Origin of the sequence: Paenibacillus sp. FJAT-27812, from assembly GCF_001273905.1 — a bacterium.
GTDB lineage: Bacteria > Bacillota > Bacilli > Paenibacillales > Paenibacillaceae > Pristimantibacillus.
The window spans coordinates 5,732,733-5,963,418 of sequence record NZ_LIGH01000001.1 but is presented as its reverse complement, the minus strand read 5'-3'; the positions used below and the strand labels follow the sequence as shown (position 1 = coordinate 5,963,418).

The following is a 230,686-nucleotide window of genomic DNA, read 5'->3' as shown; positions in this document are numbered from 1 at the left end:
ATTTAAATACATCGTCTGTAATATAACGGATTGGAGCGGATTCCAGTCCTGACAGCTGAGCGTTATCCTTCGCCCACTGAACCATCCCTTTGGCTGCGTCAACGTGGCAAACTTCCGCGCCTGCAGCGGCAGCAGCAACGGTAGCGCCCCCTGAGTATGCAAAAAGATTCAGCACGCGGATTGGACGGCCTGCCGATCTGATCTTGTCCATCATCCAGCTCCAGTTAACTGCTTGCTCCGGGAATAAGCCGGTATGCTTGAAGTTAGTCGGCTTAATGTGAAAGTTAAGCTCGCCATACGAAATCGTCCAGCGTTCAGGAAGCGTAGGATTCATCGACCATTGGCCTCCGCCGGAATTGCTCCGATGGTAATGGCCGTCTGCTTTTTTCCACAGGCCTGTTTCATTTGTGATCGGCCAAATGATTTGCGGATCTGGACGTCTGAGCGTATAGTTGCCCCAGCGTTCGAGCTTATCTCCGTCTCCCGTATCTATGACCTCGTAATCAACCCATTTATCTGCTATGTACATGTTTTTCGTAACCCTTCCTTGACGTTGTTTTTGTAATATAATAATGTCATCGCTAATTATATCGAAGCTAACACGATGAAGCAATGAAACCGCAGCAATTGGAGGCTGGTATTTATTCGAAAGTAGTGGAGAGGGCGGCTGTTTTCCTATTTTATCTCAGATCGATACGAAATATTTCACTTCCATTACATATAAAAGAGGAGCAACACTATCATGATGAATTTTGAATGCGAGTGCGGAAATAAAACGGCTATGTTTGCAACGGGAGATCGGGACGAGCAGGGAAGAGAGTATATCGAGATCGAGGACGATGAGCGGTTAACCTTTACGATTGGTGACAAAAGCGTTCTATTTCGCTGCTCCTTTTGCGGCTATACCTATCGTTTGGAACAAATCTAACAACCGTTTTTAATTTTATTGAGGAATGATATTGAAAACCTTTACCTTTCGGAGTATGATAAACGTACGTCAAGTTGTATGTACAAGTGCTCCGTCATACCAGTGATAACTAGCGCTAATGTCCGTACAAGTTAATGCGTGTGATTCATGCATTTATGAGTATACTTAAGGAGGAACCATTCAAATGCTACAAGTTAAGCCTTATCAATTTTGGTTTGTTACCGGTAGTCAACACTTGTACGGTCCAGAAACATTAGAGGAAGTTGCACAGCATTCACGCATCATTACGGCGGCGTTGAACGAAGATTCTGTTTTTGCCTCCGAGATCGTATTTAAACCTGTAGTTACAACTCCTGAAGAAATTTACAAGCTTTGTATAGAAGCGAAAGCGGACGAGAGCTGTGCTGGCCTCATCACATGGATGCATACATTCTCACCGGCTAAAATGTGGATTCATGGCTTATCGGAGCTTCGCAAGCCGCTGCTTCATCTTCATACACAGTTTAATCGCGATATTCCATGGGAAACGATTGATATGGATTTCATGAATACGAATCAATCGGCGCATGGCGACCGCGAGTATGGCCATATTTTCTCCCGTCTTGGCCTTGAACGCAAAGTCGTAACAGGGCACTGGGAAGAAGGCGTTACCCGCTCGCGCATTGCTAGCTGGATGGGTACGGCGATTGCCGTAAACGAAGGACGCCATTTGAAGGTTGCCCGATTTGGCGATAATATGCGCCAAGTGTCGGTAACGGAAGGCGACAAAGTGGAAGCGCAAATAAAATTCGGCTGGTCGATCAACGGTTACGGCATTGGCGATCTGGTTGCTCGGATGAACGAAGTTTCAGACGCTGAAGTGAAGCAGCTGCTAGAGGAGTACAATGATCAGTACGATATTTCCTCCGAAACGCGCGGCAATGCAGCTTCTTTGGCTTCCATTGGCGAACAAGCCCGTATTGAGCTTGGCCTCAAAGCGTTCCTGCAAGAGGGCGGCTTCTCGGCATTTACGACTTCCTTCGAAGATTTGCATGGTATGAAGCAGCTTCCAGGCTTAGCGGTTCAACGCCTGATGGAGCAAGGCTATGGGTTCGGCGGCGAGGGCGATTGGAAAACCTCCGCGCTTACCCGTCTGATGAAGCTGATTGCTAACAACAAAGGTACTTCCTTTATGGAGGATTACACGTATCATTTGGAGGAAGGCAACGAGCTTGTTCTTGGCTCCCATATGCTTGAGGTGTGTCCGACGATTGCGGATAGCCGTCCAAAAATCGAAGTTCATCCGCTTGGCATCGGCGGCAAGGCTGATCCAGCGCGTATCGTATTCGACGGACGCTCCGGTGCGGCGCTTAATGCTTCGCTCATTGATCTCGGCAACCGCTTCCGCTTGATCATTAACCAAGTGGATGCCGTGAAGCCGACTCACGATATGCCGAAGCTTCCGGTTGCCCGTGTATTATGGAAGCCTGAGCCATCGCTTCGTGAAGCAGCGGAAAGCTGGATTTATGCAGGCGGCGCTCACCATACCGTCTTCTCCTATGTTGTAACAACGGAGCAGCTTGTGGATTGGGCTGATCAGGTCGGCATCGAGACCGTCGTGATCGATAAGCACTCGTCCGTTCGCGGCATTCGCAACGAGCTTCGTTGGAATGATCTTAGCTACCGCATTCGTTAATCGGCATAATTCTAGATCAAGCGATAAAATAAGAGGCTGCAGCATTAGACCATTCAAAGGTTTAACGCAGCAGCCTCTTTATCGTTGACCGCTTATTTATAAATTCGTGAAGCTCATTCCTTGCTCAGAATAACGATTGCCTTCTATACGATCGGCAATGGAATCGATTCGGCGGCGTTCCTCAGTCGTAAGTTCAATGCTCAAGGCGTCGATATTGGTCTGCAAATTATGTCTGCGCGTCGTACCTGGAATCGGAACGATATCCGTACCTTGCGCAAGAACCCAAGCGAGCGCAAGGGAAGCGGGTTTTACGCCCTTCTCCATCGCGATGCTCTCTACCTCGGAAACGATGTCGAGGTTTTTTTGAAAGTTATCGCCTTGAAACCGTGGAACGCCGCGCCGAAAATCATTTTCAGCAAAATCTTCAAATTTCTTGATTTGCCCCGTAAGGAAACCGCGTCCTAGCGGGCTATAAGGAACGATGCCTACGCCTAGCTCTCTGCAAGCAGGGAATGTCGTCTCTTCGATATCACGGCTCCATAGCGAGTATTCCGATTGCACCGCTGCAATGGGGTGGATGTTATGGGCGCGCCGCAGCGTATCGCCGGATACCTCAGACAATCCAAGGTGGCGAACCTTTCCTTCCTTTACAAGCTCGGCCATTGCGCCGACCGTTTCTTCAATCGGCGTATTCGGATCAACTCTATGCAAATAGTAAAGATCGATATGATCAACGCCGAGTCGCTTTAAGCTGCCTTCGCAAGATTCTCTGACATGTTTAGCCGTGCCGTCAACGCCAAGCTTGCCGTCCTTCACGACAAAGCCAAACTTTGTTGCTAGAACGATATCGTTTCGGCGATCCTTTAGTATTCGCGACAGCAGCGTCTCATTGTGGCCTCGGCCATATACATCAGCCGTATCCCAAAAGTTTACGCCATGTTCTAGCGCATATTGCAGCGTGAGAAGCGATTCCGACTCAGCACGCGCGCCGTAATAATCCGGTGACATGCCCATGCAGCCTAACCCAAGCGCTGAAACTTGTAAATCGTCTAATTTTCTTGTTAACACGAGGAATCACTCCTTTTTGGTGGAAGCAACAACGTTTAAACTACCCAACTAGCATATACGATCAGTTAGACGAAGTAAACTCAAAATATGTGAATGAGTTTACTTTGTCTTGTTTTATTTATTAAAATCAAATATCTGTGTATACTGGAGCGTAGGAAGCGAGTGTGAGCGGAATTGAAGCCAAAAGAAGAAGCAGCCTCTCGTTACTCGGACGAGACGATAAAGCTTAAGTTTATATCCCGCATTTTGAATCCAATCAAAACGAATGGATTTGAACAGATGCGAATGGATGATATCGCTAAACATATGGATCTATCGAAGGCAACACTCTATAAGTATTTCTCGTCTAAGGACGAAGTCATCCAGCGTTTGGTCGAAAATTTTATTGCTTATATAATAGAAGCGGACAAGGAGCTGACGGATGGAAGCGGGTCGTTTATAGCAGGCTTTCAAAAGTCGTTCTCGCAAACGCTGCTGATCGCCAATTACGGCACCGATGTTTTTTACAATGATCTGAATGAGGTATATCCGGAGTTGTTCGGCCGAATCCAGGTTGCGGTTGGCGAGCGGAATGGCCGTCTTAAAGAGCTGTACGAAAAAGGGGCGGAAGCTGCCGTTTTTAATAAGCTTAATGCGTCTTTAATGATCATCCAGGATGAGCTGATGTTTAGAAACCTGCTGGATTCGCTTTATTTGATGAAACATCAGCTGACGCTTAGAGGAGCTATTTTCGACTATTATCAAATTAAAAAGCTGCAATTGCTTTCCCCACAAGCCTTTATAGGGGCAGATGACACGGCTATGAACGAGAAGTTGGAATATTTAGTACGTAAGGTGACTTATGGCGTCGGATAATCAAATGGAAGTGGCTGTTTCAAAAACAGTAAAGAAAAAAGCGGTACAGGGACAGCCCCTGTACCGCTATTTTTCATGCTTACTAACTTTTTTTGTTCAAAGCGGGCTATCTCTCCAGCGCAATCAATACTTTTGAGACATCCTTCGATTAAGATTCGGATGTCTCTTTTTGAATTTTTGCCGGATTGTTAATTTTGTAGGGAATGGGGTGCTTTGTGAGCTTTTTGGCTACAATTTTCCCTTCAAAATGGATCGTATCCCCGATTTCAAGCTCGAATTTTTTGAGAGTGGCGCTGTGGCTCGACCAAGCGACGCCGACGTCGGTTGCTGGATCTGCTATGGACACCGCTTCATAGATGACCACTTCATCCTCCGTATCGGAGAAATTGTTAGGCACAGTCGTAAATTCCTTTACCGTAGCTGACATTTTCACTTTTTCTTCGGGAAGCTGCAGCTTAGGCGTTTTTTCCTTCTTCGCTTTCCCTTTTGGCGGCGCTTGTGCTTCAGGCTCTTGCTGCTTCGATTCTTCCGCTGGAGCAACTGCTTCCGGCTGCGGCTCCAGCACGGATTCATTAGGCGAGCTAGCTTCTGCTTCAATGGATACAGCCTCAACTGGATCTGAGGAAGCAGCTTCATCCGCAATGGCAGAGCTTCTCTGACCATAGTTGGCAGCTTGCATTTCCTTCAGGTAGGAGGGGTGAATGCAGTGTTTTTGTTCGTTGTCAAATGAGATGACAGCAGTCATCCTATCGACGTAGCCCACAATGCTGCAAGCAAGATTCATGCCGTTGCCTTTGTAGAAAAATGCTTTTGACTTCGACGCCTTCTCCGACAGCAAGCTCCATTCCTTGCATTTCTCTATTTGCTCCGCTTCGTTTTCGAAGGCTATGTACGTGATTGGCTCAATAATAAAAGGATGTACCTGTACCATAAAATCTCCGCCTTTCTGTTTGTCCCCTTATATTTTAACATTTTTTTGCTTGTTAGTCGGCATCTTTATCTTGACGTAAAATTGAATATCCTATAGGATTACTTATGATAATAGTCATATTTATACATAAGGGGAGAAGTCAGAATGATTAACAAGCATTTTCGTATGGTTTTTGGCTTGCTGCTTGCGATTGCGTTAATTGCAACCGGCTGCGGACAAGGAAAAACAGAAAGCTCGAATGGCAATTCAAAAGGAGGCACTGTCAGTGAAGGTGCCCAAAATATCGAAAATCTTCCAGCGGCTATTGCTGCTAAGGATGAAATTAAATTGATGGTTATCCGCAAAATCGGCGGAGATGACCATACGGCGCAATTTTTGGTCGGTGCCAAACAAGAAGGCGAATCGCTCGGCTTTAAAGTCGATACGTTCTCTGCAAATGGCGACACTGCTAAATTCCACGATGCAATCGCACAAGCGACCGATGGCGGTTATGACGGCGTTGTAATCTCGCATGGCGATGACCCGGCAACAGTGGATGCGGTAAAGAAGCTGACGGACAAAGGAATCCCAGTAGTTGCGTTTGACTCCGTTGGAGAATTGTCCGCTATTCCAGGCGTGACCTTGACATCCCAGGATGATGAGGCGCTTGCGCAATTTTCACTGGATCAGCTCGTGAAAGAAAAAGGCGAGGAAGCAAAAATCGTTTATCTATGGGTAGACGGTTTCCCGCCGATGGTTCGCCGCAACAAGGTTTATCAAGATACGCTTGCGAAATATCCAGGCATCAAGGAAGTTGAACGTTTTGGCGTAGCGAACGCAAATACATCGGTTGATACGCAAAATGCGGTTGCTGCTATGCTTACCAAGCATCCAAAAGGCGAGATTGACGCGATTTTTGCAACATGGGACGCATTTGCAATCGGTGCGGCAAGAGCGCTGATTGAAGCGGGCCGCACAGAAATCAAAATTTACGGCATTGACGTTTCGAACGCTGACTTGCAAATCATGCAAGAAGATAACAGCCCATGGGCAGCTACAGCGGCTGTTGATCCAAAAATGATCGGTGCGGTGAACGTGAGGCTGCTAGCCAAAAAAATCGCTGGCGAAGAAACGCCTTCCACCTACAATTTGGAAGCTGCGCTTATTGATCAAGAGGGCCTGAAAAAATCGAGCGAGCCGGTTAACATGGTTACCTTGGCAGACATTATTCCAGGCTGGGGCACTTCGGATGCTTTTGAAGAAGAGTGGATGAAATCTTTAAAAAGCGCAAACGGCAAATAATTCATAAATAATGGTATAATAGATTTTTAAAATAGCGCCCTTGTCCAAGTGGATAAGGGCGCTCTATCCTGTTTGGAGAGGAAGGTGGGTCTGTTGATAGACTCGAAGGCAAGCCGGCTGGAAATGAAACGGATATCGATCGCCTTTCCAGGCGTTAAGGCATTGACAGATGTTGATTTTCATACTTCTGCCGGAAGGGCGCATGCTTTGATCGGAGCTAACGGCGCAGGGAAGTCCACGCTCATGAAGGTGCTTGCCGGGGCGCATGATCATTATACAGGGAGCATCCTGATCGATGGCAAGGAGGTCCGAATCCGCACGCCGAAGGATGCGAAGGATAACGGCATTCAGGTCGTTTATCAAGAGGTGGATACGGCGCTAATCCCGAATTTGTCCGTAGGCGAAAATATTATGCTGGAGCATACCGTGCATGATATGGGAAGCAAGCAGCTTATTCATTGGAAGCAGCTGCACCGATCGGCGCAGAGCATTTTAGACCGAATGAATGTGAAGGTCCCAACGAAAAAGCTCGTTCAAGATCTTACGCTTGCCGAGAAGCAAATGGTGCTGATTGCCCGCTCGATCTCGAAGCAATGCCGCTTCCTTGTGCTCGATGAGCCAACCGCACCGCTTAGCCATAGTGAGACTGAGCAGCTATTCAATCTTATTCGCCTATTAAAATCGGAAGGCGTAGGTATTATCTTTATTTCGCACCGTTTGCCGGAGCTTTACGAGATTTGTGACGATATTACGATCATGAGGGATGGGCAGCTCGTTATACGAGAGCATCTCTCGAACGTAGATCAGCATAAAGTCGTGGAATATATGCTTGGGGAGAAGCTGGACAGACAGTTCCCGAAACCAACAATTACCGTAGGCGAGAAGTGGTTTGAAGCTATAGGCATTCGCGATCAGGATAAAGTTAACGGTGTTGATTTACATATCTGCAAGGGGGAAATCGTCGGAATTGCCGGTTTGGTTGGCGCTGGCAAAACGGAGCTTTGCCGTGTTTTATTCGGTGCAGTGCCGGGCTCTTCTGCCGAGTTATCTATCAATAAGAGACGCTTAACCAATCGGACGCCTTATCAAGCCGTAAAAAACGGTATCGCACTCGTCCCGGAAGAGCGGAGACGTGAGGGTGTTTTTGTTGAGGAGTCGGTAAGCGACAATTTGACCGCTGCTGTGTTAGCCCGATTTACGGGATGGGGCGCATGGCTTAGCAAAGCGAAGGAAAAGAAAGCCGCTGGCGAGATCATTCAAAGTCTCGGCATCAAGACGCCAAACGGGCAAGCGAAAGTGAAAAACCTCTCCGGCGGAAACCAGCAGAAGGTAGCTATCGGAAAGTGGCTCCTTGCTGACGCGGATGTTTATATATTCGACGAACCGACCAAAGGTGTTGACGTTGGCGCTAAGCGGGATATTTATGAGTTGGTTGCAGAGCTTGCGAAGCGCGGGAAATGTGTTTTGTATGCGTCGAGCGAGATGTCCGAGATGATCGGCATAACGGACCGCATCTATGTCATGTATGACGGCGAAGTTATTAAAGAGCTGGAGACACGAAGCACGAACGAGGAAGAGATATTGCTATACAGTACTGGAGGCTTGTTAACATGAATGCTGCCGATTCCATTCGGGAGAAAAAATCGTTTCAATTCGTTGATTTTTTGTACAAGTATGGCACGCTGATTACCATTTTGCTGCTGGTCGTATTTTTTGGCACCGTTACAGACAACTTTCTTAGCACGGCTAATATTATCAACATTTTACGCTCAATCTCGATTGTGACGATCATTGCGATTGGCCTTACCGTCTCTTTAGCAGTTGGCGGCTTTGACCTGTCGGTAGGTTCTGTAGCATCGCTTGCCAATGCACTTGTCATTTCGATGTACGTATGGCACGGTCAAAGCTTTGGGCTCGGCATCGCGGTCACCATTGCGTTCTGTCTAGTCGTTGGTCTAATAAACGCTTTTCTCGTCATTAATTTTAAAATTCAAGATATGCTCATGACGCTTGCAACGATGTTCGTCTTCCAAGGGGTGGCGTTAACCTACACTAGAGGTGCAACCATTTCGCAAAATATGGTCATGCCAAGCGGAGACTTTGCCACTGGACAAATACCGAAGCTGTTCGGCAAGCTTGGACAAGTTCCTTGGATCATAATCATTATGCTGCTTATCGTCGTTATTGTTCATCTCTTTCTGACGTATACGAAGCACGGCCGTTATATGTATATGATTGGCGGCAATCAAGAAGCGGCGAAGCTGTCAGGCATCGCGGTTAGCAGATACCGGTTGTTTGCCTATTTAATTTCAGCACTGTTTGCTGCGATTGGCGGCATCATCCTAGGCGCGCGTGTCATGAATGCGGAAGTGAATGCCGGCGGGCCTTATTTGATGGATGCGGTAGCGGCTGCATTTATCGGTTATTCTGTACTAGGAGCAGGCAAGCCGAACGCCTTTGGCACATTTGCGGGCGCTGTATTGATCGGCATTTTGTCAAACGGACTTATTATGCTGTCCGTACCTTACTACGCGATGGATATCGTGAAGGGCTCCGTTCTTGCCCTTGCGCTTGCGATTACCTATTATAAGAGAAAGCATTAATTGCTATTGGCAAAACCGTTTGGGCTTACGCTCGAATGGTTTTTTTATTTCTTCTCCGCCTTAAGGCGGAGAAGAAATCGAGCTGAGGTGCGAGTGTTAGCATGAAAAATTCTGTCAAAATGAAGATACATATTTTCATTGGGGGCTATGGCGTTGAAGGAAATCATCTCTTACACGGGAATTATAGAGAAACCATACGAAGAGGTTGTGAGTTATCTATCGACAATGCCTATAGGCCGGATAACAGCGAGCCATTTGCCGCTGCTCTTGACGGGTGCAAGTGGAAGCGGCGGCACTTTGCAGGTGAAGGGAGGCCCGCAGCTGTTTACGATTTATACGGGCGATGAAGCGGCAGCCATTCGCGTAGCGTATATGGATATCGATGCAGCGAACGGGCATTTTACGGTATTCGGAGGCTGGTGGTACCGCAACGATTACGAGCTTAAACCGCATGCCAAAGGCTGTCAGATCCGTTATTCCATCGGAAATGCGGCTTCTCCGTTAAGCAGCTGGCTTGTTCCCTTGTTAAAGGATTACCGTGGTTATAAGAACGAGAAACGAACGGGACGGATGATGCGTGCTTTTGACGATTGGGTGGCAGTTCTCGGTGTAAGACTGCATTGCAAAGCTTATCGCTATTAGCATACAGGTGGCGAATCGAACAACAAAGAAAGCGACATAGCCATTATAGGCTCCTGTCGCTTTCTTTGTTGTTGGCTGATTTATTCGGGATGATGAACGTGACGGTTGTTCCTTGATCAGGCGTGCTCACAATTTGAAGACCTTTCCCGTACATCTGTTTTAGACGCCTATCCGTATTTAATAAACCAATAGCATGCCGCCTTTGAAGCGGCTTAAGATGCCATGCTTCACCGCCTGCCGTGCTTGGGAAATATAAAAAAACCGCCGGCGCCAGCCAACGGTTTTGCAAATAATGGCGGATTAATAACAATAGTAGCGCTCCCAAATTTTGTAGGAATCATCTTTGTTCTTGTCCCACCAACAGATGTCATCCCACCAGTCATCATCATCCCACCAATCAAACCAACCCTTGGAGTTCCAATCCTTATCGACCTTATGTTTATTGGATTGATTGTTGTTTTTATTATTATTGTTGTTTTGATAATTATTGTTACTATTCTGATTGCTGTTGCTTTTTGACCCCGAGAACACGGATAAAATGCTGGAGAAAAAGCTTTTCTTGTCATCAGAAAATGAATGGCTAGATGAAGCAAATGCGGAAGCCGGGAACATACATACGCCTATTAGCAAGGTAAGGCATAAAACTTTTTTGAATTTGGACATGACATCAACACCTCCCGACAATACATTAGTTACGAACATAATGTTCGTTATTAAGAATTTTATAATAAATTAGTCCTTTTGTAAACGAATACTTTGCAAGAAATGGATATTTAGGAGGGGGACTTAAGCCATAGCTTTTATGATTAAATCGTGATACTTTCATATTGACAGTATTGGAAATCGATGTTATCGTATTGATAATATCAATTTGATATATTTGAAATATAAACAATTATCCAAACCCAATCGAAAGTGAGGTCATTTTGATGTTCGGATTTCGATTCGTCAAATTTCAGCCAAGCGAGTATGTGTTAAAGGTGCAAAACGGGAAGGTCGTCCAAGAGGGGGTTGGCCTCTCCTTTTATTATTATGAGCCGACTACTTCGGTGGTTGTCGTGCCTGTGTCCTCAATTGACGTTCCGTTTATGTTCGAAGAGATTACACATGACTACCAGACCGTTACGGTGCAGGGTCAATTGACTTATCGCATTGTCGATTACAGGAAAACGACGCAAATTTTAAATTATACGTACCATCTAAAAAAGAAAACGTACCTCTCTGACGATCCAAACAAGCTGGCACAGCGCATCATTCATCTCGTGAAGGTATTGATCAAAAAACAACTGGAGCAAATGCCCTTAAAAGAGGCGATTCAATCAAGCGAAAGATTGGTTGCCCGCACGATAAGGGAAGTTAAAGAGAGCGAGGAAATCGAGAAGCTTGGCATCGAGCTGATGGGTCTTTCCGTGCTTGCGATCCTGCCTAACAAAGAGACGATGCGAGCGCTTGAAGCGAAGGCACGCGAGGAGATTCTTCGTGATGCGGATGAAGCGTTATACGAGCGCCGCAATGCTTCGATTGAGCAGGAACGACGTGTTAAGGAGAACGAACTGAGCACTGAAATCGCGATCGAAACAAAGAAAAAGCAAATTAGAGAAACACAGCTGGATGCCGAGAGGCTGGTAAAGCAGAAGCAAAACGAAATGAAAGAAGAGCAGCTTCATTTTGACACGGCGCTTGAGGAACAGAAGCGAGCGTTGATTGAGCTTGCCGTTGCGAACAAAAATGCCGAAGCAGATGCCAAAGCCTACGAGCTTGCAGCCATTATGAAGTCGATAAACGGTACGCAGCCTTATGTGCTGCAGGCGATGACGAACCTGGGCATGGAACCAAGCAAATTGATTGCTATTGCATTTCAGGATATTGCGGAGAAGGCTGAGAAGATTGGTCAGCTCAATATTACTCCTGATTTATTGCAAGGCCTTCTGTCGGGATCAGAGCATTTGGCAATGCCGGGAAATAAAGGGGGAGGAGGGAGCCGATGAAGGAAGCGATGCTCAGCCATAAAATAATTTTAATTAAGCGCAGGACGCGTCTGGAGGAGCTGGCCGTTCGCTACAATACGGTTCAGCAGGCGCAGTTCTACATCGAGCGGCTTGGAGCGGACTTTGGCGATTATATCGCTGAGGACGAACGGTACCGGAAGGCTGTCGCGCATGCGGCAGCGGAGCTGAGTGTAATGGGACGCGTGCAAATCGTAGAAAGGGAGCATGTGCCTAATTTTATTTTTGGCAAACAGGATGTTGTTGTCGTCATTGGGCAGGATGGTCTTGTCGCCAATACGCTGAAATATTTAAGAGAACAGCCGCTAATCGGCGTCAACCCCGATCCGATGCGCTGGGATGGGGTGCTCCTGCCGTTTGCGGTCAACGATTTAAAACTAATCGTGCCTGATGTGCTGAATCAAAGGCGCCAGATCAAAGAAGTGACCTTAGCCAAAGTCGAGCTCAATGACGGACAGCTTTTGTATGGGGTGAACGATCTGTTCGTAGGGCAAAAAACGCATGTATCCGCCCGTTATTCGCTAATGCAGGACAATCGGATCGAGCAGCAATCCTCGAGCGGAATTATCGTCTCCACGGGGCTTGGCTCTACAGGCTGGTTTAAAAGCGTTCTAGCCGGAGCAGCCGGCATCGTCAGCAGCGTAACCAATCAGCAAATAACGCTTGCGCCGAATATGCTCGACCGGAATGACTTCGCTTGTCACTCGCCTTACCTATATTTCTCAGTGAGAGAGCCGTTCGCTAGCAAAATAACAGGCGCAGAGCTTGTTTTTGGCCAGATCGATGAAGCAAGCCCGCTACGCATTACGTCACAAATGCCTGAGAATGGCGTCATCTTTAGCGATGGCATGGAAAGCGACTATTTGTCATTTAACTCCGGCGTGGAAGCAACGATTAGTCCAGCAGAGAGCAAAGGTCAGCTGATCATTTAGATGGCGGAAGCAATATGCTGCTACTGTGAGGCAAAACGTTCTTTGTTAAAAGCTATCCATTCTCTTGTCGCTAACGAGAGATAGCCCGTCCGCTTCCACACCATCGCAAGGCGCCAAGGAATAACAGGCTGAACGAGCGGAACCGTGCTTACTTTCGCGGAATCAAGCAGCGCGCATATTCGCTCTGGAAGCATCGCTATCCCTAGATTTTCTGCGACCATTTCTCCGATAAAGTCCCATTGCGAGCTTTCATAGACGATATGCGGATCAAAGCCTATCGCTTGGCACTCATTAATAATGCGGTCATGCAGGGCGAAATCGCTGTTGAACAAAATAAACCGCTCATTTGCCAGCTCGTTAAGCGTTATTTGCTTGCTGGCTGCAAGCGGATGCGAAGGATGGAGAAGGACTTTTAACCGATCCGAGACAAGCTGGAAGGATTCAAACAGCGTCTCGTCAACCGGCCATAACACAACTCCCACATCCAGTGCCCCTTCCGCAACTTGCTCCTCTACTTTTTTCGCTCCGTCTTCGGCCAGCTTTATCGCAATGCCGGGGTAACGATCCTGAAAGCTCTTTAGCACGCTTGGAAAAAAGCTCGAACCAGCCATCGGAGGCAGTCCGATCCGGATGCTGCCTTTCTTTAAATAGGCCAAATCATTAATTTCTGTCTGCAAATTATCGAACAGCTCTAGAATTGGCACGGCATAATCATAGATGGCTTTGCCGGCAGCGGTAAGCTTAATAGGCTTTCCGTCGCGGTCGAACACTTCAAAGTTAAGCTCGTTCTCCAGGTTTTTGATCATTTTGCTAATCGTAGGCTGGGTAATGTGCAGCGCTTCGGCCGCTTTGGTAAAGCTGTTGCAGCGGACAATTTCAGCAATGTACTGCAAATGGCGGATTTCCATCCGGTCACCTCTTCACATAGATAAATGGAATGCGAATCATAAGATATATTCATTTTACCTATGAGGACTCACTCTGTATACTTCTTGTAGTGGAAGAGGTGGAGTCATCATGGGGAAGATGCTAAAAACAGCGGTACAGGTCCTCCTATTTATTGTACTGGCGCAGCTATCGGATGCGATCGTCGCATGGCTGCATTTGCCGGTTTCGGGCAGCATCGTTGGCATTGTCATCTTATTTTCCTTGCTGCAGCTAAAAGTAATCCGCATGGAGTGGATCGAATTAGGCTCAAAATGGCTGCTGGCGGAGATGCTGTTATTTTTTATTCCTGCGGCGGTTGGCATTACGAATTACAAAAGCTTAGTCATCCATAGCGGTATATTTATTTTTCTCTCGATATTCATTAGCACGATTGCGGTTATGCTGTTTGCGGGGCTGATCGGCGAACGATTGGCCGGGAAACGAGGCGAGGAAGCGAGATGATCCAAGCTATAGGTTGGTTATGCGGCACGATTGCCGTCTATTGGGCCGCAAAGAAATTGTACCGCGCTTATCCGAAGGTTTATCTGACGCCGCTGCTCGTTGCGCCTATCGTTGTCATTCTTGCGACGCAGCTTAGCGGTGTTTCTTTTGATCAATATGATGAAGGAGCGGGGTGGCTGACGAAGCTGGTTGAGCCTGCTACGATTGCACTGGCAATGACGCTGTATCGGCATTTGGACATTTTGAAAAAAAATGGCTGGGCCATTGCAACCAGCGTTACCGCCGGCGCTGTCATCGCCATACTGAGTTCAGCAGGCTTAGCCTATTTATTTGGACTAGAGCCAGACATTATGGAGAGTCTAGCCCCACGCTCGGCAACAACGCCCATTGCGATCTCGATATCCAGCTCCATAGGCGGCGTGCCGACAATCACGGCAATTGCTACACTCCTAACAGGTCTAATAGGCTTAATTGCAGGACCGCTTATCGTGAAGTGGTTCGGGATCAAAAGCGCCATCGCGCGCGGAGTTTTATTTGGAACAAGCGCTCATTCCGCCGGTATTAGCAAAGCGCTTGAATATGATGCGGTTACCGGCTCGGTTGCAGGCATTGCGATGATGGTCACCGCATTCGTTACGCTGCTAGCTGCCCCTTGGCTGATCAGTTTATTTGGTTAAGAAGCAACCATGCCAAACATAAGTTTGGACGCAATAACGAGCCACCGGTCATGGAGGATGTCATTCGTAAATATACGGTGGAGGAGGATAGCGAAACGTCTGTATTTATTATCTTTATTAATAACGAGGGCGTTGTGAAGCCAATCAAGAAGGTCATCATCAACGCTGCGTTCAACCGATCTTCTGGCAGTTTGTCGGGATCGGCCATTCTGACTTCGAGGTGCTGAAGCAGCTTGATACGATGGAGGGGCGGATCGTGGATAATGCGAATTTCGTCCATATTGATGATATTGCAGCCATATCGGATGAAAGGCTGTACGATTGGCTGTTAAATGAATTTCCAAGCTGGCTGAAGGCTGCTAAAGAGAAACGGATTATTAGGCCAAGCTAAGGCATTTCATTAAACATAGAGCCGCTAACTGATGGAAATAGAGCTAGAAACTAGCTCTATTTCACACCAACTAGCTCAAATTCGAATAATAAGTATAGAAATATGACTTATTTCTACGCAAGCCCCGCCAAATGAGCTGATAAACCGCCGTATAACCCCAATTAATCGACTCCTTGTTCTTTAACAAAATCGAGCAAAATATCGAGTACCTCCGCATCAAAATGGACGTCTCTGCCCGCTATCATAATCGTCATCGCCTCTTCATCCGTCATAGCCTTGCGATAGGCTCTGTTGGAGGTCAGCGCATCCCATACGTCACATACCCCGATGATGCGCGTTTGAAGCGCATTCAGCTCGCCGGTTAACCCGTCCCGATAACCGTTGCCATCTATCACGTTTTCCGCATATTGAATGCCGGACAGCACGCGCTTGCCATGCTCCGTATGCTTCTTTATCGTTTCGTATTCAATCTCCGTTAATCGTCCTTCTTTGTTTAAAATATGCTCAGGTATGTTTATTTTCCCAATGTCATGAGCAAGGGCGGACCACTTCAAGCTCAGCAGCTCACGTTCGCTAAGTCCCATACGATCGCCAATAATATAGGCTAGCTCGGCTACTCGCTGGCTATGACCATTGGTAAAAGGGTCTCTGGTTTCAATCGCTTGCGCCAGCACTTTAATAATTTCGGTGCCGAATTGTTTGATTTGATCTTTCGTTTTTTCGATTTCATTCCTCTGCTGCTCCATGTCGTTTTTTTGATTAATGATTTCTTCGTTTTTTTGTTCCAGCTCGGCATTTTGGAGCAGAATGTGGTTTCGGCTATTTTTTAAAATAGCAAATAACATCCCGGTAAAAGCACCGAATCCGATAAAGAAGAAAATACGGATCGTCCAATTGAACGTCGTTTGATCAAGGTTCAAATGAATATTTTGCTGCATCCATGGCCCTAATGAAATCGCTCCTAACAGTCCAACAGCTGCTCCGCCTCTCCATCCCCAGAATCTAGCGGCTAAAATAATCGGAAAATAAAATAAATGCACACATACCCCGCTTGTCCCATTGTTGGCATACACTGCAAACCAACAAGCAGCAAGCAAACCAATCAATTCAACCCCGCGTTGCAAATTTTGTCTAGTACTCATAACCTGAACTCCCTTGTCTATGTAATAACATCTGTATGTAAAAAGGTTGTGTATCTCCTCCATGAGAATATCAATCTCAGACACAAGAACGATAATTATAGCCATTGCTGATGACGGCCTTCCACCGTAAGATTTACGTATAGTGACAGGGTATACATTCACCGGTCACATTCACTTATGGAAGAGGGGATGTTTGCAATGATTACCTTACCAAACGAGCTTTTAAAACCATTATCCAACGAACAGCTTGAGCAATACAAGAGAGACGGTTATATTTTAATAAAAAAAGGCTGCAGCGGCGACTTAATTGATGCTTTTAATAGACATATTTATGAGATGCGTTCGGCACCGCTGGAAGAGACGCCTGACTTTGCTCGAACCTCAGAGAAAGCACGTTTCTCGACACGGCTGTTCAACCCTCATCAGCATGACAGCTTCTCAAGGCAGGTCATGAAGCTGCCGCTCGTACGCGGAACGCTTGCACAGCTTATGGAGAAAGAGGCTGTGTGCGTGCAGAGCATGTATTTCTACAAGGAACCGGGCTCACCAGGCCAAGCTGCACATCAAGACTACTATTATATCAAAAATGATCCCATGACGATGGTTGCGGCATGGATAGCGATGGAAGAGAAGGTTGATGCCGAGAATGGCTGCCTATGGGTGATTCCAGGCACGCATAAGCTAGGGCTGCTGCCGCATGGCAAGGTGAAAAATCTCGAGGAGCATGAAGAGTGGACGGAAGAGACGGAAGGCATTGATCTAAATGAGCAAATCCCAGTCATAATGGAGAAAGGTGATATTTTATTTTTCCATGAGCTGCTGATCCATTCCTCCAATCGCAACCGCAGCAAAGACCGCTGGCGCCGCTCATACGTTTGCCATTACATTAGAGAGGATTCGGCTGTAACTTTGCGTGAGGATCTGCGAGAGAAATATGTTTTGAAATAATCTTTGAGTCCGCCATGGGCTTTTAAAGTCGAACCAACAGTGGCTGGCGGGCATTTTATAAGTTATTTGTTATTCTGGAGCTCGCTTTCCATGAACCGAATCCACTCTTTCGATGCGAAGGACAAGTACTTGTCCTTCTTCCAGATCATCGATAATTGCCAGGGGATCGACGGCTGGACTATGGATACGGAAGCGAAGCGTTTTGGGTCAAGCTGCATGCACACGCGCTCTGGCAAAAGCGTAATGCCGTATTTTGCAGCGACCATTTCCGTCATGAAGTCCCACTGGGAGCTTTCAAACACGACTTTTGGCTCGAAGCCAGCCGCCGTGCACTGCTCTTTGATCAGATGGTGGATCGTAAAGTCTTCACGAAACATAATGAAGGACTCATGTTCCAGCTGATCCATCCGAATGGATGGCTCTGAAGCAAGCTTATGGCCGGCGTGAACGACAAGGCGCAGGTTTTCGTTCATGCAGGGAAGAACATGATATTTCTCCACATCTTTGACAGGAAGGATGACCATGCTGAAATCGAGCTCGCCCTGCAAAATATCCTGCTCTAAGCTTTTGCCGCCTTGTTCAATGACTTGCAGTCGTATCTGCGGATAGTGGGTTAAAAATTTTTCAATAATGGACGGAAGAAAATAACCGCCTACCATTGGGGGAATGCCGAGTCGGAGCATTCCTTTTTTTAGTTTGGCGACCTCTTCAAGCTCGCTCGACATATGCTCGAACGACTGAATAATATGCTTGGCCGAGCGGAGGATGGTTAGACCGGCATCCGTCAGTTCAATCTGTTTGGCGGAGCGGTCGATGAGCTGCACGCCGAGGTCTTCCTCCAGCAAACGTACCATTTTCGATAAAGAAGGCTGCGTAACATGAAGCTTGCGTGCAGCTTGCGTGAAGCTGCCTGCTTCTGCGACGGCGACAAAATAATTCAAATGTTTAAGATCCATGAGGATCGTCTCCTTCTGCTTGGACAGCATCCGTATATGTTCAAAGGTAAGAGCAAGTATAATGAAAAGGAATGAAAACTATTCGATATATGTATTTTACCTATATGTGATTCAGGTGTAAACTTAGCGTTGTCGAAAAAATTTTATAAAGAAAAAAGGTGTTACCATGAACATGTTAGAGAAATTAGTATTGCCTATAAAAGCTAGACCCGCTTCAGCGTCATTAACGATAAAAGAAGCTATCGTCCTTCCGCCGGATACGAACCATCACGGTACGATCTTTGGAGGAAAGCTAATGGCTTATATAGATGATGTGGCTACGATTGCCGCAACTAAGCATGCCCGCAGGCCAGTTGTGACGGCATCTACGGACTCCGTCGATTTCCTGTATCCAGTCAAAAAAGGCGATGCGGTAAGTCTGAACGCATTTGTCACTTGGTCGCATAAAACGTCAATGGAAGTATTTGTCCGCGTAGTGACTGAGGATTTGCTAACAGGCGGACGCAGAGTATGCGCGACCTCTTTCCTGACCTTTGTTGCACTAGGCGATGATGACAAGCCAACGGAAGTTCCGGGCGTAATCGCAGAATCGGATGAGGAGCGGTTATTGTTTGACACCGCGCCTGACCGCAAGGAAGCTAGACGGATCCGCCGGCAGGAAAGCAAACATTTTGCAAGCTTTATGGGCACGGAACGTGTTAAGGAAACAAGTGCGCAGTCTAGGCCGCAAAATGCTGCAAACAAAGGTTATGAGTCGGCATGGGGCGTAGATTGGTAGGCGAAAGCAATACCCGTTTGCAAAAGATTTATATCATCAGGCTGCCGCGAATGTATGCGTTGCAGCCTGTTTTGATTGGATTCTCTCGCGTAGCTTGTTCGGCATAAACTGAAAATAGGGATAACCTGTTGCAGCATAGGATGAAAAGAGGCGATTTTTTATAAAAAAGGAGTAAGCCATGGACGAAATAGGGAGAATATTAGTGAAGCTGTTTGTCGCTCTTTTCTCGCTGCTGTTTGTTTTCCCAGCCGTCATTTTCTCCGTCCTTGTACTCGGATTAACGGATTCATGGAAATCAGGTACCGTTATGCTCGTGTCTTCTTTCATTCTTGTCATTATTGTGCGTTTAAATGGCTCCAATCAACCTTCGCCGCGTCGAATAAAGAAATATGAAGCAAGCAGCTGGGAGATGAGTCCTGTTACGCTTGCTTCCTTCCGCAATGAGAATCCGCCGCCGCTAAGCGACATCTATCGCGATCTTGATCTTCAGGACGGGGAAGTTGATGTACTCTATAAAATTATTGTTGAAGCAAAGGCGAATGACGATTCCGAACTTTACCCTTATTACTGCAACAAATGTGACCAATTGGAGAGCCAATGCCGGTGTAAAGAAAAAATTACCACCCCTTATTAAAGAATCTTAATCGCACATCACCCCTAATATCCGGTAAGATGTGCGAAAGATACATGTATAGGGGTGAATTACGATAATGGAAAAGAAACGATGCTTGTTCTGTTCTGAGATCGTGCCAATTGAAGCAAAAGGTGAGCATGATCATTATATGGGCTGCTATTGCGTGCCTGACGGTTCTTACCGATTACTAAGAGAGAGTTATAATGCCATTAATTCGATTTCTTATCAAATGAAAAGCAAACGATTTCCGGTCATTTCCGCATATATCCGCGAACAAACCGATTGCGGCGAGTTGGTTACGCTGACAAGTGAAACCATTGAGGTGATTGCTAATTCACCGAAAATTCCTGTTTCTGTCGAAGATAAAGCAGGCCGCCTGCTGCAATATTTGTACCGGCATTCGGATGCGCCTTTAGAGGCAGTAGTCATCCATCCGCTGTCGCAAAGCTTTAACTTGACCTATTCGCCGAATTTGCAAGAGCTTGTGTACATTATAGAGACGCTCAAAGAGGGGCAGCTGATCATTAGGGAAGGGATGACCTTTAAGCTGACGGAGAAAGGGTGGAGCGAAGCTGCTGCAGGTGCAGGGGGGCGAAGATTAAAACCATGCTTCATGCTTCTTCCAGAGGATCATGAGCTGCGCAGGGAATGGCAGGAGAGTATCTTTCCCAAAATGGAGCAGTGCGGGTATTTGCCCCGCTTGTTTGTTCAATCCGAACAGGAGGATCGAGAGAATCATTCGATTTCAATGATTTCCGATAGCAAGCTTATCATTGCTGATCTGACCGATCAATCAGCCGAGGTTTATTTTGCAGCGGGTTATGCGCTTGGCAAAAATATCCCTCTTATATGGACGGTGAGACGAAGCTCCATGAATGAGCAGCTCGTTCAAGCACATCCAATCCGTCCATTTGTTTGGGACACGCCAGAGGAACTCGCTGAAATGCTGCAGCAGAGGCTGAGCTACAAAGGGACGCCAGCTTCGTTAAAATAGAACAGCAAAAAACACACGTCAATGATGTGTGTTTTTTTTGTTTTTTTGCGCTCCAAAAGTTAGCTGCACATGGTCGTTGGTTTTAAAGCAGCGTTGAAAGCAGCTCGATTTTCCCAAAGGAAGGAATGGATCTGCTCTTGTTCATCGAAAAAATGCTCGGCCTCATCCAAATAGTCCTGCCCTAGTCCATGTATGCTGTAGCGCTCCTCCGGGTAGCTCATGAGCGTCCATTGTCCGCCGCGCTTGCGATCGGCAAAGACGAAATAAAATTTTTCGCCCGAAGCGTCCCATTGCGCCAATTCGTTAAAGTTCTCTAAAATAAAAGCAATATCGGTTTTCTTTTTAATTAGCATCATCCATCTCCTCTTTCTTTCTAAAAATAATTGGCATATTTCAGTGAAGCCTTGCATAGGAACAAGACAAGAATATAGGATTTCGGCAAAAAAGGCTGTCAAACGCTCGGGGCTTATTATAGGATGATTTGACGAATCATGCCGCAAGGCGGAGGCGGTCGACAGGACATTCGTTAACGCGCAGGTTATAATAGTAAAGAATGCCAAAAAAACGCCAATGGACGAGAAGGAGCAGCGTCATGACCATTTATTTTGCATTATTGCGAGGAATTAATGTGAGCGGACACAATATGATAAAAATGGCTGAGCTTAAAAAAATGTTCGAAGCGATGGGCTTCGAACGCGTACAAACTTACATAAATAGCGGAAATGTGATGTTCGAATCGGAGGAAGGGGAGGAACTGCTGGAAGAGAAAATCGAAAGCGAAATTAGCAAATGCTTTGGATTTAATATTGCTGTTATTTTACGGTCTGCTTCCGAGCTTGCAAGCATTATAGATAAATGCCCATTTGATTTTAAGTCTTTGGCAGAGGGACAGAGCATCCATCTTACTTTTTTAAAGAAACCGCCTACCGATGACACGATTGACAAGCTCCCAGAGGTTGAACTGAATGACGATGATTATCTGATTGCCGGAAGAGACATTTATTTCTTTTATAGCGGAAGCATGCTCGATTCCAACCTTCCGAAAAAATTCCAAAAGGTACTTCCTGCAACCGCACGCAACTGGAAAACGGTTTTAAAGCTTCAAGCAATGGCAGATGCATTGAATTCTCATTGAGAAACTTATGTATAGAGTGCCTTGCACAGGCACTCTATAAACAATTAAACGCCAACGTCGACGGCAGTGACAGCAGTAACCTTGATATAGCGTGGAACTCCGTTGTCAAGAATGATGACTGAGCCGTTGCTAAATCCTAAGAAAACGCCGGTGTGGAAAGTATTGTCAAAGTGAATGCGAATACCAGGAGTACCAACTCCAATTTGGGATAAAACGCGTTGCACGTTGCCGCCGCTTCTGTTGCCTCCACTTCTATTACCTCCGCTGCGATTTCCACCGCTTCTGTTACCACCGCTGCGGTTGCCGCCGCTTCTGTTACCACCGCTTTTGTTTCTTGGCATTTCTATCATCTCCCTTAATCAGAATTAATAGCATCTTATGATTATTGATAGAATTATGTTTGTACATTTGTACGGATTCTATTAAATAGGCTTTTTAACGTGCGTATCACCCTTCTTGACACAGCGAATAACTGCGCAGTATTATTTAGTGAAACTTAATTTTATACAATCTAATAACTAATACATTGCAGCGTACGAAACCTTACAGAAGGAAGAGGAGAACAACGATGACTATTCTAGAATCCAATCAAGCATTTGGTGAAGCGCTCGTAAAATCGTTAATTGGTGAACGCGGACATATCCCAATTGCTAGAGCATTGCCGGATATTACAGCAGAGCTTGCAGGCAAACGCACCGGTGAAGCGCCTTACAGCATTTATCAGCTATTAAAGCATATGAGCTACTGGCAAAGCTTTTTGTTGACCTACCTTGAGGGAGGAAAGCCACTCATGCCTTCGCATGTGATGGATAGCTGGCCGAGCGAGGAAGCTCCGGAGAACGAAGAGGAGTGGCAAGCGATTGTTCAGCATTTTCTAAGTGGGATCGATAAAGCGTGTCAGATTGCTCGATCTACGCAGCTGGATGAATCCATAGCAAATTTTCCTACCGAAACGAAAGCGGGCATTTTGCGCAACATTGCCTCACATAATTCCTATCATTTAGGGGAGATCGTACTGCTTCGCCGAATAAATGGAGCTTGGCCGCCGCCAGGCGGGGGTTATCCCGTTTAATGCTAAATATAATCGCTGTAGTTTGAAAAGCTGACATTATAGAAATGCTATGGCTATCGAATTTCGACAGGGGAGAGAGCGTTGCGGGATGATGTGATATCGGAAGTGACCAAAACGAAGGGGAGAAAGTCCCTTTATCATTTTACGAGGGCAAGGAACTTGCCTGCTATTGCGCATCTGGATCGATTAATGTCCAGTTTTAACATCGATCCTCATCTTACGGGCGAGCGCAGAGTTGGTATGATGGACGTGAGCTATGACGAATTAACGATTACGATAAATGCACATCTTCGGATTCCTGATAGTATGATCGATCCTTCAACGACGCAGGAGCAGTTTCGTTCGTGCTTGGACCGACATGTGTTCTTCTGGCCAACTGTTAGGGATTGCCTGAAAATGTTGGATATGTATACCCGCAGAGAACCAGACGAGCAATTTGCCATATTGGAAGCGGATGCTTATTGTTTGCTAAGTGAAAATGATTCAGCCGTGAAATTTTCTAAATACGACTCGGGGAGCGCGCCGCGCTTTCCGCATCGCTGTTCTTATAAAAAAAGCTTGGGTATGTTTTTACCGGCAAATGAGTTTAAGCGCATAATCAATCACACGGTACCTACAAAAGCATCGGAAATACGCGAGGTTTTGATTGAAGATCAGGTTAACGATTTAACGAAGTATTTGCGGGCTATATACTTAAGTGAAGCCGATGCTTTACCTATACGTTGGAGGGGACTGGCAAAGCCGCTTGCGGATTTACAAAATAAGAAAGCAAAATAGAGGATTGGGAGAAATCCCATTTGGCTGTTCAAAAAAAGGGTATAGAACTTTTCAATTGATGAAAAGCTCCGTACCCTATTTTTGAATCTGCGAGTAGTTCGAAATCTAGAAGTTCATTTCACCATCGTCGTAGTTAAATTGCCATTCAATGCCGAACTTATCTTTAAGGCTGCCGTAGCATTTGCTCCAAAACGTTTCTTGAAGCTCCATAACGACTGCTCCGCCTTCTTTCAGCTTGTGAAAAATCGATTGAAGTTCTTCTATGTTCTCATGAACGATTGCGAGGCTAATGTTGTTTCCTTCTACATAAGGCGTGCCAGGAAAAATATCAGAAAACATAACATTCGTTCCTAGAATGTTTAGCCGCGTGTGCATAATTAAACTTTTCGCTTCCTCTGGCAGAGGGTATTCGGGACTAGGCGGCGTATCGCCAAAAGTCATGAATTTTGGCTCATTCGCTCCAAAGACGCTAGCGTAAAATTCAACAGCTTCACGGCAATTACCGTTAAAGTTAAGATAAGGATCAACAGCCATTTGTTTCACTCCTCGAACGATTTGTTTTGATAGTCTCTTTGCTTTCCTATTGTATCATTTACAAGTAGCAATTCAAATATACGATTTCATATCTTTGTGTAAATAAGGCTGAAGAAAGTATTCTGCGGCAGCTGTCATAGACCCATCGTTATTGTGCACGGAATGTCGGATCGAGGCATGCAGCTTTTGTTATTCTAATGGTGTGGAAAGGAGGTTTGACATGAATTTACTTGAGAACATGAATCAGGCATTGAATTATATTGAAGCCAGCCTAACGGAAGAGATTGACTTTAAAGAAGCTGCAAGGCGAGCCTTTTGCTCGGAATATCATTTTAAGAGAATGTTCTCGTTCCTTGCGGGCGTATCGCTATCGGAGTATATACGCCGCAGGCGGCTAACTCTTGCCGCTTTGGAGCTGACAAACAGCAATGTTAGAATTATCGATCTTGCAATTAAGTACGGTTACAGCTCACCGGACTCGTTTACACGAGCATTTCAAGGCTTACACGGGATCACACCTACCGATGCAAAAAACAATGGTCAACCGCTAAGAGCCTTTCCGCGGATGAGCTTTCAATTAACGATTAAGGGAGGCATTGAGATGAATTACAGAATCGAAGATAAAGAGGCTTTTCGTGTGATCGGAATTAAAAAAAGAGTCCCGATTGTATTCCATGGCGTTAATCAGGAAATTGCCTCGATGTGGAAAAGCTTGAATGAAGAAACGATAACGACGCTAAAAGGTTTATCAAATGTGGCACCGATGGGGCTGCTAAGCGCCTCCACTAACTTTTCTGAAGGCAGAATGGAGGAAAGAGGGGAGCTTGATCATTATATCGGCGTCGCAACCTCTAACGAATGTCCAGCTAACCTGTCGCAGCTTGAGGTGCCTGCATTGACATGGGCGGTATTTGAAGCGGTCGGACCTTTTCCTGCTGCGCTGCAAGAGATTTGGGGACGCATCTATTCCGAATGGTTCCCATCCACCAATTACGAGCAAGCCGAGGGGCCGGAGATTTTGTGGAACGAGCATAAAGATGTAAGCTCACCCGTTTTCAGAAGCGAGATATGGATACCAATCTTAAAAAAAGTAAGCTGAGTAGATAACGGAATAGGGATGGATGAATGCCGCATAATCTAGAGATTAAGCGGCTATTATTTTAAAATTGGATCAAGCCGTCGGGCTGTTGGGCACATCGTGTTCGAGTACATAGGAAGTTATTTCTTTTATTTTTGCATTTTTGCCCGCGCCGCTGAAAAGATACACATTACAAAAAGCATAGCTTTTGTTATTTTCATATTTGATAAAGCCGTTGGCAGCCCCGGTATTCCCGTGTGTAATGATGTGCGTGATCGAAAGTTCGCTCACTTTGTTTTTCTTCATGACTTTCAGCGTCTCGACGACAGGAACCTTCCCTTTGATGAGCAGCTGCTCGCCGACTAAATTCCAGCACATCTCCTCCGAAATGTTCTCACTAATAAAGTCTATATCGTAATTAGCAAAAGCGATGTTAAAATCCTTGAGCAGCTTTTTTTTCGGCGAGTTTCCGCAATCTTCAGCGCATATCAGCTTTAGTTCTCCGGATTGAACATGAATCAAAATATCCCGCTCCTTTATGTTTATCAATTGTAAAAAATATGTGAAGTATGCAAAATATGTATCATGTTATTATATGCCATACAACGTTTTATGTAAATCTACTTTACATGAGTTAGGCTGTTCTCATTTTACAATTCCCGTTCAAATTATCTAGAGCCGCAGGTCTTACGATGGAAAGTTATTTATAAAAAAGATATCCCTCTTGAAGCTGCTGCCAATAGGAGCAGCGCTTTGAGAGGGATAGTTTCGCCCGTGTAAGTAAATTGCAAGACTTGTCTGATAGTCTAGCCAATCCGGCATGTGTTGCGGCCGAGCAGTTTATTTATACCGCATCTCTGCATCAGGCCAGTGAGTAGCAAAGGCAGGGCGATAAGGCCGAACAGCTTCCAGTACCCGCCCAAAAAATAGAAAAGCGACAAAAACGCAATTCCTAATAGAATGCGTATCATACGATCGGCTCCGCCTACATTTTTCATTGCTTGTTCCTCCGTTTCGGTTTGTTATTCTCTACAGTCCTGATCATATCAAGGCGCAGCCCAAGAAACCGTAACTAAGTCACATAGAAAAATTAGTCTGGTTTTAGCGAAGAGTAAAACAGATTGGTCGAGGTTGATGTTGGCGAGGACTATGATTCCAAATAATGTTCAAGCGCTTTATGATCGATAATCGATATTTTGCCCCGAGAGAGCAAAATCAGCTCATCCTTTTCAAGCATTTTCAGCGTGCGGCTAATGACCTCTCGGGCAGTTCCGAGCTCAATCGACAACCTATCATGAGTAATCATAACGTTTCCGCTGCCGTCCGCGGACTGAATCAAATACTCCGCAATGCGCCCGCGAATGGATTTGAAATGTATGCTATCCAGCAGATTCGACATGATGATTATTCGATTGTCAAAAGATTTAAACATAAACTGGCGAAAATTCCGATACTTATCCATCCAGTCCCGGAAAGTCGATACAGGTATCAATAGGGCGCGGCATGGTTTTTCGATACAAGCAGAAGCTTCATATTCGCTCTCGCCTAAAATGCTGGACGTCATCAGTGGACAGCATTCCCCGCCATTGATTCGATAAAGCGTTATTTCTCTGCCGGTGGAGCTAATTTTGTACATTCGGACGGTACCTTCCAGAAGCATAACCGCATGCTCCAAAAACTGCCCTTCGTGGAGCACGAAATTCGGCGATATTTCGAGCACTTCAATTCCTTTAATGCTCCAATCTTGTTCACTAATATCGGATAAGCATGGAAATAGAGAAATAATTTGCGGGATGCAGGCATGCACGGTTAAACTCACCGACTTCATCTCCTTGCAAAATGGGTCTTCATGGCAGCTGTATTTTACCATACATAACGGACTCGTTTCTGTGACATTGTTACCGTATTACATATTAAGCGTCAAAATTTGCGCATGCCGCTCCATGACATTCGCCTTATTTCGGATGCGGTACGACCAGTGGATTGCTTGACCATTCTTGCAAAATGATGTGAGGTCTTGAAGCCGCAGCGATGCGAAATTTCGGTTACGTTTAATCCGGTGCTGGTTAACAGCTCGATAGCTTTGCCGATCCGGTAGCTCCACAAATAGGCGATGGGCGTTGTCTGCTCGTCCTGCTTGAACAGCCTAACCAAATGTTCGGGAGACAACCCGGCTTGGCTTGCGAGCATGGCAAGCGTCAATTCTTCCATGTAACGCTCATGGATTAGGGATAACACCTGATAAATGGCAGGATGCTTCTCCTTCTGCAGCAGCGCTCTTCTCGACTCGGTAGGATAAAGATAAAGAGCGGCCAAGCCTAGACTGACGACGGCCGGGTCTTCCGCCTGCGCATAGCGCTGGACGTTCAGCATAAGATCGAGCAGCCGATTCATTTCCTCCGTAAGCGGCAGGCTTGCAGGAAGCTGATCAAGCGCCTGCCGTGCAGGTTCTGACAGATCGTTTAAATGTACGGCTATCCAGCGATGCCAGGTTTCTTCGGTTCGCGAGAAGGTGAAGTTTTCCTCGCAGCCCGGCTTAAGCAATGCGACATGGCCGGGGCCGATACTTAACATTTTTCCGTCGATTTCGACACTCATTTCGCCCGTATATAACATAACGAGCTGGACATCCTGCTGAATCCGGGGACCAAGGCGACCTCCTGGCGGATACACGATAGATCCGGCTGTAGCATGTCCGATATCGGAAATAGAGAGGCCAAGCGAAAGGAAAGACATGGATTCCACCTCTTTGGCAAGGTAATATTGTTCTAGCCGCATTATATCAATGGGAGATACAAAATCGCAACTAGCAGCCATTGCCGCGAGGATTTCTTGACGGTATGCTAGGAAAAAAGGCGGAGGAGGAGTTTGCTTGACGGGGTTTGATCGTTTGGAAAACTATGATGCTCCGGCTTATGGCACGATTTTTGCCGGACACTTTAATGAATCGGACCGATATATGACCAGCCGTCCTTCGGGCATGTCGGATTGGCTTATTACGTATACGCTTGAAGGTAAGGGATATTTCCAAACACCAGCAGGAGAAGAAATCTGCTCAGATGGTGAAGTTGCAATATTGCGAAGCGGTGTCCCCCACCGATACGGAACAGTTCCGGGAAGCAGATGGAATTTCATTTGGGCCCATTTTCCGACTATGCTTGAAACGAGTTACTTGCCTTCCGAGGAGCTTATAAAAATATCGCTCGGGAAAGCGGGGCTGAAGGAACGGGTCTATCAGGCGCTTAAAAATGTCATTCAAGATTCAAGGGAGCAGCGCACCCACTGGGAACCGTTATGCGAGAATGAAATTCGGGGAATTCTGCTGCTCCTTGCAGAACGGTGCGAGAGAAAAGGCGATCCGAGAGTGGAGGAGACGCTGCACTATTTATCCAGACATATGCGAGAAACGATTCGGATTGAAGATATCGCCCAATCGGTGGGATTATCCCCTTCAAGGTTAACTCATCTGTTTAAGGAAGAAACAGGGCTAACGATCGTGAAGACGATCAACGACATGAGAATTCGGCAAGCGGCAATGCTCATTAAGCACTCCGGCCGAAACGTTACAGAAGCGGCTTACGACGTTGGGTTTCATAATTACAGCCATTTCGCCTTGCTGTTCCGCGAGCGGATGGGGAAAAGTCCCCGTGCTTACGCCAAACAGTCGGAGCAAGCAGAAGAAAGGTCTCAATTTCCATTGTAACCCATCACATTGTCTTGTTAATATGAATGCATAAGGCTTGTCGTTTTTCGAAAGCGCTTACAGAAAAATGGGATATCTATAGGGATGGAGATGAAAAAAATGAGCAAAACGTGGTACTACCGCCTGCTTTTTTCTTATATGCCGGTTTTCTTTCTAATGATCTCATTTTTGTTTTTCATCTTTTTTCAGGTGCTGACGGAGCGTGCACAGAAGGATACCGAGCATATTTACGCAAGCGTTAACAATCAGATTGTTCAGACGGTTGAGCAGCCTCTGCAGTCGATCGACCATATGATGGTGACGATTCAGACGCGCAGCAAATCGGACGAATTTAATATGCTCGATTATTTTGACCAAGAGGGGCAGCCGTCTGTTTTCTTTACGTACCAAATGACTAAGGAATTCAATAATATGAAGCAGCTTTACCAAAGCATCCATTCCATATATTTAGTTAGGGAACGGGACGGCTTCGTGCTTAGCTCCAATACGGTGTCGCCGCTTGAGCAGTTCTCGGACAAAGCCTTCGTGGACCAGCTGAGGCAGGATAATTACTCCTACCACTGGACGAATGTACGGCCATTCAAAGAATTTCATGCATCAAGAGAGGAGCCGGTCGTTTCGCTTGCGCGTAAATATTTGACGAGCCGCGGCGAAAGCGGCCTAATCATCATTAACGTGCGGGCAAGCTCGCTTGAAGGGCTGGTATCGCAAAAGATGGACCAAACCGCCAGTTACGTTACGATAATGGGCAAAGACAACGAGCCGGTTTTCAACCCGGTGAAAGAGAATTCGGAGAGGCGAAAAGCGATTTCAACGATCGTATCGGATTACACGGGCTGGACCTATGAAAGCGGGCTGGAGAAAGGAAGCAGCTTTACGCTGCTGCAAACCTTCTCGAGCGTATGGATCATTCTCGCCCTCGTCGTCGCTGTTATCGGCATGCTCTCGATCGTATATATGACGAACCGTAATTACAAGCCTCTGCGCGCGCTTATTTCGAAGCTGGATAAAATCTCCCATGCCTCAGGCGAGCAGAGCGCTGCTGAGCGGAACGAGTTCCATTATATCGAATCAACCGTCGATTCCTTGGTCCAGCGCTTCAATTTGTTCAAGTCCCAATCCGATCTGAATAGCGGCTACCGCAAAAAGTCGATTTTCGTTGAGGTGATGAACGGGTCTAGATCGCTTGCCAATGCGGAATGGAATGCGGAGATGGAGCGCCATGGCTTTACGGGCGGCTTCCGCAAGTCATCCGTCATCGTCATTTCGATAGACAAATATTCAGACGTATTGTCGAGATACCGGGAGCAGGATATGATCCTGTTTCGGTTTATTATTCAAAATATGTACATGGAGCTTATCCAGAGGTACGGACTCTCCAGCTGGAGCGAATGGGTGAACGATAAAGAAATGTGCGGCTTCATCTATGTGCAAGAGGCCGACGAGAATCAGCTAATGGACAGCATTCTTAAGGTTTCAGACAATGCGCTTCAGTGGATCAGAGCCAATTTGCCGTTCACGGCCACATTCGGAATCGGGCAAACGACCGATTCGGTCGCCATGGTCAAGTCTTCATATAAGAATGCGATTGAAGCCGTTAATTTCAGGCTGGTGTTCGGAAATAACCGCACGATCGGGTATTGGGAGACTGAGACGGGAACCTCCTTCGAGCTGTATAACCAGCTTGAGCAAATTCGCAATCTCATTTACGCGTTCCGGCTGATGGAGCCGGAATGGCGGTTGAAATACGGCACGCTGTTTGAGCAGTTCAAGCAAAATAAGCTGAAGCGTGAGGATATGGTTAATTTGCTCAATTATTTCGTGTTTTATTTGTTTGAGCATGTGCACGGCACCATCCTTAACGACGAAATTATGGAGACGAACAAAGCGATCATGAAGGATGTTATCGATCAATTCGAAACGCTGGAGGATGTCCAGGAAGAGATTTTGGGCATTATGGAGAAGCTTGAATATGTCATTTCGGAGAAAGCAAGCAGAGGCGGGGCGGCAGAAATTGCCCTGAAGATGAAACTGTATATTGAAGAGCATGTATTCAATCCTGATCTTTCGCTTATCCATTTAAGCCAGCAGTTCGATATTCCTTCCAAAAACGTCAGCTCGCTGTTCAAGGAGCAATTCAATATCAAGTTTATCGATTTCCTCATTCATCGAAGGGTAGAGCTCGCGAAGCAGCTTCTGCTGGAGAAGGAGATGAGCGTTCAGGAAATCGGGCGGACGGTCGGTTATTTGAATCCGGTTTCATTTAACAGGGTCTTCAAGCGGGTAGTTGGCGTGCCGCCGGGCGATTACCGCAAGGAAAAGTCCGGTTAAGACTAGGAAAATGGTATAGAAAACAGTCGGATCGCGCCGCCCTGGCTCGGTCCGATTTTTGTATACCGCCGGAATCTTGTAAATTGCCGGGCTGCGGTTTCGTGGAGTATAGTTGCCCCAACAAACCAATCCATAGTCACAAGGAGGCGTTGCGAGGTGTCCAACATGACCTCAATTCCAGCCGCGGCACGCATGCCGACAGAACCCATCAAGCGGACGGTTCGAACCGAAATCGTCAGAAAGATGCAAAGGCATTGGCAGCTCTATCTCTTGATCCTGCTGCCGCTCGTTTATTTTGTTCTATTCAAATACGTTCCGATTTTAGGTGTCCAAATCGCGTTTAAGGATTTAAGCGCGAAGGCAGGCATCTGGGGCAGCCCTTGGGTAGGCTTCAAACATTTCGAAGCGTTTTTCAACCATCCGAATTTTTGGCTTCTCATTAAGAACACGTTGTTTCTAAGCTTGTACACGCTGGCAGTTGGATTTCCGGCTCCCATCATCTTGGCGCTTATGATCAATGAATTAAAAAACGGCTTCTTCAAGCGTACCGTTCAAATGGTCACCTATGCGCCGTACTTCATTTCTACCGTCGTGATGGTTTCGATGATTTTGCTTTTCTTGGCACCGCGCATCGGCGTAATTGATCATGTGCGTACCGCGCTTGGCTTTGATTCCGTCAATTTCATCGGCGAGCCGTCCATGTTCAAGACCATCTTCGTGTTATCTGACGTTTGGCAGTACATGGGGTACAGCGCCATTATTTATATCGCCGCCCTTGCCGGGGTCAACCCGCAGCTATACGAGGCTTCGAAGCTCGACGGCGCCAGCCGGCTGCAAAAAATTATCCATATCGATCTGCCGAGCATTATGCCGATCATGGTGCTGCTTTTGGTCCTGAACATGGGTCAGCTGCTGAATATCGGTTTTGAGAAGGTATATTTGCTGCAAAATCCGCTGAATACGAGCGCTTCCGAAATCATATCGACCTATGTTTACAAAGTCGGCTTGATTCAAGCGAATTACAGCTTCTCGGCGGCTGTCGGCTTGTTTAATTCATTGATTAATCTAGTTTTAATACTGCTAGCCAATTTTGGTGCAAGACGCGCTACAGGATCGGGGTTGTTCTAATATGGCGAAATCGAGTGCTATCAAAGAGCCGTTGTCAGACAAGGTGCTGCTCACCGTCATTTACATCGTATTGTTTGCCGTGCTTGCTGCCGTTCTCTACCCGCTTATTTATATTGTGAGCTCTTCGTTCAGCTCGCCGCAGGCGGTCGTTGCCGGAAGGGTATGGCTCTTCCCGGTCGAACCGTCGCTGAAAGGCTATTCTGCCGTACTGAGCAACCCGCGCATATGGTCGGGTTATTCCAACTCGCTCTTCTATATGGGCGTGGGCACCTTGATCAGCGTCTTCCTGACGTTCGCGCTTGCTTATCCGTTGTCAAAGCGGACCTTTTATGGGCGAACGTTAATTATGTATCTGATCATTGTCACGATGATCTTCAGCGGAGGACTGATACCGTATTATCTGACGGTAAAGAGCCTTGGCATGATCGATACGCGCTGGGCACTGCTGCTGCCGCAGGCCATTGCGGTGTGGCAGGKATTTATCGCCAAAACGTTTTTCCAGGAGTCGATTCCGGATGAGCTTAACGAAGCGGCAGAAATCGACGGCTGCAGCGATCTCCGGTTCCTATGGTCGATCGTTCTCCCGCTGTCGAAGCCGGTCGTTGCGGTTCTTGCGCTCATGTACGCCGTGACCGCTTGGAATGCTTACTTTGATGCGCTGATCTTTTTGAAAAACGTAAACCTGTATCCGCTTCAGCTGATTTTGCGCGAAATACTGATCCAGAATTCCGTCGATAATTCGATGATGGTAGACGTACGAACAATGGAAGCCAGACAAGGGATGAAAGATTTGCTGAAATTTTCGCTTATCGTCGTTTCGAGCCTGCCTGTCCTCATCATATATCCATTTGTTCAGAAGCATTTCGTAAAGGGGGTCATGATCGGTTCTCTTAAAGGTTAATCTAAACAGATCATAGGTAGTGATTATCCGGAAGCTGTATCCATAACGAGTCTAAAGGGGTGTCTAGAATGAGAAAATCATGGAAATTATTAGCCGGCGTTCTATTGACTGCTGCGCTGCTGCTCAGCGCTTGCTCGCAAACCGATAATTCCAAGGGTCAAGCATCGAATGGAGCCGCTGAAGGAGAAGCGGCACCGGTCAAATTGTCCGCATTCATCAATCAATCGCCCAACCTTGCAAGCCTTGATAATCCGTTTACCAAACTGGTGGAACAGAAAACGAACGTTAAGCTTTCGTTTACGGTCGGGCCGCCTAACGATAACAACGATAAACGCAACGTGCTTATGGCGAGCGGCGATTACCCGGAAGTGTTTCTTAGCGGCAACTTTACGCCTGCCGAGCAGATGAAGTTCGGCAAGCAGGGCGTGTTCCTGCCGCTTAATGATCTGATCGAGCAATACGCGCCGAATATTAAAAAAATATTTGAAGAGCGTCCGGATTTGAAAACAGCCGTTACGGCTTCGGACGGCAATATTTACGGCATGCCGCAGGTTAACGAATGTTATCACTGCTGGTATGCGCAGAAGCTGTGGATCAACCAGAAGTGGCTCGACAAGCTTGGGCTTGCGATGCCGACGACTACCGAGGAATATGCCGAGGTGCTGCTTGCCTTCAAAACGAAAGATCCGAACGGCAACGGCATTGCGGATGAAGTTCCGCTTAGCGGCGCTCTATACACCTGGCATGGCGATATTACGGGTTTTCTGATGAATCCGTTCATTTACAATAACGGCGATGGTCAATCCTTCTCTTATATCCGCGTCAAGGATGGAGAGGTGCAGCTCTCCGCCAATCAGCCGGAATGGAAGGACGGGCTAACCTATCTGGCATCCTTGTACAAAGAAGGCTTGATCGATCCGCAAGCCTTCACGCAAAACCAGGAGGGGCTGCAGCAGCTCGGCAACAACGTCGGCGAAACGATTTTGGGCTCATTTGCAATCGGCCATGTGCAGATGGGGGTAGCCGCAACGGATGAGCGCAATCAGGATTACGTCGCCGTTCCGCCGCTCAAAGGACCAAAAGGCGTTCAGCTATCGGGCTATTACAAATCGGTGGGCAATCAGGGACGATTCGTCATAACGGATAAAGCAAGCGAAGAGCAGCAAATCGCTGCCATCAAAATGCTGGACTATCTATGGACCGAAGAAGGAACAAGAGGTCAAGTGTTTTCGGTTGAGGGGCATTCCTGGAGCAAGGCAAGCGACGGCCAGCTTGACGTGAACGGCAAGCCTGCCGTCTATCAGGTGGACCCTTCCTACAGAAGCGAGACGATCCACACAGACGGCTGGGATCAAGCAGGCCCGGATTTCCGTCCGCGCGAACGCTTCGAGTCGGAAGCGGTATCCCAAGATATGCTGTCGCCGGAGGGCTATGAGCTGCGCCTGGTCACGGAGACGAAAAAGTATGAAGGGTTCGAGCCGAAAGAGGATGAAATGCTCCCGATCGATATTTTTATCAGCAACGAGGACGTCGAGAAAGCTGCGCAATATAAAGCGACGGTAGAGGATTACGTCCGTTCGAATATGCTGCAGTTCATCACGGGGCATAAGGATATCGAGAAGGATTGGAACGGCTATGTGCAAGGCTTCGGAGGCTTGAAGCTGAACGAATATTTGCAAATTTTGCAAAGAGCATATGACGCGAACCTGAACAAAATGAAAAAATGATGCGTTCAGTATGACACTAGCGGCCTGCGGCGTAGCGCTGCAGGCCGTTCATTTTACCGAGAAGGAAGTGAGACGATGAAGAGCCAAGAGCTGGCGCGTATACAAAATCCGATTTTGCGAGGCTTTAACCCGGACCCGTCCATCGTAAGAGTCGGCGATGACTACTATGTGGCGACTTCGACCTTTCAATGGTTTCCTGGTGTACAGATCCATCATTCCCGTGACCTGATCCACTGGCGGCTGCTTACCCGTCCGCTGGATCGGCCAAGCCAGCTGAACATGCTGGGCAATCCGGATTCCGGCGGCGTATGGGCGCCATGCCTTACTTTCCATGAGGGTAAGTTTTATTTGGTCTACACCGATGTGAAAAGCCATGCTGGCGCCTACAAGGACACGCATAATTATGTAGTAACGGCTCCCGATATTGAAGGCCCTTGGTCAGACCCGGTTTATTTGAACAGCAGCGGCTTCGACCCTTCGTTGTTCCATGACGACGACGGCAGGAAATGGATCGTCCAAATGCAGTGGGATTACCGCAAAAACCATGATCCGTTTAACGGTATTTATTTGCAGGAATATTCAGAGGAGAGGCAGCAGCTCGTCGGACCTTCCCATTTGATCTATACCGGTTCGGAGCTGGGGCTGACGGAAGGGCCTCATTTATATAAGAAAGACGGCTTCTATTATCTAATGGTTGCCGAGGGCGGAACCAGCTATGAGCATGCCGTTACGGTGGCTCGATCGAAAGAGCTTATCGGACCTTATGAAACGGATCCTTTGGGGCCGATGCTTACCGCCTACCATCAGCCGGATCTGAAGCTGCAAAAGGCTGGGCATGCCAGCCTAGTGCACACGCAAAGCGACGAATGGTACATCGTCCATCTATGCGGACGGCCGCTGGAGACAGAGGACAAACGCTGCAATTTGGGCCGGGAAACGGCTGTTCAGCGCTGTGCGTGGTCGGAGGATGGATGGCTCCGGCTTGATGGGGGCGGGAATTCACCGAATGTTACCGTCCAGGCGCCGGCACTGCCAAAGCATCCATTTCCGGAATCTCCAAGCGTAGACGATTTCGACGGCGGCAAGCTGGATATTCAGTGGCAATCGCTTCGCCAGCCCATAAGGGAAGACTGGCTGTCCGTTACGGAACGCCCGGGCTTTCTTCGCCTAAAGGGTATGGAGTCTCCCAATTCCCGCTTCCGGCACAGTCTAGCAGGCAGGCGCCAGCAAGCATTCCGGTGCGAGGCGGAGACGGTGGTAGAGTTTGAACCGAAGACTTACCAGCAGATGGCCGGACTCATCTATTATTATAATTCTCAAAACTACTATTATCTTCGTATTGGCTATGACGAGGCAGCAGGTACTCATCTTGCTATTCTTGCCAACGATCATGGCGTTTACCAAGAGCATACCGATGCGCCGGTTCCGGTTCCCGCGGGAGCGCGCGCTTACTTGCGGCTCGTGATTTCGCATACCGAGCTTCAATTCTATTATTCATGGGATGGAACGGATTGGCATACGATAGGCCCGGTGCTTGATGCCAGTAAAATCTCGGATGAATATGCGACCCATTTGGTAGACGGTTATTTTACCGATTGGGGATTTACCGGCGCCTTCATCGGTTTATGCGCCCATGATTTGTCGGGGGGGCGCAAGGCGGCCGACTTCGACTACTTCCGTTATGAGGAGAAGGAGTGAGATAACGTGATATTACCCAACGAGTCGTTGAAAGGCCGTCATATCGTATTTGTTTGCGGCGAGGATGAATATGATTCGGAAAAAACGATGCCTCTGATCGCAGAAGAAGCTGCAACGAAACATGGAGCCAAAGTAACCGTTCTTACGGCGACATTTGGCGCTGGCGATCCGACGGACATTGCTGGACTCGAAGCACTGCAAGATGCCGATCTGGCAGTATTTTATATTCGCTTCCGCCAGCTGCCGGAGGAGCAGTTCCGATATATCCGCGAATATTTGGAAGCGGGCAAGCCGGTCGTTGGACTCCGGACGAGCACGCATGCATTCCAATATCCAGTTGGCCACCCGCTTGAGAAGTGGAATGATGGCTTTGGCATCGATGTGCTAGGGGCGCCATGGATCCGCCATTTTGGACATTCTTCATCAACTAGCGTCTCGGTCGCATGGGGTGCAGCTGAGCATCCGGCTCTTAAGGGCATTCCGACGCATTTCGAAAGCCGTTCTTGGCTCTATCAGGTGCTTCCTAATCCGCCGGAAGGAACGGTTCCGCTTCTAAACGGGGCAACCGTCAATCCAGAGGATAACGGCTGGTCGTATACGAGCGAGACTCCGCGCGTGCACCCGGTAGCTTGGACTCGGATACATGCCGGCGGCGGACGGGTTTTTACTACGACGATGGGGCATCCCGAGGATTTTGAGCTCGAAGCGTTCAGGCGCCTGCTGCTAAATGCCGTGCATTGGGCTGTTGGAGCTGAGCATTTAATAGAAGGAGGAGAAGAGTTATGAAGCTGGCAGCGATTACTGGGGAGAAAAAAGCGGAATTGATCGATCGGGAAAAGCCGGCATTGAAGGAGGGCTGGGCGCTAGTCAAGGTCCATGCCGCGCCGATGTGTGCGGAATATAAAAGCTTCGTCCACGGCGATCATTCGGATTGCTTAGGCCATGAAGCGGCAGGCGAGGTCGTGGAGGTTGCTCCGGGGAGCAAAGTAAGGATCGGAGACCGCGTCGTGGTCATGCCGCAATATCCATGCGGTGAATGCGGGATGTGCGTGGCAGGCGACTTCATCTACTGCGAGCATAATCAGAACCATCATGAGCCGACGATGACGCAGTATCTATCAAAGCCTTCTTGGCTGCTCGCCAAAATACCGGACGGCGTTTCCTATGAGAAAGCATCGCTGGCCTGCTGCGGACTTGGGCCGTCGCACGGCGCTTTCGCCACGATGGGAGTGAACGTATTCTCAACCGTGCTGATTACGGGACTCGGACCAGTCGGCCTCGGCGCGATCGTTAACGCAAAGTTCCGGGGAGCCACGATCATCGCGGCGGAAATGAACCCATACCGGGTGGAGCTTGCAAAGCGGATGGGCGTAGAGCATATCATTGATCCGCGTGATCCGGACGCCGTTAGCCAAATCAAAGCTTTGACCGGCGGAATTGGGCCGGATTATGGACTAGACTGCTCAGGCGTCGTCTCGGCGCACCGGCTGCAGATCGATGCGGTTAAGCGTAAGGGCAAAGTAGCCTTCGTTGGGGAATGTTTCTCCGAGACGCCAATCAAAGTGAGCGATGACCTGCTTCGCAAAGGCATTCATCTGATAGGCTCTTGGCATTACAACCTGAATGAATTTCCGAATCTGATGAAGGTGATTGAGCAGTCTCCGCTCGCGGATCTGCTGATTACGCATACCTTTCCGATGAGCCGCATCCAGGAAGCGTTCGAGGTGTCCGCATCACAGCAAAGCGGCAAAATCATTTTAAAGCCATGGGAGTGATCAGGTCATGAAGGTTGGAATGAATCTGCTTCTCTGGACGGATAAGCCAGATCCCAGCAAGCATCTTCATTTGCTTCAAGAGATTCTAAATTGGGGCTTTGATGGCGTGGAGCTTGCGGTCGACAGCATGGACGCTGCGGACGCAAGAGCGTTTGGCTTGGTTTTGCAGGAGCTGGGGCTTGGAAGTACGGGAATCGCAGCGCTTAATGCGGCTTCGGCTGATCCTGCCAGCAGCGACGTTCGTTTAAGGGAAAATGCGCTGGAAATATTGAAGCACGCGATTTTGAATACAAAGCTTATCGGAGCGGATGTGTTATGCGGTCCTTTGTTCCAAGGCCTTGGCCGCTTCAGTGGGCAAGGCCCGCAGCCCGAGGAGTGGGGCTATGCGGTGGAGACGCTGCGCGCCGCGGGCGAATTTGCCGCGAAGCTGGGCATCAAGCTTGCCCTTGAGCCAATCAACCGATTCGAAATGTACCTTGCCAATACAATGGAAGACGGCGTCCGGTTTGTGGAAGAGGTTGGGCTTGCGAATGTAGGGCTACTGGCAGACACGCATCACGGCAATATCGAAGAGTTAAATGTGCCGGAAGCATGGCGGAAGGCAGCAAAACATATTGTCCACGTTCACATCTCGGAGAACAATCGCGGGGTTCCCGGCAGCGGGCATGCCGTGCCTAAAGAAATTTTCGACGTGCTGAAGGAAATCGGCTACGACGGCTGGCTTACGATCGAAGCCTTCGGCCAGCAGGTTCCGGGGTTAATCTCCCGGCTGCATCTGTGGCGCGATTATGCGGAGCATCCGGACGATGCAGCACGGCTAGGCGTTCAATATATCAGAAGCCATTTGGCTTGACGGGGAGGGAATCTGCAATGCCTTTGATTCATACCAATGGCATCGAGCTGTTTTATACGGAACGGGGGGAAGGAGAACCGCTTGTGCTGCTGATGGGACTAGGGGCCGATGGCAGCCTTTGGGAGGAGCATGTGCGTGCCTATGAGCAGCATTTCCGCTGCATTTTGATAGATAACCGCGGCGCGGGCAGTTCTTCCGAGCCCAAGGGGCCGTACACGACGAAAATAATGGCCGCCGATACGATAGGGCTGCTCGATGCGCTAGGCATTGAGCGGGCACACTTCTCAGGCATCTCCATGGGAAGCGCCATTGCGCAGGAAGCTGCGCTAACGGCTCCCGAGCGAATCATAAGCCTGACGCTGAATTGCTCGTGGGCGGTTTGCGATGCGTATACGAAGCGCGTTTTTGAAACGCTTGGCAACGCCTATTCGCTTATGGAGGCGGACGATTTCCAGAAGCTTCTTCAGCTTATCATTTATACACCTGCCTATCATGAGCAGCATTTGCAAGTGTTGGAAGCCGCGCAGCAGGCGGCGTTCGAACAGCCCTCACCGATGACTATTCATACGTTTCAGTCGCAATGTGAGGCTTGCATTTCGCATCATACGATGGGACGTCTCGGAGCGATCGCAGCGCCGACGCTCATTACGGTTGGAGATAAAGACATCTTCACACCGCTGCCGTTGTCGCTTTCAATTGCGGAGGAAATAAAGCACGCCGAAAAACATATTTTTGAAGGCAGCGGCCATACGCATCACTGGGACCGGCTGGAGGATTTTAACCGGATTACGCTGGACTTTTTGCTGCGCCATAGGGAAGCTAACGAATAAGGAGAGATGAAGATGAATCCAAAAATTTCAATCGGTTCCTGGGCGTTTGCTTTTGGTCCTTTTGCAGAGGCGCCTTGGCCACTCGCGCGAATATTGCAGTATGCCCAGCATGCGGGATATGACGGGGTTGAAATCAACGGATTTGCTCCCCATCCGACGCCGGAGCTTTATCCGACGGCCGAGAGCCGCCAAGCGCTGCTGGAGGAAATCCGCTCTTACGGCCTTGGCATCTCGGGCTACGCGCCGGACTTTACTTCAGCGCCGCCAGACCGCAGCGAGCAATCCGCCTATTTGGAGCTGCTGCAAGGCTACATCGATTTTTGCTTGGACCTTGGCATCGCCACGATTCGCGTGGATACCGTAAGCCCTCCGGAAGCGCTGACGGAGGCGGAGTACGAGGAGCGTTTTTCAAGGCTTGTATCGACATGGCGCGCTTCCGCCGAATTGGCATCAGAGAAGGGGCTGCGCATCGTTTGGGAATTTGAGCCGGGCTTCTGGCTGAATAAGCCGTCAGAGGTGAAGCGGCTCGTGGAAGCGGTGAACCACCCGGCCTTTCAGGTGCTGTTCGATACGAGTCATGCTTATATGAGTGGGGTTGTCGGCGCCCGCCAAACCGGGGAGAAAGAGCTGCTGTCTGGCGGGATTACGGAATACGCAAGGCTGCTTGAAGACCATATCGGGCATTTCCATCTCATCGATTCGGACGGGACCTTGCATGATGAAGAAACGAGCACGCATGCAGCTTTTGGAGCGGGAGAAATTGACTTTCAAGCCGTGCTGTCAGAACTGAAACCATTGGTATCAGCCATGGAATGGTGGTGCGTCGATTTCTGCTTTAACGCTGAGGTGGAGGAATGGGGACGCGAGGCGATTCCGTTCATACGCAAAGCCATTAAGGAGGTGGAGTAGCGGATGGCGATTTCATTTGGTTTTCAAACCTATACGTGGCAAATGTCCTATGAAAAATACCGCGACCAGCTGGATCATATTATGGACGTGGCGGCGGAGGCAGGAGGGATAGGAATCGAGCCGGAAGTCTGCATGCTTGGGCGGTACAGGGATGCGCCGCTTGCTCTCCTGGACGCACTGAACCAGAGGGGACTGCAGCTTGGCGCGCTTTGCTTAGCCTTGGATTGGCGGCATGGTGTAGAGACTGAGGAAGAAAGATCGGAAGCGGATCGCGTCATCCGCTATCTGGAGCACTTCCCGGGAACGGTATTGACCATGGTGCAGCTTCCGGGCAAGGATCGCAGCGAGCTTGCGAGCCGGCAGGCGAACGCTCTGGCGAATATTAATGCGGTGGCCCGCCGCGCCTCCGAGCAAGGCATCCCATGCGCGTATCATCCAAATTCGCCGAGCGGCTCGATTTTCAGAGTGGAAGATGATTACAAGGTGCTGCTAAACGGCTTGGATGCCCGGTACTGCGGTTATGCGCCGGATACGGGACATATTTCCAAGGGAGGCATGGACGTTGAGGCCATAATTCGAACGTACCGCTCGCTGATCAAGCATGTCCACTTTAAGGATATGAATGCTGCCAACGAATCGTGGTCCGCGCTGGGCGAAGGCTCTATTGACCATAAAGCAATAATGCGTTATTTGAACGAAACCGGCTATGACGGCTGGATCATGGTGGAGGAAGAATCCAAAGGCGCCGAATCGGACCCGGATCGGGTAACGCTGCAAAATGGAGTTTATATTCGCGAAGAACTGGCGGTTATGGGGGAGTAATCGAGCTTCACTCAGCTGTTTGTGCATTGAATGGATCGCAATTGAAAATTTATGCAGTGGAATGTTGAATAGGCTTTGGTGTGAGTCTGCTTTAATAGTAAGAAGAGGACGCGCCTCTCCATTGTATGAAGGGGATTGAGAGATTTGTAGCTTTGTTAATGCAAATAGAGGAGAGTAGATCATGAAACAGCGGATTTATATCGTTGGAGCTGGGGCTATTGCCGGATATCATGCCGAGGCGATTGCTCGTTTAACTGAAACAGAGAGCGAGCGGGCATTGCTTTACGTCACGGACGTGAATCCGTCAGCTTTGGCGGCGTTTGCCGAAAAATATCCGTGGGCCGTTCCAGTGGAGCATTTAGATACTATGCTGGATGAGCCAGCGGAGGAGAACGATATTGTCATCGTTGCGACACCGCCGCTCACGCATGCCGAAATTTCTTGCAGGGCGCTTCGCTCCGGACGTCATGTGTTATGCGAGAAACCGCTGGCCATGAATAAGGAAGAGGCGGCGCTGATGCTGATAACGGCCCGGGAAGCGGGAAAAATGCTGGGCTGCTGCAGCTCGCGGTTTGCAGGTTTGGAAATTACTGCAGGAGTAAAAGAGCTGCTGGAACAGGGCCGAATAGGCGAGTTGTATCAAGTACAGTGGATTCAGAGAAGGAAAAGGGCGCGGACGGGCATCGAGTATCAGCCGACGAGCCGCTGGTTTCTAAACCGCGCAATAAGCGGTGGCGGAACCTTGATGGATTGGGGCCCATACGATATTGCCAGTTTAACGGAAGTGCTGCAGCCGCAAAAGGTCGAGGTCCTTCATGCGTGGACGACAAATCCTGAAACGAACCATCCGCATGCGGTCGAGATCCAAAGCGATGTGGAGCAGCATGTCGGTGCGTTATTAAGGTTTCACTTGGCTGACGGCAGCATTGTGCCTGTGCATTACGAGCGCGCAGCATGCTGCCATGGCTCCGAGAGGAGCTTGACTGAAATTGAAGGTACTGCGGGAGCGCTGCAATGGGATTGGTTGTGCTTCGACGGAAGCGGCGAGCTGGTTCATCATTACGATATGAACGGTGATCCGGCTAAGAATCGAAGCACCATTTCAAATGAAGGGCTGGGCATGATGGATAAGCCGATCGTTTATTTTTTGCGAGCGATTTCCGGGCAACATTCGCCCGCTATTGTTAACGAACAAGCGGTATTCAACTTTTCAATTCTCGCTGCTATCTATGACTGTGCGCACAGCGGAGAGGGGCAAGTCGTTGCGATGGAGGGAATCTGATGGAAAGCGTATATGCGATGGACACTTTTTTCTACAACAGCTTGGGTCATTATCCGTTTGAGGTTCGCTGTGAAATGCTGCGCGAGCTTGGTTACGACGCGGCATACTTAACCTTATGGGATGAGCAGGCTTGGACGGATCTTGAAAAGCTGCCCCAAGTAAAGGATGACTATGGATTGGACATTGCCGCTGTGTATGCGGTGCTGGATGTAACGCTGCCGAAGGAGCACACGGAAGCGGCAAAAATCGTTGCCATGCTAGAGACTATTCAGGGGTGCAGCCGAGTAGAGTTAGCCTTAACGATGGGTGACTCTAGGTACGTGCCATCAGATCCGGATGGGGACCGTTTGGCGCTCGAATGGTTATCGTATCTGCTGCAGATTGCCGAACGTAGAGGGATTCAAATTTCACTTTACCACCATGTGTTTTTTTGGCTGGAGCGTTGGGAGGATGCGCATAGGTTAATTAGCAAGCTTTCGCACCCGCTGCTCGGAATGACCTTTAGTTCTTTCCATTGGTATGCCGTCGACGGTACAAAATTAAATGAAGCTGTATCCGCTTGCCTGCCATATTTGCATGCCGTAAATATTTGCGGCAGCCGCAAGCTGCCTCCTGGCGGATTGCCTGCTTCGATTGAATGCATCGATCAGGGGGAGCTTGATCTGTTCGGTTTTTTGGCAGCGCTGAAAAAGCACGGGTACTGTGGTCCGCTCGGTTTTCAGGGCTACGGCATGGGTGGGGACACCTATTCTCATTTAGAGAGAAATAAAAAAGCTTTGAAGCTGATCGAGGATCGATTGGCGAAGCATCCGAATTGGCTTTTGGCATAAGGCAGTGGAATGGCTTTTGATTGGTTCGATATCAAAAGGAAGGACAATGGAAGCCGGCTTTTAAGTTAAAGTCGGCTTTTTCGTCCGTGCACAATATGTCGAAGATACTCCCTAGAAAAGAGGAATTGATATGGGAACAAGAAATGCGATAAATGACGGTTCGTCAAACGCGCCTAGACTGGAATTTCAGCAATCGTGGTGGGCGATGAATCTGCTCGGCGAGGATGGTAAGGAATGGACGATGGAGCAAAAATTTGAGAAAATCGCGGACGCAGGTTACACGGCAATCAGTGCAGCAGTGCCCTCGCAAGCGGAAGAGGAGGAGTGGCAACGGCTTCTTGATCGGTATAAGCTCGGTTTTAATGCGATTGCCTTTCCGGATAAGGTTGAAGATATAAACGCGTACATTAAGGATGCTAAACGCTTTGGCCGCGTACAATATTTGAATTTGCAGGTGATGGACTCGTTTGTTATAAATGATGAAGCGATTAAGCTGCTGTCGGGCTTGCTATCGCAAGCAAGCGAAGCGGGCATTCCCACGTTCATCGAGACGCATAGAGGAACGGTTACGCAGGACCTGATTCGGACAGCTGAATATGTTCGCGAACTGCCGGAGCTTCGTTTAATGATTGATTTGTCCCATTACGTGGTAGCTGGCGAGTTGAACGGTTCACTGACAAAGACAGAGGGATATTTTGACACGCTGCTGGAGCGTACTTCAGGCATACACGCTCGCGTTTCAAACGGTGAACAGGTTCAGATTGACGTAGGTGCAGAAGGCGACCATCCGATGCTGCCACATTTTGAGCGCTGGTGGAGTAAGGGAATGAGCTATTGGCTCCGTCAAGCGCAGCCGGGGGATGTGCTGCCTTTTGTAACCGAGCTGGGTCCTCCAGGGTTTTATGCCGTTACGCGTAGAAATACCGCAGGAGTCGAAGTCGAAATTTCGGACCGCTGGCAGCAGGCGCTGCTCTTCAAAAAGATCGCCGAGGAGCAGTGGCAGCACGTATTGTCCGAGTGGAAGTAGTGGCTGATGGTATGAGAACCTTACGTACAGTCCATAAGGTACGAGCCGACGTCAATTAGCCTTGCGGAATACTAATAAGAAAAGAGCGTCTCCAATTCTGGTTTTAACGGGTTGGAGACTTTTTGATAACGTGACGGACTAAGCACATTCTGAATATAAGAGTAGACAAAGCAAAAAAGAGCCGCTAGAGATTAAGCTGCATCTAGGGCTCGTTGGCGTATTGGGATTGTTGACCTATTCAGAAAAGCATGCCTTTGCGTTTTAAAATATAAAGGTTATAGGCGGGTTTGTGCTGTATGAGCTGTAAGAGATTCTGCCATACGTTATGCGCATTAAGCTACATGTGATGCCAAGTCAGGCTGGAAGCAGCTAAGCATTTAAAAGTGCCTTTAGCTTTACATCGGGTCTAGCAAGCTGCGCAGGTTCCAGAATTGACCGGGCAGCAATGAGCTTCTCCGCCAGCCGAATCTCTTTTGCTATGCCTGGGCTTCCGATGCCGCTTGCCGCGATAAGGCGGTGCTCGTCTGTAAAGTGGAAAAACAGCTCCCCTGCACTGCCAAGGCTGCGTTGAACGGTTACCGTTCCTGCTGAAGGCAAGCCGGTTACCTGCAAGGCGAGCTCAAATTGATCCGACCAAAACCACGGTACGGCATCATAGCTCTCCTTGGCGCCCAGCATGCTTGCCGCTGCAAAGGTGCCTTGATCCTGCGCGGCGCGCCATGCCTCTAAGCGGATTCGAGCCCCGTCATAAAGAGGATGCGGGAAGGAGCAGCAATCGCCTGCGGCAAAAATATCGGGGTCGCTTGTAGCAAGCCTATTATCCGCCCGAATCCCGTTCTCTATAACTAATCCGCTCTCTGCGGCGAGCGTCGTTTCGGGGATAGCGCCGATGCCTGCGATGATCGTGTCGCAAACCAGCGCTTCACCGTTTGCCAAGGTGACGATTTTCTCATCGCCTATACTTGATACTTGAGAGATTCCCACACCGAGCTGAATCCGAGCGCCAGCCGAGCGATGTCGGGCTTCCACAATCGATGCAATTGCTTCGGGAACGCCTCTCATCAATAAACGCGGTCCAGCCTCAATGACGGTTACTTCACAGCCGCAAGCGCTGGCACTTGCCGCTACTTCAAGGCCAATGAAGCCGCCGCCGATCACGATGATACGTTTTCCCGGCTGCAGCCGCTTGCGAAGGGAGAGCGCATCACTGAACGAACGAAGATAATGAACGAGAGGTGTATCGATAATAGAACCGGGCCGTGGCTCGAATAGTTCAGTTGGAAGCGTTCTCGGTTTGGCGCCTGTAGCAAGCAGCAGGCGTTCATAGAAAATCGATTCACCATTTTCAAGCTTAATCATATGTTTGCCCTTATCAATGGAAGTGGCCTTGTTTTCCTTCTTCCATAAGATGCGGAGCTCTTCCAGCTTTTTATGATCAAGAATAAAAGCCGGCGAAGGCTCTGCTGCTTCTTGTAAAGCTTGCTTAGATAAAGGAGGACGTTCGTAAGGAGCATGGGCTTCCTCGCCAATAAGTGTAATATTGCCAGTCCAGCCCAAGCTGCGAAGCTCAGATGCTGCTCGTGCGCCCGTTTCTCCTGCTCCTATGATAACCATGCCGTAATCAGTCAAAATAAAGCCTCCTCAATTGATTCTGATCCAGACGAGTCCAGATTCCCGCTTAATCGGATAGGTTCTGAGAGCCTGACAGACGGGAGCACGCTTGGCTTCCCCTGTCGTATAATCAAACCTTCCGTTATGTTTCGGACATTCAATGTGGTTACCCATGACCAATCCGTCCGACAAATGAAATTTCTCGTGCGTACAGTAGCCGTCTGTAGCAAAATATTCGTTTTTTGCGGAGCGGTAAATCGCAAAGGTTCGCTCCTCGTAATCGAATCGAATAACGTCCTCTTCCTCGATATCGTCTTCTTCACATGCCGCAATCCAGCCTTCATATGTCATATGAGACACCTCTTTTTTTCATTTATTTTGAGACAGCTTCATTATGATCCCCGGTGTTTGGGCCATTGACGTACGGACGCGCCGAAGCGGGAAGTGGCCGAATAATCGTATACGACGGGTCGTGTCTCTGCCGCAAAAGTGCGGTGAACACTTCCTTCAGCGCAGCGTAAAGACTTGGCGAAGGTGCCGGGCAGTCATGCTTCATTTCTTCATGCAGCTTCGGCAGAGCGTGATAAGGAACCATCGGGAACATGTGATGCTCGGTATGATAGTTCATATTCCAATAGAGAAAACGAAGGACAGGGTTCATATAAGTCGTACGCGTGTTGAGTCGATGATCGAGCACATCCTCATATAGTCCAAGATGCTGGGACATGCCTGTCATAAGGACGAGAAAGCTTCCGAAGAAGGACGGCAGTACAATGAACATGGCGGGTAGGATGGTGCCAAAATACAGGCAAGCAGCGATGACTGCTATGAAAATAAGGACATAAATACGCGATTCGGTACAGGTTTTGCGTATTTCCGTTGCTGGGATATACTCTTTTTCCTCCGCGTCCAGCTTGCCAAAGCAATGAAGAAACATGCGCTTTAAATCGCGAGGACCGCCATAAAGCTTGAAAAACTCCATCGCAATAACGTGCCAAACTGGCGGTCGCGGGGATACGATTTCCGGGTCTCTGCCCACGATGATCGTATCGGTATGATGACGGGAATGGCTCCACCTCCAAGGAGTCGCCGGCCTTAAAATCATAAAGGAAGCGATTTGGTAGACGGCTTCGTTCATCCATGAGGTTTTGAATGCAGTCCCATGTCCGCATTCATGCCAGCGAGAGTCGGCAGGCGAAGCGTAAAGAACGCCATAAATCGCAAATGCAGGCAGTGCCCACCACGTGCCCCACGATAAATAGGCTAACCACCCAGCTGCCGCAAGCGCCCCAAACCAAATGATCGTATCCCGAATGGCAGGTCCGTCTTTTCTTTTCATAAGCTCCTTCAGCTTGGAGCGGGGGATAGGGCTCGTATACCAATCCGCTGCGACTAGCCCTTTTTGCTTTGCCAAATCATTCTCGGGACCTGTTAGGCTGTAGTCCCTTTTGTGTTTCGAATGGGTAGCCACTTTAAGCTTCCTCCTTCGTTAATGGTTTATATGGATCGTACACAATCCGGGGCGGCTAAACAATGCGCGTGATTGATGGTTATTTGTCTGTAATTGATATTCTGAAGATTATGCTGATAAAACGTTGATTGGAAGGGAATTGAAAGAAGGAAGAAAATGAAGGAGCTATATGAGATAGGTTAAGCGCTACATTTTAAAGGAAAAGGGAGATATTAGTTTCAGATGCGGAAGCAAGGGGGCTGCTGGAAATAAAGTGAGGTTGAAAATAGATGTGTCTATTGATGGCTTGTGATGAGTGGAGGTTTTTCTGGTCTACAGGCTTGTGTGTAATGTTTCTTGGAAGGGTGACACGATTGACAATAAAGATTGATCCCACATGAGATAGGGATTATTCCACTTAACTTGAAAGTTCTAATTCCCACTCCCCCCAAAAGTCCCAGACTTAATAATTTCTTAATATCCCCTTAACACAGCTAGCGAAGATGAAACTTACAATATCCTTAATTAGACAATTTTCAGCTTCATTCGACATCACTTGATCAAAGGGGGGCATGCAGTATGATGAAATCATTTCGATTGCTTATTCTTTTCCCGCTTATGATGACCATCTTATTAAATGGATGCGGGGCAAAGGAAGAGCATGCCTCGCCCAAGCGGCTGAAGGTTGGCATCATGCTCTCGAATGACGGACTGGGCGACCAGTCGTACAGCGACGGGGCTTTTGCAGGGCTGACGAAAGCACGCGATGAGCTTGGCATTGAACTGGACTATCGGGAACTGGCGGATTTAGAAAGTTTTGACCAAGGTTTAACGGAGCTTGTTGACGAAAAATGCGACTTGATCGTAGGTCTAGGGTTTGCTGTAAAAGAAAGCCTGGAAAACGTAGCGGAGCAATTTCCGGAGCAGCAATTTATATTAATTGACGATGCTTCTGAGCTGCCGAATGTAGCATCCCTGACATTTAAAGAGGATGAGGGAAGTTTCTTGGTTGGTGTTCTCCCAGCTGAACAAATGCGCAAGGGAAGTGTCATCGGGCAATCTTCGCATCCGGGTGCCGCAGCCCAAGGGACACGATGAGATCGCCCAGATGAGCGTGTCCTTTGCATTAATGGTGTCCAACCTGCACGCTTTGGCACAATCCATTGGTGATGCAGGCTCAAAGATTGATAGCAATGCGAAGGAGATTGATTCTGAAAATCAAATTTTAACGGAAATTGTCAGCCAAATCTCCATTGCTACGATGAGCTGGCTAAAGGCAATCAGGTGGTTTCCGGGGATTTGCTGACCGTCGTAGCCTTGATGGAAGATGTACAGATAGGCTTCACGACAAATGTGGAGGCATCGCTGTTATCAAGCCGATATAGTGAAGAGGCAGCGCATGCGGTTTTGGAAGGTCAGCAGGCAATGGAGCAGGTGAAGCGGGACGCGGCTTCGCGGTTGTTGCCAACGAGGTCAAAAAACTGGCAAACCAGTCCACTCACACGGCATCACATATTTTAAATCTAGTGAATCAAATTACTGAACGTATGGACAAGATGACAAACGTAATGGAAGATGGGCTAGATCTTGCGAAGCAGCAAGTTAGCGCAATGGATGCAACAACAGTATCATTCCAAGTCATTGATGAGAAGGTTAAGTACATCGTCAATCAGCTCCAACAGCTAACGCAAGATATGAATATCTCTCAGGAAAAAAGCGGCCGCGTGTTGCAATCGGTAGAAAACATCAGCGCGGTTACGCAGCAGTCAGCCGCCGGAAGCGAAGAAATTTCGGCGTCGACATTGGAACAGCAGCAAGCTTTCGATTCCTCCCGAATCAAAGTCAAGCATCTGATGCAAATTGCAAACGAGCTGCATAGCCAGCTTGAGCGCTTCAAGTTGCATGATGAGAGCACTCGGCTAAATTGAGGGCTGCATTAGGCAAGCTAAAATAAATAATTTACTCCTATAAAACTAATTCGTTGCGATCTCGCACGAGTTAGTTTTATTTTTTTCACCTTACAAAATGCCGATTTTAACACTGATGCTCGCGCATGATTTATGCTATATTAAAACTGTAATTGATAGTTCCAAAGAACTATACAAATAATGTAAAAGGAGAGGGAATGGATTAAAAGATATGGTAAACCAACTACTTATCCATCTCATTATCATATTGTTTCCGATCTTTATCCAACAGTTCTTTTTAAATCGTAAAAAGATCATGAACAGCATGCGCTACCAAGTAGTGAGTGGACTGATGTTCGGCACGTCAGCCATACTTTGCATGGCAGCTCCGGTTCACATGGTGGGAGAATTTCAAGGCGATTTAAGAACGATTCCTATCATTATCTCTATTCTTTACAGTGGCGGTAAATATGTTCCTGGCATCCTGGCCATAACGATAGCTGCCTTGTACCGCGTTTATTTAGGCGGCGATGCCGTTGTATTTGCAGGAATCATTGCACTGTTTACAATTTGTCCATGCTTTTTCTTAGTGAAGCCTTTCCTTCATTATAAAGCGTTCAAAAGAATCGTTATTTGCTTGCTGTTAGCGCTTAATTCAGTCATTTTCATTAAAATCTTCTTTTATGTTTACATAGACATGCATCAGGGGTCGCTAACGCATCAGACTCCAAATTTTTTTACGTTGTCATTGTTGGTTTTAGCCTCGCTAATTGGAATGGGCATTTCCGCTTTACTCAAGGAGCATATTATAGAGACCAACATGCTGAAGCTTGAGCTGGAGCGTAGCGAAAAGCTGAAGATCGTCAGCCAAATCGCGGCATCGGTTGCCCATGAAGTTCGCAATCCGTTAACTGTAGTAAAAGGTTTTCTGCAATTGCTCAAAGAGTCCGTCGATGACAAACAAAAGGGTTATATGAATATAGCCTTATCGGAATTGGATCGTGCAGTATATATCATTACCGATTATTTGAATCTGGCTAAGCCGCAGGCAGACCAGCTTGAGTTAATCGAGGTTTCTAGTTTTTTAACGCATACGATTGAGATCATGAACTCGTATAGCTTGATACAAAATGTCCAAATGCACTTGAATTGCAGCCAAACCGATCTCTTTGTGTGGGCGGATAAACCAAAACTCTCGCAAGTCATATTGAATTTGATCAAAAATGGAGTAGAGGCTATCCCGGATACGGGTGAGGTGATAATCAACGCTTATAATCGCAACGAGGAAATTTTCATTGAAATCATGGATACGGGAACAGGGATGAGCAAGGAAGATTTGGACAATATCGGCTCTGCCTTTTTCACGACAAAGGAGACGGGGACAGGGCTTGGGATATTGGTAACGATTCGAATTGTCGAAGCCTTGAACGGTAAGATTACATTCGAGAGCAAGCCAGGAGAGGGAACAAAGATTACGATACGTTTCCCGGCGGCAGTACCCGAGCAGAAAGTCATGTTATCTATGTAACGGTATATCTACTAAGCATAAAATAACAAATGCCCTCATTCTCTTAATCAGAGAATGGGGGCATTCGTATTTACTTCATGCGCAGCATCATTGTCCATAGATCCGAGCTCTCATATCCGAGCCGCCAAGCGGCAACGCCAGCGAGATCATATGCTTTGGCAAGATTGATGCGAGCTTTGACCGTAGCCTCGGTTTCCGCCCAAAATAAATAGGTGTAGCCATCTTTCATGTATTTATATTTCATTTGTCCGGATTCCTTATCCAATACGCCTTGCGCATTCGTATCGGCGATTAGCTTGGGCACTTCCTTCATGAAAATCGCACGATTCCCAACCAGCTTGTTATTGCTGTCGAGCTTCCACTCCCGAACATAAAAAGGAATGCCAAGCATGAGCTTGTTCCTTGGTATACCATAACCTAGAAATTGTTTTACGCCTTCTTCAACCCAAGCTAGACCTGCGACGGAGCCCGGCGTATCGCTGCCGCTCCAGTGCTCGTCATAAGCCATAATGACAATGGTATCCACCACAGCGGAGAGAGCGGCATGATCGTATGCGGCGTTATGATTCCAGCTTAAGCTGCCTCTAGGCAGATCGACGGACAGCTGCATGCCACTCGCGTGCACCGCTTTCGCCAGCGCGGTAACGAAGGCAGTGTAAGCCTTTCGATCGCTGCCCGCGACTTCTTCGAAGTCGAGATTCACGCCAGCAGCTCCAAGCTTAGAGAGCTTTGCGGTGAGATTGCCAATAAACTTTTGCTGGGCGGCATGGTTAGAAAGAAATGCTGTCGTAAGTTTTTTGTTGAACTGGTTATGAACGAGCGGCATCACCTTAATGCCTTGTTTCTTAAACGTATCTGCAACGGCTTGATCGGATGTATCCGTGAAAGTGCCGTCAGCAGCTGAGAGTTCAAACCAGGTTGGAGAATCAATCGATAATCCCTGCGTATTCGCCACATGACTTAATACTGTGGCGCTTGTCGCGCTGCCATTCCATCCCATATAAACGAGGCTTTTGGCGTTGCTCCACATTTTTCGGCCTTCGCTCGTTCTTACGCTGCTATTGGCATAAGCTTTCGCGAAAGCAACAGCACTGCTTCGTGTATTAAATGTTCGTAGTTTCTTCTCGCCTTGGTAGACGGCTAAGTAGGGAATACCTGACCAATAAACGTTGCCATTAAAATAAACCTCAGCATTTGGCGTTTTCTTAGCCATTTGCACGGCCGAGTCCAAGCTGTTAGCGGCGCTGACAGTTGCCCCATTTTGCATGACTAAATAGTTAGGCAGGTTCGAATGAACCACTTTGCTTGTTGCGGTATTAAGCACTTCACTTCCAGCTATGGCTGAGGAAGCATTGATCGCATCCAGAAGGAAAGAGTAGAGCGGCTGTCCTTCAACCGGAATGCCATTGACCGTAATTTGATAGGCTGAATTTGCTGCGCGCTGCGCTTTGACCTGAGCTTCAGTTAGGTTGCCCCATACCCATTTGTTCGTTGACAGCTCCATAACATGCGCGTTGCCCCATTTTTTAGCTTCTTGCTTTGCGGCTGCAAGCGTGAGAAAGGACCAGCTTTCCTTCGTATTGTCACCTTGGTAGAGCTTGTACTTTGCATACGATTGATAGGCCCAACCAATGTTTTCAAGATCGCGAATATGTACATTGGTTAGCTTTGTAGCTACGTGCAATGCCTGCTCATAAGTTTTAAACTCCCACTTGGGGTTCGTCTGACCATTTTGGTAAATCTTATAACGAGGGAAGTTATCCCAAACCCAGCCTCGGTCTGCAATTTTCTCTACATGGCTGTAACCGAATTTTTTGGCAAAAGCGATAGCCTGTGCCTCAGTAGCAAACTCACGCAGTGCTTGGTCATTTTGAAAGACCCGGAACTTTGTCATTTGTGTTGCTGCTGCGTCTACGATGCCGACAGTGCCGGTCATTATCGTTTGGCAAAGCAACAGCAGCAGTAAAGCTGTGCTCATCTTTCTTCTCATATGCTGTCTTCACACTCTCCTCTCGCAATCGTTTAGTTAGACGCGAGAAAGGAGGGGAGGTTGCTCGAAAGCTATCGATATTGCACTAGCAATAATTAGCAGATGAAAGAGATGATCTGAAATGAACAAAAAAACATCCGATAGCTGTCGTTTTTATCTTTGCGATAAAAGCAAGCTTCGGATGTTTCCTGTTTCTATTCGGTAATGTCCGCCCAAAATTCTTCGTCCGCGTCGAGCGAAATGTTGGAGCGGAAAACGCGCAGATTGTATTGTTTATAAATATATTGCTCAATAGCCTCGAGGATATTAGCCTCTATAATGAACTGGCTGCGGCCTTTCACCCAAACCTCAGCCGTGTATCCGTACTCCTCTTCCCATGAGAGCTGCACTTCCACGTCCGTTGGGCTTACGCCTCTTCGATCGGCCATGTTCAGGCAGATGGCGTTTATAATTTCATCCGTATAGATACGCACGATTAGTAAGGTCTCCGTTGATCTGGCGGGTTACGCTTGCTGCGAAGATATACGAACGCTACGCGAATGAGCATAATGATCGCGAAAATAGCGAGCAAGTTTATCATAAGCCCTAGAATATTGCCGAAAGCGCCCATGCCAGCGAACAAGCTGCCGAACATTAGACCAGCTAGGCCACCGATCATCAAGCCTTTCATTAGGCCGCCGCCGCTAAAAAATCCCGGCTTTGTCGTGCCTGCAGTTGCGCCTGCTTTTTTGCCCGGATTCGTTTGGCTAACGTTATCCGATTTCTTCGGGTTTTGTGTTACGCTTTGCTTTGGAGATTTAATGCCGCCGCGTGGTTTTGCATCGGCATACTGTCCGAACCCTAACGTAAAGAATAGAGCTAATGCCAGCATGACCATGAATCCCTTTTTCATCTGTCTTTTCTCCTCCTGATATGCTTAATACATCGATTGTTTACCAAACTTTAATACGGCTCATAGAGGCATAGGTTTCATTTATTTATATAGGATTGGTTTAAATGTATGAAAGTATAAGCGACATATGCTAATATTTTTATAATATAATGACAAAGCGTGCATAGAAATATGCTTGTCTTGGAGGATGAAATGAATAAATTTCCCAATGCGTATATTTCATATTTGGTTGAGCTGCACGCTACGCGAGATTTCTTCGAATGCCACGAGCTGCTTGAGGAATATTGGAAGGAGCATCCTGATGATCCGTTAGCGGACACATGGGTTGGACTAATCCAGCTGGCAGTTGGTCTTTATCATGAACGAAGAGGCAATCTGCGAGGGTCCTTGAAGATGCTGACGCAGGCGGGGCGGAAGCTATCGGCATCGCCGCTGGAGGAGCTGGGTATCGATAAGGATCGTTTGTTATTAGAGCTGAATCCGAGAATCGCTGCTCTTCAATCGGAGAAAGAAACGATTTATACGGATCTGAACCTGCAAATCGTTAACGAAGAGGTTATCTCTTTATGTCATGAAGCTTGCAAAAGCCGAGGTTTAATATGGGGGGCTTCAAGCCCGCTTGATGATGAATCGATTATTCACCGGCATACCAGGAGAGACCGTTCCGATGTTATCGCGGCAAGAATGGAAGCCTATACAGCAAAAAAACGGGAGCGCAACGGACTGTCTTAACAGCCGTCATGCTCCCGTTTCTATTACGCCTCTGGATAAGCGGCGTCTACCAGCTCTAATGCCCCTGTTTCCGAATCAATGATTAATCCATGAACAAGGATGTTTGCCGGCAGCAAGGGATGGTTGCGAATGATGCTAACGCTGTTTAGAACGCTGTCACGCACGTTATCAAAGCCGGTCAACCAGCGCATTAAATTGAGCCCGGAGTGTTTCAGCGTCGTAATGGTGTCCGTTGATACGCCGCGTTCCTCCATATGCTGAATAATCAGCTCGGGATTTATGCCCGTCATGCCGCAATTGGTATGGCCAATGACAAAAACCTCATCTGATTGCAGCTCATATAGCGCAACGAGGACGCTCCGCATAATGTTGCCGAAGGGCTGCGTGACAATCGCGCCGGCGTTTTTAATAATTTTGGCATCGCCGTTTTTGAGATTCATCGCTTTGGGCAGCATTTCAGTCAAACGCGTGTCCATGCAGGTGACAATGACCATTCGTTTGTTCGGGTACTTGCTTGTTGCATATTTTTCATATTCACGGTCTTCAACAAAAAACTTGTTGTAGGTTAAAATTTCGTCGATCTTGTTCATGCCGCACTTCCTTTGGTTATGAATCGAAGGTGAAGCGTATATATTTGGCTATCGCTCTTTAGGCTAAAACTGTCGTTGGATGGATTGTAATCGACGCGAAGCTGCGGCTCATAATAGATCTCATGTCGAGGCTCATAATAGAAGGGGAATGGTTCACCTTGTGCAAGCTTGTCGTCGACAGAAGGCTCGCTAATTAACTGAAGGGCAGGAACACCGCTGACGACGCAGCCGCAGCCTTCGGTATCGTGGAGGAGCTTCAGCAAGCTTTTGCCGTCTTGTAAATAGGGAGATAACCGTTCAATAGCTGCTTTCGAAAATTGGATATGCATATGGTTTCCTCTCTTTCTCTCTATTGCGCTGTATGTCTAGCAGGTTTAAGATGATTATAAGGATTGGAATAATGAAGATCAAGTGAAGTTCAAATGAATGGGACTAATCCGATAACAAAATGGAAAGGCGGAATAAATAATGTCGACAAAACATAACGAAGCTCTGCAAAGCTTTAAGGAAACGGTTCGCAAAATTTCAAGCTACGGAGAAGCGCTTGGGGTTCTCTATTGGGATCTGCGCACTGGCGCACCTCGCAAAGGGATGGATAACCGTTCCGAGGTTATCGGAGCCTTGTCCGCCGACCAATTCAAGCTTTCAACGTCGCCTGAGCTAGGAGAATGGCTGTCAACGCTTGAGGAAAGCTCAGTTTATTCGGAGCTTAACGAAATCGATCAGCGACTCGTCACGGAGACTCGCAAGGAATATGACCGCAGCGTCAAAATTCCTCCCAAGCTTTATCAAGAATATGTCGTGCTATCCTCGCAATCCGAGTCGAAGTGGGAGGAAGCGAAGGAAAATAATGATTACGCCGGCTTCCAGCCGTATTTGGAGAAGGTTATTTCGTACACGAACCAATTTATCGATCTTTGGGGTCCAAAAGCGACCCGTTATGATACGTTACTCGATCAATATGAGCCTGGGATGACGGTAGCCGAGCTTGACCGCGTATTCGGAGGCTTGCGTGCCCAGCTTGTTCCGCTCGCAGCAGCGATTGCGAATTCGCCGCATCAGCCGGATGCTTCATTCCTTAAGCAAAATTATGACAAAGCAGCACAAAAGGATTTCAGCTTGTACATACTGAAACAAATGGGCTATAACTTTGAAGCGGGACGTCTTGACGAAAGCGTGCATCCATTTGCTACCGGTCTAAATCCAGGCGATGTCCGCATTACGACACGTTATTTGGAAGACGATGTCACGAGCGCTTTGTTTGGCACGATACACGAGGGCGGCCATGCGCTGTACGAGCAAAACATTATGGAAGAGCTGATCGGTACAACGCTCTGCACAGGAACGTCCATGGGTATTCATGAATCGCAGTCTCGCTTCTGGGAAAATGTGATCGGCCGCAGCAGACCGTTCTGGAATCGTTATTTCGGCGAGATGCAGAAGCGTTTCCCTGGACAGCTCGACGTTAGCGTAGACCATTTCTACCGCGGGAACAACGTCGTACAGCCTTCCCTAATCCGGATTGAAGCCGATGAGCTGACTTACAACCTGCATATTATTATCCGCTACGAAATGGAGAAGCTGATCTTCAATGAAGGCGTGAAGGCTGCGGATCTGCCAGCCATCTGGAATGAAAAGTATAAAGAATATTTGGGCATAACGCCGCCAAACGATGCGGAAGGCGTGCTGCAGGACGTTCACTGGTCAGGCGGAGCGTTCGGTTACTTCCCTTCCTATTCGCTTGGCAATATGTACGCAGCTCAAATTGCAGATACGATGGAGCGTGAGCTTCAAGGCTTCTGGTCAAATGTCGAAAGCGGCGAGCTGCATCCTATTAAAGAGTGGCTGACCGAGCGGATATACAAATACGGCAAGCTTAGAACACCTTCCGAGCTCATTCAAAGCGTGACAGGCAAGCCGCTTGACCCTCAGCACTTGGTTACGTATTTGACGAACAAATATACGGATATTTATAAGCTGTAAGCTGTTAATGAACCAAAGCAAATTATTGCGTATCAATAGGAGGCTGTCCGATCGTCTAAATGGCGACACGGACAGCCTTCTTTTTTTGCGTACATTCACCGCCTATGCGGCTACCGCATAGGCTGGAGTACATCTACTTAACGCAAATGCGCAGGAGGGACCCAAAATGAAAAGACGTATGGTATTGTCGCTGCTGCTTTCGTTAGCACTCGTCATGACTGCTGTACTGGCAGGCTGCGGCAAAGGAGATTCGGATAAAGTGAAAGTCCGAATCGGCGAAGTCACTCGATCATTGTTTTACGCACCGGAGTATGTTGCGGTTGCGAAGGGCTTTTTTGAAGAGGAAGGCCTTGATGTGGAATTAACAACGACGCCGGGCGGCGACAAAACGATGACGGCATTGCTCTCAAACGCGATTGATGTTGCCCTGGTCGGTTCTGAAACGTCCATTTACGTCTATCAGCAAGGAACGGACGATCCAATCATCAACTTTGCGCAGCTGACGCAAACCGACGGAACATTCCTTGTAGCAAGAAAGGCGGATGCCAATTTTGATTGGAATTCGTTAAAAGGAAGTGTGTTCTTAGGTCAAAGAAAAGGCGGTATGCCGCAAATGGCTGGCGAATTTGCGCTGAAGAAGCTGGGGATCGATCCGAAAGCGGATTTGGAGCTGATTCAAAACGTTGATTTTGCGAACATTCCAGCAGCTTTTGCATCCGGAACCGGAGATTACGTACAGCTCTTTGAGCCAACGGCTTCGATTTTTGAGAAGGAAGGCAAAGGCCATGTTGTCGCCTCATTTGGCGCAGAAAGCGGACATCTGCCTTACACCGTCTTTATGGCGAAGCAGAGCTATATCAACAAAAACAAAAAAGTCGTTCAATCATTTACAAATGCGATCCATAAAGCGCAGCTATGGGTTCAAAACAACGACGCTGCTGCAATTACCGATGTTGTCCTTCCTTATTTTGAAAACGTAGATCGCGATATTTTGATCAGCTCGATCGATCGTTACAAGCAGCAAGGCTCATTCGCAACGGATCCGATCATTGACGAAGCGGAATGGAATAACCTGCTGGACGTCATTACGACAGCCGGAGAGCTAAAGAAGCGTACGGAGCACAGCGAGCTGGTGAATACTACCTTTGCTGAAAAAGCGATCGAAGCGGTGAAATAACCGCAGGGCAGGAAATGGAGGCTTAGGCATGACGCATGTACCAGTGCTTGAGCTGCAGCAATTATCACATGTTTATGTGAATGAAAAGGGGGCCTCGCTCGCAGTCGAGCACATCGAGCTGACGGTTGAGCGAGGGGAGTTCATTAGTCTGGTCGGGCCAAGCGGCTGCGGCAAGACGACGGTGCTCAGCCTGCTCGCAGGGTTGTTTCCTCCGACAAAAGGTCAAGTGCTGCTTAATGGCGAGCGGGTTGTCGGCCCCTCGCCTAAAGTAGGCTATATGCTGCAGCAAGATTATTTGTTTCCTTGGCGTTCGATTAGAGAAAACGCCGCCGTAGGACTAGAAATTAGCGGCCACAAGACAGAGAAGGCGCTGCAAGCCGTCGATAAGCTGCTGGATGAGCTTGGTTTGCCGGATTCGGGCCGCAGATATCCGCATGAATTGTCAGGGGGCATGCGTCAAAGAGTCGCGCTAGCCAGAACGCTTGCCACGGAGCCGGAGGTGCTTCTGCTCGATGAGCCGTTCTCGGCGCTAGACCTTCATATAAAGCTTCAGCTTGAAGACTTGGTTCATCAGACGCTGAAGCGGCTTGGCAAAACAGCTGTACTCGTGACGCATGATTTGGCGGAAGCGGCTGCGATGAGCGACCGGGTTATCGTGCTTGGCCGCAACCCTGGCCATATTCGCCGGGAGGTTGAAATACCCGAGGATATTCGCCTGGCTACGCCAATGGCGGCTCGCAAGCTGCCGGGCTTTCAAGAGCTGTTCGACCGTTTATGGGCAGAGCTTGATAAGGAAGACTTGGAAGTAGGTGGGCAGAGTGGATGATCACAAAGGGACGGGACGGATGAAGACGGATAAGCAGGATGAGGCTGCTATATCGGGTATTCAGGACGATCGTCGCGATTGGATGAGCGACCTTCATACCCGTTTTAAATCGCAGAAGCGGCGTGTAACGGCTGCTGTAATCGCTGCTCAGGCCGTTCTTCTCCTCTTGTTCGTTAGCCTATGGGAAGCAGCCGGACGCAATAATTGGATCGATCCGCTGCTGTTCAGCTATCCGTCCAAAATGTTTTTGCAGCTTTGGAAGACGATGGTGGACGGCTCGATTTGGCCGCATGTCGGGATGACCGTCACCGAAACGATCGTCGGGTTTGTGCTGGGCACGCTTCTAGGCACTGCGATAGCGGCGGCACTTTGGTGGTTCCCGTTTTTGTCTCGCGTGTTTGATCCTTATTTAGTCGTGCTTAACAGCATGCCGAAGGTTGCGCTTGGCCCGATCTTTATCGTAGGGCTAGGACCGGGCTTTATGTCGATCGTGGCAATTACGTTGTCGGTTACCGTTATTATCACGACATTAAATATATACAATCGTTTTCGGGAAATCGATTCGGGCTACATCAAGGTTGTCAGGCTGTTCGGAGCCTCCCGATTGCAGCTGTTCAAGCTTGTCATTTTGCCAGGATCGTTTCCCGTCATCATATCTACTTTAAAGGTAAATGTCGGTCTGGCATGGATCGGCGTCATCGTTGGCGAGTTTCTCGTTGCGAAGCTGGGTCTTGGCTATTTGATTATTTATGGGTTTCAGGTTTTCAACTTTACGCTGGTATTGTCCAGCTTGATCGTTATCGCGGTAGTTGCAACGGTTATGTACCAGCTGGTTGCCGCCCTTGAGCGGCGGTTGACGGAAGGCTGGCGCGAGCGGTAGGATGTAGAAATAAATCTTATCGTACGCGAGGTTATTTCATGGGCATTCGTATTATCAAAACGGCGTTAGCCGCCATCGCAGCCATCTATACTGCCGTATATTTTGGGCTGGAGCCGCCGCTCGGCGCCGGGATTCTTGCTATTCTCGGCGTTGAAGTGACGCGGATGAAAGGGCTGAAGAGCGCATTTGTGCGATTTATCGCCTCGGTGCTCGGACTTTTTTTTGCATCGCTTATTTTCACCTTGTTCGGCTTTCACATTTGGGCGGTTGCCGTCTTTATTCTCATCACCTTTCCAGTGTTGTCGCGTTTTCAATTGAAGGACGGCATCGTTACAAGCTCCGTTATCGTCTTCCATCTATTCAACCGCGGCGAGGTGACGACGGGGATTATCAGCAACGAGATTATGCTGCTATTCGCCGGCCTTGGCTGGGCAACGATCGTGAACATCATATACATGCCGAAGGATGAGCATCGCCTTAACGATTACCGTTCAGCGATCGAGCATAACTTCGGCGTTATTTTTCAAGAAATGGCGTTCACGCTGCGCAATCCGGCACATGTATGGAATGGCGGCGAAATATTGGAAGCCTACTCAGCTATTGAAGACGGCGCGCACCAATCCGTCCGCAATCGGGAAAATCGGCTATGGGGCCAAGAGGAATATTGGTCGACCTATTTCGAGATGCGCAGGCAGCAGCTTGAATCGGTGCAGCAAATGCTCGTTGAGCTCGCATTCGTCTATCAGAAATTCCCGCAGGCGGTCATGATTGCGGATTTGCTGGATCAGCTCTCGAGCGACGTGAAATCAGATGTGTACAAAGGCAATGTGGAGGACCGGCACGATAGGCTGGCGCAATCATTCCAAGCGATGGAGCTGCCGAAAACACGCGATGAGTTCGAGGTACGCGCTTCGCTTCTCATGCTGCTGCGCGAGCTGGAGCGGTATTTAGCCATTGCAAAGCGATTAAAAAAAAGAAAAGTCATGTCGTCCGAACTTCTGCCATAGAATGTAAAGGGAAAAATTCGTTGCGAAGGCAAGCGTATACGGCTGTGGCGGCAAGGGAGACGCAGCTATCGTATCACGTAGGAATACAAGCGTATTTATAGGAATAAACCTATAATATCTCGTATTCAGAACGTATACGGCTGACGTCTACTAAGACGGCGCAGCATACGTATAGCTGAGAAATATAAGCATCGGTATAAGGGTGAGGCTTATGTATTCTTATATTTTGAGCGTAACGGCTATATGAAGGCCTTGGGCGGTCTAGTATACGCTACGCAAAGATCTATATGGATCGCTATAAGTATGAAACTTATATAATCTTATATTTCGAGAAAATAAACAGTCACCCTAGACGAATGTCCTGCATACACTTTAAATGAATGATTGTATGGAGGAGGTTAAATCAATGACTATTGCAGATAAGCAGCTCCAGTACAGAGAAATAATTACGAAAGCTGTCTGCGGCAAAGGTCGTAAGTTTTCCACTGTAACCCATACCGTAACGCCGCCTCATCATCCGACCAGTATTCTGGGAGCATGGATAATCAACCATCAGTATGAAGCGGTTCGTTCGGGCGACGGCATTGAGGTAATTGGTACTTACGATATCAACATTTGGTATTCGTACAGCAAAAACTCGCAGACAGACGTAGCTAAGGAATCCGTGCATTACGTCGAGCATGTCAACCTCTCCTATGTAGATCCGAAACATCGGCCTTCTACAGTGGAAGTGTCAGCCGACGTCATTCAGGAGCCGAACTGTATCGAAGCGAATATTTCTTCGAACGGCTCTGGCGTCGTGATTCGGGTAGAGCGTGAGTTTTCGGTGGAGCTGGTTGCCGAGACTAAGGTTTGCGTGGCAGTACTTCCAGGCGGTTGCGGCGACCTGGACGGCAAGGATTTGGAGTTCAGCCTCGGCGATAACGATTATGAGGATTTGGATCCAGATTTGCTGGACGACGAGCTGTAAGCAAGCCGGGAAGCTTTGCTGTCTAAGGTATCATATGCTGCGGGAGCGGCAAATTCGAGGGCGAAAGCCCTCTTTTTTTTTGAAATCTTTAACGGCATGTATCACATTCGTGCAAAAAATGATTAAAGGCGGGAAGCAGGATGGCTTCGACGTGGATATGGCGAGGCAGCTACGATCGGCTGGAGAGCGTTGCACATAGCCCAAATGACCCGGATATTGCGGGAGAGCGCAGCGGAAAGCCGCTCCGTTCCCAGCCGTGGACAGAGGTGGCGGCTGGCGATGCGGTAATCGCATGGTCGGATGCCCGAACGATTGACTGCAGCCGGTTTCCGGGCGTTTGGGTGCTGAACGCAAGCGGCCACATCGCTGCTAAGCAGTCGGATGCAGAGAAGCTGCACATTTGGCGCCGTGCGGGGCTTTGCGGCGGACCGCCCATTGAGAGCGAGCGTTTGTTTCGCGTTGGCATCGTTCATTTGGAGCCGGTGGAAATGCAGCGCATCGATGCCATGGGGAAAATCATGCCGAGCAAGCCGCTGCTGGCAGGGGATACAGGCGGCTGGCCAGAGGACCCGGCGCTGCGGCGGGTTGTTCGTACAGCGATATCTGCGCTGTACACGCTCGGCCTCGATATCGGTGAGGCCGAGGTCGCGCTTGGCGGGGACGGGCGCACAGCCGTCCGCGCTGCTTGGCCGAAGCTGAGGGATACGAGGCTGGAGGCGGCATCGCTGCGGCGATTCGCCGCTTGGCATGCGGCGGCGGGAGCTGGGGCTGCTGATCGGGAGCTGCTTATTGGCGCCGATCCGGAGTTTGTACTCGTGACGCCGGCTGGCAAGGTTGCGGCGGCGTCGCGGTTTTTTGGCGCTGGCATCGGCGGGGCAGCCGGTGCCGACGCCGTGCTTGTCGGGCGACGGCTGCTGTATCCCGTCGCCGAGCTGCGGCCCGAGCCGGCGGATAGCCCGGCCGCGCTCGCCGCGAACGTGCGGCGCCTATTGCAGCGCGCCGCCGACCGGATCAGCGAGCCCTCGCTGCGCTGGGCCGCAGGAGCCATGCCCGTGCCGGGGCTTGCGCTCGGCGGGCATATCCACCTCAGCGGAGCGCCGCTGACGAGCCGCTTGCTCCGCCTGCTCGACAGCTACGCGGCATTCCCGCTCGCTCTCGTAGAGGACCCCGCAGGGCGGGCCCGCCGTCCCCGGTACGGAACGCTCGGGGACTTCCGCCAGCAGCCGCATGGCGGGTTCGAATACCGGACGCTGCCGAGCTGGCTCGTCTCGCCGGCAGCGGCCAAAGCCTCCTTCGCGTTAGCGCTGCTATGCGCCCGCGAAGCATTAAAACTTTCTTACATACCGGCTCTCGAGGAGCGGTATGTCGAAGCCTATTACGCCGGCGATCGCTCCGAGCTCGCCGGCTGCCTGGACGGCCTTGCCGCATCCATCTCCGCCACTTCCAGCTACCGCGAGCTTGCTCCCTATATCGAGCCGCTCTTAGAAGCGGCAAGGCGCGGCACGACTTGGGATGAAAGCTCGGACATCCGCGTGAAGTGGCGGCTGCCGCTATAGTTAACCCGGTTAATTTTTTCGTATTTGTTTGTTTAACCACGAACATCAGACCTTTTGTTCCGATTCAAACTGTTTTCCGTTATGGCGCACATCTGTTCCGCTTGTTATAATGAATATCTAATGTTTACTGCGTGGGATAGGGCAGCACAATCGGCTTGCGTATGTAATTAATGATATTAACTATAACAGAACGAACGAAGCGCCATGATAGATACGTTATTGAGGAGGATCGGAATGGCTGGATATACTCCAATGATTTTGCAATATCTTGCAATTAAAGAAGAAGCGAAGGATGCTTTCTTATTTTTTCGATTAGGCGATTTTTATGAAATGTTTTTTGAGGACGCAAAAGCAGCATCCCGCGAGCTGGAGATTACGTTAACGGGCCGAGAGGGCGGCGGAGAGCAAAAGATCCCGATGTGCGGCGTGCCTTACCACTCCGCCGAAAACTATATTAGCAGACTCGTTGAAAAAGGCTACAAAGTAGCGATCTGCGAGCAGGTAGAAGACCCGGCGGCAGCGAAAGGCGTTGTGCGCCGGGAGATTGTGCGCATAATTACGCCGGGTACGGTCATGGAATCGAAAGCGCTGGAAGGCAAAACAAACAATTTTATCGCTGCCATCGTCCGGGTTGGCGGCATATTAGGGCTGTCCGCTTGCGATCTATCGACGGGCGAGCTTTATGTAACCTCTTTCCCAGAGCATATGGAAGCGCTGATCGATGAAATCAACGTCTATCAGCCCTCCGAGCTCGTAGGAGACAGCGAGCTGCTGAGCCATGTCCAAGCGGCAGCGGTCTGGAATAAGCAGCTGCTGCTTACCCCTCGCGAGCCGATGGCTGCGGACAAGCTGACCGAGCAGTTCGGCGAGCAAGAGCTTGGCAAAGTAACAGGAGCCAGGCTGCAGGCTGTTAGCGTCCTGACGGGTTACCTGGAGGAAACCCAGAAGCGCTCGCTCGGCCATGTGCGTACAATAACGAGCTATGAGCCCAATCAGTTTATGATTTTGGATCATTACACTAGAAGAAACCTAGAGCTAACCGAAACCGTGCGCGACCGCAACAAAAAAGGCTCGCTGCTTTGGCTGCTTGATCGCACGCAGACGTCGATGGGCGCGCGCTTGCTGCGCCGCTGGATTGACAAGCCGCTGCTAAGCAGCGCTGCCGTGGAAGCCCGTTTGGATGCGGTTGAGACGCTATACCTTGATTTGATCTTGAGAGACGACATTCGCAGCGAGCTTCAGCCGATCTACGACCTGGAGAGGCTCGTAGGCAGGGTAGCCTTCGGCAGCGCGAACGGACGCGATTTGAATGCGCTGCGCAGCTCGCTGCGCCGTATTCCGCAGCTTACAGCGTTATGTGAGCAATCCGGATCAAAGGTGCTCCAAGCGCTTGTTGACGGGACGGATAACTGTTCTGATTTGGCTGATCTCATTGAGACGGTACTTGTCGATGAGCCGCCTGTTACGATTCGAGAGGGCGGATTGATCCGCGCGGGCTATGACGCTTATTTGGACCAATTGCGCGAAGCGAGCACGAACGGCAAGAAATGGCTGGCAGAGCTAGAGCGCCAAGAGCGCGAGGCAACCGGCATCAAAACGTTGAAAATCGGCTACAACCGCATATTCGGCTATTATTTAGAGGTTTCCAAAGCGAATCTATCGAGCCTGCCGGAAGGCAGATACGAGCGCAAGCAGACGCTTGCCAATGCAGAGCGCTTCGTCACGCCCGAGCTGAAAGAGAAAGAGCGTCTTATTCTTGAAGCGGAGGACAAAATGGTCGATTTGGAGCATGAGCGCTTCATTGAATTAAGAGACCATTTATCGCATCATCTGCATAGGCTCCAAAAAGCTGCCGCGATCATTGCCGAGCTTGATGTTTATCAATCATTGGCAACGGTGAGCGCGGAGCGCAGGTTTACTCGTCCGAAGGTGACGGAGAGCTATGATTTGCACATCGAGGACGGCAAGCATCCGGTCGTTGAAGCGATGATGGATGGAACGCCATTTATTTCAAACGGAACGGAGCTTCATAAGGACAAGCAGTGGATGCTGCTTATTACGGGTCCGAATATGGCCGGCAAAAGCACTTACATGCGCCAAGTGGCGCTCATTTGCATCATGGCCCAAATAGGCTGCTTCGTTCCTGCGAGGTCTGCTGTCATTCCGCTAATCGATCGCATTTTCACCCGAATCGGCGCTGCAGATGATCTTATTGGCGGTCAGAGTACGTTTATGGTGGAGATGAAGGACATTCAGCTGATGACCGAGAAGGCAACCTCGAACAGTCTTGTCATTATTGACGAGCTGGGCCGCGGCACCTCAACGGGCGAAGGCATGGCCATTGCTCAGGCAGTTATCGAGTACGTGCATCATCATATCGGCTGCAAAGCACTCGTATCCACGCATTTCCATGAGCTGGCTCATTTAGAAGAATCTTTGCCTTCGCTCACGAATGCACGTATGGCAGTCGAGGAAAGCGGCGATAATGTAACGTTTCTGCGTAAGCTTATTCCGGGTGCGGCCAGTACAAGCTACGGCATTTATTGTGCACAGCTGGCTGGCTTGCCGCAGTCGATTATCGGCAGAGCATATGAGCTGCTAGATGAAACGGTTGAATTGGATTTGCAAAAGGCGGCACCGATCGGAAGAGCAAATACACCGCTCGCTGAATCTGCGTATTCGTATGAGGAGATTCCTGCCAAACAACCGGATGGGAAGAAGCAAGCCGAGCTGGCGCTTGAGTCCCGCGGAATCGTTCAGCTCTCTATCTTTGACGAGCCGGCGGCTGCCAAGGAAGCAGAGCCTGCCAAGCGGAAAGCAAGCCCGAAGGCAGAGCTGCTGGCCGATCAGTTGCGCAAGCTTGACTTGTTTAATTTAACGCCTATGCAGGCGATGCAGTGGCTAAATGATATGAAGAGTAAATTGAACGACTAGCCATGCGAGAGGGGGAGAGGTAACGCCATGGGAAAAATCAAAGTGCTGGACGAGCAGCTTGCCAACCAAATCGCGGCGGGTGAAGTAGTCGAGAGACCGGCTTCGGTCGTCAAGGAGCTGGTCGAGAATGCGGTTGATGCTGGAAGCACGACAGTAGATATTATGATCGAAGAAGGCGGCCTATCGCTAATTAAGGTCATCGACAACGGCTACGGCATCGAGGCGTCCGATATCGTTACGGCTTTTCAGCGGCATGCGACGAGTAAAATTTCGACGAGCAGCGATCTCTTTCGCATTGCTAGCTTAGGCTTTAGAGGCGAGGCGCTGCCGAGTATTGCCGCCGTATCGCGGCTGCAATGCATCTCATCGGAGACGTCCACCGGTCTTGCGCGCCGCATCGCGATTGAAGGCGGCAAGGTGACGATTGATGAGCCTGCAAATGCGCCGCAAGGAACGGAAATGACCGTGCGCGATTTATTTTACAACACGCCTGCGCGGCTTAAATATATGAAAGCGATCCAAACGGAGCTTGGCCATATTTCCGATTATATTAACCGGATTGCGCTAGCTCATCCTGGCATCGCCTTTACGTTTAAACATAACGGAAACGTGCTTCTGCGAACGCTTGGAACAGGCGATAGGCTGCAAGTCATTGCCGCCGTTTATGGTTCAAATACGGCGAAGGTCATGCTTCCCATTGAAGCGGAGACTTCCGATTACGAGCTGCGCGGCTACATCTCGAAGCCTGAGCTGACACGCGCCAATCGCAATGGCATAACCGCGATCGTAAACGGACGTTATATACGAAGCCACACCATTAACCAATCGTTGCTGCAAGCCTATCATACGCTGCTGCCGATCAACCGTTTTCCGCTGGCTATATTGGAGCTGGGCATGCATCCCAGCTTGCTTGATGTCAACGTTCACCCATCCAAGATGGAGGTCAGATTCAGCAAGGAGCCGGAGCTACGCACGCTGATTGAGGATGCCATTAAAGCGGTGCTCGGTCGCCAGCGCCATATTCCGGGACCTGAATCGAGCAGCAAGCAGGAGCGTTCCAAACCTTTGTTCGTGCAAGATGCGATCTCGTTCCACCGTCCTGAGTCGGCTGCGGATTCCTTTAAGCCGTTTCAGCCTGCCCAATCATCGAGTAAGCCAAATGCAGCATCTTATAAGCCGCCGGTCATTGAACGTGAATACGTCCCTCGCAATGCGGCTGAGAAGCTGTATGCGCCGCCTCCACCGAACATGGAGGCATTAGCTGTTCGGGAGGCGTCAGCGCCATGGGCTGAAGCAGCGGCATCCACAGTCGCCGAGCAAACGATGGCAGAGCCTGCTCAGATTGATTTGCAACAAGAGCAGTTGGAAGCGGAACGTCTAGAAGGCGACGCATCGGCAAACGAAGTCAGCTTGCCTGACATGCCTCCGGCTGAAGCGCCGGTTGCGCAGCTGCCTTCCGATGACGATGCTCCGGGCGGCGAGCCGTCATTCCCCGAGCTGTACTGGATCGGGCAGCATCACGGCACCTATATCGTTGCCCAGTCGCAGGATGGGCTGTATTTGATTGACCAGCATGCGGCTCACGAACGAATTAATTATGAATATTATTTCCATAAATTTGGCCACCCCGAAGCGGCAAGCCAGCAGCTGCTCGTTCCGCTTACGTTTGAGTTTACGACAGGCGAGGCTGCACAGCTGAGGGACCTTATTCCTATGTTTGCGCAAGCGGGAGTAGAGCTTGAGCCCTTTGGCTCACAGACGTTTCTCGTACGCTCTTACCCGGAATGGATGCCGCAGGGCGAGGAGCAGTCCTTGCTTGAGGAGATGGCGGAGCTGCTTATTGCCGAGCGGAAGTCCATTGATATCGGCAAGCTGCGCGAGAAAGCCGCCATTATGTGCGCCTGCAAAGCATCCATCAAGGCAAATGACCGGATGAATCGCGAGGAAGGCGAGACATTGCTGGCAAGGCTTGCGAATTGCAAGCAGCCGTATACATGCCCGCATGGGCGTCCTATCATCGTGCATCTTTCGACCTATCAGCTGGAGAAAATGTTCAAGCGGGTGATGTCTTGATTGTCACTACAACGGCTAAGCCTTCTTCCCGTGCGCTCGAACAGGCAAGCAGGCTGTCGGCAGAGCTTGCTTCTCCGCTCAAAGCGCGCGGCAATCTGACGGTGAATAAGCTTTTGACGCTAAGCCATGACAGGCGTTTGATCGTTGTGACCGAGGAAGAGGTTCGCTACTATGACGGTCAATCGGAGACGCCGCTTTATTTTCATCCCAGCATGGCCTATGTTCGGGTAAAGCGGCTGCGGCGCGGCGAGACGGATCCTCTCATTCAGCTCTCTGGCTGCGAGGAGGGGGATCATGTCATCGATTGCACAGCAGGGCTTGCATCGGATTCGCTTGTCTTCTCATATGCCGCTGGACCTAGCGGTTCTGTCACCGCAATCGAAAGCGAGCCTGTGCTTTGCGCGCTCGTACGAGAGGGACTGGCTGGCTACGAGACCAGTCTTCCCGATGTGAATGAGGCAATGCGACGCATTGCGATGAAATGCGTGAATCATATAGAATATTTGTCAGGATTGCCTGACAACAGCGTGGACATCGTTTATTTTGATCCGATGTTTAGACAGCCGATTAACGAATCCAGCTCGATGGAGCCGCTTCGCGCCGTCGCCAATATGGATGCCTTATCAAGTGATGCAATTGAGCAGGCAAAGCGGGTTGCCCGCAAAAGCGTAGTGCTAAAGGAGCATCAAGCAAGTGAAGAGTTTGCAAGGCTCGGCTTCGAGCGTCGGCATGTCAATACTTCGAAAATCGCATATGGAGTGATACAGCTTTGAGTGAACAACTAAACATCGCGCAGCAGGCTGCGGAAGAAAGGCCGGTTCGCAAACAGCCGCTGCTTGTGCTCATCGGACCGACTGCAGTCGGCAAGACGCGGATGAGCCTTGACATTGCCAAAGCCTGGAATGCCGAAATTATTTCCGGTGATTCCATGCAGGTATACCGCGGAATGGATATTGGGACGGCCAAAATCGCGCTGGATGAGCGTGAAGGCATTCCGCATCACTTGATTGACATTTGCGAACCGGATCAAGCGTATTCCGCAGCCGATTTTCAGGCAGGCGCTACAGCTGCGATCGAACAAATTGCTGGTCGCGGCAAACTGCCTTTTATCGTCGGGGGCACTGGGCTTTACGTAGAATCGGTTTGTTATCAATTTCAGTTTGCTGATATTGGCTCCGATGAAGCTTTCCGGCTTGAGCAGGAGCGCTTCGCCGCTGAATTTGGTCATGAAGCGCTGCATGCGAAGCTGGCAGCCATTGATCCTCCGGCTGGAGAGCGGCTGCATCCCAACGACCTGAGACGGGTTATTCGCGCGCTTGAGGTCTACCATATGACAGGCCAGACTTTTTCGGAGCAGCAAGCAGGCCAAACGAAGGGGTCTCCTTATGAGCTTTGCATCATCGGTTTGACTATGGACCGTGCGGAGTTGTATCGTAGAATAGAGCAGCGGATAGATTTGATGATGGAACAAGGACTGGTAGATGAGGTGAGGCAGTTACTTGAACGAGATTTGCCGCCAGCCGCGGTCGCAATGCAGGGTCTTGGCTATAAGGAAATCGCAGATTATTTACGTGGAAATTGCTCGCTGGAAGCAGCTGTAGAGAGGCTCAAAAGAGATACGCGCAGATTTGCCAAACGCCAGCTTTCTTGGTTCCGCCATATGAATGACATTCATTGGATCGATATGGGGGAAAATTTTCACAACAATTTGCAAGTCGTTCATGGTATAATAGCAGGAAAGTTTCAAGTTAATCTTGAATATACTTCTAATCAATCTTTTTAAGACGGGGGTAACGTCCAATGAACAAATCGATCAATATTCAAGATACGTTCCTGAATCAGCTTCGCAAAGACAACATACCGGTTACGGTTTTTTTAATGAATGGCTTTCAAATTCGGGGCGTTATTAAAGCGTTCGATAATTTCACGATCATCATCGACAGCGAAGGTCGTCAACAAATGGTATATAAACACGCTATTTCGACGTTTACCCCGCAGCGGAACGTTTCTCTTATGCAGCAGGATCATAGCGGTTCCGAATCATAGGCAAGAGCAATAGTGAAACTTTCTAACAACGTGTATCGTTTAACTAGATAGCGGCATGCAAGAGCAACCCGCTCCAAGCTGGGTTGCTCTTGTCGTTTTGTGGCAAAAATAGATAGAAGAACTTTGGAACAACAGGAGGGGAGTCGGCAATGGCTGAACGACCACGCAGCAAGACTGCACCGAAACAGAAGAAGAAAAAAAGGATATCGGGAAAAAAATGGTTTTATGGTTTATTCTTTACTGCAGTAATCGCAATCATTTGCGGCATTATCGGTTACTTGCTTATTGTGTTAAACGGTGAGCGGGTGTTGACTGAAAATGCCAATAAGCTGGTGTTCGGCGAAGCATCCATTATCTACGATGCGAAAGGCGAAGAGATTGCCAGACTGTCTGATCCGAATGAAAACCGTGAGATAGCAGAGTTTTCTGAAATGCCTAAGCAGCTTCTTAATGCGATTGTCGCAACGGAAGACCAACGCTTCTATGAGCATTCGGGCATCGACTTTTTTGCTATCGGGCGAGCAGTGGTGAAGGACGTTATTGCACGCAGCGCAGTAGAGGGCGCGAGTACGATTACGCAGCAGCTAGCCAAAAACGTGTTTTTGACGGCGGACAAAACGTTTTTCCGTAAAGCGACTGAAGCCTCTATTGCAGTGGCGCTAGAGCATAAGATGTCCAAAGAAGAAATCTTAGGCATGTATTTAAACCGGATCTTCTTCGGCAAAAGGGTACACGGCGTGAAGGAAGCGGCAAGATATTATTTTGACACTGACCTCGACAAGCTCGAACTGTGGCAGATCGCAACGCTTGCGGCTATGCCGAAGGCGCCTAACCGTTACAATCCAATCATGCATCCGGAGGATTCCATGAACCGGAGAGCGGTCGTACTCAAGCTTATGTACGATCAAGGCTATATAACGGCGGCCGAGATGGAGGAAGCTAAAGCGGTTGTATACGAGGTTCCGAAAAACTTTGATGAGAGAAACACGGACAAGTATCCAGCCTTTATCGATTACGTTGTTGAGGAAGCGGTAGAGAAAACTAAAATGTCCGAGGAAGAGCTTCGGATCGGAGGCTACCGTATCTATACTACGCTTAACCAGCAAGCGCAAAACGCGATGGATACGCAGTTCGACAACGATGAAAACTTTGAAAAGAGCAAGGATGAGCAGCAGGTTGAAGGCGCGATGATTATTATTGATCACCGTGACGGCACGATCCAGGCGCTGACAGGCGGCAGGGATTACGTCAAGAAGGGGCTCAACCGCGTTGAAGTTCCGCGTCAGCCAGGTTCTGCTTTTAAACCGATCATTTCATATGGACCAGCGCTTGAAACAGGCGAGTACTACCCATGGACCGTGCTTGCCAATGATAAAAAATGTTACGGAAGCTATTGTCCGACGGATAGATGGGGAGCGACTCCGGTCACGATGCAGCAAGCGATTAAGGATTCGCGAAATCTGGCGTCTGTCTGGATGTTGAACCAAGTAGGCCTTAAAAGCGGTTTTGCATTTGCAAGCAAGCTTGGCTTTGCATTGGAGAAAGATGACCGCAATTTGACGGCCGCGCTTGGTGGATTGACGAAGGGTGCCACGCCAATGCAAATGGCTACCGCATACAGTGTTTTTGCAAATGGCGGGAAGTCGGTTGATACGCATGCGATCACGAAGATCGAAGGCAAAAAATTCAATCCTTACGTCTATAAAGCCCCAGTATCCAAGCAACTTATGTCTGCCGATACAGCCTATTATCTGACGGAGATGATGCAAACGGTCGTTCAGAAGGGCGGTACGGGTACACGTGCGGCAATCGACCGTCCGCTAGCGGGTAAAACAGGTACAACGCAGCACGGTATTCCAGGTTACACAGGCTCGGGTATTCGTGATGCTTGGTTTGTCGGATACACGCCGGAGTGGACAGCATCGGTATGGATGGGATACGATAAGACAAATAAGGAACACATCCTAAAGACTGGCAGCAGTCAAGCCGCATCCATGTTCTCTAAGGTTATGAAGTCCGCAATGAAGGATGTACCGAAGTCGAGCTTTGTTAAACCGCAAGGCATTAAAGAAAATAAGCCGCCGGCAGCTATTACGAATTTTAATGCGGCATATATTCCAGAACAGACAAGAGTTCAGTTGTCATGGGACGCTTATAAGGATGGAGAAGTCACTTATCAAGTGTTCCGCAAGGAAGCGTCGGAGAGTGAATTTATTCATTTTGTAGATACGCCTTCAACTAGCGTTGACGATATGAGTGCTTTCCCGGGCATGACCTATGAATATTATGTCGTTGCTTATGATGCCAAGAACGATCAGGAAAGCCCGCCATCCCAGAAAGTTAAAGTTGTCATTCCAGAGACGGAAATAATTCCTGACATTCCGATGGAACCGGATCCGAACAACCCCGATGGTGGTGAAATAACCCCTCCAATCGATGGGGGAGAAGGTGAAGTTACGCCTCCTCCTAGCGATGGAACGGAGCAGCCAGGGGAAACGGAAAATCCTGGAACGATTAATCCAAGTCCAACACCGACTCCTGGAAATGGCGATGGTAACGGCAACAGCACCAATGCTTTAGGAAACTCTGAAACCGGCGGCAATACGCAAGGAACGGGTGGTTAGTAATGGTGATTAGAAAGAAAACGCGATTCCTTTTTTTGATCGCAGTTGTCGCAGTTGTGCTGTTAATGTCAGGCTGCGGCAAAAGCGGTTCTGGGAAAAGCGCAGAAGCTTCGGCTAAGACGATGAGCTGGGACAAGATGCCGGAAATGCAGATTGATCTCGATAAATCGTACTTAGCGAAGTTTCAAACTTCAAAAGGCGACTTTACGGTGGAGCTGTTCGCGGATTTAGCGCCGGTAACGGTGAACAATTTTGTGTTTCTAGCCCGCGAAGGCTTTTATGAAGGGTTGTCCTTTCACCGTATAATCGAGTCCTTTATGATTCAAACCGGTGACCCGAAGGGCAATGGGACGGGTACGCCGGGTTATTCTATTCCGGATGAGCTTAATACGGAGAAGAAGTACGAAGAAGGCGTCGTCGCAATGGCAAATGCCAGCAAGCCTAATTCAGGAGGCAGCCAGTTTTTCATATGCACGGGGCCCGACGCTTCCAATTTGAACCGGGAGCCGAATTATACGATTTTTGGCAAAGTGAAGAGCGGCATGGACACCGTCCAAGCCATTTCGAAGACACCTTTGAAAAACAATGTCCCTGCCGAAAATATTACGGTTCAAGCGATTGAAATCGTTGAGCAATAAACAAAAATACCGCCCATTCGTGGCGGTATTTTTTTGTTTTGGGACGGAGAGCTTGGTTTATTTTGCCGGTCGGCTGGAGATGGACGTTAAGATATGGTAATCTTTTTTTATAGGTAAATTTCAACTGTCGTTAATCACGAGTTGTTCGTTGTTCAATCAAAGCAAGGAAAAGCTATGCATGAGTTGGCAAGCTTTTCCTAAATGAACGGAAAGGTACGTTCCGTATGAAGAGAAAATTTTCAGACCGGGCTAACTGGCGGCGTATCCTGCGCAAAAGCTATTCGTGCCTAGCGCTTGACGGCGATGAGTTCAAAGGGCTCGTAACGTTTTACCGGATTCATGAATTGCGTGAGCCGTTATGGAAGGAATATAACGGACGGAGACTTTGTTTGGCCGATCGCGGCTACTTATGGATGCAGCATTTTCCACGAGGCGAGCATTTTGTCGTAACGACGATGTTTGATGATAAAGGACGCGTCGTGCAGTGGTATATCGATGTATGCAAAACGCAAGGCTTAACGGATCAGCAGGTGCCTTGGTTCGATGATCTTTATTTGGACGTAGTCGTACTGCCAAGCGGAGAAGTGTTCCTCATGGACGAGGATGAGCTCGAAGACGCGCATAGGCAGGGTGATGTAAATGGCAAGGATGTGGCACTCGCTCGAAAAACGGCCGGTAAATTGCTCTCGAGCATTCGCAACGGCAGATTCCGTTATTTTACGCTTAGCCTTAAACACCGTAAGAGCTTGCTTGAGCGAACCGGGGAGTTAAGCGAATCATGAATACGGCAACAGGCAGGAGGAGCAGATCGCGGAAACGAACGAAAAAGCGTCATCCGTGGCTGCTCCTGTTTCGTGTTGTTGCATGGACCATCTGTGCAGGCGTCTTTTGGTGCGGATATTTATTATGGTTAATTAATGGTTTTCCCATGGATAAGCAGTTAGTCAAGGCGGATGCCGGCATTGTGCTGGGGGCCGCTTTATGGAATGACGTACCAAGTCCAGCGCTTAAGGAACGGCTGGACTTCGCATACCGATTATTCGATACGGGATTGGTGGACAAGCTTATTTTGTCCGGCGGCTTGGATAACAACGGTTCGGTGAAGACGGAAGCAGAGGGCATGCGCGACTATCTCATTGCAAAAGGTATTTCAGCTGACAAGCTGTTGCTAGAAAACAAAGCGACCAGCACGTACGAAAACCTATCGTTCAGCAAGAGCATTGCCGAGCAGCATAAGCTGACCGATTTGATCGTTATTACACATGATTACCATGCAGCCCGTTCTAAGGAGATTGCCAAAAAGCTTGATTTCAAGTCTTTTCAAGTCGCTGCAACCAAATCGAAGGTGCTAAATCCGGTATACAACGAGTCACGCGAGGTACTAGCTTTTACGAAATGGAGGCTCGACTCGCTGCTTCTCGCTTTCGGAATTCCCTATTCGGATTCATCGCTGTAAATCTGCTAATATGCTGCCGCAAGGTAGAATAAACTTGTAGTGCGGTTTAGCCGCTACAGCTTTTGATGCAAAGGATAGGTGATGCGACAGATGAGTGGACACGTCATATCAGGCCCCGGAAATGGCACCGCAAGGCCTTCCCGGCAAATTAATGTGGTCCTTAGAAGTCAAGAGACATTTCAATTAGGCGCATCTGCGCATGCGCTCGAGGCTGACCCGCTGCCGGCTGTCAAGCCGCTGCCAGGCGTAGATCATTATGCCGATATTCAGAAAGAGCTTGAGCCGATGATTGGCATGGAAAACGTGAAGTCACTTGTGTACGAAATATATGCTTTGCTTTATATTAGCCGAATGCGTTCCGAAGCGGGGCTGTTTGGCGGCTCGCATGTGTACCATATGATTTTTAAGGGCAATCCGGGGACGGGGAAGACGACGATTGCCCGTATCGTGGCGAAGCTTTTTCAGAAGATGGGTGTCCTAGCGAAGGGGCATCTAATCGAGGTGGAACGAGCGGATCTTGTTGGCGAATATATTGGCCATACGGCGCAGAAGACACGCGACCTCGTCCGCAAGGCGATCGGCGGCGTGCTGTTCGTGGATGAAGCCTACAGCCTCGCCCGCGGCGGGGAGAAGGACTTTGGCAAGGAAGCCATTGATACATTGGTCAAAGCGATGGAAGATCACAAAAATCAATTTGTGCTGATCCTCGCAGGTTATCCTGCCGAGATCGAGGACTTCTTGCTGACGAATCCAGGGCTGCCGTCACGCTTTCCGATCCAGATCGAATTTCCGGATTATTCGGTTGATCAGTTGATACAGATCAGCGAGCTGATGGCCAAGGATCGTGACTATATTTTGCTCCCGCAGACCATATTTAAATTAAGGCAGCATCTGATGCAGGAGAAGCTAAGCACCATGTTCTCCTTCAGCAATGCCAGATATGTTAGAAATGCTATTGAGAAGTCGATCAGGTATCAGGCCGTTCGCCTGCTTACGCAATACGCCAGTTCCGTTCCTGCGAAGCAGGAGCTTATGACGATCAGGCCTGAGGATTTGAAGTGGGACACAAAGACATAATGACGGCGTAGTTTAGAAGGAGTATGAGATGAGCGAGAAAACATTCGATACCAACCCCAATATGGTTGAAAAAGCGATACTGATAAGTTTAGTTACAAATAACGATAAGCGTAAGGGCGGCGACCCGGAGATGTCGCTTCAGGAGTTGGTGCAGCTAACCGAGACAGCAGGCGTTGAAGTGCTAACCACCATTACGCAAAATAAAGAAACAGCCGACTCCAAATGGTTTATCGGCAAAGGCAAGGTGCAGGAGGTTAAAGCGCTGGCTGATGAGCTTGGGGCGACAACGGCAATATTCGATCAGGAGCTCTCCGGCGCTCAGGTTCGCAATCTCGAAGAGTCGCTGGATTTAAAAATCGTCGACCGGACGCAGTTGATTTTGGATATTTTTGCTGGCCGTGCCAAAACGCGTGAAGGTATTATCCAAGTTGAGCTCGCACAGCTCAGCTATTTGCTGCCGCGCCTATCTGGGCAAAGCAAAAACCTATCGCGTCTAGGCGGCGGCATCGGTACTCGTGGGCCAGGGGAAACTAAGCTTGAGACTGACCGCCGTCATATTCGCGATCGGATTTTTGATCTCAAGACTGTTCTTGAAGAGGTTGTCCGCCACCGGAAGCTGCACCGCGAACGCCGCAAAAAATCAGGCGCCATCCAAGTTGCATTGGTTGGTTATACGAATGCCGGCAAATCGACATTGCTCCGTGAGCTGACGAATGCGGATGTTTACGTTGAGAATCAGTTGTTTGCTACGCTAGATCCCACCTCGCGGACGCTCGAGCTGCCTAACGGCAGAGAAATCGTACTGACGGATACGGTAGGCTTTATTCAAAATTTGCCGCATGACCTTGTTGCCGCTTTCCGTGCGACCTTGGAGGAAGTATGCGAGGCCGACCTTGTGCTCCATGTTATTGACAGCAGCTCGCCGATGCGCGATGAACAAATTAAGGTGGTTAACAAAATATTAGGCGACCTTGGCGCCGCAGATAAGCCCTATGTAATGGTCTATAATAAAAAGGATATGTGCATAAATGACGGTTCATTGGCGGATTTGCCCATCACCGGCGGCGATAACCTCGTGATCAGCGCTTATGATGCGGAGGATCTTGAGCTTTTAAGGCAGACCATTCAAGATAAGCTGAGCGGGGATACGCTAACGTTCATCGTACCAGCTGAGCGCGGCGATCTTATCGCACTCGCTTATCGCAGCGGTGAGGTTATTAATCAAGAGATCGATGAACAGTCGCTTCGGCTAACTGTACATGTTAGCAAACAAGAGTATGAACAGCATGGGCATCGATTGAAACAATTTATTGAGCAGTAAGTTTTGCTGAGCAAAACGTTGAAGGAGAAGAGATCAAATGAGTTTGCAACATGAGAATCAGAAGCTTTGGGAGCATCTCGAGCAGCTTGCAGAGCGATCCGAGGAGCTTGCTGCAGAAGCTTTTCGCAGCGTTGATCGGATAGCGGAGCGAAATCAGTGGAAAGTTATTGAAGCGTTTCAGCGTCATAAAGTAAGTGATTTTCATTTTACCGGCTCAACGGGTTATGGCTATAATGATCGCGGCCGTGAAATTCTCGATCTCGTCTATGCGGACGTGATGGGGGCGGAAGCTGCGATCGTTAGGCCTCATTTTGTGTCCGGCACGCATACGATCAGCTGTGCTTTGTTCGGTGTGCTTCGGCCGTCGGACGAGCTTCTATATGTCACGGGAAGACCCTACGATACCCTTCATAAGGTGATTGGCAAGCCGGGTGACGGAACCGGCTCCTTGCAGGATTGGGGAGTGAAATATTCAGAGGTTCCGTTGCAAGATGACGGAGGTCTTGACTGGGAACGTATCGAGCAATCGATTACAGATGAGACGAAGGTAATCGGGATTCAGCGCTCGCGCGGGTACGATTGGAGAGCTTCTTTTACCGTTGCTGAGATTGCGGAAATTGTCAAACGTGTCAAAGCGCTGAAACCCGATGTGCTTGTTTTCGTTGATAATTGCTACGGTGAGTTTACAGAGCTGTTAGAGCCTACCCAGATCGGCGTAGATTTAATGGCGGGTTCGCTTATCAAAAACCCCGGAGGCGGTTTGGCCGAAACGGGGGGGTATATTGCAGGAACAACTGCTGCGGTAGAGGCAGCGGCATATCGGTTGACTGCGCCTGGCATCGGCGGCGAGGTTGGCGCGATGTTAGGCACGCTTCGCCCTATGTTCCAAGGACTGTTTTTGGCGCCTCACTTGGTGGGACAAGCGATCAAGGGCAGCGTTCTAGCTGCAGCCTTGTTCGAGGAGCTCGGATTTGTAACGAAGCCAAGATGGAATGAGCCTCGAACCGATCTTATTCAAGCAGTCCGTTTCGGACAAGCAGAGCATTTGATCGCATTCGTGCAAGGCATCCAGCAGGCGGCGGCGGTAGATTCCCATGTCATGCCTGAACCTTGGGACATGCCCGGTTATGAGAATGCCGTTATAATGGCGGCAGGTACGTTCATTCAAGGCGGCAGTTTGGAGCTGTCAGCTGACGCGCCTATACGTGAACCTTACATTGCATATATGCAAGGCGGCCTTACTTACGCTCATGCAAAATACGGTGTTCTAACTGCGTTATATCGGCTCGTGGATAGCGGTTTAATTGTGATTAAACCTTACATAACTTGACACGTTTGCGTTGTAACATATAGAATGGACATATAAATGAGCGACTGGAAGGTTGATGCGACATGGCTGATGATATTCGCAGAAATATGGCCTTATTCCCTATCGGCATCGTGATGAAGCTGACGGATTTAACGGCAAGGCAAATCCGGTATTACGAGCAGCATGAATTGATCGTACCTGCAAGGACGGCAGGAAACCAACGGTTATTTTCGTTTAATGACGTAGAACGGCTTTTGGAAATAAAATCATTGATCGAGAAGGGCGTTAACATCGCTGGCATCAAGCAAGTGATGAATCCGGTATCGAAAGAGTCGGATGACGCAACGATCGTCAGCGAGCAATCGGAAGTGAAGCGCCGCGAGCTTTCCGATCAGCAGCTGCACCGTTTGCTGAAGCAGCAATTGCTTGAGAAAAGGCCGGGTCAAGCGTCGCTTATTCAAGGTCAGTTGACCCGTTTCTTAAATAAGCGCTAGTTTTACTTTTATAACCCATGATTCGCAAACTAAGGAGATGATTCTGTGAGTTACACTAAAGACGATATTAGACGTATAGCACAGGAACAAAATGTTCGGTTTATCCGTTTGCAGTTTACGGATCTACTTGGAACGATTAAAAACGTTGAAATTCCAGTCAGCCAGCTTGAGAAAGCTCTTGACAACAAAATGATGTTTGACGGTTCATCCATCGAAGGTTATGTACGTATTGAAGAATCAGACATGTACTTGTACCCCGACTTAGATACTTGGGTTGTATTCCCATGGGTAACACAAGATCGCGTTGCCCGTTTGATTTGTGACATTTATATGCCAGACGGAACGCCGTTTGCCGGAGATCCGCGCGGTATTTTGAAACGTGCCTTGAAGGAAGCGGAAGAGCTTGGCTACACAGCAATGAACGTTGGTCCAGAACCGGAATTTTTCTTGTTCAAAACCGATGAGCGCGGCGAGCCGACAACAGAGCTTAATGACCAAGGCGGTTACTTTGACCTCGCGCCGATGGATATGGGTGAAAACTGTCGCCGTGAAATCGTGCTGACGCTTGAGGAGATGGGCTTTGAAATTGAAGCTTCCCACCATGAGGTAGCACCGGGACAACATGAAATCGACTTTAAATATGCAGATGCGATTAAAGCGGCTGACCAAATTCAAACGTTTAAGCTAGTGGTAAAAACAGTTGCACGCGAGCATGGCTTGCATGCATCGTTCATGCCAAAACCGTTGTTCGGCGTAAATGGTTCCGGTATGCACTGCCACCAATCGTTGTTCCAAGGCGAAACAAACGTGTTCTACGATGAGAAGGACAAGCTGGGCCTTAGCACGGTTGCCCGTCAGTACATGGCTGGTATTTTGCTTCACGCTCGTGCGATGGCAGCTATTACGAACCCTACAATCAATTCATACAAACGTCTTGTTCCAGGCTACGAAGCGCCTTGTTATGTCGCTTGGTCTGCAAGCAACCGCTCGCCAATGATTCGGATTCCAGCTTCACGCGGTCTTAGCACGCGCGTAGAGGTTCGTAATCCAGATCCGGCGGCTAACCCATATTTGGCTCTTGCTGTGATGCTAAGAGCAGGTTTGGACGGCATTCAGAACAAGCTTCCGTTGCCGGCTCCAACAGACCGAAACATCTACATCATGACAGAGGAAGAACGTCAGGATGCTGGTATTCCAAGCTTGCCGCTTGATTTGAAGGAAGCTCTTGATGAAATGCTAAGAAGCGACATCGTTTGCGATGCACTAGGCGACCATGCGCTTGCACACTTCTACGAGCTGAAAGAAATCGAGTGGGACATGTACCGCACGCAAGTTCACCAATGGGAACGCGATCAGTATTTGACTCTTTACTAAATCTAAAATTTTTGATACCGAAATGTAGAGTACCCCTTAAAATAAGCAATGAAAGAACCGATTGGTTTTTCCATTGCTATTTAAGGGGTTTTTAATTGGAATAAATGAAAACCCGAAAGATACACCATTTTAAATGGTGTCTGTCTTTCGGGTTTTGTTTTCTAATCCGGCAGAGTCGGCATTGTTGTCACTTGAACTTTGATGATCATTTTGAAAAAAGGAAGTGAGCCATGCGGCAAGCTGTTTTTGAGCGTGGCTTATAAACCGGTCAGAGCGATATACGAGCACCAAATGGCGGAAAGGGGGGCGGTTTATGATCGGAATGGACACAAGGCCGGATTGGACTGTTACGCCTCTGAGAAGATGCTCAGGTTGGACGGTGGCCCCTATGCCTGCTCGGACGAGCTGCAGCAGCGACGTAGCAGAGCTTGTCTCCATGACGGTAGAGAGTGAGAAGCCTAGCTCCCTGCATGCTTCCTCCACCAGATCGCGGCCTAGATAACCAAGCGGGTACATGACGAGCGGAATATGCTGAAGCTCCTGAAGCTCGATTTGTTTTCTGTCAGCTAAAGGATTTGTAGAGCATACCAGCAAATGGTATGGTTCTGAACCAAGCGGCATTTGAATAAGCCTGGGGTCAGGAGCGCTTTTTAAGCCGATGCCGATGTCCACATTGTTGCTGAGAACCTCTTCTTGGACGCGGATTGTGGAAAAGGCTTGCAGTTGAATGGATGGATATTTCTCATGAAAATAGATGAACAACGGAACGAGCTGGAAATCGAGATCCGAAGGAAGAACGCCAAGGCGGATGTTTCCTCGTTCACCAGCCAGCAATTCGAGTATCGCATTTTTGGCGTCTTGCTCCGCTTGAATCATTTTTCCGCCATGCAAGCGCAGCAGCTCGCCGGCTTCGGTTAACACTATTTTTTTGCCGATACGATCGAAGAGCGGCATGCCAAGCTCACCTTCAAGCACTCTGATTTGCTGGCTGAGCGTAGGCTGACTGATGCCAAGACGATCGGCTGCTTTTGTAAAGTGCAGATGCTCGCATACAGCCATAAAATAGTGAATATGCCGAGTGTCCATGAGCTCGCCCCCCAATGATAGTTTATTGCTATTATAATAATAGAAATAATAGTATTGATCAATGTAATTAGGGTCACTATACTCAGAGTACACAAGGCGTTTAAACAGAGACAGGAGAGAGAGAATGATGCGAACGTTTTATTTACTTTTTGCCCTATTTTTAGCTTCCTTAAATTTGAGGCCTGCGATAACCTCCGTAGCTCCACTATTGGATACCATACAGTCAACGCTTGGCATGAGCGGTCTTGCAGTAAGCCTGTTAACGACGCTTCCGGTATTATGTATGGGAATATTTGCGCCGCTGGCGACCCGTATTCGTGATTGGTTAGGACTGGAGCGTGCGATTTTTTCGGCTCTTCTTCTTATTACGGCTGCAACTGCGCTGCGAGGACTTTATAGCTCAGTTACGATACTGATCTTGACCGCGTTTATTGCCGGCATCGGAATCGGACTTGCGGGCCCTATGCTGTCAGGTTATATTAAAAAGCATTTTCCGAGCAAGCCGGGTGTTGTGAGCGTTTATTCCGTATCCATGACAGTAGGCGCTGCGATCGCTTCTGGGCTTTCCATCCCTATCTACACGCGGAGCAATCATAGCTTGACAATTACGCTTGCATGCTGGGCTGTGCTCGGTGTACTGGCTTTGGTTTTTTGGGTAGCACTATTGCAGCGCAAGAACAACGAGGAGCAGCAGCAGCAGGAGGAGCATTCACGGCTGCCGCTCAAAAATAAAAGGGCACTGCTTTTAACGCTCTTCTTTGGCCTAATGGCTTGTATGTTCTATTCGATAACGGCGTGGATCGCACCGATTGCGCAAAGTCTCGGTTACAGTAAAACGAGCGCCGCGATGATTCTTACTGTCTTTACCATCATGCAGATACCGGTCTCGATGACATTGCCTGCAATCGTATCGCGTTTTGGTAATCGGAAATTATTTCTTGTCTTATGCAGCTTGTGCGAGCTTGTTGGCGTGCTGATGCTTTTATTTCATTTGCCGATTATGGTTGCAGTCGTATTTCTTGGCATTGGAGCCGGCGGCTTGTTCCCGCTAGCTTTAATGCTTCCGATCGTTGAGACAAAAACTGCCAAGGAAGCAGGCGCTTGGGCGGCGATGTCACAATGCGGCGGCTACCTCATAGGTGCAATGGGACCGCTCGTCATAGGATTGATCCATGACAGCAGCGGCAGCTTCACATTAGCTTTTGTCACGATGATTGCCGTTATTCTTATTATGATCAGTGTTCAGCTTCTAATAAGCAACGGCGAGGAGCCAAAAAGGCCGTAAGAACGGTTAGATAATATGTATGGCGTGCTGGAGATCCACTTTAATAAATTCATGTGACAGCTATATACACGCTTTAAAGCAGGCATCACCATTTCTCTGGGGAGAATTTGGCTAACTGCTTTGAAGGGTGTATTTTTTTTGTTTCACAACAGTACTAGATAGAGTTAGTACTATTCGGTTGGCCGATGTGTTGGTATATTCAATTCAGAAGTTATCGAGACCACATTCAAATGAATCGTATAGATAAACGAGCTTATTTATTGGAGAGTGAACAGCATGATACAAGCTAGCATGGAAATGTGCAAGACGGATAACATCTACGTGTTGCTGTCCGATACGGGTACTATTTTTACAAGGCTGATTAAAGGGTTTACGGGTGCGCCATACAATCATGCTTCACTCGTCCTGGATGAAAACCTGCATGAAGTATTTAGCTTCGGACGAAAAAAAGCAAACAATCCTTTACTTGCGGGTTTCGTTAGGGAAGATATGTATGAAGGGACCTTTCGCCATTTTCCCCATACACGATGTGCTTTGCTTCGAATAGCTGTCAGCGCGGAGCAGCGTGCTAATTTGATTCAAACCATTCGTGATTTTGAAAAGAACAAACATCTTTACAGCTACAATCTGATTGGATTGTTTGGCGTGCTGCTGGATATGGACCTACAGCCTGTCCACTCCTATTTTTGTTCACAGTTCGTGGCAGAAACGATGACTAAGAGCGGCATTCCCTTGTGGGAGCGTCCTTCGGCGCTGGTCACGCCAAATGATTTTTTAAACCATCCTCTGTTTCAAGTCCTTTATGAAGGGCCGTTGTACGACTATCCGCTGCTTAACCGTCAAAGGCTTGGTAATCACGCAAAAACAAAGTGGTCGTTAAACCAGCTGCTGAAGCGGGCGATGTAAGGTTTCTGCAACAAAATTGACTTAAAACGAATGATCATTTATCATACCTGCATGAGACATAAAGACGAGAATAAAAGCGAAGCAATCTTTCAAGCGACGATACAGCTTTTGAACGAAATCGGATTTGCCGACATCTCCATGTCAAAAATCGCTAAGCGAGCGAACGTATCATCATCAACGATTTATGTTTATTTTGAAAATAAGGAGGACATGCTCCTAAAGCTTTATTTGAATGTTAAAGAAAAGATGAGTCAGCAATTGGTGCAAAATATCGACGATTCAACTCCTGTCAAGGATGGTTTTGCAACCGTCATGAGAAATTTATTGGATTTCACGCTAAGCAATAAGGAATACTTTTTGTTTTTAGAACAATTTTCAACTTCGCCGCTGCTTGATAAGCTCTGTCTAGAGGACACAGCATGGATGTTTCAATCCTTGCGGTCTTTTGCCTTGAGAGGGCAGCGCGAGAAATTGTTGAAACAGGCAGACATCAATCTCTTGTTGACCTTCTGTTATTTCCCTGTCATTCAGCTGGCCAAGGCACATTTCAAAAAGGAAAATGAAGCGAATCAGCAAAATCTTGATGTCATTATCCAAATGAGCTGGGACGCAATAAAGGTATAATTTCGGAGGCTGGAACTTAGGGAGGAGGGGGCAGCTGCCCTCACCCTCCATGAATGAGATTTAAAATCTTCTGTATGATGGCCTATACCTGCCATGAAATCCGCCCCTGGCGCCATGAAAGCCCCCTCCAGGACCCCCATGAAATCCGGAGGATGGTACGCCATGAAAGCCCCCGCCGCCAGAAAAGCTGCCTCCGCCAAGCCATGGTCCTCCAAAGGTGCCTATTGGAAAGGGAATGGGAACTGGGAGCACTTCCGGATAGGGGTAGGGATACGGGTACTGATAAGGGTAGGGATATGGGTAAGGTGGCGGGTAGGGATAAAACGGGGGTTGCTGCGGTCCGAATGCCATCAAGTATACCTCCAATTATTCGTTTAATAAGAACAGCCTATGCTTGGAGCGATGCCTATGTAACTTGCCCATCTTCATTTCGGCATGTTATCTGAAGTGGAGCATTTTCATACATATAAATGTAAGCTTGCTTTGATGCTGGATATAGACTGCATACAAAAAGACCCATAACATGGGTCTTTTTTGGTTTCAATATTATGAAAGCTGAATGTTTGAATTAATAGCCGCCGAAGCCAAAGCCACAGCTGCACGCGATAATCACCAATAAGATGAACAAAACTAAAATGGTGCCTAGATTTGTAAAAGCCCCACCAACAAAACCGGACATTTTCAATGCACCTCCTTATTTGTTGAATACCATATAGGTTATGCGGGATAAACGCCGGGTGATTGGGTGTTTGTCATACAGATGCGTATGCATCGATTCAGCCTCTTCTTATGTACATTTGCTTCGTTTAATGGATATCACGGAAAAGCCCGATGACTTTGCCTAGAATCGTAACATTTTGGAGTAGAATCGGCTGCATCGTGGAGTTTTCTGGCTGCAAGCGAATGTGATTCTTCTCTTTGTAGAAAGTTTTTACCGTAGCTTCATCGTCTTCAGTCATCGCTACAACGATTTCTCCGTTATTAGCGGTTTGCTGCTGACGGACAATAACGTAATCACCATCGTGAATACCGGCTTCGATCATGCTCTCGCCCATGACGTTCAAAATGAATACGCTGCTGTCTCCAACAAAATGGGAAGGAAGCGGGAAGTATTCTTCGATGTTCTCGGTGGCAGTTATCGGCACGCCTGCAGTAACTTTACCTACGATAGGTACTTTAGCTACAGAAAGGGGAATAATGCCGTCTACGCCTTCTTGATCTAAAATTTCAATAGCACGCGGTTTAGTGGGATCTCGGCGAATTAGCCCTTTCTTCTCCAAACGGTCCAAATGACCGTGAACGGTTGAACTGGATAACAATCCAACAGCTTCGCCGATTTCTCGAACGGAGGGTGGATAGCCTTTCTCCCGGACTTCATTCTTTATAAATTCAAGAATTGAATGTTGTCGGTTAGAAATCTTCGACACTGTGATCACTCCATTAGTAGATTTGTAGCAAATTATAACATAGAACCGGAGTTCGTACAAACATAAGTTCTTAAGTACAGAAGTTCGTATTTTTTCGTTGACACCAAACGTCTGTTCGTGTAATCTAAAAACAGAACAAACGTTTGGGGTGCTGAAAAATGATAACTAGTCCAAGCTTTTATAGAACGATACACAAACAAGAAACAGGCAAAGCAGTGGTTCTCGGCCACTTGGTCAAACGGTTGATGAAGAAGCATACAGCTAAGATCATCGTTTGCACGGCCGTGTTCGCACTATTGTTTACTAGCTTTCTAATGATAGGAACATATGCATCCGGCAATCATCCGGCAGAAGCAGCAGTCAATGAGCATGTGGTAACCGTACATTCTGGGGATACACTGTGGGGTATTGCGCAGCAGTTTACGGATGGGAAGCAAGATATTCGATATATCATTTATTTAATTCAAGATCGTAATGATTTACAATCTTCTGAGATTATGCCGGGCCAGAGGTTAATTATTCCTAGCATTTAAGCTGAATTTCATTTACAATTAATAGAAAGTTTTAATTATAAATAGCTTTCTGAATCAAGTAGATCAGTGGACTCTACTTCATTTGGAAAGTTTTTTTGTTTGAACTGCAGGGTTCGTGCTTTGCTTGTTCGTCTATTGGTGGGGGACTGAAAGGAGAGGCTGAATTGTTACGTGTTGAAGAGTTATCCCATTCCTTCATAAATGGGAATGAAGCGACTGCAGTATTGCAGAATATTAGCTTCGATGTACATAAGGGTGAAATGATTGCGTTATTAGGTAGTTCCGGCTCTGGTAAATCTACACTGCTTAATTTAATGGCGGGCTTGATGAAGCCAACGGAAGGACAAATTTTCATTGCAGACCACAATATCGTTACGATGAACGAAAACAAATTGGCTGAGTTTAGGCGCAAGCATATCGGTTTTATTTTTCAAGCGTATGAGCTTATTGCAAATTTGACGGTACGTGAAAATGTTGAGCTGCCGCTAGTGTTCCAATCCATTCATCCATCCATTAGAAAAAAAAAGGCGCTTGCTTTGCTTGAGCAGGTGGGGATTCCGGATAAGGCGGAGTTGTTTCCGTCGCAGCTCTCAGGCGGTCAACAGCAGCGTGTCAGTATTGCCCGCTCTTTGATCACTGAGCCTTCGGTCATTTTTGCGGACGAGCCTACGGGTAATTTGGATACAAAAACCGAGGAAGAAATTATTATGATCTTGAAGCGATTGAACAAAACGATGGAAACGACGTTTATCATCGTCACGCATGAACGTGAGGTTGCCGCCCAAACGGAAAAAATTATTTCGCTTCGGGATGGGTATCTGGTGACGGAGCAAGAGTCCGCTCGAGAAAGTATGCTTGCGGGGGTGCCACAAAATTGAGAATAAGTGATATTACACGATTATCATGGGATCAAGTGAAGCGCAGAAAGGTCGTAACCGCACTTTGCGCAGCAGGTATATCCATAGGCTGTGCCGCCATTATTGTTGCGATGAGCATTGGAGAGTCCGCCCAGGTTTATGTCGAGCAGCAAATGAACAGCTATTTGAAAATGGATGAAATTACGGTAACGGCAAATACGGGCGCCCAAGCAGTGGGCAATAAACCTTCATCCGAGAGTGAAAGCGAATCGTTAAAGCAAGGTAAATTGACGCAGCAAAAGCTGGATATAATGAGGAAAATTCAGCATGTGACGGCTGCCGCACCATTTCAGCAGCTTGATTACATGGAGCTGACGACATTAGACGGGCTTATCTCGCAAAATCAAACCCAATTGATCGGCACGGATCTGGAGGTTCTAACGGATTTCGGGCATAAATTTTTGCAAGGGGGACCTTCAGACCTTGAGGATACGATCGTGCTAAGCTATGGCGCAACGATGGGTCTTTTTGACGAAGTAACCAAACAGAATATGCAAGATCAAATAAACGCGAATCCTTACGATGATGCGGTGTATGAGCAATATCAAAACTTAAACAAAATTCCCACCCCCTTATATCAGAAGCAAATTCAGTTTCGCTATTACTCTGCAGATGGACAGATTCTAACCAGGCCGCTGCGAGTCGTAGGCGTACTGAAAAAACCAACTGGCGTCAAAGATGACCAGATCATGTATGACAAGAAGGGCTACATTTCCATTGCAACAGCGGAGCTGCTTAAGAAAGAGCTCAAAATGCGAGGAGATGAACAGGAATCCTATAATTCCATTATTGTGAAGGTTGATAATCAATCCAATATCGAGCAGGTCGAGCAGCAGCTCAAAAAGCTTGTAGTCTCCACGCAAACCAATTTATTTCAAAAGGAACGGCTTGCAAATGAGTTTAAAATAATAAAAGCAGCTGCTCTTGGCATCGGTGTTTTTATTCTTATTATCGCTTCGATATCTATCGTCGTTGCGATGACGATGTCTACCTACCAGAGGCGAAGGCAAATTGGCATTATGAAGGTGCTTGGCGCTAACCTTGCCCAAATTCGAAATATGTTTATTGTAGAAGCGGCCTTGCTGGGGCTGCTTGGCGGATTGCTCGGCGTACTATTTTCATACTGGATCGTTTGGGGCATTAACGGTCTTATAACGAATTTATCCGGTGAGCAGGATTCGGTTATTATTTTTATTCCGCTATTAACGATACCCATTGGCATGGCGTTCGCGCTTGCTACCGGCATTTTCTCAGGTATTTACCCCGCGGTGAGCGCATCTCGTACAGATGCTTTGACAGCGATTAGACGTGATTAATTTAGAGTATAAGAAGGAGCTTAAAGATGAAGAAGAAAATAAAGTGGGGAATCATTGGACTTGTTATTATTGGAATTAGCTTTGTTTTATATAGAATGGGAAATCCGACCAAGCTTGTAGAGATAACGTCAGACTCGCAGCCTATTGCCTTTCAAGTAACGAAAGAAACGATTGCGAATAAGGTTGAGGTGAAAGGAAAGTCATTGTATGAGCAAGAAACGCTTGTATATGCCCCTTATGGCTCTAAAGTGACTGAATGGGCAATCGAAGACGGTCAGCAGGTGAAGAAAGGCGATGTGCTGTTTAAACTCGATCAAACTGCTGTGCAAAACGAGATTTTGCAAGCGGAGGCGGCTTTACATAAGGCTAGCCTTGAGGCTGACCTGAACGACTATTTGAGTCAGGTGGATGATGAAGCGAACCCGTTAGAATCGACAGAAGAAGCACGCAAAAAACTGCTTGTAACGAAGGAAATCGCTCGTTTGACGAAGGAATTGAATGAAGTGACTTCGAGCATTCAAGCCAAAGAGCTGCTAGTGAAGAAGAATAAGCTGAAAGAGTCGAGCCTCCGCTCGCCGGCTACGGGCATCTTTTTGTTCGACAATGCTAACAAACGGCCACAGGCTTTGGCGGATAATGAATATGTGGGCAAGGTTGTTGATTTAAATAAGCTGCAATTCATCGCATTAGTTGGAGAGCAGGACGTATTCCGCATTAAGCCAGGCATGCCCGTCCAAGTGAAGATGAACGCGATGAAGGATCTGAAGCTTACAGGGAAAGTGCTGAGAGTATCAAAATTTGCGAAAACAGGGACGGATCAGAACAACCTAAATCAAGCTGCTCAGTTCGAGGTGGTAATCGTTCTAGAGCCTAGCGAGTATTTGATAGCGGGTTTAAGCTTGAATGGTGCCATTGAGACCGAACGCAAAGAAAATACGACTGCTGTACCATCGATAGCGATCATTCGCGAAAAGGATAAACATTTTGTTATGCTGGATTCCGGAAATGGCCAGTATGAAAGAAAGGAAATAAAAATTGGTCTTGAAACGCCGGAACTCACTGAAGTTCTTGAAGGGCTGAAGGTTGGCGATCAGGTCTTTTTGCAATAATAGCTCTACAATAATTGAATCCTTTAAATATGAAGCCTCTATGATTCCTTGACAATTGAACGTTGAAAATGTCAAAGTATAGTGTAGAGGTTTTTTCATCATGAGAGGAGTAGAGCAAGTAATGGAATTTTCGAAAATAATTGAACGTATTAACGAGCTAGCTCGTAAAAATAAATCGGTAGGCTTAACCGATGAAGAAATGGCTGAAAGAGATGAACTGCGCAAGCAATATTTGACCAACTTCAAAAACAATTTTCGCCAGCAGCTGGAAACGATTGAAATTGTGGATGACAGCGACAAAAACATCAAGCACTAACCAACGACAGTCATACTCATTTAATAGCCATGGGAGGGTATTTAGATGAAATATAATCTGTTAGGAAAAAGTGGACTGGCTGTATCCGAGCTATGTTTGGGAACGATGACATTTGGCAATACGACAAGTGAAGAGGATTCAATCGACATGATTGATCGTTTTGTAGATCGCGGGGGCAATTTTCTCGATACGGCCGACGTTTATGTAAGCGGCCGTTCCGAGGAGATTGTCGGCAAAGCCATCAAAAACAAACGATCAGACATCGTCCTTGCTACAAAGGTGCGTATGACCACATCCGCCAATATAAACGGGGTAGGTTTGTCTCGCAAGCATATAATGGATGGCGTTGATGCAAGTCTGAAACGTCTTGAAACCGATTATATTGATTTGTACCAGGTCCATGTTTGGGATCATGCTACGCCAATTGAAGAAACGCTCCGTACGCTTGATGATCTCGTTACTTCCGGCAAAGTTCGATACATAGGATGCTCTAACTTTTTTGCGTGGCAGCTGATGAAGTCACTTGCGGTTAGCGATGTTAACCGTTATGTGCGATTTGTGTCCATTCAGCCCCAATACAGCTTAGTGAGCAGACAAATGGACCGCGAAATGCTCTCGTTATGCTTAGAGGAGAAAGTAGGCATCATTCCTTGGGCTCCAATAGGCGGCGGCTTCCTAACGGGACGCTACAACAGAGAAGAGCCGACAGAGGGGCGCTTGACCTCAAAGGTCGGAGAGAGCGCATGGGTTAACCGGGCTCTAGACAAAAATTTTCTCATTCTCGATGCTCTGCTTGAAGCGGCTAAGGAACAGGACAAATCGCCTGCTCAAGTTGCTCTCCGCTGGCTTATTCAGCGTGAAGGCATTACTTCACCGATATTCGGTGCGAGTAAGCTAGAACAATTTGAGGATAACATGGGGTCTATCGGCTGGGAGATGCCAAGCGAAGTGTGGAACCGTTTGGAGCAAATTAGCGCATTGCCGGATGATTATCCGAATCGCTTCATTGAGAAGTTCCGCAGACCATTCGAATAGCGTTAACAATTAGGAGGAGAATCAGCTTGTCACGTTCCTGGGAGCGCAAAGTGCGCAAAAATATGAATGTTGTGAACAAACAACGCAAGAAGCAAGGCAATGGTCAAATCGTATTTAATGCTGAGAAATCGGAGAAAATCGTTGGGCGCAATTATATTGCACCTATCTTATTGATTTTGTTTATCGGCATGTACGTCATTTTGATGCAAAGCTCAACACAGTTTAAAATGGACACGATGTTTTGGATCACGGTAGGCTGTTATATTTTGCTTGCGGCACTGTTTTTCTTCCGCAGGCCTTATATTACGATTGGCAAAGACTTTGTTCAGTCTCGCCGTCTGACAGGGGATAAACGCATTCCTGCGTCCAACATTAAAGGCATTAGCGTTCAAAAGGGTTATGTGATCGTGGAGCAGCACAAAGGCGGCAACTGGGTGTTCTCAAAATTGACTAACCGTTTCCCTACCGAAGAAATCGGCGATAAGCTGAAAGTCTTCGCACAAGCAAACGGCATTTCTTTCTCGCAAAAATAAATAGGCAGGAGAGTTCGAACAACGATGGCTAAACAAGCAGTATTATTTGATTTGGACGACACATTGCTGTGGGATGACCGCAGCGTAAAGGAAGCGTTTGAAGCTACATGCCAAGCGGCAGCGGATGCGACAGGCGTAGATCCTGCAGAGCTCGAGGAATCGGTTCGCCGTGAAGCGAGAGCCCTTTATGAATCGTATGAAACATTTCCTTTTACGAAGATGATCGGAATCAACCCGTTTGAAGGACTTTGGGCGCCTTTTCGCGAAGGCGAGCAAGAGGAATTCCGTAAGCTTGAGAGCCTCGCTCCCGGCTATCGTAAAGCGGCTTGGACACAAGGCCTGAAAGCACTTGGCGTAGATGATGAAGAGCTAGGCGCGAGGCTTGCCGAGCAATTTCCTGCTGAACGTCGCGCACGTCCTATCGTATATGAAGAAACGTTCCGTGTTCTAGACGCACTCAAAGGAAAGTACAAGCTGCTTTTGCTGACGAACGGATCTCCTGATTTGCAGCGGGAAAAGCTTGCTGGCGTACCGGAACTGATTCCTTATTTCGATCATATTATAATTTCGGGTGAATTCGGTCAGGGCAAACCAGCCGCTTCTATCTTTAAGCACGCGCTTGAGCGTCTCGGCGTCGAAGAGGATCACGGCATAATGGTGGGCGATAAACTCACGACGGATATTCTCGGTGCGAATACGATAGGCATGACCTCGGTTTGGATCAATCGCCACGGCGCTGTACGCACGGACGAAATCGTTCCTACCCATGAAATTAAGCATTTAGAAGAGCTGCTGCAGCTGCTAGGCTCTTAAATAATAGCAACAAAAAGCCCCTCGTATGCAGCTTTAGCTGCTAACGAGGGGCTTGCATTATGTTAAAATAAGTTTTACGCTTTGCTTCCTGCGAACTTCTCGTCAGCAAATGGATGAGCAATCCAGCCTTCTGTTTCGATGAATAGGCGAACAGCTACGATTTGACGGTTGTCCATTAGCGTGAAGAAATGCGGCTTGTATTCCGGTACGGAAATCACGTCGCCAGCTTCGAGTTCAACGTCAAAATAACCAACATCATCCGTACCTTTGATAATGAAGATGCCGCGTCCAGCAGTAATTGCACGAACTTCATCTTCCGTATGGGTATGAACGTTTTCGAATTTTTTTAGAAGCTCATCAAGGTTAGGCGTAGCATCGGACAATGCGATGATATCCCATGTTTTATAGCCGCGACGAGCAGCCAAGTCCTGGATTTCGTCGTCATAAGTCGCTAATATTTGCTGCTTCTCTTCATCGGAGAGAACAAATTTTTGTTGTAAGCCTTCTTCCAGCTTAGCTGGGTTCCAATGCTCGTAAAGCACCTCTTGGTTTTCTAGAAATGCACGGACAGCCTCTTCACCTTGAATCCGTTCCTCTGTATTGCGAATTCTAATTTCAGCCATGAACATTCCCTCTTTTCCTATAGAAATAAAATGATATAATTATTATAAATCAATTTAAATCGATTGTCGATGGATTTACCTTTTCACATAAAAGGTATTCTGATAAACTATGGGTTAATGATTTTGGGAAGGGTGTAGTAAATTGTCGAAACCGACCATACAACAAATGCTTCAGGAGCGCATACTCATTTTGGACGGCGCGATGGGTACAATGATTCAGCAAGCGAATTTAAATGAGGATGATTTTGGCGGAGCAGAGCTGGATGGCTGTAATGAAATGCTCGTTCTGACTCGTCCTGATGTTATACAATCGATTCACGAGCAATATTTAGAAGCAGGCGCGGATATTTTGGAAACGAATACGTTTGGCGCGACAAGCGTTGTTTTGGCGGATTACGATATTCCCGAAAAAGCGAGAGAAATCAATTTGGCTGCCGCCAAACTAGCACGTGATGCCTGTGACAAATACAGCACGCCTGACAAGCCTCGTTATGTAGCCGGCGCACTTGGGCCTACAACGAAAACGCTGTCGGTAACGGGCGGCGTAACGTTTGATGAGCTTGTTGAGAGCTATTATGAGCAAGCGCTTGCTTTGATTGAAGCAGACGTAGATGCGCTCTTGCTCGAAACCTCCCAGGATACGCTTAATGTAAAGGCAGGGAGCATCGGCATTCGCAATGCGTTCGACAAGCTCGGCAAAGAGCTTCCGATCATGATCTCCGGGACGATTGAGCCGATGGGAACGACGCTTGCCGGACAAACGATCGAATCGTTTTACATTTCGCTAGAGCATTTGAAGCCTATCTCGATTGGACTGAACTGCGCAACGGGCCCGGAGTTTATGCGTGATCACCTTCGGACGCTAAGTGAAATCGCAAACGCTGCGATCAGCTGTTATCCGAATGCCGGCTTGCCGGATGAGAACGGACATTATCATGAATCTCCGGAATCGCTTGCCAAAAAAATGTCGGCATTCGCTGAGCAGGGCTGGTTGAATATTGCCGGCGGCTGCTGCGGAACGACACCTGAGCATATAAGGGTTATGGCGGAGACGATGGCTGCTTATGAGCCGAGGACGAAGATGGGGTCTCATCCAAATGCCGTATCCGGCATAGAGACTGTATTTATCGAGCCGGAAAATCGCCCGATCATGATCGGGGAACGAACCAATATATCCGGTTCGCGCAAATTCAAACGTCTTCTCAAGGAAGAGAAGTTTGATGAAGCTTCTGAAATCGCAAGAGCGCAGGTAAAAGGCGGCGCGCATGTGATTGATATTAACTTGCAGGATACCGATATCGATGAGGCTTATGCAGTCCATCAATTTTTGCCTCAGGTCGTGAAGAAGATCAAAGCGCCGCTCATGCTCGATTCCACTTATGATCATATTATTGAGCTCGGGTTAAAATATTCCCAAGGCAAAGCGATCATAAACTCCATTAACCTTGAGGACGGAGAATCGAAGTTCGAGCAAATTTTGCCGTTGATCCACCGGTATGGCGCCGCAGTCGTTATGATCCTTATCGACGAGCGCGGCCAAGCCGTGACGCGCGAAGCGAAGATGGAGGTTGCGGAGCGATCCTATAACCTGCTGACACAGAAATATAAGATGAATCCAGAGGATATTATTTTTGACCCGAATATGTTCCCTGTCGGCTCTGGCGATCCGCAATACATCGGTTCTGCCGTTGAGACGCTTGAAGGGATTCGGATGATCAAGGAGAAGTTCCCGCTCGCCAAAACGATTCTAGGGCTCAGCAACATTTCCTTCGGTTTGCCGGATGCTGGACGTGAGGTTCTTAACTCCGTGTACTTGTATCATGCAACGAAAGCGGGTCTTGACTATGCGATCGTGAACACGGAGAAGCTGGAGCGTTATGCTTCGATTCCCGATGAGGAGCGCCGCTTGGCAGAGGATCTCATTTACAACACGACAGACGAGACGCTGGCTGCCTTTGTTGCTGCTTTCCGTGACAAGAAGGTTGAGAAGAAGGAAAAAATCTCAAATCTTACGCTGGAGGAGCGTCTTGGCTCATACGTTGTAGAAGGTACAAAGGAAGGGCTTATTCCTGACCTTGACGAAGCGCTCAAGAAGTACTCCGCGATGGACGTCATCAACGGACCGCTTATGCGCGGAATGGAAGAGGTTGGCCGTTTATTCAACGGCAATGAGCTAATCGTAGCAGAGGTGCTGCAAAGCGCTGAGGTGATGAAAGCATCCGTTAACTACCTTGAGAGCTTCATGGAGAAAAACGAATCGTCCGTCAAAGGTAAAATTATTTTGGCAACGGTAAAGGGCGATGTCCATGATATCGGCAAAAACTTAGTTGAAATTATTTTATCGAATAACGGTTACAAAATTATAAATCTAGGCATAAAAGTACCGCCTGAGCAGCTCATTGAGGCTTATCGCAACGAGAAAGTCGACGCGATCGGATTGTCGGGCTTGCTCGTCAAATCTGCTCAGCAAATGGTTATTACCGCACAGGATTTGCGTACAGCAGGCATTGATGCGCCTATCCTTGTCGGCGGCGCTGCGCTGACGCGGAAGTTTACGAAAACAAGAATCGGACCTGAATATGACGGCCTTGTCCTTTATGCGAAGGATGCAATGGACGGCCTCGATATTGCGAACAAGCTGATGGACCCTGAGCATCGCTCAAGGCTTGAAGATGAGATGGCCGCGTACAAAGCTTCCGGCGGTGCCGATGAGGAAGAAAAGAAACCGTTGCCGCAATTAACGCGGGCCGTCCGTTCCAAAATTTCTCCGGATGCGCCTGTATTCACGCCACCGGATCTGGACCGTCACGTGCTGCGTGATGTGCCGCTTCCGCATGTCATTCCATATGTGAATATGCAGATGCTGCTTGGCCATCACCTTGGGCTTAAGGGCAATGTCGATAATTTGCTCAAAGAAGGCAATGAAAAAGCGCTGCAGCTGAAAGCGACAGTCGATGATATTTTGCAAAAGGGAACTTCTGAAGGCATCGTGAAAACGCACGGGATGTATCGCTTCTTCCCGGCACAGTCATCGGGCAACGACGTTATTATTTACAACCCGGTAGATCCTTTGCAGGAGATCAAACGGTTCACCTTCCCGCGCCAGCAGGTTGAGCCTTACCTCTGCCTAGCCGATTTCTTGAAATCAGTGGACAGCGGCGTGATGGATTATGTCGGTTTCCTAGTCGTAACGGCTGGCCACGGCATTCGTGAGCTAGCGAACGAATGGAAGGATAACGGCGATTATTTGCGGTCGCATGCGCTGCAATCGGTAGCGCTAGAAGTAGCGGAAGGGATGGCGGAGCGCGCCCACCATATTATGCGTGACATTTGCGGCTATCCAGATCCGGCGGAAATGACGATGAAGCAGCGTCACGGCGCCCGGTACCAAGGTATTCGCGTATCCTTCGGTTACCCGGCTTGTCCGAATCTGGAGGATCAAGAGCCGTTGTTCGATTTGATGAGACCGCAGGATATTGGCGTTGAATTGACGGAAGGCTGCATGATGGAGCCGGAGGCTTCCGTATCTGCGATGGTATTTGCCCATCCGGAAGCGCAATATTTTAACGTAGAGAAACTATAGTTTATAATGATGAAAGAGCCCTTTAGCGTTCGGTCAAACGAGCTGGAGAGGGCTCTTCGTTTCCATTCAGCGCGCAAAAAAAAGCTGCTGCGAATCGTGAGGTGGTCGAGGATATGAATATGTGGTTTTTGGGAACGGGTGCAGGCAGGCCTTCCAAATATCGAAATGTAACGGCTGCTGCGCTTCAGCATCCTGAGCCGCGCTGCAGCTGGTGGTTGTTTGATGCCGGCGAAGCGACGCAGCACCAACTTATGCGAACCCCGCTTAAGCTAAATAAGATGGAGGCTGTATTTATCACCCATTTGCATGGCGATCATATTTACGGATTGCCAGGCTTGCTCAGCAGCCGCTCGTTCGATGGGGGAGTGTCGCCTGTCCAGCTTTACGGTCCTATTGGGATCAAAAGTTTTATTGATACGATATTTTCAATAAGCGCTACCCAGTTGGACTATGAACTGGTTATTCATGAGTTGTCAGGCGATGAAGGCTTTATTTATGAGGATGATCGTTTCCAGGTTGAGGTGGGATTGCTCGAGCATCGCGTCATTAGCTTTGGTTACCGTGTTACGGAGCGTGAGCAGCCGGGCAAGCTGCTTGTACATAAGCTGAAGGAGCTTGGACTGGAAGCAGGCCCGCTTTACGGGAAGTTAAAGCAAGGGCAGCCCGTTACATCGCCCAGCGGCGCAATCGTAAAGCCTGAGGACGTAACGGGACCTTCCCATATGGGCAGAGTGATAACCATACTTGGAGACACGAAGCCGTGCGATAACGCTTTGAAGCTGGCAATCGGCGCTGATTTGCTGGTACATGAAGCTACGTTTGCAGCAGGATTGGAAGAGAAAGCGCATGAATTCGGGCATTGTACAACGGCAGAGGCAGCGGCAACAGCTGCAAAAGCAGGAGCGAAGCAGCTCGTCATGACTCATTTTAGCGGGCGGTACAGCAACGAGGATCTTAGCCAATTAGAGGCGGAGGCAGCGGCGTATTTTCCAAATGCAATAGCGGCAACGGATTTGCTTCAAATCGAAATTGCTCGAGGCGTTCTAAGCGAATAGGAGCCGTTAGACTATTTTTGAAAATAATAAAACAAAAACAAGCCTTAGAATCTCTTCTAAGGCTTGTTTGGCGTATATGTGATAGCAGTTCAAAATTCACTTGTTATCCTTGCCAAAATGAAACGACAAGTAAACGGATGCGAGCACAATCGTGACGATAATTCCGAAGAAGAGGATCGTCTGAAGAAGGGGAGGAACGAACGCAGCAGCAATCATCAGCAAGCCGCCCAATACATAATATTTGGCTGCGGACTTATGCGTTTTTTTCCAATTGCTTTCGTTTGCAAGCGTGTAATTCGTTTTTATTCCGATAAAGCTGTTGGGCTGAAATTGCGGCATATGCCATCCCGTTAGCGTCAAGATAACACCAACCATAGGCAGTATAACCATTGCAATGTTGAAGTCTACGCCGTAGCCAAACGCTATCGTTACGCTGTGCAGCACTAACAGGCAGAGTAGCGTTACATTTTGCACGATCAAAATGCTCGATTTATGTTTAATATAGTTTTGTTTTCTGGGAAGGACGACGATTAAGATAACCATTAATGCAGGAAGCAGTAAGAGTGCAAATGCTTTGTGTGCAAATCCGTTGACTTCATTGCTGACATTCCAGTGGATGGCCATTTGCTCCGGCATGTCAGGATACGTAACGATGCTTCCGGTTAGGGCGATGGCAACGATGATCCAAGATAAGATGCTAGATTTCATTCCTCTTCATTCCCCCCGTATCTGATTGCTGAAAGGAGACGAACCATTTTAATAAATCTTGGAAAACGGTAGAGTTGAGGGAATAATAAATATGCTGGCCTTTACGCTCATCCGATACGAGCTCAGCCTGTTTGAGCAAGCTAAGATGATGGGAAATGCTAGGTTTTGACATTTGGAAATGATCCGCGATCTCCCCGGCAGTCAAATCCCGCTCGCGCAATAACTCCAATATGATACGCCTTGTCGGGTCAGACAGTGCTTTGAAAGCAAGATTGATGGACATTAACGTCTTCCTTCCCAGTTTAACCTATATATGGGTTAGAGATTTAGGTAACTATCTAAATATAATTTTACATAACTATAACGGTTCCAAACGACACTGTCAATTTGAGGGGATCACTAATGATGCCCACAAAATGGGTTTATCATAGCAAGTGTTTTCCAGCGATTCTCCCTATCTAGTCAATCGAACAAATATTCGCTAAAATGTAGGTATAAAGAGGTGAGTACGCCATGTTCAAAAAGAAGACGCTAGCAGAATTAATTCAGGATCTGCGGGGCAATGAAAATATCGTGAATTGGCATGAAATCGAACCGCAGGATGCCAAATATAAACCTATACCAAACACAGTAGATTCCAGAATAGCCGATGCGCTTGCAAGGCGCGGCATAGAGCAGCTCTATTCTCACCAGTATTCCGCTTACATGGCTGTTGAGAAGGGTGAAAACATTGTAGCGGTTACGCCAACGGCATCCGGAAAAACGATGTGCTACAACCTGCCGGTGCTGCAGGCGATTGCGGCAGACGATACGAGCAGAGCGTTATATCTTTTTCCAACTAAAGCATTGTCGCAGGACCAAAAAAGCGAATTAACCGAAATCGTAGATGAGATGGGCATTGATATCAAAAGCTTTACGTATGACGGGGACACGTCGCCTGCGATACGCCAGAAAGTAAGGAAAGCCGGTCATATTGTCATCACGAATCCGGACATGCTGCATTCGGGCATTTTACCGCACCATACGAAATGGGTAAGCCTATTTGAAAATTTAAAATATATCGTCATTGACGAGCTTCACACGTATCGGGGCGTATTTGGCAGCCATGTTGCCAACGTCCTGCGGAGATTGAAACGGATATGCCTTTTTTACGGGAGCAACCCTACATTTATATGTACGTCTGCAACGATTGCCAATCCGAAGGAGTTAGCTGAGCAGTTAACTGGTGAGCCTATGCGGCTTATTGATGATAATGGGGCGCCTAGAGGGAGAAAACATTTTGTTTTCTACAATCCGCCAATCGTGAACCAGCCTCTCAATATTAGAAAGAGCGCAACAGTCGAGGTAAACCATCTGGCTACCGAGTTTCTGAAAAATAAAATCCAAACGATCATTTTCGCAAGAAGCCGCGTGCGCGTAGAGCTTATTCTCAGCCACATTCAAGAGCTTGTTAAAAATCAGATCGGCGCCAAATCAATACGGGGCTACCGGGGCGGTTATTTACCGAATCAGCGGCGCGAGATTGAAAAGGGGCTGCGGGCCGGCGATATTCTTGGCGTAGTCAGTACGAATGCGCTTGAGCTTGGCGTAGATATAGGGCAGCTGCAGGTATGCGTCATGACCGGTTATCCTGGCAGCGTAGCCAGCACCTGGCAGCAAGCAGGCAGAGCGGGACGCAGACACGGCGAGGCGCTTATTTTGATGGTAGCCAGCTCGACACCCATTGACCAGCATATCGTGCAAAATCCCGACTACTTTTTTGACCGCAACCCGGAAGCAGCTCGTATCAATCCGGAGAACCTGCTTATTCTAGTGGACCATCTCCGCTGCGCGGCGTATGAGCTTCCATTCAAAGCTACGGAGCAGTTCGGACCTGTGGATGTCGTTGAAATCATGGAATATTTAGTGGAAGAACGAATCTTGCACCGGAACGGAGAAACGTTTTATTGGGCCAATCAGTCCTTCCCGGCGAGCAACATTAGCTTGCGTTCCGCATCACAAGAAAACGTGGTCATTATCGATCAATCAAATACAGCTGACGTTAAAATCATTGGCGAAATGGACCGATTCAGCGCGATGACTCTTTTGCACGACGAAGCGATCTACTTGCATGAAGGCGTTCAATTCCAAGTTGAAAAGCTGGACTGGGAGCATAAGAAGGCTTATGTGCGGGAAGTGGATGTTGAATATTACACGGATGCCAACCTAGCCGTAAACTTAAAGGTTTTGCAGATAGATAAGGTAACGGAAAGAAGCCATACATCGTTAAATTTTGGAGACGTCGCGATAAACGCTATCCCAACTATTTTCAAAAAAATCAAATTGACCAGCGGAGAAAATATCGGCTCTGGCCCTATCCATCTTCCCGAAGAAGAATTACATACCAGTGCTGCCTGGATGGAATTAAAACAAGTGGACCCTGAAATTGGGGAGAAAACGTTGGAACAGCTGCTGCTTGGCATCGCGAACGTCATGCGGCATATTGCGCCTGTAATGGTCATGTGCGATCGAAACGACATGCATGTCGTATCCCAAATTAAAGCGGCGCATACCGGACTGCCGACCGTCTTTCTCTATGACCATTATCCAGGAGGAATTGGACTCGCTGAGGATGTTTACAAACGATTCGACGAAATCAAAAACGCAGCAAAAAATCTAATACAAAAGTGTTCTTGCAAGGATGGATGCCCGGCATGCATAGGCTCGGAGATAGAAGGAATCAATGGGAAGCACAGAAGTATTCAGCTTTTGGATCAGTTTTAATTCGTGTGCGATTTAGAGCTTATAATTGAAGTATGTTTTGCATATGTGAAAATATCGAAAACGGCAATAGCAGCAGCGCTGGAGCTTAAGACAGAAGCGGGGGTTAAACGATGAGCAGCATGAGAGAGCGTATGAATCGGCTGCGCGGAGAAAGCACGGAGAAGGACAAGCAGAGTGAAGCAACGCCCGCTGTGAGCGAGGATTATAACGAGGTTTCTCTTGGGGAGGAAGAAGAGCAGCTGTCACCCGTGTGGGAGACATTCGACGTAAAGCTGTTGACGAACGAAACGGGCAGCTTTCTGCTTCGGAAAATCGTTTATCCAATCAACCATCGCCACGGTCATCATGCGATCGAAGAGCTGATTGAGGCGGCGCCGGGATTGTCTTCGTTCCATCCGCTGCGTGAAACGTCGGGTGAGCAAATTCTGTATCTTGATTTGGAAACGACAGGCCTTGGCGTAGGAGCGGGTAACATTCCGTTCATGGTCGGCATAGGTTATATGTCGAAAGGTCAATTTGTCATCGAGCAAACGTTGATCAGACATCCGGCAGAAGAGAGGGCGATGCTGATCTATTTGGCGGAAAAGCTGCAGCATTTCACTTTTCTTGCAACCTACAACGGCAAAACCTTCGACTGGCCGCTCGTCCAAAATCGTTTTATTATGCATGGACTTAGCCGCGGCATGTGGGAGCCGAGACATCTCGATTTTTTGCATCCTTCTAGGTCTTTATGGAAAAATACGCTTGTCTCCTGCAAATTAAGCCATGTCGAAGAGGAGAGGCTGGGCATCCACCGCGAGGACGATGTGCCAGGCTCGCTTGCGCCACAGCTGTATTTTCAGTTTTTGTCGGACGGCAATCCCGCTCCGCTTGAAGGTGTATTTCGCCATAATGAAATCGATATGCTCTCGCTTGCTGCCCTATCGATCCGGTTTGGCCATCTGCTGAACGGCAATATCGAACAATATATCCCTTTGCCCGATGAAACGGAGGAAATGGTCCGTACGGGACTTTGGCTGGAACGCATGGGCAAAACCGAGCTGCCTCACCTGTTGTTTGAACTAGCGATGAAAAAGGATCAGCCGAATCCATCTACGCTTATCATGCTCGCTGAGCGCGACAAGAAGGCTGGAAATTGGGTTCGTGCTGTGTTATTGTGGCAGAAGGCTATTATTCATTCCTCGACTCATTTTGGTGCGGCAGCCCATGAAGCCAGCATCGAGCTTGCTATGTATTACGAGCATAAGCTCAAAGATTATGAATCAGCACTCGGGCACGCGAACCTAGCGTTCGAGCACGCATTAAATCAATCGATGCTCATACGCCGAGATACCAAAAAAAGAGCGGAGCTTGAAGCGCTTCGCAATCGAATTACGCGGCTTCGCCGTAAGGCAGAAAAACAATTGAAATAAACGGGTAACCTTAATATAGGAAAGAGGCGTAATAAAGGCGGCTGCTGGTTAATGGTATGGCTTATCTTATTATGGAGAACGTAAGTTTAGCAACCAGATTCCAACAGCTGCCGTTCGCGCCCTGAGAGGACTTACGCAATGACAGTAAAACAACCGGCAATGCGCGGATTGCTAATTGACCTTGACGGCACGCTTTATCACGGCACCCACCGCATTGATGGTGCAGACACGTTGATCACTTATTTAAGGGAAACAAAGCTTCCGTTTCGGTTTGTAACCAATAATTCATCGGCAACGCCTGAAGACGTAGCCGAGAGACTATTGAAAATGGGAATTCCTGCTGCGGCAGATGAAGTATGTACCTCTGCACAAGCGGCTGCTGAGCATATTTCACGTTTGAAGCCGGGGGCATCCGTTTTTGTAGTCGGAGAAGCGGGTCTTAGAAAGGCTGTTCAAGAAGCAGGCTTATTGCTGACGGAGGAGCAGCCGGATTTTGTACTCCAAGGGATTGACCGTTCCTTTACTTATGAGCGGTTAACGAAGGCGGTACGTTATATACATGGCGGGGCCACTTTCATTTTGACGAATCCTGATTTGCTGCTGCCATCTAGCGATGGCCTCATTCCGGGTGCAGGCTCCATAGGCGCCATGCTTAGGGCAGCCGGTGGCAAGGAGCCCATTCTAATTGGCAAGCCCTCATCTATTCTTATGGGATATTCGTTACGAGAGATTGGATTAAAGGCTGATGAAACATGGGTAGTTGGCGACAACATGGCTACGGATATCGCATTTGGCGAGGCAGCAGGCTGTGGCACGATATTGGTATTAACGGGACTCACAACGGCTGAAAATTTGGATTATTATTCAGAGCAAGCCGGTTGTAAGCCATCGATTATTTGCAATGACTTAGAGAACCTTCGTTTGTATATTTCTGACCATAGAGAGATATAAGACAAAGCAAGCGAAGAACATAGGAAGGAAGCGAGCTTCATGCAGGAACTGCCGGAACTGGACATTTATAGAGCGTTATTAGCGGAGCAATTCGCGGGAGCTCAAATTACCGGTATCGAGATATCGAATGTAAGAGCTTTCCAAGCTAGCGAAGAGCAAATTGAGCGAGATGTCGCAGGCAAAGTGATTTGGTTTGTTGAAAGACGCGGAATGTTTTTGTTGTTTCATTTGGACAATGGCAAGCGCCTATTGCTTCAATTGGGGCAGGGGGCTTATTTGTATAAAGGCAGTGAGACGGATGGGCCGGCACGCGCTGCCCAGGTGAAGCTGCATTTTGGCACAGTCTCTTTATACTTCGTTGGACTGCGCGCGGATGCTCTGCAGCTATTGACGGTTAAGGAAGTTGAGGAGAAGCTGGGACGGTTCGGGCCTGATGCTTTGGACAAAAGACTGACGATCGACCGATTCATCTCTCGTTTTGCCAAAAAACGCGGTTCGATCAAAACGTCATTAATGGACCAAAATGTCATTTCAGGCATTGGCGCGGTTTATTCAGACGAAATATGCTATGCTGCGGCGCTGCGTCCCGATGCAAAAATACCGATGTTCGAACGCGAAACTTGGGAACGCCTATACGAAATGATGCATAATGTATTAAAGGAAGCGATTTCACAGGGCGGAGCGGGAGAGCAGCCTTTTGCCGAGGGAGACAGCTTGACTGGCGGTCATAGCAGCCATTTTTCAGTCTACGAACGCGAGGGTCAAAACTGTCCGCGCTGCGGCGGTGTGATCGAGAAAATTGAAGTATCTGGCCGAAAAGCATTCGTTTGTTCAGACTGCCAAAAGGATCAGTGAATAAAGAAGCTTTGAATCTGACGCTGAACGGGGGACTCATTCATGATTCATGTGTATTTAGATGATTACCGTACATGTCCAAAAGGCTTCGTGCTGGCAAGCAATGCGGAAGAATGCAAGCAGCTGCTAGACCTTGAGACGATCGGTATTCTATCACTAGATTACGATCTAGGATGGGCCCAGCCTACAGGCTACGAAGTAGTGCGCCATATCGTAGAGACAGGTCGCTACCCCGAGCAAATCTTCTTGCACACCTCAAGCGCGGCTGGACGCATGCAAATGTACCATATGTTATCAACAAACGCGCCAGCAGAGACCAAGCTGCACAATGGTCCCATGACGGACGCGCTATTAAATAAAATAGCTGGTCGGTAATTTTTCACCCAGACCCTCGAGGGTTTAACACCCAACTCCTTAAGGGCTTAAAACCCAACCCCTTAAGGGCTTAAAACCAAACCTTTAAAGGCTTTTCGAACCCACCCAAACCCTCCCTTCCAAGGGAGGGCCCCAAGGGTTGCACCCTCTGGACACCCGCAACTGGACTAACGTGTAAGCCAGTCAGGCGCTCGCGAGTTGGGGGAGAGCATCGAACGCTTTCGTCCCATTGGGACACGCTTGCAATGTGGTGCACTTGGGTTACCTCTTAAACCGTTAAACGTTGGTGATACAGTGCGGACAAGCCTATTTTGGAAGTTGGACCGCTTTCGTCCTTTCAGGACACGCTTTCTGGTATGTGATTTAAAACGAATAATCTCATTTCGTGGTGCTAACCGTAGTTCGTAAAACTATGTTTACAGTTTTAGTTTCACGAAATGTGACGAATTCGGTTATAATACAAGTAATGCTCTCATTCATTGCTTAATAAAAAAGTTAAGTAAGTACCAAAGGAATCCATGCGCACTAGCGCATCCAATGTAAGCGTGTCCCAAAGGGACGAAAGCGATCCTATCGCAACCTAACTTATAAGCGTCTCAGATCATCCAACGTTACTCAGGTGTTATGCCGTTTAGGCAACACGTGCGCACACCCTGCAAGCGTGTCCTGATAGGGACGAAAGCGATCCTTCCGTCGACGTATCTCGCGAGCACCTCTTTAGCTCCGACGTTAGTCCAATTGCAGGTGTCCAGAGGACGCAGTCCTTGGGGCCCTCCCTTGGAAGGGAGGGTTTGGGAGGGATCGAAAAGCTTTTAAGTTTGGTTGTAAGCCCTTTAGGGTTGGGTTTGGAATAACCTTTACAGGTTTGGTTTTTAAACTCCCTTTAGGGCTCGGGGTACTAACTCCCTTTAGTGCTCGGGGTATTAACTCCCTTTAGGGGCTTGGGGTTTAAAATCCCTTTAAGGGGCAGGGGGTAAAAAGGTTCCTCCAAGGGACCTTCCCCAGGGTAATTCACATATGAAAGAGGTTTATGCTACGTGAGTCAATGGATCGGAACAGCCAATCAAACTTATGCACCTTATGCGATGGAAGAGCTTCGCAGATTGATCGAGGGTGTAGCCTTTACGCAGCTTGCGGCAGGAGAAGTGTTCCTGATGACGAGTCCGCAGTCTCGGGAAGAGACGCTGCTGGCGATTTTGCAGCAGGAGCCGATCTTTTTGCGGCATGTGCAGCCGGTGGACCGGACGATCGAAATTACCGGTAATGCCAATGATTTAGAGCAATTGTCGGATATGGTGCGCAATGCCGTGCTGACCTTTGAAAATAAACGAGTTGCCGTACACATTAGACGCGCTTCAAAATCGGAGTTTGTTTATTCCGCTGCCGATACGAAAGCGGTGCTTGATGCGGTACTGGATGAGATCGGTGCCGAGACGGTTGTTCAGCAGCCAGAGGTCATTATTGCGATCTATGCCGCAGTCAATCAGCTTTATATCGGCTTTGGCGCGCCATCGGACATGCTGTCGGATTGGCCGGGCGGGGCGGTACGCTTCCAGAGAGAAGAAGGACAAGTATCCCGCGCCAAATTCAAGCTGCTTGAAGCAGAACGTGAATTTGGGCTCAACTACGCCGGCTACCAGAATGCGCTTGATGTAGGCGCTGCGCCGGGCGGCTGGACTTCACTTTTGCTGGAGCGCGGCTTGCGGGTCACCGCAGTTGATCCTGCTGAGCTTCATCCATCGCTTATGGCTTATCCGACTTTAACCTATTTGAAACGAAACGCTTCGGAGGTTAAATTTAATGCGAGCTCATTCGATTTGCTAGTTTGCGATATGAGCTGGAGCCCGATGCTGATGTGCAAGCTGGTGCTTGATCTGGAGCCTGCCCTTGCGAAGGGCGCTGCAGCGATCATCACGGTTAAGCTCATGCACCGTAAACCGCTTCAGACGATTAGAGATGTCATTTCCAGACTTTCTACGGAGTTTTCGCTGCAAAAAGCGAAGCAATTGTTTCATAATAGAGAAGAGATTACTTTATATTTGATCAAAAAATAACACAAACCGCCCTCGCCGCGAGGCAGGGCGTTCTTTTGTGCAAACAGAAGTTTAAGGGCTTGCCAACAATAGCTGAAACCATCTTATCGTGGGTAGGAGGCTTTTTTTAGTGCCTAATTTGAAAGCGCTTTATACGAATTTGCGGATCAAGCACAAGATGTTTGTGCTGATCTCAGTCATCATGCTTGTCGTTGCCGTGCTTGCTATTGTGATTCAGCAATATGCTTTTGATTTTTATGATCAGGAGATCTATAAACAGTCTTCTAAGGCGCTCAGCCTATCATCCATCAGCATCGAGAACGAATTAAAGAAAATGGAGAAGCTGACGTTCATGCTCGCGACGGATTCGACCATTCAAAACTATTTGAGATCGATCAAGAGCGGCTTGTCTGATTACGATAATTATGTCGTCCAACTGACGGTGAAGGAACGAATGGTTAACATCGGCGCGCTTGATAAATATGTGCTCTCCGCCCAGCTGTATGACGTGAACGACAATGAGTATGCGGTTGGCGCCAATTCGGTAACCGTATATCAGGACCGTCTGGACGTTTATAAGAAATTAACGGCGGTGAACAAGGGCGGTAACACGTGGATTGCGCCTTACAGCAACGATAAGTCCTTAATTGCAGCGCGTGAGGTGAGATCCTTTCAGCAGCTGAAACTAGATTATATTGGCACTTTAGCGCTGCGCATCGATATGAACAAGCTGTTTCGCGACCTTGCCAAGGGGATGAACAGCAATGACGCACAGCTCATCATCATGAAAAATAACGAAGCGGTATACCCGGAAGCCTCCGCTTTTCCGATCGATAAGTTATCTGAGTTAACCGGCAAGGAAGGTTATAAGGTCATCCGTTCTGAGGGCAAGCAATACTTCGTAACGTATATTGCATCAACGTATACCGATTGGACCTACTATACGCTCATTCCTTTTGATGATATTTTTGAACGCGTTGCGAAGGTGAAGAATACGATTATACTCATTTTTGCGATATTGTTCATCGTCATTCTCTTTATAGCCGTCAGTTTCGCGAAAGGAATTACGGAGCCGATTGAACGGTTGAATGCAAAAATGAAAAAGGTGCAGCTCGGCAATTTCGAATATACGGAAGAGCCGAACGAGCGGCCGCTTGCGATGGATGAAGCCGGACAATTGCATCGGAATTTTCGCATCATGGTGGAGCGCATCAATGAGCTTATCCATGAGAACTACGTGAAGCAGCTGACGATTCGCGATACGGAGTTCAAGGCGCTTCAGGCGCAGATCAACCCTCATTTTTTGTACAATACGCTGGAGTCGATCAACTGGTCGGCCAAGCTGAACAACCAGACGCATATTTCGCAAATGGTCGAAGCATTGGGCTCGCTGCTCAGAACCTCCATCAATCTCAAGGAGCCGCTCATTCCGCTGAGCAAGGAGCTTGATATTATCAATCATTATGTGACGATCCAAAAATATCGATTCGAGGAACGGCTGGATTTCCATGTGGACGTGCCTGAGAAGCTGCTCTATTGCAGCATTCCGAAGCTTTCGCTGCAGCCGCTTGTCGAGAATGCGATCAATTATGGGCTCGAGCAAATGATTGATACGTGCAAAATTAGCATTCATGCTTATGTAGAGGACAAGCTGTTGTACATCTCGGTCGAGGATAACGGTCCTGGCATGGAGGAGTCATTTGTTGCACAGCTGCTTAGCGGTCAAGTGAAAACAAAAGGCTCAGGCTTAGGCTTGAAAAATATCGAGGACCGCATTAAGCTTTTATACGGCGAAGCCTATGGGCTTTCTGTTGATAGCGAACCAAACGGTGGCACGAGAGTTACGCTGATGCTTCCTTACGAAATGAGGGATATCCATGTATAAGGTGCTGCTTGTCGATGACGAGCGAATTATCGTAGAAGGCATATCGCGCACGGTGGATTGGAATGCATTTCATACGGAGCTTGCCGGCACTGCCCGCAACGGGCTGGAGGCGATGGCTTTTATCGAAGCGAATCTGCCCGACATTGTCATTTCCGATATTAAAATGCCTGGCATGAACGGGCTGCAGCTAGTCGAGAAAGTGTACGAGAGATATCCGCACATCGTCTTCATTTTATTGTCTGGGTTCAGTGAATTTGATTATGCACGCTCGGCTATGCAATATGGCGTCAAGCACTATTTGCTCAAGCCCTGTAATGAGAATACGATTACGGACGCATTAACGGAAGTCATAGCGGAGCTGGAGAAAGAGCAATCAAAGGAAAACTTCATGCTGAATATCCAGAAGGAATTGTCCAAGGTGCTTCCTCACGCGAAGGAGCAGTTTTTGAAGGAGCTCGTTACGAATAAAACTTATGGGCAGCGCGATTGGGATGACTATGGAAATTTATTTCATCTAACGATTGAGAATGATAAGGTACAGCTGCTTTTGTTCCAAATCGAAGGGAATTTCGAATTTGAGCATATGTTTGCAGTCAAAAATATTGCGCAGGACGTAATCGGCAGCTCGAATGTGCTTCTCAGCACGACGATCGGGAAACATGTGCTGCTGTTGATTGAAGCGGTTGCCGAAGCAGATCAATTATTTGTATGGCTGAATGAGATTAAAAAAACGTTCTCGACCTATTATAAGATGGATGCGACGGTTGCCGTTAGCGATGCCGGAGCCATTATACATGCCCGCAAAATGTACCGGGATACGCTTGAATGCTTAAACTACCAGTTTTATTTGGGTGAGGGCAGCATCATTACGCAGAAGGATGTTGAACGCGGAGACGATAGCGCGCTTAAGCCATTCTTTTATGATGAAGAGCCGCTTAGCATGCATGTGAAATCGGGTGATTGGTCTTTCGTTCACGCAGAGTTGCAAAACTATTTTAGACTGCTGGCAGACAGCCGAATGGATATGCATTTGTCCAAATCGTATGTTATCCCGCTCTATATTTCCATAGTTAGGCAAGGGAAGCCGGAGGAAATCAATGATTATTTGAAAAAAATCGCCAGCTTCGATCAATTTACTACGCTGCGGGCAACAGAGCAGTTCGTCACCGAAAACGCGGAGAAAATATGCTTGAACAATTTTCATACCCATTCCAAGAAGCACTCGTCTATTATTCATAAAATGATTCTGGTCATCGAGGAGCATATTTCGAATCCTGCATTATCACTGAACTGGGTAGCCAGCGAGATTCTGTACATGAATGCCGATTATTTAGGCAAGCTGTTCAAAAAGGAGACTGGCGAGAAATTTTCCAATTACGTCGTTCGTTTAAGAATGGACAAGGCGATGGAGGAAATCGAGAGAACTGGCGATGTGAAGGTGTTTGAGCTGGCCGAGAAGTTTGGCTTTGGCGATAACCCGCAATATTTTAGTCAAGTGTTCAAAAAGCATACCGGCTTTACTCCATCGGAATATAAAAGGTCGCCATAATGGCGACCTCTGTTTTTTTAACAAAGAAAGCGGTTTTTTGAATTCCGGCAACAAGGCATACGACCTATAATAAAACTTGTAAACAACATTAAAGAGTCTGGAAGGGGCGTAACACAATGAAAGCACCGAAAAAAATGCTTTTTATACTCATGGCTTTTGCGCTGGTTCTCGTAAGCGCTTGCGGAGGCAACAACTCAGGAAACGGCAATGCGGCTAACACCACGAACACTCCTAAATCGAGTAATGCAGTGAAAGAAGAGCCTGCGGAAGCGAAGCCGGTCACGCTGCGCATCGCTTGGTGGGGCGGTCAACCTCGTCATGATTACACGATGAAGGTTATCGAAATGTACAAAGCTAAAAACCCTAACGTAACCATTGAAATGGAATATGCGAACTATGATGATTATTGGAAAAAGCTTGCTCCGCAAGCAGCAGCAAACGAGCTTCCTGACATTATCCAAATCGATACGCAAAACTACTCGCAATATGCGGGCAGAAAGCAGCTTGCTGACTTGACTCCTTACCTTGGCAATCAAATCGACGTAAGCGACATTAGCCAAAATGCGATTGACGGCGGTAAATTGGGCGACGGCCTCTACGGCATGAACCTTGGCGTAAACGCTCTTGGATTCAACTATGATCCAGCTCTTCTGAAAAAAGCAGGCATCGAATCCATCCCTGAAAACTTCACTTGGGATGATTATGTAGCAATGGCAGCTAAAGCCAAAGCAGCTGGCCTATACTTCGATAACGGCATGCGCCCTGAAGTATTTTTCGGATACTACCTCCGTACTTTAGACAAAACGTTGTTTAACGCTGAAGGCACTGGCCTTGGTTATGAAGATGATCAAATGTTCACTGATTTCTTCGGTATGATGGCTAAACTCGTAATTGATGGCGCTGTACCTTCACCTGACGTGCTTGCTCAAATCAAAGGCGCGGAAGACAGCCATCTAGTACTTAATCAAGGGATTGGCGTATGGCAGTGGTCGAACCAATATGTTGGCTTGCAGCAGGTGGCTAACCGTCCGCTCGCAATCGCTCCAATGGCTGGCCCTAACATGGAAAAAGGTTTGTTCCTGAAGCCAAGCATGTTCTTCTCCGTCTCTGAGAATTCAAAAGTAAAAGAAGAAGCAGCTAAATTTATCAACTTCTTCGTCAATGATATCGAAGCTAACAAACTTATCTTGGGCGATCGCGGCGTCCCGGTGTCGGCTAAAGTGAAAGAAGCGTTAAAAGCGGTTTCCACGGAAGCGCAAGTTCAAGTATACGATTACGTAGCGTGGGCTGAGTCGCACAGCACGCCAATGGACCCTGCTGATCCAATCGGTTCCGCTGAAGTATTCAAATCCTTAACGAGTCTTGCTGAGCAAATGAACTACAACAAAATTAAGCCGGAAGAAGCAGCTAAGAAATTTAGAGACGAAGCAACCGCCATCCTTAAGAAAAACAAGTAATCGAACTTGAGAAGAGGCGATGGCTAATCGTAAGATCGGCCATCGCCCTTTCATAGCTGGCACGTTAGACTTCGTATAGGAGTTGGATAAGATGAAATCGCTATCACTTAAAAACAACTTAATCGGTTACACATTTATTGGACCATTTGTTATCGGATTTCTGTTATTTACGTTGGTTCCGGCCATTGCATCGTTATATTTTTCCGTTACGGATTACGATCTTCTCTCCACACCATCCTTTATCGGATTAGAGAACTACCAGAGCATGTTTACCGATGATTCGAAATTCTGGGCATCGCTTAAAGTAACCTTTCTGTACGTATTTATAGGTGTTCCGCTTAGATTAGCCTTTGCACTGTTTATCGCTATGATCTTAAATACAGCTTCGAAAGCAATCGGGTTATATCGGACGGTTTATTATCTTCCTTCTATTATTGGCGGCAGCGTAGCGGTCTCCATTATGTGGCGCAATCTGTATGGCGACGAAGGAGTCATAAACATTTTTCTGAATGCACTCGGTTTAGATAGCGTGAGATGGTTTGCTGAACCAGCGGCTGCGCTCTGGATGCTCATTACATTGTCGGTTTGGCAATTTGGTTCCTCGATGCTCATTTTTCTAGCGGGACTCAAAAACATTCCGCCAGAATTGTATGAAGCATCAAACGTCGATGGGGCAGGACCTGTTATTCGCTTCTTCAAAATTACACTGCCGATGCTCAGCCCGATCATCTTATTCAATACGATCATGCAGACCATTGGGGCATTTATGACCTTCGTTCCGGCTTACATTATTTCAAAAGGCGAAGGCGGCCCGCTTGATGGGACACTTCTTTATTCCCTCTACTTGTTCCGCCAAGCGTTCGTTTATTTTGATATGGGTTATGCGTCGGCAATGGCATGGGTTATGCTCATCATCATCGCGATTCTGACGGGAATCCTGTTCGCAACCTCCAAGAAATGGGTACATTACGAGTCGAAAGGTGGCCATTAATCATGACGTTGAAAAAGCTGAAGTGGCCGATTTATCATATTTTTGTTGCAGCCCTCGCGCTCGTGATGGTTTACCCTGTGTTATGGCTGCTCATGAGCTCGTTCAAGCAAAGCAATCTGATCTTCTCAACGGCGGATTCGCTTATTCCGCAGCCTTGGATTTGGGAAAATTATAAAATCGGCTGGATCGGCATTGCGGGCCAGTCGTTCGGCAACTTTATAATGAACTCGCTCGAAATCGTTATTTTGTCGACGATCGGGGCTGTATTGTCATCGGCTTTTATTGCCTTTGGATTTGCTAGGCTTAACTTCGCAGGCAAAACGTTTTGGTTCGGCATTATGATGGTAACGCTTATGCTGCCGCATGACGTCGTGCTTGTGCCGCAATATATTTTGTTCGCGAAGCTGCACTGGCTCAATTCCATCAAACCAATCGTCATCCCGCAATATTTCGGCATTCCGTTTTTTATCTTTTTGCTCATCCAGTTCATTCGGACGATTCCAAATGAGCTTGACGAAGCGGCGACCATCGACGGCTGCGGAAAATTCCGCTTGTTTTTCCGGATTATATTGCCGCTTGTCGTACCGGCTCTGGCAACGGCGTCGATTTTCTCCTTTTACTGGCGCTGGGAGGATTTGCTCGGTCCGGTTCTCTATCTGAACCGTCCAAGCTTGTACCCGGTATCGATGGGACTTAAGATGTTCCTCGACAGCGATACCGTTTCGAACTGGGGCGCGATGTTTGCGATGTCCATTGTCAGCTTAATTCCTGTACTTGCCATATTCTTTGCCTTTCAGAAGTATATTGTTGAAGGTATCAGCACAAGCGGCTTGAAGTAGAAACTAATGGAATCAGGAGAGAGGAAGATGGAAATGCCACAGCTTAAATTTGACGAAAATCATATTCGCGAAGTGATCGACCGTGTCGTGGACCGCACATTTAGAATGGACTTTAGCTGGGATTGGCCGGGAGGCGTCGCTTTTTACGGGGTGGCCGAAGCGTATGAAGCAACCGGAAACGAACGCTACATTCAGCTGCTTCAGGAATGGGTGGATGAGAAGCTTGAAGATGGACTGCCAAAGCTATCCGTCAACGGCGTATCGATTGGACATGCGCTTATCTCGCTTTATAAAGCAACCGACAATCAAAAATATTTAGACGTTGCCATCCAAATGGCAGAATACTTAAAAAACGATGCGATTCGTTTCGCTGACGGCATTTTTCAGCATACCGTCAATTCCGAAACGTACAAATTTCCCGAACAGGCTTGGGTAGACACAATGATGATGGCGGGTTATTTCCTCGTTCGGATGGGACATCTGCTGGAGCGTACCGATTACTTGGAGGATGGTCTCAAGCAGTACCACGGTCATGAGCATTTCCTGCAGGACCCGGTTACGAATCTGTATTACCATGGCTGGGACAATATCGCGCAAAACCATATGTCATCCATTTTTTGGGCACGCGGCAACTCCTGGGCAGCTCTGACGATGGCGAAGGCTTTGCCTCATATCGCCGTTCAGCATCCGTCCTTTATGATTATCGAAGGGTCTATGCGGGATCAACTAAGTACACTTGTACGTCTGCAAGCCGAGAATGGACTGTGGCATACGGTTTTGAACGACGATACTTCCTACCATGAAACATCGGGATCTGCGGGCATTGCAACGGGGTTATTCGCGTTTGGCTCCTTGTACAACAAATACATTCAACGCTCAATCGATGGGATTTTTAGCCAAATTACAGAGGATGGCGCAGTGCTGAATGTGTCTGCCGGCACGGCTGTCATGAATGATCAGCAGGGCTACCGCGACGTGGCGCACAAGCGCGTGCAGGGCTGGGGCCAAGGTCTCGCGCTTGCGTTTCTAGCGGAGCTGCTTAATTCCAAAAAACGCGTATTTTAATCCATTAAAGACTGTATTATTCAACCATTATATGTTAAAGTAGCACTAATCAATTAGGTGTCAGGAAAGCATCCTGATGCCGTTTGTACTCTTACAAACGGCGTCGGGATGCTTTTTTTTGTTTCTACGAAGGGGGCGGCAAGTTTGGAAGAAGAAAATGATTCGCAACGATTATTTTCACCCTTTGCAACCGGTGCTGTTGTTGGCGGACGGTACCGCATTGCGGGTATTTTAGGACGTGGAGGCATGGGGGTCGTCTATGCTGCGGATGATCTCAAGCTTGCCGGCAAGCTAAGGGCGATAAAGGTCATTTTGCCGTTGCCGGCAGGCGCCGGCAGTTATGCAGAAGAAGCTTCTATGATGATGAAGATGAACCATCCGCAGCTGCCTTTAATTTTGGATTATTTTGCGCCGGAGGAGCATGGCTTTGAAGCGCTGGTCATGGAATACATTGACGGCCGCACCGTCGCGGAGCTGTTTGGCTCCATCCATGCCGGATTGACCTTCAGGCAAATCATTCATATCGGGTTGCAGCTCTGTGCCGCACTTATCCACTTGCATGGTCATAGCCCGCCGATTATTCACCGCGATTTGAAACCAACAAACGTCATGATTGATCATAAATGGCAGGTAAAGCTCATTGATTTTGGCATCTCCCGCCATTTCAAGGAGGGACAGCAGAGGGACACTGCCCAGCTTGGAACGGTCGGCTTCGCCGCGCCGGAGCAGGAGGGTGCAGGGCAAAGCGACGAACGGACGGATATTTACGGGCTGGGCGCGCTGCTTTTTTACATGGCAAGCGGGGGAGCTATATACCAACAAACAGTTGCAAGCAGAGGAGAGCGCGCAGCTCTCGCGCAATTGCAGCCTGATATTCCGACTGCGTTTATTGCGGTGATTCAGCGTCTGCTTCAGCCTGATCCGAAATTACGTTATCACACGATGCTGGAGGTGCAAGAGGTGCTCAAGCCTTATGCGCCAAATCAAATGGTATCTTCTGCGGAGAACAACGAAGCGCCGTACAACGAAAATTCTCGGACTCGCGGAATGAATATTTGTCTGTTATCTTTAGCGCCTGGGGCAGGCTCTACTTTTCTTGCGCATACGCTTGCTGTGTTACTTGGGCAGCAGGGCACTGCGGTTTCAGCAGCAGAATACGAGCATGCCAGACCGGAATGGCATGCGTGGTTATCGGGGCAGAAGCGCGCAAAAAATAGTCGCTGGAAGGAAACCCGGGCACTTGATCAACGATATGTTAACTACATGCAGGACAAAAGTTTCGTAAGCTGGTTCACGCTTCGCTCGGAGGGCTATCCCACACCCGCGCTAGATGAGCAGAGATTTAATAAAATGCTTCATCATGCCGGAAGCTTGATTAACCTAATCGATTTATCAGGGAAATGGAGCGAACCGGATGCGCTAGCACAACTGAGGCAAGCACGATTCATATTTGCAGTTGGAGATCCTGCTGTCGCCAAGTGGCAAGCGGCTGAGTTAAGGCAATTGGTCTCGCTTAAGCGAGAGCTTCATCCAAATGGCGGCAAAATCTATTTTATAGCGAACAAGGATATGGCGTTCCGCGGCAGAAACGAATGGCTGTCGTTGTTCCCGGAGGGGCCGCACGCCATTGTGCCTAAGCTCCCTGATGAGACCTTGCTGACCTTGCAATGGAATGGCGTATGGGCTGCCGATGATTTGCGATTGCGAAAGCGATTGAGCCAAGCATTGATGCCCATTTTTAAGCTCATTTACAATGAAATAAATACGGAATGATCATTTATGTGATACAATGATACGGGTTAAAACGAGATCGTTGCAGGTTTTTATTAAGGCGCATACATGAATGGAGATAAAAGACAAATGAGTTTGTTAACAGTAGAGCAATTATCACATACGTTTGGCGATCGGGTATTGTTTCGAAATGTATCCTTCCGTCTGCTAGCCGGAGAGCATGTAGGGCTGGTTGGCGCGAATGGAACCGGAAAATCGACGCTTATGAACATTTTGACAGGCAAGCTATTAAAAGATGAGGGCAAGGTGGAGTGGACGCCTCGCGTTCGTTACGGTTATTTGGATCAGCATACAAAGCTTGAAGCGGGCAAGACGATCCGCGACGTTCTAAAGGATGCATTTCTTCCCATGCTCGTATTAGAAGAAGAGCTAAACAGCATTGCAGCGCAAATGGGCGATGCCGATGCCGATACACTGGATCAGCTTCTCATCCGCATGGGCGAGATCCAAGAAGAGCTTGAGATTGGCGATTTCTATCTTATCGATGTGAAGGTTGATGAGATGGCAAACGGATTAGGCCTTAACGCGATTGGCCTTGACCGCGATGTTACGGCGCTTAGCGGCGGTCAGCGGACGAAGGTTTTGCTTGCCAAGCTATTGCTTGAGAAGCCAGGGGTACTATTGCTCGATGAGCCTACGAACTATTTGGATGAAGAGCATATTAACTGGCTGACCAACTATCTGAAAAACTACCCGCATGCCTTTGTTCTTATTTCTCATGAAACAGGCTTTATGAATCAAGTCGTCAACGTAATCTATCATCTTGAATTTACGAAGATGACGCGTTATTCGGCTAATTATGAGAAATTCCTGGAAATGGCCGATCTGAATAAGGCGCAGCACATCGATGCTTATGAGAAGCAGAAGGATTATATTAAGAAGCAAGAGGAATTCATCAATAAAAACAAAGCTCGTGCTTCAACATCAGGCCGTGCCAAAAGCCGGGAGAAGCAGCTTGATCGGATTGACCGCATCGATAAGCCCGAAGAAGCGGCGAAACCTACGTTTAACTTTAGGGAATCAAGAACGAGCGGCAAAACCGTCTTTGAAGCGGAAGGAATGGTTATTGGCTACAACAAGCCGCTGCTGCCTAAAATGGACATGGTCATTGAACGCGGCGATAAAATTGCGATTGTAGGCTGCAATGGTGTCGGCAAATCGACGTTATTGAAGACGATCCTAGGCGTTATTCCGGCTCTTGATGGCAAAACTTATCTCGGCGACTATTTGAATCCTGCTTATTTCGAGCAAGAAGCGAAAGCACCAACGATGACGCCGCTGGATGATGTATGGGATGAGTTTTCCTTTATGAACCAGCATGAGGTTCGTGCTGCACTTGCGCGCTGCGGCTTGAAAAATGAGCATATCACACGCGCTCTAAACCAGCTCAGCGGCGGCGAGCAGGCGAAGGTTCGCCTATGCAAGCTGATGCTGCGCGAGAGCAACTGGATTTTGTTCGATGAGCCGACGAACCATTTGGATGTCGTTGCGAAAGCTGAATTGAAGAGAGCTCTTAAAGCTTATAAAGGCACAGTTGTACTCGTTTCTCATGAACCTGATTTCTATGAGGATTGGGTTACCAAAACATGGGATGTAGAAGCTTGGTCAATGCAAACCCAGAGGTGAGCTACGGATGAGTAAGCGAGTGTTCAGTCTAGCGGCGATATGGGAAGTATTTTGGGCTGCATGCAAACTAGGGATGACCTCCTTCGGCGGGCCGATTGCACATATCGGATACTTTCGGGATGAATACGTGGTTAGGCGCCAGTGGCTTAATGAGCGAGCATTTGCTGATTTAGTTACCTTGTGCCAATTTCTGCCCGGTCCTGCAAGCAGCCAGCTTGGCATGGCAATCGGGGTCAAGCGAGCGGGGATATCCGGCGCGATTGCGGCTTGGCTTGGATTTACAATGCCGTCTGCCATGCTCATGGTCGCCTTTGCCTATGGCGCGGACATTGTATCGCTTCATGATGCGGGATGGCTGCAAGGCTTAAAGCTGGCTGCCGTTGCAATCGTGGCTCAAGCAGTGTGGAGCATGTCGAGAACGTTGGCGCCTGACCGGCTGCGGGGAACGCTAGCTCTTGGTGCTGCTAGCATGGCTTTATTGGTACCTGGCATGTGGGGGCAGCTTTTGCCGCTGCTCCTATGCGCGGCAGTTGGCATTTTTCTGCTTAAACCGCAGGTGGAGAGCGTCCAACCATTAAACGTTGATCAAACTTCTCAGCCTGTAGGGCGTGTTGTTGGTGTAGTTATGCTGCTCTTATTTTTCCTGCTGCTTTTTTTTATCCCATTCATCAGCAGATGGACAGGCTCTTCATTATTAAGTTTTATCGACGGTTTTTTCCGGGCGGGTTCACTCGTATTTGGAGGAGGACATGTCGTGCTTCCGATGCTGGAAGCAGCATTTCTTGGCTCGGGTGCGAACCAACTCACCAATGATCAATTTATGTCAGGTTATGGCGCGGTTCAAGCTGTGCCAGGACCGCTCTTTACCTTCGCAGCCTATATTGGCGCAGCACTTGGGCAAGGCCCAATGCGAATCGTAAATGCAGCAATTGCGTTGGTTGCTATTTTTCTGCCGGCGTTTCTGTTAGTCATCGGCGCGCTTCCGTTTTGGGAAGCTTTGAAGCAAAACAGGACGGCGCAGTCCGCTTTAAAAGGTGTAAATGCTGGGATCGTTGGCATCCTGCTAGCTGCTCTATACGATCCGATATTCGTAGATACGGTTAATACATCGATTCAATTCGTACTCGTCATCGTACTTTTTATGTTTATCCAGCTATGGAAACGTCCACCTTGGCAAGCAGTTCTGCTAGCGGCATTCGCCGGTCTACTATTTCTGTAGATCGGCTTGCTTGCATTTGTGAAACGTCTTCATTATGATAAAATTAACCGTTCTTTTATAAAGAACGCCGCTTTTGCTTAAAGGCAAGAAATTATTTACAACAGGAAGCAGGTGAACCTCTAGGATGAAGGAACGTATTCTTGTCGTAGAAGACGAAACAGGCATTTCCCGTATATTGCAGCTTGAACTGGAGCATGAAGGTTATACGGTAGGGACCGCAGCAGATGGGCGCACCGGCTATGAAATGGCTTCCACTGGCGATTGGGAGCTTGTCTTGCTAGACGTCATGCTGCCTGAGATGAGTGGCATTGAAGTGCTGCGATTACTGCGCCAAGCAGGCAATCCAGTACCCATCATACTATTGACTGCACGCGATACCGTGCCGGATAAAGTTAGCGGCTTCGAGCATGGAGCCAATGACTATATAACAAAACCGTTTGCCATGGAGGAGCTGCTTGCACGGGTTCGCAACATTTTGCGTATATTCCAGCAGTATCCAAAAGAAGCGGAAGGTTCCGATATGATTAAGGTCGGAGATCTGACGATTGAGCTGCGTACGCGTAAAGTGTATCGGAAAGATATTTTGATTGAGCTGACGCCGCGTGAGTTTGAGCTGCTTGTCTATCTCGTTGAGAACAAAAACGATGAAAAATCACGTGAGGATATTTTGTCAGAGGTTTGGGGCTATGACTTTATTGGTGAAACGAACCTGGTCGATGTATACATTCGTTATTTGCGCCAAAAGCTGGACAAGGGGTACCGGCATAAGCTCATTCATACGGTTCGTGGAGTAGGCTATATGATAAAGGAGCCGGATGCATGACACTTCGCAAACGGTTCACGCTTTTTACGATTTTTTGGCTGATCTTTATTTTAATTCTGTTCAATATTTTCGTTTATTTTTATGTGATCAAAATAACGACGGAAAGCGAAGAAGAGGTTATTGCCAATAAGGTGAATCTCATGCTTGAGAATCCCCGAATTCAGAGCGGTCGAGGATTAAATTTTCCAGAGCTGCTCAACGAATACTACAACGTTAACGAAATGATTCGCATTATTGCGCCTAATAACAGAGTGATGAATATTACGGGCTCGGACAAGCTTCTTCAAGAGCTGCCGGCGACCTTCGAGACGCATCATCACACAGGGATGATTACCAAAAGCGGAGAGCGTATTTTGTTTATGCGCGTGCCGCTATATGACGGGAACCGCGTTATCGCGATGCTTGAGGTAAACCGCATTTTGGACGAGTTGGACAACTATTTGCAAGTGCTGGTTGCAGCGCTAAGCGTTACAAGCGGTGGCGCGATCTTGTTCGCGATTTTCGGTACGTATTGGTTCACCTCGAGACTAACGGCGCCCATTCAGCAGATGGTTAATACGATGCGCGAAATCGACCGGAGCGGCAAGCTCAGACAAATCGAGCTGAGCAGCCGCGAGGAATCGGCGGAGCTATTGCAGCTCGTCCGCGCTTTTAACCAAATGATAGAGCGGCTTGACCGCACCTTTGCGAAGCAGAAGCAGTTCGTTGCGGATGCTTCGCATGAGCTTAAGACACCGCTGACGGTTATTAGCAGTTATGCCGGGATGCTTAAGCGCTGGGGACGGGATGACGAGAGCCTGCGCAATGAAGCCATTGAGGCGATCGACAAGGAAGCCAACCGTTTGCAAAATTTAACGAAGTCGATGCTTATGCTTGCCGAGGCGGAGCAGGAGGACTGGCTGCGCCAGGAGCTGTTCGATGTTGTGCAAGTTGTCGATGAGCTGGCCACGATGCTGCAAACGACCTTCGGGCGTCCGATCCGCGTAAAAGCGATGTCCAAGGTCGTCCGCATGGTTGGCGACAAGGACAAAATCAGGCAGCTGCTCGTCATTTTGCTGGACAATGCCATTAAATATTCGAAGGACCCGATTGATGTGACGGTTACGTTAGTTAGGCATATCGTCAAAATCGAGGTCAAGGATAAAGGCATGGGCATACCGGAAAATGAAATTCCGCATCTATTTGAACGTTTCTACCGGGTTGACGGCGCTAGAAGCCGCGCTACCGGCGGCGTCGGGCTTGGTCTATCGATTGCCAAACGAATCGTTGATTTGCATGAAGGCAAGGTTGATGTATTTAGCTTGCCTGATTTAGGCACGACGATTACGCTGCAGTTCAAACAGCGAAAACAATAACTAATTAGCGATGGAGGCTGTGAACATTGAAGTTTCGCACGGCAGCAGTTCAATATAAGCTTGCAGATATTAGCTCATTTGAGCAATTTTCCGAGCAAGTTACGCACTATGTGCGAAATGCCTCGGAGTACGGGGTTCAGTTTGTATTGTTTCCAGAATTTTTGACGACCCAACTGATGTCCATCGGAGATGAGCAGGGGAAAGCGCTGCCCATTGATCGGCTTCCCGATTTCACGGAAGACTACCTGCACCTTTTTCGTTCGTTGGCAGCTGATTATGGGGTATATATCGTCGGCGGCACGCATGTCATTAAAATGGCTGACGGCACGCTCCGCAATGCCGCGCATCTATTTCATCCGGATGGCAAAATCGATGTGCAGCATAAAATTCATATTACCCCTTCTGAGATTGAAGGCTGGAATATGTCGGCGGGTGATGGCCTAGAAGTATTCGATACCCCCTATGGGACAGTTGCGATGCTTACCTGCTACGACATTGAATTTCCTGAGATCGTAAGGATGGCGCGTGCGAAGGGGGCAGACGTTATCTTCTGCCCATCCTGTACCGATGATCGGCATGGGTTCTATCGCGTTAGATATTGCTGCCATGCCAGAGCGGTTGAGAATCAAGTCTACATCGTAACGACAGGGACAGTCGGCTCGCTACGCAAAGTCGATCTGATGCGGGCGAATTTTGGGCAAGCTGCGATTATTGCTCCCAATGACATTCCTTTTCCGCCGGCCGGCATCTTGAGCGAAGGAATTATCAACGATGACATGCTCGTCGTGGCCGACCTCGATCTGGCGCTGCTGGAGGAAGTAAGAGAAAAAGGCTCAGTTACGACTTGGCGTGACCGTCGTACCGACTTGTATACAGATTGGCAGTAATCAGCATTCCTGCTGGATGAAGCAGAAAAGAAGGTGGATCGCCATGCGCAAAGAGCTATACTTGTTTGTTGACGGTAAGCCCGAAAAAGCTATTATCCGCAATTATAAATCTTCAGATTTCGAAGCGTTAATTGACGTTCAGCGAGCAAGCTTTCCGCCGCCGTACCCTTCTGAATTATGGTGGAATACGGAGCAGCTGACGGAGCATGTCACAAGATTTCCTGAAGGAGCCTTATGTGCGGAGATTAACGGCCGCATGATTGGCTCGATGACTGGGTTAATCGTCGATATGGATGATTATGCGGACAAGCATGAATGGGAGACTATCTCCGATCGGGGCTACATTCGTAATCATCATGCAAGCGGAGATACGCTTTATGTCATCGATATTTGCGTCGTACCGGAATATCGCAAATCAGGCATTGGCAAATGGCTCATGCAATCGATGTATGAGACGGTTGTGCAGATGGGACTGCGAAGGCTGCTTGGAGGCGGCCGGATGCCCGGCTATGGCGCTCATGCCCATGAGATTTCACCTGAGGTTTATTTGGATAAAGTGATGCAAGGAGAATGGAACGATCCCGTCATCACCTTTTTGCTTAGATGCGGCCGGGTGCCGATTGGCATTGCCCATCATTATCTAGAAGACGAGCAGTCGCATAACTGTGCAGCCATCATGGAGTGGCGCAATCCATTTCTTTAAAGGAGAGAAACACTATGCTCATTTACCATCGAATTACTTCGATCGAAGACCGTTATTTTGGACCTTTACATAAGCTTTTGCAAACGATATTCCCTCCTGAAGAGGTTTTGGCTTACGAGCTCTGGCGTGAACCGCTGGAAGATCCGACAATTCATGTTTATGTGGCGATTCATGAGGGCGAAGTGGTCGGTTCAACGGAGTATCGCTATTATCCCGAACTGCGTGTAGCGATGACCGATTTTACGATTATAGGCAAGCCTTCACTCGGCATTGGACGTTTTCTGCTCCGCAATCGCGAGCGTGACTTGGTGAAGCTCGCTGAAGCGTCGGGCACTACGCCAATCGGGATGTTTGCCGAGGTGTATGATCCTTACCGGGCTGCAGACCATTCTTTCGGCGGCGTCTCGCCGATGAATCCGTATGTACGCCGCGAGGTGCTATCGCATATTGGCTACAAACGGATCAATGTCGGATATGTTCATCCTTCTTGGGACCATGAAGGACAAGCGGTGGCGGAACTTGATTTATGCTTCCTGCCGCAGGACGAGGAGTTAACAGCAATCGATGCTGCTCTTGTAGCGACGTTTCTAGAGGGCTACTATTCCGCTTTGCCGAATAAGCCGGCTGAATGGGTCAGCATGATGGAACATATTCGCGCATCGGATAAGCTAGAGCTTCTTCCGCTATGACAAACTTAATCTTTAGAGGCACGGGGGACTCCATGGGCGTACCCCGTATGTATTGCGACTGCGAGGTATGTACGGAAGCGCGTGCCAGCGGGGAGAATCGGCGATATCGATCCTCGTTGCAGATTGAGGATCAGGAAGCGGGCACGGTTTGGATTGATTGCGGACCGGATTTCTCGAAGCAATTAGAAGCGGCCGATTTGCGGGCAGTAGATACGATGCTGATTACGCATGCGCATTTTGACCATATTGGCGGTCTTGTGGAATGGGCAGACGCTTGCCGCTGGACGAAGAAGAAGGGGCAGGCGTTTGCGCCTTCGGAAGTGATTGGAGAAATATTGGACCGTTTCCCGTGGCTCACGAATCAAATCGTGTTCAATTCATTTGATCAGCCGATTATGCTTGGCAAATGGCGAGCGTCTAGCTGGCGCGTCAATCATGGCAAAAATGGCTATGCATACGCATTTCGGTTCGAGCATACGGAGAAAGACAGCAGCTGGGTATATTGCTCGGACTCCATTGGTTTGACGGAGGAGATGCAGCAGCCGCTAGCTAATTTAGACTTGCTTGTGCTCGGAACGAGCTTTTATCATGAGCCGTTTGCCTATGAGACGAGATCCGTCTATGACGTGGTTGAAGCCATTGCGCTTGTGAAGAAATGGGAGCCAAAGCAGACGCTGCTCACTCATATGTCGCATGACATCGATCTTAGAAGGGATTATGTTCTTCCTGAGCAGATGCATGTTGCCCGGACAGGCATGAGCATCACCATTTGAAGGAAATCAATTGTTAATCGCTTGACAATCCGCTTGTCTTTTTTGTACATTATTGGAGTAACCTTTTTTTAACCACTATAAGGCTTAAAGGGGAAATTTTAATGTTTGCTGGTGTCTTTAACTCATAAATTGGATATGGTCAGATGAACGAAGGTCTTGCGATGATGCTCGGTACAAAAAAAGTACCCTGCGGCAAGGCTCTATTTCGTGATCTGGCGCCAAGAGTTAAGGACATGAGGATTTCCGCCTGAAGCAATTCGACAGCGGCCCAATCACCGTGCTCTCGCAGCGCGGTTTTTTTATACCCGTTTTCATGCTAACGATTTCGTTAACGATGGAAGCGGTATTGGAGCTTACGTTGACCTAGACAGGAATGGAACGCGCCCGCGTTCTATTCCTGTCTTTTTTTATACCCAAATTTAAAGGAGGCAACAAAAATGAATGAAGCATCATGGAAACGGCTGGAGTTCGACAAGGTCAAAGCCGGAGTTGTGAGCATGACCGTATCACCGGCAGGAAGGCTGTTAGCCGAGAGGCTTGCGCCAAGCACGAAGCAGCGCCAGGTTGAAGCATGGCTGACAGAAACGGAAGAGGCGGCTTCATTGCTCGGTAGCGGTGCCAGCATTCCGTTATCCGCAATGGAAGGCATCGATCCATTTCTTTCTCTGCTGGGCAAAGGGAGAATTTACAACGAGCAGGAGCTCGAACAGCTCTCCGTCTGGCTCACATCCGTTACGCAAATGAAAAAGTATATGCACAGCAAACGTGATATTGCACCGACGATAGCTGCATATGCGGAATCGATGTATGATTGCCCTGCGCTTCGGGAGGAGCTGAACCGCTGCATTCGTTATGGCATATTGACGGATCAAGCGAGCGCGGATCTAGCCTATATCCGAAGACATATTTACGCCTCTGAGGATAAGATTCAGAAAAAGATGGAGCATGCGCTAAACAAGTATCGAACCTCTTTGCAAGAGCCAGTCATCAGCAAGCGCCGCGACCGTTTCGTTATCGCCGTGAAGCGGGAGCAGCGCAAGCAAGTGCCCGGTACGGTGTGGGATGAGTCCGCGAGCGGACAGACCTTGTTTGTTGAACCCATCGATGTGGCAGACCTTCAAGTTGAACTTCAGCAATGGAAAGCCGAGGAGGAAAGGGAACGTACCGTCATATTGGCAAGGCTGTCCGAGCTCGCGGAATCGTTCTCCTACGAGCTGAAATGCAATGTGGAGGCAATGGCTTCCTTTGACTTCATTACGGCACGCGCCAAGCTCTCGCGCACCTACGAAGGAAAAAAGATCAGTTTATCAGAGAAACCTGTCATTCGTCTCAAAGGCGCTCGCCACCCTTTATTAGGCCAAGACAGCGTGCCCTTGGATGTTGAGCTTGGTTATGCTTGGAAACAGCTTATTATTACAGGTCCGAATACTGGCGGCAAAACGGTAACCTTAAAAACGATCGGTTTATTCGTGCTTATGGTGCAATCAGGGCTATTGGTACCTGCCGGGCAGGGGAGCGAGATTGGCATATTCGAGCATGTGATCGCAGATGTGGGAGACGGCCAAAGCTTGGAGCAGTCGCTTAGCACCTTCTCTTCGCATATTACCGTTCTGAAGGAAATGATGATCGCTGCCGGTCCGAGAGCTTTGCTTCTGCTGGATGAGCTTGCAGCCGGCACTGATCCAACTGAAGGAATCGCGCTTTCAATCGCGCTGCTCGAGCAGCTGCTCAAGCGAGAGGCGCTTGCTGCGGCTACGACACATTTTAACGAAATTAAAGCTTTTGCTGCCAATACCGCTGGCTGTCAAAACGGCAAGATGGCCTTTGATGCCGATACGCTCAAGCCGCTTTATCGGTTAGAGATGGGCGAAGCAGGCGACAGCCATGCTTTTGCCATTGCTAGACGGTTTGGATTGCCGGAAATCGTCATGTTGCGTGCGGAGGAGCTGTTAGTGCGGAAGGAGGCTTCACCTCTATCGGAAACGCTAATAGAGCTTCCGGCTATGAAAGCAGACGATCTAATTGAAGCTAAAGCATCTAGCGCGGTACCCGAGACATCTAGCAGCTCTAAACGAACGAGTGCCAACGATGGAGCTGCCCAGATCAAAAAAACAGCTAAGCCATTTGAGAAAGGCGATGCGGTCTGGATCTATCCGCTAAAGAGAATGGGAGTCGTATTCCGGCCAGCAGATGAACGGGGAAATGTCATCGTGCAGGTGCAGGGGCAGAAATTAACGTTCAACCACAAACGCATGAAGCTGTATATTGCCAAAACAAAGCTTTACCCGGATGAGCAATATGATTTAGATATTGTTTTTGAATCGGTGGAAAATAGGAAAGCACGCAAGCTGATGAATCGCAAGCATGTGGAAGGACTTACCATTGTTACGCCGGAGGAAGATATTTATTAGCTGGCTCTGCTAACAGTTTATAGAAGGATAAGGTTGAACAAGAACAGCCAAGGTCGTAGACCTCGGCTGTTTCTATGCATTCGGCTAATCGCGGCTCTGGATCACAAGCAAATGGCCATCGCTTATTTTGATTTTACCCGTCTGCGAGAGCAATACATTGCTGATGCCAAGCGACTGTCCAATCGTTAATTCAGCATCAGTGAGCGGATATTGAAAGCCGGTCAGCGTAATGCCTTCAACCCGCATCGTGAGCGGAAGCAGCGAGACGTTTGGATAGCCAAGCTGTTCAATGGTGACCTTGTCCGTCACGAGTGAAATTTTATTATGGTTGTCGATAATCGTAGCACGCACATTCTGCTTAACGGCTAGCGCGAGCAGGTGAACATTTGCAAGCGAATGGTCAAATCTCGTTCCAAGCGCGCCGAGGAGCACAAGTTCGCGCGGGTGCATGTCCAAGGCGAGCCGTACGGCCATTTCAGTATCGGTGTAGTTTTTGTCGATGGGATCGCATGCAATCGTTTGGCCGCTGTTTTTGCGGATTTCTAGCAGCTCATCTTCGGATACCGAGTCAAAATCGCCGATCGCAACATCCGGCCGCAATCCCTGCTTTATTAGAAATCGTGCTCCGCTATCTGCTCCAATAAGCAAATCATCGGTTTTAATATGTTCAAGAGCCCAAGCGCCAAGCTGGCCGCCCGTGCATATAACGATGCGAGGCTGCATAACGGAATTATCCTTTCTTTTAAGGGAAAATGTTTATAAGGCTTTAAGTATAAAGCCTTTGCTTCCATAAAAACTAGAGGCTACAGAATATCATGTTATTGCTGCCTAAGATTACCGCGAAATTTGTCGTTGCGAAACGGCAAACACCCAGCTAAAATGGTGAAGGAAAGAATCGGCCCCAGTTGCCGGTTCATGGACGGGAAGCGAGGAGCTATTGCTGTGAGTATGGACATTTTCGGAATTTTCAGTATTATCGGCACCATCGCTTTCGCGGTCAGCGGAGCGATCGTTGCGATGGAAGAAGAGTACGATATTCTTGGCGTATTCGTGCTAGGCCTTGTAACGGCGTTTGGCGGGGGAGTGGTAAGGAACTTACTGATCGGCATGCCGGTTACATCGCTTTGGAGCCAAGGTTATTTGCTGAAAATCGCGATGATCGCGATGACGATTGCCTTCCTGCTGCCAGTCGTCTGGATTCAGCGGTGGCGCAGAAGCGAAGCTTTTTTTGACGCGATTGGGTTGTCTGCCTTTGCCATTCAAGGGGCGCTTTACGCCACGCAGATGAAGCATCCACTTAGTGCAGTGCTCGTTGCTGCGATGCTAACAGGGATTGGCGGAGGCATCATCCGCGACGTGCTCGCTGGACGGAAGCCGCTTGTGCTTAAGGATGAAATTTATGCGGTATGGGCGATGCTAGCTGGACTTGTGATCGGACTCGGATGGATTAAATCGAACCTAGAGCTTTTGTTCTTATTTGTCGTTATCATTGGATTCCGTATGTTATCCGTCTATTACAAGTGGAAGCTGCCGCGTCGCTCGCTTCATATTAATACGGCTGATGAACAGCAGAAAAGAGACAACTCATGAAAGCACGTATATTGTTTGTCTGTCTTGGCAACATTTGCAGGTCTCCCATGGCAGAAGCGGTTATGCGCTACCAGGTGACGCGGGCTAATTTAGCTGATGTCATTGACGTTGATTCCGCGGGAACCGGAGACTGGCATCTCGGCCATCCGCCCCATGAGGGAACTCGGAAGCAACTGGATGAGCACCAGATATCTTATCAAGGCATGAAGGCACGTCTGGTGACGTCCAATGATTTTGCTTCGTTTGATTACATTGTATGTATGGATACAAACAACCTGCGCGATGTGCGCAAGCTGCTAAGCGCATCAAAAGGCGCAAAGGAGCATGACCGCCTTTTTACGTTTATGGAGCTTCTTCCTGATAGGGGAACGGCCGATGTGCCGGATCCTTATTATGATGGCAATTTCTCTTTTGTCTACGAACTGGTAGAAGCAGGCTGCAAGGAGCTGCTTGGGCGTGTCCGCAACGATTTGAATCTTTAATTAGGTTTTGAAAATAAAAAAGAAGCTGGCTGATCTCCATTAGGAGTATTCTGCCAGCTTCTTTTTTTCGGTTATTCGACCTCGATAAAATAGGAGAGAGCGCGGTCAAGCTCTTTTTGCCAGAAGCCCCATTGATGCTTGCCGTCTTTTTCTTCATAGAAGATAGTAGCCTGCTTAAGCTCAAGGAGAGCCTTCGCATTGCGGTTCAAAGCGACAAAGTCGAATACGCCGCGATCCGTTTCATAAGCATCCTCTTGCAAACCAACGATCATGTAGATGTTCAGCCAGCTCAGGTCGCCTGCTTCTGAAATGATATTTTGGGAAACGCCATAATAAGCGCCCGATAAGGACATGACACGTGTAAAGAGCTGAGGGTAGCTTAGCGCCAAATGCAAGGAAACCGAACCGCCCAGCGAATCGCCGGCTAACAATCGGTGCTCCGGCTCTTGCCGCACAGCATACTTCTCCTCGACGAACGGAATTAGCTCCTCCGCAAAAAAACGAATATAAGCCTCATGTCGATTGCCGTCAGGCGTATATTCCTCCGTACGCTGCTTTTTGTCGACGTCTACGCCAACGATGATGAATGGCTCCAGCCCTTCGTCCAAAATTAACCGCGTTGCAGTTGTCGCAATTCTGCCGAAGTTGAAAAAATCCTCGCCGTCTTGGCAATACACGACAGGATAGCTAAGCACTTCATTATAGCCGGGCGGCAAAAAAATACGTAAGTTGCGTGCTTGCTCAGGCAAATAACGGCTAGGTACGGTTTCCTTCACAATCGTTCTCTTTAAATATCGCTCATCTGTCATTTCTTTCTCTCCTCATGGAATGATTAGTTGAATGGAATGCTTCCGTTGTGGGTAAACAATAGAAAGGTAATCAAGGGAATCACATCTATTTCTGTCTTGTTGTATTATGCTGTTATACTAAATAAATAAGTCTGTAGCATATACAATTTCTTAAGATAATGATGAGAATCTGCGAAAAAACAACGGTTTTTTTGTTTTTTGCTTTGACCATTTTCGTTAAACAGGTTTATAATAATTCTATAACAGAGGTAAACGATTTTCAAATATTTCGATTGAGGTGAGCGTTCAAAATGAGCAAATTGCCATACGAAGTTCAAACAGAACCGGTAACACCGCTATCTGTCTTGTCACTCGACGGGGAAGTTGTTAATCCGGATTTTTTACCGGAATTGTCCGATGATCAATTAAAAGAAATTATGTACCGCATGGTATTTACCCGTACATGGGATGAGCGTGCAGTAAACCTTGGACGCCAAGGCAGACTCGGCTTTTATGCGCCGGTATCCGGCCAAGAAGCATCGATGGTCGGCAGCGAATACGCACTAAATAAAGATGATTTCATTTGCCCAGGCTACCGTGATATGCCACAGATCGTATGGCACGGCTTGCCGCTGTACCAAGCATTTCTATATTCGCGCGGCCATCAACAAGGCGGTAACATTCCGCAGGATGTGCACGTGCTTATGCCGCAAATCATTATCGGCGCACAAATTTTGCATGCAACAGGCGTTGCAATGGCATTTAAGAAAAAGAATGAAAAGCGTGTAGCGATCACTTATACAGGTGACGGCGGTTCGTCGGAAGGCGACTTCTACGAAGGTATGAACTATGCAGGCGCTTATAAGCTGCCAGTCATTTATGCGGTTCAAAACAACGGCTACGCGATTACGACTCCTTACTCCAAACAAACAGGCGCTTTGTCGATTGCACATAAAGCTGTAGCAGCAGGCATCAAGGGCGTTCAAGTAGACGGAATGGACGTGCTTGCTGTCATTAAAGCCGTTCAAGAAGCAGCAGAGCGCGGCCGTAACGGCGAAGGCGCAACTTTGATCGAGATGCTGACTTACCGTTTCCGTCCTCACTCCATGGCGGATGATACGACTAAATACCGTACAAAAGAAGAAGAAGCGGAATGGGCTCTTAAAGATCCGCTCGTTCGTTTCGGCAAGTTTATGGAGAAAAAAGGCTTGTGGACAGAAGAAGACACAAACCGCGTGAAAGAAGAAGCGAAAGCTACTGTTAATGAGCACATCAAAAAAGCTGAAGCAGTTGAGAAAATGACTGTAGCAGGCTTGATCGATAGCATGTTCGAAACAACACCGCAATATCTGGAAGAGCAAAAGGCCGATTTTCAATAGTAGAGGAGGATCAGACGATCATGGCTCAAATGAATATGTTGGAAGCAATTCGCGATGCGATGCGCGTAGAACTTAAACGCGATTCAAACGTTGTCATCTTCGGTGAGGACGTAGGTAAGGTCGGCGGTGTATTCCGCGTGACAGAAGGTTTGCAGGATGAGTTTGGTGAAGAGCGGGTATTTGATACGCCGCTTGCTGAATCCGCCCTTGCAGGTATGGCAGTTGGGATGGGCTTGCAAGGCTTCCGTCCAATCGCCGAAATTCAATTCGTAGGTTTTATATATGAAGCGCTTGACCAAATGTTTGTCCAAGCTGCTCGTATGCGTTACCGCTCTGGCGGACGCTACAACTCGCCAATCGTATTCCGTACGCCATTTGGCGGCGGCGTGAAAGCGGCTGAGCTGCACACGGATTCCCTTGAAGGTCTTGCCATTCAAACACCAGGTATCAAAGTTATCATTCCTTCCAATCCTTATGATGCAAAGGGCTTGATGATTTCCGCTATCCGCGACAACGATCCTGTATTTTTCATGGAGCATTTGAACCTGTACCGCGCATTCAAGGCTGAAGTGCCTGAAGGCGAATATACCGTTGAAATCGGCAAAGCGAACGTCGTTCGCGAAGGTACAGACGTAACCATTATCTCTTACGGCTTGATGGTTCACACAGCTGTCAAAGCTGCAGAAGAGCTTGAAAAACAAGGCGTGAGTGCTGAGGTTATCGATCTTCGCACACTGCTTCCGCTTGATATCGATACAATCGTCGCTTCGATCCAAAAAACGAACCGTGCAATCGTCGTTCAAGAAGCGCAAAAAACATCCGGCGCAGCAGCTGAAATCATTGCCCAAATCAATGAAAAAGCAATCCTGCACCTAGAAGCGCCAGTACTTCGTGTAGCTGGACCGGATACCGTTTATCCGTTTGCTCTAGTTGAGGATGCGTGGCTTCCTTCGGTAGCGCGTATCTCTGCAGCCGTTCAAAAAGTACTGAACTTTTAAAGGAGGTTACAAGCGGTGGCTAAATTCGAATATCGTTTCCCGGAGCTCGGCGAAGGCTTGCACGAAGGCGAAATTATTAAAGTGCATATCAAAGTCGGCGATACGGTTACAGATGATGACATTATTATGGAAGTTCAAAACGACAAAGCGATCGTTGAGGTACCTTGCCCAGTAAACGGTAAAGTCCTTGAAGTGCTTGTAAAAGACGGTCAAGTCTGCCACGTTGGCGAGATCGTTGCGATTATCGATGCGGAAGGCGAATTGCCTGAGCAAGCAGCACCTACTGCAGAAGCTCCAAAAGCAGAAGCGCCGGCAGCGGCTGCACCTGCAGTGGAAGCTCCAAAAGCGGAAGCGCCTGCTGCACCAGCAGCGACGGCTGCTCCTAAAGCGACAGGCGGACTTGTACTTGCAACGCCTAGCGTTCGCAAATTCGCACGCGAGCAGGGCGTAGACCTGACTCAAGTTGGCGGCACCGGCAAAAACGGACGTATTACTCGCGATGATGTTACTGGCTTCGGCGGTGCACCAGCAGCTGTTGCTGCAAGCGATGCTGCTCCTGCGGCAGAGCAACAATCCAATACAGCGGATAAAGCGGAAGCAAAAGCTGCCCCAGCAGCAACGGGTACGGCTTACCGTCCAGAGGAGCGCGTTCCTTTCAAAGGTATCCGCAAAATCATTGCAAACGCGATGTCAAAATCGGTGTATACAGCGCCGCACGTTACCATTATGGATGAGGTTGACGTAACCGAGCTTGTTGCACTACGTGCCAAATATAAGCCTTATGCCGAGAAAAAAGGCTCCAAGCTTACGTATCTTCCGTTCATCGTGAAAGCTCTTGTGGCAGCTTGCCGCGAGTTCCCGATCTTGAACGCTACGCTTGATGAGGCAAACCAAGAAATCGTATTGCGCAAATACTACAATATCGGTATTGCTACAGATACGGAAAACGGTCTAATCGTACCGGTTATCGAAGATGCAGACCGTAAAAACCTATTCAAAATCGCAGATTCGATTCGTGATCTAGCTGCTCGCGGACGCGACGGCAAGCTTGCTGCTAACGAGCTTAAAGGCAGCACGATTTCAATTTCGAACATCGGTTCCGCTGGCGGTATGTTCTTTACACCAGTAATCAACTTCCCTGAAGTTGCGATTCTTGGCACAGGCAGAATTACGGAGAAAGCGATCGTTCGCAATGGCGAAATCGTTGCAGCTCCAGTAATGGCTCTTTCACTCAGCTTTGACCACCGCCTCATTGACGGTGCAACAGCACAAAACTTTATGAATTACATCAAAACACTTCTGGGCCAACCGGAATTGTTCATAATGGAGGTATAAGACATGGTCGTAGGTGATGCTTCCCTTGATATTGACACTCTAGTTATTGGTGCGGGCCCAGGCGGTTATGTAGCAGCGATTCGTGCTGCTCAGCTTGGCCAAAACGTACTCATCGTGGATAAAGAATATGTAGGCGGCGTATGCTTGAACGTGGGTTGTATTCCATCCAAAGCACTTATTTCCGCATCGCATCAATATGAATCAATCAGCCACGCTTCCGCTTTCGGTATCGAAGTTGGCGAAGCGAAGGTTGACTTCACTAAGGTACAAGAGTTTAAAGCAGGTATCGTCAAAAAATTGACAGGCGGCGTTGCTTCCCTATTGAAAGCAAACAAAGTCCAATATTTCCAAGGCGAAGTCATGTTCATTAACGAAAACGAAGCACGCGTATTCAACGATCAAGAAGCGCCGCGCTACCGTTTCAAAAACTGTATTATCGCTACTGGCTCACGTCCAATCGAGCTTAAAGCATTCCCTTACGGCGGCCGCATCGTATCGTCGACAGGCGCTTTGTCCTTGCCAGAAATTCCGAAGAGCCTCGTAGTAATCGGCGGCGGCTACATCGGTATCGAGCTTGGTCAAATGTACTCGAAATTCGGTACAAAAGTAACGGTAATCGAAGGCTCCGACGCTATCTTGCCGGGCTTTGACAAAGATATGTCATCCATCGTTGCTAAGAAACTAAAAAGCACGAACGTTGATATCATTACTGGCGCACAAGCAAAAGGCGCTGAGCAAACGGATAAAGACGTAACGGTAACTTATACTGTTGGCGACAAAGAAGAAAAAGTAACAGCTGATTACTTGCTTGTAACGGTTGGACGTCGTCCAAATACCGATGGCGAGCTTGGCCTTGACCTTATCAATGTGAAGCTGTCCGATCGCGGACTAGTTGAAGTTGATGAGCAATGCCGTACGAACATCCCTCACATCTATGCGATTGGCGATATCATTGCTGGACCTGCGCTTGCGCACAAAGCGATGTATGAAGGCCGTGTTGCTGCAGAAGCAATCTCGGGTCAATCAAGCGTTATCGACTATAAATGTGTTCCGGCAGTATGCTTCTCCGATCCGGAATGCGCAAGCGTTGGTCTCAGCGAGAAGGAAGCAAAAGACAAAGGCCATAATGTGAAAGTCGGCAAATTCCCGTTCGCGATCAATGGACGTGCAATGTCGCTTAACGCAAACGAAGGTTTTGTTAAACTTGTATCCGACGCAGATTCCGGTCTTTTGCTCGGTGCGCAAATTATTGGCCTTGAGGCTTCCAACATGATCGCTGAGCTTGCTCTAGCAATCGAAATGGGTGCAACGCTTGAGGACATCGCGCTTACGATTCACGCGCATCCTACGCTTGGAGAGATCGTGCTTGATGCAGCTGAAGTTGCACTAGGTCACCCGATCCACACGTTCATCAAATAAATCGCACTAAATTTATCGTTTAGCGCTACTAGAGGTCACGCGGCTTACCAGCCGGCGGGGCCTCTTTGCGCATCAAGAGCTACCAAACGACAATTAGGGGGCATACGCGAACATGGAACAAACGACGAAGCCGGCAAGCGAATCAAGAACGATAATGACGCAGCTTATTTTTCCTCTGGATACGAACCATTACGATACGATGTTTGGCGGCAAGCTGATGGAGTACATGGATAAGGTTGCTGCAATAGCAGCCATGCGGCATGCGCGCATGCAGGCTGTAACCGCATCGACGGACAGCCTTGATTTTGTAGCGCCGATTCGGGTAGGGGAAGTCATTGAGGTTGAAGCGTTCGTGTCGTGGACGAACCGGAGTTCCATGGAGGTTTACGTGTCCGTGCACTCGGAAAATTTGTTCACCGCCGTTCGCAAAACGACCGTTACCGCTTTTTTTACATTCGTTGCGCTTGACGAAAACGGCAAACCAGCGGTCGTTCCTACCGTCATTCCGGAGACGGAAGAAGAGAAGCGGCTTCATGCATCGGCGCCGGAGCGGCATGCCCTCAGAAAGAAACGAAAGCAGGACAGACAACGAGGATAATGATATAATAAATTGTTATTTTTCTGATTTATGTTTCATGATTGGGGGGCGATAGCGATATGAGCAACAGCGAGAACACCTATTTGCAATTGTTGAAATACGTTCTAGAGAACGGCAGCAAAAAAGAGGACCGTACCGGTACGGGCACGATTTCCACCTTTGGTTATCAAATGCGCTTTGATCTTAGCGAAGGTTTTCCTTTGCTTACGACCAAACGCGTGCCGTTTCGGCTAATTGCCAGCGAGCTAATTTGGTTTATACAAGGGGATACGAACATCCGTTATCTTCTTCAGCACAATAATAATATTTGGAATGAATGGGCGTTCAAAAGATGGATCGAGAGCGCGTCATATGACGGTCCTGACATGACGAATTTTGGCCTTCGGTCTCAAACGGATGCTGAATTCGCTAAAGCTTATGACGAGCAGATGAATCTTTTTAAGCAGCGGATTTTGGCTGATGATTCATTTGCGGCGGAATTTGGCGAGCTCGGCAACGTGTACGGCAAGCAGTGGCGGGATTGGAAGACGATACAAGGCAGCACGATCGATCAGCTTAAGGACGTAGTTGAAACGATCAAAAAAAATCCGGACTCCAGAAGGCTGATCGTCTCCGCGTGGAATCCGGAGGATGTGCCAAGCATGGCGCTGCCTCCGTGCCACACCATGTTCCAGTTCTATGTGACTAACGGCAAGCTGTCCTGCCAGCTTTACCAGCGGAGCGCTGATATTTTTCTTGGCATTCCGTTTAATATCGCAAGCTATGCGTTATTAACCCATATGATTGCGCATGAATGCGGGCTTGAGGCAGGCGATTTCATCCATACGCTTGGCGATGCCCATATTTATACGAATCATGTGGAGCAAATCGACATACAGCTCAGCCGCGAGCCTAAGGCGCTGCCTAAGCTGAAGCTAAACGCTGACAAAAAATCGATTTTCAATTTTGCAGTAGAGGATCTGACCATTGAAAATTATGAGCCGCATCCGACTATAAAAGCTCCGGTAGCTGTGTAGCGGATTTAAGCTGATCGATAGAGAGAAGGGTTAACCGCTATGACAATTACGTTAATTGCTGCAATGGACCGCAATCGTACCATTGGGATTGGGAATAAGCTGCCATGGCGCTTGCCAGCGGAAATGGCTTTTTTCAAAAAGATGACGATAGGCAAGACGGTTTTGATGGGGCGCAAGACGTTTGAGTCGCTCCCTAAGCCGCTTGTTGACCGCCGGAATGTCGTATTGACGCGGCAGCATGATTTTCAGCCTGAGGGCTGTGAAATCGTCCATTCGGTTGAGGAAGCGCTTGAGCTATGCAAAAACGATGAGCTGATGGTTATCGGCGGCGAAGATATTTATGCACAAATGCTGCCCTTTGCGGATACGATATTACTTACGGAAGTAGATACGGCCGTTGAAGGCGGCGATGCGTTCTTTCCGGCGTTCTCTGATTCGCAGTGGCAAATCGTGGAAGCCGAGAGCAGGGAGAGCGATGAAAAGAATCGTTATGCTTTTACGTTTCAAACGTTCAAACGGCGTGAAAAATAGCTTTTTACGCTAGAAACGAACAATTGACGTACGATATGTCATAAAGTGCAAATGATTGTACGGATAATCCATTAACGACATAAGGCCTTGAATGCTAGGATGTTTAAAAATAGCAAACGAGCGCTTTAGACAAAATATTCGTTTTTGAGAAAGTTTGATATTGAATATTTGATGGATTCCCGATATAGTTTGAAAGAGAATCGTAAAGTGGTTAACGGGAAATATGGATGGAGGAAATGCGATCATGTCTACACCTACTGGTTTTATGGAATATCAGCGCGAATTGCCGGCCGATCGCGACCCGCTAGAGCGCATCAAAGACTGGCAAGAGTTTCATAAGCATTTTTCGGATGAGCAGTTAAAGACGCAAGGAGCTCGCTGCATGGATTGTGGTACGCCATACTGCCATACAGGTATAGAACTTGCAGGCTCTGTTTCGGGTTGTCCGGTCAACAATCTCATTCCGGAGTGGAATAACTTGATCTATCGCGGGTTGTGGCGTGAAGCGCTTGACCGTCTGCATAAAACAAATAACTTCCCTGAGTTTACAGGCCGGGTTTGTCCAGCGCCTTGCGAGGGATCTTGCACCGTTGGCCTAATCGGCGATGCGGTTACGATTAAAACGATCGAACAAGCTATTATTGACCGCGGCTTTGACGAAGGCTGGGTTGTTCCGCAGCCGCCTAAAGTGCGTACCGGCAAAAAAATTGCAGTTGTTGGCTCAGGACCGGCCGGCATGGCTACCGCAGCTCAGCTTAACAAAGCAGGGCACACGGTAACGGTATATGAGCGCGCAGACCGCATTGGCGGCTTGCTCACTTACGGCATTCCAACCATGAAGCTTGAAAAACACGTCGTTCAGCGCCGCGTTGACTTGATGGCGGCAGAGGGCGTTGAATTTGTAGTCAATACGGAAATCGGCAAAGACATTACAGCGAATGAGCTTGTTGAGAACTTTGACGCAGTTGTGCTATGCGGCGGTTCGACTAGAGCGCGCGACGTTGAAATGGAAGGCCGCGATTTGAACGGCGTTCACATGGCGATGGATTACCTGAATGGCACAATCAAAAGCTATTTGGATTCCAACCTTGAGGACGGCAAATATATCTCCGCAAAAGACAAGGACGTTATCGTAATTGGCGGCGGCGATACAGGTACGGACTGCGTAGCGACAGCGCTTCGCCACGGCTGCAAATCGGTTACGCAATTCGGTACGCATGCCAAAGCTCCGCTAGTGCGCGACAGCCAAAACAATCCTTGGCCGCAATTCCCGAACGTGTACACGCTTGATTACGCACAAGAGGAAGCAAAAGCGCTATTTGGCGAAGATCCTCGGGCATTCTCCGTACTGACGAAGAAATTTGTCGGCGACGGCAACGGAAACCTGAAAGAGCTTCATACGGTACAAATTGAGCGTACAGTGGATGAAACTGGACGTAAAATATATAGCGAAATTCCAGGAACAGAAAAAGTTTGGCCAGCGGATCTTGTATTCATCGCAGTAGGCTTTGAAGGTCCTGAAACAACGTTGATCGAGCAGCTTGGTCTTGCACAAGACCGCCGCACGAACGTGAAAGCAGCATACGGCAAATACACGACAAATGTTGATAAAGTATTCGCAGCTGGCGATATGCGTCGTGGCCAAAGCTTGGTTGTATGGGCAATTAACGAAGGCCGCGAAGCAGCCCGTGAAGTAGATAAATATTTGATGGGTTCGTCGATGCTTCCTTAATCAACGTAAATAAACAAGCAAAGCTTAATAGGATGGAAGAGAAGCGCCCTCGGGCGCTTTTCTTGTTGTGGAAAGCATTGCCGATTTAGAGTATTAGAGCTGAGTCAATTACTGCTTTTATTATGCAGCAGCAAATCCAAGACGAAATCCAAAAACTAAGCACACCATCATAAGGAAAGTTGTGGTAAAATCGGTTTGAGATGACGCGAAGGGGCGATTCGTCATGCCAGCCGATGAAGCATACGTTCTGTCTCAGGCAGACGTTCGGAACATTCGAAACTACGTTCAGCATAAGTATGCCGCGATGCCGCAAGATAAGCGTGCGGAAATCGTGGCGGATGCGGTCAAACGGATCATACATAAGCAATTGCCGAATTTCGAGAGCAGCATTAAGCGATCCATTACGGAGACATTGATTCGAACAGCCGTTTTGGAGCGGCAGAGGCCGGTGCGGGCAGATGATATTTTTCAAGCGTGTTTATGGCTCGACCGATCTGACACACAGATTTATGAGCCTTTCCATGCTTGGGTAGAGACGCAGCTGAATGTGAGCTGTAAGAAGCCCGTCATGCAGCGTCTAATGGACGAGCTGTCCTCGAAGAGGGAGCAATCGGATATCTTAGCTATTGATGCTGAGAATGGCCTTCTGGCGCAGCTGAGAGCATTGTTATTGTCAGCAGGTGTCATGGTTCGTGCGGAATCGTCTACCGTGAGTGCCGCGGAGGTGATTGCGCTTCCTGTCACGAAGTGGAAAATGCCATTGTCCCGCTATTCAAAAGTTAGAGCGTACATCTATAGTGCTTTATGCATGCTGCTTATAGGAACTTCCCTTTTATACGGCTGGTCGCTCGGCAAGCCTTCCGAGCAAAAGCTTCAGCCGCCCGTCGTCGTGAAACCCGTTCAAAAGCTGGCGGTTCCCGTAGACGGATTGCCTATTGAGCTCCGCTACGACGAATTTGATCGCGCACGATTGGTTGAATTTTTGGAAAGCAAATCTTCTATTCTAGCTGAAAAGCCCTATTTTGATGCCATCATAAAAGCCGCTCAAAGCTTTGATATCCATCCTGCCTTGTTGTTTGCCATTACGGGCCAAGAACAGGGCTTTGTGCCAAAGACGAATAAGCTGCACAAGCAGATCGCTAACAATCCATTTAACGTATTCCACAGCTGGAAGGAATTTAATACGAATATCGGACAATCCTCAGAAATCGCGGCACGTACCGTATTTAATTTAAGCAAAGGCAGGCCAGCGGATGTGGACCCGTTCACTTGGATTAATCGAAAGTACGCGGAGGACCCTAATTGGTCGGACGGTGTCCGTACGATTTTTGGAAAGATCATGGCATATCTGGATGAGCCTTAAAACAATGAACCCAATTGGGACAAACGTCCTATTGGGTTTATTTTTTTATGAGTAACTTGTCGCTTCCATGACGAAAAAGGATTTCTTTTTGGACGAGAAGTCTGTAAAATGTTTAGAGGCAAGGCAGTGCGAAGCTAGTTCAAGCCATGTATGGGTGGCACAATCAGCTATGCTTGCGAAATGCTTAATGAAGGAGCGATTATCTTTTGAAGACATTAATCATTGCGGAAAAACCGGATATGGGCAGAAATATTGCAGCCGCAATCGATCCCAAAGCAAAAAATCACCGTTCCTACATAGAAGGCGAACATTACATTATTACGTGGGCAATCGGGCATTTGATCGGGCTTGCGGAGCCCGATGCTTACGACGATCGATATAAGAAATGGAACATTAACGATCTGCCGATCATTCCGTCGAAGTTCAAGCTGGTGCCAAACAAAAAAACGATAGACCAGCTGAAAGTAATCGGCGACCTAGCTAAGCGCAGCAATATGCTCGTCAATTCCTGCGATGCGGGGCGGGAAGGGCAATATATTTTCTCGCTTATTCAGCGGCATCTAAAGCTTAACCAGCCGGTAAAGCGGTTATGGATCTCGGATCTAACCCCGGAAACGATACGTAAAGGGTTCGCGGAGCTGAGGGAAGGTGCCGAGTACGAGAACCTGACCCGTGCGGCAACCGCTAGAAGCGAGGCGGATTGGCTTATTGGGATGAATGGCTCGCGTGCTTTCACGACCAAGCATAATGTGCTGTTGTCGGTCGGCAGAGTACAGACGCCAGTACTTGCGCTTATTTACGACCGTCAGAAGCAGATCGAGGCGTTCTCGTCTTTAAAGTTTTTTGAGCTGGAAGGACATTTTTCGCAAAACGAAATGACCTACCGCGCCATGTGGCAGGCTGAGAGAATGACCGACCAAGCTAAAGTGGAAGCCATCGCCGCCAAGGTTAAGGGCAAGCAGGGACGGATTGCATCCTATGAGGTTAAGGAAACGAAGGAGTATCCGTTTAAGCTATATGATCTTACGCTGCTTCAGCGCGAAGCGAACGGGAAATATGCTTTTTCAGCGAAAAAAACGTTGGATACGGCGCAAGCGCTCTATGAGAAGCATAAGGTCATCTCCTATCCAAGAACGAACTCGAACTATGTGACGGAGCAGAACATTCCCGAGATGCACAAAACGCTGAATGCGCTGCAAGGCACCAGTTACGATGAGCTTGTAAAGGGAGCCAACCGGAGCCTTGTCCACAAAGGGAACAAGTTTATTTGCAACCCAACAAAGGTTGAGGATCATCATGCCATCCTGCCGACGAACCGCAAAGCAAATGGCCTGAGCCCCGACGAGCAAAAGCTGTATGATTTGATCGTTAGGCGATTTCTGTCCCAGTTCTATCCGCCTGCGGAGTATAAGGTGCACACCGTCTTGACCGAGGTTGAGAACGAGATGTTCAAAACAACGGTTAAAGAGCTTCTAAGCTTGGGCTGGAAGGTCATCTATGCGGATCAGAAGAAGGAGAAGGCAAAGACGACAGCCAAAGGCAAGGACAAGGAAGATGCCGAGGAAGAGGAAATTGAGGTAAACGAGCCTTTTTCGATCAATGCAGAAGAAGGTATTGTTTGTACGGATGCGGTTGTGAAAGAGAAGGATACGCAGCCTCCAAAGCATTATACAGAAGGAACGCTGCTCAAGGCGATGGAAAGCGCGGGCAAGCAGATCGAGGACGAGGACGTTCGGGATGCGATGAAGGACTCGGGTCTTGGCACGCCTGCCACGCGGGCAGCAACGATTGAACGGCTCAAAAATGTCGGCTATATCGATATGCAGGGCAAAAAAATTCAGGTTACGCAAAAGGGCCGAACCGCCATCGAACTTATCCGGGGTGCGGGAATCGATCTGCTTACCTCGCCTGAGATGACCGGCCTATGGGAGCGGCGCTTGAACGAAATATCGAGAGGGACGGCTTCTGACGGACAATTTATGGAAAATGTGAAAAAGTTTGCGACCATGATTGTCGACAAGGTGCGCGTCCAGTCCCGTGCCGCAAAAACATCGTTCGAGAGCGAAGCTCCTGCCTCCGGCAAAGGAGCATCCGGCAAGCCCCCGTCTGCACCGCGCAGCCGGGCAGCAAAACCGAAGGCTGCAGCACAGAAGAGCGCGGCTGCTCCGGGTACGCCTTCAGTGATCACGACGTGTCCACGTGTGGGCTGCGGCGGATCCATCTTTATGGGACGCAAAGGTTACGGCTGCTCCCATTACAAGGAAGGCTGCAAATTCGTTATTTGGAAGGAAAGCTTCGGCCGCAGTCTAACGGATTCACAGGTTAAGGCACTCGTTGAAAAAGGAAAAACGTCGAAGCTAAAGCTTGAACTGCAAGACGGCACGCCAGGGGAAGGCAGAATCGTGCTCAGAAATATAGATACGGGTGAGCTAGCGATTGAGCAGTGACGGCTAGCTCCCCAAAACAAATAGACTCGATTCCATCTCATACGAGACGGAATCGAGTCTATTTTGCTGCGTGCATCAGCGGTTCACGTAGCCATGGATGGCATCAGGCACGTCCTTTAGATGATCCAAGGTCAAGAAAGCACCCTTTGGCTCTACGTCGATTTGAATGATATTAAATTCCCACTCAGACACAGCGCGCATATGGATGGCATGGATGCCAGCCGTTAGTGCAGGCACTACATCTGTACGAATGGAATTGCCTACCATCCAAGTGATGTTGCGATCAAAGGTGCCCGTGGATAAAATGCTTTCCAGCGCATCGCTGTTTTTTAACCTGCGGATGTAGATGCGTGAGCCAAAGTAGCGCTCCAAGTTCATTTTTTCGATCTTACGACGTTGAATGGGAAGCTCGCCGCCAGTATAAAGGTGAAGCTCATGACCAGATTCTGCAAGCGCGAATAACGTTTGCTCCATATTTGGATAAGGCTCGGTGTCATGCTCATACACGCTTAGTCCTAGCTTCCATAAAAAGTTTTCTTCACTTGTAGAGCGCTTACGACCCGTCAAGTGAGAGTAGTGAATGTAGGTGTCGACGAAGGATTGCGGAAAATGTTCGCTCTTGAAGCCAAACACGGCCACCGCTGCAATGTCGATCTCCATCTGCTTGTCTCTAATCGCTTGTGCTGTCACAAGCGGCGAGCTGCCGAACCATGTGGTCATGGCATCAACAAATTGATCGATAACGAGGTAAAAGTATTTATTACAGTGAATTAACGTATCGTCAAGGTCAAACATAATCTGTTGCTTCATATAAGAAATCTCCTTTGCGGAACTTGAAACTGTATGACCAATCTACCGCAATTGCAGGGGTTGAGTCAATGTGTGAAACACCAGATATGATTTTTTACATAGATATCCAATAAAAACGGCATAATGATAGTGGAGGTGATTAGATTGGTATTTAACAAAAACAGCAAAACAGATCATCGTCAAAATCATTCCAGCTCGCAAGGGCAAGCGGGCAAGCTTAAAACGGATAAATTCGCGAAGCGCCCGCCGAGCTTAAACGGCATTAACAAACAGCTTCCGTAGTCAGCGAAATAGGTGTAGCAACGTAAAAAGGAGAGCGTGATAGGGATCTGCTCTCCTCATACGGGATAGTTATGCATATTTAAGCTGCGAAGCTCTTAATTGATTCTTAATGAATGCGATGCGCCTGCGAACGTAGAAGTCCTTGCTGGCACCTTTCAAATCTTTGGGAGTGATCACCTCCTCTGCAACATTATCAATAATGATAAGCCGTCCATCAGCGTAAAACTTAAAGGTTAAGTCGCGTCCAGAGCGTTCATTCTCTAGATAACGGAAATTTTCGCAGATGTTATTCATGGTGATCAGGCCTCCTTCAAATGGTTGAATTCGATGATCAGTAGAACGTTTGTTCTTGTTTTTATTATACCAAACATTTGTTCGTATGGAAACTGTTTTTTGTTTAACGTAAACTAGATTCATAGAGGCAGTTGCTGCAAACAGAAGGAGCGCGGAAAATGATCAGAATAAAGAACCTATCCAGACGTATTCCAGGTGGGCCGAAGGTGCTTGACGACATTAGCTTCGAGGCTTATCCAGGTGATTTTATTGCTATTAAGGGCGATAGCGGAAGCGGGAAGTCGACACTGCTTCGCTGCCTAGCTTTGCAAGAGAAGTGGAGCGAGGGAACCTATCAATTCGATGGCAAGGATATTTTCAAGCAGGGTATCTCCGGCAAGCTCAAAGTAAAGCAAGAGGTAGCCTACGTAGAGGAAAAACCGTTTTTGTTCCCTAATAAGACGGGACTGAAAAATGTCATTATCGGCTCTGTGACGCAAACGCCAGCTTGGCGCAGATGGACAGGCATGGTAAGAAATGACGATTATATGGGCGCTATGGATATGATCGAGAAGCGCGGGCTGCTGGAAAAAGCGCATCAGAAGGCAAGCACGCTGAGCGGCGGAGAACGGCAGCGTATGGCGATCGCAAGAGCGCTGGTTCATGGCGCCAAAGTCATCGCGGCGGATGAGCCGGTATCCGGACTGGATCCCCATACGGCTGATCAGGTTTTAACGGATTTGAAAGCGCTATGCAAAGAGCAAGGCGTTATCGTCATCGCTGTCATGCATCAGGGAGATTGGGCTGAGCGGTTTGCGGATCGCATCCTCGGCTTGAAAAACGGCAAGCTCGTGCTCGACGTAAGCGGCAGAAGATTAACCGAGCGCGAGAAGGCGCTGCTGTGAGTGAAATTGTACTTCGTTTGATTAATGAAGATGAACTGGCAGCGGCCATTAAGCTCGAACAAAGCTGCTACACCGAAGAGGCGGCAGCAACGCTGGCGGGCTTTCGATATCGGTATGAGCATTACCGGCCGTATTTTTGGTCGGCCTGGATTGGCGATCAAATCGTCGGGATCGCCAATGGCATACGTACAGCACAGTACGCATGCGGCGACGAGATGAAAGGCGCGCAGGATGATCTTCTGGAGGGAAGCAACTTTTGCGTGCTTACGGTTGCGGTAGATGAAGGACATCGCAAGAAGGGGATCGGCACCTTGCTGCTTCGCAGACTTATCCAGCAGTGCGAAGAGAGCGGAGTCGATACGATTATTTTGATGTGCGAGCAGCATCTGATAAGCTTCTACGAAGCTGAACGGTTCGAGCTTCGGGGCGTGTCGTCTTCCACGCATGGCGGCATCGTATGGTATGAAATGAGCCGCGCGTTGCATATAATGTAGCATCTTACCGAATAGGAAGGTGTCTTCATCATGCCATTTCAAACACCGGTCGTCATACAAACGGCTAAGGCCAATTTTCCAAAAGCAGAACTGTCCCTACCTTATATAAGCGGTGGTAAAAGCGAAGCCGTGGATAAGAAGATAAACCATACGATCCATCAAGCCGTACAGCAGCTCGTACATAATCAGGGCTCGCTTGATGATCCGAGGGCCCAAATGCTGGGCTATTATGAGCAAAAGAACAATCAAAAGGATTATTTAAGCCTTTCATTGTTTAATTATGCTTTTACGGGTGGCGCGCATGGCTTAACGCTTCAGCAATCGTTGACCTTCAAGCAGTCGACGGGTCAAACCTATACGCTTGCGCAGCTTTTTAAGCCGGGAGCGGATTACGTAGGCAGAATAAGCACGATCGTAAGTGCCCAAATCAAAGCGCGAAAGATTGATACGCTCGAGCCGTTTAAGTCTATCCGGCCCGACCAAGATTATTATGTGGCGGATCGTTCGCTTGTTGTTTATTTCCAGCTTTATGAGCTGGCAGCGTATGTTTTTGGATTTTTATATTTTCCAATATCCGTTTATGAGCTTCAAGATATCATTAATGAGGATGGTCCGCTTGGACCTATGTTGGTCAATGATTAGCATGGTTAAAACCTATTCTTGCTAAGCTGCATTTTGCCGCAAGGCTTAAGGAGACAACGAATTGACTTATTTTCCTTTACTTATCATTGCAGCACTGCTTGTCGCTATTTCGATTGTCTTCTATTTTCGGCTTACAAAGAAAAAAAAGCAGCAGCTTCTTGCAGATAGGTCAAGGATACAACCCTCAAAAACAGCGAGCACGATGTCCACTAGGCATGCTGCTAGTCCGCAACCATATGCGGCTGCTGGCGCGGCAAGCATAAATGATCATAACCAAACGGCAAATACACAAAGGGCTATTTTAATCGTAGACGATCAACTCGCTATTCGCATGATGCTCTCTGAATTGTTTTCTTCGCTTGGCATGCTGGTATATGAGGCGGATAATGGGAGCACTGCGCTTGCGCTATTCGAGAAGCACAGGATGCACTGCGTTTTGCTTGATCTTCGGATGCCGGACACGGATGGGATCGAGGTGCTTCGCGAGATACGGAAATTATCAGTTGAAGTACCGGTAATTCTGATTACGGCTTATGCCTCTCCAGAGAAGATGGAAGAAGCAGATTCGCTTGGCATAAGCAAATGCTTTACCAAGCCGTTTGATATCATTGAGCTGAAAGAGGAGGTTGTACGCTTGCAGGCGCAGTATGCCTCGCATTCGGACGGGGAAGCCTCATGATGGTTTGCTTCGCATCTATTACGATGCGAAGCTTTTTTTTGTTCCCGTTCAAACGATCAGGCGCCTGCATGTCGCTAGTAATCGGCTCATACAGTTACGTTAGGGGGTGATCGGATGATGCAAGTAATGGCAGGCGTCATGCTGCTGGCAGCGGTATTTGCAGCAATTATATTAGGTGCTCGGAAAGCTCAGCAATCGATTCAATCATCCAAGTACCAAAGCATGCTTAAATACGGGCTGCAGACTCAGCTGCTGCAGGATAAGCATGAGCTGCATCGATTCGGTCTTGCGCAGCAGTTAAGACGAAGGTGGGGCGGCTTATCTGCATTCGGTTTATCCTTTAATACGATGGCCTTGATTGGAGGGGCTGCTTTTCTATTTGGACCGGCGACAGGGGAGGGAGGTCCGTCGGTCATCGGATTTGGTTTTCCCATGCTAGCTTTATTCGCGCTCGCTGTAAGTGCTTCGCTTGCTGAGCTGGCATCTGCGGTGCCAACGGCTGGCGGGATCCATCATGCTGCCTCTGCGCTTGGCGGCCGAAAATGGGGATGGAGAACCGGCTGGCTGCACCTGCTAGGTCATTTGGCGATGCTTTCCCTAATGAATTGCGCTTTTGCAGCATTACTGGAGGAATTTCTCTCTGCTAGATTTGGTTATGAAGCGGCGGTTTGGAGCTTTTGGTGCCTTGCCATTTTTATTACCGTGCTTCAAGCTGCCATCAATCACTGGGGCAGCAGGTCGCTGAGCATACACTCGGCTGGGGGCGTCATGCTGCAGGTGATTGTTGGAATGAGTATGCTAGCAGGACTTGTCTGGCTATTTTGGCCTGGCGGCTATTCTCCTGTACTTCTTTATCAGCTGCAAAATGCCGAGTGGAATGGAACGGTCCATGCTGGAGCTTCCATAAGCGGGACGATGCTGCTGCTAAAGCTATTTGTTGGCTTAGACGGGGCAGCACATGGCGCGGAGGAAACGATTGAACCGCGCATCCGCGTGCCTTGGGCGATCTATCTATCAACGGCTTATACGTTCGTTGTCGGGTTTATTCTTTTTTCCTTTATTCTTCTGTCTGTAACAAGGATGGAGGGATCGGCAAGCATGGGCTTGTTTCTTCAAGCGGCAACCGCGAGCTGGGGTGGCTCTAGCATTGTCGTTTTTTTAGTTTTCCTTTCGTTATGGAGCAGCGGCTTGCAGTCCATGACCCTATGCTCCCGTATCCTATTCAGCCTTGCACGCGACGAAGCATTGCCGATGAGCAAAAGGTGGTCAGCTGTATCGGTAAAGCTGCAAGTGCCGGTTCAGGCTGTCTGGTTAAGCGCGTGCCTTTCGCTAATCATGCTTGTTACCGCTTTTCTCAGCAATCGAAACGAAACGGTGCTGCTGTTGACTTTTGCGATTGTTTGCCTAAATCTATCCTACGCCGTTCCGATTGCATTAAAGCTGAAACGGAGAAAAAAGGATTCCCGGCCGCTTGATGCGCCATGGCACTTAGGAGGCTGGAGTACAGCTGTAAATGGGATAGCTCTTGCATAGCTGATCATAGCGGCTGGATTGGCTGCTGGGTTTATAGATTATTGGGGCGGGATCGCAGCATCGAGCGTGTTTGTTCTCGCATCTTTGATCGAATGGAAATACCGGAAACGTCATTTATTTCTGGTTCAAAGCCAAGTTAAAGGCTCGCCCAAAGAGCTTTATCGCATGGAGCGCAAATTTCCTTTGAATTAATGAACGTGCTCGATGCTTGCGATTCGATGGGAAATAGAAGAGGCGAATTACAGGAAATATTCCGACTATTTCAAAAACATTTCCCGGGGAAGCGCAATTTGCTACACGAAAGAGAGCTTTTCGACATGTAAAGGGGAAAGCTGTTATAAAGGCTGTCGAAAGTGATTCATCCTTGATTAATAAACTACATTAATAATTAATGTAGTTATATCTCTTTGCCAACTTCTCCCTCCCAAGATTATAATAGTCAAATAAAAGAATCGATTAGGAGGATCGTGGAATTATGGCGCAAATTATAGCGGAGGCAAGCCTCGTAGCCTTGAATGTCGGCAAGCCTGTACCCATAGCACATGGCTCAAAGGAGATCCTATCAGGGATTTTTAAAAAGTCCTCTGAAATGGCGCATACCCTTACCTTTACGGGGCTGAATGGCGACGGACAAGGTGATCTGGTCAACCATGGCGGTCCGGATAAAGCCGTTTGTGTATATTTCGAGCAGCGTTACTCCTATTGGCGCGAGCAGCTGGAGAAGCCGCTTGAATATGGGGCTTTCGGCGAAAATTTCACCTTGTCGAACTGGACGGAGGACGATTTGTGCATCGGCGATATCGTTGCAGCCGGTGAAGTAGTTCTACAGGTCAGCCAGCCTAGGCAGCCTTGCTTTAAACTAGGTTTAAGGCATCAGCAGCCGGAATTACCCGGGCACGTACAGCGCAATGGCTACACCGGATTTTATTTCCGGGTGCTTCAAGAGGGCAAGATCAAAGCGGGAACGACATTTGCCATTACGCATAAACACCCCGCGTGCAAGTCGATTGCCGAAGCGAATCGTGTCATGTATATAGATAAAGAGGATGTACAAGGCATCCGCGAGCTGCTGGAAGTAGAGGAGCTCGCAGCTAGCTGGCAGCAGCAGCTTGGAAAAAGACTAGCAAAGCTGATGAACGAAGGGCAAGGAGGAAATACGGATTGAGCGACAGCTTAGATTTTACCGCCTATTTGAAAGAATACGAGTTTCATGAGTTATGCGAGGTAGAGAACTGGGAAAGCGGTATGAATAATACGACCCGAATGGTAACCTCAGGTGGTCAAAGGTTCGTTCTGCGAATCTATAATAACCATAAGGATGCGGACATCGTCAGGTTGGAGCATGAGGTGCTCGCTGAACTAAAGAGGCAAGAGATTTCCTTTGCGGTGCCGGTTCCAGTACGCAATAAGCAAGGCGATACGGTCACCACAGCGAAGGACGGCACGTTATCTTCGTTGTTTCATTACATTGAAGGGGATCGGCCATCCGTTGCCAATACCGCTCATGTCTATGCGCTAGGAATTACAGCAGCTGAGCTGACTAAAGCATTAGGACGCATTCAACCAACGCGGAAGCCGATGTATAGTCCTTATTACCAATTAGAAAGTACTTATGCAACAATGGATGGAGCCGCATTCTTAGCGATGGCTGACCGCTCTGAGCAGCTTGCAGCGAGAAGATCCAGTTTCATTGCTCTAAACGAGGAACGTCAAAGGTTGTCGGCTGAGTGCGATCAGCTTGCACGGCTTCCGCAGCAGTGGATTCATGGCGATTTGGTGTTTAATAATACGGTTTCACAAGGCGATGCGATTATCGGTGTGCTCGATTTTGAATTCGCGACGGTTGATGTAAGAGCGATGGAGCTAGCCGTTATTATCGTTGACCTTATCAAACCCGGGGATTCGTCATTTCATGAGCAAATAAAGCTGCTGCTTCAAGGTTATCGGAGTGCGCTTTCTTTATCCGAGCAGGAGGATAAGCAATTATCGTCCTTAATGAAATTGCGTTTGCTTGATGTCGCGCTGCATTTTGCCGTTCGCTTAAGAGATCAATTAGACAAAGAGGAAGTATTATGCGGCATAATAGATCAATCGATGTTTGGCTGCAAGTGGATCAATGACAATTGGGAGGATGAAACGGATGAGTTTAGCTAAAGCGCTAGGATATGGCGAAGGTGACAAGCTTCTTCTAATCAACGCGGACGATTATGGATTATGTCATTCGGTAAATAGCGGCATCCAGCAATTGCTGCTTGAAAATACGGTTAGCTCGGCAACTTTAATGATGCCCTGCGGCTGGGCTAGGGAAGCGGCGCTTTGGAGCGCGAGAAATCCGCAAATCGATGTTGGCGTTCATTTTACGTTTACGAGCGAATGGGATCTATATCGCTGGGGACCGGTCAATCGCAAAGGAAGTACGGCCTCGCTAGTTACGAATGAGAATTATTTTCCAAAGGACAGCAAAACCTTCGAGCAGCAAGCTGATCCCGAGCAGGTCAAGCAGGAGCTGATTGCCCAAGTGGAGATGGCGCTTGCCATGGGGATGAAGCCATCGCATGCCGATAACCATATGGGCAGCCTCTATGGCTTAGCGACAGGGCGCAATTTCTTAGCTACCGTGCTTGATGTATGCGCTTCCTATGGTTTGCCTTTCCGTTTGCCTCGTTACTTGCTGCAAGAAAACGGTCAGGTAGCGCCGCCAGAGCTTGCCGAGCAAGCAAGGCAGCTTGCTCAGCTAGCCGACTCCAAGGGAGTCGTCATACTTGACTATTTGGTTGGGCTTCCGTTCCAATTACAGGATGGCGAAGATTTTAATTCTTTAAAATCGAGCATGACACAGCTATTAAAGAGCCTGCATCCAGGGGTAACCGAGCTCATCATTCATCCATCACTCGTTACGGATGAGCTAAATGCTTTCCATGCTCAGCCGATTAAGCGGGGAATGGAACTCGAGCTGTTCCGCGACGCTGAAATCAGACAGACGCTGCAGGATGAAGGCATTCGCATGATCCGCTGGCGTGAGCTTCAGAAGCTGCAGCGCGACCGTACCGGATTTACAACCTAACCTAAACGAAGGAGCTGACCTATGTCTTTTGAAGCCATCAAACAATTAACCGAACAGGTTAAAGCCAATATAGGCCGCGTAATCGTAGGGAAAGAAGAAGTTGTTGATTTGCTTTTAATTGGACTTATTACTTCTGGCCATGTGCTGCTTGAGGATGTTCCGGGGACAGGGAAGACGCTGCTCGCCAAATCACTTGCCAAATCGCTCGCACTCACCTTTAGGCGCATACAGTTTACGCCCGATTTGCTTCCGTCTGACTTAAGCGGCATTCATTTCTATAATCAAAAAATAAGCGAATTTGAGTTTCGGGCAGGGCCGTTATTTACGAATCTGCTGCTTGCCGATGAGATTAACCGCGCGACGCCAAGGACGCAATCAAGCTTACTTGAATGTATGGAAGAGCGCCAAATCAGCATTGACGGGGAAACGAAGCAGCTCGAGCGTCCCTTTATGGTAATCGCTACTCAAAATCCGGTTGAGCACCAAGGCACATTTCCATTGCCAGAGGCCCAGCTAGATCGTTTCCTCTTTAAAATAAAAATGGGCTATCCGACGACGGAGGAAGGCTTGCAGCTGCTCAAACGATTTAAAGACCAAGATCCGCTCTCCAAACTTGAACCGGTGGCAGACATTGACGTCATTCAGAAGGCGCAGCTGGCTTACACAGCCGTAAGAGTAACGGATGACGTGCTGAACTATTTGCTGCAAGTCGTGGAGCAAACGCGCAAGCGCGATGAAGTTTCCGTTGGCGTAAGTCCCCGGGGCAGCCAAGCGCTCTTGCGCGCTTCTCAGGTTCATGCCATTTTGCGAGGCCGCGATTTCGTTACGCCGGATGATGTGAAAGCTATGGCAAAGCCTGTGCTTGCTCACCGATTGGCGATCAGAGGGATGCAGCGCAGCGCTAACCAGGCCGATTCCATCATCGATGATATCATTCGTTTGACGCCCGTGCCTGCTGAGGCCGGCGTGACGGTCCGTTAGGCGGCCGTCCGATGATCCTATTCTGGTTTATCGTTGCCGCGTTTGGAATCGTATACGTACAGGGCCAAGTGTTCCAACGATTTGTGCTTCGGCGCATGAAGTATGAGCGGCGCTTCACAAGCAAATCCGCTTACCGCGGTGAACAGGTTGAGCTAATCGAGGAAATGGCTAATGCGAAGTGGCTGCCGGTACCGTGGCTTCGCGTCGAGTCGCAGCTCTCCACGCACTTGCACTTTCAGCGGCTCGAAAATTTTTCGGTGAGCAGCGGGCAGCTTTATCAAAATCATAAAAGCTTCTTCAGCCTCTCGCCATATACGAAAATCACGCGCAAGCATCGCATCACATGCGCAAAGCGCGGCTGGTACAAGCTTCAGACGGTTACGCTTACCGGAGGCGATTTGCTTGGCCTATCAAAAGCGTCTGAGCAGCTAACGCTATCAGGAGAGCTGCTCGTCTATCCGAAGCCGGCTCAGGTTCCTATTCATGAATTGCCCTACCATAGCTGGCAAGGCGATCAATCGGTACGACGCTGGATCATTAGCGATCCATTCATCATAGCAGGCGTTCGCGATTATCAAGCTGGGGACACCTACAAGCAGATCAACTGGAAAGCAACAGCAAAGACGGGAAATCTTCAAGTGCATCAATATGATTTTACCGCCGACCGCAGGTTGATGATTTATTTGAATGTGGACGATGCGGAGGGCATGTGGCGCAGCGTGACCGATCTGGATTTAATCGAGAGAGGGATCGAGTGGGCGGCCGGAGCGGCAGAAGCAGTCATTCAGCAAGGGATGGAGGTCGGTTTTGCGGCTAACATGCCTATTGCAGGCAAGCGAGAAAGCGTTCACATTGAGCCGCGCGGCGGACATGAGCACCTGATTGGCATTTTGGAGGAAATGGCGAAGCTTGAGATTGAGCGTACGGAGCTGTTTCACCGTCTGATCGAACGGGAAGCGATAAGCGGTTACAGCGAACGTGATGTTCTTATGATTACTTCCTATTGGAACGATGAACTGGAGCAGCAAGCGGATCAGCTTCGATATAATGGCAATGCTGTAGCGGTATGGCTGCTTACGGAAAACGCGCTGACGGAAGATGACGAGGGCAAACCGCAATCCCAGTCGTATAGGGAAGAGGTGGGCGCATGAGCGATGCGAGGAAGCGTGCACTCTCTTTGAAGACGCTTGGACAAGGTGTCATTGAACTATTTTTCTACTTGCCGGTATTCATGGTTATAGCGATTTACCTGCTGCCAGAGACCGAGTTATGGACGTGGATTGCAACATTGCCGTTGGGTTACTGGGCTGCATCGTTATTGATCGGAAAATGGTCCAGGCTTCGCTACGGCGTGAGGCTGCTTCTAGCATTGGCCATTGGCGGATTGCACGGAATATGGTTCATTGGCGCAGCGGCAAATGAGCTTGATATCGTCGCTATGGTCGTATGCAGCTTCGCTGCCGCCCTCGTTGCATGGAGAGGCATGTCTGCACAGTTAAGAGGCTGGTCAGAGTCGTTTCCGAATACACAATTGCTGATTGGCGTCATGCTCTATGTCGCTGCCCAACCCTTGAAGCTAATATTGTTTAAAAAGCTAGCCGATTATAACGGTATTCTTATCGTTTGCGGGATTGCTGCCGTTATCTTATTTTTCTTCTTTGCGAATGAGCGGCATTTGAACAGCGAGACGATCGATACTGGCAAAACACCGGCAACACTCGCCTTTAAACGCCAAAACCGGCTGTTGATGATCATCGTCGTCGCGATCATAAGCATACTCGCATTATTTAGACAAATTCAGCAGGCGATTGAACGATTCTTTCATTCGGTTATCGAACGAATCATGGATTGGTTGAATCAGCCTAAGGAACAATCGCCGACGGAAGAGCCTCCGAGCAATGCGCAGCCGCCTGAGATGCCAACCGAAGAGGTCAAGCCGCCATCGGACTTCATGCTGCTGCTGGAGCAAATATTAAAAATAATCGGTATCGCTTTTGTCATTATCATCGCTTGTATTTTGTTGTATTTCTTGCTCAAAAAGCTGTATCAATGGGCGAAGGTAATCGCGGCCAAGCTTCAGGAACGCAGTGCAGACAGCCGCAAAGGGGCAGAGGGCTACACGGATGAGGTTGAAAGCTTAATGACATTAATCAATTTGCGCGAGCAAATGGGCAACCGGCTTAAGAAGCTGCTGCCGAAGAGGCGATCGCAAGCTGGGGAATGGAATACGCTCACATCAAATACGGAAAAAATCAGATATTTGTACAAAATGATCCTTCGTACGGGAGCCGAGCAGGGCTATCCAGTTAACGCCGCCCTGACGCCCCGCGAAACGGCTGATGATTTGGAGAATTGGAAGGCAGGCAGGCTTAAACAAGCCGGCATGCACTCCTTCATCGGCATTTACGAGGAAGTCCGTTATGGCGATAAAGAGCCGAACGATCAGCAGGTGAATGCCTTTAAGAAGCAGTTGGAGAACAAATGCTAGAAAGAACAGAGGAAACGACAGGCAAAATGGCGTGCAAATTGACTTTCAATTTGGCACGCCATTTTGATTTATTTTTCGGAAGGGGGCGTGCGTCATCAATGCTCGAACGATGGTTTTATTTCTGATTTTTACAGCTTTGATATCGATAATAAGCGGATGTACGGATTCCATCACGGATACCAAAACCGAACAGAAAATAAAGATTGTTCAAAACCCCACCTCATCCATGATCATAGTAAAAGTAGAAACCGATGGAATGGCTTCAGGGTCGGTCTATGATCACCCTCATCCATTTGGGATGGGGAACGAAGTGTTGGTGGATTCGAATGATTATGAGAAAAACAAAGTATCGAGAGGCGACATTGTTTTATTTAAAACGAAAAACAACGGAAAAGATATTGCAAGGATTGTAGGGCTGCCTGGTGAAGCCATAACGATAAAAAAAGGGCCAAGTCTATATTAACGGAAAAAAATTAGACGCGTTTTATGGCGATGACTCCACATCCAGCCGCAATGATTCCATGGATACGCCATTGAAATTGAAAGAAAATGAATATTATATTTTGGCGGATGTCCGTTGGAGAGGGTTCAATGACAGCCAGTCCGTAAGCGATTCTAAAGGCTCATTAACCATTAATCGTGAATTCATTTACTGCTCATAATATGCTCAGCGATTTTCCGGCCGTGATAGCGTCCCGATTCAATGAAAATTTCATTCGCTTCATGCCGCGAAGCAACGACGCCGGCAAGATAGATGCCGGGTACATTCGTTTCCATCGTCTCTTGATCAAAGGTAGGATAACCTTCCTCCTCCATCGTTACCCCAGTCGCGTTAAGGAAGTTGCGATCCGGGTGGAAGCCGGTAAGCGCCAAAACAAAATCATTCGGCAATTGCCTAACGCCTTCAGGCCCATGCACGGTTATCGAATTGTAGCCGATTTCGACCACTTTTGATTGGAACAGCATATTGATGAGTCCATTGTTCACTTTGCTTTGAAAGCCCGGCTTCACCCAAGGTTTGATGCTGGTGGAGTAATCCTCGCCGCGATAAACGACCGTTACTTCTGCGCCAACGCGCTCCAGCTCAAGCGCTGCATCGATCGCCGAGTTGCTGCCGCCAATAATGGCAACCTTCATGCCGACATAAGGATGCGATTCGCGGAAAAAATGGCTGACCTTGTCGAGCTGCTCACCAGGAATGCCAAGCTCGTTCGGATGGTCAAAATAACCCGTCGCGATCACGACATACCGGCTTTTGTAAAGACGCTTTTGTCCAAAACGGTCCTCGCCCTCTAAAATGTAAGCACCGTCTTCTGGCGTAATGCTCGTAATTGCCTCATAAGCTTGCACGCGAACACGATGGCGCTGAGCGGCTGTCCGGTAATAATTTAAAGCTTCCAGCCTAGATGGCTTGTCATTGGCGGTCGTGAAGGGGATATCACCTATTTCAAGCTTTTCCGGCGTGCTGAAAAAATGCATATACGTCGGATATTGCGAGATGGAATGCACGATATTACGTTTTTCTATGACAAGGGGATGGAGTCCGATTTTTTCAAGCTCGATCGCTGCTGCCAAACCGCAAGGACCTGCTCCAATAATGATCGCTTCTTCAATTTGCATATGTAGTACCTCCTAAAATATGACGAAGCTAGTGCTGCTTCTATTATAACGCTTCACGAACATTTTACTGCGCGGCGCACATATTGTGCAAATTTGGTGTTTTGACTATCTTGTACAGGTAAAGGAATATTGTATAATAATGTGGAACCGTTCTTATTAAACAAATCATGTCATAAGAAGCTAGTATTCGTACCTATTTTGATTGGAGGAGATCACATGCGGCGGCGTTTTGTAATAGAAGCAGTATTGGTGGCAACGTATGGGCATCTTCTTGTACCTAGTCGTCCGATAGATTATGTCGTGCCTTATTCATCCATCGCAGAGCTTTATGAAATGAGAGATGGAACCGATCCTGTCATGGATGATCCAGACGATGACGGACATGTAAAAAACAAAATAAACGAGCTGATTACTTTTTTTGAAGACTCGTTAAATCGGAAAAAAATTGAAAAAGCAATGCAGGTGCCTTGGAGAGTAAGCTCGCCATTGCTCCTCAATGACACGATACAGTTTACCGTTGTGCATGCGGTCGATAACGCGCATTATGGCGAAATGTTCGATCCGATTGAAACCGAGCTGCTGCTTACGGGCTTAAAGCTGAATTTGCCTTTGCTCTCCGATCAATTCGAGTTTCAGGATAAGCTGATAGAAGCAGAGGTACCGGTACAAATTTATGATATTGAGGATTTTGAATTTGCAGTCGAAGAAGGCATTTCCACAAATGATATGGATTTGCCGCTAGAGTCGGACAGGTTTTAAAAATTTATTTCCAAACCCCTCTTGCGCGGAGACGGAATCAGATGTTAAGATTTGGGTGGGCTAGGAAGAAATGAACAATCGGAATACGAAAAGGGGGGCTTAAGGATGTTTAACAATTGGACTTTTAATTATGACGGCGGCGCGCAGAGCAACAATCGTTTTTATATGTCCAATCAAACATGCCGACTGGCCTGCCTTCGTGCACTGGTGTCGACGTAGCAATTTTGCGCCGTTGCTTGCCATCATACGAAGATCTCAAGCCAAATGGGGCTTGAGGTCTTTTTTAGTTTCCTACAGGAAAGGGGTTGTCTTATGAAAACGCTGTTACGGTTGATGATTTACGTAAGACCAAGTGCCAAATGGGTGTTTATAGCAGTAACCATTATGATTTTTGCGACGATATTCGATTTGGTTGCGCCTTGGATTTTGAGAGAAATTTTTGATGAAGGCATCGCGAAGCGGGATATGGGCGTAGTCATCGCGCTAACGCTTGCGCTTGCTGGCATTCAGGCGCTAAAGAGCGCGGGTATGTTTGTTCAGGGGTATTCGCAAGAGCTCGTTGGTCAAAATGTGGTGTTCAAGCTTCGCAAAGAGCTTTATGAGCATTTGCAGCGCTTGTCATTCTCGTATTATGACCGGGCGCAAACGGGGCAGCTGATGTCTAGAATGACCGGGGATATTGAAGCGGTAAAAAATTTCGTCGGGTTTGGCGCGATGAATTTATTTACGGGCATGCTCACCTTTATTGGGACGATCATCTTTATGATGTCGATGCAATGGAAGGTTACGGTAATCAGCTTGATTACCATTCCGTTTATTTTGTTCGTCTTGTTTCGTTTTAACCATAAGGTTGGTCCAGCATGGTCTAACATTCGTGAGCAAATGGGCCGTCTGACAACAACGCTGCAAGAGAACATATCCGGCATCCGTGTCGTCAAATCGTTCGCGACCGAGTCGGTTGAGCAGCGGAAATTCGCTGAACGGAACGAGCAAAACTTCGATACGAATATGGAGCGCGCCAAGCTTGAGGCGAAAGCATTCCCATTAATGGGCTTCTACGGCGGCGTTACCTTTGTCATGATGATTTGGATTGGAGCGATCTTTGTCGTGCGCGATGAGATGTCGCTAGGCACGTTTATGGCATTCCAGTGGTATACATGGGGCATTATTTGGCCGCTGAACATGCTCGGCTGGCAAATCAATATTTTCCAGCAAGCGATCAAAGCGGCTCCGCGCGTATTCGAAGTGCTTGATACGCCAATCGACATCGAGAATCCCGCGCAAGCAAAAGAAACGAGCAATATGAACGGAAATGTGATGTTCGAAGGCGTTACCTTCCATTTTGCCGATCAAGATCCCTCCAAGGATAAGCCGATACTCGACGATGTTTCCTTTGAGGTGGAGCAGGGCGAGGTAATTGGTGTGCTTGGCGCAACAGGCTCTGGCAAGAGCAGCCTGATCGGCTTGCTGTCGCGATTCTATGATGTATCTGGAGGCAGAGTGCTCATCGATGGCGTAGATGTGCGTCAGTATGAGCTTGACGGCTTGCGCAGAAGCGTCGGTATCGTGCCGCAGGAAACCTTTCTTTTCTCCGCATCGATTCGCGATAACATCGCCTACGGCTATCCTGAAGCGACGCAGGAGCAGGTTGAGGATGCCGCCCGCAAATCGCAAATTCATGCTTTTATTGAAAGCATGCCGGACGGCTATGATACGCGCATCGGAGAACGCGGGGTCGGCTTATCAGGCGGTCAACGCCAGCGTGTAGCGCTGGCGCGCGCGATTCTAATGGACCCGCCGATTCTCGTGCTGGATGAAGCGACAGCAAGCGTGGATACGGCGACAGAATCGGCGATTCACGAGGCTTTGCTGGAAGTTATGAAGGGGCGGACGACGTTTATTATCGCGCAGCGGCTCTCCTCCATTCAGCATGCAGACCGAATTATCGTGCTGGAGAACGGTCGTTTGACCGAGCAGGGCACACATAAGGAATTAAATGAAGGCAATGGCTTCTTCCGTCAATTGTTTGACCGTCAGAAGCAAATCGCTCATCAATAGAAAAGAGGTGAATCCATGAGCCAAGTCGAGTGGGATTCGGATGCTGAAGTTGAAGAGAAGCCGTTTAATGGCAAATATATGCGGCGGATGCTTCAGTACCTGATCCCTTATCGCAAATTAATGACAGGGGTCGTTATTATCGTCCTCATTAATATGCTGTTAAGCCTATCTGAACCTATTATTCTTGCTTATCTGATCGATAAAGGCATTATGGCCAAGGATTATACCGTTATCCATGTGCTTGGCGCGGTGCTGCTTGGCATTAAGCTCATTGGCTGGCTGTTTAGCTGGATGCACACGAGATGGATCAATTTTACCGGCCAACGCATTTTGTTTGATTTGCGCCAGCAACTATTTAATCATTTGCAATCGTTATCGTTTCGTTTCTTTGACGGACGTCCAGCCGGTAAAATCATGTCTCGCATTACAAATGATACGAACGCTATTGGCGAGCTGATTAATGGCGGATTAATTACGATGGTTATGGAAGTAACGCATCTTCTAGGCATCGTCATTATTTTGGTATGGATGGATTGGCAGCTAGCGCTGCTTTCCTTCATCATGCTGCCGTTGCTTTATTTTATCGTGGCAAAGCTCCGTCCAAAAATCGAGGGCTCTTGGTCGCGTTCGCGGTCGACGATGTCGTCCATTAACGGGAATTTGAACGAAACGATTCAAGGAATTCGGGTCATTCAAGCTTTCTCCCGGCAGCGGACGAACAATGAACGGTTTAATGGCATCAACACGCGCAACAAGCAGGCTTTCATGCGGGCTATTACGCTAGAATCTACCGTATATCCGCTGGTCGAAATGATCGGGATGATCGGTACTTGCATCGTCGTATGGTATGGCGCGATGCGCGTCATGGACGATGTCTTAACGCTTGGTTTTATTATGGCGTTCATCAATTATTTGTGGCGTTTCTGGGGTCCGCTTAGCGCACTGTCAAAGGTATACAGCCAATTGCTGTCGGCAATGGCTTCCGCGGAGCGTATATTTGAAGTGCTGGATACCGATCCGGAAGTGAAAAACAGCAGCAAGGCTCGCGAGCTTCCGCAGGTTCGTGGCGAAGTGACCTTCGACAATGGATCCTTCCGTTATGAGGAAAATAAACCTGATGTCCTGCAAAATGTCTCCTTTCACGTGAAGCCGGGACAGCGGGTCGCATTGGTAGGGCCAACCGGAGCGGGAAAAAGCACGATCGTCAATTTGTTAATGCGGTTTTATGATGCTTCGGAAGGTGCCGTTCTTATAGACGGAACGGATGTTAAGCAGGCTACGCTTGAATCGCTGCGCAAGCAGATGGGGATCGTGCTGCAGGATTCCTTTATTTTCGCAGGAACGGTCGAGCAGAATATGCGATACGGCAACGAAGAGGCGACCGAAGAGCAGCTGCTCCGGGCAGCGGAGAGCGTTCGACTAGACCGTGTCGTCACCAAGCTGTCGGACGGCTATCAGACGGAGCTGGAGGAGCGCGGCTCGAAGCTTTCCGTAGGGCAGAGGCAGCTGCTGGCATTTGGCCGCGTGCTGCTGTCCGATCCAAGAATCCTGATCCTAGACGAGGCTACATCGAGCGTCGATACGGAGACGGAGCAGCATATCCAAGAGGCATTGCAGACGCTTCTGGCAGGAAGAACGGCATTTATTATTGCGCATCGCTTATCGACGATTAAGGATGCAGACTTAATTCTGGTCGTTGAGAATGGCCGGATCGCTGAACAAGGCTCGCATGCAGAATTAATGAAGCAAGGCGGCATTTATGCCAATCTTATCCTTACGCAGCTTTCGATGCAGGAATCCGTTATTTTGCAAACGAGCAGCTAAGCAGAATAAATGTTAGAAAAAAAGAGGGCGGACCAAGCAAGCGTGAAAGCAACGCTAGCTTGACTCGTCCTCTTTTTTCGTGCGATCGATCGCTTGCGCCATCGTTTTATCGGTCAAATGAGCATAGATTTGCGTCGTTTCGGGCGATGCATGTCCGAGCTGCTCTTGCGTTTTGTAAATATCATTCCGCAGGTAGTAGTCGGTAGCGAAGCTATGCCGCAGCTTATGGACAGACAAATAAGGCTTGCCAAAGCGCTTTGCATATTTGATGACCATTTCTTGTATGGCTCTTTTGGTCATGCGCGAGCCTTCTTGCTTGCCGTTGGCAATTGCGAGAAACAACGCTTTTTCACGTTTAGGAGCCTTGTATCGCACTTCTCGCAGCGTCATATAAGCCTGCAAATCCTCAACTGCCTCTTGGCGGAAGTAGACGGGGGTTTTGAACGTATCATCATTTTTACCTTTGCGATAAACGTAGCATAACTTTTTCTTTAGATCGATATCGTCAATATTCAAGTTTACAAGCTCCGAAACACGCAGTCCCGAGTGTAAAATGAAGCTTATAATACAAGCATCACGCGTCATATTCAGCTCATAAGAGTAGAGCGCTTGTTTATTCGAGGCTACATCCGTGCCGTAGTGCTGCTTGATATAAGCCATAAACTCCGATATTTCCTCATCTTGAAGCAGCTTGCCTTCCAGTTTGGCGGCAGTGTCCTTAGGCTTATGAGTACGCTTTATCGCTACCTTCGCCATTACGTTGCGCTTCAGCAGCGGATAAAACTCCTCGTCCTCGGCAATTTGACTTAAATAATGAAACAACGAACGGAGGGAGGAGAGCTTGCGAGAGATCGTTGTTTTGCTGTTGCGCTCCTCTTTATACGTCGATAAATACATGCGGAAACCGTCAATGCTGTCCATATGAAGCTTTTCCAGCTCCAGTAATGCGACATCCTTCAATTGGGTAGCTTCTGAAAGCCCCTCCGCCATGAGCCAATGGAGAAACGTTTCATAATCTCTCATATATTCGACAAGGGAGGAGGGGGATAGATCCGGCAGCTTATAATTAATAAATTTTTCGATATACCAGGGCATAGAGGGTAGCTTCTTGTCGAGCTCTTCACGATCCTTTTGTTTCAAAATATTAATAAAAGTCACCCCTTTTGATGAATTGTCAAATTACTTCACGGCATTAAAAAAACATAATAATAATTATGTAAACAAAAATTGTTTTTAAACGAGAAGGAATAGGTTCATTGTAACAAGAGAGGAAGGGACGGACAACGGAAATAGGGATATTCAGCCAAAAAAAACAAGCCTCTTCCCGAGAGGCTTGTTTTTCTAAAACCAAAATTAAACGTTAATAGCTGTAAAACGTTGATTTGGAAATTGAGGACGTTCGATTTCGTCAAGCAGGATGGAAGCATAGTCTTCCATGCTTAGCTTGCTCTCATGATTATCGTTCAGAAGGAAATGGTCATTGCCGAGCTTCACTTTGCCTGTTTTTTCGCCTGGTTCAAAAATTGCCGCAGGACTGAAAAACGTCCATTTCAGCTCTTTTTCACCGCGAAGCACATCAAGCTGATCGCTTTGCGCTTTGGCGGTTGCATAATAGATAGCTGGGAACTCAGGTGTCTCTAATAGACGTGTTCCATTGTCGTCTACAAGAAGGCTGCCGGCGCCGCCAACGTTGTAAAGGACCGTATCTGGCGTTTGTTTAAGAACGGCGATCAAATGTTTAATTACGTCAACGTGTTGTTGTTCAGCGCCTGGTTTTGCAGAGAAGGAATTGACGACGGCATCGAACCCTGCAAGCTCTGCGCCCGTTTCGAATACATCCTTAACCAAAACCTCGATACCTTGCGTGCTTGCAAGCTTGGAAGGATCACGAACGATGGCGGTTACTTGATGGCCCCGACTTTTTGCTTCCTCCACAATACGGCTTCCTGCACGGCCTGCTGCCCCGATAACAGCTATTTTCATTTTAAAAACTCCTTTTTTCTCATGTAGTAAAGCTTAATATTAAGAAGGCAATCATGTAACAATTATAGTTACAACAAAATTAAAAATAAAAGGCGACTGCCTTCGCTTCATGTAACTATTATAGTTACAACTATGTTCATAAGTCAATCATTTGCTCTAAATCTTTACAAAACATTCATTTAGTAAATCTATGTAATTTTAGGTTCTCGGTTACAATTCGAAAGTAACTGTGCTAAAATCGTACGAGTCAGTCGACCAGCTGCCAATCTTAATATGCTTTGCATAAAATTTGTGTGGTTTTTAAAATAGGGAGGTTTTGCTTTTATGATGAATATAAAATTCATACCATATAGTATGGCACTAATTCTTGTTTTTATGATGGCATTTGGCATTCCAATGAAAGCCGTACAGGCCGCATCACCAGCAACATTAAAAGTCGGGAGTTCAGGGCCTGATGTTCCTGATTTACAATATCGACTAAAGACGTTAGGTTATTTTAACAAGGATGTTACGACCTACTTTGGCACAACGACACTTGATTCCTTGAAACGATTCCAGAAAGCATACGGAATTGGGGTTGATGGCGTCGCTGGCAAGAAGACTTGGGAAACGCTCAAGAAGGTTTCGGTGAACAAAAGCGAGCTTGATATGCTCGCAAGAATCATTTATGCCGAAGCACGCGGTGAATCATATAAGGGGCAGGTGGCGGTAGGTGCTGTAGTCATGAACAGAATGGCATCCTCGAGCTTCCCTAATTCGATCAAAGGCGTTATCGAGCAGCCGAGGGCATTTACAGCAGTTGATGATGGTCAGTACAACCTAACGCCAGACAAAACAGCTTATCAGGCAGCACAAGAGGCGGTTAAGGGCTACGATCCAACGAATGGGGCTTTGTATTATTTTAACCCAGAAACAGCAACATCCGATTGGATTTGGTCACGCAAGCAAACGATTAAAATTGGCCGACATATATTTGCAGTTTAATAAAAATGCGATGCTCACCAGCAAACGAAATTGCTTGCGGTGAGCATCGCTTTTTCTTTTTTTCTTAAAATTTGTCGAAAAGCTGTTTTCATAGTCGTAACTAAACGTGTTACAATATAAAATAAAGCATCACACTTTTATTGAAAAATTATCGGAGGTGTCCATTATGAAAGTAGAAATTTGGTCGGATTATGTATGTCCGTTCTGTTATATAGGCAAAAGAAAGTTTGAGCAGGCGCTTGAGAAATTCGCTCACAAGGATCAAATCGAGGTTATGTTCCGCAGCTTTGAGCTGGATCCAAGCGCTGATCCAGACTCCAACATAAGCACGTACAGCATGCTTGCTTCCAAATATGGCATGAGCATCGAAAAGGCAAAAGAAACGACGGCTAACGTGGCGGAGCAAGCTGCCGCAGTCGGCATTGCTTTCCAATTTGAAGGTACGGTGTCTACCAATACTTTTGACGCTCACCGACTCGTACATTTCGCGGCACAACAGGGCAAGGATAAAGAGATGTCCGAAAAATTGTTCAAAGGCTATTTCACAGATGGTGAAAATGTCGGCAACCGCGAGCGCTTAGCCGTGCTAGCAGCTGAAGTTGGACTGGATGCTGCGGTTGTAGCTCAAATGCTCCAAACGGATCAATTCGCCGATGCTGTCCGCGCTGAAGAAGAGGAAGGCAGCAATCTTGGCATTCGCGGCGTTCCATTCTACGTCGTTGACCGCAAATATGCCGTTTCCGGCGCTCAATCTCCAGCGGTATTTTTGGATACGCTGAACAAAGCCTGGGAAGAGAAGCATCCTGCTTTCATACAAGTAAATGAAGGGGACGCTGACGTCGTTTGTTCGGACGGTTATTGCGCTCCGGATTCCTCAAAGTCATAATCAATCAGAAGTAAAGGCGGTCTGCTTATGGATGATTCTACGAGCAAGAACAGCTGTGCCATTCAGCGGGTTGGTAAAATCATTAAATTAGAGGATCAGACGGTTATTATGCTTATTAATGGAAAACAAATAGACGTTCCACTCACAAAGATCGCCGGGGAAATTGTTCCCGGCGATTTGGTTGTCTGGAGCGGTAAAAGCTGGAGCAGAAAATCGGATATTGTTTAGGTTATAATGAAGTATGGCAGCATTTTAAAAAATAAGCTAATTGTCTGGAATGCCGTCTCGCCTTATAATAGATAACGGCAAAGAAGTCAGATGCTCGTCATTGTGCACTGATACGCTAATGTATAGGAGGAATTAATCGTGACAGTTGAACAGCAACGACTGCTTGTGTTCGCAGGTTCCTATGCGGAAGCAGAGGAGAGCGGCGTTTATGTGTATGCTTTCGATGAGGAATCGGGAACATTAACGTTGACCGATGAGTTTGCAGGTCTCAAAAATCCGACGTTTCTTAATGTAGATGCTAACCGCAAGCTATTGTACGCCATCGCTGAGACCGTGAATGATGCTGGAGTGAAAGTTGGCGAAGCAGCTGCTTTTTCAATTGATGCCGCCAAAGGCTCCATTCAGTTGATCAACCGTGAAATAACGGTTAATTCGACGACTTGCCACATTCAACGTGATGCAAACAGCCGGTTTTTGACGGTTACAAGCTACCATGGCGGAATGATCGGACTTCTTGAGATTACAGAAGACGGAGCCATTGGACAAGTACTTGATGTTCAGCAGCATGAAGGCAGCAACCAGCATCCTGAACGCCAGGATCGTCCGCATCCCCATTCCTCGTTCTACAGCTCTGATGGCCGATATTTACTCGTATCAGACTTGGGACTTGATCGGATCGTTACATACGCGTTGGATGCTGCAAACGGTAAGCTTGTTCGTCAGAGCGAAGTTGCGCTTCATCCTGGAGCAGGCCCGCGACATTTGACGTTCCATCCGGACGGAAAGCACGTCTATGTCATTAATGAGGTCGATTCAACCATTACTTCGTTTTCCTACGATAGTAAAACCGGTGAATTAAAGGCATTGGAAACGGTAAGTACGCTTCCTGCCTCATTTGCAGACGAAAATTCATGTGCCGAAATTACGATTTCTGCTGACGGCAAATATGTGTACGGATCTAATCGCGGTCATGACAGCATCGTTGTTTTTGCTGTTGACGGCGAGACAGGCTTATTGTCGCTTGTGCAGCATATTTCGGTCGAAGGCGGCCATCCGCGCCACTTCGCATTGACGCCAAGCGGGCGTTACTTGCTTGCAGCAAACCGTGATACGAACAATATTGCTGTCTTTACGGTTGATAAAGACAATGGAAAACTATTCTTTACTGGTAAAAGCGTTACAGTACCTAAACCGGTATGTGTCGTTCCTATTTATTTAACGGTATAAACAATTAATAGCATTAGTAAAGAGATGAAAAGGGGAAACATAAGCGTGGCTACTAGCGAAGACGATAAACCGAAATTAAAAGCAACAAAAATTTTCAAATGCAAAAATCCGGACTGCAAAGCTTGGGTGAGAGATGAGTTTGCGGCTACCGAGCAAGCTTGCCCTATCTGCAAAGGCCCAATGCTTAGAAGCATGCGCCATTTGCCAGCTGTGCAGAACAAACCGAAACCTCAGCCACGCAAACCAAAATCGGATTATTGATTCGAAAATAAAAAGTCCCAATCCATTCGTACAATTTGGATTGGGACTTTTTTCGTTTAGAAAAACGCAAATGCTGGACTTCCCTGTGTCCGAATATGTTACGATAGACATACCAAATGATGACAGGACGGTACTTAAGCATGCTCTTTTATTTTTTAGCCTTATTCACAGCATCTGTTATCGTAATATTAAACAACCGAAAGGGCGAATCGAATCGATGGGCGGCTTTTTTCTTATGCTGCGCCTCGATTGGAGGTCTGTCCGACATATTTAATGATAGCAAGCTGCCCGAAGCAGTCGAACTGGTGCAATTTCTCAACTACACTTTAACGCCCTTTGGCGTTCTCGTATTCAGCATAATCTATTCTAGAGCCATAGATTCGAAACGAGCAAGAAGCAAGGCTAAATGGTTACTGGCGCTGCCGATCGTTCTTATGGCTGGKCTTGAATGGTTAAACGTTAATAAGCAATGGTTTTTCAACTTTCTGCTTTTGTGGAGCGCTCCTTATTATTTGATTGCATGTTATTTATTAGTTTCTTCGTTTTGGAAAGAGCGTGATGCAAGGTTAAAGCGCAGTCGGTTTATAACCGTTATTATCATTGTTCCGACGCTGCTTGGCGTTCTATTTTTCATTTATGTGGCGAAGGTCATTTCCCCGGACTTTGAATTTTTTAATTATATTTCGGTTTTTATGATTTACTCGCTTGCGGTCGCATTGCTTTGCACATTTATGTACGGTGTCCTTGGCGTCAAGCTGCGCTTTGAGCATGATCCGCTGGAGGGAACGATGAGGGCAGTCAGTACGGGCGCTGCCATGCTGAATCATACGATTAAGAACGAGATTGGCAAAATCGCCATTAGCACCGAAAATTTAAGAAGCATAATTCCCGATTCGAATGAACAGACCAAGCTGCATATGCAAATTATTACGAATGCTTCGGCCCATATGCTTGAGATGATGAGCCGCATTCACAGCCAAATGAAGGATATTACACTAGTGGAAGAGCCTGTGGAGCTAGATAACCTCATCGAACAGTGTCTTATGCAAAATAAGGGTTTAATGAACAAACGGGGTATTTCTGTAAATGAAAATTATGAGGTGTGTCCCAAGCTCCTGTGTGATGCGACTCATGTCAGCGAAGCGCTGGGCAACGTGCTGATGAATGCTTGTGAAGCGATGCCAAGCGGGGGATTGATTACGATAAGGCTTGCCGCGCATAAAAGCGGGATTATTTTGTCTGTACAAGATAGCGGGGTAGGCATATCGGAAGATAAGCTACGGCAAGTTTTTGATCCTTTTTATAGCAGCGGGAAGAGCGGCAAAAATTTTGGACTGGGGCTGTCCTATGTCTATAACGTTATGCAGAAGAGCGGAGCAAAAGTGGAGCTTGCCAGCCAAGAAGGCCACGGAACACGGGTAGCCTTTATATGGCCGCGCAGAAAGCTACTCTAAAGATGGATTGTGGAGGGAATAGTCTTGAGCCATATTAAAGTGTTTATTGTAGAAGATGACGAGGATTGGTTAAAAGCACTCTCTTCCTTTCTGAATCGAGAGCCTGATTTGCTAGTTGTCGGGACTGCCGTGAACTCGAACGAAGCGCTCAGCATGGCTCGGACGATTGTCTTTGACGTTATCTTGATGGATATTCAACTCGAGGGCAGCAAGCTTGATGGCATTCAAACCGCGATGATGATGCATGAGCATTCAGCAGCCAAAATCATTATGTTAACGTCATTAAATGATGAACAATCGATGACGCGGTCTTTTACGGCAGGCGCGTTGCAGTACTTAGAGAAAACACGCTTTCAGGAGCTTCCGCAAACGATTCGCAGCGTCTATCATCATCCTGCTCCAATGGAGGCTTTGCTTAAGGAGCTTGCGCGCCTGAAGCGCGAGGAGCAGCTAAAGGATTTGACAGGTGCTGAACGCGAGGTGTTCGAGCTCATTGAAGCGGGCTACACCCAATCGCAAATCGAGCAAAAGCTGTTCAAAGCCGAAAGCACGCTCAAAAATCAGGTCAACAAAATGCTGAAAAAGTTTGGCGTTCGAAGCAGCAAAGAAGCGATTGAGAAGGTTAGAAGAAGAGGGCTGTTCCAGCGTGAGGATAAAGAATAGCGCTCTGGCAGCTCGCGATAGGGAGAGGGGTACTACGAAACGTAGTACCCCTTTGCGCGTTGTACTATAAAAGTTGGAACTGCCGAAGCTGCAGCACTCGCGGTTAAAATGAGTAAGAGAGGAAGCGAGGAAAATGAGTCGGACTAGCGCAAACCAAGATGAGCCTGCTATTTTGCTAATCGATGGACGGTGCCTGCTTTGTAATCGAATCACTATTTTTGTAGCGAAAAGGGATAAAGCGAAAGCATTCCGGTTTGCCATGCTGCAATCATCAGTCGGGATACGGCTTTTAATAAATGGAAAGCTGTCTACACATGATTATGACACGTTCGTGATGGTTCAAGATGGCCGTTATTATACGAAGTCGGATGCGGCTTTGCGTGTTTTGCGCAGGCTTGGCGGCTGGTGGCGGCTCATGTATCTGTTTATCGCCTTGCCGCGAGCATGGAGGAATGTCGTTTATGATTTTGTTGCGAATAACCGCTATAAGTGGTTTGGACAGACTGACGTTTGCATGCTGCCATCGCCAGAGCTGATCGCGCGTTTTATCGAAGATGGCGTACAAGTAGAAGGCACGGGGGAAATGCCGGATGAAAAAAAAACCGATCTACGTTGAGCTGGATATCCACACGACGTTAGAGGAGCTATGGGAGCATACGCAATCGCCAATGCTTCATCAGCAGTGGGATCTTCGTTTCTCGGAAATTAGCTATTTGCCAAAACTAAATGAGCATGAAAAACAAAATTTTTTATATGAGACCAGAATCGGGTTCGGATTAAAAATAAAAGGCACAGGTGAAACGAGCCATTCGCCTGCACCTAGTCTGTCCGAACGATTATCAGTGTTATCCTTTGCTTCGGAGCAGCCGGTTTCACTTATCCGCCATGGCGGCGGATATTGGAAGTACAAGGTCAATAACAACGAGGTTACTTTTATGACCTTATTCGATTATCGTACGCGTTTTGGAGTTGCCGGGCGCTTGCTGGACCGATTTATTTTCCGGCCTTTGTTCGGTTACGCGACTGCATGGAGCTTCGATCGGCTGCGCATTTGGCTGGAACAGAAAATACCGCCTTCTGTCACTGCCGAGCGGGCAATCACCCATTATGTGAGCGTTATTTTTATTATGCTGCTATGGCTCTATGAAGGAATTGTGCCTAAGCTTCTTTATCCAGATGCAGGAGAGCTGACCTTAATGAAGCAAGTCGGCTGGTTTGCAGGAAATGAGCTATTAATGGTTCATTTTATAGGTATAGGGGAAGTTGCTTTCGGAATCATATCAGCTATATTTCATAGAAAAAACGGCATTTATATCGCTCAAATCCTGCTGCTGCTTGTGCTTACTCTACCAGCTCTTCTATATGACTCTCGGGTGCTGATGTCGCCCTTTAACCCGTTAACGCTCGCATTGCCGATGATTGGCTTATGCTTGATTGCAAGGTGGAGCGGACGGCATTTGCCGCAAGCAAGCCGCTGCAAGCGACATTTCAAATAGACTCAGATATGAGGGGGAGTTCATCATGCGTTCGATCTATGAGCAAGTGCTTGGTGCCGACTTTTACAAGCTTCATCCCCGGATTCAGCAGCGGTTCGGCTTTTGCAGCGAACATAAGACGGCATCGATTGGGCATGGCGTGATGAAGCGGATATGGTTCAACAAGCTTGTTGCGCTGCCCTTGTTTATCGGGACGTTTCGGCATATCATGTTCCCGCAGGGCGGAAGGGATATCCCATTCACCATCGAAAACTATGCGTACATCGATCGGTTCGGACGCGAGACGGTTACATGGATTCGTAAATTCAAGTTTCCACGCTCGGTTAGACATTTTGATGCAACGATGGTGTATAGCAGGCAAAGGGAGCTTATTGTCGATTATTTAGGCAATAAACAGCATCTGGCGGTAGACCTTGACATAAGCGCAGCTGCGAACGGAGGCATTCGGATTCGCTCTGGCGAGCAGCGATTCTACGAGGGCTGGCTGCAGTTCCGTTTTCCCAAATTATTTACCGGCTGTGCTGAAGTAAATGAGTGGTATGATGACGGCAAGCGTTGTTACAAAATTACGGTTGACGTTCGGAATCCGATTATTGGGCAAATATTTCGTTATGAAGGCGCCTTTCAAGCCAGTTTTATTAAGACAGAGCCAGAAGCGATTCCCGTTGGGATTCAGCCGCTGCGGGATGAAAGCAGGGAATAGGCGGCAGCAGCCGTTTATTCCTTTTTGTCACTTCATAGCTAGTCGTTGTATAATAGCGATAGAGACAATAGGAATGATGGTTAAGCTTGCGTTTCGTTAGCAGCTGAGTCAATGGGAATGGAGTTCGTGACCGATGAAAAGATTCAAAAAGTTTTATATAGAAACGACAAGCATCTGCAATTTATCTTGCAGCTTTTGTCCTCCTACGCTTCGTGCAAAGGGATTCATTAAAGTAGAGGATTTCAAAAAAACGCTCGACCAAATTAAGCCGCATACCGATTATATCTACTTTCATGTGAAGGGCGAGCCGATGCTTCATCCGAAGATGGACGAGCTGCTCGATATCAGCCATGAGAAGGGCTTCAAAGTAAATATTACGTCTAACGGAACGCTTATTACGAAAAATAAAGAAAAGCTGTTAAATAAACCGGCGCTGCGCCAAATTAATTTCTCCCTTCATAGCTTTGATGGCCATGCCGGATCAACCAATAAAGAAGGTTATCTGGCTGAAATCCTGTCGTTCGTGAAGGAAGCGGTAGCGAGCAGCAACATCATTATTTCTTTCCGATTATGGAATCTGGATATGGACAACGAAACGAATCAGCAGAAGAACAAAAACCGCGAGCTGCTCGGCATGATTGAGAAGGCGTTTGATCTTGATTATAAAATCGAAGAGAAGTTTATTCCCGGCTCAGGCGTAAAAATTGCGGAACGCATTTACTTAAACCAAGATCCGGAGTTCAAGTGGCCGGATTTAAAGGAGCCTGAGTATAACGGCAAAGGGTTCTGTCATGCGTTGCGCAATCAAGCAGGCATTCTCATAGATGGAACGGTGATCCCTTGCTGCTTGGATGGCGAAGGTGTCATCAACCTTGGCAACATCCACGATACGCATTTCTCCGACATTATTGAGAATGAGCGGGCGACAAACCTCTATGAAGGCTTCTCCAGAAGGGAAGCAGTCGAGGAGCTTTGCCGCAAATGCGGTTACCGTCAGCGTTTTGGCTGATAATCCTGAGTAATTTGAGTCGTCGTTTAGCCCATTGCGGGCTGGCGGCGATTTTTTTATGTCTAGCAGAGGAAGAATTGCTACTAAACGACTAACCGCCAGCAAGTTTCAAAAAACGTCATGAGCGAATAATTTGTGACTTTGGAGGTTTGTTGGAAGAGGGTATTTTATGTTATGATTTGAAAGGTTCTGCTCTATACCGTTTTTCTATCATTTATAAAGTTAGGAGATTCAAGCACACATGGACTTTTTGACCATCTTAAAAGCGATTATTCTGGGAATTGTGGAAGGTTTGACGGAGTTTGCGCCAGTATCATCAACGGGACATATGGTCATAGTAGACGATATGTGGCTTCAATCGGAGCAGTATTTGACGAAATACGTAGCGAATACGTTCAAAATCGTCATCCAGCTAGGATCGATTCTAGCAGTTGTCATTATTTTCCGGAACCGGTTCATTGATTTACTAGGTTTAGGCCGTGGCAGCAAGACAGCAAGCCAGTCAACGTCTGGGCCGCAAAAAAAGCTGAAGCTTACGCATGTTATCGTTGGCCTTATTCCAGCGGGTGTGTTCGGTCTCCTGTTCGATGACTACATCGATGAGTATTTGTTCTCAATTCGGACCGTGCTTGTCGGCCTCGTTATCGGTGCCGTATTTATGATTATTGCGGATCGCCTAAGACCGGCGAAACCAAAGGTGGAAACGGTGGATCAAATTTCGTACAAGCAAGCACTTTCGGTCGGCTTGATTCAGTGTTTATCGCTCTGGCCGGGCTTCTCGCGTTCGGGATCAACGATCTCAGGCGGGGTACTGCTTGGGATGAGTCACCGAGCAGCGGCAGACTTTACGTTTATTATGGCCGTTCCGATCATGGCGGGCGCAAGCTTGCTGTCGCTCGCGAAAAACTGGGAATACTTCACGCTGGACTCCTTGCCTTTCTTTATTGCAGGTTTTCTGAGCGCATTCGTATTTGCTCTACTCTCGATTCGCTTCTTCTTAAAGCTCATTAACAGAATCAAGCTGGTTCCCTTCGCGATCTATCGGATCGTGCTTGCAGCGGTTATCTATATCGTATATTTCTAAAAAAAATGACGAATGGCCTGCATCCCATCAGAGGGAGCAGGCCATTATTGCTTTTTGAGGAGGTCACCTCGTTTTTTGAGCTTCGTAAATACCGATTCGTCCGGAGCATGAGAAAGCAATCACGCATCCGATAAATAAATAGATAGCTCCATCGCCGCCAAACAGTTCAATTCCCATTATGAAGCAAGCGATTGGCGTCTTAGCTGCGCCGCTGAATACCGAGACAAACCCAATGGCAGCCAATAACGGAACGGGTGTTGCAAGCAAGCCGGCAAGCGCGCTGCCGAGCGTTGCGCCAATGACAAAAAGCGGCGTTACTTCACCGCCTTGGAAGCCTGTACCAAGGGTGATAGCCGTAAATATCGTTTTTAGAAGAAATACAAGCGGTGATACGGCTTCATGGAATGATTGCTGGATAAGCGGTATGCCAAGTCCCAAACAATGACGCGTGCCTAGCGCATACACCAGAGCTATGATGATGAAACCGCCGATCACGCTTTTCAAGACGGGGTGGCTGAACCATTTGCTAAATAACTGCTTAAGCCTGCGAGTAAGCTGTGTGAATAACAGGGCGGCCAAACCGAATAAAACGGAGGCAGCAACGACCTTAACCAGCAGCAGCCAGTCGAGCGGAGGTACCGCACCGATTGAGTAATGAAGATGCTTAATGCCCCAGGCTGCGGCGGTCAAATGACCGACATAGCTGGCGATAAAGCAAGGCAGCAGCGCTTCATAGCTAATGAGTCCGATAGTAAGTACCTCTAAACCAAATAGCGTGCCTGCAAGCGGTGTGCCGAACACAGCGCCAAAGCCGCTGCTGATCCCGCACATCAGAATGATTTTACGATCGAGCCGATCTAATTTGAATCGTTGGCCAACCCATTCGGATAAGCTTCCGCCCATTTGAACGGCCGTTCCTTCCCGGCCAGCGGAGCCGCCTAGCAAATGGGTTGTAAGTGTCCCGAATAAAACGAGAGGAGCCATTCTTAAAGGAATTGCGCCATCGCCGGAGTGAATTTGCTCGATAATTAAGTTATTTCCTCTTCCGGATTCATTGCCGAATTTCATGTAAAGATAGCTTACTAATGCGCCGCCTGCCGGAAGCAGCCATAGCAGCCATGGATGATCCATTCGCGTCTCCGTAACCCAGTCGAGGCTAGTTAGGAAAAAAGCGGAGGCAGAGCCGGACAAGACACCAACCGTTCCTGCGATCAGGAGCCATTTTAACGCAAATTTAATGATCGTGAGCGGTGTTAGCGTCCTTGCTTCAAGCATGATAAACTCCTTTAGCTTCCATGAATAAATGAGAAATGCTGTTAACCTATAATAGCTATTATACAACAGCCTAATAAGAGGTAAAGAGAATCCTCTCCACGGAAGTAAAGCTGCGCTTCTTTACGCTAAGCAATATAAGAAATCCAAATGAGATGATACAGGTTTACGATGAAGTAGAGCAGTACCGTGACAAGAATGCAGGGATTAATCCAAAGACGGTTTTTCATGCGGTAATAAATGAGAATAAGCAGAACAGGGAGCAGCAGCTTCATCGCATAATAGCCGGCCAAATTCCATTCATAAAGCTTTTTTACGAGCGGATTAAGCTCCTCGATCAAATGAAGCCGAAGTCCGATATCCGTAAACGCAGCGTCGGCAAAACATAGAAATAAAAGCCCCCAAAGCAATGATTTTAAATCCCATTCCTTGATAGCTGCGATGGCGTCCAAGCCTCCGTTCTAAACAAAATTGCGCGAGACCGCATAATAGATGCATATGACTCATATGGATTAACATTCCTAACGTATTTCCCTTGGAATAAAGGAGGCATATCGTTGAAGCGAATACTTATAGGAAGCCCTATTCGCCAAAAGCCGTCCGTATTGCGATATTTTCTCGCCTCGCTGGAGCGGCTTGCCAAAAGCTCTTTTGCAGTGGATTATTATTTTATTGATGACAACGATGACGAGCTGTCTTCACAGCTATTAAATGAATTTATAACGAAGCAGCAAGAATCAGCCGGAAGCCAAACGATAATAGAGAGAAGCGATTCGATCACCCCTTATGCACGGGATGAGTTTACCCACTACTGGAGCAATGATCTGATTGATAAAATAGCCGGCTGGAAGGACCATATCATCGCTACAGCCAGAGAGAAGCGGTATGATGGTCTGTTTCTTATTGATTCCGATGTGATCCTGCAGAGAGGTACGCTGGAATCGCTCATATCATCGGAAAAAGAGATTATTTGCGCGATTTTTTGGACCCAGTGGCAGCCGGGCACGATGGAGCTTCCGCAGGTTTGGCTGAAGGACACGTATTGGCCTTTTCAATCAGACGGAACGATGAATGCAGGCGATGGAGCGGAAGCGGCTGTCCACTTTGTGATGAAGCTTAGAATTCCTGGCGTGTATGAGGTAGGCGGACTCGGCGCTTGTACGTATATTGATCAAAAAACGATTGATCAGCCGATATCGTTCCGCATGATTCCGAATCTATCGCTGTGGGGTGAAGACCGGCATTTTTGCGTGCGTGCTGCTGCGCTTGGCATTGGCCTCCATGTGGACACGAGGCATCCGGCCTTTCATATTTACCGGGAATCAGATCTAGTTCGCGCCAAGCTTTTTATGGAATCGACGGATGAAAGGGCAAATGTAGCGACAAATGAAGCTGCTCAGGTTAAAGACGTCGCCTCGCCAGCAGCCGGACCAATGATTATCGTGCCAGAAGCCGGACCTAAGCTAACGTTGTCGATGATTGTCAAAAATGAAGGCGATCGCTTCTTGAAGGAGGTGCTTGCACATCATCGGGAGTATATTGACCATGCCGTCATTATTGACGACGGAAGCACCGATCATACCGGAGATATCGTCCATGAGTATTTAGCAGGTATTCCATTGACCTATATTAAAAACGAAAGCTCACAATTTCATAACGAGGTAAAGCTGCGAACGCAGCAATGGGAAGAAACGATCCGGCTTCGTCCGCAGTGGATTCTCAATATGGACGCTGACGAATATTTCGAGGATAAATTTAAACTTGCGCTGCCCATTTTGTTAAATGAACCCAATACCTACGCCTATATGTTCCGTCTCTATGACTTCTGGTCGGAGGATCATTACCGCGAGGACAACTTTTGGAATGCGCATGCCGTATACCGCCCGTTTCTGCTCAAATATGTCGAGGGCTATCCGTATGAGTGGAAGCAAACACCGCAGCATTGCGGCAGATTTCCTCAGAACATCTATTCTTTGGAGCATAAGACATCGGATCTGCGCGTCAAGCATTTGGGATGGGCGAGGGAGCAGGATCGCCTGCATAAGTATGAGCGATACAAACAGCTTGATCCGAATGCCATATACGGGTGGAGAGAACAGTACGAATCGATACTGGATGAGAGCCCAAACCTCGTGAAATGGATCGAATAGTAGGCAATAATGACTATTACCTTTGACTAAGTACACATTCTAGTGATATATTTGAGTGTACGATTAGTACAGGAGATTTCACAGTCGGCTGCGTGCTTGCACGCAGCCGTTTGTGCCTACTATATGGAGGCAAGCTACCCGTGAATAAGTATCCGTTTGATTTTGACCCGAAACACCCTTTTATCCAGCAGGCAAGCGATTGGATTGCCGATGTTTTTTATGAGAAGCTGCCTGAGGCCGGCTTTGAAATTAGAGATGAACAAATTTATATGGCCTTTCAATTGGAACGCGCTTATGCCGATAAACAAACGATCTTCGCGGAAGCGGGAGTCGGCACGGGCAAAACCTTTGTTTATTTGCTTTATGCAATCAGCTATGCGCGTTATACGAGAAAACCCGCCATTATTGCCTGTGCGGATGAATCGTTAATCGAGCAGCTTGTAAAACCCGAAGGGGATATTGCGAAGCTTGCACGCTACTTGGATTTGACGATTGACGCGAGACTCGGAAAGTCAGCGGATCAGTATATTTGCTTGAACAAGCTGGATGACGCGAGATCCGGACAGGATCATGCGGAGCTGTTCGACAGCATCTATCGCGAGCTTCCAAGCTTCGTGCACAAGCCGGATTCGATGCAGAGCTTCCACCCTTACGGCAATCGCAAGGATTATCCAAGCCTTAGTGACGAGCAGTGGAACGAGCTGGGCTGGGATGTATTCCAAGACTGCTTAGTGTGCGATGTCAGACATCGCTGTGGCCAGACGTTATCACGCGACCATTATCGCAAAGCGGCAGATGTTATCATTTGCTCGCATGATTTTTATATGGAGCATGTATGGACCTATGAAGCAAGAAAGCGCGAAGGTCAGCTTCCTTTGCTGCCAGAGCACAGCTCGGTCGTATTTGATGAAGGGCATTTGCTTGAGACTGCCGCGCAGCAAGCATTAACCTATAAGCTAAATCACGCTGTCTTTGAAGGAATCGTGACGCGACTGCTGCAAGAGGAAATTCGTGAGTCGCTGGCGGTTGCCGTTGAGGATGCCATTACCCAGAGCGAGCATCTATTCAAAATGATGAATAAGCACAGCCAAAAGGTTCCCGCATCGGACCGCAAGGAGATCATTTGGAGCCCTGAGCTCATTCGCGAAATCAATCGTTTGCAGGATACGCTTTCGGTCATTGAGGAAGAGCTCGTATTTGAGAGCGGCTTGTATACGATTGATACGTATCAGCTCAAAATTGTAGAAGAGCATTTGGAAATGATTCAATTCGCGCTTTCCTTGTTCAAGAAAGAGGACAAGCCGATTAGCTGGGTATCCCAGGATAAGGAAGGCACCTCCCTTGTCATCATGCCAAAATGGGTGAAGGAAGTGCTCAAGGAGCAGGTATTCTCGCGTAAAATGCCAATCGTATTTTCATCCGCGACGCTATCGGTTAACGGTTCGTTTAATTACATGATGGACATTTTGGGAATGCAAAGCGCTTTGTCTTTCTCCGTACCGTCTCCTTATGACTATGAGGAGCAAATGACGGTGTCCATTCCCGAAAACATACATTTAATGGGGTTAAATGATAAGGTGGACGAAACCTTCAAGCTGCTTAAGCAGTCAGGCGGGAGAACGCTTATTTTATTCCCGTCCATGGAGCAATTAGAGCAGTTCAAGCTAGAAGCGGATAAGCATGCCGATTACGCAGCTTATAACTTCCTCTACGAAGGCTCAAGCGAGATCAGCTTCCTCATTGAACAGTTCCAAAACGAGGAAGAAAGTATTTTGTGCGCAGTAACCTTATGGGAGGGCTTAGACATTCCAGGGCCATCCCTCTCGCAAGTTATCGTGTGGGAGCTTCCTTTTCCTCCAAACGACCCGTTATTCGCGGCTAGGCGAAGCGATGCGGAATCGCCGTTTGAACAGGTGGATATGCCTTATATGCTGCTTCGCCTCAGACAGGGGATCGGTCGCTTGATTCGGAAGAGAGAGGATAGCGGCAATATCGTTATTTTCGGCGAAAAAATGAATGACCATTATGTTCGTGGACAAGTAGAGAGCGTGCTGCCCAAAGGTGTTGCGCTTAGCTGTTAATAGAGGCTAGTTAAGGAGAAGGGATAATCCCTTCTCCTTTTTTTTTTCGCTTATTCAATCGCTCCTTAGTTTATAACCTGCGCATTACGGCAAAAATATTGATTATTCGACAAATGTTCACAAGGGGGAAAGCTCTTTTATGTCTTTAGCCGAACAATTGAACATTCCTGAGTGGACGGTATACTTACAAGCACTCGTCACCCTCGTCATTCCTATTATCATTTCCTTTATTTTTAAGCAGATTCGGGGATTAAAGGACAGTGAATCGAATGAATGAAAATTTTTATGAGAATCTTGCTGAGATTCGCGAGCAGCTCGTTTATCATTCGGATGTCACGATCCGGGAGTTTTCAATCGGCAAGGCAGCTGTTCCGGCTGCCATTATATTTGCGAATTGTTTGACAGACCGTGACTTAATTGATCAGCATATTTTAAGAGCATTAATGTCTTTACGGGATCAAGACGTTGTTATTACCAAATCGTTTGTAGTCAATCAAGTATTGTCGGTGAGCCAAATTTCGGAAGTGGATACTGCGGAAGAGCTGATTCCGAAAGTGTTAACGGGATTTACAGCACTTGTCATCGCGGGTATTCCGGAAGTTATTTTGACGGCTACGCTTAACAGCAAATCCAGAAGCATCGAAGAGCCGATCTCAGAGGCGCTTGTTCGAGGTCCTAGGGCTGGTTTTAATGAGAACCTATCGGATAACACGGCACTGCTGCGAAGGCATGGCGAAAACGACAGCATGGCGTTCCTGAGCATGCAGGTTGGTACACGGGCCAAAAAAGAGCTGATTATCGCTTACATAAAAGATATAGCCGATCCTGAATTAGTTGAAGAAGTGCAACGCAGAGTGAGTAAAATCGAAATAGACAATTTACCGGAATCGGGATATGTCGAGCAGCTGATTGAAGATGACTTTTTGAGCCCGTTCCCGCAAGTTCAGAGCACGGAAAGACCGGATCGTGTCATAGGCGCTTTGATGGAGGGACGAGTTGCGATCTTGCTTGATGGCACGCCTTTCGCTTTGATTGCTCCGGTTACTTTCAGCATGCTGCTGCAATCGCCAGAGGATTATTATGAGCGCTGGATGGTTGGTTCATTGCTTAGAATATTGCGGTTTGTTGCTGCATTAGTAGCCTTGCTGGCGCCCGCTATGTACATCTCTTTTATTTCGTATCATCCTGGCTTAATTCCGACCAAGCTCGCGATTACAATAATAGGCGCTAGGGTTGGCGTTCCATTCTCTTCGCTTATTGAGGCATTGATTATGGAGGTTGCCATTGAAATATTAAGGGAAGCAGGACTAAGGCTGCCCAAGCCAATCGGTCCTGCAATGGGTATCGTTGGAGGCTTGATCATTGGAGAAGCGGCTGTGCAAGCAGGTATCGTAAGCCCCATCCTTGTTATTGTGGTGGCGGTTACCGCGATTTCTTCCTTTGCCATCCCGCAATATAATGCTGGAATTGCGCTCCGGATGCTGCGCTTCGTAGCGATGTTCTGCGCTGCAGCGTTTGGCATGTATGGCGTAGTGCTGTTTTTCCTGCTGCTATGCGCGCATATCGTCAAGCTAAAAAGCTTTGGCGTCCCTTATGCATCTCCGGTTGTTCCTTATCGCATTAGCGATTGGAAGGACTTATTTATTCGATCGCCCATCTTCATGATGAAGAATAGGCCGGAAATGATGCAAACAAAAGATGTTAAGCGGCAAAAAAAATGAATTTTGAGCTGGAAGAAGGATTCCCATGAAAAATAGCTCCAAGGATCGTATCACGACCATCCAAACGGCTGTTATCATCTCGAACTTTATGCTAGGTTCAGGAATTCTTACCTTGCCCAGGGCATCCGCGGCGCAGGTGGGAACGCCTGACGTATGGTTATCCGTTATCATTGGCGGCTTAATCGCGCTTGCTGCGGGCATAATTATGGCTATTTTATCAAAATTGCATGTTGGCCAAACGGTGTTTCAATTTAATCAGCAGCTTCTTGGCAAATGGATCGGCGGCCTCATCGGCCTATCGTTTGTCATCTATTTTTTTATGACAGCGTCTTATCAGGTTCGTGCTTTATCTGAAGTAACCGTCTTATTTTTGCTAGAGGGCACGCCTTCATGGGTTATTGTCATGGTGTTTATGTGGGTGAGCTTATATTTGATGACATCCGGCATTAATCCGATCGCCAGATTATTCGAGGTAATCTTGCCTATCACGATCGTCATCTATATGCTCGTTATGTTAATGTCGTTAAGGATATTCGAATTGGATAATCTTCGGCCTGTATTAGCGGAAGGCATTATGCCTGTATTAACAGGAGTCAAAACAACGGCATTGTCCTTCCTCGGCGTGGAAATCATCTTGGTATTAACGGCTTTTATGAGCAATCCAGAAAAATCGGTCAAAGCCGTAGCTTATGGAATAGCCATTCCTTTTTTTATTTATTTAATTACGGTCGTAATTGTCATTGGCGGCATATCCGTAGAAGGTGTAGTTACGAGGACGTGGCCTACTTTGGATCTTGTCCGCAGCTTTGAACTGTCTGGCTTAATTTTTGAACGGTTCGAATCCTTATTGCTTGTAATATGGATCATGCAAATTTATTCGACCTTTACGATTACCTATTATGCAGCTGGGCTAGGGCTGTCTCAAATATTCAAAGTCAATATTCATAAATGCCTGTATGCGCTGCTTCCGGTCGTATTTATCATTTCAACGCTTCCAAAAAATATAAATCTTCTGTTCTCGTTTGGTGACATGCTTGGCATGTCGGCCTTTTATTTGTTCGTTCCGATTCCGATTCTGCTGTTAATGCTGACCAAATGGAAGAAAAGGAGCAAATCATAATGGGTGACAGCCGCATTAGCCGTATCCGGTGGTTACTAGCATGCCTATGCGTGTTTGTGCTGCTCGTTCAGACCGGCTGCTGGAGCAAGGATGAGATCGAGGATTTGAGTATTTATGTAGGCATGGCGCTTGATGTTGCCAACGAAACATCAATTGAACGGAAAATGGATAAGCTCGGCTCAGGCTATCGAAAAAAAGATTTAATCACTTATACGCTGCAAATTGTAGATAAGCAATCGGAAGCGAAAAGCGGCGATACAAAAAGCGATTCAAATGCTAAGCCTTATTTGAACGTGTCGGAGACTGGCGATTCGCTTTTTGAAATGATCCGAGAATTTGCGGTACGTTTGGAGAGGCCGGTAGTCGGCCATCATCTGAAGTTGATTGTCATAAACGAGTCATTATCGCGACGATACGATATGAGCAATCTTCTAAGCTTCATGCTGCGGGATAATGATATAAGGCCCAACAGCCTTGTGGTCATGAGCAGCGGTTCAGCTAGGAAAGTGCTGGAGGCAAAAGGGAATGCCATTATTCCTTCCTTTCGCATTTTGGGTATGGTTGACAATCGCTATCGTACGTTAAAAATCATACCTCCTGTGTCCCTCATTAAGCTTGAAGGCAAAATGAACGCGAAATCCAGTTATCTGCTGCAAAATGTCTTAGCGTCAGACGGTGAAGTGAAGTTCTCGGGAGCAGCCGTCATAAAAGGCAAAACGCAAAAGTTTAGAGGGCGATTATCGGAAGAGGAATTGCTCGGCATTACATGGCTAACCGGCAAAGGAAAGGGCGGGGCAGTAAAAAGTTATGATCCCGATACGAAACAGATCATGACGTATGAGTTAATTACGATGAAAAGCAAAATTATGTCCCATGTCAATAACGGAAAAATTAGCTTTCACGTTGAGATAGAATCAACCGGCCGCTTAATTGAAGAATGGCTGCTTTCAAAGGAAGAGATTAATGATGAATTTAAGAGACGAGTGGAAGAGTCGGCAGAGAAGGTAGTTAGAAGGCAAATTAAGCTGGGATTAAATAAAATCCAAAAAGAATATAAGGCGGACGTTGTTGGCTTCGGAAACCGTCTGAGCATAGAGCATCCTAAGCAATGGCGTAAAGTTAAGGAGGATTGGGACGAGGAGTTTAGCAAAATTCCCATCACCTATAGCGTAAAACTATCCGTAACCGAATCAGGTGCGAAACAGGGGCATTAAACGGTATTTTAGCGGGAAAAAGCGATAATTTCAGATTAAAAAAACTGCGTGAAATACATATTTCACGCAGTTTGCATTTATATCGACTTTTCAGCTATCATAGTAGAGTTAGTGATCACTTAAATAGAGTACATAGAATCGTTTTTTATGGGGGATTGGCCTTGCGAAAGAGACAACATGAGGTAACGGATAGCTACGGAATCGAAATCGAGCTTTTTTCCATATGGATGAAAAATAAAGGAATGACCAAGTCAACGCATCAAGCTTACATAAGTGACGTAAGTGATTTTCTTCAGACGATCTATCCGGCAGAAACGAAAAGAATTACAAAAATGGATATTATGCGTTACATGGCTGTATGCAGGGAGAAGGGAGCAGGGGATGAGGCTCGTAACCGTAAGCTGTCGTCCTTGCGGTCTTTTTTTAAAGCGATGAATGAGATGGAGCATATGGAGGGGAMCCCCGCCTCATTAATTGCCAAGTCCAAGCAGGAGAAAAATCGGATTCCGGTCTATTTGGAGGAAAATGAACTCGAGGCGCTGCTCCACTCGATCAAGGGGAAATATTACATCCGAAATGTGGCTATCGTCCTATTGATGTCTTATGCCGGACTTCGCGTTGGGGAAGTGCATCGGATGAACGTCCAGGATTACCGGCAGGATGGCTCGATTCATATTTTGGGAAAAGGGCGCAAGTGGCGTGTCATTCCTTTGCCGGATGCGCTGCAAAATGTTATGAATGACGCGTTATCCGAACGGAAGGATTCGAAGCAGGGCAAGGAGCAGCCGTTTTTTGTGTCGCAGTTTGGGCGCAGGCTGTCTATTCGCATGATTCAAACCGTTGCGGACGATACGATTAAGCTATTGAAGGAAACGATGCCTGCGCTTGCGGATAAAAGACTATCCAGCCACAAGCTTCGCCATTCCTTCGCGACGATGCAAATCCGCAGCGGCACGGATATTCGAACGCTGCAGGAGCTGCTCGGCCATGCTAGCATCGAAACCACGCAAATCTATACGCATATCGATAATAAACAGCTCAGAAATGCCATGAATAACATTTCCAGTAAAATTCCTTTAAATTTACATAGTAAATAACGTAATTATAATTATGTAAACAAATTAGAATAAACGATGATTTGAATGTAAAAAAAGAAGTTGACAAATACCGTAAGGTATTGTCAACTTCTTTTTTTGTTTATTGGGCAGCTGCAAGAACCAGCTTGCGTCTTTCCTCCCGTTCCTCGGGAAGCAAGCGCGGGCAAGAATAACATTTCTCGCCATCAACGCGGCAATCATACATGCAGCAGGAAGAGCGGATAAGCAGCTTTCCGTCCGGCGGTGACCATGGGTTTTCAATATAACGCGGTTTATGAACAAACGGGTTCCGTTTACGGTTAAACACCTCAGCGGGAAGGCCGATGAGGATGTCGAGATCACGCTGAAAGCTTGCCAGCAGCGATTCATCTTTCATATTTTCGAACACATAGTCCCGCACGGCATGAATTTGACCGCCAACCTGATTCCATATCATCGCTGATTTTACATCTACGCTCAAGGCAACCGCTTCGACGATTTCATTAATTTCATTACGAAAAGAGGAAGCGAAAGCTTGGCTTAGAAAGGTTTTGCGCTCCTGCTCCTCGAGAGGAACATCGCTCCAGCGCAGCTCATTGATTTTAAAGCCAAGATGCGCATGATCATGATGCGATTCCAGCTGATAGGTTAAATTATGTAGCGATAAATCCAAATACCGGTTATACTGCGCGGCAAAGAACAAATTCGTAATGCTAAGATTGAAGAAGGACATGCCCACGAACGAAGCTGGCAATTGAATGCCCGTTGCTTGAACCATTTCACCCGCTTTTAACAACGTATCGTACGCAATTTCCCTGTTAAGAAAATCGGTTGCAGGCAGCTCTAGCACGGGCTCTGCTGCCCCGTTTGGAGAAATATGAAAATAGGTTTCGACAAGCGTAAAATCCATTTCGTGTGACATACGCGCACCCCTTTTTGATAAACATTAAAAATACTTATAGCGTATGATATGAAGCATCGATAACGATTATCATTTTTAATCAACTCTATAAGTATAGGAGGGGGCTAGCGTGCTGTCAATATGAAGGGCTCGACAATCGTTTTTACTCGGTTAAGTCCTTCCCACATGTCTCCAGGACCATCATAAATGAGAACGTAAGCACCGTTATAGCCAACCTCTTGGACCTGATTTAAATAAGTGATGAGCTCATCTGTATCTGGAAAACCATCAGGATCATAGGTAGGCTTGACATGAACGGAGACGCTCAGCGGGGCAGTCGCACTAATCTCCGCTAATTTGCCTTCGCCATGATAGTTGCCAAAATCGGTAATGAATCCTACATGCTCGCCTGCTTGTGCAAGCAGCTTGAGGCTGCTGTCCGATGTCGAGGTGAGCGCTTTAAAATTTTCGGTAATGACACGCACGCCTTTGGAGACAGCGTATTGCGCCAGCTCGGCTAAAGAATCTGCGGACGCTTGAAGCGCTTCTTCATCAGTAGGCTGTGCTTCGCCCGCAACGATGCGAATTTGCTTGGCCCCGGAGAGGGAAGCCGTATCGATCCAGTGACGGATGAGCGAGAGATCGGCTGATTTTCTCGTCGCATCCGTTGTTGTCAAATCGCCGTAATCGAGAAGGAGCGTATCGAATTTAATGCCGGCCGCGTTAAAAGCGTTTCGCAGCTGCTCGAGATAAGCAGGCTCCGTCGAAGGGAAATGAAAATGGCAAACCTCGATGGCTTGATACCCTCTAGCAGCGGCTTCCCCTGGAAGTTCAAGGAGCGTTATAACCTGAGGCTGTTCCTGTTCATTGGTAATAGGAGTGCTCGTTTTCTCATCCCATGCGGTCCACCGGAGTGGTCCGAGGTTGCGGTGCAAGCTCCATGTGCTGATAGATAGATATGACAAGATTCATCCCGCCTTGTTTTATATTGGGTTACATAGGTATAGCTTATCACTTCATTGGCGGAAAAAAACGGTTCGCTTTTGGCGAATCACTCCTCTCATTAGTCATCTTCAGAATTAATTCATTTTTCCCCTTGTTTTATCTGAATAATTTCTTGTTAGCATTAAGGGCAAGAAGCTAGGGAGGGTGACAAAGCTATGAAAATGATAAATGCGATGCAGGAGAAATGGATGTTTTTGTATAAATTTTTATACAAACCGGGCGAGATCGGCAGCGTAACGCCAAGCTCCAAATATTTAGCCAAAGCAATGGTCTCGTATGTACCTTGGCATGAGGTGAAAAGCGCAGCGGAGTTAGGGGCTGGAACCGGTGCGATCACGAGGCATATAAGGGAAGCCGCAAGAAAAAATACGAAATGTTTATTGTTTGAAACTGATCCCCAAATGCTTAGCGGATTAAAGCATCATTATCCAGAATTTCAATGTTATGATAATGCGGAGAGTCTATCTACCGCTCTAAGCGAAGAAGGAATCGATAAACTGGATTGCATAATAAGCGGGCTGCCCTTTTTTAATTTCCAGCAAGCGTTCAGAGATGAGCTGATTGAACAAATCGAATTCTCGTTAAAGGATGATGGCTTATTTATCGCCTACCAGTATTCCATGCAAATGAAGAAGCAATTGAGTAAACATTTTACGATTGAAGAAATGAAGTTTGTGCCGCTGAATGTTCCTCCTGCATTTGTTTACGTATGCCGGAAAAACGCTCCGCGCAAAGCGAGATAACAAATTATGATCGGAAGGTGAACGGGGTGGGCTTCAGCGTACTGGTTGTGGATGATGATCAGGAAATAAGGGATGTCCTTCATATTTATTTAAGAAATGAAGGCTATCGCGTCATTGAAGCGGAAGATGGACTGCAGGCGATTGAAGCGATGGAGCGCGAGCCGATTGATCTTATTATTTTGGATATTATGATGCCAAGACAGGACGGAATTATGGCATGCCTTAAGATTAGGGAGACGTTTGAAATTCCGATCATTATGCTCTCGGCAAAGGGTGAGGATATTGATAAGATAACCGGCCTTTCCACGGGGGCGGACGATTATATGACAAAGCCGTTTAATCCGCTAGAGCTGCTTGCGCGTGTCAAAGCTCAGCTGCGAAGGCGAAATGCCGCCAATCAAGCCGCATCCGCTACAAGTGAAATCATCATTGATGATTTGATCATCTACAAGGATCAGCATTTAGTTAGCGTGCGCGGCCAAAACGTCGCATTAACGCCGATTGAATTTTCAATCCTGCTGCTGCTTGCCTCTCATCGTGGAGCGGTATTTAATATCGACAGCATTTACCAGAAGGTATGGAAGGACCAATCGGCCTTCTACTCGGATAATACGGTCATGGTTCATATCCGCAACATTCGTGAGAAAATCGAAGCGAACCCCCGATCACCACGCTATATTAAGACGGTTTGGGGAGTGGGCTATAAAATTGAAAAATAATACGAAGAGCTCATCCAGCGGAATCCGAAGCATACGCGGCGTCATGCTGTGGGTGCCTGTCGTCAGCTTTGTCTTGGCCGTCCTCCTGTATTTGGGCATGGATACTCTTACGCGCTATCAGTTCGGGTTCGTATTTAGCAATTATGTATCGCTGCCTATTTTTTTTGGCTTGTTTTTCGGTTTGTTTTTTTTGTTCACACGCCGAATCGTAACCTATTTTAAAGAAATTACAGATGGTTTAAACCAAATTGCAGGCGGAAATCTAGAATTCCGTTTGCCTTTGACGAGGCAGGATCAGCTCGGCAGCGTTGCCCAAAATATAAATTATATGGCGGAACAGCTGCAAAGGCAGCTTGAGCGCGAGCGGCAGCTGGAAAAGTCAAAAATGGAGCTGATTACACATGTCTCGCATGATTTGAGAACGCCATTAACGAGCGTGATCGGCTATTTGGATCTATTGAAATCACATGCGGTTCAAGATGAGCAAGAGCAAGAGCGGTTTATCGGCAATGCCTATCACAAAACACAGCAGCTAAAAAAGCTCATTGATGATTTATTCGAATATACCCGCCTGACCGGGGGCGATATTCAACTATTCTTAGAAACGATTGAAATCAATAAGCTTCTAGCCCAAATGATAAGCGAATTTGAACCCGTTGCAGGCGAGCATCGTATTTCGATTGAAAAAAACTTGTTTACGAAACCGTTCTTGGTCAATATAGACGTCGAGAAAATGGTTCGAGCGTTCGATAATTTATTAATAAACGCTTTGAAGTATTCAAGGTCGCCTGGCGAAATCAGAATTGGTTTGTTCGCAGAAGAAAGTCATGTCAAAATAACGTTTGAAAACGAAGGGAGCGCCATTACGCCGGAGGAGGAGGCGAGGCTGTTTGAACGGTTTTTCAAGCTGGAGTTGAAGGAGACTGACCAACGTTCTCTGCCTGCCGGAGCAGGGCTCGGATTAACCATTGCCAAACAAATCGTAGAGATGAATAATGGCACAATAGGCGTTATTCATGACGCAGGCAGGTATATCTTTTGGATTAAGCTGCCGATCGTGAATCGATGAAAGCGGCGGGAACAATAACCAAAGCCATAGGCTTCATTCGGAGTCATGCCCCAGAAATAAAGCCTATGGCTGATCTTATATGGTGATCATTTATTTCATGATCCAGCTAGTAGCTTTAGCAACTGCAGCATCGGCATTTTTGAGCGAAGTGTATCCTTGATTCAATAGATCATTCCATTGCTTGACACGATTCGTACCGTTTGGCGCTTGGTTGTAATGGTTCGTGTTAACAATTAAAGTGCGTTTGGCGTGGAAATTGTTCATGAATGTCTTTTCGTTCGTGCTGCTGCCTGAACGCGAGAGGAGACCTTGCAGCGTGTTTGAGCCGCCTGTTGCTCCGTGATTCAGGGCCGTGTCAACAAATGAGCCAATGGTCAACGCGGAGCTGAAACCACGCTGCTTCGCTTGCTGCACGCTGTAACTGATGTATACGTTGTAGAACGTACGCCACATCGCTTCTCTCCATTTAGCATTGTTTTGTTGTCCGTTAACTTTCTTGCAGAAGGAGCTTGCGCTTTCCGTAATCGTTAGAATACGGCCATTCATAGACCCTTTCGCCCCGAGACGCGTTAAGCCCCCGATGGTTGAAGGGTTGCTAGCTCCGCTAATGGCATCGTATTGCTTGAAAAGCTCTGGGCCGTCTGGGTATGTGTCATTTGAACCGCCCGTTGTAGCGCCGAATATACCGATCGTATACCCGCGGTTATCATTAATATTTTCGCAATAGCCATAAAAGTTGGTCCAATTAGGTGAATCTTGCTCAGGTTTATTTACGAGCTTCATAATGTTATCCCATTGCTCGCCGTCTAGTCCCGTATTCGACTTTAGAAATTGAAGCGTCGAAGGGGAGAACTTAGCGTCATGGCTAGGACCCGCAGAAACCTTTGATTGAAGCGCAGCGGATGTTAAAGAGAGAACAAGCGCAAAGCTAAGACAAGTAATAAGCAACCATTTACTCTTGCTTCTTTTTGTAATCGTTTCCATTTAAATTAATTCCTCCTCAATAATGTTGTTTGTTGCGATGGAAGCTCAGTTTGTTCGTAAAACCTCTGATGCTCTTACGAGTGTGCTATAAGCTTCTTGTCTTATCGGCTGATCACCTCCCTATAAGTTAAAGCGCTTAAACTTTTGATTGTGAAAAATTCTACTTTAGTGAAGTAGAATAGAGGCTTTGCTAAGCCGCTTTAGAGCCGCCTTAAAAATAACATAAAATATTATATTTTTTCTTTCTTTTGTTAATTGTTGCTTGATGTAAATAAAAGTAGCATATGAGCTGCTTTTTTGTCTAGAGAAATATTTTTTGAATTTATGATCGTCATTCGTCAATAAACCAAGATGAAATCGGTTAGCTTTTGCTAAATTGCGAAATAGCATTATAATAAAAGATATGGCCTGTTTAGTTGCTGTGAAATAGAGATTACGCAATGGAAGGAAAGAGAGAGATGGAAACGAAACGAATTACGACGGATGAGCAATTGGAAGAGGCGTTCCGCATTCGAAAAGCGGTCTTCGTGAAGGAACAGGGAGTAGCGGAGGAAGTCGAACTAGATGAATATGAAGATATCGCTGATCATGTTCTCGTTTATTTCGAGAATGAACCGGTTGGTACCGGCAGAGTGCGGATCGTGGATGATATGGCTAAGCTGGAAAGAATTTGCGTGCTGTCATCGCATCGCAAGCACCGCCTTGGAAGAGCGGTCATGGAGGAGCTGGAGTCGATTGCCCGAGAAAAAGGGGTAGCGAAAGCGAAGCTTCATGGACAGGTTCAGGCGGCTCCCTTTTACGAGAAACAAGGATATGAAATAGCGTCGACCGTCTTTATGGAAGAGAATATTCCGCATGTTAAGATGGTTAAAGATTTATAACATTAAATAGTTAAAGAAGCCTGCGCATGCAGGCTTTTTCTTGTTTTAGACGATTTTTTTCCGGTAATGGGAGGGAGATACGCCTTTAATTTTTTTGAACATTTTCGAGAATAGCAGCGGATCGGTATACCCGACCGAGTGGGAAATATCCGAGATCGACAGCTGTTGGTTGTTCATCAGATCGCAAGCTTTGTCCATCCGGTAATGCAATAAGTACATTTGCGGCGAAAGCTGAAGGGACTCTTTGAACAGGGAGGACAAATAAATCCGGTCGATACCGATCATGCTTGCCAACTCGGAAATGCTTACTTTACTGTAATAGTTCATTTTCATATAATCGATCGCTTTGCGCACATATACTTCCTTCGCTTTCGGCAAATATCCGATTTGGTTTGGTGCGGTTAGCATGTCGACCCATTCGGATAGGAGGCGGAACAAAAGGCTATGCACGATTAGACCGCTATTTCGCTCAAGCGCCTGAGCTTCTGTAAGCTGATCCAGCCACGGGTCAAACCATGCGGCGGGAGCATAGTGAAAATGCGGATTCGTCTTGCTAAGATTCACCTGCGAAAGCAGAGGATCGACGCTGCTGCCTTGGAAGGCAATCCACGAATATACCCAAGGCTCATGCTCATCAGCTTTCATCTGGCAAATGGTATTCGGAAATACCATGAAGCCTTGTCCTTTCTTTAGCGAATAGGTGCTGCCATTGATATGATAGCTGCCTTTGCCTTCATGGATAAACAATATTTTATAATGATCCTTAACCCCTGGTCCCCAAGCATAGCCTGGCTCGCAATATTGTTTGCCGTGATAATAATAGATGAGTTCGTAGCTCTCGCACATCGGATGTTCACTCCTAATCTTCATGCTCTCTTATATTACATTATGCCATATAAACCTTGCTTGTGGACATTCCAATTATGAATGGTGCTGAGCTATACTTTGTTAGCATTCAGCTTTAATAGCATTCATTATTGCATGCAGCAAGAGATTTATCCATCCTAACTGGTTAAAGGAGAATACGAACAATGCCATACGTTGCTGATGAAAAAAGATATTCCGATATGTTGTATAACCGTTCAGGCAAGAGCGGCATTAAGCTACCAGCCATCTCGCTAGGCCTTTGGCAAAACTTTGGCGGCAATCAGCCGCTGGATAATTCACGCGCGATGATTTTGAAAGCTTTTGATCTTGGTATTACCCATTTTGACCTAGCGAACAACTACGGCCCGCCTGCCGGCTCTGCTGAAGAGACTTTCGGAGCGGTTTACAAGAAAGACTTGGTGCCATACCGCGATGAGCTGCTGATCTCGACAAAAGCCGGCTATTATATGTGGGAAGGGCCATACGGCGAGTGGGGCTCCCGTAAAAATCTCCTTTCCAGCTTGGATCGCAGCTTGACGAGAATGGGTCTTGATTATGTGGATGTTTTTTATTCGCATCGCCCAGATCCGGAAACGCCGCTTGAAGAAACGATGGGCGCGCTTGATCATGCAGTAAGGCAAGGCAAAGCGCTATACGTCGGCTTATCCAACTACAGTATGGAGCAGACCAGCGAAGCCGTTAGAATTTTGAAGAAGCTTGGCACGCCATGCCTAATTCATCAACCGAGCTATTCGATGCTCAATCGGTGGGTGGAGGATGGATTGCAGGATGTATTGAATGAAAATGGCGTTGGCTCAATCGCGTATTGCCCGCTTGGACGCGGTCAACTGACCAATAAATATGTAGATAAAATTGAAGCAGAGTCTAAAGCGACATCGAGCACGATGAAGCCCGAGGCAATTACTCCGGAACGCGTTCAAAAATTCCGCAGCCTTGAGGCTTTGGCGGCTAGACGGGGACAAACCTTGTCCCAAATGGCGTTGAACTGGGTTCTTCGCGAAGGCGGCGCAACGTCAGCGCTTATCGGCGTTAGCCGTGTCAGCCAGATCGAAGAGAACGTGAAGGCGCTTGAGAGCGCACCGTTATCCGCTGAGGAATTAACGGAAATCGACGCTATTTTGAACAACTTAGCAGATATTCCGTGGTAAGAAACGAGCCCAAGCGATTATGCTTGGGCTCTTTTTAAAATCATATAAACAATTTATGGAATCTTAAGCTTTATTTAAACTTTAATTACAAGCCTCTTAAATATTGACGCTTATCTTTAGTAGAGAGATAAAAAGTCGATTTGGGAGGTTTTTTACTATGAAAACAAAGCTATACGTCCTATATGGCGGCAAATCCGTTGAACATGAGGTTTCATTAAAAACTGCATATACAGTCATTCAATCGATAGATGAATCTAAATTTGAAATTTTTCCAATCTATATTACCCGTGAAGGCATTTGGTGCAGCCTCGATGGTCTGAGCCGCGAGGGACTAGCCATGAATGATCTTATCGTTCAGCCAACAACGGCATTGGCAGCACACTCTATTGGCGAGGTACTCGTAAAGCAAATGTCTCTGCCCGGAAAAAAAGTAGTGCTTCCGCTGCTCCATGGCTCAAACGGAGAAGACGGCACGGTGCAAGGACTGCTTGAATTGCTTGATGTTCCTTATGTGGGCAATGGCGTGCTTTCATCCGCGCTTACGTTGGATAAGGCCATATCCAAGCAGCTGTTAGCTCAAGCGGGCGTTAAGCAAGTCGATTACCTCGTTTACCGTCACGATCAATGGCTGGAGGAACGTTCGCATTTGCTGCAAAGGGTAGAGGAGAAGCTCGGATTCCCATGTTATGTCAAACCTGCATCCTTAGGCTCCAGCATCGGCATTAGCAGATGCACGGATAAGCAGCAATTGATAGCTGGCATTACGGAGGCTTTCCAATTTGATACCAAAATCGTTATTGAGCAAGAGGTCGTAGGCAGGGAAATTCAGGTCGCGGTAATGGGCAATGAAAATCCGCTAGCTTCCTTGCCGGGCGAGTTCATCCATAACCATCGGTTTTTCGATTTCGAATCCAAATATTTGGACAAGCAGCTGACGATGTCGATCCCTGCACAAATTTCCGAAGCGACTACCGTTCAAATTCGCCAAATGGCTACTCACGCCTATCAAGTGCATGGGTGCTCGGGACTTGCCCGTGTCGACTTTTTCCTAGATGAGAAAGGCCAACTCTTTTTGAACGAAATTAACGCTCTGCCGGGCTTTACGAATTTCAGCATGTATCCGGTTATGTGGGAGCGCACGGATGGCACTTCTTATGCGGAATTAGTCGAAAAGCTGATTGACTATGCCTTCACGCGCCATTCAGAAAAACAATCGATCCACTATTCGAGGTGAATGAGGATGAATAGAGATACTTGGTCTGAGGTTAGTTTGAGCAATATACGCAATAATATGCTGAAAATCCGTCAAGCTTTGCCTAAAAACGTGAAGCTGATGGCGGTTGTCAAAGCAAATGGCTACGGCCATGGCGACATTGAAGCAGCTCAAATGGCTCAGCAGGCAGGCGCCGAGCAGCTAGCCGTTGCATATTTGGACGAAGCGCTCCATCTAAGAACTAATGGGATTACATTGCCCATTCTTATTTTAACGCCTATTCATCCCAGTTCCGTAAAGCTTGCAATCGAGCATGATCTAATGCTAACGGTAACGAGTGCTGCTTGGTTCAGCGAAATGAGAGAATATAAGCCTCCATATGCCACGAAGAAGCTTCGGGTGCATGTAAAGCTGGACACAGGCCTTGGCAGAATCGGCATTCAAGAGAAGCCGCAATGGGAAGAGCTTGTTCCATGGCTCAAAGCCGCGGATGTTGTTGTTGAAGGCATTTATACGCATTTTGCAACGGCGGGGAGAGAGGATACGTCGTTTCTGAAGCAGCAATATAAACGATTCGTCGACATGATGGAATGGGCAAAAGAGTCTAGGCTCGCGGTGAACAGCTATCATTGTGCGGGAAGCGCTGCTGCGCTGCGTTTTCCGCAGTTGGCGATGGATATGGTGCGAATCGGCGCAGCGATGTACGGCTTTTATCCGAAGAAGCTTGTACCGACGATAGAGCTTGAGCCCGCGCTGAGCTTGCACAGCACGCTTATGCAGGTGAAGAAGCTGTATAAAGGGGAGTACTTAGGTTATGACAACGCCTATCAAGCTGAGGAAGATCAATGGGTGGGCACGGTTCCAATTGGCTATGCCGACGGCTGGTCACAAAGCATGCAAGGGACAGAGCTGCTTGTAGGCGGACGACGCGCCAAAGTGGTTGGGAAAATATGCATGGATCAGCTCATGGTTCGATTGCCTGGCCCGTGCGAGGAAGGCTCGGTTGTTACCTTGATCGGACGCCAAGGGTCGGAGGAAATAACGTTTGCCGAGCTGGCGGCCCATATTAACAGCGTCCCGCAGGAAATTTCGACTTCGCTAACAGCAAGGGTAACTAGAAAATACAACGACAAAGGGGAGGCACAAAAACGATGGGACAAGCGAATTATTCAATCCAGCAGCAAGGGAGCCATCATCTAAATCACGCTGCCGTTCAAGTGAGTCGATCTGAAATTTATGAAGGACATCTGGTGCTTATTAACGGAGACCATCCCATTCAGCGGCCGATAAGAGGAGAGAAGCTGCTGTCTTTAAGCTCGCATCAAGCCATTAGAGAACTGCATGATGGCATGTTATTGGAGAAGACCTGCTTGCAGCAGTTAACGGCTTTATTAGCTGCTAGTAAAGCAATGGAGGAAATAGTCGTCGTAAGTACTTATCGAACCGAGGAGGAGCAGGAGGATATTTATGCAACCTCATTGGTTGAAAATGGTCCCGACTATACGGCATGTTATGTCGCGCTTCCGAATCAGAGCGAGCACCAGACGGGGCTTGCGGTAGATGTGGGCAAGTACAGCAGCGATGTCGATTTTATTGCGCCTTCTTTTCCAGATCACGGTGCCTGTCAGACCTTTAAGCAGCTTGCCGCGGATTATGGGTTTATTCAACGCTACAAGGAAGGCAAGGAGTCGATTACGAAAATCTCCTGCGAGCCTTGGCATTTCCGCTATGTCGGGTATCCCCATTCCAGCCTGATGGAGGAACAGGGCCTCTGTCTGGAGGAATATATCGCTTTCGTCAAAAGCTATGCGTATTCGGGCAAGCATCTCATGTTTAACAATGGCAGCCTGCAGGTTGAAATTTATTATGTGCCAGCGGATGAGGGGCCTACTACGACCGTGCCGATTGTAAAATGTGATCTTTACCGCTTGTCCGGCAACAACAGTGACGGATTTATTATTACTGCATTTCATGGCAGCGAACAGGATGGCTAAACCGAACTTCGGCGGGCTGGACTATGTGAAATTCATAGCTGCTATACTCGTCATTGCTAACCATACCGGCCCCTTATTGTCTTACCATGCATATGCGGATTTCCTTATTAGCGGCATCCTGACCCGAATTGCGGTTCCTATCTTCTTTATGACATCGGGATATTTTTTCTTTCGCAAACAGACAGGCGAACAGGCAAACGATTCGAAAGCATGGCTTGGTTATATGGAAAAGATCGGAAAATTATATGGGATCGCTATTTTATTGTATATTCCTCTGAATGTCTACACGGGCTATTTTAAGGAAAACTTTTCGGCTTACTCCTTCTTCAAGGACATCGTATTTGACGGTACCTTTTATCATTTGTGGTATTTGCCGGCTTTAATAATAGGAATAACGATAACTTATTTCTTATATAAAAAAATATCTTTGACCTCAATGCTAGCGATTGCCGGCTTATTATATGTAATCGGCCTTCTAGGGGATAGTTACTATGGTTTGATCGAAAATACGGGTGGCATCAAACCGCTTTATGATGGCATGTTCTCCGTGTTTGATTACACGCGAAACGGACTGTTTTATGCGCCAATATATCTTGTGCTGGGCGCCTGGGCAGCCAAGCATCCGCCCAAGCATGCAAGAAAACCGGTGGTTTATGCCAGCTTATTTTTTCTATCATTAGCATTAATGTTTGCCGAGGGCATTCTATTGAAATCATGGGAGCTTCCCCGTCATGACAGCATGTACGTTTTTGCGCTGCCCGCCACTTATTTTTTGTTCCAATGGGCATTGCTTTGGAAGGGGAAATCAGGCAAGGCGTTTAGGGAATGGCGCGTATGGATATATATTTTGCATCCAATTGCGATTGTGCTCGTTCGAGGCGCTGCAGAGGTCATTAATCTGGAATCGATATTTATTGCGAATAGCCTCATTCATTTTGCAACGGTATGCCTATTGTCGGTCGTAATGGCTGCGGTTGCCGTGAAGGTTTCCGACATAAAATTTAAGCTTCGATCATAGAAATGGTACTGGGAGACGTTCATTACGTTTAGTGGTACGAGAGGAGAAGCCGCATCGAAGGAGCATTACCCGCAGCAAGGAGGGATTGTTATGAGTATCGAATTGCTCATTCAACTGCTCGTGCTTATCGTAATGATCATCGATATGGCTAACAGATCAAAAGATTCTTAAATCGTGGAGGCAAAGCATCCGAACCGGGTGCTTTGTCTTTTTTTGTGCGCATGCATCGGATTACAGAAAAAGGAAACGAAAGTGGAATGAGGAAGGATGATGAATATGAATACGATTGAATGTCCCTGGTGCAGCAGCGTAGTTCAATTGGATCAAAATGTATGTCCGGCATGCAAGCATGAGGTGCTCGCACAGCATTTAGACACAAGTCAAAGCGATGTGCCAAACGATCATTTTGATTCGGAAATAGCGCTGGGTGAGTTTGACCTTGCATCGAGTATTGCGAATAAGTTTGAATGCTCCAAATGCAAGAATACGGAATGCGAAGTAGATGAAATTGCAATGACAGGTGCTGGACTTAGTAAACTATTGAACATCCAATACCATCTTTTTTTATATGTTTCTTGCTTGCAATGCGGCTTGGTTGAAATATATAATCCGAATATGCTGCATAACAAATGATTTTTGCCAAGAGGAGTATGCTGGATGAAGGACCTGCATGTATTCCATTATGACGCGTTTACGACAATACCGAATAGACCCGGTAACCGGTACAGCCTCTGGCGTGATGGGGGCTTACTATTTAACCTACATAAAGCCGGAGCTAAGCTCGGCAAAGCTTGTTGTGGAGCAAGGGCAATAGCAAAGCACAAAGCAGAGACGGCCGAGTTAAAGCTGAAGCGACGAAGCAGACTGCGAGTGAGATGGACATTTTTATAAGCGGTTCGGCGGTTTGGGTTGGAGAGATTGACAGGAGGATATTTGAGTGAAATACGAGATTATTTTGTTTGATGCGGATGATACGTTGTTTGATTATTCATTAGCTGAGGCGCATGCGCTAAAAAGTGTGTTTTTTGAGCATCATATTGAGCTTCTTCCCGCTCACGTGGAGCTGTACCGATTGGTAAACCAGCAGCTATGGAACGACTTTGAGAAGGGGATTGTTACGCTTGATTTTTTGCGTCATGAACGGTTTAGGCGAATGTTTGCCGAGGTGCAAGCCGATCTGGACGCGGTTCATTTTAGCGAGCGATACGTTCATTATTTGGGAGAGGGCTCCTTCCTCATAGAAGGCTCAGAAACTCTTATTCAGCAGATACGGGGCAAAGGCTACCGTCTAGCGATCATTACGAACGGGATTAAACAGACGCAGCATAGCCGTATTGGACGGTCGAGCTTAGCGAATTCCTTCGAGCATATTATAGTTTCAGAGGATACGGGTTATTCGAAGCCGCACACGGGAATTTTTGATTTTGCGTTTAATAAGCTGAATGCAACGGATAAGTCCAAGGTGCTCATTGTTGGCGATTCATTAACGTCCGATATTCAAGGCGGCATCAATTATGGCATCGATACTTGCTGGTACAATCCGAAGCGAAAGCTTAATGAATCGTTGATCAAACCGACTTATGAAATACAGCGTTTAGATGAATTACTTCAGTACGTTTAGAACAAAAGTCGATTTCCTTAAGTATAAGGGATCGGCTTTTTTTTATCGATGGAATGCGTCCAGTTATTCATTGATTGTGTGATAGACTAACAAAAATAATATACATATTGCAAAAGTGAGAGAAAAACGTTTTTGATAACGTTGTATATAGTGTAAAAGCTTTTACAAAAAAGGGGAATTGTTGCATGAAGTCTAACGAGAATAATTTTATACAACGATTACAGCGGCAAAAAGAAGACGCTATTGAATATATCATTGATCACTATTTGCCACTAATCAAAGGGGTTTCGTACAAGGTCCTGTCCCCGCTTGGAAACGATGGATTGATAGAGGAATGTATCAACGATATTTTTCTATCCATTTGGAACCATTCGAGAAAATTTCACGGTGATTCGGCGGACTTCAAGAAATGGATTTGTGCGATTGCCAAGTTCAAAGCTATCGATTACTACAGAAAAGCGAGTAGGAAAGTTGAATTCACCTCAGATGGGCTGGAGTTGCATGCGGAAAGGTCAGCAGAAGATGAGCTGATCATGAGGGAAGACAAAACGGAGCTCATTAAGTTAATTAACCTGTTGGAGCCAGTTGATCGGGATATTTTTATTATGAAGTTCTTTCTTGGTTTAAAAACGGGGGAAATATCGACAAAGCTCGGTCTTACGACCGCATCGATCGATAATCGAATTTATAGAGGGAAAAAGAAGCTTAATCACGAAGCTGCGAATTTTAGCCTTGGAGGTAGTGTATGATGAAGGATGTATATGAATTATTAAATGATACAGACATCGATGAACATGAGTTTGTGGAAATGGAAGTCGATGACTTTGAAAAGGCTAAAGTAAAAAAAGCATTAAAGGAATCCATAAACAAGAAGAAAAAAGTAAAGGGTTGGAAAAAGAAAGCCGCGGCCGCTGCTATAATAGTCGGTGTATCCGCTGCAACGTTTGGCGTAACCTTTCCTGCCTATGCGGTCAGCATTCCTGTAATCGGAGATATTTTTAGATTTTTGGATAATGGAAGAACAGGTCTTTATGAGGATTATAAGCAATACTCCACTGCATTGAATATGACACAAGAAAGCAATGGCATTAAGATTACGATAAATGATGCCATATATGATGGAAAGACTGTTAGTTTGACCTTTTCGATAGAAAGTGAACGACAATTAGCTGATCATCCTATTTCACATCCCTTTTTAGATATAAAAGGAGCATATGGATCGGGAGGCAGCATTCAAATTTCAAAAGTGGATAAAAATAAATATGTGGGATTACTCACCTCTACGAGCCATTTTCGCAAGGAAAGGGATTCAGTCAAAATAAGATGGAAGATTGACAGCCTAGCCATCAAAGAAGCTCCGGAGAAAATAAACGGCAATTGGAGCTTCGCTCTATCACTAGATGCGACGGAAAGAACTACGCAAGTTATTAACCAAAGCGTTGAGCATGAAGGAGTGGTGGTGAACGTAGGGAAGATAGCGGTATCGCCAATGTCTTTTATCGTATACTTTGACCAGATCGTTTCCGAGAAAACAAGGAACAAGTGGCATGGGGTAGACGTGGATATAGAGATTAAAGATGATCTGGGCAACCGATACACGGGTCAAGGAAATGGAGGATCTGGCGATCGGGACGGCTATAACATGAGATGGAGTAAAACGTTCGAAAAATTAGACGAGAATGCAACGAAACTTATCCTTACGCCCCGTATTAACTTTTATGAACATACTGCTGACAATCATGGTTCAATAGAAATGTCGAGAGATGGACAAAAAGAGATTCCTGTATCACTAAAAACCGGAAAGGGAAGAGAGGAGTATGCAGCAGACGATATCGTTATTGAATTGAAGAAATAATGGTTAAAAAGAACGATGCAAGCATCAGCTTAAGCATCGTTCTTTGTTGTGTGTTAATCCAGCTCCCAATCCTGCAGCAGCATGATGGCGGCGCCGGCCGTTACCGCGTCTTCCGTAAGCTGGCCTTGCGTAAATTCGGGCTCATATTGCGGAGAGTAATAAATGTTGCTGCGTGCGACTTGTATAACGGTATCATAGATCGACTTATGCACCTTGACGAGCGGGCCGCCCAAAATAACCGCCTCGGGGTGAAGGATATTAATCAAATTGGCAATGCCAATTCCCAGATAGGTTGCCGTCTGCAGAAATTGCTCCGTAACAAAAGCATCCTTCTGTATAAAAGCTTTCTGCAGCGCGTCGAACTGAATTTCCTCCGGCGGTATGCCTTTGAGTGAGCTTTCTCTGCCAAGCTTGAGCTGTGAGCGTATTTTTTTCTCCAAAGCAGGGATCGAGACGAGCGCTTCAAGCGCCCCATAATTCCCTTCGTCGCCGAGTCTTGGGCCATCCGTTTGTATAATCATTTGACCGAAGGAGCCTTCCATGTCGACGGCGCCTCTCACGATTTGGCCGCCTGACATCATCGAGGTCCGCAAACCAACACCCGCATGGACATAAAGCATATGCTTCACTTCTTCATCCCTAAGCGCCCAATGCTCCCCGATAATTGCCGTATTCGCTCCGTTATCAAGCAGTGCCGACAGCCCTAACCGCTGCTCCAGCAACTCGCAGATCGGAACGTTGATCCAGCCCTCGGCGGGAAAATAGCGAGGCTTCAGCATAATGCCATCCTCACGGCTTAATGGGCCTACGGCGCCGATGCCGATGCCGATTATTTTATCGCGCGCAATTTGGCACTCATTCATCATGCGCTCAGCGAGCTGCGTGATTTTGCCAATCAGCCTCTCCGGCGTCATACGCTCGTCCATCTTCCATCTCTCGAAAGACAGCGGTTTTAAGTTTAGATCATATAAACCGATAGAAGAGGAGAACCGCGAAATCTCCAAACCGAACACAGCGCGGTGACTCGGGTTTACCCTATACAGAATCGGCTTTCGGCCGCCGGTAGATTGCCCAAGTTCAGACGCTAATATCAAACCGTCCGTCAGCAGCTCTTCCAGTAGTCGTGATAAGCTGGTGCTGGTTACCGTAAGCCGCTCCATTAAAGCGGCCTTGGAAACTAATCCATTTCGAATAATAAAATCAAAAACTTGTTTTTTTATCGTGGGATGCTTCACATTCATCATCTATTCTCCATTTGTCCAAGTAGTTAGATCGGATATAAACCAATTTCTATTATATGCTGTTTAGAGTAGGCGTGACTAGACAATCGCTATAAATAATTTTAATGCTTCAACGAGAGCAGCCTCGTATCCGCTCATCTTACTTTACTACGAACCGCTGCATAGCACAAAAAAAGGCTGACCTGGGATTGATCGAATCTATTTCGGAAAATGAATCGTAGAGAGAGAGTATGCAATCAGACGAATCTGCAAAAAGCCACTCTATACGAATAGGAAGCTGATATTGAGCAGCGTGACGTGAAAATTTGTCATAATTCGACAATCTGTTCGGTTGTGCTAGCGGAAAAAGCGTTCTATAATAGGGTCATAAGCAAATTATCGATAATCCAATGAGCAAGGAGGGACGTATCGATTATTTTTTTCAATATAATTGTTAACGCTTTCTTTTTTTGACCTATATTATCGATAATCGATAATAGGAAACGGAGACGTGAGTGCGATGTTCGAAAACCTGTCTATTTCACCTGTTCATTCGATAAGCGAGCAAGTGTACACGGCATTGAAGAAGGAAATTCTTGCAGGAGAGCTTCAGCCGGGGGCACGGCTGCTCGTGCTAGAAATCGCCAAGAAATTCAACATCAGTCAAGCACCGGTTCGCGAAGCGCTGGAACGACTGAAATCAGCAGGCTTTATTACGGGCATCCCGAACAAGGGCTCGGTTGTTTCTAATATAACCGCGAAGGAAATTAAAGATATTTTCGAGCTGAGGGAAATTATCGAAGGATTTGCGGTCAGGCAATCGATGCAGCGGCTGGACGATCATGATTTTGAATACTTAGAAGACGTCATTCGGCGCATGCACCTCGCACACGAGCAAAATGATATTTTGAACATATTGGAGCTTGATATGGAGTTCCACGGTTTTTTTTATAAACGCTGCGATAATCATATGATTTTGGAGCTATGGAATCGGATGCGGATAAAAGTGATGCGCTTTATGGCCATCTCGAATCGGCATTATTCAACGGATGGACTCGCAGATTGGCATCTCCGTCTCGTTGATGTGCTTCGCACGGGCGATACAGATTTAGCGGAACAGACTTTTATCGAGCATATGCACTCTTATAAAATGATTCATCTCAATTAGTGTCATGCATCTCGTAAGTTAACCTTACAAAAGGGGCAATGGAGTATGCTGAGCGAGGGATTATTGTTTAAAGAAGATGTCATTCTTACTTGGATGAGGGATCGTTTCCTCCGGAATTTAGTATCAAACGCTGCCGCTGCCAAGACGGATTTGAAGGAAAGCTTATCGCGATTGCAGCTTAATCCCTATTACACCTTTCCTGCGCTCGCTTTGCTGGAGCCGGCCGTTCATTTTGGCGATGAGCATGAGAAGATCGTATACTTAGAGCGGATGCGGGATTATATGCAGAAAAAAATATCGGACAGCAGCATCGTGTTTGTTGATGAGGAGGGCCGGGTTGGCTTGCTCTTCTCATGGGTGTCCAAGGAGCCGATCGAGAGCATTCAGGTGATGTTGACGGAGCATTTCCAGCAGCCATTTAATATCGGGGTGGGGAAGCCTTGCGGCCACCTGTATGATATTGTTCATTCCTATCGGCAGGCTTCGCGCGCGCTGCAATATAAGTTTTACCGAGGGACGGGAAAAATTATTTACTATAGCGAGCTAGGGAGATATGAATCGCTGCAGCACTATCCTTCGGATAAGGAGAAGGCGCTGTTTGACGCGTACAAAGCTGCGGAGACGACGGATGAGATTGCGGAATACGTGCACCTTTTTTATAATGAGCTCCTTCATAAAGGTCCATTGGATACGCAAAGCGTATACGATCTGACCGTTAGGCTGCTCGTAGGAATGGAGAAGCGCGTGCTGGCCGAGGCTGAAAACGTTAGCGCGTACGAGCAATTTGACGTGATGTCGATCGTGAAGCTTGAGACGCTGGAAGAAATTAAACAGTATGTGATTCATTTTCTGATTGGCCTTAAGGACGTGCTTGCTCACAACCAGAAGGAGAGCCATCGCAGCATTATCAAAAAAACGATTCATCACATGGAGCAGGAATGTCAATTTGCGTCCTTGCAAAGCGTTGCCCAGAAGGTATACATGACGCCTACTTATTTGAGCTTGCTATTCAAGACGAACACGGGAAAAACGTTTATCGAGCATTTGACGGATATTCGGATTGATAAAGCGAAGGATATGCTAAAGAGCACCCACTATAAAAACTATGAGGTAGCAGAGCGGGTCGGGTATCAAGATCCGCGATACTTCAGCCAAATTTTCAAAAAGAAGGTCGGCTTGTCGCCTAGCGAATACCGGGAATCGATCGGGAAATAGATTTCATGAAAAGAAAGGACTCTATCGGCAGCATGCCTGCCAACGGAGTCCTTTTTATTATAGCCTGACATCGCTTTGAGGGCCGTTTCGCTCGTTCTTTTGCGCTTCGGCAAGCTCTGTTTCCCACGTAAGATGTCGATATTCCGCTGCTGCGTCATCCGTTTCGAACCAGTTCAGGAAATCCGTCCAAAGAGCTACATTCCATCCAGCATCGATCTGGGCTGTGGAATAAACGCTGTCGCGAAGCCTTACGAAACCAAACACATCGCGTACCTGGGATTTTTCCGCTTGAACGACCGTTAGCTCGGCTAGATGAGGCGGGATGAAAATAACGCCGGCCGGCGTTCCGAGCACGACATCGCCCGGCATACAGATCGCTTTGCCGATCCGGGTCGGCACGTTCATTCCAACCATCGTAACATCTGCAATCGCCGTAGGGTCGCTGCCGCGATAAAAGACGTTAATATTTTCAATTTCAACGACTTGCTGATTATCGCGAATGCCGCCCCAAATGACAGCACCGCCGCGCTTCGTACGGGTTGAGATGGCAGTAGACAAATTTCCTCCTACATAGGTGCCAAGGTGAACCTTATCAAACATATCGACGACCGCAACATCGTCTTCAACCAAGGAGTCGATGACCCATTGATTAAAAAAGCCCTTGCGATCCTCTTGCTCGTGGCCGTATTTGAGTAGAGTTTCATGTAGATCAGGTCGCTTCGGCACCATCACGGCTGTTACGGCGCGTCCGACCATTGTTTTATTTGGATGAATGATTTTGAAATCGCCTTCGAACTGAAAAGCATAACCTCTGTTCCAGAGAGGGCCCCAGGCTTCCTCCAACGTAATTTTTCGCATGCGGCGAAGAACATCCTCGGATACTTTAGGGCGTCCATTAGGGAAGCGTTCGCCCTGCCAAAGCGGCGTAAGCTGAATCATATCTTCCGGGTTATCAAATTTCATCTGAGCACCTCTTTCGAAAGTAGTGTGTTGAAGGCTGGTGTGCCTTGCTTGCTAAGTCTATTGTTAGGGAGTTTCCCCTATTTGTCGATGCGACTTTCTTAAGGCATTTTTCATCAATCTATGAATTTTTCACACTATATAAAATCAAACGAATTCATAATTTCTTCCCCTTCATTCATGTAACCGCTTTCGTTTAAAGTAAGGGAACATTATCCACGAAGGGGGAGGAGATGATTGGAGTGAAGGCGGAGAGAGCAGCATCAATCGCATTAAAGAACAAGCCAGCAAAGACAAAGCGAAAGCAAAAAGGGGCAACCCAACTAGCCGGTTATATTTTTATTTCCCCATGGCTAATCGGCTTCTTGCTGCTGACGCTATGGCCAATCGCACAATCGTTTTATTTATCGTTTACCGATTATTCCTTGCTGGAGGACCCCGTTTGGACCGGTACGGACAATTACGCCAAAATATTTACGAGCGATGCCACCTTCACGAAGTCGCTCAGCGTAACGTTTATGTTCGTCCTTTTCTCAGTTCCGCTCAAGCTGTTTTTCTCGCTTATGGTCGCTTTGGCGCTCAACAAAAACATGCGGGGGATGAATATCTATCGGACGGCTATCTACTTTCCATCCTTAATCGGCGGAAGCATTGCCGTTGCCGCCCTTTGGCGCAATATGTTCGGAATCGACGGTTATATCAACCAGGTGCTGGCTTGGTTTGGAATCGAAGGCGTAGGCTGGATCTCCAATCCGGATACATCGCTTGGCACGCTGATTTTGCTCAATACATGGCAATTCGGCTCTACGATGGTTATTTTTCTAGCAGGGCTGAAGCAGGTGCCGCAGGAGCTTTATGAATCTGCTTCCGTAGACGGAGCAGGCAAGGTAAGGAAGTTTATCAGCATTACGCTGCCGATGCTCTCGCCGGTTATGTTCTTTAATCTTGTGCTTGGGATCATCGGATCGTTTCAAACGTTTACTTCCGCATTCATCATCACGAAAGGCGGACCTATTAATTCAACGTACATGTATGCGATGTTTCTTTACGAAAAAGCGTTCAAGCACTACCAGATGGGCTATGCGTCTGCGCTTGCGTGGATTTTGCTCACGATTGTCGCGCTGCTCACGATCATTAATTTCGTAGCATCGAAATACTGGGTATTCTACGAGTCGGATGGGGGGAAAACGAAATGAATTCGCTGCGCATCAAGCTGTCGAGCCATTTGTATTTAACCCTATTCTCCTTTATTATGCTGTACCCCGTCATCTGGTGGGCAGGCGCTTCGCTTAAGAAGACGGAGGAGCTCAGCTTGCCGACGATTTGGCCTTCAACGCCGATGTGGAGCAACTATTGGGATGGCTGGCATTTCTCATCCGAATATACGTTTGCTCATTTCTTCGGCAACACGCTGCTAATGGAGCTGGGAAATGTCATCGGCGGCGTTGCTACCGCTGCGATTGTCGCTTACGGCTTCGGAAGGCTAAGCTTCAAGCTGCGCGGCTTTTGGTTTTCGATTCTGCTCCTTACGATGATGCTGCCGGGCCAAGTAACGGTTGTTCCGCAGTACATACTGTTCAATAAGCTTGGGTTTGTAGACAGCTACGTACCGCTTGTGCTTCCGCATTTTTTTGGGGGAGGGGCATTCTTTATTTTCTTGCTCGTCCAATTTATTCGCGGCATTCCGAAGGATCTAGATGAGGCTGCCACGATAGACGGAGCAAGCGTTTACGGCATTTTTTGGCGGGTCATCCTGCCTTTGCTCAAGCCAGCGCTCGTTACAGTAGCGATCTTTACTTTTATTTGGAGCTGGGATGATTTCTTCGCGCAGGTGCTTTATTTAAGCTCCGTCGACAAGTTTACGGTAGGCTTGGCGCTGCGGATGTTCATCGATCAATTCGACATTCAGTGGGGGCAATTGCTTGCGATGTCCTTGCTGTCGATCTTTCCTTCGGTCATTATCTTTTTCCTTGCGCAGAAGCACTTTGTCGAAGGAATAGCGACTACTGGTCTCAAAGGGTAACCGCATTACATTTTACAAAGGTAAAGGGGATGTTCGAGGATGAACAAAGGCTGGTCAAAAAGCTTCGGATTGTTGATGCTGGCTTTGCTGCTAGTGCTGGCAGCATGCAGCGGAGGCGGAACCAATGGAAGCAAGCAAACGAATGGCGGGGAGAAGAGCACGGAGAAGCAAGGCGACAAAGGCGGTAAAGAAGCAGACGGCAAAACGACGCTGAGCATCATGTGGTGGGGGCCGGATGCCCGCCATGAGGCAACGAAGAAAGCGCTGGACATCTACTCGCAGCAAAATGCAAACGTGACCTTTAAGCCGGAATTTATGGCATGGGATGCTTTCTGGCAGAAGCTGCCAACGCTCGCCGCGTCGAAGTCTATAACCGATGTGCTGCAGATGGATGCTGCATACATTCAAGAGTATGTGTCCCGCGGGCAGCTGGAGGACCTCTCCGATATTGATTTAAGCGGCATCGTTGATCCTTCGGTTATCTCGAATTTGCAAATCGACGGCAAGCTGTATGGCATTCCGCTCAGCCAAAATGCGCAAGGCATTGCGTTCAATAAAACGGAGCTTGAGCAATATGGTATCCCGCTTCCTCATAAGGATTGGACCTATGATGAGTTTTTCCAATGGGCAAGAGATGCGCGGGCGAAGCTGCCTGAAGGCAAATATCCAATTGGCGATACGACGACATGGGATAGCTTCAACTATTATCAGACCTCGATGGGCAAGGCGCCGATCATGTCCGATGGCGGCAAAACGTTCACGCTCGACAAGGATTTGTTTATGACCTTTTATCAAACGTATGAGGAGTTCCGCAAAGCGAAGATCGTGCCGCCTGCCGAGAAAGCAGCCGCGTTCCTCGAAAACGATCCGCAAGCCGATCCGATGGCATCGGGGGTCGTGATGACAAGAGGAGCAACGACGGGCTCCGTCAGCGCGCTTGAGCAGCTTATGCCTGGAAAAGTAGGTGTCGTCAACATGCCGGTTGGACCTTCTGGCGGCGGATGGGCACAGTCTACGATCTTTTTGAGCGTTAGCGCCAACTCGAAAAATAAAGAAGAAGCCAAAAAATTCGTGAAATGGTTTATCTCCGATAAAGAAGCAGGCGGGGCGCTTGGCTTAACGCGCGGCATTCCGATTAACCCTGATGTGTATAAAGAGCTTGAGCCTGCTCTTGAGGCGAAGGATAAGCTGGGCAAAGAAATTTATGATCTTTCATTAGATAAGGCATTGCCGTTCTTCCCGCCGGCTGCAGGGTTCTCCGAGTGGGTGGATACGTATAAGAAGGAAATGGAAGCCGTTACTTTTGGCCAGCAATCGATCGAAGATGCGTTCAACAAAATAGACAAGATGGGCAAGGAGCTTGCAGCGAAAATTGCCGGCTAATTAACCAATATTGAAAGTGAGGTTTTAAACATGCAGTTAGCAGAAGTATTTCCGTCCCAGCCGTCTCGGCTATGGCATTTGGCGAAGCAGCTTGGCGTCGATCATGCGGTAGGAGGACTGCCGTGGGAGGAAAAGCTGGAGAAGCCATGGGATTTAATGCCTCTTATCCGTATGAAGCAAAGATTTGCTGACTTTGGCCTTGCGCTTACCGTTATCGAATCAATGCCGCCAAGCAATGAGATTAAGCTAGGGACTTCCGGGAGAGACGCCGAAATCGAAGTGTTCCAGCAATTTATTACGAATATGGGCGCGGCAGGCATTCCCGTCCTTTGCTATAATTTCATGGCGCAGTTCAACTGGTTTCGGACTTCAACAACGACGCGGACGCGCGGCGGGGCGCTCGTCTCAAGCTATGACCATAGCTTAATGAAGGATGCGCCGTTAACGGAAGCCGGGACCGTGAGCGAGGAGCAGCTTTGGGAAAATCTCCAGTACTTCATGGAGCGTATCGTGCCGGTTGCGGAGCAGGCGAAGGTGAAGCTGGCGCTTCATCCCGATGATCCTCCGATTACGCCGATAAGAGGCATATCGCGGATTTTAACGAGCGCGGCTGCATTGCAGCGTGCCATCAATCTCGTTCCGAGCGAATATAACGGCATTACGTTATGCCAAGGCACCTTGGCTACAGCCGGCGAGCACATTCCGAGCGTGATCCGCCAGTTTGCGAAGCAGGATAAAATGTTTTTCGTCCATTTCCGCGATGTCAAAGGAACGCCGGAGAAGTTTGAGGAAACGTTCCACGATGACGGGCAAACGAATATGCTTGAGGCGATGCACGCTTATTATGAAGTAGGCTTTAGCGGGCCGGCAAGGCCGGACCATGTGCCGACGATGGAAGGCGAGGACAACGCTAACCCAGGTTATGAGCTGCTAGGGCGCTTATATGGAATCGGGTACATCCGTGGCTTGATGGAAGCCGCTGAGGCTGCTAGGGCGGCAAAGGGCACCGTGGCAAGCGTCAGCGTTTAGAAGACAAGTAGAATTAGAAGTGTGGCACCTTCGACTACTGCTAATATAGCGGTGTTGGAGGTGCTTTTTGTTGCATGGGATGAAGCGAAGGAAACCAATAATAGTTAAGCGGAGGGACGGCGTGCGGGGCGGTTGAACGTCAAATAGAAGCGGGATGCAACAATGCATCCCGCTTCTTTTATTTCGTCTCAGCTCCACAGCCGGTCATTTGAGTGGTAGTGATTCCAGTTGTCTGTAGCCTCCCATAGGCCAGGTATTTTGGGATGAAGATGCTGCGCCAATACTTCATCGTTCAGGTCGTCAATGCCGAGGCCAGGCGCATCCGTCATATGGATGAAGCCATTCTGCACAAGCTTCTTCGGAAGCTTGCTGCTTATGATAATGTCATCCCACCATGGCACTTCGCAGGAATGGTATTCAAGCGCCATGAAGTTTTCGGTAGCTGCGGCGACATGCGCGGCTGCAAGGCAAGCGATCGGGCTCTCCGCCATATGAATGGCCATTGCAACGCCGTACTCCTGCGCCATATCGCCGATTTTTTTCGTTTCTAATATTCCGCCTGTCGTCAGCACGTCGGGATGGATAACCGATACGCCGCCAGCTTGGAGCAGGGGACGGAAATTTTCCTTCAAATAAATATCCTCGCCCGTACAGATCGGAGTGGCGACCGCACGGGAGAGCTTCGCATATTGCTCCGTGTACTGCCAAGGCAGCATATCCTCCATCCAAGCCAGATTAAATTTATCGACGCGCCGTCCAAGCTTAATGCAATCCTCTAGGCCGATATGTCCAAAATGATCGACCGCAAGCGGCACCTCGTAGCCGATAACAGCGCGTACATCCGCAACGTATTGCTCAAGCATATCCAGACCTTTCTCGGTCACATGAATCGCGGTAAAAGGGTGGGGGATGTTGTGGATGTCATAGTGCTGGTTTCGGATATCACGAATTTCATCTTCCGTCAGCGTATCATGATTGTTGCTATAGCGGTTTTTGGAGATGCTGCGCATTTCCTCCAAGAAGCCGAGCGGAGCGCTCAACGTGCCAGGCTCGTTAATAATCTGGCCAATGCCAAGATCCATCTTAAGGAAGGAGAAACCTTCCTCTATACGTTTCTTAAGCGCCAAGCCCATCGCCGTACCCGTATCTTTGCCGACTACCTCGGTGTCGCAGTACATACGGATTTTTTCGCGGAACCTTCCGCCAAGCATTTGATAGATCGGTACGCCGTAAGCCTTGCCAGCTAAATCCCATAATGCGATTTCAAGTCCGCTAACGCCGCCGCCTTGCCTTGCATGACCGCCGAACTGCTTAATCCGCCGAAAAAGCTTATCGATGTTGCATGGATTCTCGCCAAGCAATCGGCCCTTCAGCATTTGAGCGTACACTTTATCTGCACCGTCACGCACCTCGCCAAATCCAACGAGCCCTTGATTGGTGAACACTTTAATTAAGCTGCTATGAAACGGGCCGCCTACAATATCGGTAAAACGGATGTCGGTAATGCGAAGCGCGGCAGGGTTTGAATGGGTGCTGACATGGGCTAACGTTTCCTCATAGGATGGGTTGTTGGACACGAATATTCACTCCTTGAACGTTATGGTTAAAAGGTGATCAAAGCAGCATGCTGCCGCCGTCAAGCCTAATTGAAGAGCCCGTCATATACTCGCTTTCTTCCGATGCAATAAAACAAACAAGCTGCGCGACGTCCAGAGGACGGCCCACACGGCCAAGCGGAAACTTATCACGGATGGACCGGCTTGTTCTTTCTTGCTTCTCGATATCCTCCGCCGTCATAATCGGCTTCGATTCACGCGCGCTTTGCTTGCCGACGTCAACTGCTCCAGGCTCGATGGTATTGACGGTAATGCCATACTTGGCAAGCTCAATCGCGCTTTCCCTGCCGAGCATGCGAATGCCGCCCTTAGTCATGGAATAAACGACGTCAAAGTCGGTAGGGCGTTTGCTATGAACCGAGGACATGATGATGATTCGGCCGGATTGTTTCATTTTCATATACGGAATGACAGCTTGCATGCATTGCCAGTATCCCTTCAGATTAATGTTCATCATCCGGTCAAACGAGGCTTCGTCATGCTCAAAAAAATCATAATTCAGCTGCAAAGCCGCATTGTTGACTAAAATATCCATTCCGCCGAAGTGTTTAACAACGGTTTCAACCATACGCTCAATTTCGTCCTTATGCGCCACATTGGCTTGGACGATCATCGCACTGCCGCCAAAATCATCAATTTGCCGCTTCGTGTGAAGCGCGCCGGCATCGCTTTGATTGTAATGAATCGCAACCCGAACGCCGCGGCGAGCCAGCTCGATAGCAACCCCTTTGCCAATTCCCGTTCCAGCACCGGTTACTAATGCTATTTTTCCAACCATACTCATCCTGCGCCTCCTTGCCGGCTGTTAAGGTCGCTTCATCTTGAAGTTCATGTAATGCAGCAGAAAGCCGCCATCGAGTCTAATATCTGATCCGTTGATATAGCGCGCCTCGTCCGAGGAGAGGAACATCACTAGCTCAGCTAGATCATCCGCGCTGCCAAGTACGGCATTCGGTATTTTATATTCATAATCGTTATACAGCGTGGAGAGCGTGCTTTCAAAAACCTCATGATCGCCGTCCAGCGGCCCCAGCTCGATTGTATTTACGCTGACGCCGTTCCGGCCTAAGACGAGAGAAGCTTCCTTTGCCAGCATTTTGACCGCGCCTTTGGATACGCTGAAGGTGAATGCGGAGCCCGTTGGCTTCTCGGCGTGAATAGAGGAGACGTAGATGATCTTCCCGGCTTGCTTCTCCATCATCTGCTTGCCTACCTGCTGCGTACAAATAAAAGCTGATTTGGCATTGATGGCCAAGCTTTTTGTAAAAACCTCTTCATCGCCAAATTCAATCGAGCTTTGGTAAACTTCCTTATTGTTGTGGATGAGTACATCAACGGCGCCTAGCTGCTGCTCCGCGAATTGAAGCATGTCCGCGACGTCCGCGGATTTGCAAAGGTCAATATTAACGACTATCGCTTGCGAGCCAGCCTCCTGAACCTGCTCTAGCTCCGAGGTAATTGCAGTGCCTCCCGAACGGCTGTTCAATATAAAATGAGCGCCGCCTTGCGTCAACCGGTTAATGATTGCTTTGCCGCTGATTTGATCCGAATCTGTAATAAAAACGACTTTTTTGTGCAAAAGCATAGATCCCCTCCATTAAGGCAGACATTGGCTGAATAAAAGCCCTTTAGCTTTATCTTAGTGAGTTTGACCCTCGTATGGCGATGCCGTAAAGTTATGATTTTGTTTGTTTTTTTGCAAACGTCATTCCGACTCTCTTATCGTGTTAAAATAGGGATATCATGCCAATTTAAACGGAGGCCGTAAATGAAGAAGCATAAAAAAACGATTCTTTTATCTTTAATTGGGCTTTTTATCGTTCTTGTATATATGCCTGTCCTTATAAGCTATGCAAACTATCGATCCATCAAAGTGAACAATGAAAATACGGATCAATTTATTCATCATTTAGAAGCTGTGGTCCGGGAAAAGGATTCTTTTGAAATGACGGAAGTAACGACTTTTGACTGGGATCAAATGTATATGTTCCCACCTTATTTCTCAAGGGAAGAGATGCAGAAAGCAACGGGGACAAAATGGACCACGGAAACCTCATATCTGGCTTACCTAGCAAATGAATTCATAATGGGCGATTTTCCATTGCTTGATGAATCGGTTCATCAACTTGTGTTTGTAAAAGGGGATGAAGTCGTGCTAGATGTCGTGCTTGACCGGTTTCTAGCAGATTTTACTGCGAGTGATCGGAGGACTGAACGGGAGCAATCCGCATTTGTCATCCAAAAAACGGAGGATCATTTTAAGCGGATAAGCAATGCGAATTAGAGAAGTTTGTAAATAGGAGGGTGACAGTCTAGAACTAAGGCTTCTTGCTCTAGACTGTCGCAAACGTTTCTTGATAGGGATTAGGAAGCAGGAGGAAGCTCCGTTAACGTTGGTTTTGCGTAACCTTCTTTATACGTTTCGTCGATAATTTGGCGGATTCGTTCCGCTTCGACACCGTTTGCTTTCATTGCAGCCGTTGTGACGGCGATTTCAATGCATACGCCGCAGCGGGTGCCGTGATCATCCCAGACGACGGAGCCGTCATCGTTCTGTTCTGCGATAAAGCAGTTCAGATTGCTTTTATGGCCGGCACTTTCGCCGCAGCCGCAGTAACAAGGGATGTAAGGCAAAATATCGGTAACGGTTGCCGCTGTTTTATATGCCGTCTGGACAGTTGCGCTCGCTCCATCCAAAAAAGACGGAAGAACGCTTAGCGATGCGGTCTTCTCTTGCAGATCGCCGGATTCGGTTTGGTGCTGGCCATGCTCCGCATTATGTACTTCCGCTGTTTCATTCGGCTGTTTATCTGAATTCGCTGCGCTGCCGCAGGCGCTTAGCAGCAGGGAGGATAAGACGACGGAGTAGAAGGTCGTTAAAGCTAATCGTTTCAGTTGAAGCCACCCCTTTACTATTTGGTGGCTATATTATATCATTTTCAAATATTAAAAGATTAGCTCATATGGTACTATTAATTGACAATTCAAAGATGATGGATGTAGTTGCTGCGTTCGAATGATTCCATGAAGCAGAGGAGCGAATGTCATGAAGGTATTGTTTATTGGAGGGACAGGCTTAATAAGCGAGGCGGTATCAAAGCTAGCGATTGCACGCGGGATAGAGCTTTATCTCTTTAATAGGGGGAAGCGGGACGATTTTGTGCCAGAAGGCGCAAAGACCATAATCGGTGATATAAGAGATTCGAAGGCGGCGGCAGCTGCACTCGAGGGACATCGGTTCGACGTAGTCGTTGACTGGATTGCGTTCACGCCTGAACATGTAAGCGTAGACATCGAGCTGTTCCGCGGGCGTACCAAGCAATACATATTCATCAGCTCCGCTTCGGCTTACCAGAAACCTCCGCAGCACTATATCATTACGGAGGAAGCGACTCCGCTTGAAAATAAATACTGGCAGTACTCTCGCGACAAAATCGCATGCGAGCAGCTGCTGACCGAAGAACAGGCAGCAACAGGTTTTCCAGTAACGATCGTTAGACCGTCATTTACTTACGGAGACACGATGATTCCTGCCGCGCTAAACAGCTGGCCGCATCCCTGGTCGCTGGTAGCACGAATAAGAGCGGGGCTTCCTGTAATCGTTCACGGAGACGGCTCGTCGCTTTGGACAATGACGCATAATACCGATTTTGCCAAAGGTTTCGTCGGATTGCTCGGCCGGGAAGAAGCGATCGGACAAGCATACCACATAACCTCTGATGAGGTGCTCACTTGGAACCAAATTTATGAAGCGATCGGCGACGCCGCAGGTGCAGTGCCAAAGCTTGTTCATATCTCGTCGGAGTTTCTTATCTCGCATGATCCCGAGCTGGAGGGCGGTCTGCTAGGAGACAAATCGGTAACGAGTGTATTCGATAACAGTAAGATCAAAAGCTTAGTTCCCGAATTCGAAGCGACCGTCTCGTTTGCAGAAGGAATGAAACGCACGGTAGCATGGTTTGAAGCTCATCCGGAGCGCTGTACCGAGGACAAGGAATGGAATGAGCAGATGGATTCGATCATTGCAGCACACGCGTCAGGGTACAAAAAATAGATAGGTAATAGCATGAAAAAGCTCTTATTCTCCAGGGAATAAGAGCTTTTTTGCGTCCGTATTTACGCTCCCAAAAAGCGGAAAAAGCGGAGCGGATTTTGTTAAATTTTTTCTCATAATTAACAAATCCACGGAAAGTGGGTCAAAAACTCGTCTTTTGGAGGACACAGCGACATATAATCTTCACAGACCGTCCACTTTTTCTTTGTACCTGCGAATTTTGCCCGTATAAACCTGCTTATATGGCAACAGGTATATCTCATTAACCTAAGGGAGTGGTAATTTTATGCGAAAAAAGTTGAATCAGCAATTGTTCGTTTACCTGCTTATTTTATCGTTAGTCATTACATTAGGCATGTATGTAAAACCTTTAGATAAAGATGATGATGTCCGCGTGGCAGTGCCTTCGCCGGAAATAGCTGAAGCAGGCTTTAGTCAAATTATGATAGCTGCCCCAAGCGGTAACCAAACCGATCTCTCAAGTCCAGTGACAAGTCCGGCGACAAGTCCGGCGACAAGTCCGGCGACAAGTCCGGCACCTAGTACTGGCAGAATCGATCCAACCCTTCCCTCACCGCTTTCAACAAGCACAGGAGCACCGATCGCTTTGGTCGAACAGCCTCCAAGCATCCCTCCCATAACGCAAGCAGAGCTCGCTGATGAGCCCGCAGTTGCCGAAGAGCAGCCGAATACATATGAGGTTACCGCTTACTATTTGAACGTACGGACAAAACCAACCGCGAAATCAAGCATCGTCAAGGTCGTCGAGCAAGGAACGGCTTTGCGAGTGAAGGCAGAAACCGATAACGGCTGGCTTGAGCTTGAAGACGGAGGATTTATTCATGGCGGCTACGCCAAACAAGTAAAGCAAAAAGGAAAGGTAGCGATATTGTCTATGCCTGCCGCAAGCGATGCCTTACCGGCCCATGCATTCAATGATCGCAGCGTGGAAAGAGCGCTGCAATCCGAACGTATAGATGAGGAAGTCGTGGAAGATCTAAATAAACCAACGTCGATCGTTGAATCTGATTCGGGGCTGACGGAGGAGCATATCGCCAAAATATTTGAAGGCACCGCGCTATCGGGGCATGATTTGGAACAAGCTATCCTTGAAATCGAGGATGAATACGGCATTAACGCTTATTTTACGATTGCCGTCATGAAGCTCGAGAGCGGCAATGGCAAAAGCAAGCTAGCCAAGAGCAAAAATAATTTATTTGGCTTAAATGCGATAGACGGCGATAAATACAACAAAGCGTTCAGCTTTGAAACGAAAGGGGACAGCGTTCGGAAATTCGGACAGCTCCTTTCTAAAAACTACGTCGATAAAGGGCTCACTACGATCGAGAAGGTGGCGCGAAAGTATTGTCCAGCCAATTCGAAATGGTCGGGCTTAGTAAAAAATATAATGAAAAGCGATTATCGAAAGCTCTAGCATGGCATTTTCCGATCAGATATGGTATTTTCATCTCCTAAGTAACTTTCGTATAGGATACATAGGAGGTCATCAGCATGAGTGAAACCGTTCAAAAAATGCCGTTCGGCTATGAGCCGCCAAAGGATGAGCGCAAAGGTACACTCGTCTATTATGATTCATTTGAGCATACGACCGAACGCGAGCTTGATCTTGCGGCTGACCTGGCCAAGGAGCGTTTATTTATGAAGCTGGTTCTCTATCCCTTGCACGAGCAGAGCATCAAACGAATGTCGAAGGAAGAGGTTAGCCCTTTTTATAAACGGGAGGATAAGCTGCATGAATGGAAGCGGGATCGCGGGGAAGCAAGCGTCGTAGTGGAACGACTCGAGGTCAAGCGAAAAAAATATACGCCTATCGATTCTGCTCTAAGACATTTGTCGGAAACGTACCCTAAGCCGCTTTTTCTGCTCATGACCGGTGATATGGCTAATTTATTCGCTTCTTTTTCCTCCTTTGAGGAATGGATCGTCAAAATAAGGCTGGTGCTGACCGAGGAACCGGAGCGGGTGCATCCACGGCTTTTGCAATACAAGCACCGATGGGAGTCCATTGTCCATAAATGAAATAAGTAATAACAAAGAGCTGTCCGTGAGATCAAACTCACGGACAGCTCTTTGTTTGTTCTGCGCCTCAGCTAGCCGGTTGAAGGGCTGTTAGGCACATGGCCTTTTTGATTGCGATTCTCATCTGTCGAGGCAGCGACATTATTTTCCGCTTCTCTGGAGCTTGCTTCAAAAGCCTGATTTTTGCTTGGAATGGACTTGTTTTTGTTGCGAGCCATCGGATAACCTCCACATGCTTGATTGCCCTATACTTTACGGCATGATTAGGTTAACCAAGTTCCGCCTAATTAACCTTCCGTTTCAGAAGGGCTGGATAGAAAACGTAGTTCTGGAAAATAATAAGTAAACTATTCAGCCTATATGAACAAGGGGATTTTAACCGATGAGCGAAACCGTTATGGAAACATGCCAGGTCATACCTTCTCAGTTAGAGCAGTCCCGCCGGCAGGTTGAAGCCTTGCTGGAGAATTGCAGCGATGCAGCCTATATTCATTTCAGGCTTGGGGGAGAAATACCGGGGTTGTTCCTTTATTTTAATAGCTTAACGAACGAGGAACGATTAAATGAAATACGGCTGCAGATGCAAAAGTGGGATTTATCGGATCCAGCGAAGCGCTCTTTGCTTATAGAACAAGAAGTGACAGGCTTTAGCTCCAGTGGAATAGATACCTTTGGCGAAATTATGGATCAGTTGACGCTGGATAACTCGGTATTGCTAGTTGATGGTGCTGCTAAAGCGTTTATTTTCTCGCTTTCCGAATGAGGTAGAAACTGTGCACGTTTTGGCTGGCCAAAGATTTTCAGATGGTGGGGGGATTCATCGCGAGAGCCGGAACGTTTTATATTATTACCGGTTTTTTGCTGTTTCCTTTTGCCGTATATGTGATCTCCGCAATGAAGCAGCGATTTAAGGCTTGAGCAGCCCAAAATCTCGATGTTGATCCCTGTGATGCCAAAACAAAGCCGTGCTTCATCATCGAAGCACGGCTTTTATGTTCTTGCTTAAGCATTTACGCTGACAACATGTTCCTCGCATGCAGTAGAGCAGAAGCCATGTTTGGTTTCTTGGCATTCTTCGCATACGATATGCTGAAGGTGGCAGGAATCATCCGCACAGTTAATGTACGTGTCTGCCGGTTGCTGGCAGTGGTGGCATTTGCCAACGACTACCACTTCATCCGTTTGATTGATCACAACGGAAGTTCGCTCATCAAAGACGTAGCATTTGCCGTCAAACAGCTTGCCTTGCACTTCCTCATCCTTGCCGTAGGTGACAATGCCGCCTTCTAATTGATACACGTCACTGAAACCCTCGCTCATCATGACGCCTGTGAGCTTCTCACAGCGGATTCCGCCAGTACAGTAGGTAAGAATCGGCTTGTCCTTAAACTCCGCCATGTTCTCGCGAAGCCATTCCGGAAATTCCTTGAACGTTTCCAAATCGGGTCTAATCGCATTGCGGAAATGTCCGAGGTCATATTCGTAGTCGCTTCGGCCATCCAGCACGATGACATCTTCTCTTTGCAAATATTCGTGAAACTCTTTAGGAGATAGACGAGTGCCGCTTAGCGTGTTCGGATCCAACGGCTTGTCATAACGAAGCGTAACAAGCTCTTTCTTGTATCGGACAAATATTTTTTTGAAAGCATGCTGGTCGGCTTCATCGATCTTGAATACGATGTCCGCAAATAGCGGGTTGGCACGCAAATGCGCCATGTATTGCTCCGTTTGCTCAACAGTGCCTGAGAGCGTGCCGTTAATGCCTTCATCGGCAATAAGGATACGGCCCTTCACATTTAATTGCTTGCAATATGCAAGATGCTCAGCAGCAAATTGCTCTGCATCAGGTACGGCTACAAATTTATAATACAATAAAATTCGATATGGATTAGCGTCGCTCATCGTAGTCTTTCCTTTCCGGTAAACAAATAAAAACCATACTATATTATAGTTGACTTTACCCGAAAATTCAACCGATAACATTTTCCGAACCTTTTATTGCTAGAAGCCAATATGAAGCGAACGTACATAGAGGAGGGCTTATATGAAAAAAGGGATGATCGTCATTTTATTGTGTTTGCTGCCGGCTGCATGCTCGGCTCCGGACCGCTAGAGAGTCATTAGAAATGTCGAAGCGCGCTCTTCCTATCGATTCCCGGGCGCTATACTATTCAAAAAACCTTAAGAAGCTTCTGCACAGAAGATATCCTGATCATACATTCCGGGCAGGCAACCATAAACTAATCCAAGGCAGAGGAAATAATCGATTTGCGCCGGGAGAATTTGCAACGCGTGCGGAAGCGCTGAAGATCGTGCTTAACTTGCAGGATTATTTAAAAAACGTAATGTAGATGTCTATAACCAAACAACGAAAAGTCTCTACCTGCGAGGTAGAGACTTTTTTTGGCGAGATAAGTTTTTTACAAGGTAAGCCCGAATCGCTTGAGCTCAATAAAAACCGGCTCAAGCCGTTTACCTTTGTCCGTTATGGTGTATTCTACTCTTGGGGGAACCTCCGGATAAATGGTCCGGCTGACGATGCCCTGCTCTTCAAGAACCTTTAAGCGAAGCGACAGCGTCTTGGGACTTATGCCTTCAAGCGATTTCATCAATTCACTGAATCGCAGCGTATGGTCGACCAGCAGATCTCTAATAATGAGAAAGGTCCACTTGTTGCCGATAATGTCCAGCACGTCGCCGATGACGCAAGGGACACCAGGCGTTCCACGCTTTAAAACGAGTGGATTAAGCTCATTCATTGGACCAGCTCCTTCATTATTTTTATGGATAATCCCAAGTATAATACAAAAGTAACTTTTCGGAAACTATGTGAAAAAAAGATCACTACTTTCTTTTATTGATTAACTGTGGTTACATTAGAGCTAGGAAATCTAAATATAGAATCACTCAAAGGAGAGAGTCGCATGACCGTAAAACATTTAAATACACCCTTTACACTCAAAAATCTTGAGCTAAAAAACAGAATCGTTATGGCGCCGATGTGCCAATACTCTGTGGATGCGATGGATGGTTTCCCGAATGAGTGGCATTATGTGCACTACGTATCCCGAGCAGTTGGCGGTGCTGGACTTATTATAATGGAAATGACGGACGTTGATCCAGATGGACGGATCACAAATCATGATCTTGGATTATGGTCAGACGAGCAGGTGCCGGCATTTAAACGAATTATTGATGAAGCACATAAATATGGCGCAAAAGTAGGCATTCAAATTGCGCACGCCGGACGTAAAGCGGAAGACGCGGCGCAGCCTGTCGGCCCATCGGCGATCTCGGCGGGTCCTGAATACAAAACGCCTAAGCCGCTTACTGTCGATGAAATCAAAGTCATCGTGAACCAATTTAAGGATGCAGCTAGAAGAGCGGTTGAAGCGGGCGTCGATACGATTGAAATCCACGGCGCTCACGGCTACTTGGTGCATCAATTCCAATCGCCTGGCATAAATGTCCGCGAAGATGAGTATGGGCAAAATTATGCGAAGTTCGGCATTGAAGTCATCCAAGCGGTGAAAAGCGAGATGCCGGCGGATATGCCGCTTATTTTGCGAATTTCAGCTATCGAATATATGGATAACGGCTATGATCTTAGCCACAGCATTGAACTGAGCAAGCAGTACCTTGAAGCAGGCGTCGATGTGTTCCACGTATCAACAGGCGGCGAAGGACCGGCTGGGACGCGAAAGCCTGGCAATTATCCTGGTTATCAGGTACCATTTGCCCGTGCAATCAAGCAAGCTTTAAACGTTCCGGTTATTGCCGTTGGCATGCTGGAAGATCCGAAGCTGGCTGAAGCAACCATTGCAAGTGAAGATGCGGACTTGGTAGCGGTAGCCCGCGGCATGCTGCGTGATCCGTACTGGGCCATTCATGCGATACAAGCCGTTAAAGGCGAAGTAACGCCGCCGAAGCAATACGGCAGAGCGTAATATGAGATAGAAAGAAGAGCCTCTCTGCATGCGGAGAGGCTCTTTGCCATTAGCGGAGAAGCTCCAGAAAACGGCTGGCGACTAACGGCAAGGAACTGTCACGGCGGATGGCAAAGCCGACGGAGCGATTAGGAATCGGCTGAATCGTACGCAATTGCAGCAGCTTCCCGCTGTCCAGTTCTTCCTTGACGAACGATTGCGTGACGAACGCAGCTCCGTAGCCTCGCCCAGCAAGCTCAATAAGCATGTCCATGCTGCTAAGCTCCATATCGGCCTCGGCTTGCACACCTTGGGCGGTGAACCACTGCTCGACAAATGCTCTTGTACTGCTTCCCTCCGAGAGCAGAAGAAGCGGAATGCGGGAAAGCGCCAGCGCCGTTAAAGGTTCATTCGAATACTGCTGGTAGGCTTGTCCTGCCACGAAGCAGCTCTGAATATCTGTAAGGTGATGAACGTCCAGCTCATGATCAGAAGTAGGCATATGAACAAGCCCAATATCGATCTGGCCGGCTTTTAACCGTGCCCGAATATCCGATGTTTTCCCTTGGGAGAGCCGAATGCGTACGGCAGGATGCTCAGCATGAAAGGTATCAAGCAGGGGCAGAAGCAAATGCTTAATAATAGGACCGCTTGCGCCGATTCGGAGCTCGCCGGCGGAAAGATTTTTTAGAGATTGCAGCCTATGCTCGCCCGCTTGAAGCGCAGTGAAAGATTTTTCAACATATCCAAGCACCTCTTCGCCTTCCGGCGTAAGCTTCACGCCTTTGGACAGCCGGTCAAACAGCTTGACCTCAAGCTGGGCTTCCAATTGCTTTATGGCATAGCTGACCGAAGGCTGCGTAATATGAAGCTCCTGCGCGGCTTTTGTCAAATTGCCTAATTTTGCCGTATGCAAAAATATGCGATACCACTCCATGTTCATTTGCATGATATCAATCCTCTCTATGTCAACAAGTCTATATTTTGATTTCATTTATTTCACTTTCAAAATTATAATGGACATAATACGAATGCGTCAAAGCATAGTCCAGGGAGGAACAAGTAATGGCAGGAAGCACATACGGCAGCAGCTTTAAAATAACAACCTTTGGCGAGTCGCATGGCGAAGCGGTAGGCGTCATCGTAGATGGCGTGACGCCAGGCGTCGAGCTGGATGAACAATATATTCAAACACAAATGGATCGAAGAAAACCCGGTCAGTCCTCAGTTACTTCGCCGCGCAAGGAATATGATATTATCAGCATCCTTTCAGGCATGTTCGAAGGAAAAACGACGGGAACACCGCTTTTTATTATGCTTCACAACAAAGATATGAGGCCTGATGCCTATAGCGATATTCAATACTCTTTTCGCCCAGGCCACGCGGATTATACGTATTTGCAGAAATACGGCCTGCGCGATCACCGCGGAAGCGGGAGAGCTTCGGGTAGAGAGACAGCGGGACGTGTTGCTGGCGGCGCGGTAGCACGCAAGCTTCTCGAAAATAAAGGCATTAGCGTTGTCGCATACACGACGGAAATTGGCGGCATCAAATGCGAAACGTTCCATGAGGACGAAATTGAGAAAAATGCGGTTCGTGCTTGTGACCCGGAAGCGGCTAAGCGTATGATTGAGAAAATCGAGCATTTGGCGTCGGTGGGAGATAGCTGCGGCGGTATCGTGGAATGCAGAATTAAAGGGGTAAAGCCAGGAATTGGCGAGCCCGTATTTGACAAGCTGGACGCCGAGCTTGCGAAGGCGATGCTGTCGATTGGCGCGGTAAAAGGCATCGAATTCGGCGCCGGATTTGCGGCGGCTGAGATGCTGGGCAGCGAGCATAATGACGAGATGAGCAAAGACGGATTTTTAACCAATCATGCGGGCGGCATTATTGGCGGCATTAGCACGGGAGAAGAGATTGTATTTCGGATTGCGGTTAAGCCAACCTCTTCCATTTCTTTACCGCAGAACACCATTGATATTCATGGACAGGAAAAACAGATCGAAACGATTGGCCGCCATGATCCATGTATTTGTCCGCGTATTATTCCCGTCGTCGAAGCGATGGCTTGCATCGTAGTCGAGGATCTTATCAAGCGTCAAGCTGCTATGCATGAATGAATGACAGAGGGAAGCCGTCTGCCAGCCAAGATTAACTTCTTGCGGGCAGCACGCGCTTCCCTCTTCTTATGATATGCTTATAGATGACATAAGCCGAGAGGAGAATGTGAATGAAACCAACTGTTTTTATTGATCGCAAAGTGCCAGCAGAGGTAGAGGCATACATAGCCGAGCATTGCATTATCGATAAGTGGGAAGAAGCGGCTCCAATCCCGCGTACGTTGCTGCACGAAAAACTCGCTAAAGCGAGCGGGCTGCTGACAGCAGGCATGAAAATTGATGCCGAATTGCTGGAGCATGCTCCTCATCTTAAGGTAGTCAGCAGCATAAGCGTAGGGTACAACCATTTTGACCTTGCAGCCATGAAGGAACGGGGTATTATCGGAACGAATACGCCTCATGTATTAAACGATACGGTTGCGGATCTGGCGTTCGCTCTCATACTGGGAACAGCAAGACGCGTTGCCGAGCTTGACCGCTACGTGAAAGACGGACAATGGAAGTCAGGCGACGGCATCAAGCTGTTCGGCACAGATGTTCATCATGCCAAGCTTGGCATCATCGGCATGGGCCGGATCGGCGAAGCCGTTGCGCGGCGCGCTAAGTTTGGTTTTGATATGGAAGTAGTCTATTACAATCGGAGCCGGAAGCCGGAAGCTGAAGAGAAGCTTGGCGTTAAGTATTCAGAACTGCATGAGCTGCTCGCTTCCTCGGACTTTGTTGTGCTGCTGGCGCCTTTAACGGCAGCAACGAACAAGCTAATTGGACAAAACGAGTTTAATATAATGAAACCAAGCTCGATTTTTATTAATATCTCCCGTGGCCAAACCGTAGATGAACAGGCATTAATTGAAGCGCTTCAGTCAGGATCGATCGCAGCTGCCGGTCTGGATGTCTATGAGAAGGAGCCAATCGATGCCGATCATCCGTTTCTAACTATGGCAAACGTGTTGACGCTGCCGCATATCGGCTCTGCTACAACCCAAACGAGATTCGATATGGCGATGCTCGCAGCGCAAAATTTAGTCAGTGCGCTAACAGGACAAACACCTGCTTGTATCGTAGACGAACTCAAATAGGACGAGCGGATTCATTCTTTTTCTTAATCGATCGATAGAAAATCTCTATTGGCTGCCGAGCGAATGGGATGGTAAAGTATAATACATACAAATCCGATAGATAATATTGGCTTTGATGAACCTACCATTCGGCGCAGAGGTGAAATAGATGAGCGAAGTGTATCGTTTAGCTACTATTGAGGATGCAGAGAGGCTGCTGCACGTTACTTATGAGGCATATGTCACAATCAGGGAGCTGGAGCTTAGCTGGCCTGCTGCCCATGCAGATTTGGCACTAATTCAGGATAACATCAAAAATAACGAATGTTATGTCCTTGAGGTTGACGGTGTAATTGCCGCGACGATTACGCTATCGAAAGGCGAAGAGGTAAAGGCGGTTACCGACTTTCCATTCGTGAAGTGGTTTGCCGTAGATCCCGCTTACCAAGGTTCCGGATTGGGCGACAAGCTGTTGACTTGGGTGGAGCAAAACATTATCCAAGGCAAGGTAGGAGCAGCAGCCGTCACGCTGGCAACCGCTGAGAAGCATCCTTGGCTGCTTCCTATGTATGAACGCAGAGGCTATGAGCGCATTCATGTGTTCGACTTCAATAACGGCGACGGCCCGATGCATCTCTTAAGAAAGATCGTTAGCCCAGCTTTGTATGAGAGCTATTTATCTAATCAATCAAGCCAAACGGTTTGAGAACGACGTGAATGAGGCTGCCCCCTGGTGATATGCTCCCCAAATAGTGGACAGGTGAAATAATAAAAACCTGCAGCTATGAGGGGAGCATTTTCATGTCTAAAGTTAAATATTACGCATCGGAGAAACGTACCATTATCAAAGAGATCGAAAGTGGTGAACTTGGCCTTATGGCCGCTGCGTATAAATATGGGATATCAAAAACAACCTTGGTGAAATGGCAACGCCGGTATGAAGTCTATGGTTTTGATGGATTAGAGATTCAAACGAACAACCGTAGCTATTCCGCAGAACTTAAGCTACAGGCGGTGTTGGATTACCTCAAAGGGGAATTATCCCAATACGATATCATTGATAAATACAAGATTGCGAGCAGAACACAGCTTTCCGATTGGGTGATGAAGTATAATAGTCATAGCAGCTTAAAAGCCTATAAAGGGGGAGCAAAGGCTATGACGAAAGGACGTTCTACGACCTGGAAGGAACGCATAGAGATTGTTCAATATTGTCTGACTCATAACGAGGACTACGGGAAGACAGCGGAGCAGCATCAGRTCTCTTACCAACAGGTGTACCAGTGGGTGAAGAAATACCAAGACGGCGGGCAAGATGCGCTTCAGGATGGACGGGGACGTAAAAAGACCGAAGAAGAGTTAACTGACACAGACCGCCAGAAGCTTGTCATGAAGAAGCTGGAGGCTGAAAATGAGCGTCTACGGGCAGAAAATGCATTCCTAAAAAAGTTAGAGGAACTCGAAAGAAGGCGACGCTAAGTCAAATACGTCAGGAAAATATCTACCTCGCTATACAAGCCGTTCAGCAAGACGGCCAATTCAGCATAAAGGCGTTGTGTGAAATTGCAGGGATTCCACGATCCAGCTATTACAAATGGCTGAACCGCAAGCCCAGCGTACACGAACGGGAGAACCAGCAACTCACAGAAGCGATGATCGCGCTCTATGAGAAGGTAGACGGTATCTATGGGTACCGCCGTTTARCGCTTCACTTATGCAGAGAGATGCAGCGGCGGATTAACCATAAACGCATCCAGCGCCTCATGCAGCTGCGAGGTATTCAGTCGGTGATTCGCAGAAAGCGAAAGAAATATGCACCGTCAACGCCTCAACACGTGGCAGAGAACCTGCTAAACCGTGAATTCACTGCGACAAAGCCGAACGAAAAATGGGTAACAGATGTAACGGAATTCAAATATGGTCATGGTCAAAAGGCGTATTTAAGCGCCATCTTAGACCTCCACGACAACACCATTGTGTCCTACGTATTCGGGCACTCGAACAACAACAGCCTCGTGTTTCAAACCGTCAAAAAGGCGATGAAGGCAGCACCAAGGWGCAGACCCATGCTGCATAGTGACCGAGGCTTTCAATACACTTCTCTACGATTCAAAAAGTTATTTGGCAAAAAATTAACCCAGAGCATGTCTCGCGTAGGGAGATGCATCGATAACGGTCCCATAGAATCCTTCTGGGGAACTCTAAAATGCGAAAAGTATTATTTGCATACATACCGAACTTTTGATGAGCTTGAACGGGACATTGAGGCCTACATCCACTTTTACAATAACGAACGATTACAAGCAAAATTAAACGGCCTCAGTCCAATGGAATTCAGGACTAAGGCCGCTTAACGGTTTTTTTATTTGTACTGTCTACTTGACGGGGTGCAGTTCAGGCAGCTTCTTTTTTTATACTTCTTTACATTTCAGCTTATCTAAGGAATGATTGAAGCAGAACACATGACGGAACGATGATCATCTAAAAGGGGTTATATCTCACATGAAGCTGCTTCTTATTGGTTCAACCGGAAGTACCGGTCAACATATTCGGCGAATATTGGAAGAGAAGGAGATTCAAATGAGGCTTTTCGTACGCTTGCCTGAGCAGTTGGGGCCAGGGAGCTACCTTGGCGACGTTCGAAATGAACAAGACGTGCTCGAGGCGATGACAGGCGTCGATGGCGTAATTTGCTCCTTGAACACGGAAGGCAACGGTACGCTTATTCGTGGAATGGAGCATGTAATCGCTGCAATGCAGAAGTTAAAGCTCAGCAGGCTAGTCACGATTGGAACTGCCGGCATTTTGCAGAGCGAGCTGCAGCCTGAGTTGTTAAGATACCAGTCGACCGAAAACAAAAGGGTTAATCACGATGCCGCCAAAGAGCATGAACAGGTTTACGCTGCATTATCCCGATCCGATTTGCAGTGGACGATTATTTGCCCAACGAGACTTGTTTCTTTGGAGCAAAAAGGTGAATATCGCGTACGGAAAGACGTGCTGCCAACAGGAGGCTCGCAAATATCTTTTGCCGATACCGCAGAGCTTGCGGTTGCCGCTTATTTGAACAATACGTTTATTCGCGAGCGTGTTGGCATCTCTTATTAATTCCATGAACCAGCATAGCAGAAAAAACCTGAATTCCTCGTAAAAGAATCTCAGGTTTTTTTCACTTGCAGCAGCATTTAGGTTTGATTTAATTTCAACACTTCCACACGGTTGGAAAAGAAGGTAGCTCCGCCGCCCATGTCTGCTAACCGCTGGGGAGTAAGCGAATTGACTGCTTGATGCCCTTTGCGTTCATCGTCCCACCATAAGCCTTGCGTAACGAGTACGCCTGGCAGCACATCGCTGCCGATTCGCAATGTCATTTCCACCTCGCCGCGATCGTTTCGGATTTTTACGCGTTCTCCGTCCGAAAGGCCAAGCGCTTCTGCATTTTCGTGATGCATGTGAAGCAAAGGTTCCTTTTCAAGCTTTTGCAAACGTTCCTGGTTGGCGAACGTCGAATTGATGAAGCTGTGGTTCGGACCAGTCGTCAGCAGAAACGGATACGTTTCCGGCTCTCGCAACGGCGTATATTGCGGTACAGGAGGCAAGCCGTTTTGAAGCATGGCTTCTGAGTATAGCTCGATTTTGCCGGAAGCCGTTGGAATGATGGACGTAAGCGGAGGGAGCTGATGGTTTCCGGCTTTCATCCACGTATTTTTTTTCAACTCATCAAATGTAATGCCTTGAAGGAACGGGTTATGATTGCCGTCGAGCGCTTCGTTAATCATTTGCTCCTCAGAAATGTCAAATACCTCGGGCTCGAAGCCTAGCTTCAGCGCTAATTCCTTAAAGAGCGTAAAGTTGGATTTGCATTCGCCGGCCGGCTCCATGATAGGCTCGTGAAGCTGCAAATAAAGATGCCAATAGGACGTGTATAAATCTAAATTTTCAAAATGTGACGTTGCCGGAAGCACGATATCCGAGTATTTGCAGGTGTCTGTCAAAAATAAATCATGCGTGACCGTAAAGAGGTCGCTGCGCATAAGACCTTCTCTTACCCGGTTCTGATCCGGCGCTACGACAGCTGGATTGCTGTTATAAACGAACAGCATTTGAACCGGCGGCGTCAAGTCAAGCAGCGCTTCGCCAAGTTGGTTCATGCTAACGGTGCGAACGTCTGGATCAGGCATTAAATCTGGCCGCTCGATCTTCTCGCCGTTAAGACGCGAGTACCAGCTGTTACCCTTCATCGCGCCGCCGCCGCGAACGGCCCATTGACCGGTAAGCGCAGGCAAACACGATATCGTTCTAACGATCATGCCGCCGTTGTCATGATGCTGCAGGCCGTTGCCGATACGAATAAAAGAAGGGGTGGTTGTACCATAAAGCCGGCCAAGCTCCTCAATCTCCGCTGCTGGTACGCCCGTAATTTCCTCTACGCGCTCAGGCGTGTATTCGGCTGCTTGCTGTACCAGCTCTTCATAGCCAATTGCATGCTGCTCTAGAAACGCCTGATCTGCAAGACCGTCGCGGATAATGACATGCATCAAGCCAAGCGCAAGTGCGGCGTCGCTGCCCGGACGAACGTGTATGAAGCGGTCCGCCCATGCGGAGGTGCGGTTGCGGTGCACATCGATATGAATAATCGTTGCGCCGTTTTTGCGAGCCTCCGTTGCCAGCATCGTCTGATGCATATTCGTCGATACCAAATTGCAGCCCCAAATAATAAATAACTTCGTATGCACCGTATCCTCAGGGTCAATGCCGATCGAGCCGCCCATCGTATAGGAATATCCTTTTGATCCGGCAGCGTTGCAGATGGTACGGTCAAGCCTGCTCGCTCCGAGCCGGTGGAAGAAACGTCGATCCATGCCTTCCGCATTAAGGACGCCCATATTGCCATAAAAGCTGTAAGGCAATATCGCCTCCGCGCCTTGCTCTGCTATGATGCTCTTCATGCGTGCCGTAATTTCATCGTAGGCTTCTTCCCAAGTAATCCGCTCAAAAGACAACGTCCCTTTGGGTCCCGTGCGGCGCAACGGGTAGAGAAGCCGCTCAGGATGATAGACCCGGTCATTCAATTGTCTAACCTTGTTGCATATCGCACCGCGAGTGACGGGATGCTCCGTGTCGCCAGTAATTTTTGTTATTTTCCCTTCTTCGAAGGTAACGCTGAGCCCGCAAGTATCAGGACAATCGAAGGGGCATACGGAACGTACCGTTCCATTTATCGTCGCTGTGCTCATAAGTCGATCACTCCATCCTATATCCAAAATAATGCCTACTTATCATACCATAGGCCATACCGATTTTTGACCTATTTCGCATAGAACCGTTCATTCCTTTTTTGAAAAGTCCGATTTTCCAGATAAATATCTATTGACAGAACCTTACTTGTCATGTAATATTCGATATGCTAAACACGGAACCGCACAATAAAATAGTTCGTATAACCTCACGGCAATTGCTTGAACAGGGTGAGGGTTTCTACGGGGAGCCTTAACTTCCTAACTACGAATATGTGATCATTTGCGAATGATCCTATATTCGTCGTTAGGATTTTTTTGTGTTTATATGACGATTTACAACAAGCAGAGAGGGGAATTTAGACAGATGAAATATATTTTATCGGTATTTTTAGGGGCTGCAAGCTACGGCATCTTATCAACGATCGTCGTTCTTGCTTACGGGGATGGCTATAAATTAGGCGAAGTTGTCGGCAGCCAGCTGCTGACGGGCTTTATTCTAGCGTGGGCGCTTGCGCTCTTTATGAAATGGCGCGAGAAGCGAGGCAGGGGAGCAAGCACAAGCAATGAAGGCGGAGCGGCTCCAAAAACGATGACGAAGCTGACGTGGAAGCACCGTCTAATCTTAATGGCAGCCGGGATGCCGACGGCGATTACCGGCCTGCTGTATTACCAGTCGCTTCGATACATTCCGGCCTCATTAGCAATCATTTTATTATTCCAATTCACGTGGATCGGCGTACTGATTCAAGCGGTAAGCCAGAAGAAGCGTCCTAACGGCATCATGTTTTTCACGATAGCCATCTTATTTGGCGGAACGATGCTAGCCGCCGGCATTATCGAGCAAGGAACAGGCAAGTTCAATATAATGGGCGTTGTGTTAGGCC

General features: G+C 47.7%; 229 protein-coding genes, 1 pseudogene and 1 riboswitch (2 of these 231 only partly in view). Of the genes and pseudogenes, 178 read left to right on the top strand and 52 right to left on the bottom strand.

Features of this window, described 5'->3' with window-relative positions; all coding sequences use genetic code 11:
• Positions 1-529 carry the 5' portion of a class I SAM-dependent methyltransferase gene (locus tag ADU23_RS25475; RefSeq protein WP_053376321.1) on the bottom strand. The gene continues 338 nt to the left of window position 1, outside the view, so the window shows 529 of its 867 coding nt (coding positions 1-529); the start codon lies at positions 527-529; its stop codon lies off the left edge, out of view.
• Positions 530-742: 213 nt separating this feature from the next.
• Here ADU23_RS25475 and ADU23_RS25470 point away from each other — a divergent pair, with 213 nt between their 5' ends.
• Both ADU23_RS25470 and araA read left to right on the top strand, forming a co-directional pair.
• A complete protein-coding gene (locus ADU23_RS25470) occupies positions 743-928 on the top strand; it encodes a hypothetical protein (RefSeq protein ID WP_053376320.1) in 186 nt (61 codons plus the stop codon).
• A 184-nt stretch (positions 929-1,112) separates the two neighbouring features.
• Positions 1,113-2,603 (top strand): L-arabinose isomerase, encoded by a 1,491-nt coding sequence (gene araA / locus ADU23_RS25465; RefSeq protein ID WP_053376319.1) that lies wholly within the window; start codon positions 1,113-1,115, stop codon positions 2,601-2,603.
• Between the two features lie 96 nt (positions 2,604-2,699).
• On the opposite strand, the gene ADU23_RS25460 is transcribed toward araA, so the two are convergent.
• Positions 2,700-3,671, bottom strand: coding sequence for an aldo/keto reductase (locus tag ADU23_RS25460; protein ID WP_053376318.1), 972 nt, complete (start codon positions 3,669-3,671; stop codon positions 2,700-2,702).
• A 174-nt stretch (positions 3,672-3,845) separates the two neighbouring features.
• On the opposite strand from ADU23_RS25460, the gene ADU23_RS25455 reads away from it, so the two are divergent.
• Positions 3,846-4,526 (top strand): TetR/AcrR family transcriptional regulator, encoded by a 681-nt coding sequence (locus ADU23_RS25455; RefSeq protein WP_053376317.1) that lies wholly within the window; start codon positions 3,846-3,848, stop codon positions 4,524-4,526.
• 148 nt (positions 4,527-4,674) lie between these two features.
• On the opposite strand, the gene ADU23_RS25450 is transcribed toward ADU23_RS25455, so the two are convergent.
• The gene (locus ADU23_RS25450) at positions 4,675-5,457 is read right to left on the bottom strand and encodes a hypothetical protein (protein ID WP_053376316.1); all 783 of its coding nucleotides are present in this window, start codon (positions 5,455-5,457) and stop codon (positions 4,675-4,677) included.
• 144 nt (positions 5,458-5,601) lie between these two features.
• Between ADU23_RS25450 and ADU23_RS25445 the strand changes: the two genes are divergently transcribed.
• The 4 genes from ADU23_RS25445 to ADU23_RS25430 all read left to right on the top strand — a co-directional run bounded on the left by ADU23_RS25445 (position 5,602) and on the right by ADU23_RS25430 (position 9,983).
• Complete coding sequence (locus tag ADU23_RS25445) at positions 5,602-6,738, top strand: sugar ABC transporter substrate-binding protein (protein WP_053376315.1); 1,137 nt, start codon at positions 5,602-5,604, stop codon at positions 6,736-6,738.
• A 123-nt stretch (positions 6,739-6,861) separates the two neighbouring features.
• Complete coding sequence (locus tag ADU23_RS25440) at positions 6,862-8,352, top strand: sugar ABC transporter ATP-binding protein (RefSeq protein WP_053377826.1); 1,491 nt, start codon at positions 6,862-6,864, stop codon at positions 8,350-8,352.
• The gene (locus ADU23_RS25435) at positions 8,349-9,341 is read left to right on the top strand and encodes an ABC transporter permease (protein WP_053376314.1); all 993 of its coding nucleotides are present in this window, start codon (positions 8,349-8,351) and stop codon (positions 9,339-9,341) included. Before ADU23_RS25440 ends, ADU23_RS25435 begins: the two co-directional genes overlap by 4 nt.
• 153 nt (positions 9,342-9,494) lie before the next feature.
• Positions 9,495-9,983, top strand: a complete 489-nt coding sequence (locus ADU23_RS25430; protein WP_053376313.1) for a hypothetical protein — start codon at positions 9,495-9,497, stop codon at positions 9,981-9,983.
• Between the two features lie 43 nt (positions 9,984-10,026).
• On the opposite strand, the gene ADU23_RS25425 is transcribed toward ADU23_RS25430, so the two are convergent.
• Positions 10,027-10,293 (bottom strand): sensor histidine kinase, encoded by a 267-nt coding sequence (locus tag ADU23_RS25425; RefSeq protein ID WP_053376312.1) that lies wholly within the window; start codon positions 10,291-10,293, stop codon positions 10,027-10,029.
• Complete coding sequence (locus ADU23_RS25420; RefSeq protein WP_053376311.1) at positions 10,284-10,646, bottom strand: hypothetical protein; 363 nt, start codon at positions 10,644-10,646, stop codon at positions 10,284-10,286. The genes ADU23_RS25425 and ADU23_RS25420 overlap by 10 nt, the downstream gene beginning before the upstream one ends.
• 266 nt (positions 10,647-10,912) lie before the next feature.
• Here ADU23_RS25420 and ADU23_RS25415 point away from each other — a divergent pair, with 266 nt between their 5' ends.
• On the top strand, positions 10,913-11,971 hold the full coding sequence (locus ADU23_RS25415; protein ID WP_053376310.1) for an SPFH domain-containing protein: 1,059 nt from the start codon (positions 10,913-10,915) through the stop codon (positions 11,969-11,971).
• Positions 11,968-12,921 carry a sugar kinase gene (locus ADU23_RS25410; protein WP_053376309.1) on the top strand — a complete coding sequence of 318 codons (954 nt, stop codon included), beginning with the start codon at positions 11,968-11,970 and terminating at the stop codon, positions 12,919-12,921. Before ADU23_RS25415 ends, ADU23_RS25410 begins: the two co-directional genes overlap by 4 nt.
• Positions 12,922-12,941: 20 nt before the next feature.
• Here the strand turns inward: ADU23_RS25410 and ADU23_RS25405 are convergent, their stop codons facing one another.
• The gene (locus ADU23_RS25405) at positions 12,942-13,829 is read right to left on the bottom strand and encodes a LysR family transcriptional regulator (protein WP_053376308.1); all 888 of its coding nucleotides are present in this window, start codon (positions 13,827-13,829) and stop codon (positions 12,942-12,944) included.
• A 109-nt stretch (positions 13,830-13,938) separates the two neighbouring features.
• Here ADU23_RS25405 and ADU23_RS25400 point away from each other — a divergent pair, with 109 nt between their 5' ends.
• Genes ADU23_RS25400 through ADU23_RS34085 form a run of 4 tightly spaced genes read left to right on the top strand, consistent with a single transcriptional unit; the run spans position 13,939 to position 15,378 of the window.
• Entirely contained in the window at positions 13,939-14,310 is a 372-nt protein-coding gene (locus ADU23_RS25400) for a CidA/LrgA family protein (RefSeq protein WP_053376307.1), read from the top strand.
• Positions 14,307-14,987, top strand: coding sequence for an LrgB family protein (locus ADU23_RS25395; RefSeq protein WP_053376306.1), 681 nt, complete (start codon positions 14,307-14,309; stop codon positions 14,985-14,987). The genes ADU23_RS25400 and ADU23_RS25395 overlap by 4 nt, the downstream gene beginning before the upstream one ends.
• A gap of 50 nt (positions 14,988-15,037) precedes the next feature.
• On the top strand, positions 15,038-15,214 hold the full coding sequence (locus ADU23_RS34090; protein ID WP_331459287.1) for a hypothetical protein: 177 nt from the start codon (positions 15,038-15,040) through the stop codon (positions 15,212-15,214).
• Positions 15,208-15,378, top strand: a complete 171-nt coding sequence (locus ADU23_RS34085; RefSeq protein ID WP_331459286.1) for a VWA domain-containing protein — start codon at positions 15,208-15,210, stop codon at positions 15,376-15,378. Before ADU23_RS34090 ends, ADU23_RS34085 begins: the two co-directional genes overlap by 7 nt.
• A 161-nt stretch (positions 15,379-15,539) precedes the next feature.
• Here the strand turns inward: ADU23_RS34085 and ADU23_RS25390 are convergent, their stop codons facing one another.
• The gene (locus ADU23_RS25390) at positions 15,540-16,520 is read right to left on the bottom strand and encodes an HD-GYP domain-containing protein (RefSeq protein ID WP_053376305.1); all 981 of its coding nucleotides are present in this window, start codon (positions 16,518-16,520) and stop codon (positions 15,540-15,542) included.
• A gap of 198 nt (positions 16,521-16,718) precedes the next feature.
• Between ADU23_RS25390 and ADU23_RS25385 the strand changes: the two genes are divergently transcribed.
• Complete coding sequence (locus ADU23_RS25385; RefSeq protein WP_053376304.1) at positions 16,719-17,468, top strand: phytanoyl-CoA dioxygenase family protein; 750 nt, start codon at positions 16,719-16,721, stop codon at positions 17,466-17,468.
• A gap of 62 nt (positions 17,469-17,530) precedes the next feature.
• Here the strand turns inward: ADU23_RS25385 and ADU23_RS25380 are convergent, their stop codons facing one another.
• Positions 17,531-18,424: a LysR family transcriptional regulator gene (locus ADU23_RS25380; RefSeq protein WP_053376303.1), complete on the bottom strand. Its 894-nt coding sequence runs from the start codon at positions 18,422-18,424 to the stop codon at positions 17,531-17,533.
• 172 nt (positions 18,425-18,596) lie between these two features.
• Between ADU23_RS25380 and ADU23_RS25375 the strand changes: the two genes are divergently transcribed.
• The 3 genes from ADU23_RS25375 (at position 18,597) to ADU23_RS25365 (ending at position 20,830) form a co-directional block, all read left to right on the top strand.
• Entirely contained in the window at positions 18,597-19,202 is a 606-nt protein-coding gene (locus tag ADU23_RS25375) for an acyl-CoA thioesterase (RefSeq protein WP_176707672.1), read from the top strand.
• Between the two features lie 178 nt (positions 19,203-19,380).
• Positions 19,381-19,836 (top strand): hypothetical protein, encoded by a 456-nt coding sequence (locus ADU23_RS25370; RefSeq protein ID WP_157265956.1) that lies wholly within the window; start codon positions 19,381-19,383, stop codon positions 19,834-19,836.
• Positions 19,837-19,912: 76 nt separating this feature from the next.
• Positions 19,913-20,830: a hypothetical protein gene (locus ADU23_RS25365; RefSeq protein WP_053376300.1), complete on the top strand. Its 918-nt coding sequence runs from the start codon at positions 19,913-19,915 to the stop codon at positions 20,828-20,830.
• Positions 20,831-20,889: 59 nt separating this feature from the next.
• Here ADU23_RS25365 and ADU23_RS25360 read toward each other — a convergent pair whose 3' ends face one another.
• A complete protein-coding gene (locus tag ADU23_RS25360; protein ID WP_053376299.1) occupies positions 20,890-21,186 on the bottom strand; it encodes a hypothetical protein in 297 nt (98 codons plus the stop codon).
• Between the two features lie 236 nt (positions 21,187-21,422).
• On the opposite strand from ADU23_RS25360, the gene ADU23_RS25355 reads away from it, so the two are divergent.
• On the top strand, positions 21,423-21,965 hold the full coding sequence (locus tag ADU23_RS25355) for a DUF1697 domain-containing protein (protein ID WP_053376298.1): 543 nt from the start codon (positions 21,423-21,425) through the stop codon (positions 21,963-21,965).
• A 44-nt stretch (positions 21,966-22,009) separates the two neighbouring features.
• Here ADU23_RS25355 and ADU23_RS25350 read toward each other — a convergent pair whose 3' ends face one another.
• Complete coding sequence (locus ADU23_RS25350; RefSeq protein WP_053376297.1) at positions 22,010-22,306, bottom strand: hypothetical protein; 297 nt, start codon at positions 22,304-22,306, stop codon at positions 22,010-22,012.
• Between the two features lie 233 nt (positions 22,307-22,539).
• Here ADU23_RS25350 and ADU23_RS25345 point away from each other — a divergent pair, with 233 nt between their 5' ends.
• Together ADU23_RS25345 and ADU23_RS25340 are read left to right on the top strand one after the other, a co-directional pair.
• Positions 22,540-23,037 (top strand): DinB family protein, encoded by a 498-nt coding sequence (locus ADU23_RS25345; protein WP_053377825.1) that lies wholly within the window; start codon positions 22,540-22,542, stop codon positions 23,035-23,037.
• Between the two features lie 81 nt (positions 23,038-23,118).
• The gene (locus ADU23_RS25340; protein ID WP_053376296.1) at positions 23,119-23,814 is read left to right on the top strand and encodes a DUF7002 family protein; all 696 of its coding nucleotides are present in this window, start codon (positions 23,119-23,121) and stop codon (positions 23,812-23,814) included.
• Between the two features lie 105 nt (positions 23,815-23,919).
• Here ADU23_RS25340 and ADU23_RS25335 read toward each other — a convergent pair whose 3' ends face one another.
• A complete protein-coding gene (locus ADU23_RS25335; RefSeq protein WP_053376295.1) occupies positions 23,920-24,348 on the bottom strand; it encodes a VOC family protein in 429 nt (142 codons plus the stop codon).
• A gap of 220 nt (positions 24,349-24,568) precedes the next feature.
• Here ADU23_RS25335 and ADU23_RS25330 point away from each other — a divergent pair, with 220 nt between their 5' ends.
• The gene (locus ADU23_RS25330; RefSeq protein WP_053376294.1) at positions 24,569-25,447 is read left to right on the top strand and encodes an AraC family transcriptional regulator; all 879 of its coding nucleotides are present in this window, start codon (positions 24,569-24,571) and stop codon (positions 25,445-25,447) included.
• Between the two features lie 72 nt (positions 25,448-25,519).
• Here the strand turns inward: ADU23_RS25330 and ADU23_RS25325 are convergent, their stop codons facing one another.
• The 4 genes from ADU23_RS25325 to ADU23_RS25310 all read right to left on the bottom strand — a co-directional run bounded on the left by ADU23_RS25325 (position 25,520) and on the right by ADU23_RS25310 (position 28,162).
• The gene (locus ADU23_RS25325; RefSeq protein ID WP_053376293.1) at positions 25,520-25,948 is read right to left on the bottom strand and encodes a hypothetical protein; all 429 of its coding nucleotides are present in this window, start codon (positions 25,946-25,948) and stop codon (positions 25,520-25,522) included.
• A gap of 284 nt (positions 25,949-26,232) precedes the next feature.
• Entirely contained in the window at positions 26,233-26,424 is a 192-nt protein-coding gene (locus ADU23_RS25320) for a YgaP family membrane protein (RefSeq protein WP_053376292.1), read from the bottom strand.
• Between the two features lie 149 nt (positions 26,425-26,573).
• Positions 26,574-27,245, bottom strand: a complete 672-nt coding sequence (locus ADU23_RS25315) for a Crp/Fnr family transcriptional regulator (RefSeq protein ID WP_231637527.1) — start codon at positions 27,243-27,245, stop codon at positions 26,574-26,576.
• 101 nt (positions 27,246-27,346) lie between these two features.
• On the bottom strand, positions 27,347-28,162 hold the full coding sequence (locus tag ADU23_RS25310; protein WP_053376291.1) for a helix-turn-helix domain-containing protein: 816 nt from the start codon (positions 28,160-28,162) through the stop codon (positions 27,347-27,349).
• A gap of 136 nt (positions 28,163-28,298) precedes the next feature.
• Between ADU23_RS25310 and ADU23_RS25305 the strand changes: the two genes are divergently transcribed.
• The 15 genes from ADU23_RS25305 (at position 28,299) to ADU23_RS25235 (ending at position 45,242) form a co-directional block, all read left to right on the top strand.
• Complete coding sequence (locus ADU23_RS25305) at positions 28,299-29,129, top strand: helix-turn-helix domain-containing protein (RefSeq protein WP_053376290.1); 831 nt, start codon at positions 28,299-28,301, stop codon at positions 29,127-29,129.
• Between the two features lie 99 nt (positions 29,130-29,228).
• Positions 29,229-31,460 carry a helix-turn-helix domain-containing protein gene (locus ADU23_RS25300; protein ID WP_053376289.1) on the top strand — a complete coding sequence of 744 codons (2,232 nt, stop codon included), beginning with the start codon at positions 29,229-29,231 and terminating at the stop codon, positions 31,458-31,460.
• A 156-nt stretch (positions 31,461-31,616) separates the two neighbouring features.
• Entirely contained in the window at positions 31,617-32,588 is a 972-nt protein-coding gene (locus ADU23_RS25295; RefSeq protein ID WP_442950626.1) for an ABC transporter permease, read from the top strand.
• Position 32,589: 1 nt separating this feature from the next.
• Positions 32,590-33,489: a carbohydrate ABC transporter permease gene (locus ADU23_RS25290; protein ID WP_053376288.1), complete on the top strand. Its 900-nt coding sequence runs from the start codon at positions 32,590-32,592 to the stop codon at positions 33,487-33,489.
• A gap of 68 nt (positions 33,490-33,557) precedes the next feature.
• Positions 33,558-35,216 carry an ABC transporter substrate-binding protein gene (locus ADU23_RS25285; RefSeq protein ID WP_053376287.1) on the top strand — a complete coding sequence of 553 codons (1,659 nt, stop codon included), beginning with the start codon at positions 33,558-33,560 and terminating at the stop codon, positions 35,214-35,216.
• A 75-nt stretch (positions 35,217-35,291) separates the two neighbouring features.
• Positions 35,292-36,914, top strand: coding sequence for a glycoside hydrolase family 43 protein (locus ADU23_RS25280; RefSeq protein WP_053376286.1), 1,623 nt, complete (start codon positions 35,292-35,294; stop codon positions 36,912-36,914).
• Between the two features lie 6 nt (positions 36,915-36,920).
• A complete protein-coding gene (locus ADU23_RS25275) occupies positions 36,921-37,700 on the top strand; it encodes a ThuA domain-containing protein (protein ID WP_053376285.1) in 780 nt (259 codons plus the stop codon).
• Entirely contained in the window at positions 37,697-38,689 is a 993-nt protein-coding gene (locus ADU23_RS25270; RefSeq protein ID WP_053376284.1) for a zinc-dependent alcohol dehydrogenase, read from the top strand. Before ADU23_RS25275 ends, ADU23_RS25270 begins: the two co-directional genes overlap by 4 nt.
• A 7-nt stretch (positions 38,690-38,696) precedes the next feature.
• Positions 38,697-39,542, top strand: coding sequence for a sugar phosphate isomerase/epimerase family protein (locus tag ADU23_RS25265; RefSeq protein WP_053376283.1), 846 nt, complete (start codon positions 38,697-38,699; stop codon positions 39,540-39,542).
• A 17-nt stretch (positions 39,543-39,559) separates the two neighbouring features.
• Positions 39,560-40,372, top strand: a complete 813-nt coding sequence (locus ADU23_RS25260) for an alpha/beta fold hydrolase (RefSeq protein WP_053376282.1) — start codon at positions 39,560-39,562, stop codon at positions 40,370-40,372.
• Between the two features lie 12 nt (positions 40,373-40,384).
• Positions 40,385-41,281, top strand: a complete 897-nt coding sequence (locus ADU23_RS25255) for a sugar phosphate isomerase/epimerase family protein (protein WP_053376281.1) — start codon at positions 40,385-40,387, stop codon at positions 41,279-41,281.
• 3 nt (positions 41,282-41,284) lie between these two features.
• A complete protein-coding gene (locus ADU23_RS25250; protein WP_053376280.1) occupies positions 41,285-42,103 on the top strand; it encodes a sugar phosphate isomerase/epimerase family protein in 819 nt (272 codons plus the stop codon).
• Positions 42,104-42,284: 181 nt separating this feature from the next.
• Positions 42,285-43,385 (top strand): Gfo/Idh/MocA family protein, encoded by a 1,101-nt coding sequence (locus ADU23_RS25245; RefSeq protein ID WP_053376279.1) that lies wholly within the window; start codon positions 42,285-42,287, stop codon positions 43,383-43,385.
• Positions 43,385-44,215, top strand: coding sequence for a sugar phosphate isomerase/epimerase family protein (locus tag ADU23_RS25240; protein ID WP_053376278.1), 831 nt, complete (start codon positions 43,385-43,387; stop codon positions 44,213-44,215). The genes ADU23_RS25245 and ADU23_RS25240 overlap by 1 nt, the downstream gene beginning before the upstream one ends.
• 130 nt (positions 44,216-44,345) lie before the next feature.
• The gene (locus ADU23_RS25235) at positions 44,346-45,242 is read left to right on the top strand and encodes a sugar phosphate isomerase/epimerase family protein (protein ID WP_053376277.1); all 897 of its coding nucleotides are present in this window, start codon (positions 44,346-44,348) and stop codon (positions 45,240-45,242) included.
• Between the two features lie 369 nt (positions 45,243-45,611).
• Here ADU23_RS25235 and ADU23_RS25230 read toward each other — a convergent pair whose 3' ends face one another.
• The 3 genes from ADU23_RS25230 to ADU23_RS25220 are packed head-to-tail and all read right to left on the bottom strand — an operon-like array spanning position 45,612 to position 48,324.
• Positions 45,612-46,871, bottom strand: coding sequence for an NAD(P)/FAD-dependent oxidoreductase (locus ADU23_RS25230; protein WP_053376276.1), 1,260 nt, complete (start codon positions 46,869-46,871; stop codon positions 45,612-45,614).
• A 12-nt stretch (positions 46,872-46,883) separates the two neighbouring features.
• Positions 46,884-47,204: a MocE family 2Fe-2S type ferredoxin gene (locus tag ADU23_RS25225; protein ID WP_053376275.1), complete on the bottom strand. Its 321-nt coding sequence runs from the start codon at positions 47,202-47,204 to the stop codon at positions 46,884-46,886.
• Between the two features lie 22 nt (positions 47,205-47,226).
• Entirely contained in the window at positions 47,227-48,324 is a 1,098-nt protein-coding gene (locus tag ADU23_RS25220; protein ID WP_053376274.1) for a fatty acid desaturase family protein, read from the bottom strand.
• Positions 48,325-48,882: 558 nt separating this feature from the next.
• Between ADU23_RS25220 and ADU23_RS25215 the strand changes: the two genes are divergently transcribed.
• The 5 genes from ADU23_RS25215 (at position 48,883) to ADU23_RS25195 (ending at position 51,738) form a co-directional block, all read left to right on the top strand.
• Complete coding sequence (locus ADU23_RS25215) at positions 48,883-49,401, top strand: BMP family lipoprotein (protein WP_053376273.1); 519 nt, start codon at positions 48,883-48,885, stop codon at positions 49,399-49,401.
• Complete coding sequence (locus tag ADU23_RS34350) at positions 49,295-49,609, top strand: HAMP domain-containing protein (protein ID WP_442950625.1); 315 nt, start codon at positions 49,295-49,297, stop codon at positions 49,607-49,609. The genes ADU23_RS25215 and ADU23_RS34350 overlap by 107 nt, the downstream gene beginning before the upstream one ends.
• The gene (locus tag ADU23_RS25205) at positions 49,603-49,824 is read left to right on the top strand and encodes a hypothetical protein (protein ID WP_053376271.1); all 222 of its coding nucleotides are present in this window, start codon (positions 49,603-49,605) and stop codon (positions 49,822-49,824) included. Before ADU23_RS34350 ends, ADU23_RS25205 begins: the two co-directional genes overlap by 7 nt.
• The gene (locus tag ADU23_RS25200; protein ID WP_231637641.1) at positions 49,785-50,231 is read left to right on the top strand and encodes a hypothetical protein; all 447 of its coding nucleotides are present in this window, start codon (positions 49,785-49,787) and stop codon (positions 50,229-50,231) included. Before ADU23_RS25205 ends, ADU23_RS25200 begins: the two co-directional genes overlap by 40 nt.
• Before the next feature lie 211 nt (positions 50,232-50,442).
• Entirely contained in the window at positions 50,443-51,738 is a 1,296-nt protein-coding gene (locus ADU23_RS25195) for an ATP-binding protein (protein WP_053376269.1), read from the top strand.
• 70 nt (positions 51,739-51,808) lie between these two features.
• Here ADU23_RS25195 and ADU23_RS25190 read toward each other — a convergent pair whose 3' ends face one another.
• From ADU23_RS25190 to ADU23_RS25180, 3 genes are all read right to left on the bottom strand, one after another.
• Positions 51,809-53,716: a glycosyl hydrolase family 18 protein gene (locus tag ADU23_RS25190; protein WP_231637526.1), complete on the bottom strand. Its 1,908-nt coding sequence runs from the start codon at positions 53,714-53,716 to the stop codon at positions 51,809-51,811.
• A 206-nt stretch (positions 53,717-53,922) separates the two neighbouring features.
• The gene (locus ADU23_RS25185; protein WP_176707671.1) at positions 53,923-54,201 is read right to left on the bottom strand and encodes a YxcD family protein; all 279 of its coding nucleotides are present in this window, start codon (positions 54,199-54,201) and stop codon (positions 53,923-53,925) included.
• A 2-nt stretch (positions 54,202-54,203) separates the two neighbouring features.
• A complete protein-coding gene (locus tag ADU23_RS25180) occupies positions 54,204-54,620 on the bottom strand; it encodes a hypothetical protein (protein ID WP_053376267.1) in 417 nt (138 codons plus the stop codon).
• A gap of 192 nt (positions 54,621-54,812) precedes the next feature.
• Between ADU23_RS25180 and ADU23_RS25175 the strand changes: the two genes are divergently transcribed.
• Positions 54,813-55,352: a DUF309 domain-containing protein gene (locus ADU23_RS25175; RefSeq protein WP_053376266.1), complete on the top strand. Its 540-nt coding sequence runs from the start codon at positions 54,813-54,815 to the stop codon at positions 55,350-55,352.
• A gap of 23 nt (positions 55,353-55,375) precedes the next feature.
• Here the strand turns inward: ADU23_RS25175 and ADU23_RS25170 are convergent, their stop codons facing one another.
• Both ADU23_RS25170 and ADU23_RS25165 read right to left on the bottom strand, forming a co-directional pair.
• Positions 55,376-55,942: a beta-class carbonic anhydrase gene (locus ADU23_RS25170; protein WP_053376265.1), complete on the bottom strand. Its 567-nt coding sequence runs from the start codon at positions 55,940-55,942 to the stop codon at positions 55,376-55,378.
• The gene (locus ADU23_RS25165) at positions 55,939-56,271 is read right to left on the bottom strand and encodes an iron-sulfur cluster biosynthesis family protein (RefSeq protein WP_053376264.1); all 333 of its coding nucleotides are present in this window, start codon (positions 56,269-56,271) and stop codon (positions 55,939-55,941) included. The genes ADU23_RS25170 and ADU23_RS25165 overlap by 4 nt, the downstream gene beginning before the upstream one ends.
• 139 nt (positions 56,272-56,410) lie before the next feature.
• Here ADU23_RS25165 and ADU23_RS25160 point away from each other — a divergent pair, with 139 nt between their 5' ends.
• The 21 genes from ADU23_RS25160 (at position 56,411) to glnA (ending at position 81,687) form a co-directional block, all read left to right on the top strand.
• Positions 56,411-57,925, top strand: coding sequence for a carboxypeptidase M32 (locus ADU23_RS25160; RefSeq protein ID WP_053376263.1), 1,515 nt, complete (start codon positions 56,411-56,413; stop codon positions 57,923-57,925).
• 166 nt (positions 57,926-58,091) lie between these two features.
• Positions 58,092-59,102, top strand: coding sequence for an ABC transporter substrate-binding protein (locus tag ADU23_RS25155; protein WP_053376262.1), 1,011 nt, complete (start codon positions 58,092-58,094; stop codon positions 59,100-59,102).
• Between the two features lie 28 nt (positions 59,103-59,130).
• Complete coding sequence (locus ADU23_RS25150; protein WP_053376261.1) at positions 59,131-59,928, top strand: ABC transporter ATP-binding protein; 798 nt, start codon at positions 59,131-59,133, stop codon at positions 59,926-59,928.
• Positions 59,929-60,010: 82 nt separating this feature from the next.
• Positions 60,011-60,808: an ABC transporter permease gene (locus tag ADU23_RS25145; protein ID WP_442950660.1), complete on the top strand. Its 798-nt coding sequence runs from the start codon at positions 60,011-60,013 to the stop codon at positions 60,806-60,808.
• Positions 60,809-60,846: 38 nt separating this feature from the next.
• Entirely contained in the window at positions 60,847-61,815 is a 969-nt protein-coding gene (locus ADU23_RS25140) for an aromatic acid exporter family protein (RefSeq protein WP_053376260.1), read from the top strand.
• 406 nt (positions 61,816-62,221) lie between these two features.
• A complete protein-coding gene (locus ADU23_RS25135; protein ID WP_053376259.1) occupies positions 62,222-62,785 on the top strand; it encodes an outer spore coat protein CotE in 564 nt (187 codons plus the stop codon).
• 140 nt (positions 62,786-62,925) lie between these two features.
• Entirely contained in the window at positions 62,926-64,341 is a 1,416-nt protein-coding gene (locus tag ADU23_RS25130; RefSeq protein WP_053376258.1) for a putative amidoligase domain-containing protein, read from the top strand.
• A 234-nt stretch (positions 64,342-64,575) separates the two neighbouring features.
• Complete coding sequence (gene mutS / locus ADU23_RS25125) at positions 64,576-67,275, top strand: DNA mismatch repair protein MutS (protein ID WP_053376257.1); 2,700 nt, start codon at positions 64,576-64,578, stop codon at positions 67,273-67,275.
• 27 nt (positions 67,276-67,302) lie between these two features.
• Positions 67,303-69,348: a DNA mismatch repair endonuclease MutL gene (mutL, locus tag ADU23_RS25120; RefSeq protein ID WP_053376256.1), complete on the top strand. Its 2,046-nt coding sequence runs from the start codon at positions 67,303-67,305 to the stop codon at positions 69,346-69,348.
• Positions 69,345-70,121, top strand: a complete 777-nt coding sequence (locus ADU23_RS25115) for a class I SAM-dependent methyltransferase (RefSeq protein ID WP_053376255.1) — start codon at positions 69,345-69,347, stop codon at positions 70,119-70,121. Before mutL ends, ADU23_RS25115 begins: the two co-directional genes overlap by 4 nt.
• Positions 70,118-71,131, top strand: a complete 1,014-nt coding sequence (gene miaA / locus ADU23_RS25110) for a tRNA (adenosine(37)-N6)-dimethylallyltransferase MiaA (RefSeq protein WP_442950624.1) — start codon at positions 70,118-70,120, stop codon at positions 71,129-71,131. Before ADU23_RS25115 ends, miaA begins: the two co-directional genes overlap by 4 nt.
• Positions 71,132-71,148: 17 nt before the next feature.
• Entirely contained in the window at positions 71,149-71,394 is a 246-nt protein-coding gene (hfq, locus tag ADU23_RS25105) for an RNA chaperone Hfq (RefSeq protein WP_053376254.1), read from the top strand.
• Positions 71,395-71,543: 149 nt separating this feature from the next.
• The gene (locus tag ADU23_RS25100; protein ID WP_053376253.1) at positions 71,544-74,018 is read left to right on the top strand and encodes a penicillin-binding protein 1A; all 2,475 of its coding nucleotides are present in this window, start codon (positions 71,544-71,546) and stop codon (positions 74,016-74,018) included.
• Positions 74,019-74,020: 2 nt separating this feature from the next.
• On the top strand, positions 74,021-74,656 hold the full coding sequence (locus ADU23_RS25095) for a peptidylprolyl isomerase (RefSeq protein WP_063846101.1): 636 nt from the start codon (positions 74,021-74,023) through the stop codon (positions 74,654-74,656).
• A gap of 224 nt (positions 74,657-74,880) precedes the next feature.
• Entirely contained in the window at positions 74,881-75,438 is a 558-nt protein-coding gene (locus ADU23_RS25090; protein ID WP_053376252.1) for a DUF402 domain-containing protein, read from the top strand.
• Positions 75,435-76,112, top strand: coding sequence for a YdcF family protein (locus ADU23_RS25085; RefSeq protein ID WP_053376251.1), 678 nt, complete (start codon positions 75,435-75,437; stop codon positions 76,110-76,112). The genes ADU23_RS25090 and ADU23_RS25085 overlap by 4 nt, the downstream gene beginning before the upstream one ends.
• Positions 76,113-76,202: 90 nt before the next feature.
• The gene (locus tag ADU23_RS25080; protein ID WP_053376250.1) at positions 76,203-77,189 is read left to right on the top strand and encodes an AAA family ATPase; all 987 of its coding nucleotides are present in this window, start codon (positions 76,203-76,205) and stop codon (positions 77,187-77,189) included.
• A gap of 28 nt (positions 77,190-77,217) precedes the next feature.
• Positions 77,218-78,510 carry a GTPase HflX gene (gene hflX / locus ADU23_RS25075; RefSeq protein ID WP_053376249.1) on the top strand — a complete coding sequence of 431 codons (1,293 nt, stop codon included), beginning with the start codon at positions 77,218-77,220 and terminating at the stop codon, positions 78,508-78,510.
• A 37-nt stretch (positions 78,511-78,547) separates the two neighbouring features.
• The gene (locus ADU23_RS25070) at positions 78,548-79,840 is read left to right on the top strand and encodes a methionine gamma-lyase family protein (protein WP_053376248.1); all 1,293 of its coding nucleotides are present in this window, start codon (positions 78,548-78,550) and stop codon (positions 79,838-79,840) included.
• 62 nt (positions 79,841-79,902) lie between these two features.
• Complete coding sequence (locus ADU23_RS25065; protein ID WP_053376247.1) at positions 79,903-80,313, top strand: MerR family transcriptional regulator; 411 nt, start codon at positions 79,903-79,905, stop codon at positions 80,311-80,313.
• A gap of 45 nt (positions 80,314-80,358) precedes the next feature.
• Entirely contained in the window at positions 80,359-81,687 is a 1,329-nt protein-coding gene (glnA, locus tag ADU23_RS25060) for a type I glutamate--ammonia ligase (protein ID WP_053376246.1), read from the top strand.
• 129 nt (positions 81,688-81,816) lie between these two features.
• Here glnA and ADU23_RS25055 read toward each other — a convergent pair whose 3' ends face one another.
• Entirely contained in the window at positions 81,817-82,773 is a 957-nt protein-coding gene (locus ADU23_RS25055; protein WP_063846100.1) for a LysR family transcriptional regulator, read from the bottom strand.
• Between the two features lie 127 nt (positions 82,774-82,900).
• Here ADU23_RS25055 and ADU23_RS25050 point away from each other — a divergent pair, with 127 nt between their 5' ends.
• The 3 genes from ADU23_RS25050 to ADU23_RS25040 all read left to right on the top strand — a co-directional run bounded on the left by ADU23_RS25050 (position 82,901) and on the right by ADU23_RS25040 (position 85,588).
• Positions 82,901-84,058: an MFS transporter gene (locus ADU23_RS25050; RefSeq protein WP_442950659.1), complete on the top strand. Its 1,158-nt coding sequence runs from the start codon at positions 82,901-82,903 to the stop codon at positions 84,056-84,058.
• Between the two features lie 297 nt (positions 84,059-84,355).
• Positions 84,356-84,964: a hypothetical protein gene (locus ADU23_RS25045; RefSeq protein ID WP_053377818.1), complete on the top strand. Its 609-nt coding sequence runs from the start codon at positions 84,356-84,358 to the stop codon at positions 84,962-84,964.
• 30 nt (positions 84,965-84,994) lie between these two features.
• The gene (locus ADU23_RS25040; protein WP_053376244.1) at positions 84,995-85,588 is read left to right on the top strand and encodes a TetR/AcrR family transcriptional regulator; all 594 of its coding nucleotides are present in this window, start codon (positions 84,995-84,997) and stop codon (positions 85,586-85,588) included.
• Between the two features lie 806 nt (positions 85,589-86,394).
• On the opposite strand, the gene lexA is transcribed toward ADU23_RS25040, so the two are convergent.
• A complete protein-coding gene (gene lexA / locus ADU23_RS25030) occupies positions 86,395-87,015 on the bottom strand; it encodes a transcriptional repressor LexA (protein WP_053376242.1) in 621 nt (206 codons plus the stop codon).
• A 158-nt stretch (positions 87,016-87,173) separates the two neighbouring features.
• Here lexA and yneA point away from each other — a divergent pair, with 158 nt between their 5' ends.
• The 8 genes from yneA (at position 87,174) to ADU23_RS24990 (ending at position 93,587) form a co-directional block, all read left to right on the top strand.
• Positions 87,174-87,548 (top strand): cell division suppressor protein YneA, encoded by a 375-nt coding sequence (gene yneA, locus ADU23_RS25025; protein ID WP_053376241.1) that lies wholly within the window; start codon positions 87,174-87,176, stop codon positions 87,546-87,548.
• Positions 87,549-87,712: 164 nt separating this feature from the next.
• The gene (locus ADU23_RS25020) at positions 87,713-88,426 is read left to right on the top strand and encodes an ABC transporter ATP-binding protein (protein WP_053376240.1); all 714 of its coding nucleotides are present in this window, start codon (positions 87,713-87,715) and stop codon (positions 88,424-88,426) included.
• The gene (locus ADU23_RS25015) at positions 88,423-89,781 is read left to right on the top strand and encodes an ABC transporter permease (RefSeq protein ID WP_053376239.1); all 1,359 of its coding nucleotides are present in this window, start codon (positions 88,423-88,425) and stop codon (positions 89,779-89,781) included. The genes ADU23_RS25020 and ADU23_RS25015 overlap by 4 nt, the downstream gene beginning before the upstream one ends.
• A 26-nt stretch (positions 89,782-89,807) precedes the next feature.
• Positions 89,808-90,890 (top strand): efflux RND transporter periplasmic adaptor subunit, encoded by a 1,083-nt coding sequence (locus tag ADU23_RS25010; RefSeq protein ID WP_053376238.1) that lies wholly within the window; start codon positions 89,808-89,810, stop codon positions 90,888-90,890.
• 121 nt (positions 90,891-91,011) lie between these two features.
• The gene (locus tag ADU23_RS25005; protein WP_053376237.1) at positions 91,012-91,206 is read left to right on the top strand and encodes a DUF896 domain-containing protein; all 195 of its coding nucleotides are present in this window, start codon (positions 91,012-91,014) and stop codon (positions 91,204-91,206) included.
• Positions 91,207-91,251: 45 nt separating this feature from the next.
• Positions 91,252-92,241, top strand: a complete 990-nt coding sequence (locus ADU23_RS25000) for an aldo/keto reductase (RefSeq protein WP_053376236.1) — start codon at positions 91,252-91,254, stop codon at positions 92,239-92,241.
• 26 nt (positions 92,242-92,267) lie between these two features.
• Positions 92,268-92,774, top strand: a complete 507-nt coding sequence (locus tag ADU23_RS24995) for a hypothetical protein (RefSeq protein WP_053376235.1) — start codon at positions 92,268-92,270, stop codon at positions 92,772-92,774.
• A 24-nt stretch (positions 92,775-92,798) separates the two neighbouring features.
• Positions 92,799-93,587, top strand: a complete 789-nt coding sequence (locus tag ADU23_RS24990; protein ID WP_053376234.1) for an HAD family hydrolase — start codon at positions 92,799-92,801, stop codon at positions 93,585-93,587.
• 74 nt (positions 93,588-93,661) lie between these two features.
• Here the strand turns inward: ADU23_RS24990 and ADU23_RS24985 are convergent, their stop codons facing one another.
• On the bottom strand, positions 93,662-94,210 hold the full coding sequence (locus ADU23_RS24985; RefSeq protein WP_053376233.1) for a 1,2-dihydroxy-3-keto-5-methylthiopentene dioxygenase: 549 nt from the start codon (positions 94,208-94,210) through the stop codon (positions 93,662-93,664).
• Between the two features lie 142 nt (positions 94,211-94,352).
• On the opposite strand from ADU23_RS24985, the gene metH reads away from it, so the two are divergent.
• Both metH and rnz read left to right on the top strand, forming a co-directional pair.
• Positions 94,353-97,793: a methionine synthase gene (gene metH, locus ADU23_RS24980; RefSeq protein ID WP_053376232.1), complete on the top strand. Its 3,441-nt coding sequence runs from the start codon at positions 94,353-94,355 to the stop codon at positions 97,791-97,793.
• Between the two features lie 113 nt (positions 97,794-97,906).
• Positions 97,907-98,848, top strand: a complete 942-nt coding sequence (rnz, locus tag ADU23_RS24975; protein WP_053376231.1) for a ribonuclease Z — start codon at positions 97,907-97,909, stop codon at positions 98,846-98,848.
• 96 nt (positions 98,849-98,944) lie between these two features.
• Here rnz and ADU23_RS24970 read toward each other — a convergent pair whose 3' ends face one another.
• A complete protein-coding gene (locus ADU23_RS24970; RefSeq protein WP_053376230.1) occupies positions 98,945-99,556 on the bottom strand; it encodes an SdpI family protein in 612 nt (203 codons plus the stop codon).
• Positions 99,546-99,839: an autorepressor SdpR family transcription factor gene (locus ADU23_RS24965; RefSeq protein WP_053376229.1), complete on the bottom strand. Its 294-nt coding sequence runs from the start codon at positions 99,837-99,839 to the stop codon at positions 99,546-99,548. Before ADU23_RS24965 ends, ADU23_RS24970 begins: the two co-directional genes overlap by 11 nt.
• A 230-nt stretch (positions 99,840-100,069) precedes the next feature.
• Between ADU23_RS24965 and ADU23_RS24960 the strand changes: the two genes are divergently transcribed.
• From ADU23_RS24960 to ADU23_RS24855, 22 genes are all read left to right on the top strand, one after another.
• Positions 100,070-102,319, top strand: coding sequence for a DEAD/DEAH box helicase (locus tag ADU23_RS24960; protein WP_053376228.1), 2,250 nt, complete (start codon positions 100,070-100,072; stop codon positions 102,317-102,319).
• Positions 102,320-102,429: 110 nt separating this feature from the next.
• Positions 102,430-103,731, top strand: coding sequence for a ribonuclease H-like domain-containing protein (locus ADU23_RS24955; RefSeq protein ID WP_053376227.1), 1,302 nt, complete (start codon positions 102,430-102,432; stop codon positions 103,729-103,731).
• Between the two features lie 138 nt (positions 103,732-103,869).
• On the top strand, positions 103,870-104,682 hold the full coding sequence (locus tag ADU23_RS24950; RefSeq protein ID WP_053376226.1) for a TIGR01457 family HAD-type hydrolase: 813 nt from the start codon (positions 103,870-103,872) through the stop codon (positions 104,680-104,682).
• 39 nt (positions 104,683-104,721) lie between these two features.
• Positions 104,722-105,537, top strand: a complete 816-nt coding sequence (locus ADU23_RS24945) for an Fpg/Nei family DNA glycosylase (RefSeq protein ID WP_053376225.1) — start codon at positions 104,722-104,724, stop codon at positions 105,535-105,537.
• A 42-nt stretch (positions 105,538-105,579) separates the two neighbouring features.
• Entirely contained in the window at positions 105,580-105,912 is a 333-nt protein-coding gene (locus tag ADU23_RS24940) for a cyclic-phosphate processing receiver domain-containing protein (protein WP_053376224.1), read from the top strand.
• Between the two features lie 1,037 nt (positions 105,913-106,949).
• The gene (locus ADU23_RS24935) at positions 106,950-107,966 is read left to right on the top strand and encodes an SAM-dependent methyltransferase (protein WP_053376223.1); all 1,017 of its coding nucleotides are present in this window, start codon (positions 106,950-106,952) and stop codon (positions 107,964-107,966) included.
• A 109-nt stretch (positions 107,967-108,075) separates the two neighbouring features.
• On the top strand, positions 108,076-109,830 hold the full coding sequence (locus ADU23_RS24930) for a sensor histidine kinase (RefSeq protein ID WP_053376222.1): 1,755 nt from the start codon (positions 108,076-108,078) through the stop codon (positions 109,828-109,830).
• A complete protein-coding gene (locus ADU23_RS24925; RefSeq protein ID WP_053376221.1) occupies positions 109,823-111,379 on the top strand; it encodes a response regulator transcription factor in 1,557 nt (518 codons plus the stop codon). The genes ADU23_RS24930 and ADU23_RS24925 overlap by 8 nt, the downstream gene beginning before the upstream one ends.
• A gap of 116 nt (positions 111,380-111,495) precedes the next feature.
• On the top strand, positions 111,496-112,836 hold the full coding sequence (locus ADU23_RS24920; protein WP_053376220.1) for an ABC transporter substrate-binding protein: 1,341 nt from the start codon (positions 111,496-111,498) through the stop codon (positions 112,834-112,836).
• A gap of 91 nt (positions 112,837-112,927) precedes the next feature.
• Positions 112,928-113,827 carry a carbohydrate ABC transporter permease gene (locus ADU23_RS24915; protein ID WP_053376219.1) on the top strand — a complete coding sequence of 300 codons (900 nt, stop codon included), beginning with the start codon at positions 112,928-112,930 and terminating at the stop codon, positions 113,825-113,827.
• 2 nt (positions 113,828-113,829) lie between these two features.
• Positions 113,830-114,666: a carbohydrate ABC transporter permease gene (locus tag ADU23_RS24910; RefSeq protein ID WP_053376218.1), complete on the top strand. Its 837-nt coding sequence runs from the start codon at positions 113,830-113,832 to the stop codon at positions 114,664-114,666.
• Between the two features lie 33 nt (positions 114,667-114,699).
• On the top strand, positions 114,700-115,731 hold the full coding sequence (locus ADU23_RS24905; protein ID WP_053377817.1) for a glycoside hydrolase family 88/105 protein: 1,032 nt from the start codon (positions 114,700-114,702) through the stop codon (positions 115,729-115,731).
• Between the two features lie 144 nt (positions 115,732-115,875).
• The gene (locus ADU23_RS24900; RefSeq protein WP_053376217.1) at positions 115,876-117,504 is read left to right on the top strand and encodes a serine/threonine-protein kinase; all 1,629 of its coding nucleotides are present in this window, start codon (positions 115,876-115,878) and stop codon (positions 117,502-117,504) included.
• An 87-nt stretch (positions 117,505-117,591) separates the two neighbouring features.
• Complete coding sequence (locus ADU23_RS24895) at positions 117,592-119,148, top strand: ABC-F family ATP-binding cassette domain-containing protein (protein WP_053376216.1); 1,557 nt, start codon at positions 117,592-117,594, stop codon at positions 119,146-119,148.
• 7 nt (positions 119,149-119,155) lie between these two features.
• Positions 119,156-120,367, top strand: coding sequence for a chromate efflux transporter (gene chrA / locus ADU23_RS24890; protein WP_053376215.1), 1,212 nt, complete (start codon positions 119,156-119,158; stop codon positions 120,365-120,367).
• Positions 120,368-120,491: 124 nt separating this feature from the next.
• The gene (locus ADU23_RS24885; RefSeq protein WP_053376214.1) at positions 120,492-121,190 is read left to right on the top strand and encodes a response regulator transcription factor; all 699 of its coding nucleotides are present in this window, start codon (positions 120,492-120,494) and stop codon (positions 121,188-121,190) included.
• Positions 121,187-122,545 (top strand): HAMP domain-containing sensor histidine kinase, encoded by a 1,359-nt coding sequence (locus tag ADU23_RS24880; RefSeq protein ID WP_053376213.1) that lies wholly within the window; start codon positions 121,187-121,189, stop codon positions 122,543-122,545. The genes ADU23_RS24885 and ADU23_RS24880 overlap by 4 nt, the downstream gene beginning before the upstream one ends.
• A 26-nt stretch (positions 122,546-122,571) precedes the next feature.
• Positions 122,572-123,432: a carbon-nitrogen hydrolase family protein gene (locus ADU23_RS24875; protein WP_053376212.1), complete on the top strand. Its 861-nt coding sequence runs from the start codon at positions 122,572-122,574 to the stop codon at positions 123,430-123,432.
• A 43-nt stretch (positions 123,433-123,475) separates the two neighbouring features.
• The gene (locus ADU23_RS24870; RefSeq protein ID WP_053376211.1) at positions 123,476-124,135 is read left to right on the top strand and encodes a GNAT family N-acetyltransferase; all 660 of its coding nucleotides are present in this window, start codon (positions 123,476-123,478) and stop codon (positions 124,133-124,135) included.
• A gap of 14 nt (positions 124,136-124,149) precedes the next feature.
• Positions 124,150-124,824 carry a hypothetical protein gene (locus tag ADU23_RS24865; RefSeq protein WP_053376210.1) on the top strand — a complete coding sequence of 225 codons (675 nt, stop codon included), beginning with the start codon at positions 124,150-124,152 and terminating at the stop codon, positions 124,822-124,824.
• Entirely contained in the window at positions 124,821-125,597 is a 777-nt protein-coding gene (locus ADU23_RS24860) for an MBL fold metallo-hydrolase (protein ID WP_053376209.1), read from the top strand. Before ADU23_RS24865 ends, ADU23_RS24860 begins: the two co-directional genes overlap by 4 nt.
• Before the next feature lie 437 nt (positions 125,598-126,034).
• Positions 126,035-128,008: an endonuclease MutS2 gene (locus ADU23_RS24855; protein ID WP_053376208.1), complete on the top strand. Its 1,974-nt coding sequence runs from the start codon at positions 126,035-126,037 to the stop codon at positions 128,006-128,008.
• A gap of 84 nt (positions 128,009-128,092) precedes the next feature.
• On the opposite strand, the gene ADU23_RS24850 is transcribed toward ADU23_RS24855, so the two are convergent.
• Positions 128,093-128,731 (bottom strand): thiamine diphosphokinase, encoded by a 639-nt coding sequence (locus tag ADU23_RS24850; protein ID WP_053376207.1) that lies wholly within the window; start codon positions 128,729-128,731, stop codon positions 128,093-128,095.
• 225 nt (positions 128,732-128,956) lie between these two features.
• On the opposite strand from ADU23_RS24850, the gene ADU23_RS24845 reads away from it, so the two are divergent.
• The gene (locus ADU23_RS24845) at positions 128,957-129,598 is read left to right on the top strand and encodes a trimeric intracellular cation channel family protein (protein ID WP_053376206.1); all 642 of its coding nucleotides are present in this window, start codon (positions 128,957-128,959) and stop codon (positions 129,596-129,598) included.
• Complete coding sequence (locus ADU23_RS24840; RefSeq protein ID WP_053376205.1) at positions 129,595-130,080, top strand: low molecular weight protein-tyrosine-phosphatase; 486 nt, start codon at positions 129,595-129,597, stop codon at positions 130,078-130,080. Before ADU23_RS24845 ends, ADU23_RS24840 begins: the two co-directional genes overlap by 4 nt.
• Before the next feature lie 71 nt (positions 130,081-130,151).
• On the opposite strand, the gene ADU23_RS24835 is transcribed toward ADU23_RS24840, so the two are convergent.
• Positions 130,152-130,889 carry an alpha/beta hydrolase gene (locus ADU23_RS24835; protein WP_053376204.1) on the bottom strand — a complete coding sequence of 246 codons (738 nt, stop codon included), beginning with the start codon at positions 130,887-130,889 and terminating at the stop codon, positions 130,152-130,154.
• Between the two features lie 290 nt (positions 130,890-131,179).
• On the opposite strand from ADU23_RS24835, the gene pdhA reads away from it, so the two are divergent.
• The 10 genes from pdhA to ADU23_RS24785 all read left to right on the top strand — a co-directional run bounded on the left by pdhA (position 131,180) and on the right by ADU23_RS24785 (position 143,686).
• On the top strand, positions 131,180-132,247 hold the full coding sequence (pdhA, locus tag ADU23_RS24830) for a pyruvate dehydrogenase (acetyl-transferring) E1 component subunit alpha (RefSeq protein WP_053376203.1): 1,068 nt from the start codon (positions 131,180-131,182) through the stop codon (positions 132,245-132,247).
• A 20-nt stretch (positions 132,248-132,267) separates the two neighbouring features.
• Positions 132,268-133,245: an alpha-ketoacid dehydrogenase subunit beta gene (locus tag ADU23_RS24825; protein ID WP_053376202.1), complete on the top strand. Its 978-nt coding sequence runs from the start codon at positions 132,268-132,270 to the stop codon at positions 133,243-133,245.
• Positions 133,246-133,260: 15 nt separating this feature from the next.
• Positions 133,261-134,580, top strand: coding sequence for a dihydrolipoamide acetyltransferase family protein (locus tag ADU23_RS24820; protein WP_053376201.1), 1,320 nt, complete (start codon positions 133,261-133,263; stop codon positions 134,578-134,580).
• A 3-nt stretch (positions 134,581-134,583) separates the two neighbouring features.
• On the top strand, positions 134,584-135,999 hold the full coding sequence (lpdA, locus tag ADU23_RS24815; RefSeq protein ID WP_053376200.1) for a dihydrolipoyl dehydrogenase: 1,416 nt from the start codon (positions 134,584-134,586) through the stop codon (positions 135,997-135,999).
• A 112-nt stretch (positions 136,000-136,111) separates the two neighbouring features.
• On the top strand, positions 136,112-136,597 hold the full coding sequence (locus ADU23_RS24810) for an acyl-CoA thioesterase (protein ID WP_053376199.1): 486 nt from the start codon (positions 136,112-136,114) through the stop codon (positions 136,595-136,597).
• A gap of 59 nt (positions 136,598-136,656) precedes the next feature.
• Entirely contained in the window at positions 136,657-137,613 is a 957-nt protein-coding gene (locus tag ADU23_RS24805; protein WP_053376198.1) for a thymidylate synthase, read from the top strand.
• A gap of 39 nt (positions 137,614-137,652) precedes the next feature.
• Positions 137,653-138,144: a dihydrofolate reductase gene (locus ADU23_RS24800; protein WP_053376197.1), complete on the top strand. Its 492-nt coding sequence runs from the start codon at positions 137,653-137,655 to the stop codon at positions 138,142-138,144.
• Positions 138,145-138,388: 244 nt separating this feature from the next.
• Positions 138,389-139,876 (top strand): glutamate synthase subunit beta, encoded by a 1,488-nt coding sequence (locus ADU23_RS24795; RefSeq protein ID WP_053376196.1) that lies wholly within the window; start codon positions 138,389-138,391, stop codon positions 139,874-139,876.
• Positions 139,877-140,099: 223 nt separating this feature from the next.
• Positions 140,100-141,239 carry a hypothetical protein gene (locus ADU23_RS24790; RefSeq protein WP_053376195.1) on the top strand — a complete coding sequence of 380 codons (1,140 nt, stop codon included), beginning with the start codon at positions 140,100-140,102 and terminating at the stop codon, positions 141,237-141,239.
• 206 nt (positions 141,240-141,445) lie between these two features.
• The gene (locus ADU23_RS24785; protein ID WP_053376194.1) at positions 141,446-143,686 is read left to right on the top strand and encodes a type IA DNA topoisomerase; all 2,241 of its coding nucleotides are present in this window, start codon (positions 141,446-141,448) and stop codon (positions 143,684-143,686) included.
• A gap of 75 nt (positions 143,687-143,761) precedes the next feature.
• Here the strand turns inward: ADU23_RS24785 and ADU23_RS24780 are convergent, their stop codons facing one another.
• Complete coding sequence (locus ADU23_RS24780) at positions 143,762-144,496, bottom strand: HAD family hydrolase (protein ID WP_053376193.1); 735 nt, start codon at positions 144,494-144,496, stop codon at positions 143,762-143,764.
• Between the two features lie 144 nt (positions 144,497-144,640).
• On the opposite strand from ADU23_RS24780, the gene ADU23_RS33325 reads away from it, so the two are divergent.
• Positions 144,641-144,778 carry a hypothetical protein gene (locus ADU23_RS33325; RefSeq protein ID WP_176707670.1) on the top strand — a complete coding sequence of 46 codons (138 nt, stop codon included), beginning with the start codon at positions 144,641-144,643 and terminating at the stop codon, positions 144,776-144,778.
• 69 nt (positions 144,779-144,847) lie between these two features.
• Here the strand turns inward: ADU23_RS33325 and ADU23_RS24775 are convergent, their stop codons facing one another.
• The gene (locus ADU23_RS24775) at positions 144,848-145,072 is read right to left on the bottom strand and encodes a hypothetical protein (protein ID WP_053376192.1); all 225 of its coding nucleotides are present in this window, start codon (positions 145,070-145,072) and stop codon (positions 144,848-144,850) included.
• A 158-nt stretch (positions 145,073-145,230) separates the two neighbouring features.
• Here ADU23_RS24775 and ADU23_RS24770 point away from each other — a divergent pair, with 158 nt between their 5' ends.
• The 12 genes from ADU23_RS24770 (at position 145,231) to ADU23_RS24715 (ending at position 156,300) form a co-directional block, all read left to right on the top strand.
• The gene (locus ADU23_RS24770; protein WP_053376191.1) at positions 145,231-145,956 is read left to right on the top strand and encodes a phosphonate ABC transporter ATP-binding protein; all 726 of its coding nucleotides are present in this window, start codon (positions 145,231-145,233) and stop codon (positions 145,954-145,956) included.
• Positions 145,953-146,450, top strand: coding sequence for a GNAT family N-acetyltransferase (locus ADU23_RS24765; RefSeq protein ID WP_053376190.1), 498 nt, complete (start codon positions 145,953-145,955; stop codon positions 146,448-146,450). Before ADU23_RS24770 ends, ADU23_RS24765 begins: the two co-directional genes overlap by 4 nt.
• A 30-nt stretch (positions 146,451-146,480) precedes the next feature.
• Positions 146,481-147,092 carry a DUF3298 and DUF4163 domain-containing protein gene (locus ADU23_RS24760; RefSeq protein WP_053376189.1) on the top strand — a complete coding sequence of 204 codons (612 nt, stop codon included), beginning with the start codon at positions 146,481-146,483 and terminating at the stop codon, positions 147,090-147,092.
• A 61-nt stretch (positions 147,093-147,153) separates the two neighbouring features.
• Positions 147,154-147,771 (top strand): response regulator, encoded by a 618-nt coding sequence (locus ADU23_RS32355; protein ID WP_082311195.1) that lies wholly within the window; start codon positions 147,154-147,156, stop codon positions 147,769-147,771.
• A gap of 114 nt (positions 147,772-147,885) precedes the next feature.
• The gene (locus ADU23_RS24750; protein ID WP_053376188.1) at positions 147,886-149,304 is read left to right on the top strand and encodes an amino acid permease; all 1,419 of its coding nucleotides are present in this window, start codon (positions 147,886-147,888) and stop codon (positions 149,302-149,304) included.
• Positions 149,305-149,779: 475 nt separating this feature from the next.
• On the top strand, positions 149,780-150,469 hold the full coding sequence (locus ADU23_RS24745; RefSeq protein ID WP_053376187.1) for an MOSC domain-containing protein: 690 nt from the start codon (positions 149,780-149,782) through the stop codon (positions 150,467-150,469).
• Positions 150,466-151,458 (top strand): phosphotransferase, encoded by a 993-nt coding sequence (locus tag ADU23_RS24740; RefSeq protein WP_053376186.1) that lies wholly within the window; start codon positions 150,466-150,468, stop codon positions 151,456-151,458. The genes ADU23_RS24745 and ADU23_RS24740 overlap by 4 nt, the downstream gene beginning before the upstream one ends.
• Positions 151,445-152,368 (top strand): polysaccharide deacetylase family protein, encoded by a 924-nt coding sequence (locus ADU23_RS24735; protein WP_053376185.1) that lies wholly within the window; start codon positions 151,445-151,447, stop codon positions 152,366-152,368. Before ADU23_RS24740 ends, ADU23_RS24735 begins: the two co-directional genes overlap by 14 nt.
• 21 nt (positions 152,369-152,389) lie before the next feature.
• A complete protein-coding gene (locus ADU23_RS24730; protein WP_053376184.1) occupies positions 152,390-153,349 on the top strand; it encodes an AAA family ATPase in 960 nt (319 codons plus the stop codon).
• Between the two features lie 11 nt (positions 153,350-153,360).
• A complete protein-coding gene (locus ADU23_RS24725) occupies positions 153,361-154,500 on the top strand; it encodes a DUF58 domain-containing protein (protein WP_053376183.1) in 1,140 nt (379 codons plus the stop codon).
• Complete coding sequence (locus ADU23_RS24720) at positions 154,497-155,837, top strand: DUF4129 domain-containing protein (protein WP_053376182.1); 1,341 nt, start codon at positions 154,497-154,499, stop codon at positions 155,835-155,837. Before ADU23_RS24725 ends, ADU23_RS24720 begins: the two co-directional genes overlap by 4 nt.
• A gap of 109 nt (positions 155,838-155,946) precedes the next feature.
• Positions 155,947-156,300 carry a S26 family signal peptidase gene (locus ADU23_RS24715; protein ID WP_053376181.1) on the top strand — a complete coding sequence of 118 codons (354 nt, stop codon included), beginning with the start codon at positions 155,947-155,949 and terminating at the stop codon, positions 156,298-156,300.
• 182 nt (positions 156,301-156,482) lie between these two features.
• Here ADU23_RS24715 and ADU23_RS24710 read toward each other — a convergent pair whose 3' ends face one another.
• A complete protein-coding gene (locus ADU23_RS24710) occupies positions 156,483-157,457 on the bottom strand; it encodes a YpdA family putative bacillithiol disulfide reductase (protein WP_176707669.1) in 975 nt (324 codons plus the stop codon).
• A 216-nt stretch (positions 157,458-157,673) separates the two neighbouring features.
• On the opposite strand from ADU23_RS24710, the gene ADU23_RS24705 reads away from it, so the two are divergent.
• The 3 genes from ADU23_RS24705 to ADU23_RS24695 all read left to right on the top strand — a co-directional run bounded on the left by ADU23_RS24705 (position 157,674) and on the right by ADU23_RS24695 (position 162,098).
• On the top strand, positions 157,674-158,216 hold the full coding sequence (locus ADU23_RS24705; protein ID WP_053376180.1) for a hypothetical protein: 543 nt from the start codon (positions 157,674-157,676) through the stop codon (positions 158,214-158,216).
• A 312-nt stretch (positions 158,217-158,528) separates the two neighbouring features.
• Complete coding sequence (locus ADU23_RS24700; protein ID WP_053376179.1) at positions 158,529-160,274, top strand: ABC transporter ATP-binding protein; 1,746 nt, start codon at positions 158,529-158,531, stop codon at positions 160,272-160,274.
• A 15-nt stretch (positions 160,275-160,289) separates the two neighbouring features.
• Positions 160,290-162,098, top strand: coding sequence for an ABC transporter ATP-binding protein (locus ADU23_RS24695; protein ID WP_053376178.1), 1,809 nt, complete (start codon positions 160,290-160,292; stop codon positions 162,096-162,098).
• 54 nt (positions 162,099-162,152) lie between these two features.
• On the opposite strand, the gene xerS is transcribed toward ADU23_RS24695, so the two are convergent.
• Both xerS and ADU23_RS24685 read right to left on the bottom strand, forming a co-directional pair.
• The gene (xerS, locus tag ADU23_RS24690; protein WP_053377814.1) at positions 162,153-163,247 is read right to left on the bottom strand and encodes a tyrosine recombinase XerS; all 1,095 of its coding nucleotides are present in this window, start codon (positions 163,245-163,247) and stop codon (positions 162,153-162,155) included.
• A 204-nt stretch (positions 163,248-163,451) separates the two neighbouring features.
• Entirely contained in the window at positions 163,452-164,081 is a 630-nt protein-coding gene (locus tag ADU23_RS24685) for an NAD(P)-dependent oxidoreductase (protein ID WP_053376177.1), read from the bottom strand.
• 327 nt (positions 164,082-164,408) lie between these two features.
• Between ADU23_RS24685 and sleB the strand changes: the two genes are divergently transcribed.
• The 12 genes from sleB (at position 164,409) to ADU23_RS24625 (ending at position 174,076) form a co-directional block, all read left to right on the top strand.
• A complete protein-coding gene (sleB, locus tag ADU23_RS24680; protein WP_082311322.1) occupies positions 164,409-165,065 on the top strand; it encodes a spore cortex-lytic enzyme in 657 nt (218 codons plus the stop codon).
• A gap of 166 nt (positions 165,066-165,231) precedes the next feature.
• On the top strand, positions 165,232-165,951 hold the full coding sequence (locus ADU23_RS24675; protein WP_053376176.1) for a DsbA family oxidoreductase: 720 nt from the start codon (positions 165,232-165,234) through the stop codon (positions 165,949-165,951).
• A 27-nt stretch (positions 165,952-165,978) separates the two neighbouring features.
• Entirely contained in the window at positions 165,979-166,179 is a 201-nt protein-coding gene (locus ADU23_RS24670) for a hypothetical protein (RefSeq protein WP_053376175.1), read from the top strand.
• Positions 166,180-166,317: 138 nt separating this feature from the next.
• Positions 166,318-167,406, top strand: coding sequence for a lactonase family protein (locus ADU23_RS24665; protein WP_053376174.1), 1,089 nt, complete (start codon positions 166,318-166,320; stop codon positions 167,404-167,406).
• Between the two features lie 24 nt (positions 167,407-167,430).
• Positions 167,431-167,667 (top strand): cold-inducible protein YdjO-related protein, encoded by a 237-nt coding sequence (locus ADU23_RS24660; protein ID WP_053376173.1) that lies wholly within the window; start codon positions 167,431-167,433, stop codon positions 167,665-167,667.
• Between the two features lie 140 nt (positions 167,668-167,807).
• The gene (locus ADU23_RS24655) at positions 167,808-169,121 is read left to right on the top strand and encodes a sensor histidine kinase (protein WP_053376172.1); all 1,314 of its coding nucleotides are present in this window, start codon (positions 167,808-167,810) and stop codon (positions 169,119-169,121) included.
• Between the two features lie 24 nt (positions 169,122-169,145).
• Positions 169,146-169,784, top strand: a complete 639-nt coding sequence (locus ADU23_RS24650; protein WP_053376171.1) for a response regulator transcription factor — start codon at positions 169,146-169,148, stop codon at positions 169,782-169,784.
• Between the two features lie 133 nt (positions 169,785-169,917).
• Positions 169,918-170,400, top strand: a complete 483-nt coding sequence (locus tag ADU23_RS24645; protein ID WP_063846099.1) for a thiol-disulfide oxidoreductase DCC family protein — start codon at positions 169,918-169,920, stop codon at positions 170,398-170,400.
• Positions 170,375-171,280, top strand: a complete 906-nt coding sequence (locus tag ADU23_RS24640; protein ID WP_053376170.1) for a DoxX-like family protein — start codon at positions 170,375-170,377, stop codon at positions 171,278-171,280. The genes ADU23_RS24645 and ADU23_RS24640 overlap by 26 nt, the downstream gene beginning before the upstream one ends.
• A gap of 25 nt (positions 171,281-171,305) precedes the next feature.
• The gene (locus ADU23_RS24635; RefSeq protein ID WP_053376169.1) at positions 171,306-171,983 is read left to right on the top strand and encodes a DUF4166 domain-containing protein; all 678 of its coding nucleotides are present in this window, start codon (positions 171,306-171,308) and stop codon (positions 171,981-171,983) included.
• Between the two features lie 133 nt (positions 171,984-172,116).
• Positions 172,117-172,992, top strand: coding sequence for a radical SAM/SPASM domain-containing protein (locus tag ADU23_RS24630; RefSeq protein WP_053376168.1), 876 nt, complete (start codon positions 172,117-172,119; stop codon positions 172,990-172,992).
• Between the two features lie 241 nt (positions 172,993-173,233).
• Complete coding sequence (locus ADU23_RS24625; RefSeq protein ID WP_053376167.1) at positions 173,234-174,076, top strand: undecaprenyl-diphosphate phosphatase; 843 nt, start codon at positions 173,234-173,236, stop codon at positions 174,074-174,076.
• Between the two features lie 63 nt (positions 174,077-174,139).
• On the opposite strand, the gene ADU23_RS24620 is transcribed toward ADU23_RS24625, so the two are convergent.
• Positions 174,140-175,351: a voltage-gated chloride channel family protein gene (locus tag ADU23_RS24620; protein ID WP_053376166.1), complete on the bottom strand. Its 1,212-nt coding sequence runs from the start codon at positions 175,349-175,351 to the stop codon at positions 174,140-174,142.
• 125 nt (positions 175,352-175,476) lie between these two features.
• The gene (locus tag ADU23_RS24615) at positions 175,477-175,800 is read right to left on the bottom strand and encodes a DUF5658 family protein (RefSeq protein ID WP_053376165.1); all 324 of its coding nucleotides are present in this window, start codon (positions 175,798-175,800) and stop codon (positions 175,477-175,479) included.
• 105 nt (positions 175,801-175,905) lie between these two features.
• On the opposite strand from ADU23_RS24615, the gene ADU23_RS24610 reads away from it, so the two are divergent.
• From ADU23_RS24610 to ADU23_RS24585, 7 genes and pseudogenes are all read left to right on the top strand, one after another.
• A complete protein-coding gene (locus ADU23_RS24610; RefSeq protein WP_231637524.1) occupies positions 175,906-177,498 on the top strand; it encodes a glycosyltransferase in 1,593 nt (530 codons plus the stop codon).
• Positions 177,499-177,638: 140 nt separating this feature from the next.
• Positions 177,639-179,579, top strand: coding sequence for an ATP-dependent DNA helicase (locus ADU23_RS24605; RefSeq protein ID WP_053376163.1), 1,941 nt, complete (start codon positions 177,639-177,641; stop codon positions 179,577-179,579).
• A 139-nt stretch (positions 179,580-179,718) separates the two neighbouring features.
• Positions 179,719-179,856 carry a hypothetical protein gene (locus ADU23_RS32950; RefSeq protein ID WP_157265950.1) on the top strand — a complete coding sequence of 46 codons (138 nt, stop codon included), beginning with the start codon at positions 179,719-179,721 and terminating at the stop codon, positions 179,854-179,856.
• A pseudogene (locus ADU23_RS24600) lies at positions 179,837-181,300 on the top strand (spore germination protein); the annotation flags it as partial. The gene ADU23_RS32950 and the pseudogene ADU23_RS24600, both read left to right, overlap by 20 nt.
• 25 nt (positions 181,301-181,325) lie before the next feature.
• On the top strand, positions 181,326-182,420 hold the full coding sequence (locus tag ADU23_RS24595; RefSeq protein ID WP_053376161.1) for a spore germination protein: 1,095 nt from the start codon (positions 181,326-181,328) through the stop codon (positions 182,418-182,420).
• Positions 182,420-183,634, top strand: a complete 1,215-nt coding sequence (locus ADU23_RS24590) for a Ger(x)C family spore germination protein (protein WP_053376160.1) — start codon at positions 182,420-182,422, stop codon at positions 183,632-183,634. Before ADU23_RS24595 ends, ADU23_RS24590 begins: the two co-directional genes overlap by 1 nt.
• A gap of 161 nt (positions 183,635-183,795) precedes the next feature.
• The gene (locus ADU23_RS24585) at positions 183,796-184,731 is read left to right on the top strand and encodes a tyrosine-type recombinase/integrase (RefSeq protein WP_053376159.1); all 936 of its coding nucleotides are present in this window, start codon (positions 183,796-183,798) and stop codon (positions 184,729-184,731) included.
• 100 nt (positions 184,732-184,831) lie between these two features.
• Here ADU23_RS24585 and ADU23_RS24580 read toward each other — a convergent pair whose 3' ends face one another.
• Together ADU23_RS24580 and ADU23_RS24575 are read right to left on the bottom strand one after the other, a co-directional pair.
• Positions 184,832-185,632: a hypothetical protein gene (locus ADU23_RS24580; protein WP_053376158.1), complete on the bottom strand. Its 801-nt coding sequence runs from the start codon at positions 185,630-185,632 to the stop codon at positions 184,832-184,834.
• Positions 185,633-185,736: 104 nt separating this feature from the next.
• On the bottom strand, positions 185,737-186,576 hold the full coding sequence (locus ADU23_RS24575) for a sugar phosphate isomerase/epimerase family protein (protein ID WP_053376157.1): 840 nt from the start codon (positions 186,574-186,576) through the stop codon (positions 185,737-185,739).
• A 195-nt stretch (positions 186,577-186,771) separates the two neighbouring features.
• Between ADU23_RS24575 and ADU23_RS24570 the strand changes: the two genes are divergently transcribed.
• The 3 genes from ADU23_RS24570 to ADU23_RS24560 are packed head-to-tail and all read left to right on the top strand — an operon-like array spanning position 186,772 to position 189,147.
• Positions 186,772-187,359, top strand: coding sequence for a class I SAM-dependent methyltransferase (locus tag ADU23_RS24570; RefSeq protein ID WP_053376156.1), 588 nt, complete (start codon positions 186,772-186,774; stop codon positions 187,357-187,359).
• Positions 187,360-187,385: 26 nt separating this feature from the next.
• Positions 187,386-188,078, top strand: a complete 693-nt coding sequence (locus tag ADU23_RS24565; RefSeq protein WP_053376155.1) for a response regulator transcription factor — start codon at positions 187,386-187,388, stop codon at positions 188,076-188,078.
• Positions 188,068-189,147: a HAMP domain-containing sensor histidine kinase gene (locus tag ADU23_RS24560; RefSeq protein WP_053376154.1), complete on the top strand. Its 1,080-nt coding sequence runs from the start codon at positions 188,068-188,070 to the stop codon at positions 189,145-189,147. Before ADU23_RS24565 ends, ADU23_RS24560 begins: the two co-directional genes overlap by 11 nt.
• A gap of 90 nt (positions 189,148-189,237) precedes the next feature.
• Here ADU23_RS24560 and ADU23_RS24555 read toward each other — a convergent pair whose 3' ends face one another.
• Positions 189,238-190,131, bottom strand: coding sequence for a chitosanase (locus tag ADU23_RS24555; RefSeq protein WP_053376153.1), 894 nt, complete (start codon positions 190,129-190,131; stop codon positions 189,238-189,240).
• 458 nt (positions 190,132-190,589) lie between these two features.
• On the opposite strand from ADU23_RS24555, the gene ADU23_RS24545 reads away from it, so the two are divergent.
• Positions 190,590-191,012 (top strand): GNAT family N-acetyltransferase, encoded by a 423-nt coding sequence (locus ADU23_RS24545; protein WP_053377812.1) that lies wholly within the window; start codon positions 190,590-190,592, stop codon positions 191,010-191,012.
• Between the two features lie 45 nt (positions 191,013-191,057).
• Here the strand turns inward: ADU23_RS24545 and ADU23_RS24540 are convergent, their stop codons facing one another.
• On the bottom strand, positions 191,058-191,858 hold the full coding sequence (locus tag ADU23_RS24540; RefSeq protein WP_053376151.1) for an AraC family transcriptional regulator: 801 nt from the start codon (positions 191,856-191,858) through the stop codon (positions 191,058-191,060).
• A gap of 185 nt (positions 191,859-192,043) precedes the next feature.
• On the opposite strand from ADU23_RS24540, the gene ADU23_RS24535 reads away from it, so the two are divergent.
• The 10 genes from ADU23_RS24535 (at position 192,044) to ADU23_RS24490 (ending at position 200,749) form a co-directional block, all read left to right on the top strand.
• Positions 192,044-193,048, top strand: coding sequence for an aldo/keto reductase (locus tag ADU23_RS24535; protein WP_053376150.1), 1,005 nt, complete (start codon positions 192,044-192,046; stop codon positions 193,046-193,048).
• 157 nt (positions 193,049-193,205) lie between these two features.
• A complete protein-coding gene (locus ADU23_RS24530; protein ID WP_053376149.1) occupies positions 193,206-194,282 on the top strand; it encodes a D-alanine--D-alanine ligase in 1,077 nt (358 codons plus the stop codon).
• A 6-nt stretch (positions 194,283-194,288) separates the two neighbouring features.
• Complete coding sequence (gene alr, locus ADU23_RS24525) at positions 194,289-195,461, top strand: alanine racemase (RefSeq protein ID WP_053376148.1); 1,173 nt, start codon at positions 194,289-194,291, stop codon at positions 195,459-195,461.
• The gene (locus tag ADU23_RS24520) at positions 195,413-196,255 is read left to right on the top strand and encodes a D-alanyl-D-alanine carboxypeptidase family protein (protein ID WP_053376147.1); all 843 of its coding nucleotides are present in this window, start codon (positions 195,413-195,415) and stop codon (positions 196,253-196,255) included. Before alr ends, ADU23_RS24520 begins: the two co-directional genes overlap by 49 nt.
• The gene (locus tag ADU23_RS24515; protein WP_053376146.1) at positions 196,248-197,273 is read left to right on the top strand and encodes an acyltransferase family protein; all 1,026 of its coding nucleotides are present in this window, start codon (positions 196,248-196,250) and stop codon (positions 197,271-197,273) included. Before ADU23_RS24520 ends, ADU23_RS24515 begins: the two co-directional genes overlap by 8 nt.
• 276 nt (positions 197,274-197,549) lie before the next feature.
• On the top strand, positions 197,550-197,906 hold the full coding sequence (locus ADU23_RS32350) for a zinc ribbon domain-containing protein (RefSeq protein WP_082198070.1): 357 nt from the start codon (positions 197,550-197,552) through the stop codon (positions 197,904-197,906).
• Between the two features lie 49 nt (positions 197,907-197,955).
• Positions 197,956-198,087, top strand: a complete 132-nt coding sequence (locus ADU23_RS33970) for a hypothetical protein (protein ID WP_255314182.1) — start codon at positions 197,956-197,958, stop codon at positions 198,085-198,087.
• A 123-nt stretch (positions 198,088-198,210) separates the two neighbouring features.
• Positions 198,211-198,894, top strand: coding sequence for a YjjG family noncanonical pyrimidine nucleotidase (locus ADU23_RS24500; RefSeq protein WP_053376144.1), 684 nt, complete (start codon positions 198,211-198,213; stop codon positions 198,892-198,894).
• Between the two features lie 185 nt (positions 198,895-199,079).
• A complete protein-coding gene (locus ADU23_RS24495; RefSeq protein WP_053376143.1) occupies positions 199,080-199,643 on the top strand; it encodes a sigma-70 family RNA polymerase sigma factor in 564 nt (187 codons plus the stop codon).
• The gene (locus ADU23_RS24490; RefSeq protein WP_053376142.1) at positions 199,643-200,749 is read left to right on the top strand and encodes a DUF4179 domain-containing protein; all 1,107 of its coding nucleotides are present in this window, start codon (positions 199,643-199,645) and stop codon (positions 200,747-200,749) included. The genes ADU23_RS24495 and ADU23_RS24490 overlap by 1 nt, the downstream gene beginning before the upstream one ends.
• Before the next feature lie 53 nt (positions 200,750-200,802).
• Here the strand turns inward: ADU23_RS24490 and ADU23_RS24485 are convergent, their stop codons facing one another.
• The gene (locus tag ADU23_RS24485; RefSeq protein ID WP_331459283.1) at positions 200,803-201,990 is read right to left on the bottom strand and encodes an ROK family protein; all 1,188 of its coding nucleotides are present in this window, start codon (positions 201,988-201,990) and stop codon (positions 200,803-200,805) included.
• A gap of 499 nt (positions 201,991-202,489) precedes the next feature.
• On the opposite strand from ADU23_RS24485, the gene ADU23_RS24480 reads away from it, so the two are divergent.
• Positions 202,490-203,137: a GntR family transcriptional regulator gene (locus tag ADU23_RS24480; protein ID WP_053376140.1), complete on the top strand. Its 648-nt coding sequence runs from the start codon at positions 202,490-202,492 to the stop codon at positions 203,135-203,137.
• Between the two features lie 45 nt (positions 203,138-203,182).
• Positions 203,183-204,352, top strand: coding sequence for a helix-turn-helix domain-containing protein (locus ADU23_RS24475; RefSeq protein WP_053376139.1), 1,170 nt, complete (start codon positions 203,183-203,185; stop codon positions 204,350-204,352).
• A gap of 57 nt (positions 204,353-204,409) precedes the next feature.
• On the opposite strand, the gene ADU23_RS24470 is transcribed toward ADU23_RS24475, so the two are convergent.
• Entirely contained in the window at positions 204,410-205,315 is a 906-nt protein-coding gene (locus ADU23_RS24470; RefSeq protein WP_053376138.1) for an RraA family protein, read from the bottom strand.
• Positions 205,316-205,545: 230 nt separating this feature from the next.
• On the opposite strand from ADU23_RS24470, the gene ADU23_RS24465 reads away from it, so the two are divergent.
• From ADU23_RS24465 to ADU23_RS24450, 4 genes are read left to right on the top strand one after another with little or no spacing between them, the layout of a single operon-like run.
• Positions 205,546-206,508, top strand: coding sequence for a carbohydrate ABC transporter permease (locus ADU23_RS24465; RefSeq protein ID WP_082197982.1), 963 nt, complete (start codon positions 205,546-205,548; stop codon positions 206,506-206,508).
• Positions 206,505-207,335 (top strand): carbohydrate ABC transporter permease, encoded by an 831-nt coding sequence (locus tag ADU23_RS24460; RefSeq protein ID WP_053376137.1) that lies wholly within the window; start codon positions 206,505-206,507, stop codon positions 207,333-207,335. Before ADU23_RS24465 ends, ADU23_RS24460 begins: the two co-directional genes overlap by 4 nt.
• Positions 207,336-207,374: 39 nt before the next feature.
• Complete coding sequence (locus ADU23_RS24455) at positions 207,375-208,718, top strand: ABC transporter substrate-binding protein (RefSeq protein WP_053376136.1); 1,344 nt, start codon at positions 207,375-207,377, stop codon at positions 208,716-208,718.
• A gap of 30 nt (positions 208,719-208,748) precedes the next feature.
• On the top strand, positions 208,749-209,747 hold the full coding sequence (locus tag ADU23_RS24450; protein ID WP_053376135.1) for a mannonate dehydratase: 999 nt from the start codon (positions 208,749-208,751) through the stop codon (positions 209,745-209,747).
• Between the two features lie 188 nt (positions 209,748-209,935).
• On the opposite strand, the gene ADU23_RS24445 is transcribed toward ADU23_RS24450, so the two are convergent.
• Genes ADU23_RS24445 through ADU23_RS24435 form a run of 3 tightly spaced genes read right to left on the bottom strand, consistent with a single transcriptional unit; the run spans position 209,936 to position 212,948 of the window.
• On the bottom strand, positions 209,936-211,324 hold the full coding sequence (locus ADU23_RS24445; RefSeq protein ID WP_053376134.1) for a mandelate racemase/muconate lactonizing enzyme family protein: 1,389 nt from the start codon (positions 211,322-211,324) through the stop codon (positions 209,936-209,938).
• A 37-nt stretch (positions 211,325-211,361) separates the two neighbouring features.
• Positions 211,362-212,147, bottom strand: coding sequence for an SDR family NAD(P)-dependent oxidoreductase (locus ADU23_RS24440; protein WP_053376133.1), 786 nt, complete (start codon positions 212,145-212,147; stop codon positions 211,362-211,364).
• A 21-nt stretch (positions 212,148-212,168) separates the two neighbouring features.
• On the bottom strand, positions 212,169-212,948 hold the full coding sequence (locus ADU23_RS24435) for an SDR family NAD(P)-dependent oxidoreductase (RefSeq protein ID WP_053376132.1): 780 nt from the start codon (positions 212,946-212,948) through the stop codon (positions 212,169-212,171).
• A gap of 183 nt (positions 212,949-213,131) precedes the next feature.
• On the opposite strand from ADU23_RS24435, the gene ADU23_RS24430 reads away from it, so the two are divergent.
• Positions 213,132-213,647: a hypothetical protein gene (locus tag ADU23_RS24430; protein WP_053376131.1), complete on the top strand. Its 516-nt coding sequence runs from the start codon at positions 213,132-213,134 to the stop codon at positions 213,645-213,647.
• A gap of 80 nt (positions 213,648-213,727) precedes the next feature.
• Here ADU23_RS24430 and ADU23_RS24425 read toward each other — a convergent pair whose 3' ends face one another.
• Positions 213,728-214,258, bottom strand: coding sequence for a PCYCGC motif-containing (lipo)protein (locus ADU23_RS24425; protein ID WP_053376130.1), 531 nt, complete (start codon positions 214,256-214,258; stop codon positions 213,728-213,730).
• A 151-nt stretch (positions 214,259-214,409) separates the two neighbouring features.
• On the opposite strand from ADU23_RS24425, the gene ADU23_RS24420 reads away from it, so the two are divergent.
• The 3 genes from ADU23_RS24420 to ADU23_RS24410 all read left to right on the top strand — a co-directional run bounded on the left by ADU23_RS24420 (position 214,410) and on the right by ADU23_RS24410 (position 217,457).
• Positions 214,410-215,417, top strand: a complete 1,008-nt coding sequence (locus ADU23_RS24420) for an SDR family oxidoreductase (RefSeq protein WP_053376129.1) — start codon at positions 214,410-214,412, stop codon at positions 215,415-215,417.
• Positions 215,418-215,703: 286 nt separating this feature from the next.
• Positions 215,704-216,852: a glucosaminidase domain-containing protein gene (locus tag ADU23_RS24415; RefSeq protein WP_053376128.1), complete on the top strand. Its 1,149-nt coding sequence runs from the start codon at positions 215,704-215,706 to the stop codon at positions 216,850-216,852.
• Between the two features lie 77 nt (positions 216,853-216,929).
• Positions 216,930-217,457, top strand: coding sequence for a hypothetical protein (locus ADU23_RS24410; RefSeq protein WP_053376127.1), 528 nt, complete (start codon positions 216,930-216,932; stop codon positions 217,455-217,457).
• 71 nt (positions 217,458-217,528) lie between these two features.
• Here the strand turns inward: ADU23_RS24410 and ADU23_RS33320 are convergent, their stop codons facing one another.
• Positions 217,529-217,675, bottom strand: coding sequence for a hypothetical protein (locus ADU23_RS33320; protein WP_176707668.1), 147 nt, complete (start codon positions 217,673-217,675; stop codon positions 217,529-217,531).
• Positions 217,676-217,839: 164 nt separating this feature from the next.
• On the opposite strand from ADU23_RS33320, the gene ADU23_RS24405 reads away from it, so the two are divergent.
• On the top strand, positions 217,840-218,220 hold the full coding sequence (locus ADU23_RS24405) for a spore germination protein (protein ID WP_053376126.1): 381 nt from the start codon (positions 217,840-217,842) through the stop codon (positions 218,218-218,220).
• Positions 218,221-218,459: 239 nt separating this feature from the next.
• Here the strand turns inward: ADU23_RS24405 and trhO are convergent, their stop codons facing one another.
• Positions 218,460-219,359, bottom strand: coding sequence for an oxygen-dependent tRNA uridine(34) hydroxylase TrhO (gene trhO, locus ADU23_RS24400; protein WP_053377809.1), 900 nt, complete (start codon positions 219,357-219,359; stop codon positions 218,460-218,462).
• Positions 219,360-219,583: 224 nt separating this feature from the next.
• Between trhO and ADU23_RS24395 the strand changes: the two genes are divergently transcribed.
• Positions 219,584-219,808, top strand: a complete 225-nt coding sequence (locus ADU23_RS24395; RefSeq protein ID WP_053376125.1) for an S-layer homology domain-containing protein — start codon at positions 219,584-219,586, stop codon at positions 219,806-219,808.
• A 69-nt stretch (positions 219,809-219,877) separates the two neighbouring features.
• Here ADU23_RS24395 and ADU23_RS24390 read toward each other — a convergent pair whose 3' ends face one another.
• On the bottom strand, positions 219,878-220,216 hold the full coding sequence (locus ADU23_RS24390) for a winged helix-turn-helix transcriptional regulator (protein ID WP_053376124.1): 339 nt from the start codon (positions 220,214-220,216) through the stop codon (positions 219,878-219,880).
• A gap of 165 nt (positions 220,217-220,381) precedes the next feature.
• Between ADU23_RS24390 and ADU23_RS24385 the strand changes: the two genes are divergently transcribed.
• The gene (locus ADU23_RS24385; protein ID WP_053376123.1) at positions 220,382-221,404 is read left to right on the top strand and encodes an NADH:flavin oxidoreductase/NADH oxidase; all 1,023 of its coding nucleotides are present in this window, start codon (positions 220,382-220,384) and stop codon (positions 221,402-221,404) included.
• 49 nt (positions 221,405-221,453) lie between these two features.
• Here ADU23_RS24385 and ADU23_RS24380 read toward each other — a convergent pair whose 3' ends face one another.
• Complete coding sequence (locus tag ADU23_RS24380) at positions 221,454-222,332, bottom strand: LysR family transcriptional regulator (protein WP_053376122.1); 879 nt, start codon at positions 222,330-222,332, stop codon at positions 221,454-221,456.
• A gap of 116 nt (positions 222,333-222,448) precedes the next feature.
• Here ADU23_RS24380 and aroC point away from each other — a divergent pair, with 116 nt between their 5' ends.
• The 5 genes from aroC to ADU23_RS24350 all read left to right on the top strand — a co-directional run bounded on the left by aroC (position 222,449) and on the right by ADU23_RS24350 (position 227,670).
• Entirely contained in the window at positions 222,449-223,504 is a 1,056-nt protein-coding gene (gene aroC, locus ADU23_RS24375; protein WP_053376121.1) for a chorismate synthase, read from the top strand.
• A 110-nt stretch (positions 223,505-223,614) separates the two neighbouring features.
• Positions 223,615-224,583 (top strand): 2-hydroxyacid dehydrogenase, encoded by a 969-nt coding sequence (locus tag ADU23_RS24370; protein ID WP_053376120.1) that lies wholly within the window; start codon positions 223,615-223,617, stop codon positions 224,581-224,583.
• 148 nt (positions 224,584-224,731) lie between these two features.
• A complete protein-coding gene (locus tag ADU23_RS24365) occupies positions 224,732-225,268 on the top strand; it encodes a GNAT family N-acetyltransferase (protein WP_053376119.1) in 537 nt (178 codons plus the stop codon).
• A 95-nt stretch (positions 225,269-225,363) separates the two neighbouring features.
• Positions 225,364-226,916, top strand: a protein-coding gene (locus ADU23_RS34345) for an IS3 family transposase (protein WP_442950623.1) whose coding sequence is annotated in 2 segments (ribosomal slippage) — positions 225,364-226,003 and positions 226,003-226,916 — 1,554 coding nt in all. Because the reading frame shifts where the segments join, the coding sequence is not laid out codon by codon here.
• Between the two features lie 148 nt (positions 226,917-227,064).
• Positions 227,065-227,670 carry an NAD(P)-dependent oxidoreductase gene (locus ADU23_RS24350; RefSeq protein ID WP_053376116.1) on the top strand — a complete coding sequence of 202 codons (606 nt, stop codon included), beginning with the start codon at positions 227,065-227,067 and terminating at the stop codon, positions 227,668-227,670.
• 77 nt (positions 227,671-227,747) lie between these two features.
• Here the strand turns inward: ADU23_RS24350 and ADU23_RS24345 are convergent, their stop codons facing one another.
• Complete coding sequence (locus ADU23_RS24345; RefSeq protein ID WP_053376115.1) at positions 227,748-229,799, bottom strand: molybdopterin oxidoreductase family protein; 2,052 nt, start codon at positions 229,797-229,799, stop codon at positions 227,748-227,750.
• A gap of 179 nt (positions 229,800-229,978) precedes the next feature.
• Positions 229,979-230,087, top strand: a riboswitch (purine riboswitch).
• A 79-nt stretch (positions 230,088-230,166) separates the two neighbouring features.
• On the opposite strand from ADU23_RS24345, the gene ADU23_RS24340 reads away from it, so the two are divergent.
• Positions 230,167-230,686, top strand: the 5' portion of a protein-coding gene (locus ADU23_RS24340; protein ID WP_053376114.1) for an EamA family transporter. It continues 422 nt past the right edge of the window; the window shows 520 of its 942 coding nt (coding positions 1-520); the start codon lies at positions 230,167-230,169; its stop codon lies off the right edge, out of view.

Excerpts from the sequence above, each read along its gene's own strand:
- ADU23_RS24800 (WP_053376197.1), top strand. The coding sequence starts at position 137,653 with ATGACAATTACGTTAATTGCTGCAATGGACCGCAATCGTACCATTGGG.
- ADU23_RS24905 (WP_053377817.1), top strand. The coding sequence starts at position 114,700 with ATGCCACAGCTTAAATTTGACGAAAATCATATTCGCGAAGTGATCGAC.
- ADU23_RS24630 (WP_053376168.1), top strand. The coding sequence starts at position 172,117 with ATGAAAAGATTCAAAAAGTTTTATATAGAAACGACAAGCATCTGCAAT.
- ADU23_RS24950 (WP_053376226.1), top strand. The coding sequence starts at position 103,870 with ATGACAGTAAAACAACCGGCAATGCGCGGATTGCTAATTGACCTTGAC.
- ADU23_RS25385 (WP_053376304.1), top strand. The coding sequence starts at position 16,719 with ATGATTACCTTACCAAACGAGCTTTTAAAACCATTATCCAACGAACAG.
- ADU23_RS24435 (WP_053376132.1), bottom strand. The coding sequence starts at position 212,948 with ATGCTTTTGCACAAAAAAGTCGTTTTTATTACAGATTCGGATCAAATC.
- ADU23_RS25010 (WP_053376238.1), top strand. The coding sequence starts at position 89,808 with ATGAAGAAGAAAATAAAGTGGGGAATCATTGGACTTGTTATTATTGGA.
- ADU23_RS25225 (WP_053376275.1), bottom strand. The coding sequence starts at position 47,204 with ATGACATATGAAGGCTGGATTGCGGCATGTGAAGAAGACGATATCGAG.
- ADU23_RS25320 (WP_053376292.1), bottom strand. The coding sequence starts at position 26,424 with ATGAAAAATGTAGGCGGAGCCGATCGTATGATACGCATTCTATTAGGA.
- ADU23_RS24365 (WP_053376119.1), top strand. The coding sequence starts at position 224,732 with ATGAGCGAAGTGTATCGTTTAGCTACTATTGAGGATGCAGAGAGGCTG.
- ADU23_RS24790 (WP_053376195.1), top strand. The coding sequence starts at position 140,100 with ATGCCAGCCGATGAAGCATACGTTCTGTCTCAGGCAGACGTTCGGAAC.
- ADU23_RS34090 (WP_331459287.1), top strand. The coding sequence starts at position 15,038 with ATGGAGGATGTCATTCGTAAATATACGGTGGAGGAGGATAGCGAAACG.
- ADU23_RS24410 (WP_053376127.1), top strand. The coding sequence starts at position 216,930 with ATGAGTGAAACCGTTCAAAAAATGCCGTTCGGCTATGAGCCGCCAAAG.
- ADU23_RS24745 (WP_053376187.1), top strand. The coding sequence starts at position 149,780 with ATGGCGCAAATTATAGCGGAGGCAAGCCTCGTAGCCTTGAATGTCGGC.
- ADU23_RS24760 (WP_053376189.1), top strand. The coding sequence starts at position 146,481 with ATGCCATTTCAAACACCGGTCGTCATACAAACGGCTAAGGCCAATTTT.
- trhO (WP_053377809.1), bottom strand. The coding sequence starts at position 219,359 with ATGAGCGACGCTAATCCATATCGAATTTTATTGTATTATAAATTTGTA.
- ADU23_RS24490 (WP_053376142.1), top strand. The coding sequence starts at position 199,643 with ATGAAGGATGTATATGAATTATTAAATGATACAGACATCGATGAACAT.
- ADU23_RS24385 (WP_053376123.1), top strand. The coding sequence starts at position 220,382 with ATGACCGTAAAACATTTAAATACACCCTTTACACTCAAAAATCTTGAG.
- ADU23_RS25000 (WP_053376236.1), top strand. The coding sequence starts at position 91,252 with ATGAAATATAATCTGTTAGGAAAAAGTGGACTGGCTGTATCCGAGCTA.
- ADU23_RS24580 (WP_053376158.1), bottom strand. The coding sequence starts at position 185,632 with ATGTCACACGAAATGGATTTTACGCTTGTCGAAACCTATTTTCATATT.
- ADU23_RS24540 (WP_053376151.1), bottom strand. The coding sequence starts at position 191,858 with ATGTGCGAGAGCTACGAACTCATCTATTATTATCACGGCAAACAATAT.
- ADU23_RS25085 (WP_053376251.1), top strand. The coding sequence starts at position 75,435 with ATGAATACGGCAACAGGCAGGAGGAGCAGATCGCGGAAACGAACGAAA.
- ADU23_RS24860 (WP_053376209.1), top strand. The coding sequence starts at position 124,821 with ATGACAAACTTAATCTTTAGAGGCACGGGGGACTCCATGGGCGTACCC.
- araA (WP_053376319.1), top strand. The coding sequence starts at position 1,113 with ATGCTACAAGTTAAGCCTTATCAATTTTGGTTTGTTACCGGTAGTCAA.
- ADU23_RS24520 (WP_053376147.1), top strand. The coding sequence starts at position 195,413 with ATGGGACAAGCGAATTATTCAATCCAGCAGCAAGGGAGCCATCATCTA.
- ADU23_RS25195 (WP_053376269.1), top strand. The coding sequence starts at position 50,443 with ATGGTAAACCAACTACTTATCCATCTCATTATCATATTGTTTCCGATC.
- ADU23_RS25245 (WP_053376279.1), top strand. The coding sequence starts at position 42,285 with ATGAAACAGCGGATTTATATCGTTGGAGCTGGGGCTATTGCCGGATAT.
- ADU23_RS24700 (WP_053376179.1), top strand. The coding sequence starts at position 158,529 with ATGAAAACGCTGTTACGGTTGATGATTTACGTAAGACCAAGTGCCAAA.
- ADU23_RS25445 (WP_053376315.1), top strand. The coding sequence starts at position 5,602 with ATGATTAACAAGCATTTTCGTATGGTTTTTGGCTTGCTGCTTGCGATT.
- ADU23_RS24695 (WP_053376178.1), top strand. The coding sequence starts at position 160,290 with ATGAGCCAAGTCGAGTGGGATTCGGATGCTGAAGTTGAAGAGAAGCCG.
- ADU23_RS24850 (WP_053376207.1), bottom strand. The coding sequence starts at position 128,731 with ATGCAGCCTCGCATCGTTATATGCACGGGCGGCCAGCTTGGCGCTTGG.
- aroC (WP_053376121.1), top strand. The coding sequence starts at position 222,449 with ATGGCAGGAAGCACATACGGCAGCAGCTTTAAAATAACAACCTTTGGC.
- hfq (WP_053376254.1), top strand. The coding sequence starts at position 71,149 with ATGAACAAATCGATCAATATTCAAGATACGTTCCTGAATCAGCTTCGC.
- ADU23_RS25405 (WP_053376308.1), bottom strand. The coding sequence starts at position 13,829 with ATGGAAATCCGCCATTTGCAGTACATTGCTGAAATTGTCCGCTGCAAC.
- ADU23_RS25005 (WP_053376237.1), top strand. The coding sequence starts at position 91,012 with ATGGAATTTTCGAAAATAATTGAACGTATTAACGAGCTAGCTCGTAAA.
- ADU23_RS25070 (WP_053376248.1), top strand. The coding sequence starts at position 78,548 with ATGAGTTTGCAACATGAGAATCAGAAGCTTTGGGAGCATCTCGAGCAG.
- ADU23_RS24675 (WP_053376176.1), top strand. The coding sequence starts at position 165,232 with ATGAAAGTAGAAATTTGGTCGGATTATGTATGTCCGTTCTGTTATATA.
- ADU23_RS24925 (WP_053376221.1), top strand. The coding sequence starts at position 109,823 with ATGTATAAGGTGCTGCTTGTCGATGACGAGCGAATTATCGTAGAAGGC.
- ADU23_RS25300 (WP_053376289.1), top strand. The coding sequence starts at position 29,229 with ATGAGCAAAACGTGGTACTACCGCCTGCTTTTTTCTTATATGCCGGTT.
- ADU23_RS25180 (WP_053376267.1), bottom strand. The coding sequence starts at position 54,620 with ATGAAAAAGGGATTCATGGTCATGCTGGCATTAGCTCTATTCTTTACG.
- ADU23_RS25175 (WP_053376266.1), top strand. The coding sequence starts at position 54,813 with ATGAATAAATTTCCCAATGCGTATATTTCATATTTGGTTGAGCTGCAC.
- chrA (WP_053376215.1), top strand. The coding sequence starts at position 119,156 with ATGAGTAAGCGAGTGTTCAGTCTAGCGGCGATATGGGAAGTATTTTGG.
- ADU23_RS25170 (WP_053376265.1), bottom strand. The coding sequence starts at position 55,942 with ATGAACAAGATCGACGAAATTTTAACCTACAACAAGTTTTTTGTTGAA.
- ADU23_RS24985 (WP_053376233.1), bottom strand. The coding sequence starts at position 94,210 with ATGGCTGAAATTAGAATTCGCAATACAGAGGAACGGATTCAAGGTGAA.
- ADU23_RS25365 (WP_053376300.1), top strand. The coding sequence starts at position 19,913 with ATGGAAAAGAAACGATGCTTGTTCTGTTCTGAGATCGTGCCAATTGAA.
- ADU23_RS25330 (WP_053376294.1), top strand. The coding sequence starts at position 24,569 with ATGAATTTACTTGAGAACATGAATCAGGCATTGAATTATATTGAAGCC.
- ADU23_RS25410 (WP_053376309.1), top strand. The coding sequence starts at position 11,968 with ATGAAGGAAGCGATGCTCAGCCATAAAATAATTTTAATTAAGCGCAGG.
- ADU23_RS25420 (WP_053376311.1), bottom strand. The coding sequence starts at position 10,646 with ATGTCCAAATTCAAAAAAGTTTTATGCCTTACCTTGCTAATAGGCGTA.
- ADU23_RS24620 (WP_053376166.1), bottom strand. The coding sequence starts at position 175,351 with ATGCTTGAAGCAAGGACGCTAACACCGCTCACGATCATTAAATTTGCG.
- ADU23_RS24910 (WP_053376218.1), top strand. The coding sequence starts at position 113,830 with ATGACGTTGAAAAAGCTGAAGTGGCCGATTTATCATATTTTTGTTGCA.
- ADU23_RS24960 (WP_053376228.1), top strand. The coding sequence starts at position 100,070 with ATGTTCAAAAAGAAGACGCTAGCAGAATTAATTCAGGATCTGCGGGGC.
- ADU23_RS24555 (WP_053376153.1), bottom strand. The coding sequence starts at position 190,131 with ATGGAAACGATTACAAAAAGAAGCAAGAGTAAATGGTTGCTTATTACT.
- ADU23_RS24750 (WP_053376188.1), top strand. The coding sequence starts at position 147,886 with ATGATGCAAGTAATGGCAGGCGTCATGCTGCTGGCAGCGGTATTTGCA.
- ADU23_RS24955 (WP_053376227.1), top strand. The coding sequence starts at position 102,430 with ATGAGCAGCATGAGAGAGCGTATGAATCGGCTGCGCGGAGAAAGCACG.
- ADU23_RS24430 (WP_053376131.1), top strand. The coding sequence starts at position 213,132 with ATGAAGAAGCATAAAAAAACGATTCTTTTATCTTTAATTGGGCTTTTT.
- ADU23_RS33320 (WP_176707668.1), bottom strand. The coding sequence starts at position 217,675 with ATGGCTCGCAACAAAAACAAGTCCATTCCAAGCAAAAATCAGGCTTTT.
- ADU23_RS24470 (WP_053376138.1), bottom strand. The coding sequence starts at position 205,315 with ATGAAATTTGATAACCCGGAAGATATGATTCAGCTTACGCCGCTTTGG.
- ADU23_RS25100 (WP_053376253.1), top strand. The coding sequence starts at position 71,544 with ATGGCTGAACGACCACGCAGCAAGACTGCACCGAAACAGAAGAAGAAA.
- ADU23_RS24845 (WP_053376206.1), top strand. The coding sequence starts at position 128,957 with ATGGACATTTTCGGAATTTTCAGTATTATCGGCACCATCGCTTTCGCG.
- ADU23_RS24720 (WP_053376182.1), top strand. The coding sequence starts at position 154,497 with ATGAGCGATGCGAGGAAGCGTGCACTCTCTTTGAAGACGCTTGGACAA.
- ADU23_RS24775 (WP_053376192.1), bottom strand. The coding sequence starts at position 145,072 with ATGAATAACATCTGCGAAAATTTCCGTTATCTAGAGAATGAACGCTCT.
- ADU23_RS24895 (WP_053376216.1), top strand. The coding sequence starts at position 117,592 with ATGAGTTTGTTAACAGTAGAGCAATTATCACATACGTTTGGCGATCGG.
- ADU23_RS34350 (WP_442950625.1), top strand. The coding sequence starts at position 49,295 with ATGAGGGAAGTTTCTTGGTTGGTGTTCTCCCAGCTGAACAAATGCGCA.
- ADU23_RS24945 (WP_053376225.1), top strand. The coding sequence starts at position 104,722 with ATGCAGGAACTGCCGGAACTGGACATTTATAGAGCGTTATTAGCGGAG.
- ADU23_RS25280 (WP_053376286.1), top strand. The coding sequence starts at position 35,292 with ATGAAGAGCCAAGAGCTGGCGCGTATACAAAATCCGATTTTGCGAGGC.
- pdhA (WP_053376203.1), top strand. The coding sequence starts at position 131,180 with ATGAGCAAATTGCCATACGAAGTTCAAACAGAACCGGTAACACCGCTA.
- ADU23_RS24465 (WP_082197982.1), top strand. The coding sequence starts at position 205,546 with ATGATTGGAGTGAAGGCGGAGAGAGCAGCATCAATCGCATTAAAGAAC.
- ADU23_RS32950 (WP_157265950.1), top strand. The coding sequence starts at position 179,719 with ATGTCTTTAGCCGAACAATTGAACATTCCTGAGTGGACGGTATACTTA.
- ADU23_RS25375 (WP_176707672.1), top strand. The coding sequence starts at position 18,597 with ATGTTAGAGAAATTAGTATTGCCTATAAAAGCTAGACCCGCTTCAGCG.
- ADU23_RS24345 (WP_053376115.1), bottom strand. The coding sequence starts at position 229,799 with ATGAGCACAGCGACGATAAATGGAACGGTACGTTCCGTATGCCCCTTC.
- ADU23_RS24595 (WP_053376161.1), top strand. The coding sequence starts at position 181,326 with ATGAAAAATAGCTCCAAGGATCGTATCACGACCATCCAAACGGCTGTT.
- ADU23_RS25160 (WP_053376263.1), top strand. The coding sequence starts at position 56,411 with ATGTCGACAAAACATAACGAAGCTCTGCAAAGCTTTAAGGAAACGGTT.
- ADU23_RS25235 (WP_053376277.1), top strand. The coding sequence starts at position 44,346 with ATGGGAACAAGAAATGCGATAAATGACGGTTCGTCAAACGCGCCTAGA.
- ADU23_RS25435 (WP_053376314.1), top strand. The coding sequence starts at position 8,349 with ATGAATGCTGCCGATTCCATTCGGGAGAAAAAATCGTTTCAATTCGTT.
- ADU23_RS25045 (WP_053377818.1), top strand. The coding sequence starts at position 84,356 with ATGTGCAAGACGGATAACATCTACGTGTTGCTGTCCGATACGGGTACT.
- ADU23_RS24840 (WP_053376205.1), top strand. The coding sequence starts at position 129,595 with ATGAAAGCACGTATATTGTTTGTCTGTCTTGGCAACATTTGCAGGTCT.
- ADU23_RS32350 (WP_082198070.1), top strand. The coding sequence starts at position 197,550 with ATGAATACGATTGAATGTCCCTGGTGCAGCAGCGTAGTTCAATTGGAT.
- ADU23_RS25400 (WP_053376307.1), top strand. The coding sequence starts at position 13,939 with ATGGGGAAGATGCTAAAAACAGCGGTACAGGTCCTCCTATTTATTGTA.
- ADU23_RS24535 (WP_053376150.1), top strand. The coding sequence starts at position 192,044 with ATGCCATACGTTGCTGATGAAAAAAGATATTCCGATATGTTGTATAAC.
- ADU23_RS24885 (WP_053376214.1), top strand. The coding sequence starts at position 120,492 with ATGAAGGAACGTATTCTTGTCGTAGAAGACGAAACAGGCATTTCCCGT.
- ADU23_RS24855 (WP_053376208.1), top strand. The coding sequence starts at position 126,035 with ATGAATGAAGCATCATGGAAACGGCTGGAGTTCGACAAGGTCAAAGCC.
- alr (WP_053376148.1), top strand. The coding sequence starts at position 194,289 with ATGAATAGAGATACTTGGTCTGAGGTTAGTTTGAGCAATATACGCAAT.
- ADU23_RS25215 (WP_053376273.1), top strand. The coding sequence starts at position 48,883 with ATGATGAAATCATTTCGATTGCTTATTCTTTTCCCGCTTATGATGACC.
- ADU23_RS24725 (WP_053376183.1), top strand. The coding sequence starts at position 153,361 with ATGATCCTATTCTGGTTTATCGTTGCCGCGTTTGGAATCGTATACGTA.
- ADU23_RS24455 (WP_053376136.1), top strand. The coding sequence starts at position 207,375 with ATGAACAAAGGCTGGTCAAAAAGCTTCGGATTGTTGATGCTGGCTTTG.
- ADU23_RS25145 (WP_442950660.1), top strand. The coding sequence starts at position 60,011 with ATGAGCGACCTTCATACCCGTTTTAAATCGCAGAAGCGGCGTGTAACG.
- ADU23_RS24480 (WP_053376140.1), top strand. The coding sequence starts at position 202,490 with ATGTTCGAAAACCTGTCTATTTCACCTGTTCATTCGATAAGCGAGCAA.
- ADU23_RS24705 (WP_053376180.1), top strand. The coding sequence starts at position 157,674 with ATGCGGCGGCGTTTTGTAATAGAAGCAGTATTGGTGGCAACGTATGGG.
- sleB (WP_082311322.1), top strand. The coding sequence starts at position 164,409 with ATGAATATAAAATTCATACCATATAGTATGGCACTAATTCTTGTTTTT.
- ADU23_RS25450 (WP_053376316.1), bottom strand. The coding sequence starts at position 5,457 with ATGGTACAGGTACATCCTTTTATTATTGAGCCAATCACGTACATAGCC.
- ADU23_RS25255 (WP_053376281.1), top strand. The coding sequence starts at position 40,385 with ATGAATCCAAAAATTTCAATCGGTTCCTGGGCGTTTGCTTTTGGTCCT.
- ADU23_RS24370 (WP_053376120.1), top strand. The coding sequence starts at position 223,615 with ATGAAACCAACTGTTTTTATTGATCGCAAAGTGCCAGCAGAGGTAGAG.
- ADU23_RS25390 (WP_053376305.1), bottom strand. The coding sequence starts at position 16,520 with ATGAGTACTAGACAAAATTTGCAACGCGGGGTTGAATTGATTGGTTTG.
- ADU23_RS24735 (WP_053376185.1), top strand. The coding sequence starts at position 151,445 with ATGAGTTTAGCTAAAGCGCTAGGATATGGCGAAGGTGACAAGCTTCTT.
- mutS (WP_053376257.1), top strand. The coding sequence starts at position 64,576 with ATGGCTGGATATACTCCAATGATTTTGCAATATCTTGCAATTAAAGAA.
- ADU23_RS24970 (WP_053376230.1), bottom strand. The coding sequence starts at position 99,556 with ATGAAATCTAGCATCTTATCTTGGATCATCGTTGCCATCGCCCTAACC.
- ADU23_RS25080 (WP_053376250.1), top strand. The coding sequence starts at position 76,203 with ATGAGTGGACACGTCATATCAGGCCCCGGAAATGGCACCGCAAGGCCT.
- ADU23_RS24780 (WP_053376193.1), bottom strand. The coding sequence starts at position 144,496 with ATGAAGCAACAGATTATGTTTGACCTTGACGATACGTTAATTCACTGT.
- ADU23_RS25140 (WP_053376260.1), top strand. The coding sequence starts at position 60,847 with ATGGGCATTCGTATTATCAAAACGGCGTTAGCCGCCATCGCAGCCATC.
- ADU23_RS24660 (WP_053376173.1), top strand. The coding sequence starts at position 167,431 with ATGAAAAGGGGAAACATAAGCGTGGCTACTAGCGAAGACGATAAACCG.
- ADU23_RS25135 (WP_053376259.1), top strand. The coding sequence starts at position 62,222 with ATGACTATTGCAGATAAGCAGCTCCAGTACAGAGAAATAATTACGAAA.
- ADU23_RS24475 (WP_053376139.1), top strand. The coding sequence starts at position 203,183 with ATGCTGAGCGAGGGATTATTGTTTAAAGAAGATGTCATTCTTACTTGG.
- ADU23_RS24835 (WP_053376204.1), bottom strand. The coding sequence starts at position 130,889 with ATGACAGATGAGCGATATTTAAAGAGAACGATTGTGAAGGAAACCGTA.
- yneA (WP_053376241.1), top strand. The coding sequence starts at position 87,174 with ATGATAACTAGTCCAAGCTTTTATAGAACGATACACAAACAAGAAACA.
- ADU23_RS24710 (WP_176707669.1), bottom strand. The coding sequence starts at position 157,457 with ATGCAAATTGAAGAAGCGATCATTATTGGAGCAGGTCCTTGCGGTTTG.
- ADU23_RS24545 (WP_053377812.1), top strand. The coding sequence starts at position 190,590 with ATGGAAACGAAACGAATTACGACGGATGAGCAATTGGAAGAGGCGTTC.
- ADU23_RS24530 (WP_053376149.1), top strand. The coding sequence starts at position 193,206 with ATGAAAACAAAGCTATACGTCCTATATGGCGGCAAATCCGTTGAACAT.
- ADU23_RS25415 (WP_053376310.1), top strand. The coding sequence starts at position 10,913 with ATGTTCGGATTTCGATTCGTCAAATTTCAGCCAAGCGAGTATGTGTTA.
- ADU23_RS24350 (WP_053376116.1), top strand. The coding sequence starts at position 227,065 with ATGAAGCTGCTTCTTATTGGTTCAACCGGAAGTACCGGTCAACATATT.
- ADU23_RS25130 (WP_053376258.1), top strand. The coding sequence starts at position 62,926 with ATGGCTTCGACGTGGATATGGCGAGGCAGCTACGATCGGCTGGAGAGC.
- ADU23_RS24990 (WP_053376234.1), top strand. The coding sequence starts at position 92,799 with ATGGCTAAACAAGCAGTATTATTTGATTTGGACGACACATTGCTGTGG.
- ADU23_RS25050 (WP_442950659.1), top strand. The coding sequence starts at position 82,901 with ATGCGAACGTTTTATTTACTTTTTGCCCTATTTTTAGCTTCCTTAAAT.
- ADU23_RS25240 (WP_053376278.1), top strand. The coding sequence starts at position 43,385 with ATGGAAAGCGTATATGCGATGGACACTTTTTTCTACAACAGCTTGGGT.
- ADU23_RS24395 (WP_053376125.1), top strand. The coding sequence starts at position 219,584 with ATGTCGAAGCGCGCTCTTCCTATCGATTCCCGGGCGCTATACTATTCA.
- ADU23_RS24450 (WP_053376135.1), top strand. The coding sequence starts at position 208,749 with ATGCAGTTAGCAGAAGTATTTCCGTCCCAGCCGTCTCGGCTATGGCAT.
- ADU23_RS24495 (WP_053376143.1), top strand. The coding sequence starts at position 199,080 with ATGAAGTCTAACGAGAATAATTTTATACAACGATTACAGCGGCAAAAA.
- ADU23_RS24880 (WP_053376213.1), top strand. The coding sequence starts at position 121,187 with ATGACACTTCGCAAACGGTTCACGCTTTTTACGATTTTTTGGCTGATC.
- ADU23_RS25150 (WP_053376261.1), top strand. The coding sequence starts at position 59,131 with ATGACGCATGTACCAGTGCTTGAGCTGCAGCAATTATCACATGTTTAT.
- ADU23_RS24440 (WP_053376133.1), bottom strand. The coding sequence starts at position 212,147 with ATGAGTATGGTTGGAAAAATAGCATTAGTAACCGGTGCTGGAACGGGA.
- ADU23_RS25285 (WP_053376287.1), top strand. The coding sequence starts at position 33,558 with ATGAGAAAATCATGGAAATTATTAGCCGGCGTTCTATTGACTGCTGCG.
- hflX (WP_053376249.1), top strand. The coding sequence starts at position 77,218 with ATGAGCGAGAAAACATTCGATACCAACCCCAATATGGTTGAAAAAGCG.
- ADU23_RS25065 (WP_053376247.1), top strand. The coding sequence starts at position 79,903 with ATGGCTGATGATATTCGCAGAAATATGGCCTTATTCCCTATCGGCATC.
- ADU23_RS25360 (WP_053376299.1), bottom strand. The coding sequence starts at position 21,186 with ATGATGCTAATTAAAAAGAAAACCGATATTGCTTTTATTTTAGAGAAC.
- ADU23_RS25260 (WP_053376282.1), top strand. The coding sequence starts at position 39,560 with ATGCCTTTGATTCATACCAATGGCATCGAGCTGTTTTATACGGAACGG.
- ADU23_RS24390 (WP_053376124.1), bottom strand. The coding sequence starts at position 220,216 with ATGAATGAGCTTAATCCACTCGTTTTAAAGCGTGGAACGCCTGGTGTC.
- ADU23_RS24485 (WP_331459283.1), bottom strand. The coding sequence starts at position 201,990 with ATGAATGTGAAGCATCCCACGATAAAAAAACAAGTTTTTGATTTTATT.
- ADU23_RS25270 (WP_053376284.1), top strand. The coding sequence starts at position 37,697 with ATGAAGCTGGCAGCGATTACTGGGGAGAAAAAAGCGGAATTGATCGAT.
- ADU23_RS24940 (WP_053376224.1), top strand. The coding sequence starts at position 105,580 with ATGATTCATGTGTATTTAGATGATTACCGTACATGTCCAAAAGGCTTC.
- ADU23_RS24570 (WP_053376156.1), top strand. The coding sequence starts at position 186,772 with ATGAAAATGATAAATGCGATGCAGGAGAAATGGATGTTTTTGTATAAA.
- ADU23_RS25155 (WP_053376262.1), top strand. The coding sequence starts at position 58,092 with ATGAAAAGACGTATGGTATTGTCGCTGCTGCTTTCGTTAGCACTCGTC.
- ADU23_RS25040 (WP_053376244.1), top strand. The coding sequence starts at position 84,995 with ATGATCATTTATCATACCTGCATGAGACATAAAGACGAGAATAAAAGC.
- ADU23_RS25055 (WP_063846100.1), bottom strand. The coding sequence starts at position 82,773 with ATGGACACTCGGCATATTCACTATTTTATGGCTGTATGCGAGCATCTG.
- ADU23_RS25350 (WP_053376297.1), bottom strand. The coding sequence starts at position 22,306 with ATGCCAAGAAACAAAAGCGGTGGTAACAGAAGCGGCGGCAACCGCAGC.
- ADU23_RS24405 (WP_053376126.1), top strand. The coding sequence starts at position 217,840 with ATGAGCGAAACCGTTATGGAAACATGCCAGGTCATACCTTCTCAGTTA.
- ADU23_RS24645 (WP_063846099.1), top strand. The coding sequence starts at position 169,918 with ATGAGTCGGACTAGCGCAAACCAAGATGAGCCTGCTATTTTGCTAATC.
- ADU23_RS24915 (WP_053376219.1), top strand. The coding sequence starts at position 112,928 with ATGAAATCGCTATCACTTAAAAACAACTTAATCGGTTACACATTTATT.
- ADU23_RS33970 (WP_255314182.1), top strand. The coding sequence starts at position 197,956 with ATGACGCGTTTACGACAATACCGAATAGACCCGGTAACCGGTACAGCC.
- ADU23_RS24515 (WP_053376146.1), top strand. The coding sequence starts at position 196,248 with ATGGCTAAACCGAACTTCGGCGGGCTGGACTATGTGAAATTCATAGCT.
- ADU23_RS24965 (WP_053376229.1), bottom strand. The coding sequence starts at position 99,839 with ATGTCCATCAATCTTGCTTTCAAAGCACTGTCTGACCCGACAAGGCGT.
- ADU23_RS25395 (WP_053376306.1), top strand. The coding sequence starts at position 14,307 with ATGATCCAAGCTATAGGTTGGTTATGCGGCACGATTGCCGTCTATTGG.
- ADU23_RS25355 (WP_053376298.1), top strand. The coding sequence starts at position 21,423 with ATGACCATTTATTTTGCATTATTGCGAGGAATTAATGTGAGCGGACAC.
- ADU23_RS25165 (WP_053376264.1), bottom strand. The coding sequence starts at position 56,271 with ATGCATATCCAATTTTCGAAAGCAGCTATTGAACGGTTATCTCCCTAT.
- ADU23_RS25090 (WP_053376252.1), top strand. The coding sequence starts at position 74,881 with ATGAAGAGAAAATTTTCAGACCGGGCTAACTGGCGGCGTATCCTGCGC.
- ADU23_RS25470 (WP_053376320.1), top strand. The coding sequence starts at position 743 with ATGATGAATTTTGAATGCGAGTGCGGAAATAAAACGGCTATGTTTGCA.
- ADU23_RS24685 (WP_053376177.1), bottom strand. The coding sequence starts at position 164,081 with ATGAAAATAGCTGTTATCGGGGCAGCAGGCCGTGCAGGAAGCCGTATT.
- ADU23_RS24635 (WP_053376169.1), top strand. The coding sequence starts at position 171,306 with ATGCGTTCGATCTATGAGCAAGTGCTTGGTGCCGACTTTTACAAGCTT.
- ADU23_RS24590 (WP_053376160.1), top strand. The coding sequence starts at position 182,420 with ATGGGTGACAGCCGCATTAGCCGTATCCGGTGGTTACTAGCATGCCTA.
- ADU23_RS25095 (WP_063846101.1), top strand. The coding sequence starts at position 74,021 with ATGGTGATTAGAAAGAAAACGCGATTCCTTTTTTTGATCGCAGTTGTC.
- ADU23_RS24460 (WP_053376137.1), top strand. The coding sequence starts at position 206,505 with ATGAATTCGCTGCGCATCAAGCTGTCGAGCCATTTGTATTTAACCCTA.
- ADU23_RS24825 (WP_053376202.1), top strand. The coding sequence starts at position 132,268 with ATGGCTCAAATGAATATGTTGGAAGCAATTCGCGATGCGATGCGCGTA.
- ADU23_RS25335 (WP_053376295.1), bottom strand. The coding sequence starts at position 24,348 with ATGGCTGTTGATCCTTATCTTAACTTTAACGGTAATTGCCGTGAAGCT.
- ADU23_RS24415 (WP_053376128.1), top strand. The coding sequence starts at position 215,704 with ATGCGAAAAAAGTTGAATCAGCAATTGTTCGTTTACCTGCTTATTTTA.
- ADU23_RS24920 (WP_053376220.1), top strand. The coding sequence starts at position 111,496 with ATGAAAGCACCGAAAAAAATGCTTTTTATACTCATGGCTTTTGCGCTG.
- ADU23_RS25250 (WP_053376280.1), top strand. The coding sequence starts at position 41,285 with ATGGCGATTTCATTTGGTTTTCAAACCTATACGTGGCAAATGTCCTAT.
- ADU23_RS24715 (WP_053376181.1), top strand. The coding sequence starts at position 155,947 with ATGGTTTTATTTCTGATTTTTACAGCTTTGATATCGATAATAAGCGGA.
- ADU23_RS24865 (WP_053376210.1), top strand. The coding sequence starts at position 124,150 with ATGCTCATTTACCATCGAATTACTTCGATCGAAGACCGTTATTTTGGA.
- ADU23_RS24805 (WP_053376198.1), top strand. The coding sequence starts at position 136,657 with ATGAGCAACAGCGAGAACACCTATTTGCAATTGTTGAAATACGTTCTA.
- ADU23_RS24420 (WP_053376129.1), top strand. The coding sequence starts at position 214,410 with ATGAAGGTATTGTTTATTGGAGGGACAGGCTTAATAAGCGAGGCGGTA.
- ADU23_RS24640 (WP_053376170.1), top strand. The coding sequence starts at position 170,375 with ATGAAAAAAAAACCGATCTACGTTGAGCTGGATATCCACACGACGTTA.
- ADU23_RS25265 (WP_053376283.1), top strand. The coding sequence starts at position 38,697 with ATGAAGGTTGGAATGAATCTGCTTCTCTGGACGGATAAGCCAGATCCC.
- rnz (WP_053376231.1), top strand. The coding sequence starts at position 97,907 with ATGAATATGTGGTTTTTGGGAACGGGTGCAGGCAGGCCTTCCAAATAT.
- ADU23_RS25310 (WP_053376291.1), bottom strand. The coding sequence starts at position 28,162 with ATGTCTTTCCTTTCGCTTGGCCTCTCTATTTCCGATATCGGACATGCT.
- ADU23_RS24730 (WP_053376184.1), top strand. The coding sequence starts at position 152,390 with ATGTCTTTTGAAGCCATCAAACAATTAACCGAACAGGTTAAAGCCAAT.
- ADU23_RS25190 (WP_231637526.1), bottom strand. The coding sequence starts at position 53,716 with ATGAGCACAGCTTTACTGCTGCTGTTGCTTTGCCAAACGATAATGACC.
- lpdA (WP_053376200.1), top strand. The coding sequence starts at position 134,584 with ATGGTCGTAGGTGATGCTTCCCTTGATATTGACACTCTAGTTATTGGT.
- ADU23_RS25440 (WP_053377826.1), top strand. The coding sequence starts at position 6,862 with ATGAAACGGATATCGATCGCCTTTCCAGGCGTTAAGGCATTGACAGAT.
- ADU23_RS25380 (WP_053376303.1), bottom strand. The coding sequence starts at position 18,424 with ATGGATCTTAAACATTTGAATTATTTTGTCGCCGTCGCAGAAGCAGGC.
- ADU23_RS24770 (WP_053376191.1), top strand. The coding sequence starts at position 145,231 with ATGATCAGAATAAAGAACCTATCCAGACGTATTCCAGGTGGGCCGAAG.
- ADU23_RS24810 (WP_053376199.1), top strand. The coding sequence starts at position 136,112 with ATGGAACAAACGACGAAGCCGGCAAGCGAATCAAGAACGATAATGACG.
- ADU23_RS24625 (WP_053376167.1), top strand. The coding sequence starts at position 173,234 with ATGGACTTTTTGACCATCTTAAAAGCGATTATTCTGGGAATTGTGGAA.
- ADU23_RS24795 (WP_053376196.1), top strand. The coding sequence starts at position 138,389 with ATGTCTACACCTACTGGTTTTATGGAATATCAGCGCGAATTGCCGGCC.
- ADU23_RS24380 (WP_053376122.1), bottom strand. The coding sequence starts at position 222,332 with ATGCAAATGAACATGGAGTGGTATCGCATATTTTTGCATACGGCAAAA.
- mutL (WP_053376256.1), top strand. The coding sequence starts at position 67,303 with ATGGGAAAAATCAAAGTGCTGGACGAGCAGCTTGCCAACCAAATCGCG.
- ADU23_RS25370 (WP_157265956.1), top strand. The coding sequence starts at position 19,381 with ATGGACGAAATAGGGAGAATATTAGTGAAGCTGTTTGTCGCTCTTTTC.
- ADU23_RS24670 (WP_053376175.1), top strand. The coding sequence starts at position 165,979 with ATGGATGATTCTACGAGCAAGAACAGCTGTGCCATTCAGCGGGTTGGT.
- ADU23_RS24870 (WP_053376211.1), top strand. The coding sequence starts at position 123,476 with ATGCGCAAAGAGCTATACTTGTTTGTTGACGGTAAGCCCGAAAAAGCT.